This window comes from Blautia wexlerae, assembly GCF_013300825.1.
Taxonomy (GTDB): Bacteria; Bacillota; Clostridia; order Lachnospirales; family Lachnospiraceae; genus Blautia_A; species Blautia_A wexlerae_B.
In genome coordinates, this window is the sequence record NZ_JAAIMY010000004.1 from 1 (window position 1) to 171,288 (window position 171,288).

The 171,288-nt window shown below is 40.6% G+C and carries 166 protein-coding genes, 1 tRNA gene, 1 other RNA gene, 10 pseudogenes, 1 riboswitch and 2 other annotated features; of the genes and pseudogenes, 17 read left to right on the plus strand and 161 right to left on the minus strand.

Going from position 1 to position 171,288, the window contains the following annotated elements:
• Positions 1-319: 319 nt before the first annotated feature.
• Positions 320-466, minus strand: a complete 147-nt coding sequence (locus tag G4417_RS17690) for a tyrosine-type recombinase/integrase (RefSeq protein WP_420314185.1) — start codon at positions 464-466, stop codon at positions 320-322.
• An 8-nt stretch (positions 467-474) separates the two neighbouring features.
• Between G4417_RS17690 and G4417_RS03200 the strand changes: the two genes are divergently transcribed.
• A complete protein-coding gene (locus G4417_RS03200; protein WP_173717661.1) occupies positions 475-840 on the plus strand; it encodes a hypothetical protein in 366 nt (121 codons plus the stop codon).
• A 47-nt stretch (positions 841-887) separates the two neighbouring features.
• On the opposite strand, the gene G4417_RS03205 is transcribed toward G4417_RS03200, so the two are convergent.
• The 6 genes from G4417_RS03205 to G4417_RS03230 form a co-directional block, all read right to left on the minus strand.
• The gene (locus G4417_RS03205) at positions 888-1,172 is read right to left on the minus strand and encodes a DUF2442 domain-containing protein (RefSeq protein ID WP_173682623.1); all 285 of its coding nucleotides are present in this window, start codon (positions 1,170-1,172) and stop codon (positions 888-890) included.
• A 24-nt stretch (positions 1,173-1,196) separates the two neighbouring features.
• On the minus strand, positions 1,197-1,472 hold the full coding sequence (locus G4417_RS03210) for a type II toxin-antitoxin system YafQ family toxin (RefSeq protein WP_008703161.1): 276 nt from the start codon (positions 1,470-1,472) through the stop codon (positions 1,197-1,199).
• Positions 1,469-1,738, minus strand: coding sequence for a type II toxin-antitoxin system RelB/DinJ family antitoxin (locus G4417_RS03215; RefSeq protein ID WP_008703163.1), 270 nt, complete (start codon positions 1,736-1,738; stop codon positions 1,469-1,471). Before G4417_RS03215 ends, G4417_RS03210 begins: the two co-directional genes overlap by 4 nt.
• Positions 1,739-2,066: 328 nt before the next feature.
• Positions 2,067-2,543, minus strand: a complete 477-nt coding sequence (locus G4417_RS03220) for a hypothetical protein (RefSeq protein WP_173682624.1) — start codon at positions 2,541-2,543, stop codon at positions 2,067-2,069.
• 919 nt (positions 2,544-3,462) lie between these two features.
• Positions 3,463-4,146: a hypothetical protein gene (locus G4417_RS03225; RefSeq protein ID WP_173682625.1), complete on the minus strand. Its 684-nt coding sequence runs from the start codon at positions 4,144-4,146 to the stop codon at positions 3,463-3,465.
• A gap of 21 nt (positions 4,147-4,167) precedes the next feature.
• Positions 4,168-8,499, minus strand: a complete 4,332-nt coding sequence (locus tag G4417_RS03230; protein ID WP_173682626.1) for a leucine-rich repeat protein — start codon at positions 8,497-8,499, stop codon at positions 4,168-4,170.
• Positions 8,500-8,577: 78 nt separating this feature from the next.
• Positions 8,578-8,658, minus strand: a riboswitch (cyclic di-GMP riboswitch).
• Positions 8,659-8,861: 203 nt separating this feature from the next.
• Between G4417_RS03230 and G4417_RS17450 the strand changes: the two genes are divergently transcribed.
• Positions 8,862-9,080, plus strand: coding sequence for a helix-turn-helix domain-containing protein (locus G4417_RS17450; RefSeq protein ID WP_082419112.1), 219 nt, complete (start codon positions 8,862-8,864; stop codon positions 9,078-9,080).
• Positions 9,081-9,317: 237 nt separating this feature from the next.
• On the opposite strand, the gene G4417_RS03240 is transcribed toward G4417_RS17450, so the two are convergent.
• Positions 9,318-9,974 carry a hypothetical protein gene (locus G4417_RS03240; protein ID WP_173682627.1) on the minus strand — a complete coding sequence of 219 codons (657 nt, stop codon included), beginning with the start codon at positions 9,972-9,974 and terminating at the stop codon, positions 9,318-9,320.
• 91 nt (positions 9,975-10,065) lie between these two features.
• Between G4417_RS03240 and G4417_RS16850 the strand changes: the two genes are divergently transcribed.
• Together G4417_RS16850 and G4417_RS03250 are read left to right on the plus strand one after the other, a co-directional pair.
• A complete protein-coding gene (locus tag G4417_RS16850; RefSeq protein ID WP_243872058.1) occupies positions 10,066-10,509 on the plus strand; it encodes a transposase family protein in 444 nt (147 codons plus the stop codon).
• Positions 10,502-11,824, plus strand: coding sequence for an ISL3 family transposase (locus tag G4417_RS03250; protein WP_330598687.1), 1,323 nt, complete (start codon positions 10,502-10,504; stop codon positions 11,822-11,824). The genes G4417_RS16850 and G4417_RS03250 overlap by 8 nt, the downstream gene beginning before the upstream one ends.
• Positions 11,825-11,837: 13 nt before the next feature.
• Here G4417_RS03250 and G4417_RS03255 read toward each other — a convergent pair whose 3' ends face one another.
• From G4417_RS03255 to G4417_RS16855, 5 genes are all read right to left on the minus strand, one after another.
• Complete coding sequence (locus tag G4417_RS03255) at positions 11,838-12,434, minus strand: hypothetical protein (RefSeq protein WP_173682628.1); 597 nt, start codon at positions 12,432-12,434, stop codon at positions 11,838-11,840.
• Entirely contained in the window at positions 12,434-12,631 is a 198-nt protein-coding gene (locus G4417_RS03260) for a hypothetical protein (RefSeq protein WP_173682629.1), read from the minus strand. Before G4417_RS03260 ends, G4417_RS03255 begins: the two co-directional genes overlap by 1 nt.
• Complete coding sequence (locus G4417_RS03265; RefSeq protein ID WP_173682630.1) at positions 12,631-13,044, minus strand: HU family DNA-binding protein; 414 nt, start codon at positions 13,042-13,044, stop codon at positions 12,631-12,633. Before G4417_RS03265 ends, G4417_RS03260 begins: the two co-directional genes overlap by 1 nt.
• A gap of 887 nt (positions 13,045-13,931) precedes the next feature.
• The gene (trxB, locus tag G4417_RS03270) at positions 13,932-14,855 is read right to left on the minus strand and encodes a thioredoxin-disulfide reductase (RefSeq protein ID WP_243872059.1); all 924 of its coding nucleotides are present in this window, start codon (positions 14,853-14,855) and stop codon (positions 13,932-13,934) included.
• 15 nt (positions 14,856-14,870) lie between these two features.
• On the minus strand, positions 14,871-15,194 hold the full coding sequence (locus G4417_RS16855) for a thioredoxin family protein (protein ID WP_243872067.1): 324 nt from the start codon (positions 15,192-15,194) through the stop codon (positions 14,871-14,873).
• A gap of 166 nt (positions 15,195-15,360) precedes the next feature.
• On the opposite strand from G4417_RS16855, the gene G4417_RS03275 reads away from it, so the two are divergent.
• Positions 15,361-16,044 (plus strand): Crp/Fnr family transcriptional regulator, encoded by a 684-nt coding sequence (locus G4417_RS03275; protein ID WP_173682631.1) that lies wholly within the window; start codon positions 15,361-15,363, stop codon positions 16,042-16,044.
• Between the two features lie 111 nt (positions 16,045-16,155).
• Here G4417_RS03275 and G4417_RS03280 read toward each other — a convergent pair whose 3' ends face one another.
• The 60 genes and pseudogenes from G4417_RS03280 to G4417_RS03560 all read right to left on the minus strand — a co-directional run.
• Positions 16,156-17,847, minus strand: a complete 1,692-nt coding sequence (locus tag G4417_RS03280) for an FAD-dependent oxidoreductase (RefSeq protein ID WP_173682632.1) — start codon at positions 17,845-17,847, stop codon at positions 16,156-16,158.
• Between the two features lies 1 nt (position 17,848).
• Positions 17,849-18,169, minus strand: a complete 321-nt coding sequence (locus tag G4417_RS03285) for a rhodanese-like domain-containing protein (protein WP_005421613.1) — start codon at positions 18,167-18,169, stop codon at positions 17,849-17,851.
• Between the two features lie 12 nt (positions 18,170-18,181).
• On the minus strand, positions 18,182-18,487 hold the full coding sequence (trxA, locus tag G4417_RS03290; RefSeq protein WP_005421612.1) for a thioredoxin: 306 nt from the start codon (positions 18,485-18,487) through the stop codon (positions 18,182-18,184).
• Positions 18,488-18,579: 92 nt separating this feature from the next.
• Positions 18,580-19,326 (minus strand): SDR family NAD(P)-dependent oxidoreductase, encoded by a 747-nt coding sequence (locus G4417_RS03295; protein ID WP_005421611.1) that lies wholly within the window; start codon positions 19,324-19,326, stop codon positions 18,580-18,582.
• A 153-nt stretch (positions 19,327-19,479) separates the two neighbouring features.
• Positions 19,480-19,638, minus strand: coding sequence for a rubredoxin (locus G4417_RS03300; protein WP_081017100.1), 159 nt, complete (start codon positions 19,636-19,638; stop codon positions 19,480-19,482).
• 33 nt (positions 19,639-19,671) lie between these two features.
• A pseudogene (locus tag G4417_RS03305) lies at positions 19,672-20,040 on the minus strand (GGDEF domain-containing protein); the annotation flags it as partial.
• A 169-nt stretch (positions 20,041-20,209) separates the two neighbouring features.
• The gene (locus tag G4417_RS03310; RefSeq protein ID WP_006857094.1) at positions 20,210-21,400 is read right to left on the minus strand and encodes a site-specific integrase; all 1,191 of its coding nucleotides are present in this window, start codon (positions 21,398-21,400) and stop codon (positions 20,210-20,212) included.
• A 78-nt stretch (positions 21,401-21,478) separates the two neighbouring features.
• Complete coding sequence (locus tag G4417_RS03315; RefSeq protein ID WP_173682633.1) at positions 21,479-21,682, minus strand: excisionase; 204 nt, start codon at positions 21,680-21,682, stop codon at positions 21,479-21,481.
• Positions 21,683-22,053: 371 nt separating this feature from the next.
• Positions 22,054-22,302: a helix-turn-helix domain-containing protein gene (locus G4417_RS03320; protein WP_004613734.1), complete on the minus strand. Its 249-nt coding sequence runs from the start codon at positions 22,300-22,302 to the stop codon at positions 22,054-22,056.
• 1 nt (position 22,303) lies between these two features.
• Positions 22,304-22,723, minus strand: coding sequence for an RNA polymerase sigma factor (locus tag G4417_RS03325; RefSeq protein WP_044998991.1), 420 nt, complete (start codon positions 22,721-22,723; stop codon positions 22,304-22,306).
• A gap of 293 nt (positions 22,724-23,016) precedes the next feature.
• Complete coding sequence (locus G4417_RS03330) at positions 23,017-24,021, minus strand: sensor histidine kinase (RefSeq protein ID WP_029730928.1); 1,005 nt, start codon at positions 24,019-24,021, stop codon at positions 23,017-23,019.
• The gene (locus G4417_RS03335) at positions 24,018-24,677 is read right to left on the minus strand and encodes a response regulator transcription factor (RefSeq protein WP_117628737.1); all 660 of its coding nucleotides are present in this window, start codon (positions 24,675-24,677) and stop codon (positions 24,018-24,020) included. Before G4417_RS03335 ends, G4417_RS03330 begins: the two co-directional genes overlap by 4 nt.
• Positions 24,678-24,735: 58 nt before the next feature.
• Entirely contained in the window at positions 24,736-26,703 is a 1,968-nt protein-coding gene (locus tag G4417_RS03340; RefSeq protein WP_021739837.1) for an ABC transporter permease, read from the minus strand.
• Entirely contained in the window at positions 26,693-27,463 is a 771-nt protein-coding gene (locus G4417_RS03345; protein WP_003061398.1) for an ABC transporter ATP-binding protein, read from the minus strand. The genes G4417_RS03340 and G4417_RS03345 overlap by 11 nt, the downstream gene beginning before the upstream one ends.
• Before the next feature lie 166 nt (positions 27,464-27,629).
• Positions 27,630-27,860, minus strand: coding sequence for a hypothetical protein (locus G4417_RS03350; protein WP_003060191.1), 231 nt, complete (start codon positions 27,858-27,860; stop codon positions 27,630-27,632).
• 15 nt (positions 27,861-27,875) lie between these two features.
• The gene (locus G4417_RS03355) at positions 27,876-28,205 is read right to left on the minus strand and encodes a DUF3784 domain-containing protein (RefSeq protein ID WP_003061243.1); all 330 of its coding nucleotides are present in this window, start codon (positions 28,203-28,205) and stop codon (positions 27,876-27,878) included.
• Positions 28,206-28,219: 14 nt separating this feature from the next.
• Positions 28,220-28,429 (minus strand): helix-turn-helix transcriptional regulator, encoded by a 210-nt coding sequence (locus tag G4417_RS03360; protein ID WP_005342572.1) that lies wholly within the window; start codon positions 28,427-28,429, stop codon positions 28,220-28,222.
• Between the two features lies 1 nt (position 28,430).
• Entirely contained in the window at positions 28,431-28,745 is a 315-nt protein-coding gene (locus tag G4417_RS03365) for a DUF6442 family protein (RefSeq protein WP_055157126.1), read from the minus strand.
• Between the two features lie 144 nt (positions 28,746-28,889).
• Positions 28,890-29,801 carry a conjugal transfer protein gene (locus tag G4417_RS03370; RefSeq protein WP_173682634.1) on the minus strand — a complete coding sequence of 304 codons (912 nt, stop codon included), beginning with the start codon at positions 29,799-29,801 and terminating at the stop codon, positions 28,890-28,892.
• 16 nt (positions 29,802-29,817) lie between these two features.
• Complete coding sequence (locus G4417_RS03375) at positions 29,818-30,825, minus strand: lysozyme family protein (protein ID WP_129981353.1); 1,008 nt, start codon at positions 30,823-30,825, stop codon at positions 29,818-29,820.
• Positions 30,822-33,032 carry a CD3337/EF1877 family mobilome membrane protein gene (locus tag G4417_RS03380; protein ID WP_173682635.1) on the minus strand — a complete coding sequence of 737 codons (2,211 nt, stop codon included), beginning with the start codon at positions 33,030-33,032 and terminating at the stop codon, positions 30,822-30,824. The genes G4417_RS03375 and G4417_RS03380 overlap by 4 nt, the downstream gene beginning before the upstream one ends.
• The gene (locus G4417_RS03385) at positions 33,032-35,482 is read right to left on the minus strand and encodes an ATP-binding protein (protein ID WP_173682636.1); all 2,451 of its coding nucleotides are present in this window, start codon (positions 35,480-35,482) and stop codon (positions 33,032-33,034) included. The genes G4417_RS03380 and G4417_RS03385 overlap by 1 nt, the downstream gene beginning before the upstream one ends.
• Positions 35,460-35,858, minus strand: a complete 399-nt coding sequence (locus G4417_RS03390; protein ID WP_113655970.1) for a conjugal transfer protein — start codon at positions 35,856-35,858, stop codon at positions 35,460-35,462. The genes G4417_RS03385 and G4417_RS03390 overlap by 23 nt, the downstream gene beginning before the upstream one ends.
• Before the next feature lie 118 nt (positions 35,859-35,976).
• Positions 35,977-36,480 (minus strand): antirestriction protein ArdA, encoded by a 504-nt coding sequence (locus tag G4417_RS03395; protein ID WP_002323345.1) that lies wholly within the window; start codon positions 36,478-36,480, stop codon positions 35,977-35,979.
• A 17-nt stretch (positions 36,481-36,497) separates the two neighbouring features.
• On the minus strand, positions 36,498-37,001 hold the full coding sequence (locus G4417_RS03400) for an antirestriction protein ArdA (RefSeq protein WP_148461407.1): 504 nt from the start codon (positions 36,999-37,001) through the stop codon (positions 36,498-36,500).
• A complete protein-coding gene (locus G4417_RS03405; protein ID WP_173682637.1) occupies positions 36,920-37,216 on the minus strand; it encodes a conjugal transfer protein in 297 nt (98 codons plus the stop codon). The genes G4417_RS03400 and G4417_RS03405 overlap by 82 nt, the downstream gene beginning before the upstream one ends.
• Positions 37,217-37,317: 101 nt before the next feature.
• Positions 37,318-37,791 carry a GNAT family N-acetyltransferase gene (locus G4417_RS03410; RefSeq protein ID WP_117613851.1) on the minus strand — a complete coding sequence of 158 codons (474 nt, stop codon included), beginning with the start codon at positions 37,789-37,791 and terminating at the stop codon, positions 37,318-37,320.
• Between the two features lie 76 nt (positions 37,792-37,867).
• Entirely contained in the window at positions 37,868-38,089 is a 222-nt protein-coding gene (locus tag G4417_RS03415) for a hypothetical protein (RefSeq protein WP_003060793.1), read from the minus strand.
• On the minus strand, positions 38,090-38,224 hold the full coding sequence (locus tag G4417_RS03420) for a DUF3789 domain-containing protein (RefSeq protein ID WP_117613852.1): 135 nt from the start codon (positions 38,222-38,224) through the stop codon (positions 38,090-38,092). It abuts the gene before it with no gap.
• A 12-nt stretch (positions 38,225-38,236) separates the two neighbouring features.
• Entirely contained in the window at positions 38,237-39,433 is a 1,197-nt protein-coding gene (gene mobT / locus G4417_RS03425) for a MobT family relaxase (protein WP_117613853.1), read from the minus strand.
• 183 nt (positions 39,434-39,616) lie between these two features.
• Entirely contained in the window at positions 39,617-41,011 is a 1,395-nt protein-coding gene (locus tag G4417_RS03430) for an FtsK/SpoIIIE domain-containing protein (RefSeq protein ID WP_161276710.1), read from the minus strand.
• A 72-nt stretch (positions 41,012-41,083) separates the two neighbouring features.
• On the minus strand, positions 41,084-41,650 hold the full coding sequence (locus G4417_RS03435) for an HAAS signaling domain-containing protein (RefSeq protein WP_161276711.1): 567 nt from the start codon (positions 41,648-41,650) through the stop codon (positions 41,084-41,086).
• Between the two features lie 4 nt (positions 41,651-41,654).
• The gene (locus G4417_RS03440; RefSeq protein WP_007286208.1) at positions 41,655-41,987 is read right to left on the minus strand and encodes a PadR family transcriptional regulator; all 333 of its coding nucleotides are present in this window, start codon (positions 41,985-41,987) and stop codon (positions 41,655-41,657) included.
• Between the two features lie 110 nt (positions 41,988-42,097).
• Positions 42,098-42,481, minus strand: a complete 384-nt coding sequence (locus tag G4417_RS03445) for a YdcP family protein (protein ID WP_007286209.1) — start codon at positions 42,479-42,481, stop codon at positions 42,098-42,100.
• A 15-nt stretch (positions 42,482-42,496) separates the two neighbouring features.
• Positions 42,497-42,823 carry a YdcP family protein gene (locus G4417_RS03450; protein ID WP_074074962.1) on the minus strand — a complete coding sequence of 109 codons (327 nt, stop codon included), beginning with the start codon at positions 42,821-42,823 and terminating at the stop codon, positions 42,497-42,499.
• 238 nt (positions 42,824-43,061) lie between these two features.
• Positions 43,062-46,106, minus strand: a complete 3,045-nt coding sequence (locus G4417_RS03455; protein WP_173682638.1) for an SrtB-anchored collagen-binding adhesin — start codon at positions 46,104-46,106, stop codon at positions 43,062-43,064.
• Positions 46,107-46,397: 291 nt separating this feature from the next.
• Positions 46,398-47,084, minus strand: a pseudogene (locus G4417_RS03460) (GGDEF domain-containing protein); the annotation flags it as partial.
• Positions 47,085-47,259: 175 nt separating this feature from the next.
• Positions 47,260-48,021: a peroxide stress protein YaaA gene (yaaA, locus tag G4417_RS03465; protein WP_173682639.1), complete on the minus strand. Its 762-nt coding sequence runs from the start codon at positions 48,019-48,021 to the stop codon at positions 47,260-47,262.
• Positions 48,021-48,476: a thioredoxin-dependent thiol peroxidase gene (gene bcp, locus G4417_RS03470; RefSeq protein WP_173682640.1), complete on the minus strand. Its 456-nt coding sequence runs from the start codon at positions 48,474-48,476 to the stop codon at positions 48,021-48,023. Before bcp ends, yaaA begins: the two co-directional genes overlap by 1 nt.
• 3 nt (positions 48,477-48,479) lie before the next feature.
• Positions 48,480-48,692: a DUF6219 family protein gene (locus tag G4417_RS03475; protein WP_173682641.1), complete on the minus strand. Its 213-nt coding sequence runs from the start codon at positions 48,690-48,692 to the stop codon at positions 48,480-48,482.
• A gap of 285 nt (positions 48,693-48,977) precedes the next feature.
• Positions 48,978-49,151, minus strand: a complete 174-nt coding sequence (locus tag G4417_RS03480) for a hypothetical protein (protein WP_173682642.1) — start codon at positions 49,149-49,151, stop codon at positions 48,978-48,980.
• A 10-nt stretch (positions 49,152-49,161) separates the two neighbouring features.
• Positions 49,162-49,353: pseudogene (locus G4417_RS17455) on the minus strand (sporulation initiation factor Spo0A C-terminal domain-containing protein).
• Between the two features lie 302 nt (positions 49,354-49,655).
• Positions 49,656-50,090, minus strand: a complete 435-nt coding sequence (locus G4417_RS03490) for a bacteriohemerythrin (RefSeq protein ID WP_019161195.1) — start codon at positions 50,088-50,090, stop codon at positions 49,656-49,658.
• 76 nt (positions 50,091-50,166) lie between these two features.
• The gene (gene rd, locus G4417_RS03495) at positions 50,167-50,331 is read right to left on the minus strand and encodes a rubredoxin (RefSeq protein WP_015524975.1); all 165 of its coding nucleotides are present in this window, start codon (positions 50,329-50,331) and stop codon (positions 50,167-50,169) included.
• A gap of 279 nt (positions 50,332-50,610) precedes the next feature.
• Positions 50,611-50,983: pseudogene (locus tag G4417_RS17460) on the minus strand (hypothetical protein).
• Between the two features lie 9 nt (positions 50,984-50,992).
• Positions 50,993-51,535 carry a hypothetical protein gene (locus G4417_RS03500; RefSeq protein ID WP_243872060.1) on the minus strand — a complete coding sequence of 181 codons (543 nt, stop codon included), beginning with the start codon at positions 51,533-51,535 and terminating at the stop codon, positions 50,993-50,995.
• A 575-nt stretch (positions 51,536-52,110) separates the two neighbouring features.
• The gene (locus tag G4417_RS03505) at positions 52,111-52,383 is read right to left on the minus strand and encodes a hypothetical protein (protein ID WP_173682644.1); all 273 of its coding nucleotides are present in this window, start codon (positions 52,381-52,383) and stop codon (positions 52,111-52,113) included.
• Between the two features lie 700 nt (positions 52,384-53,083).
• Positions 53,084-53,920: an ATP-binding cassette domain-containing protein gene (locus G4417_RS16870; protein ID WP_243872061.1), complete on the minus strand. Its 837-nt coding sequence runs from the start codon at positions 53,918-53,920 to the stop codon at positions 53,084-53,086.
• Between the two features lie 4 nt (positions 53,921-53,924).
• Entirely contained in the window at positions 53,925-54,467 is a 543-nt protein-coding gene (locus G4417_RS16875; RefSeq protein WP_243872062.1) for an ABC transporter ATP-binding protein, read from the minus strand.
• A gap of 5 nt (positions 54,468-54,472) precedes the next feature.
• Entirely contained in the window at positions 54,473-55,150 is a 678-nt protein-coding gene (locus tag G4417_RS03515; RefSeq protein ID WP_173682645.1) for an energy-coupling factor transporter transmembrane component T, read from the minus strand.
• Positions 55,150-55,746 (minus strand): MptD family putative ECF transporter S component, encoded by a 597-nt coding sequence (locus G4417_RS03520; RefSeq protein WP_173682646.1) that lies wholly within the window; start codon positions 55,744-55,746, stop codon positions 55,150-55,152. Before G4417_RS03520 ends, G4417_RS03515 begins: the two co-directional genes overlap by 1 nt.
• A 15-nt stretch (positions 55,747-55,761) precedes the next feature.
• Complete coding sequence (locus G4417_RS03525) at positions 55,762-57,519, minus strand: ABC transporter ATP-binding protein (RefSeq protein ID WP_173682647.1); 1,758 nt, start codon at positions 57,517-57,519, stop codon at positions 55,762-55,764.
• The gene (locus G4417_RS03530; protein WP_330598137.1) at positions 57,504-58,760 is read right to left on the minus strand and encodes an ABC transporter ATP-binding protein; all 1,257 of its coding nucleotides are present in this window, start codon (positions 58,758-58,760) and stop codon (positions 57,504-57,506) included. Before G4417_RS03530 ends, G4417_RS03525 begins: the two co-directional genes overlap by 16 nt.
• Positions 58,651-59,295, minus strand: coding sequence for an ABC transporter transmembrane domain-containing protein (locus G4417_RS17250; RefSeq protein WP_330598119.1), 645 nt, complete (start codon positions 59,293-59,295; stop codon positions 58,651-58,653). Before G4417_RS17250 ends, G4417_RS03530 begins: the two co-directional genes overlap by 110 nt.
• Positions 59,285-60,034, minus strand: a complete 750-nt coding sequence (locus G4417_RS03535) for a helix-turn-helix domain-containing protein (RefSeq protein WP_173682648.1) — start codon at positions 60,032-60,034, stop codon at positions 59,285-59,287. The genes G4417_RS17250 and G4417_RS03535 overlap by 11 nt, the downstream gene beginning before the upstream one ends.
• 12 nt (positions 60,035-60,046) lie before the next feature.
• Entirely contained in the window at positions 60,047-60,289 is a 243-nt protein-coding gene (locus G4417_RS03540; RefSeq protein ID WP_173717662.1) for a hypothetical protein, read from the minus strand.
• Between the two features lie 169 nt (positions 60,290-60,458).
• Positions 60,459-61,088, minus strand: coding sequence for a class I SAM-dependent methyltransferase (locus G4417_RS16880; RefSeq protein ID WP_243872063.1), 630 nt, complete (start codon positions 61,086-61,088; stop codon positions 60,459-60,461).
• Entirely contained in the window at positions 61,063-61,764 is a 702-nt protein-coding gene (locus G4417_RS03550; protein WP_173682650.1) for a transglutaminase-like domain-containing protein, read from the minus strand. The genes G4417_RS16880 and G4417_RS03550 overlap by 26 nt, the downstream gene beginning before the upstream one ends.
• Before the next feature lie 27 nt (positions 61,765-61,791).
• Entirely contained in the window at positions 61,792-62,694 is a 903-nt protein-coding gene (locus tag G4417_RS03555; protein WP_173682708.1) for a ketopantoate reductase family protein, read from the minus strand.
• A gap of 19 nt (positions 62,695-62,713) precedes the next feature.
• Positions 62,714-62,956, minus strand: a pseudogene (locus G4417_RS03560) (ZIP family metal transporter); the annotation flags it as partial.
• 280 nt (positions 62,957-63,236) lie between these two features.
• On the opposite strand from G4417_RS03560, the gene G4417_RS03565 reads away from it, so the two are divergent.
• Together G4417_RS03565 and G4417_RS03570 are read left to right on the plus strand one after the other, a co-directional pair.
• Complete coding sequence (locus G4417_RS03565; protein ID WP_173682651.1) at positions 63,237-63,566, plus strand: plasmid mobilization protein; 330 nt, start codon at positions 63,237-63,239, stop codon at positions 63,564-63,566.
• A pseudogene (locus tag G4417_RS03570) lies at positions 63,527-63,692 on the plus strand (endonuclease); the annotation flags it as partial. The gene G4417_RS03565 and the pseudogene G4417_RS03570, both read left to right, overlap by 40 nt.
• A gap of 461 nt (positions 63,693-64,153) precedes the next feature.
• Here the strand turns inward: G4417_RS03570 and G4417_RS03575 are convergent.
• The 5 genes and pseudogenes from G4417_RS03575 to G4417_RS17465 all read right to left on the minus strand — a co-directional run.
• Positions 64,154-65,389: a serpin family protein gene (locus tag G4417_RS03575; RefSeq protein ID WP_173682652.1), complete on the minus strand. Its 1,236-nt coding sequence runs from the start codon at positions 65,387-65,389 to the stop codon at positions 64,154-64,156.
• A gap of 335 nt (positions 65,390-65,724) precedes the next feature.
• Positions 65,725-65,895: pseudogene (locus G4417_RS16885) on the minus strand (cysteine-rich KTR domain-containing protein); the annotation flags it as partial.
• A 14-nt stretch (positions 65,896-65,909) separates the two neighbouring features.
• Positions 65,910-66,524 carry a TetR/AcrR family transcriptional regulator gene (locus G4417_RS03585; RefSeq protein WP_173682654.1) on the minus strand — a complete coding sequence of 205 codons (615 nt, stop codon included), beginning with the start codon at positions 66,522-66,524 and terminating at the stop codon, positions 65,910-65,912.
• Between the two features lie 122 nt (positions 66,525-66,646).
• Positions 66,647-66,886: pseudogene (locus G4417_RS03590) on the minus strand (ATP-dependent Clp protease proteolytic subunit); the annotation flags it as partial.
• Positions 66,886-67,078 (minus strand): annotated as a pseudogene (locus G4417_RS17465) (ATP-binding cassette domain-containing protein); the annotation flags it as partial. The pseudogenes G4417_RS17465 and G4417_RS03590, both read right to left, overlap by 1 nt.
• Positions 67,079-67,081: 3 nt before the next feature.
• On the opposite strand from G4417_RS17465, the gene G4417_RS03600 reads away from it, so the two are divergent.
• The 3 genes from G4417_RS03600 to G4417_RS03610 all read left to right on the plus strand — a co-directional run bounded on the left by G4417_RS03600 (position 67,082) and on the right by G4417_RS03610 (position 68,954).
• A complete protein-coding gene (locus G4417_RS03600) occupies positions 67,082-67,234 on the plus strand; it encodes a helix-turn-helix domain-containing protein (protein WP_173682656.1) in 153 nt (50 codons plus the stop codon).
• A 290-nt stretch (positions 67,235-67,524) separates the two neighbouring features.
• Positions 67,525-68,250: a hypothetical protein gene (locus G4417_RS03605; protein ID WP_173682657.1), complete on the plus strand. Its 726-nt coding sequence runs from the start codon at positions 67,525-67,527 to the stop codon at positions 68,248-68,250.
• 20 nt (positions 68,251-68,270) lie between these two features.
• Positions 68,271-68,954 carry a hypothetical protein gene (locus tag G4417_RS03610; protein ID WP_173717663.1) on the plus strand — a complete coding sequence of 228 codons (684 nt, stop codon included), beginning with the start codon at positions 68,271-68,273 and terminating at the stop codon, positions 68,952-68,954.
• 259 nt (positions 68,955-69,213) lie between these two features.
• Here the strand turns inward: G4417_RS03610 and G4417_RS03615 are convergent, their stop codons facing one another.
• From G4417_RS03615 to G4417_RS03755, 30 genes and pseudogenes are all read right to left on the minus strand, one after another.
• Positions 69,214-69,558 (minus strand): hypothetical protein, encoded by a 345-nt coding sequence (locus tag G4417_RS03615; RefSeq protein WP_173682659.1) that lies wholly within the window; start codon positions 69,556-69,558, stop codon positions 69,214-69,216.
• The gene (locus tag G4417_RS17260) at positions 69,555-69,878 is read right to left on the minus strand and encodes an alpha/beta hydrolase (RefSeq protein ID WP_330598124.1); all 324 of its coding nucleotides are present in this window, start codon (positions 69,876-69,878) and stop codon (positions 69,555-69,557) included. The genes G4417_RS03615 and G4417_RS17260 overlap by 4 nt, the downstream gene beginning before the upstream one ends.
• An 89-nt stretch (positions 69,879-69,967) precedes the next feature.
• Positions 69,968-70,159, minus strand: coding sequence for a hypothetical protein (locus G4417_RS17265; protein ID WP_330598125.1), 192 nt, complete (start codon positions 70,157-70,159; stop codon positions 69,968-69,970).
• A 38-nt stretch (positions 70,160-70,197) separates the two neighbouring features.
• A complete protein-coding gene (locus tag G4417_RS03625) occupies positions 70,198-71,100 on the minus strand; it encodes an ABC transporter permease (RefSeq protein WP_173682660.1) in 903 nt (300 codons plus the stop codon).
• Positions 71,100-72,011 carry an ABC transporter ATP-binding protein gene (locus tag G4417_RS03630; RefSeq protein ID WP_173682661.1) on the minus strand — a complete coding sequence of 304 codons (912 nt, stop codon included), beginning with the start codon at positions 72,009-72,011 and terminating at the stop codon, positions 71,100-71,102. The genes G4417_RS03625 and G4417_RS03630 overlap by 1 nt, the downstream gene beginning before the upstream one ends.
• 85 nt (positions 72,012-72,096) lie before the next feature.
• On the minus strand, positions 72,097-72,312 hold the full coding sequence (locus tag G4417_RS03635) for a PF20097 family protein (protein ID WP_173682662.1): 216 nt from the start codon (positions 72,310-72,312) through the stop codon (positions 72,097-72,099).
• Between the two features lie 152 nt (positions 72,313-72,464).
• Entirely contained in the window at positions 72,465-72,845 is a 381-nt protein-coding gene (locus tag G4417_RS03640) for a hypothetical protein (RefSeq protein ID WP_173682663.1), read from the minus strand.
• A 326-nt stretch (positions 72,846-73,171) separates the two neighbouring features.
• Positions 73,172-73,528, minus strand: a complete 357-nt coding sequence (locus tag G4417_RS16890; protein WP_243872064.1) for a hypothetical protein — start codon at positions 73,526-73,528, stop codon at positions 73,172-73,174.
• Between the two features lie 9 nt (positions 73,529-73,537).
• Positions 73,538-73,762 (minus strand): helix-turn-helix domain-containing protein, encoded by a 225-nt coding sequence (locus tag G4417_RS16895; RefSeq protein ID WP_330598126.1) that lies wholly within the window; start codon positions 73,760-73,762, stop codon positions 73,538-73,540.
• Positions 73,763-73,854: 92 nt separating this feature from the next.
• The gene (locus G4417_RS03650; protein ID WP_173682664.1) at positions 73,855-74,622 is read right to left on the minus strand and encodes a zinc ribbon domain-containing protein; all 768 of its coding nucleotides are present in this window, start codon (positions 74,620-74,622) and stop codon (positions 73,855-73,857) included.
• Positions 74,623-74,710: 88 nt separating this feature from the next.
• Positions 74,711-74,863 (minus strand): helix-turn-helix domain-containing protein, encoded by a 153-nt coding sequence (locus G4417_RS16900; protein WP_243268939.1) that lies wholly within the window; start codon positions 74,861-74,863, stop codon positions 74,711-74,713.
• Positions 74,864-75,014: 151 nt separating this feature from the next.
• Positions 75,015-75,533 (minus strand): O-acetyl-ADP-ribose deacetylase, encoded by a 519-nt coding sequence (locus G4417_RS03660; RefSeq protein ID WP_173682665.1) that lies wholly within the window; start codon positions 75,531-75,533, stop codon positions 75,015-75,017.
• Positions 75,534-75,536: 3 nt separating this feature from the next.
• Positions 75,537-75,754: pseudogene (locus tag G4417_RS03665) on the minus strand (aspartate dehydrogenase).
• 253 nt (positions 75,755-76,007) lie between these two features.
• A complete protein-coding gene (gene thiD / locus G4417_RS03675; RefSeq protein WP_173682666.1) occupies positions 76,008-76,808 on the minus strand; it encodes a bifunctional hydroxymethylpyrimidine kinase/phosphomethylpyrimidine kinase in 801 nt (266 codons plus the stop codon).
• Positions 76,809-76,823: 15 nt separating this feature from the next.
• Positions 76,824-77,501, minus strand: coding sequence for a thiamine phosphate synthase (gene thiE / locus G4417_RS03680; protein WP_173682667.1), 678 nt, complete (start codon positions 77,499-77,501; stop codon positions 76,824-76,826).
• Between the two features lie 131 nt (positions 77,502-77,632).
• Complete coding sequence (locus G4417_RS03685) at positions 77,633-78,388, minus strand: glucosaminidase domain-containing protein (protein WP_173682668.1); 756 nt, start codon at positions 78,386-78,388, stop codon at positions 77,633-77,635.
• 1 nt (position 78,389) lies between these two features.
• Positions 78,390-79,244, minus strand: coding sequence for a bifunctional 5,10-methylenetetrahydrofolate dehydrogenase/5,10-methenyltetrahydrofolate cyclohydrolase (locus G4417_RS03690; protein WP_008703871.1), 855 nt, complete (start codon positions 79,242-79,244; stop codon positions 78,390-78,392).
• 168 nt (positions 79,245-79,412) lie between these two features.
• The gene (locus G4417_RS03695) at positions 79,413-80,042 is read right to left on the minus strand and encodes a cyclodeaminase/cyclohydrolase family protein (RefSeq protein WP_019161830.1); all 630 of its coding nucleotides are present in this window, start codon (positions 80,040-80,042) and stop codon (positions 79,413-79,415) included.
• A gap of 88 nt (positions 80,043-80,130) precedes the next feature.
• Complete coding sequence (locus tag G4417_RS03700; protein ID WP_173682669.1) at positions 80,131-80,799, minus strand: DUF3786 domain-containing protein; 669 nt, start codon at positions 80,797-80,799, stop codon at positions 80,131-80,133.
• 109 nt (positions 80,800-80,908) lie between these two features.
• The gene (gene acsV / locus G4417_RS03705) at positions 80,909-82,849 is read right to left on the minus strand and encodes a corrinoid activation/regeneration protein AcsV (protein ID WP_173682670.1); all 1,941 of its coding nucleotides are present in this window, start codon (positions 82,847-82,849) and stop codon (positions 80,909-80,911) included.
• Between the two features lie 106 nt (positions 82,850-82,955).
• The gene (acsE, locus tag G4417_RS03710; protein WP_022380768.1) at positions 82,956-83,741 is read right to left on the minus strand and encodes a carbon monoxide dehydrogenase/acetyl-CoA synthase methytransferase subunit; all 786 of its coding nucleotides are present in this window, start codon (positions 83,739-83,741) and stop codon (positions 82,956-82,958) included.
• 117 nt (positions 83,742-83,858) lie between these two features.
• Positions 83,859-85,217, minus strand: a complete 1,359-nt coding sequence (gene acsC, locus G4417_RS03715) for an acetyl-CoA decarbonylase/synthase complex subunit gamma (RefSeq protein ID WP_173682671.1) — start codon at positions 85,215-85,217, stop codon at positions 83,859-83,861.
• 22 nt (positions 85,218-85,239) lie between these two features.
• On the minus strand, positions 85,240-86,184 hold the full coding sequence (acsD, locus tag G4417_RS03720; RefSeq protein WP_022380766.1) for an acetyl-CoA decarbonylase/synthase complex subunit delta: 945 nt from the start codon (positions 86,182-86,184) through the stop codon (positions 85,240-85,242).
• 76 nt (positions 86,185-86,260) lie between these two features.
• The gene (gene acsB, locus G4417_RS03725; protein ID WP_029676805.1) at positions 86,261-88,396 is read right to left on the minus strand and encodes an acetyl-CoA decarbonylase/synthase complex subunit alpha/beta; all 2,136 of its coding nucleotides are present in this window, start codon (positions 88,394-88,396) and stop codon (positions 86,261-86,263) included.
• 124 nt (positions 88,397-88,520) lie between these two features.
• The gene (gene acsB / locus G4417_RS03730) at positions 88,521-90,647 is read right to left on the minus strand and encodes an acetyl-CoA decarbonylase/synthase complex subunit alpha/beta (RefSeq protein ID WP_022380764.1); all 2,127 of its coding nucleotides are present in this window, start codon (positions 90,645-90,647) and stop codon (positions 88,521-88,523) included.
• Positions 90,648-90,670: 23 nt separating this feature from the next.
• A complete protein-coding gene (locus tag G4417_RS03735; RefSeq protein ID WP_019161837.1) occupies positions 90,671-91,435 on the minus strand; it encodes an AAA family ATPase in 765 nt (254 codons plus the stop codon).
• 43 nt (positions 91,436-91,478) lie between these two features.
• Positions 91,479-93,371, minus strand: coding sequence for an anaerobic carbon-monoxide dehydrogenase catalytic subunit (gene cooS / locus G4417_RS03740; RefSeq protein WP_154779775.1), 1,893 nt, complete (start codon positions 93,369-93,371; stop codon positions 91,479-91,481).
• Positions 93,372-93,637: 266 nt separating this feature from the next.
• Positions 93,638-94,408, minus strand: a complete 771-nt coding sequence (locus G4417_RS03745; protein WP_173682672.1) for an AAA family ATPase — start codon at positions 94,406-94,408, stop codon at positions 93,638-93,640.
• 91 nt (positions 94,409-94,499) lie between these two features.
• On the minus strand, positions 94,500-94,682 hold the full coding sequence (locus tag G4417_RS03750) for a CooT family nickel-binding protein (RefSeq protein WP_008703891.1): 183 nt from the start codon (positions 94,680-94,682) through the stop codon (positions 94,500-94,502).
• 13 nt (positions 94,683-94,695) lie between these two features.
• A complete protein-coding gene (locus G4417_RS03755; protein WP_008703892.1) occupies positions 94,696-95,091 on the minus strand; it encodes a hypothetical protein in 396 nt (131 codons plus the stop codon).
• Positions 95,092-95,435: 344 nt separating this feature from the next.
• On the opposite strand from G4417_RS03755, the gene G4417_RS03760 reads away from it, so the two are divergent.
• Positions 95,436-96,263: an aldo/keto reductase gene (locus G4417_RS03760; protein WP_274597615.1), complete on the plus strand. Its 828-nt coding sequence runs from the start codon at positions 95,436-95,438 to the stop codon at positions 96,261-96,263.
• A 172-nt stretch (positions 96,264-96,435) separates the two neighbouring features.
• Here G4417_RS03760 and G4417_RS03765 read toward each other — a convergent pair whose 3' ends face one another.
• The 4 genes from G4417_RS03765 to G4417_RS03780 are packed head-to-tail and all read right to left on the minus strand — an operon-like array spanning position 96,436 to position 100,806.
• On the minus strand, positions 96,436-97,473 hold the full coding sequence (locus G4417_RS03765) for an NAD(P)H-dependent glycerol-3-phosphate dehydrogenase (protein WP_173682673.1): 1,038 nt from the start codon (positions 97,471-97,473) through the stop codon (positions 96,436-96,438).
• A gap of 18 nt (positions 97,474-97,491) precedes the next feature.
• Positions 97,492-98,133: a glycerol-3-phosphate 1-O-acyltransferase PlsY gene (gene plsY, locus G4417_RS03770; protein WP_173682674.1), complete on the minus strand. Its 642-nt coding sequence runs from the start codon at positions 98,131-98,133 to the stop codon at positions 97,492-97,494.
• A gap of 2 nt (positions 98,134-98,135) precedes the next feature.
• Positions 98,136-99,461, minus strand: coding sequence for a ribosome biogenesis GTPase Der (der, locus tag G4417_RS03775; RefSeq protein ID WP_173682675.1), 1,326 nt, complete (start codon positions 99,459-99,461; stop codon positions 98,136-98,138).
• Entirely contained in the window at positions 99,424-100,806 is a 1,383-nt protein-coding gene (locus tag G4417_RS03780) for a DUF512 domain-containing protein (protein ID WP_173682676.1), read from the minus strand. Before G4417_RS03780 ends, der begins: the two co-directional genes overlap by 38 nt.
• 343 nt (positions 100,807-101,149) lie before the next feature.
• Between G4417_RS03780 and G4417_RS03785 the strand changes: the two genes are divergently transcribed.
• Positions 101,150-102,319 carry a ribose-phosphate pyrophosphokinase gene (locus G4417_RS03785; protein ID WP_173682677.1) on the plus strand — a complete coding sequence of 390 codons (1,170 nt, stop codon included), beginning with the start codon at positions 101,150-101,152 and terminating at the stop codon, positions 102,317-102,319.
• Between the two features lie 125 nt (positions 102,320-102,444).
• Here the strand turns inward: G4417_RS03785 and pgeF are convergent, their stop codons facing one another.
• From pgeF to G4417_RS03905, 24 genes are all read right to left on the minus strand, one after another.
• Positions 102,445-103,296 carry a peptidoglycan editing factor PgeF gene (pgeF, locus tag G4417_RS03790; RefSeq protein ID WP_173682678.1) on the minus strand — a complete coding sequence of 284 codons (852 nt, stop codon included), beginning with the start codon at positions 103,294-103,296 and terminating at the stop codon, positions 102,445-102,447.
• Positions 103,297-103,356: 60 nt separating this feature from the next.
• Positions 103,357-103,722 (minus strand): YraN family protein, encoded by a 366-nt coding sequence (locus G4417_RS03795; protein ID WP_173682679.1) that lies wholly within the window; start codon positions 103,720-103,722, stop codon positions 103,357-103,359.
• Between the two features lie 94 nt (positions 103,723-103,816).
• Positions 103,817-104,572 (minus strand): ribonuclease HII, encoded by a 756-nt coding sequence (locus G4417_RS03800; RefSeq protein WP_173682680.1) that lies wholly within the window; start codon positions 104,570-104,572, stop codon positions 103,817-103,819.
• Positions 104,569-105,414, minus strand: a complete 846-nt coding sequence (gene ylqF / locus G4417_RS03805) for a ribosome biogenesis GTPase YlqF (protein WP_173682681.1) — start codon at positions 105,412-105,414, stop codon at positions 104,569-104,571. The genes G4417_RS03800 and ylqF overlap by 4 nt, the downstream gene beginning before the upstream one ends.
• A gap of 6 nt (positions 105,415-105,420) precedes the next feature.
• On the minus strand, positions 105,421-106,026 hold the full coding sequence (gene lepB / locus G4417_RS03810; protein WP_173682682.1) for a signal peptidase I: 606 nt from the start codon (positions 106,024-106,026) through the stop codon (positions 105,421-105,423).
• Between the two features lie 73 nt (positions 106,027-106,099).
• A complete protein-coding gene (rplS, locus tag G4417_RS03815) occupies positions 106,100-106,447 on the minus strand; it encodes a 50S ribosomal protein L19 (protein WP_008703911.1) in 348 nt (115 codons plus the stop codon).
• 127 nt (positions 106,448-106,574) lie between these two features.
• Entirely contained in the window at positions 106,575-107,450 is an 876-nt protein-coding gene (locus G4417_RS03820) for a methionyl aminopeptidase (RefSeq protein ID WP_173682683.1), read from the minus strand.
• A gap of 207 nt (positions 107,451-107,657) precedes the next feature.
• Complete coding sequence (locus G4417_RS03825; RefSeq protein ID WP_173682684.1) at positions 107,658-108,590, minus strand: OmpA family protein; 933 nt, start codon at positions 108,588-108,590, stop codon at positions 107,658-107,660.
• Positions 108,591-108,605: 15 nt separating this feature from the next.
• A complete protein-coding gene (locus G4417_RS03830; RefSeq protein ID WP_173682685.1) occupies positions 108,606-110,246 on the minus strand; it encodes a MotA/TolQ/ExbB proton channel family protein in 1,641 nt (546 codons plus the stop codon).
• A 156-nt stretch (positions 110,247-110,402) separates the two neighbouring features.
• Positions 110,403-111,017: a histidine phosphatase family protein gene (locus tag G4417_RS03835; RefSeq protein WP_173682686.1), complete on the minus strand. Its 615-nt coding sequence runs from the start codon at positions 111,015-111,017 to the stop codon at positions 110,403-110,405.
• Entirely contained in the window at positions 111,017-113,434 is a 2,418-nt protein-coding gene (gene pheT / locus G4417_RS03840) for a phenylalanine--tRNA ligase subunit beta (protein WP_173682687.1), read from the minus strand. Before pheT ends, G4417_RS03835 begins: the two co-directional genes overlap by 1 nt.
• Positions 113,435-113,532: 98 nt before the next feature.
• Positions 113,533-114,552 carry a phenylalanine--tRNA ligase subunit alpha gene (gene pheS / locus G4417_RS03845; protein WP_173682710.1) on the minus strand — a complete coding sequence of 340 codons (1,020 nt, stop codon included), beginning with the start codon at positions 114,550-114,552 and terminating at the stop codon, positions 113,533-113,535.
• Positions 114,553-114,619: 67 nt separating this feature from the next.
• Positions 114,620-114,851: a binding site (T-box leader), on the minus strand.
• Between the two features lie 43 nt (positions 114,852-114,894).
• On the minus strand, positions 114,895-115,812 hold the full coding sequence (locus G4417_RS03850) for a YihY/virulence factor BrkB family protein (protein WP_243268918.1): 918 nt from the start codon (positions 115,810-115,812) through the stop codon (positions 114,895-114,897).
• A gap of 232 nt (positions 115,813-116,044) precedes the next feature.
• Positions 116,045-117,115: an aldose epimerase family protein gene (locus G4417_RS03855; protein ID WP_173682688.1), complete on the minus strand. Its 1,071-nt coding sequence runs from the start codon at positions 117,113-117,115 to the stop codon at positions 116,045-116,047.
• Between the two features lie 93 nt (positions 117,116-117,208).
• Positions 117,209-117,390, minus strand: a non-coding RNA gene (gene ssrS / locus G4417_RS03860) — 6S RNA.
• Positions 117,391-117,470: 80 nt separating this feature from the next.
• Entirely contained in the window at positions 117,471-118,961 is a 1,491-nt protein-coding gene (gene thrC / locus G4417_RS03865; RefSeq protein ID WP_173682689.1) for a threonine synthase, read from the minus strand.
• 324 nt (positions 118,962-119,285) lie between these two features.
• The gene (locus tag G4417_RS03870; RefSeq protein WP_243268919.1) at positions 119,286-120,113 is read right to left on the minus strand and encodes a cell wall hydrolase; all 828 of its coding nucleotides are present in this window, start codon (positions 120,111-120,113) and stop codon (positions 119,286-119,288) included.
• A 337-nt stretch (positions 120,114-120,450) separates the two neighbouring features.
• A complete protein-coding gene (locus tag G4417_RS03875; RefSeq protein ID WP_173682691.1) occupies positions 120,451-122,955 on the minus strand; it encodes a methyltransferase domain-containing protein in 2,505 nt (834 codons plus the stop codon).
• Positions 122,956-123,414: 459 nt separating this feature from the next.
• Positions 123,415-124,155, minus strand: a complete 741-nt coding sequence (pflA, locus tag G4417_RS03880) for a pyruvate formate-lyase-activating protein (RefSeq protein WP_008703250.1) — start codon at positions 124,153-124,155, stop codon at positions 123,415-123,417.
• Between the two features lie 18 nt (positions 124,156-124,173).
• Entirely contained in the window at positions 124,174-126,429 is a 2,256-nt protein-coding gene (pflB, locus tag G4417_RS03885; RefSeq protein WP_020993932.1) for a formate C-acetyltransferase, read from the minus strand.
• Positions 126,430-126,834: 405 nt separating this feature from the next.
• Entirely contained in the window at positions 126,835-128,490 is a 1,656-nt protein-coding gene (locus tag G4417_RS03890; protein WP_173682692.1) for a 2-isopropylmalate synthase, read from the minus strand.
• Between the two features lie 95 nt (positions 128,491-128,585).
• Positions 128,586-128,849, minus strand: a binding site (T-box leader).
• A gap of 88 nt (positions 128,850-128,937) precedes the next feature.
• Positions 128,938-129,011: transfer RNA gene (locus G4417_RS03895), tRNA-Pro, on the minus strand.
• 164 nt (positions 129,012-129,175) lie between these two features.
• Positions 129,176-129,649 carry a hypothetical protein gene (locus tag G4417_RS03900; protein ID WP_173682693.1) on the minus strand — a complete coding sequence of 158 codons (474 nt, stop codon included), beginning with the start codon at positions 129,647-129,649 and terminating at the stop codon, positions 129,176-129,178.
• 125 nt (positions 129,650-129,774) lie between these two features.
• Complete coding sequence (locus tag G4417_RS03905; protein ID WP_022381423.1) at positions 129,775-131,016, minus strand: DUF1015 domain-containing protein; 1,242 nt, start codon at positions 131,014-131,016, stop codon at positions 129,775-129,777.
• 258 nt (positions 131,017-131,274) lie between these two features.
• Here G4417_RS03905 and dpaL point away from each other — a divergent pair, with 258 nt between their 5' ends.
• The 4 genes from dpaL (at position 131,275) to arcC (ending at position 136,473) form a co-directional block, all read left to right on the plus strand.
• A complete protein-coding gene (gene dpaL / locus G4417_RS03910) occupies positions 131,275-132,504 on the plus strand; it encodes a diaminopropionate ammonia-lyase (RefSeq protein WP_173682694.1) in 1,230 nt (409 codons plus the stop codon).
• A gap of 145 nt (positions 132,505-132,649) precedes the next feature.
• The gene (locus G4417_RS03915; RefSeq protein WP_025581111.1) at positions 132,650-133,960 is read left to right on the plus strand and encodes a YgeY family selenium metabolism-linked hydrolase; all 1,311 of its coding nucleotides are present in this window, start codon (positions 132,650-132,652) and stop codon (positions 133,958-133,960) included.
• A 205-nt stretch (positions 133,961-134,165) separates the two neighbouring features.
• Positions 134,166-135,359, plus strand: a complete 1,194-nt coding sequence (ygeW, locus tag G4417_RS03920) for a knotted carbamoyltransferase YgeW (protein ID WP_008703264.1) — start codon at positions 134,166-134,168, stop codon at positions 135,357-135,359.
• A gap of 169 nt (positions 135,360-135,528) precedes the next feature.
• Complete coding sequence (gene arcC, locus G4417_RS03925; protein WP_008703267.1) at positions 135,529-136,473, plus strand: carbamate kinase; 945 nt, start codon at positions 135,529-135,531, stop codon at positions 136,471-136,473.
• Here arcC and G4417_RS17695 read toward each other — a convergent pair.
• The 21 genes from G4417_RS17695 to G4417_RS04025 all read right to left on the minus strand — a co-directional run bounded on the left by G4417_RS17695 (position 136,409) and on the right by G4417_RS04025 (position 163,494).
• Positions 136,409-136,702, minus strand: a complete 294-nt coding sequence (locus tag G4417_RS17695; RefSeq protein WP_368196351.1) for a DUF6783 domain-containing protein — start codon at positions 136,700-136,702, stop codon at positions 136,409-136,411. The two genes, arcC and G4417_RS17695, sit on opposite strands and share 65 nt — an antisense overlap.
• Before the next feature lie 14 nt (positions 136,703-136,716).
• Positions 136,717-137,403 (minus strand): nucleotidyltransferase family protein, encoded by a 687-nt coding sequence (locus tag G4417_RS03930; RefSeq protein WP_118341894.1) that lies wholly within the window; start codon positions 137,401-137,403, stop codon positions 136,717-136,719.
• A gap of 6 nt (positions 137,404-137,409) precedes the next feature.
• Positions 137,410-138,126, minus strand: a complete 717-nt coding sequence (gene yqeC / locus G4417_RS03935; RefSeq protein WP_118341896.1) for a selenium cofactor biosynthesis protein YqeC — start codon at positions 138,124-138,126, stop codon at positions 137,410-137,412.
• Positions 138,086-138,964: a selenium-dependent molybdenum cofactor biosynthesis protein YqeB gene (gene yqeB / locus G4417_RS03940; protein ID WP_055057729.1), complete on the minus strand. Its 879-nt coding sequence runs from the start codon at positions 138,962-138,964 to the stop codon at positions 138,086-138,088. The genes yqeC and yqeB overlap by 41 nt, the downstream gene beginning before the upstream one ends.
• Positions 138,961-139,461: a xanthine dehydrogenase subunit XdhC gene (gene xdhC / locus G4417_RS03945; protein WP_008703273.1), complete on the minus strand. Its 501-nt coding sequence runs from the start codon at positions 139,459-139,461 to the stop codon at positions 138,961-138,963. Before xdhC ends, yqeB begins: the two co-directional genes overlap by 4 nt.
• On the minus strand, positions 139,458-140,342 hold the full coding sequence (gene xdhB / locus G4417_RS03950; protein WP_173682695.1) for a xanthine dehydrogenase subunit XdhB: 885 nt from the start codon (positions 140,340-140,342) through the stop codon (positions 139,458-139,460). Before xdhB ends, xdhC begins: the two co-directional genes overlap by 4 nt.
• 15 nt (positions 140,343-140,357) lie before the next feature.
• A complete protein-coding gene (gene xdhA / locus G4417_RS03955) occupies positions 140,358-142,631 on the minus strand; it encodes a xanthine dehydrogenase subunit XdhA (protein ID WP_173682696.1) in 2,274 nt (757 codons plus the stop codon).
• A gap of 340 nt (positions 142,632-142,971) precedes the next feature.
• Positions 142,972-143,463: a 4Fe-4S binding protein gene (locus G4417_RS03960; RefSeq protein ID WP_173682697.1), complete on the minus strand. Its 492-nt coding sequence runs from the start codon at positions 143,461-143,463 to the stop codon at positions 142,972-142,974.
• A gap of 2 nt (positions 143,464-143,465) precedes the next feature.
• Positions 143,466-146,048 carry a selenium-dependent xanthine dehydrogenase gene (gene xdh / locus G4417_RS03965; protein ID WP_173682698.1) on the minus strand — a complete coding sequence of 861 codons (2,583 nt, stop codon included), beginning with the start codon at positions 146,046-146,048 and terminating at the stop codon, positions 143,466-143,468.
• Between the two features lie 258 nt (positions 146,049-146,306).
• The gene (gene ygfK / locus G4417_RS03970; RefSeq protein WP_008703280.1) at positions 146,307-149,306 is read right to left on the minus strand and encodes a putative selenate reductase subunit YgfK; all 3,000 of its coding nucleotides are present in this window, start codon (positions 149,304-149,306) and stop codon (positions 146,307-146,309) included.
• A gap of 113 nt (positions 149,307-149,419) precedes the next feature.
• Positions 149,420-150,751, minus strand: a complete 1,332-nt coding sequence (gene ssnA / locus G4417_RS03975; protein WP_008703281.1) for a putative aminohydrolase SsnA — start codon at positions 150,749-150,751, stop codon at positions 149,420-149,422.
• 344 nt (positions 150,752-151,095) lie between these two features.
• The gene (locus tag G4417_RS03980; RefSeq protein WP_128866275.1) at positions 151,096-151,695 is read right to left on the minus strand and encodes a histidine phosphatase family protein; all 600 of its coding nucleotides are present in this window, start codon (positions 151,693-151,695) and stop codon (positions 151,096-151,098) included.
• Positions 151,688-152,068 carry a bifunctional adenosylcobinamide kinase/adenosylcobinamide-phosphate guanylyltransferase gene (locus G4417_RS03985; RefSeq protein ID WP_022381052.1) on the minus strand — a complete coding sequence of 127 codons (381 nt, stop codon included), beginning with the start codon at positions 152,066-152,068 and terminating at the stop codon, positions 151,688-151,690. Before G4417_RS03985 ends, G4417_RS03980 begins: the two co-directional genes overlap by 8 nt.
• Positions 152,069-152,078: 10 nt before the next feature.
• Positions 152,079-152,855, minus strand: a complete 777-nt coding sequence (locus G4417_RS03990; protein WP_173682699.1) for an adenosylcobinamide-GDP ribazoletransferase — start codon at positions 152,853-152,855, stop codon at positions 152,079-152,081.
• Positions 152,856-152,900: 45 nt separating this feature from the next.
• Positions 152,901-153,443 (minus strand): bifunctional adenosylcobinamide kinase/adenosylcobinamide-phosphate guanylyltransferase, encoded by a 543-nt coding sequence (locus tag G4417_RS03995; protein ID WP_173682700.1) that lies wholly within the window; start codon positions 153,441-153,443, stop codon positions 152,901-152,903.
• Positions 153,443-154,495, minus strand: a complete 1,053-nt coding sequence (gene cobT, locus G4417_RS04000; protein ID WP_062807719.1) for a nicotinate-nucleotide--dimethylbenzimidazole phosphoribosyltransferase — start codon at positions 154,493-154,495, stop codon at positions 153,443-153,445. Before cobT ends, G4417_RS03995 begins: the two co-directional genes overlap by 1 nt.
• A 24-nt stretch (positions 154,496-154,519) precedes the next feature.
• A complete protein-coding gene (locus G4417_RS04005; protein WP_008703288.1) occupies positions 154,520-154,936 on the minus strand; it encodes a GtrA family protein in 417 nt (138 codons plus the stop codon).
• Positions 154,937-154,949: 13 nt separating this feature from the next.
• Entirely contained in the window at positions 154,950-155,885 is a 936-nt protein-coding gene (locus G4417_RS04010) for a glycosyltransferase family 2 protein (protein WP_026648482.1), read from the minus strand.
• Positions 155,886-156,045: 160 nt separating this feature from the next.
• The gene (locus tag G4417_RS04015) at positions 156,046-158,781 is read right to left on the minus strand and encodes a YfhO family protein (RefSeq protein WP_173682701.1); all 2,736 of its coding nucleotides are present in this window, start codon (positions 158,779-158,781) and stop codon (positions 156,046-156,048) included.
• 494 nt (positions 158,782-159,275) lie between these two features.
• A complete protein-coding gene (nifJ, locus tag G4417_RS04020; protein WP_118574845.1) occupies positions 159,276-162,812 on the minus strand; it encodes a pyruvate:ferredoxin (flavodoxin) oxidoreductase in 3,537 nt (1,178 codons plus the stop codon).
• Positions 162,813-163,086: 274 nt separating this feature from the next.
• Positions 163,087-163,494: an RrF2 family transcriptional regulator gene (locus G4417_RS04025; protein WP_173682702.1), complete on the minus strand. Its 408-nt coding sequence runs from the start codon at positions 163,492-163,494 to the stop codon at positions 163,087-163,089.
• 351 nt (positions 163,495-163,845) lie between these two features.
• Between G4417_RS04025 and G4417_RS04030 the strand changes: the two genes are divergently transcribed.
• Complete coding sequence (locus tag G4417_RS04030; RefSeq protein ID WP_008703297.1) at positions 163,846-165,486, plus strand: ABC-F family ATP-binding cassette domain-containing protein; 1,641 nt, start codon at positions 163,846-163,848, stop codon at positions 165,484-165,486.
• A 42-nt stretch (positions 165,487-165,528) separates the two neighbouring features.
• Here the strand turns inward: G4417_RS04030 and ybaK are convergent, their stop codons facing one another.
• The 4 genes from ybaK to G4417_RS04050 form a co-directional block, all read right to left on the minus strand.
• Entirely contained in the window at positions 165,529-166,014 is a 486-nt protein-coding gene (gene ybaK / locus G4417_RS04035; RefSeq protein ID WP_118610461.1) for a Cys-tRNA(Pro) deacylase, read from the minus strand.
• 70 nt (positions 166,015-166,084) lie between these two features.
• Positions 166,085-169,132: a bifunctional diguanylate cyclase/phosphodiesterase gene (locus G4417_RS04040; protein WP_173682703.1), complete on the minus strand. Its 3,048-nt coding sequence runs from the start codon at positions 169,130-169,132 to the stop codon at positions 166,085-166,087.
• The gene (locus G4417_RS04045) at positions 169,101-169,865 is read right to left on the minus strand and encodes a DUF4203 domain-containing protein (protein ID WP_173682704.1); all 765 of its coding nucleotides are present in this window, start codon (positions 169,863-169,865) and stop codon (positions 169,101-169,103) included. The genes G4417_RS04040 and G4417_RS04045 overlap by 32 nt, the downstream gene beginning before the upstream one ends.
• 75 nt (positions 169,866-169,940) lie before the next feature.
• Positions 169,941-171,119, minus strand: coding sequence for a transglutaminase domain-containing protein (locus tag G4417_RS04050; RefSeq protein ID WP_173682705.1), 1,179 nt, complete (start codon positions 171,117-171,119; stop codon positions 169,941-169,943).
• Positions 171,120-171,288: the final 169 nt, after the last annotated feature.

The following is a 171,288-nucleotide window of genomic DNA, read 5'->3' on the forward strand; positions in this document are numbered from 1 at the left end:
ATATTATAGTGCATATTATTCAAAAACACAAGTGGTATTTACATTTTTTTGTGAAATTTTGTTGAAATTATAAAAATTATATGTTTTTACTGGGTTTTTGGAGATATTTATCACTATGAGATATTTCTATTCTATTTCATAACTCTATGTATTTTTTTATATCTTCTTACATCTTGGTATGTGTTTGGTGTAAAATTGGTGTAGTAAAGCCCTTTTTGACCGTTTCAGAATCAAATTGGTGTAAGATTATTGTTACAGAACTGTTAATTTTGGTGTAAGCTAGCTATTTTTTATCTAAAAATGGTGTAAGCTTATTACATTACGAAATACGTCTATTATTTAGCTTCTGAATTTCGTTTGTCAAGCGTTCATCTGTAACATGATTATACAATTCCATCGTCATTTTCATAGAAGCATGACCCATGATATCCTGCAATGTTCTTGGATCAACTCCGGCTTCTGCCATACGAGAGCATGATGTATGTCTCAGGAGATGTGGATGTATATGTGGTAATGGCTCTATTGTTCCACCAAACTTATATGGGGCAAGAACCTTTTCCTATGCTCGTTAATTACAAAAAAAAATTGTCAGATAAAGATCATAGAGTTTTTTATGATGATATTACGCATCAAAAAGGATTAACAGAAGAACAATATCTTCATATCATCAATCAACTTTGCTTTCATTTTGATTTAATCTATAAATACTGTAAGCACTATATTGAATCCTCTAAAGAGTACGAAGAAGAATCTAATGAATATTTTGAAAAAGCAAAGCAACTTCAAGAAGAATTAGAGCAATTGAAATCTTCTCAACATACCAAAAGCCCTCAGGATTAACTCCCGAGGGCTTTCATGCTGCTCATATTAAATTGTGATCACATTATTCAAGCAATCAGATTATTAATGGATTCTAACTCATATACAGTAAACGGATCAATGTCAATGCAACTGGATTCATCTCTGTTGCCAGAAAGATCCCATGCAAGAGTACCATTCATAACGGTACAAGCTTCCTTAAATATATTAATATTTCTTAGTGGCTTAAATATTTCTGCTTTCAAATCTTTTGTAGCATCATAGTCTACAATCTTGCCATCATCAAAGAATACCTGTACATGAAAGTTATCCAATGGTATCACTTGTACTACTGTTGGAAAATATTCGTTCATATTGTTATATTCCTATTATTTTAATTAAAACAAATCACTATGACTTCCAGTTCTTGTCAAATATAGGAATAGTTCATCTTCATAGACTTCATAAATCAACAACCAATCAGGAGCAATATGACATTCTCTGCAATTACTATAATTTCCTGAAAGATTATGATCTCGATTCTTCGGCGGTAATATTTCACCATTTGCCAATTTTTTGATGATATCAGTCATTAATCTCATATCGTATCCACGTTTCTGAATACGTTTTAAGTCTTTTTGAAACTTACTGGTCGGCTTAACCGTATATTTCATGCTAATAATTCCTCCATCATCTTGTCCACATCTGTATATGCTTTTCCAAGAGAAGGATTCTGTTTCATTTGCTGCACTTCATTAATTGCTGATATTGTTTCACTGTTTGGTATTTCTCTGGTAATCTCAAATGGTATTCCCTGTTCTCTGATTGCCTGTTTTACAAAAATTGTGAATGCAGTTGTCAGATTCATACCTAAATCATTGAAAAGATCTTCTGCTTGTTTCTTTAAATTATCATCCATTCTAATTGATACATTTGCCATAAATTCACCTGCTTTCTAATCTATTTATATTATCATTATATAGCTTATGCAATGCATTGTCAATACTATGCATTATTTTAAGAATTATATCTTTTCCCTCTTTATATAAATATCGGTACAGCAGCAGTCAGCTTATACTCGTTTCTTCACAATATATTAATGAAATAACCATCAAATTTCAACGATAATGCTTTAAGGGTAAAGTTGTTAGGGTAGATGGTTTTCGTTGGAAATTTAAGGTTATATATAAGGAATTTCAGCATAGAATTGATTCTGTGAAGGACGGGGATGGTTATACGGATGACTGTTTTAGTTCCCTTCCGTTATCTTACTGCTGTGCTGCCTGTTTCATTACAAATTCCACATCTATATTGTTCTTATCTTTATGCGCTGTATAAGTACGATATAAAGAATCTGGAATATAGGAAGATTTACATACTTCACAATGATACGATGTCAACAAGTTCCGTTTGTTCTTCTCATTTTCCAAATAATTAACAATTAATGATTCCTTTTTAGTTCCAATTTTGCATACAGGACACAGTTTTATATCATTCTTTGGAATTACTTTTATTACTGGTTTCTTTTTTATAGTAGATTCCGTATGAGAAGGTGTTCCCATTCTCTGAGATAATCCATTCATTGCAGGATCAGATTGTTTCACATATGAATCTTTTATAAATCTATAATCATCTGGATTAGATTTTGTACTTGATTTAGAATCAATTTTCGTAGTTACTGATCTATTGTTATCAGGTTTACTCTCTGTTTCTGCTTGATGTAACGGTGTATAATCCGCTTTCAAATATATCTGTAGCGAGCATAAGGAATGCGATACTTTCTAAATAATATGCTAACAATGTCACATATCGTATTTGCACTATGTGTTGTTTCAATGTATATATTACTATTGGAAATGAGTGACAGAGCAATGACAGAACCTTGAGCAAGTGTCTATATGATTCTCTGCCAGTGTGCCAGATCATAAAGCAACTTGCTATCCGCTGTTGTCTGTTGCTATCTCTTGCTATCCCGTATCTGTGCGCTTTCTCTGTGCCTGCTGTCTGTTATCTGGGCATAGCTTTCTATTGTATTGCTGTGAATGTTCTGTGCTGTCTCTGTGAGGATTTTTGTTTTCTGGTGCTGTTATGTTTGGTGTTGTGTCTGGTGATTCTGTTGTATTATTCTAATTGTACTATTGCGTTTCTTGCTATCTGATATTTATTTCATATTATTTTCTGTAATACTATCCAGTACAGAAAAAAATTAAGGCTAAGAGAATTATGTGTGTGATTCTCCTAGCCTTTTTATATTAAGTGTGTTGTGTGTTGTCGTGTCCATCTCTGGACGGTTATACTTTTGTATCTTCTCCTGTGATCCGTTGTTGTTTCTGTCTGGTGTTCTCTGTCCATCTCCACAAGCTATAGGGGGCTTTGCTAGTTCTCTATGCTGTCTGGTGGGATGGTCAGAAGCTTATAAGATTTTTGTGTTCTGGCAGTCACATGATGGAATATTGTTTATTGTGTTGTGTGTTCTCCTGCTGTGTTGTGCTGTCTCTGCTGTCTGCTCTGGAAATGTGTGAAGTACCAGGACAGATGGGAAACATACCCCGGGTGGTTTACATTTCTGTAGATGGGGCGTGTGTCCGTATGGGGTGGATGTATTCCATTTTCACGATACGGATAAAATTTGAAATTATCGAACGACTGCTGCAATCATATTACTCAATCATAAATATTTTCATTTGGGAAGTTTCCTCCACCATATCCAAGAAATAGTTCTTCTACAATTCCTGTTTTTATATTCTTGAAATATGCATGTACACCTGTTCCTGTGCCTTTAATAGACAATTTTATTTTTGAATTATTCCTAGCTTTCTTCGTACCATCATACATATTCTGTACTTCTATTTTGGTTAATTTCCATCCCTTTTTCGGTCTTACTTTTATAGTAGCTGTAATATCTTTCTTTTGATTATTATGGTTGAAGTGCCTTGATTTTTTAAAATATTTGGTATAGTTTGTGTTTCCTACTTTAAATGATTGACATGGATTTTCATATTTTACCACTGTAATCTTTTGGGTAAGTGTTTTTCCTGCATATCGGAAAGATACTTTTGAAATACCTTCTTTAAGAATCGTGTACCCGATAATTCCATATTCTTGATTTAAGTTAAGTTTAACAACATTCGGATTGGAATTTTTCAAATTTGTAATCTTAGCATTCGGAACCTGACCATAAATACTGATAATGCCACCATGTGTAATTTTATTTTCATACAAATAGTATGTAGCACTTTTCTGTATAAATGGATTTGCTGCCTGTACTTTTGACACTCCAATATTCGTCAAGCCAAACATTAACACCAGAGTTGCCAATACCATCATAAATTTACGGACTTTCTTCATATGTTTATTCCCCTTTCTTTATTAAAACTTCACAAACTTTGTCTTAGAATATACACCACTTATCTTAATCAACTTCTTATATTTAGTATACACTTTCTTCGGATGTCTCAAAGTTACTGTCTTATTGACTGCCAAACCTTTCTTTCCAACATATTCCAGAACAGAACCATTAATCTTTAAGACTTTAATAGATGTACACTGGTAGAATGCTTTTGCACCGATTCTTCTTATACTTGATGGTAATGTCACATTATCAAGATTTGAACACTGAGTAAATGCACATGTGCTGATAACTGATACTCTCTTGCCAAACTTAACGGTTTCCAGATTCGGACACTGATAGAATGCATATTTGCCGATATAAATTACATTATTACCAATTGCAATACTTACAATATCTTCATTCTGATAGAAAGCTTTTGCCTGAACAGATGTTACTTTATAAGCTTTACCACTGATAGATACTGCTGATGGAATCTTAATCTCTACTTCTTCTTTTGCCAGACCAATAACACTTACTTCTTTTGCGCCTGTGACTTTGTACTTGAGATCCCCAACAGAATATACATTTCCAATCTGCGGTGTGCCAATCTTAGCAGTAACTATATCAGAATCTGCGCCCTGATATTTCTTGCCATCTACAGAACAAACACCCACTACCTTGTAAGAATATTCTGTTCCTGGTTCTACATCTTCATCTGTCCAAAGAATCTTTGTTGTCTTTTTAATCTGCTTATACTCTGTGTCTGATGTAGCTTTACGATATACCAGATAATAATCTGTGTTCTCTGCTCTATCCCATGACAGATCAATAGAGTTCTTCTGGACTTCTGCTGTTAAACTTGTAACCTTATTAGGCTTGATTACTGTCCAAACTGCATTGACTGTAATATCTGCGGTAACTTTTGAGAAATCCTTGTCCCATGATAATTCATATCCATTTCTATTGATATATGGGTACTCTGCTGCATCACCAGATTTTACCTTTTCTGTCTTAACAATCTTGCCACGATCTTTAAATGTTACGGTGTATTTATTTGTTTCTGATGGACTTACGATGATTGTGGTATTACCGCCACCGTTACCACTGTCCTTCTTTGTCCATACTGCATTGATTACCATATCTTCTTGGATATTGGTATAGTCAGCATCCCATGAAAGTGTGTAGCCATCTTTTGCTGATAATGTTGGTGGTGTTGCATTCTGTCCCTTTGTTACATATTCTGTTTTCTGAGTACGTCCATTATCCTTGAATATTACCTTGTAATCTGCTGATACAAATTTAATGTTATTTGCTTTCGCATATGATTCCGCAGCAGTGTCCTTATAGCCATAGATGGTAAGATTACGGCAATATTTAAACACATCTGAACCAATGTAAGTAACCGATTTTGGAATAGAGATTTTTGTTAAATCATAGCAATTATAAAATGCATTATCGTCAATTTCTGTAACTTTTTCTGGCACTGAAAATTCTGTCAAATTCGTATTTGCAAAAGCACCATTGGGTATGTTGGTTATATTTTGCGGATAATTAAATGAAGTAATACCTGTACCTTCAAATGCTTCACTTTCTATGCTTGTAATTGTAGATGGTAATGTGATTTCTGTTAAATTACTGCAACTGCAAAAAGCCTGGTAGCCTATCGTTTCTACTCCTTCAGGAATTGTAACTTTCTTAACCGCATTACTTCCTAACTCAGGAATACTCTTCAAACTTGATGGGAATATAATTTCGGCGTTACAACCTCCAAATGCAACATTTCCTAGCGATGTAAGTTTACTTGGTAATACGATTTTTTCCAAAGATGTGCAACCAGAAAATGCGGCATTTCCTATTGTTGTTATTGAATCTGGCAAAACCAGATTTGTTAATACAGAGCAATTATTAAATGCATTATCTTCTATAAATGTAACTGAGTCTGGAATTATAATAGTTTTTAAATTGTTCATATCCTGAAATGCACGTTCACCAATAGTTTCAATACCATTATTTAATGTAATATTTTCTACTGGTAAACCGCTTATATCTGAACCATTTAGCTCACCTAAACATGGTACTATTCGCAATGTAGAAGGTAATGAAATACTTTTCAGTCCAGAACATCCATCGAAAACATCAACTCCCATTTCTGTAACGCCTTCTGGAATAACTATACTTTCTAACGATTGACAATAAGTAAATGCCCATGTATCAATCCTCTTTAAAGAATTTGGCAATATAACTGTTTTTATATTTTTAAAATTACAAAATAATTCTTGTCCTATAGATATAATTCCATCTTCTACAACGATATGTTTTATATTGCTTCTATTCAGTATATCATCCCAATCAATAGCAGCACCATATGTTTCCCCAGTACCTGTGATTGTTATCGTATCTCCATCTATTATTGCCGTTGCGTTATCGCCAACTTTTATTGCAGGTTTCTGAGGACGATTATCATAATTTGGTGTTACTTTCTTATATACATAGTCACCATTTGTATTAGTCGCAAAAATGTAAATGTCCACAGCATCTTCATCTGTAATATCTACATTTATCCATCTTCCACCGTTTTCTTTAATCTTTCCATCTTGTTTTGTGTCATCATATACAGGTTGACCACTATCTTTTTTTACACATTCTACGTAATATGTAATATCTTTGTCAGATATACAATAAAACGAATATTGGTAATGTCCATTCCAATATTGTTCTTCTTGAGAAATTTGTAAATTTATTGCAGACAATTTAGGAATAATTTCTGTTTTTGTCTCATTGCATCGCCTGCAAGTATAAGTTCTTACACCGTCTTCTTTTTCAGTTGCTTCTTTTGTTATTACTCCATTATCCCACTTATGACCATATGCAGGAATTTCTTCTTCATCTTGAATCTCTCCACAGATTTCACATCTATATGCTTTACTGCCTTTTTCTGTACAAGTTGGTTCTTTAATCTGAACTTTTTCTGCTGTAAACTGATGACTGCCCTTTCCCAACGAAACAAACTTAACTTGATACTTTTCAGCAAATTTGTTCGCATATGAACAGTCAAAACCAGAAATATAACTTAAACTGGCACATCCACCAAATGGATTACTTTCAGTAAATTGAGGAGATAATTTTGTTTTTGCTCCATTAAAGGTCACTGTACTTAGACGCTTACATCCAGAAAATGTTCTATCAAGCATTTTTATCTTTTCTGGAATTATAATACTTTTCAATTGTATACAACCTTTAAACGTTGAACCCAAAAATAATTCTTGATTTGATAACTGCACACTTTCTAATTGCTTACAATCATAAAATGCCTCTTCTCCTAAAGCTTTAATAGAATTCGGCAGCACTATACTTTTTATTACAGTTTGAGAAAAAGCTTTCGCTCCGATTTCCTCTATAGAATCAGACAGCACTACATCTTTCAGCATTGTACAAGCTTCAAAAGCTCCAACCCCGATTTTTCCCAGATTATTTGAAGATGTAAAATCAAGTTTTTTAATATTTGTATTTTCAAATGAGTGAGCACCAATTTCAGTAATCTTACTAAAATTATAATCATCAATCGCTGTACCTTTAAACAATCCATCAGGAATAATTGTTAAATTCTCAAAGCCTGAAATTTCCCTTAAAGATTCACACCCAGAAAAAATATACTCCCCTAATTCCGTTACAGTTTGAGGTAATTCCACCTCACTAATATCAGTTGCACCAAATGCAGCATATCCTATCTGTTTTAATCCATTATTCAATTGGATATCCTTTAATGAAGAAATTGAGCCAAAAGCACCGCTTCCAATTTTTTGCAAAGAATTTGGAAAATTCAAAGTAGATAACCCTGTAACTTTATAAAATGAATATTTACCAATTTCTGTAACAGTATCTGCAATTTCTAATTCAGTAATTTCTGTATTACGTGCATCCCAAGGATCGTCTTCGTAATCATGTCTTGAAGCATGGAATAAGTAATCCCCAATACGTGTAACACCATTTTTTATAATAACTTTGTTGAACTTTTTTTCTACGAATGGGTTTATTATACTACTATCTGGTACAGCAGTTCCATCTAAAAAATAATCCCATGTAGAACCCTCACCTGAAATAGTAGCTATTCCATTATCATTATCAAAATCAACCCAGACTTTATCACCAATTTGTACATGAGTTTCTGTTGATTCTTCTCCCTCACCAACAGCATCCGTACCAAACTGATCCACCTCATTATTCTCTACTTCTGGAACATCTTCCGCATCATCACTGAACTGTACAGTATCCTGTCCCATACCGTCAGAAAAATCCGCTGCACTTGCCACACTAAATGGTTCTATAACCATCGTACTTGCAAGCAGAAAAGCTAACACTTTCTTCTTCATTCTTTCATCCTCTTTTCTCTGTTTCTTTAAAAAAAAGCAATGCCCCAATCACACTTGAAGCAATGCCTTAATTATCATAATTACAACTGGCTGTCATACATTCGCTTAGACCCTGTAGTTTTGCGTCACCAGATTTCTCTGGCTATGCCGTATTTGATTGTATAAACATTTCACATAAAATTCACAATTTGATTATACTACTGCTATATGTAATATGCAATTCTTTTTGTCAAATTTGTTCGACATTTTGTACTTACTATCACATTTCTGTAATACTTACATTATATTCGTTATTACGAAGATATTCAAGTATAAGAATCTATTTTATGGTAATAATATCAAATATCATTGAAGGAACAGCCATGATAGATTACAGCCCATTCTGGGAAACATTAAAGAAAACAAATGAAAACTGGTATACTTTGACAAGCAAGCATCATATGTCTCATAGTACTTTGCATCGTCTTAAACATAATCAAGACATTTCTATGAAGACAGTTAATGACTTGTGCCGTATTCTGCACTGTCAAATACAGGATATTTGTGTCTATGTTCCTTCTGATGAAGATCAACCTTTATGATAATATATCATGTTCTCAGAATACTTCTCAAAGCTTGTATTTCGCTTTATAATGAATTTTTATGTACCATATGAAGATTTTTTTTCTTGTGTGTATATTATTCGTTCTTAAAATTTAAGATACGTGTTTATAGGGACGGTAGTTTTACATTAAAGAGTACCACTCAGCAGCAGCCATATAAAACGTAAAAAAATAGGCATACCAAGGATTGTACTCCCTGATATGCCTATAATTATCTTAATCTGTAATTTCAATCTTCCAATTCATCAATGCATCATATAGTTTATGTGGAATTTCTTCTTTATACTGTTCCGCTAAGTCTTGAATAAAATCTTCTTTGTACTTTTTATATCTGGCAAATGCTTCTTCTGGAGTATCATAATATCCTAATTTAATCTGTTCTCCACTAACTGCTAGACTTGCACGAAATTTATTCTTTTCATTGTCAAAATAAACTCCTAGTGGATAATTGCCTCTTGCTCTTGTACCGTTAATAATTAGCGTATTAATTATATGTGGTGTAAGGCAACATGTTTCTGGACTATACATAGTATTACCTTTTATCAGAATATCTTTATCCAAATCTTGTGACTCTTCTCCATAATCATATGCTTCATACCATATTTTAAAGTTTTGGAAATTCAACCATTCTTCACATACATAGCAATTCATATACTGAGGATTTCTTGCATGGAATTTAGCATTATAGCATCTTTGTAGCATATCGCACCATCGTTTATAAACACGAGAAGTAACATCAACACCTACTCCACCACGATAACCCTTTCCTGCTATTGTAGGTTTCATAGATGCTTTACTCCAATAATCAGGCTTAAATTTACGATCATTCATTACTTTAACAATAAACTCTTCTGAATCGTCACCTGTTTCCATATAATGAGCGGTTCTTTCCACACTTAGTTGAAATTGATGTGTTAAAGTTATATAATACATTCAAAATATATTTACCAAGAGGGATATTTATATGGACGAATTTATTAAGTTACTTGACCCAGCCTATGAATTAATACAATATCGCATAAAAGAAGATAAAGTGATTTTTCATATTGCATCAACAATAGCTGAATTAGAATGTCCGTTTTGTGGAAGAAAAACATCTAAAGTTCATTCTATTTATGAAAGAGAAATTCAAGATCTTCCTATGCAAGGAAAAAAGGTCATTCTGTTGGTAGATACCAGGAAAATGCGATGTATGAATCTGGACTGTTCTCATAAAACTTTTTCCGAGAAACATCCATTTGTGGCTGCTAAATCGAAAAAAACGAACCGGTTAATCCAAAATATTTTATATACATCATCCCAGCTAAGCTCGTTGAATGCTTCTAAACTTTTAAAAAGTGAAAATATTACAGTTTGTAAAAGCAGCATCTGCGATCTGCTTAAAAAAAATGCCATCCATTGTGGATAAATCTTCTGTAAAAATGATATGTGTGGATGATTTTGCGCTCCGTAAAAGATTCTCTTATGGAACAGTTATGATAAATTTAGAGAATCATCGAATTATTGATATGATTCCGTCAAGAGACACAAATGATGTCTGCAACTGGTTGAAAACGTTTCACAATATCGAAGTTATTTCAAGGGATGGAGCCATTACATACGCATCCGCTGCTACAAATTCTCATCCTGATGTCATACAGATTAGTGACCGTTTTCACTTGATAAAGGGACTTTCGGAAGTTATCTGTAAATATATATTTCGTGAGTTTCCTGCAAGGGTTGAAATACCATTAACAGAAAGCATTACGGATGAAATGAAAGCATTATATAACACTGCAAACCGGTCATTGCGTATAAAATTCGCCCATGAAAAACGCAGGGAAGGACTGACCATATCGGATATAGCGTTATTGCTACATTCTTCGCCTAAAACAATCCAAAAATATCTTGCTATTCCAGAAGACCAAGTTCCTAAAAGCAAGGAAATTGCCAGGGAACGGCAACATCAGCTGGCAGTAAAACAAAAAGAACAGGAAATAGAAGAAGCAAGACAGATGGCCTTGGCGGGATATCCCATTGAGCAGATTGCCACTCTAATGCATCATCCCTATAAAACCATACAAAATTATTTAAATCCTGATTTTTCAATTACGAATGGACACTATAATGTTCGAATTCCAGGGAAATTAGCTCCATATGAAAGGGAAGTAATAGAACTCAGAAGCAAAGGATTAACTTACCCTAAAATACATGATATTATTTGTAAAAAGGGATATACAGGCAGTGTAGCTTCGTTACGAATGTTTATGCAAAAAGAAAGAACACGAATGTATGAACAGAACGAAACAGAGAAGCCGCATTCTGAATATGTGCAAAGAAAATCCTTATGCCAGTTGGTTTATAAAAAACTCGAGGATATCGGTACAATCACAGCCAAACAGTATCAGGAAGTATTAAAAAAATATCCTTTATTAAGTCAGCTGTATGCATTAACCAAAGAGTTTTGTAATGTCCTATTTTCTAATAATCCTGCAAAATTAGATGAATGGATCAATGAAGCACAAAAATACGATATCCCTGAACTTCAAACATTTATAAATGGCATAAAAAAGGACTTAACTGCTGTAAAAAATGGAATTATATATTCGTATAATAATGGCTTAGCAGAAGGCAGTGTAAATAAAATCAAAGTTATAAAACGAATAATGTATGGGCGAAACAGTTTTGAATTATTGAAAGCGAAAGTGCTATTCGGAGAACTCTTTCACGTTAAATTCAACTAAGCACGGAAAGAACCTAATGAGCCTTTACAATACGATACTGTTCTTTGTTCAGAGGATACAGATGTTTATAATAATTGTCATCTTTATTCATTTCCTTATGCCAGATAAACACATTGCTCCGCATATCTGCATTAAACACAAATTCTTGAACAACCATCTTAGCAATATAGATTGTGCTTTTCTTGTATACCCATTTTCCATCTACATATGTATCCTTATAAGCGACATAACGGGCTGCACCATTGCTGTCATATCCAAGTTTTGCTAATACATATGTATCATCTTTTTTCTTTATCACTCTTCCATAATTGGAAAGCCATATATCTCTATAATCTATTAGCTTTACAAAAATTTCATCATATTCAATAAATTCAATATTTGTTAATGACAGATCAAGAATCCTCTCTGGTCTGATTTCCTTATATTTTCTTTTTATCAGAATATCTATATTGTTACTCAAAGCATTTTTCTTTGCTTTTCTGATCTCATATCTGCACTTTTTACAAGTATGGATATGGTATTGCTTACCATTGTACTTTAATATATCAAATTCATCTATTGATTTTTCTTTATGACATTTATCACATACTTGGTATTCTCCTGTTCCCATTACTTCTCTAATCCTTTCTCATCCATATTATTATCAGCAATTGTCCTGTCAGCTATTGGACACCACTCAGGAATTGTCTCAGGCAAATTATCCTCGCCCAATTTACCCATCAAATTTACTCTATTTCTATTATCACAATAATACATCTTCTTATTGACAGCATAGCATTTTACATATTCACAATCTTTACATCTCATTACTCTTCTTCTCCTTCTTCGTATTCATCATCTTTATTATTTGCTTCTTCTTTGAGATAATCTCCATACGCTTCGCAAGCACGATTTAACACAGTACCAGATTTAAACTTTGCCTTATATCTTTCTGGAATCTCATACACATTTTTTCCTGTTCTTTCCATTCCAGGACATGCTGTTCTTTCCTTATAAAATTTAGGCTTTACAGTGAAGTATCCTAATAATACCAGTTTATCTCCATTAGCCAAAATGTCCTCTATCGTGCGAAGCATATAACGAATTGTCCAGTAAGTGTTCCAGTAATCTCCACCTATCCTATTTTTGGGTATTCTCTCATATTCTTTGAATTTATTAGCTTCTCTCATTTTGTCATGTACCATTTTGGTAAATTCTGCTTCATATATTGTTTTGTTCATCGTCTCTTCCTCCTTGTTTTTGTTCTATGAAATTATCATTTCTTTGACAATATTTTTAAGCACTAAAATAAGCCCACGTACCTGTTGTTACAAAAGTACATGGACTTATTCAGATGTTTAAATGTTCTTTTATTGTTTATAGATGTAATGCTATATTCTGTGGTGTAAATTTGGTGTATTTATACCTGTTTAACACCCGTTTTCCCTTGATTTTACGGGATAAAATCGTAAATATGATATTATAGTGCATATTATTCAAAAACACAAGTGGTATTTACATTTTTTTGTGAAATTTTGTTGAAATTATAAAAATTATATGTTTTTACTGGATTTTTGGAGATATTTATCACTATGAGATATTTCTATTCTATTTCATAACTCTATGTATTTTCTTATATCTTCTTACATCTTGGTATGTGTTTGGTGTAAAATTGGTGTAGTAAAGCCCTTTTTGACCGTTTCAGAATCAATTTTGTAATCTCGATCATTTCTCCATCAATATTTGCGTAGTACTTTCCTTCATAAAAATATGGGTGTTGAATATACATATCCGTTCCTCCTGAATTTGAAATCTTGTTGCTCGTTTCAAATCCAGAAGGCGGACCTCTGTTTAGAATCATGCCTGCTCCGCCTTTATCCTGTCGGGATACGCCCGCAGTTATTGGCTGAAAAATTCAGGTACGAAAAAAAGCCCCAGTAGTTTTTTCTTAACTACTGAGGCTTTCGTCTCTTTCTTGTATTCAGTTATCTATGCCTTCTTTCATCAGCATAATCATTGTATCAGGATAAAGTTCACAAAGTATCCGCAATACGTTCCCATAAGTTCATGTCATTATTGAAATCGTACATATTTCAGTATAAAAAGTTCACTATTCAAATTCTGATTATTATTTCTCCACATACTCTTCTGCCATATGTACTGCCATAGCACCATCTGCCACTGCTGTTACTATCTGACGAAGTAACTTTGTTCTGACATCTCCTACAGCATAAACACCCGGAATACTCGTTTCAGTGTTTTCACCTGCCACAATATATCCTTTATTATCCAGTTCTATCTGATTATCTAAAAAATCTGTTGTCGGTTTTCTTCCTATACTCACAAACAGGCCGTCACATTCTATAATGTTTTCTTCTCCTGTAACTGTATCTTTCAACCGCACACCAGTCAATCGTTCTCCATAAATCAGTTCATTTACTGTATTGTTCCATCGAAACTCTATATTTTCAGTTTTCATCAGCTGGTCATGGTAGATTTTCGTTGCACGTAATGTATCTCTTCGATGAACAATGATGACTTTCTTAGCAATTCGACTTAAAAGAACAGCATCTGATACAGCAGAATTTCCACCACCAACAACCACCACGATCTTATCTTTATAAAACATACCATCACAGGAGGCACAATAAGCAACCCCATGACCTATCAATTCTTTTTCTTTAGCGAGACCAAGTTCTCTTGGATTTGCTCCAGTAGCAATCACTACTGTTTTCCCAATATAAATTCCCGAACTAGTTTCTACTCTCTTAAGCTTTCCTGTTAAATCCATATTAAAAACTTCAGCATATTCACTTTTAGCGCCAAATTTTTCCGCCTGTTTTTGCATTTTCTCTGCCAATGAAAATCCGTCAATTCCATTTTCAAAACCAGGATAGTTATCAATCTGCCAGGTCAATGATATCTGACCACCTGCAGATAATTTTTCTAAAACAATTGTATCAAATCCTGCTCTGGCTGCGTATAATGCTGAAGTATACCCTCCAGGTCCTCCCCCCACGATAATCATATCGTAAACATTATTTTCATTCATACAGCAGTCCTCCTTTTATTTTTCCAATGCTTCATTAATAAAATTCTCTATCATTATTTTTGATTCAGGTGCAACAATAGAATCTATTGCCTTTCCATCTCGATATAAAACCAGCGTAGGAATTATCTCAATCTTTTCAGCTTCTGCAATCTGTGGTTCTTCATCAATATTTACTTTTCCAGCAATAAGAATATTGCTGTATTCTTCACTTATTTTTTCATAAGCCGCTCCAATTCTACGGCAATAACCACACCAAGGTGCCCAGAAATCAACCAAAACCGGTTTTTCCTTATGAATTAATTGTCCAAACTTTTCTTTATTTATATTTATAGATGTCATATTTTTCAACTCCTTCTCCTATTTGAACTTAATATACCCCAAATAAGTGCTTGCTTCCGTGATGATATCACAGAAAAGATAATTTACTTTATTACACTTCTTTTTATTTCTATTTATGGCATATGCCAGTTATATAATTGACGCATCTAAAAAAAGCAAGTATACTATGTTCGTAAAGGAGATAACGGTTATGAACTTCGAAAATTGTTTTCCACTATGGAATGACTTAAATACAGCACAGAAAAAAATAATTTCAGACAATTTAATCACACAGTATGTAAAAAAAGGGACAATCATTCACAATGGAAACCTGGATTGTACTGGATTATTACTGGTTAAATCCGGGCAGCTTCGAACTTACATACTTTCAGATGAAGGACGAGAGATTACACTTTACCGTCTGTTCGATATGGATATGTGTCTTTTATCCGCCTCATGTATCATACGCTCCATTCAATTTGAAGTAACCATTGAAGCAGAAAAAGATACTGATCTTTGGATCATCCCTGCTGAAATCTATAAGGGCATTATGAAGGAATCTGCTCCCGTCGCAAACTATACTAATGAGTTAATGGCCACCCGTTTTTCTGATGTCATGTGGCTGATTGAACAAATCATGTGGAAGAGTTTGGATAAGCGTGTTGCTTCATTTCTTTTAGAAGAGACCTCTATCGAAGGAACAAACGAGCTGAAAATCACTCATGAGACGATTGCTAATCATCTTGGTTCCCACAGGGAAGTTATCACTCGAATGCTTCGATACTTTCAAGGCGAGGGTCTCGTCAAACTCTCCCGCGGCAAAATAACAATCCTTGATTCGAAAAGACTGGAAACACTACAAAGATCATAAAACGTTTTTTTCTCTAAAGAATCCTCCATTTATCAGAATTATGAAAGTCATTCTAATAAATGGGGGATCTTTTTATACTACAATCAAACTATAAAAATATTTTATTTATTTCTAATAATCCATACCACATGCATATGATCTTTCAATCAGTGCATGGTCATTAGCCACTGCATCATAAAAGCGGAATCCACCTGAAAAGTTGTATGTTTCATATCCATTTCCTTCCAAAATACGGCTTGCAATATAACTTCGCAGCCCACTCTGGCATATCAGGTAAACAGGCTTTCCCTTCTCAATTTCATTGATACGTTCCCTTAGTTCATCTACAGGAATGTTTTTGAATCCATCCATATGCCCCCTGTTAAATTCACCTACCGTTCTCACATCCAGCAACACAACACTTTTATCTCTAGAAATCTTATCCATATCTTCCAGATGCCATTGTTTTAAAGTACCTTTTGCTATATTGTCTATCATGAATCCTGCCATATTTACAGGATCCTTGGCAGAGGAATAAGGCGGTGCATATGCGAGATCCAAATCCTTCAGCTGGGTTGCCTTCAGCCCTGCATGAATTGCTGTTGCCAGCACATCAATACGTTTATCAACTCCTTCATATCCAATAATCTGAGCGCCAAGCAAACGATAGGTCTCTTTTTCAAAAACCACCTTCATGGTCATCACTTTTCCACCAGGATAGTAACCGGCATGACTCATAGGAGAAAGAATTACTGTATCTACCTCTAATCCTGACTTTTTGGCATTGGTTTCATTGATACCTGTAGTGGCGGCTGTCATATCAAACACTTTTATAACGGAGCTTCCCTGACTGCCCAGGTAACGACTATCACCGCCACAAATATTATCAGCAATGATTCTGCCCTGTTTATTGGCTGGTCCTGCCAAAGAAATCAGCGCATCATTACCCGTAACATAATGTTTCACCTGAACTGCATCACCTGCAGCATAAATATCCGGTACAGAGGTTTCCATTCTGTCATTCACTACAATACTTTCCTTGATGCCAAGTTCCAGACCGGCTTCTTTTGCTAATACTGTGTCTGGTGTGACTCCGATTGCCAGAACTACCATATCAGCCTGAAGGGATGGATTATCTTTCAACAGGACCTCCACTCCGTTGTCTTTTTCTTTAAATCCTTCTACTGTATAGCCCAGTACCAGTTTTATCCCATGCTTTCTCATTTCATTATGGATCATGGATGCCATATCCGGGTCAAAAGGGTTCATCAGCTGCTTAGGCCGCTGGACAATCGTAACATCCATGCCAAGCTCCCTCAAATTTTCTGCCAGTTCCAGACCAATAAAACCGCCACCTGCCAATACAGCCGATTTTGGATGATTCTTATTTATATATTCCTTTATCCGAAAAGTGTCTTCTACAGTACGAAGTGTAAAAAGTTTATCAATACCTACTCCGGGAAGTCTCGGCTGTGTTGGCTTTGCACCTGGAGAAAGGATCAGCTTATCATATTTTTCTTCAAATATCTCACCATTCTCCAAATTTTTCACTGAAACCGTTTTACGTTCCGGATGTATGGAGATAACTTCATGATGAATTTTCATGTTAATACGGAAGCGTTTAAAAAAACTCTCTGGTGTCTGTAGTGTAAGTTCTTCCGGGTCTGTGATCACGTCTCCAATATAATATGGAAGTCCACAATTTGCATAGGATATGTATCCGGATCTTTCAAACACAGTAATTTCAGCATGTTCATTCAGTCTGCGTATTCTTGCTGCGGCTGTAGCTCCTCCGGCTACACCTCCTACAATTATTACCTTCATCTTATTTTTCCACCTTTCCTGAGTAAGCTGCAATGCCACCGATATTATTTACTTTAGAATATCCCATTCGTTGCAGTATCCCAGTTGCCTGGCGGCTTCGTGAACCGGAATAACAGTATACAAACAGTGGGATATCCTTATTCTTCGCTACAGAAGCAATATTGTCAAGTTGCTGCAACGGCACATTTTTACTTTCTGGTATATGTCCTTCCTGATATTCCTGCGGTGTACGTACATCCAGCAGAACTGCATCATCAGTCCTTTTATATTCTTCTATGCCTTGATTAATATTCGACTGTTTAAAGAGATCAAAAAATCCCATTAGCACACCTCCCTAAAGCATTTCTAAAATCGCATTCTTAGGTCTCGCCCCTGAAACCTGCTGTACAATCTTCCCATTCTTCATAACCACTAAAGTCGGAATGCTCATAATACTGAACTTATTTGCCAGTTCAGGCTCTTCATCTACATTAATCTTTCCAACTTTAATATCTCTACGCTCACTTGCAATCTCCTCTACAATAGGTACTACCATGCGGCAAGGCGCACACCAAGATGCCCAAAAATCTAAAAGAACGGGTTTATCGGAATTCAGTACTTCGTTCTGAAAATTATTTTTATTGATATTAATAGCAGACATTTTACAGTCCTCCTTATCTTTTTCTTTTTGTAGATTTATTATAGTCTTAATTTCATTTATTTTCCGTGATTACATCACCATACCTCATTAACTTAACTTCTTGCCATACCATCTACACTTAATATAACACCTGTAATGTAACTCGCCTCATCTGAAGCAAGAAACACAAACGCATTGGCAATATCTTCTGGCTGTCCAAGACGACGCAATGGAATTCTTTCAATCATAGGTTCGATAACTTCCTTTGGCACGGCCTTCATCATATCAGTTTCTGTAATTCCAGGTGCAACAGCATTAACACGAATACCTTTAGGTCCTAGTTCTCTTGCTAATGATACAGTCAATCCGTTTACTGCAAACTTCGATGCCGGATAAGCAAACCCACTTGGCTGTCCCGAAATACTCACCATGGAAGAAGTTGAGAGAATGACCCCCTTGCCTCTTGCCACCATACATTCTGCTGCTACACGAGTAGTATTAAATACTCCTTTTACATTTAGATCCATGACTTTATCAAAAGTCTCCTCTGTATAATCCATAAAAGAGGTGTTTTCTGAAATCCCTGCATTATTTACCAGTATGTCGACACATCCATATTTTTCAGTTGCCTCTTTAAAAGCCTTTCTGACAGACTCCATGCTTGCCAGATTTGGACTAATTCCAGCAACTATTGCATTGGGATATTTTTCTTTTAATTTATCTACAGCAACATCTGCCGATTCCTGTGAACTTGCTGCCAATACAACTGAAGCACCTTCCTTCAAGAATTTATCAGCTGTAGCAAATCCTATACCACGGCTTCCACCCGTAATGATTGCAACTTTATCTTTTAATCTCATTTAGACTACCTCCTTACTTTGTTTGTAGTTACATTATAAGCAAAAGGTAAATCATTTTCTGTGATATCATCACAAACTATCGCAATAAAAAACCCTGTTGCTCACACGCACCAGGGTTTTTGTTTATCTATCCGTATTTAAATAATCAGAATTTTATTCAACTTCTGAAAACTGATCTTTTCCAACATTACATAATGGGCATTCAAAATCTTCTGGAACGTCCTCCCACTTTGTTCCTGGTGCAATACCACCTTCAGGATAACCTTCCTCTTCATCATATTCCCATCCGCAAACGTCACATACATCGATTATATTTAAGAAGATTCATCTACTCTGAGCTGAGCGCTAATTATATTTCTTACATAACTGTTTATTCTTATACATATAAGCATCTGCATCATCCAATAACATCTGCATTGTACACGCCATATCATCGGAGGATAATGCCCATCCGCATGCATAGTCGATTGGTAATTGATTTTCACAACTATTTAATCTCTCTTTTTCTCTTGACAATGATTTTAATATCTCCTTAATTTCCGCCTCGCTCGTATGATAAATAACTGCTATAAACTCATCTCCGCCATATCTTCCAACAAAATCCTTTTCTGGAATGACACTGCACAAAAGCTTTGCGAAATTCAATATCAACTGATCTCCTGCGGAATGTCCCATTGTATCATTTACAGTTTTTAGATTATTTAAATCAAAAACTTACTAAATTTCTGATTATCTTTTCATAAGTTGGTAAATGCCGATATATCCCGTATTTTAGGGCTTTATCGGTATTTTCTTTTCGGAAGATACCTTGCATAAGCTGGCATTTACCAGCATGAAAATGCAACCAAAAGTAGTAAATGAGTAGTAAATATACGCTCCGATATTAACAAGCCAGTCTTTCCAGTTCTGCTTTTGCAGATTGAAATGTACCGTGTGCGTAATAGCCAAGTGTCATGGTTATGTTGGCGTGTCCCATGAGATATTGCAGGGTGTTTGGGTTCATTCCTCTGTTTGCCATATTTGTACAATAAGTATGTCGGAATGAATGTGGTGTGATGTTCGGTAACTTGTCCGTGTGATATTTGTTATACTTCTTAATCAGCCCTCGCACCATACCCTCATAGTTTCCTGCAACCTTAGGCAAGCCCTCACGGTTTAAGAATAGGAAATTGCTGTAACCACCTACAATCAGCGGTTGTGCCTTTCCTCTGTTCTTTAGTATTCTTTGGATTGCTTGATAAGCCCGTTCTGTCAATGGAAGTTCCCGTTTTCCGTTTTTGGTTTTTGGAGTTTCAATATAGTAGCCGATTTCGCTGTCTTTCAATAACTGGTGGTCTATATTGAGTATTTTGTTCTGCATATCAATATGCGTCGTCAGTCCGCAAAATTCAGAAATACGAAGTCCCGTTTCCAACAGAAGCACAACCTCATCATAATACTTGCTGTAAATCTTATCCTTTTCCATAAAGGCAAGCAGGCGTTCTTCCTGCTCTGGTGTAAGGATAACTTTCTGCTCCGTATCATCTTCCAGAACATCACTTAGCTTAAATTCAAATGGGTTCTTTCTGATACAGTCGTCTTGTATCGCCATGTAAAATGACGCTTTCAAGGAACGCTTATAGTTATCAATTGTTTTATAGGCATATCCTTTTTCACTCATTCTGATAGCCCATTCTTTAGCGTCCGACTGCTTAACAGTATCAATCGCCCTCATACCCAATGGGTCATTTTTCAGAGCGTTCATAAGATACTGTCGTCCCTTTTCGGTAGCCCTCTTGATGTTCTTTCTTTGGCTGTTCTTTTTCTCGTAAAGCTGGCAGACTGTCATTTTACCGCCGACTGTGTCGATACTGTCGTTAAGGTCTTTTTTTATCTGTGCTTCTTTTTCCCTCAATGAAATATCATCACGCTTTCCAGCAGGTGTCTTGTCTGTCGGTACAAGTTTCCAAGAATAGATAAATTGTGGCTTTCCGTATATATCGGTATATTTATAAACGTATCTTCCGTCTTTTCGCTGGCTCTCTCCATTACGCAAATTGCGATTTTTACTGTCTTTTCGTTTTACATTAGACATAGTGTAAAGCTCCTTTCCGTCATGGAATGAGCCGTGATACGCTATACTTTATTATACCATATCTACGGCTCAATGACATTAGATTTCGTCCAATGTATCTATGATTTTTTCAAATTGTTTTCGCTTAATCTGAATACGATTACCGTTCACGATAACCCAGCCAGCGTCAATATTTTTTTCGGCTAATTTACGCAATTTTTTTTCGCCAATGCGGAAGTATTTAGACGCTTCTTCAATCGTCAGCGTATATTTTTCCCAGATAGGCACATCAGTATTGTTCATAATCTATGCACCCCCTTTACTGTGTGTTGTTTTTTTACAAGCAGACAGACGGCTTTGGAAAGCTCCATTAGTATCTCAACTATTCCCATTCTTGTGGGCAGAACCGCACCATGCGGACGTATCATTATTCTGTGAGGATAGGTCATGGCAAAACGACTTTTCCAACAGTCGCTCTCGGATCACTGCGTGAGTCGCTCGCTTTCTTTTGGAAAGGTCGTGGCGTACAGTCCCCGTGGCTCGCTATCTCACAAACGTATCTGTCTGCTTTATTCAGTTGTCAAAGAGCTGTGGCGAAAGCGTGTTGCTTTCATGTAAAAGCAGGGCAGAGCAGGAAAGAGGGGGACATTAAACCATGCTCTGCTAAAAACTGCTTATTCTTCTTCGATTTCTAAGGCAATATCAAACCCTAAAATCATTTTGATAAGTGCTTCTCGGATAAGTCCCTTTAACTCCATATCTACAACAATATAGACATTGCCGTATTCATCATAGAGTGGGCGCAAACAGCACTTTGATATGTACGGGTCATAAAATGCCAGTATTTTTTCAATCGCTTTTTCGTCCCCGTCCATTGCTTGCGAAAGCAAATAGTAGGACGGCTTCTTAAATGTTTGCTTCATTTTACTGCTTCTCCTTTAGTATTTTTTTCATAGTTTCCAAAGCATGATGTCGGTTTCTAAATACACCGCTTTGCGTAATCTTTTGTAAGTTGGCAATTTCACTTTCTGTCATTTCCAAGAAGTAATACATTAACAGAGTATTTCTCTTTCTTTCTGGAAGTTTTTTCAAGGCTTCTGCCAGCTCATCATCAAGGACACGAATATCAATGCCACATACTGAAAAGATTGTATAATCTGTTTCGTAGTCATCCCACACAGCAAAATTTTCAACGAAAATTTCTGGAAGTTCACAGAATGGAATTTCTTTATCTTTTCGTCGTTTCAATCCTTGTTGGTAGTCCTTTACAATATGACGGACAACTTTCTTCAAACAACTTTCAAATCGACATTGAACTGTTTTCTGGAAGTCAGACGGTTTCATCAATCTCACCCCCTTTCCACTATGATTTGAAAAGTGTTTATCCCTCTTTCCGCACCATATAGGGAATGAAAGGTGTGATTTAATGACCTCTTTTGAAAAATTTTTAAATTTTTTTCGGGTATGAAAAAAGCCCGCACAAAACATATAGTCTGTACGAGCCTTTAAAGCTAAAACATATTCAATTTTTAATAGTGTGCTATTAGGTGGAATTTGATTGCAAAGAATTGTACTTAAAGCTTTCCATAATGCAAGCCCCCTTAAAGCACCGTATCAATGTTGGCATGGTTTTCAAATTACTCTGAAAAATTATGAACTGTTCCTTTTGGAAATGTAATGGTCAGTCTTGTATATTCTTTTTCCGTAGAAGCAATATCCAATTTCAAGCCCAACCTATCGCATAATTTTTTCGATAGATACAGTCCCATACCCGTTGCATTTGCCTTGTTTCTATTTGAACCCGTAAAACCTTTTTCAAATACACGGGATAAATCAGACGCTTTTATTCCACAACCATTATCTTCAATCACAAGCAATATATTTGTACCATTGTCTTGACTGTATATCGTCAGCTTATTTTCTTGCTTATCAAAATACTTAATCGCATTTTGCACGATTTGAGATAGAATGAATGTCAGCCATTTTTCATCAGTATAAATGACATTTTCTATGTCATGGATATTGATAATTGCTTTTCTTTCCATAAGCGAATGACGGAATTTCAGAATGACATTATGTATCACTTCGTCTAACTGCAACTGTTTTACAAAATAGTCCTTTTCCGTATTTTCGCTTCTTGCATAGTAGAGCATTTGTTCCACTAACTGAAATATTTTGTCTGTTTCTTTTTTTAATGTGTAATTTTTTGTATTGTCAAACGTCAAAGACAATGCTCCTATCGGTATTTTAATTTCATGGACGAAACTTTCCACATATTCTTGATAGTCCTGCTTTTCCTCTGTGATTTTGCCGATTTCATCATTCATAGATTTGCAAGCTTTTTTTAGTGCGTAGCAATAGGCTTTATTTTGAAATTCTTTTGGCTTTGGTAAAACGTCTGCAATATAATAGGTTTCTTCCAGTCCGTCTACTAAATCAATAATATGTTGTGAAGCGTTACGTTTCTTCCGATACAAACACCATTGAAAAAGCCCTTGTATGCTGATGAACAGAATTACCAGCGATACAACAAACAGCGTATCTACACCGTAGAAAATCAAGAGAAATGCTACTACGGCAAGAAAGAAAAGCTGAAACAATATCTCTGTTATTTTTTCTTCTAAGAATGTAAAAAAACTCACAGTTTCCAACCCTTTCCTCGTATATTTTCCAATAAATGAACAATACCGATTTCTTTCATTTTCTTTTTTAGACGGGTCATATTAACCAATAATACATTTTCGTCTATATAATATTTGTCATTCCACAGCTTTTCCAATAGTTCTTCTTTGCTAATAACTTTATCTTCGTTCATAAAGAAGTAGTACAAAATACGAAATTCATTTCTTGTCAGTTCAATGCTTTGCTCTTGATACTTCAAAATGGATAAATGTAAATCAAGGGTACAATCTTTTTTGACAAGCTCACGGAAATTATTCGGGTTTGACAACTGCAATGCACGCTTGATCTTCTCAAGAAGAATAAGCGTGTCATACGGCTTTGTGATGAAGTCAATCCCACCCACTTGAATACTTTTCAATTCGTCAGCATTTGTATCTCTGCTTGTTACAAAGATAATCGGTACTGGCATGACTTGTTTTATTTTCCTGCATACTTCATAGCCATTCTCATACGGCAGGTTAATATCAAGCAGAACCAGTTCTATGGAATATTGCTTTAATTCATCTGTCAGGTTTCCAAAGTCAATCAATAAAACTGTTTCATATCCTTGTGTGTTCAATAATTTAGAAAGCTCCAAACGAGTGATTTCATCATCTTCGATAATTGCTATTCTCATTTCAACACCCCCTTGATTTACCATTATAATAATTCCACAGCAGGAGAGCTAGAAAAATCTAACTCGCCTCATTGATATTTCGTTTGAAACCGATATACGTTGCTATCCAGTAAATACTATAAATTAGGAAGAAGATAATTAAATTCAAGCCAAAGTACATTAGATAAAGGTGTTTATCTCCCAAAATTTGTTGATATACATTATTCAATGACGACATCATCACGAAAGAACATAATATTGCTGATATTGCAGGGACACAAAATAATATCAATAATTGTTTTCTGATTGTCTTAAATAGCGACTTGTCATTTATTCCTAATCTTCGCAAGGTTAGGTAGCGATATTTGTATTTAGTAGAGTCGCTCAATGATTGAACTGCCAAAATTGTCCCTACTGCGGAAATCAAGATAAATGCAATATACATAAACAGACTGACTACTATTGCAACCATTGCTTTTTGTTGTTCTATTTCTGCACCTCTTACGTTTACTCTATACGATTCGTCATTTATTTCTCCATTTTCATCAACCTTTACTAATTGATGTTGCATATCTTCTTTTATCTTATTTTCTAATTCTGCGTCTGTATCTTCTTTTGTATCTATAATCAAATGATTTTCTGATACTTCAAGTCCTTGAACATATTTATCTGGAAGTACAACAACAAATCTGCCAGTATTAGTTATAGAGTTCCAATAAGACTTAGTGTCATATCCTTTTAATTTCAAATTTTTATTTGCTACTGTTATGGTTTCAATATCTTTGTTATCTTCAACCTCATATGCAAACTTGCTATTTGTAACTATATAGTATTCGTTATCATTTAAAGAAAGCAACGGCATCTTTCTTAATTCTAGTAATCTATTATAATCACTTAACTTCAAGACTGGGTCAAAATCATAATATTCTGATTGGAAAAAATTTTGTACCTGATGATTCGGCTCTTTATAAATGTCGTACTCAATGGTATTATCAATCGTATATTCTTCTTCAATTACTCGAATATATTCATCAAATACCTGCTTATCATCAAAGAGTTGTACATCATATGGTGCATTTAAATTCACGCTGATATCATACGAAGCTTTGTTGATACTAGAATAATTCAGAGCCAGCAGTGAAATTAAAATCAACATAGACAATGTACCAAATGTGAAGCTCATTGTTCTTGCTTTAGAAGCAAATGTTCTTGCTACAAACAGATTATCATTTTGATATTTCATTTTTTTATTCTTTAACAAAACAGTCAAGAACATATCTGCACAAGTTGTAGATATACCATAAATGCTGATAATCAACATGATTACGCTTACCATCAAATAGGTAAGTGTTTCTTGCTTATTAAAATTATCCATAGTACAACGTGAATTCCAGAGAAAAAGAGAAATCGCACCAAGAATAATACTTAAAACAAAAATGACATTTCTTTTTTTACTGTCACGGAACATTTTCTTTTCATTTTGTTTATCAAAGTAAAGAAAATCACGTATCGTCATTTTACTTATTCTTCTTAATAGATTAAGTAAAACCAAAACATAAATAGTTAAAAAATAAATTATCAATAGTCCAATAGAAACAAAATTCAAAGAAATAAAGAGAGTTTTTGGAATACCCAGTAAGTTTACAATTACTAACGACACAAACTGGCTGAATAAAAAGCCAATAGGAATAGCTAATACAAATGCTAAAATTCCCAACAGTATATTTTCAATTATAACTAAGTGGGCAATTTCTTTTTTCTTAATGCCAAGAAGCATATATGTTCCTAATTCTTTACTTCTTTTTTCAAACATAAATTTCGTTGTATAGTTGATCAAAAAGCATATCACAAAAATAATAAGGATATTTACAGCGAACAATGAATTCTTAAATGCATCCATACTGGAACATAACTTTACAATTTCATCAGAACTTGCCACCAAATTAAAAGCAAATATAAGAGAAAAGGATGCAGTAACGGTTATCAGATAAATCAAATAATCTTTAATATTTCTTTTTGTATTTCTATACGCTAACTTACCTAACATTTCCCACTTCACCTCCGAGCAAGGTTAATATATCCAGTATTTCATTGAAGAAATCTTTTCTGCTTTTTTCCCCTCTGAAAATTTCATTGAATATTTTACCGTCTTTCAAGAACAAAATACGTTCACAGAAAGACGCACTAAACGGGTCATGTGTTACCATTAAAATAGTAGCCTGCATTTTCTTGTTGATTTCAGACATTGTTTCCAGTAATAATCTGGAAGCTTTTGAGTCCAAAGCTCCCGTCGGTTCATCAGCTAAAATCAGTTTCGGTTCATTGATTAAGGCTCTAGCACAAGCACAACGCTGTTTTTGTCCGCCAGAAACTTCATAAGGAAATTTCGATAAAATATCACGAATACCCAATTTATCGGCGATAGCATGAACTCTTTTCTCAATATCAGTAGGGTTCTGTTTGTTGATAACCAATGATAAAGAAATGTTTTCTCCAATCGTTAAAGTATCTAAAAGGTTGAAATCTTGAAAAATGAACCCTAAATTTTCACGTCTGAAATCAGCAAAATCTTTATCCTTGATTTTGGTAATATCTTGATTATTGACTGTAATGTGTCCGCTGGTTACAGTATCAATCGTAGAGATACAGTTTAATAGGGTAGTCTTTCCAGAACCACTAGCTCCCATGATTGCGACAAATTCGCCCTTATCTACATACATAGAAATACCGTCTACTGCCTTTGTGATATTTCCAGAGTTACCCCCGTAGTATTTTTTTACTTGCTCTAAATTTAAAATGTGTTCCATTAAAAATCGCTCCTTTCTTCCTGCCACATTTATTTGTTTTGGAATACAATTAAATTATAGCAAGGGCAGTATTCAATTACACTTACAGTTTTGAAAGTAAACAGAGAGTAAAAGAGCCGTGATAATGCAGATCACAATTTTGTGAAGCATTTCCACGACCCTTTTATTATAATTTTGCCTTTGTCTTTTTCGTAATGATATAAATATATTCTTCTGGTGTAGGGCGTTTATTCCCAAAATACTTTTTGAAATTTGCCTGCACCTCTGGGTCGGTGCTATTCATAGCTTCATCAATCGTAGCTTCAATATCCGCCCGAACATCAGCCAATGATACACCGCCAGCTTTTGCACCAGCTTTCAATGCCTTTTTTATATCTCTTTTGTTCAGTCCTATCATATTCATACCTCAATTCTACTTTTTAAAGCTAATAAGTTTTCCATTGTATTTTACAATGATGAATATGATATAAAACACTCCTACAACAATCAAAATAAGACCTATGTAATAGCCTAATTCAGAATGAGAGATTAAATTGATAATCGGCATAACAAGAATACCAATACTAACCAGTAAAGTGCCTATTCCTATTTTTTTTGTAAACACCTTTTTATCTTTAGGGTCAAGTTGTGTATAATGATAACCATGTAATAAAGTAATATTCTCTTTTATACCTATTTGATAAGATGTAAAAAGTAAAAACAATCCTATAACTATTTCAACAATCAATTCCTCTAATTCCATAATCGTTCTCTCCTTTAATCAAAATAAAATAATTCTTCAAATTTTTTATCTAAAGCTATACAAAGCACTAATGCCAATTTTGCTGTTGGATTAAATTGTCCAGTTTCAATAGAACTAATTGTATTCCGAGAAACCCCGACTAGTTCAGCTAATTCTGTTTGTGATAATTTTTTTTCTTTTCGTACAGTTTTTAATCTGTTTCGCAAAATTAAATGTTCGTCCATTCTATAAACCTACCATTAAAAATTTATAAAAGTAATACCCCATAAATAGAAGAAAGAATAAAGCAATAACAAATTTGGATTTATTTTTTGAAATATGTGCTTCATAACCCATAGAGCCAAATGCCACAGACCCAATAATTGTCATTATGTCATAGTAAGGTTCTTTACAAACTGCTTTAATGAAAAGAATTAAAATGCAGATAAATAAAACAAACATTAAGCCAAAAGATTTCCCTTGAAGTTTAATATGTTTTTCGTATTCATCAAGATATAGATTCTCTTTTTTGTTTTGTGATAGTATTTTTTCTTTATCCATTATATAACGCTCCTTTCAAATAATACCAAGTACACTTGTCATTTATATTATAGCATTCGGTCATTACAAGTCAATATTTTTGCACAGTTTTCTTGTCGTTTTGTAAAAGCGTGCAAATCTGATAGGAAATGCACGCTATATCATTTATCCTACAATCTTCCAGTTACTATCCTTATGTAGCACAAGCTCATACTGCGATACCTGCGTCGCTTTTGTCTGATTATCAAGGAATTTCACAACAACCTTGACTTTCACATTATCCCCGTCTTTTGTAAAGATAGGGTTTACTAATTCAGAATAAAGGTAGTCCTTGCCGATAGGTTCAATCACATTTCCCGATACATAGTAGGCAAGCTCTTTTTCTGTCGCTGTCGGATACAGCTTAAAGAATGTTTCCAGAAATGCGGTAGCGTCATTGACAGTACCAGCGTCTACACTTGCGTCTGTTTCTGGTGTCTTTGGCTCATAGTCTGATTTTTCGATTGCTGGTGCAAGGGTAGGGTTCTGAACGATTACCATATTCCCGTCTGCGTCCACATAGACTTTTACAGTATAGGTTGCTTTCACATTGCTTGTCTGTTCTCCCTCTTTTATCTGCTGATCTACTTCGTAGGTAGCAGAAAAAGTGTCCGTTCCCGACTGTTCGATACTCCATACAATCACATCTGTAACCGTGGAGCTGGTTGGTATATCGGTTCTAATGGTATCCACATTCAAGCCCTGCAATTCCTTTGTCAGATAACCGTTGATTGCCTGCGTCCTTGCTTCAATCGCTTCTTTGCTGTTATTCCATGTGTAATAGGACTTCGCAAAATTCTTCACGAAATTTTCTATCCCGTTGGTGTCCTGCAAGCGAAGTTCAATGATTTCTTTTTCATGGGTGGTGTGCTGGTCGATAGCCGTAAAATTCTTATACACCCCAAAGCTCACGCTTGCGACAAGCACCACCCACAACGCAATCACGGTTTTCTTATGTGTGCCTACCTTGACAGTACGCACCTTTTTTTCTTTTGGTTCTTTGATAGTTTCTGTCTGTTTCTTATTCTTCTTAAACATATTTTTCAAGTCCTTTCTATTGTTTTACTCGTCCTGCACCGATTAAGTGCTGTTGCCAGTAACTACTACTTAGGTCTGCATATCCTATCGGGTCGCCTGCATGGTACATCTGGTTATTTCCTACATAAATGCCGACGTGGGTTACATACGAACCAGCGTTATAGGTAGAATGGAAAAACACCAAGTCCCCAGCCTTTGCCTGCGAGAGTGGGAGATGTTGGGTAGCGTCATACTGTGCTTGTGCCGTTCTCGGTAAAGAGATACCAGCTTTTCCATAGCACCATTGCACAAGTCCGCTACAATCAAAGGAAGTGTTCGGGTTACTGCCACCATATACATACTTCCAGCCTTGATATTTCAACGCTTCATTCATAATCGCTTGTGCCGTCGCATTATCAAAATGTGCCACGGTCAGATATTGATTGAGTAATTCGACGTAGAACATATTTCCGTAACCATATCGCCAGCCCCCGTTCTTCGCAACGGCTATCGGGTTAGTATAGGTTACTTTCTTTCCACCCGACTTTTCACGGGCGAAGCTCTCTGCAAGATTAAAAGTGTGTTTCTTTCCTTTTCCAGCTACATAACCCACATAGCCACCGCCATAGTTATAAGACTGTATTGCTACATTCAAGTCGTCGATACCTTGATTTTTGCAGGAAGAAAGCAGGGACGCAAAATACTTACACCCCTGCTTGATTGAGCTTTCCGTATCTAAAGAGTTGGGCGGTAAACCCAGACTTTCCGAACTCTGCATAACATCTTCTGCCGTACCGCCACTTTCTACTTGAATGATAGCAAGTAGCACATTGACATACTCGGAGATACCGCTTTCTCTGGCGTACTTTTCCACCATAGGCTGATGTTTCAAGACTTCTGCGGATAAGTTCATACCCGTAATGCCAGAAGAAAAGTTGCTGTTCTCATCGTCGCTGTCCGCACTAATCAGCACCCCAAAGAAAAGCACCAGAGAAAAGAGGATAGGAAACAGACTGCCGATAAGAGCGATATGTTTCAGTTTCATTTTTTCTTCTGTCCTTTCTTCGTTACAAGGTTACGAGTTTTCTCTATGGTCTGTTGGTTCTTCTGGACGGTTTGCGTTTGCTGAACCTTTATCCTGCGGTCTTTGGTGTCATTCTGGTGTGTTTCCTGCGATACCACTTTTTCTACATTCTGCCTATGTACTGGCTGTGCAGGCTGGGTCGCTTTTCTATCAGAAGCACCAGAAGATAACGGACGCTCTTTTACAACATTCGTCTTGACTGGCTCACTTGCTTTTGAAGTGGTCGCTGTGGCAGGGCGTTTCACTTCCTGCATTTTTTCCGCACTCGGCTTTGGAATGGTTGAAGCTGTGGCTGGTCGCTCATGGGGACGGGTAGCTCCCGTTGTCGCTGATCCGTCCGTCTTTCGCTGTGCCTGCCTTGCTTCTTGCGCCTTTTGAAGCTCAATACGCTTGTCAGCGATACTCTGTCTATGCTGTGCCTGCCTTTCCAATCGTCCCGACTGTCTGGACTGCTGTTCCTGCACCATGCCACGCTTGAAGTCGGACACGCTGGACTTTGCCTTTTCCTTTGTGGAATACACCGCATAAGCGGTCTGTGTCGGCATATCCTTGATATTCTCTTTGACAGCATTTGCCTTGTCTTTCACTTTATTTTTCGTATCTAAGACAGCACCCACCTTTGAGCCTGCACGCTGTCCCACGCTGGAAGTGGTATTGCCCCGATTTTCTTTAGAAGCGGTATTTTTTCTTTCAGCCCGTTTGCCAGCAACGGCACTTCCAGCAACCGCACCAGCGACACCGCCCGAAATACCGCCAGCACTTACCGCCCTTGCAATACGGTGTTCCATACGCCTAGCCCGATGTCGCATAAACAGATACGGTCTGCGGAAAATCCTGTGTCCCATGCTTTGACTGTCGCCAGCATTAAGTGAGAACATACTCATTAAGTCGCCCAGCTTCATGTAGATACCAGCGAAACACACTATCTGCAAGAACGCCACCATAAAAAACGGATAGTCCGTGGAGATGTTATAAAACATACTGGAAATGCTGAACGCTACTGTTACAATGAGCGTTATTCCTGCCCGTGTCATTATGGTATTAAACACCCTCACGATTGCCTGCTTTGCCATGCTTTCATAACTCGGTATCATGGAAAGTAGAAAACTGATAGGTAAAAACATTGCAAAGATAATAAAAAGTATCTGGCTAAACAACATCATGCCCGTAAGCAAGAATACAAATATTGTTATCCCTAAATTGAAGAACAGTAGGAAGAACACCATACCTAAACGGTTCACTACCTGCGGTATTGTCAGATTGTTGTTGTCGTTGTCCTCGATTTCTGTTTTCACGACTTCCTCTCTGGTTTTCCCGTCCTCGTCCTCTGGACTTGCCGATACAAGAGCTTCGACACGGTCTGCCCCGATTTCTTCTGTGTTGCTGTTACCGAATTGCAGAAGTAGCCACGGCTGTTCCACTTGAATAGAAAATAGGCTGTCCCGTATCAAGTCCACGCTGTCCTTGCCCTCGCTGTCGGAGTTGGGGAGCATGATTTTTGTTCCCAAGTCCAAAGAAGCGGTACTGATGTCTGATGAAAATTCATTTATCTTCTTGATGTAGTCGGGAGCGTAGGCAATAAACGAAGCGGACAGCACGAACACCACCACAAAGTTGATAACAGCGTGAAGTGCCTTGCTGGTTTCCCGTTTAATCAGTCCCGTATAAGCAACATACATTCCCACCACTAAGATAATGAGAAGCAGGAAACCAACATAGAAGCCCGTAGAAGAAAAGCCGTTCTCGGTTACACCTGCAAGGGTCTGTATGCTCTTTCCGATACTGTCTGCCATATCGTTAATAAAATCAAGTTTATAGGCTTCCTGCACCACATAGCCCGTGGCATTGCTTAAATAAAGGCTTATCGTCCAGACAAAGTTGGTAATGCAGTAAAGCCCGTACTGTACCGATTTTCCAATGCCGTCCAGCCAGTTCCACGGCAACCATGACCAGCTATTATCCACATAAAAATCAAGCTGGTAGTTGGAAAGGGGATATTTTGAGTAAAGATTTTCTGCGTTTATGGTATCGTCTACAAGTCCCGTTGCATGAGCCACCGTCCCCAAAAGTGAAAGCAGGATAAGGGAGAGTGCCACCACGAACAGAGCCATTTTGAGAAAGTGAAGTATCTTCCTTTTTGTGAACGCACCTTTTATCCTTTCTTTCATCACTCCACCTCATTTCTCTGTACGGGCGGTCTGGTATCGAAGGCGTGTAGCAGTTCTTCAAAAACTGGGTGTATCTGTACCACACCGACACGCCCGTATAAGTCCTGCAATAAGCATTGTCCGTTCTCCAAATCACGAAGCCGTTTCTGGTTGTTTTCGTCGTCCTTGTCGATACCGAAAAATTCTAAGGTCTGTTTTATCTCGTTGATGTCAGTAGAACGGAAAGCGAATTTTAAGCCGATATTGTTTTTCAGACTTTCCTTTGACACGTCCCCAGAAGATTGTGTAACGAAATAAACGCCTGCCTGCATAGCTCGTCCAGCACGAACCAGCTTGTTAGAGAGCGTTTCTCCTTGTGCCACATTTAAGAACGCCCACGCTTCGTCAAGGTCTACAATCTTAAAAATACTTCTGTCCGAATGGATAAAATCAAGGGCAAAGGTACTAATCACAATCAGCATAGACACCGACAACAATTCAATGGTCGTGTATTCCTCAAAGGTTGTGTCCTTATCTGGTAATACTAAGTCCGCTACTTGAATGATATTGAGCTGGTTATCCAGACTGATAGCATTTTCCACCGTACCGTCTGAAAACAGCAGGTGTGCAAAATCGTAGTCTGTGAAGCTGTCAATATGGTCTGCAATATTTCTTGATATGGGTGTATCTTCACGGCGTAGCTCGTCTATCACATGGAGCAAACCCCGACTGTCGCTCTGGGTAACGGAACGCACCGCTTTTCGTAACACGGGGAATTTTTCGCCGTCCCTAGAGGAAATACCCGTTAAAAATGTCAAGATGTCGATAGCCAGACTTTCAGCGTCTTTTACATTCTTCATAATCACAAATGGGTCAAGAAGTCCTGCATTTCCTTTATCGCTGGTTAAGTTTACGATATTGATTTCATGGGCTATCTCTGGGAGCGTTTTTTTCCAGTTGCCACGCTCTGATTTTGGGTCTAAGATAACCGCTTGTCCCCCAAAGAGAACAGAGTAGTACACCAGAAGATTGTTGCAGAACGACTTCCCACCGCCAAGCGAACCGACAAAAGCAGAAGCAAGGGCGTTGGTAACTGTACCTTTTACACCTTGACTGGCAAGGGACGGTTGCAGGTACACATTTCTTCCCGTATCAACGGAATATCCCATATAGATACCCGTAGTTTCCCCTAACTGCTGGGTAGCACCAAAGCCAAGTCCTGCCAAGAAGTCTGATTTTACATACTGCACATAATCATTGATATATCGCTTGCTGGCAGGAAGAAATTCAGAATGAAGCCCCAGCATATCCCCAGCAGGACGCACCAGCTTTACATTGAGGTCGTCGTAAAAGTCCTTGACTTCATCACAACGGCGTTTCAGCTCGTCAAGATCGGGTGCAGACACCCGTATCACGTAGCTTAACTTATACATACTTTCTTTGCTCTGGTCTAAGTCTGTTTCCAGTTCGTCCACGCTGTCTAATGCGTCCACCACATTTGAGCTGGTTTCACTTCCTGCTTGATAAGCGTGATTGTCAAGGTCTTTCAATTCCTTTTTCTTATTTCTTACTGTGGTAAGAGCCTTCCTGTTCTCCACGATTTCTACATTCATAGAAGTATCAACGGGGAATGTGAATTGCTGTTGCTGGAAATAAAAGATTTCACTTGACGGAAAATCAAGCTCGCCTACAATCGCATTGACGGTAAAATAAGACACATAGCTTTCCTTGTCCTCATGTTCCAAGCGTAAATACCGCTGGCTTTCCTCAATCACACACCTTGTCGGACGGATAAGGTCGTAGTATTTTATCAGCGTTTCTTTCTTCAATTTCTTCTTTGGTAGCTGGTACTCATAATCTTCATAAGCGATACCGTCCCTGCCGTAAAGATGTTCCATGAGATACCCAAAATCATTGATTTCCAAGCGACGCACCTTAAAGCGACGGGAGATTTTATTTTCCAGTAACTTTTCCATTTTCATGTAACGGTTGATTTCATCATTCGGCATGGAAACAAAATCATTCATCAGCGTATGGTTCACTTCATGGAGAAATTCTGTAAACGTCAGCCACGCCGATTTTTTGATGTTCTTCAGATTGAGCTGTTCTTCCGTAACCATGAGCTTAAAGCCAAGAAAAAAGCGGTAGTCCACTTGATTGTCCCCAATCATAGATACTAACGCTTCGGTCTGTTCGTCTATTTTCTGGTAAGCAACTTCCTTTAATTTTCCCGTTACCAGTTTCTTTGACTGTTCCTGCATACTGCGGATTGAGCTTTCTGTGGCAATCTGCAAGGCATGAATTTTACCCTCATGGGACTGTGCGATAAGCTGGCGAAAACTGTCATGCACGATAAATTTCTGCTCTGCGGATAGAAAAGAATAGTTGTACGGTATCAGCTCATAGTAGGCGAACACCTCATTGTCCTTGTTCCAGACAAGGTTATTGTCAATATATTTTATCGGGAACATAGTTCACACTCCTTACTGCCGTGATTGTTTCATTGAGTATCTGCTTATGCAGTTTTACGGCTTTTCCTGCATAAGTGATTTTGGGTCTTAACACATAGGTTATCTGTGATTTCAAAAAGCTGTACGGCTTCTTTCCGTCAAAAGTTTTCTGCGACATGAACCAAGTGAGAGCAACGGGAATACCGAAGTATTTGAGAAATGCTCCCTCAATCATGGAAAGTGGGGGAATATCCCCAAACAGAATGATGATAAATTCTGTAATCACAAACCATGTAATCTGTGTAAAGGTAACGGGAAAGGGTAAGTTAAAGTCATTGATTGCATACAAGACTTTTTCCACGTTCCAGATACCCGTGTAAGATTTAATCTTTTTCAAGTTCTTTCAGCTCCTTTCGTAAGTTCTTCAAAGAGAAAAGGACAGCCATGTTTCAGACTGTCCCTTAAAGAGAAATACGCTGTCAGTAGCAACCATGCTTGTCGCTGATCGTCCAGCGTTAATATGGTATCTCGCACATACCTCGGCTTGTTTCAATAAAGCAACCGCCCATATCCAAATCTCGCCCGTAGGCTTCATAGTCAATGTAGTTCTGTAAGCTGGGTGGAATATCTCCAAGTGCCTGCAATTCGTCTATGTAGTAGTAGGCAACATCTGTCATGGTTTCACAGTCGGGATAATAGTAAATATCGTCCTTATGTTCCACGACTTCTTCCAGCGTCCCATAGTGGCTGATAAATTCGTCCAGACACTCTACGATATAGTCGGGAAGTTCCTCTATCATTTCATACATCTCATTGAGTTCTTCAATAGAAACATACTCGCCAATCGCAATGGGGAAGTTGTCGGTATCATGGATAGCGTATTCCTCATACTGTTCATTTAAGCCGATTTTTTCTTTTACATCTTCCTCGTCAATGGGAAACGTGAACCAAGCACCGACTAAATAGCCCTCATTGTATTTGCCAAGATTAGCAATATAAACCGCCATATCATCAATCATAAGCACCACCTCATTTCCTACTCTGGCAGTTCAAAGATACCGTGTTCCGTTACTAAAAATTTCCCGTGTTCCTGCAAGTGAGAAGCGTAGGCTTCAAAGTCAAAGTAATATTCTTGACAGTCCTCGGACAGATGTTTGAATGTCGGGTCATTCATCAGCTTTTGCCTTGCAATATCAATCATGCTTTTGCAGTCGGGATAAACCGTAATCACGTTCCTGCAAATATAAAGTGCTTCTAAATTCTCAAACACCGTAAGTAGTGATACATATTCTTCCTGCATATCACTTGAAAGCTGGCGGTACATAAAATCTAATTCGTTGAGCTGGTACACGCTGGTATGTTCGTGGACTTCATTAGCATAAGGCAACACCTTTTCGATAATGCGGTAATCCCCACTTTCTGCACCGACACCTAACTTTTCTTCAAACTCGGCAACCTCTATCGGCAGGTCGAACCAGTATGATATTGTTTCTTCGCCAGTTGCTCCTTTCGTTTCCACCAGCACCCTTGTTTCCTGCATTGTTCCTCACGTCCTTTCTGTTGTTTCATCACATCTTTTAAGGTCTGGTACGACATACCAAACACATATTTATAAAAATCGTCTAACTGTCTTTCTTCATAGTCGGCAGGGTTCAGCCGTTTCATTTCATGCCACACCTTACGCTTGTAAGAGGGCAGGTCGGAAATGTATTCACAGCCGACTTTTGCCTGCATATCCTTAAAAATATCGTTCATTTCATCACTCCAATCTGAAATTTTAGGTAAGAAAAAAGCAGTCAATCCTAAGACTAACTGCTTTGTGTGTATGGATATGAAATTGTAAACTAGATTATCTGTTATAGAGTTGCGGTCATAATATATTCTTCGCTATTTTCATCAACAACAAGAAAACCTGCTTTCTTATACATTTTTACTGCATAATTATTTTTCTGAACAGATAAGGAAATTTTTGAATATCCAAAAGATTTTTCCATTGACAATAACTGTTGCAATAATGAAGTTCCAATCCCTTGTCCTCTATACTTTTGAAAAACAGACATAGCAAGGGACGGTGTATCATTGTCAATGTGTCCGTAATCGTTCATTATTCGTACCCAAATAGCACCCACGACATTTCCTTGAACTTCCGCAACTAAAGCCCTATCATCTTTTCGCTTTCCAAATTCAAAAACATATTCTTGTAATTCTGGACAGTTAATTATTGATTTAGGTGGTGGCTCAACACCGTCTGGAATATAAATTGCTTCATACAAAAAGTCATTGAGTAAAACATATTCTTCTTTTTTTATTTCCCGTATGACATAATCCATAGCTTAACTCCAAATCTATTTTATCTTTTTTCATACCCCAATTATACCATTCACATATAAGCATTACAACAAAATTTTAAGCACCGATAATTTTATTGAACAGCTCTAACAGTACATCTTTCACACCGCCAGCATTGAATACCAAGCCGACAGCAATTAAGGCAACTACCAAGAAGCCGATAAGTTTGGAAAACTCACGCTTGAAACCTAAGTAGATACCGATAACCACGATCGACATAAGCACCAAGCTCTGTGCGTTTGATAAAAACCATTGATATAAATTTTGACCGAAATTCATTTAATTGTCCTCGCTTTCTTTTAATTTCATCATTTCACAGTCAGCTTCCTTGCCGACTGATACAATACACATCATGACTACTCCGATACCCATTCCCACAGATACCAGCAATAAGTCTTTCAACAATTCCCACATTCTTTATCACTCCTAACTTTCCACCAAATCTTTTGCAGGGGTCGTCTGCTGTTTGATTATCATTTCATGTTTTTCTGTGAGCTTTGCCTGCTGTTCGATTGTTTCCATGTAGTCTGTACCGTTTCCCTTATCAATCTTTTTCAGCATTTTCAAGGTCGGTGCTACCTGCCTTTGTACCCAACGCAACGTGCGGTCTAAGGTGTAAGGCTCTGGCTTTGTCGTCAGCTTCAAGCTCTGTCTGTTATCGCCGATAAACCAAGCCCAGCGGTCATTGAGTTTCCAGTCATTTTTTCGCTTGTCTGGTTCTTCATCAACAAACCTCACATACTGGTTGATGATAGAAAAGGCGGTCTGCTCTGCGTCATAATAGGTCAGTAAATCTCGTACTGCATAATAGGCACGTTCATTGCGAAGCCGTATCTCAAAACGATTGATAATGTCGGCTTCTTCCAGAGGTGTCCCTAACTTGACGTACTGCTCATAGTCCTTTTCATAGATACAGAAATACACATCTGATTTCAGCGAACCAAGATAAAGGGTTCGTCCCATATATTCTCTGTCGTCCTCTCTGTGCTTGATAAGCTCGCCCGACTGGTAAAACTTATAACTTCTGGACTTTCCGATATATTCCCGTTTCCTGCATTTTTCCGCAAGCTCTGGAATATCCAAAATGCCCGTATGGTCGTTGATAGCAAGGTCGATACGCTTCATCACGCCACCGTCTACGAGTGCGTCCATGAGGAAGTCATACCAGCTTCTTTGCTGTGCCAGCAGGTAACTTTCAAACTGCCTGCAACCACGCCCCTTTAACTCTAAAAGGACACCTTTTTCTTTGTCAGCCGACGTATAGATAAAGATGTCCCCTAAAGAATAATGCTCCGTATAACTGTAATGTCCGTAATCTTCATGGAGCATATAATTGATATTCAATTTTAATATATCTTTGATGATGTGCTGTATATCCAGCGTGGGAAAACGAATTTTCACATAATCAAACAGCATGGTAAGCGGTGCTTCTGGATTGAACCTTGCCAGTTCTTTATGCAGAGTTTCCAGAAGTTCCTTTGACGGCTTCATTTTTCCGCTTTCTATCTTGTTGAGATATTCCCTTGTGATACCAGAAGCCACCGCCAGCCTGCCTTGTGAGATACCGTAAGCAATCCGTTTCTCCCGTAATTTTTTTATCCATTGTTCTTCATTCAGAACCATACCCCCAATCTGTAAAGTGTGAAGTTTTTTTAGGCGACTTCACAGTCGATTTTTGCTAGGAAACCATGCCAGAAGCCTTATGTTTCCTATGTTTTTTGTCTATTGTCTATTTGCAAACGTACCCCTCTGTTAGATACCGAGGGGTTTTACCTGCTGGCGTGGCTTACGCCACACCAGCAACGGCTAGTCCGTGCCGTCGCCTTTCGCTTCGCACGTCGCCGTCCCGTCCTGCCTTGCTTGTGCAAGAGAGCCGATAGTCTGCAAAAAATCATGTCCTTTCGGGACTAAAGGCGTGTAAAATTCACTTATGACGCTTGTTCCCACATCACAATAGCCACGCCCCTTGATACGCTTCTGGAAAAACTGCTTTTTCACATCTGAACCGAACAGCATACCGTAGCCTAATTCGCTGATACGCCCAAGCCCCACACGGAAATTGAAGTTATCTCTGATACCGTCCGAGAAATACTTTGCATCTGGACGCTGGCAGGCAACGATAAGGAAATAACCTGCTTGTCGCCCTAACATAACGATTTTCTTTAGCTGGCTAAGTAAGCTCACGCTTTCTTTTGTCCCCAGCATTTCAAAAAACGCCACATATTCATCAAAGATAAGAAAGCAGGGTGGCAGTCCCAGATAGGCGTAGTTTTCGCCCGTCTTATAGTTCGGGTGTCGCTTCATTTCCTCGCTTCGTTGTACCATGCCCTTATAAAAGGCATTGACACAATCAATCATTTCTTCTTTGGTATGATACACATTTCCCATGACTGTTCCTAAGTCTGCAAGGTCACCGTTCTTCGGGTCTAAGATATAAAGGACAGCGTTTGTATGCAGTAAGGCTTCAATGAGCGTCAGCAGAAAATAGGTTTTACCGCCACCCGTCCCACCAGCAATCAGAGCGTGAGGGAGTGCGTCATATTCCCAGACAAGATTTTTCATCAATCTAAGACAGCCGTTTTCTGCCCGTACTTCATCAATAGTAATGCGGTTCGCTATCATATCATAAAGCAGGGTATATTCGATATAGCCGTCATGCAGGGTCTTGTCGGTTAGCTCGCAATACAAGCCACTTTCCAATTTATCCTCTAACCGTAAAAGCTGGTCTTGATATTTTCCCAGCGTAATCTCACAACGGATATGAAGCAGTCCTTTTTCCATTTGATAGTAAATCTTCGGAAACCAGACGATTTTTTCCCTTGATCTGCTTTGCAGGTCAGTAAAAAAAACGCTGTCTTGTACAGTATCGGCTTCATACCACTTATTTTCCAGTACCATTCTTGCCAGCTTTTGACGGTGCAGGAGCTTCTTAAAACTGTCGTAACAGAAGCGGTAATACAGAAAAGCGACCAATGCACAAACACCAGTCGCTATCAGTATGGTTATGAAGTTGTAAGGGGAAAGCGTCAAGCCGTTTTCTAACAAGCTGAAATGCTCCCAATCGGTACGCATGAGCTGTTTGATATTGAGTAGCAGGAGAACCGCCACGAACACAAACAGAAGCGTCCCTATGGAAAAGTGGTAGACAAGGTGCTTGTCGCTGGCTCTGATACGGTGTCCTTTGTTCCAAATCTTACGCATAAATCAATCACTCCTTTCTGGGTGTGAAAAAGCAGTCAATCCTAAGACTAACTGCTTAAATACACATACATATTAAATTGATAAATTGTTTTTAGTTTTACTAATACCTTTGCAATAGGTAATCAATAACTTCCATGCACCTCGTCCTAATAAGAACAAGATTATCCCCGTGATTAGTGATAAGATAAATACTGGGATAGGGCTTAAAGCTGTATTTCCAAATTGAAAACCAATATAATCTACATAAGGAATATTCAAATGTAATAAATAATCTACTAATTTTATAATCCCTAATACAGCAGAAGCAACACCACACAGAATAAAAGTAGGTGCAACAATAACTAAAACTGGTATTACAAACAATCCAGAAAAACCTACTAAGCTATAAAAAGCACAAACTGTTAAAAATCTTTTCCAGCTAAAACCGTTTTCCTTTGCAAGTAAATCTCCAAGATAGGCTTTTGCAAGGTCTTTTGGCTTTCCTAATCTAGTTAAAATTTGTTCTGTTGAGAGGTTTTCGCTTTCCATTTCTAAAATAGAGCCTTTTATTTCCTTTACAATATCAACACGTTCAGAAGTTGGAAGTGGTTTCAAACATTTATCAATAGTATCTAAGTATTTTTCAAACGTAGTATTCATAATTTTATTCTCCTTTCAAATCAGACATAGCATTTAATAAATTTTCCCATTCAGTATTCATAGCGTCCAGATAATTTTTCCCGTCTGGTGTTAATGAATAATACTTACGAGGTGGCAAGCCCTCTGTGGACTCTTGCCAAGTTGATTGCAAGTAGTTTTCCTTTTGTAATCTTCTTAACAATGGATATACTGTACTTTCCGTAGAAGTAATTATAGGATATTTGCTCAATTCTTGTAAAATCTCATACCCATAATATACTTTTTTATCCAGCATTAGCAAAATACAATATTCCAATGTACCTCGCACTATTTGAGATTTCCATTTGTCTAAGTTCATGTTGTTCACCTCACTGTTTTCTTGATAGGTATATCGTACTACACAGTACAATGAATGTCAACAGTATATTTTAATTGAACAACACTTTTTTTTGAAAGGTATATCAATTACTATTTTTTCGGTTGTCCCTGTGTGTTATTATTCTGTGGATTGCCTGCGTTCTGGTTGCCTTTATTCTTCAACACAATATCCTCTGCCTTTACATACCAGTCCACATCTGCACCCGTATAGGTCTTTCTTGATACCGTATCGGCTACTGGATTGACAAGCTCCACGACTGCATTGTACGGAAATTCCCTTAACGGTACTTCTGGCGGTACAGACACGGGGATAATTCCACCATGCAGACTGCACTTCAAATCATAGATACGCTTTTTAAGCTGGGTACTCGGTGTCCCGTCCTCATTCTGTAAGAACACATCACGCACCGCTGTAAACTTTAATTCTCCAAATGTTTTCTCTTTGTCAATAACAAACCCGTTTGATAATCTCATAAATTCTTCACTCCTTTACTTTTCTTCAACTGCTACAATATCATCAGCAACTAATACATAATCGGTATGTCCCACATCCCCGATTGCGTAACCTCTGCCGTATAACTTCGGATTGACAAGTTTTACTTTCTGCTCATACTTGAACTTCTTTTCGCCAGCCTGCACGGGAATTTCTACCACAACATTTTCGCCTTTCTGTACGTCGGAATAAAGGTTATAGCTTCGTCTGGCTAAGACCCTGCGATTATTTTTATCTCTTTCAAAGACTGGCTCGCTTTCGCCTGCAAATTCAAGAGTTCCAAAAGACTGTGCCATATCTGGCACGACATATTTCATTTCCATATTGTTTTACCTCGTTTCTTTCTATATTTGATAAGTTTTTTAATTGTGATTTCTTATTCTGGCGGTTTGGGAAGTACCAGCAATCCCCCAGATAGTAAAGGGTAAAATCAATGCTTACGCACCCTTGACTATCCGTGTTCTTGCAGGTTGTAGGCAGACAAGCCAGAATAAGCAAAAATCTGCCGTTTGACAGCTTCGGCGGAGAGCGTGATTTTTCTTTCCTCATACCGTTACCGCCTTATGATTTCTTCATTTTACGGCGTTTGTAAAGATATGTTCCAGCCAGTCCACCAGCAGACGCAAGCAACATCACGATAAATGCCATTACATTTGTACTGTCGCCCGTTTTGGGACTGTCGCTAGGTCTGTTAGGCTTTTCCGGTGTCGGTGGTGTTTCGGGTTTCTCTGGTTCTTCTGGCTTTTCCTTAAAAGTAATCGTCTGTCCCTTATCCTCAATATCCTTATGCTCGGTAACTTTCTTCGGCTCGTCTGGATTGCTCAAATCATATAATTCTTCAAAAGTTACAAGCTGTTTGCCGTCAAGGGAAGTAGCGTCAAAGGTAAAGGCAACTTCCACTTTCATAGTTTCGCTGTCAGCGGTAAACATATAATCACTTTCCACACGCTTTCCATTGATAAGAAGCTCTGCATTTTCTTCTTTCAACATCTGCCAGCCCACAAGTTTGTACTGTGTACCGACTTCTAAGCCCTCTAAGGTTACGGTATCAATGATTGTAACGTCTTTTCCTGCTTCAAGTTCTTTATTGCCGTCCTTATCCGTAGCAGTCGTATGAATTTTGACGATACGCTCTGTGATAAGTACCGTTTGCCCGTCGTCCTCAATGTCTTTATGTTCCGCAACTTTTACGGGTTCGTCTGGATTGCTTAAATCATACAATTCTTCAAAGGTAACAAGGTTTTTGCCACCTAAAGCAGACTCATTGAATGTATAGGAAATTTCCACTTTCATTTCTTCATCATCAGCGACAAAGGTATAATCATTTTCCACACGTTTCCCGTCAATGATAAGCTCGGCGTTTTCTTCCTTTAACATCTGCCAGCCTTTGAGCTGATATTTTGTGCCTTTTGTAAGTCCGTCTAATTTGACAGTATCAACGATTGTAACCTCCTTTCCTGCAAGGATAGTCTTTTCGCCGTCTTTGCTGGTCGCTGTGGTATGAATAGAGATTTCTTTTTCGTATTCATCAGTCAGCGTTCCTAAATCAATCACAAGGTTATTTCTTGATACCACGATTTCAAAAGGTGGGATAAGTTCAAAGCCTTTGTTACTATCAGAGCGTAATTCTTCAATGATGTAGGTATCATAAGGTAATGCACCCTTGCTGTCGTCTGGTTCAGAAGTTCCAAACCACACACCGTCCTCGCTGGTCTTGCCTGCGTTGGTATTGTGCTTATGAGAAGCCCAGTCAGCAGAAGTGGAGAATTGCCCGTTATCATCAGTTACCACTACATGATTTTCGCCCGTCGTCTTGCTTGTGATCCGAAACGGAACATCAGCAAGACGCTTGTGTGTGCCTGCACCGATTTTTACACCCTCAATATCTCCACGCTTAATCTGATTATAGATAGAATGGGCTTCGTCGGTTAAGTCCACGATTTTTCCATTTTCTGTGATTGTAAAATCAATCGGTTTTGCACCATCAGTTAAGTAACCGTTGGGAGCTTCACTTTCAACGATACGGAATTTTCCATAAGGTAAAAGGTCAGAAGAAGTAGAAGCGACACCCTCAATATCTGTACGAATTGTCTTTACCACTTCATTTTTCTTGTATAACTTGCCCTCAACCAAAACAGAATTATCATTTAAGGAAATGATGTCAAAATCAGTATCTTTCAAGGTTGCACTTCCTTGTGGCTTTGTATCGCCCGTTTCTAAATCTCGTTTCTGATTTTTGACACCGCCACGGATAACTTTATCCGATACGGAAAACTGGTTACTTCCAGATAATACGGCAAGGTCGCCGTCCTCGGTAATCTGTGTAAGGTATAAGCCTTTTATCTGTTCGGACTTATCGCCAGCCTGCATATATGCACCCTCTAACAAGTAGCCGTTTGGAGCTTTTGTTTCTTCTACGGTTAGCGTTCCAAGTGGAAGAACCGCCTTGCCGTCCTGCATATAGAAGCTGTCGCCAGATACCTTGTATGCGTCCGCTAATTTTGTGATGTAGTGGGTTGTCCCGTCTCTATCTGTTTCAGCGATTGTCTTTGTAACCCATGTACGAGTAGCTTCGGCAGGGAGATTTTCTTTATTGTAGAAGCCAGCATAATACTTCCATGTAAATTCCGCACCTGCTAAAGAAGCGTTCCCTTGCGGATTGTCTTTCTGTGTTTCCATATCTATCTTGAAAAGCTCAATCAAAGTGTCCGTTACTTTTGGCGTATCAGATACGTTCAAAGTCGCTGTCTTTCCAGCTTCAATCTTTAAGGAATATACAGTTTTATCTACTTTATATCCTGCTGGTGCGGATAATTCCTTGATATAGACTGTACCTGCTTTTACCTCTACAACATCTGTATTTCCATTTTCATCAGTCGTAAGGGTGGCAAGCTGTTTTGTGCAGTCCTTATCAGAAAAGACACCGTATGTTGCACCAGCGATTGAGTAATTCCCGTTACCGTCTGTAATGCTGGTATTACTGGAAGTCTTTTGCAGTTTCGCATTTCCGACATTTAACTTCGCCCAGAATTGTCCTAATTCCTGCCCCTCGCCAGAGTAGATATAACCGCCACATTCATAGCGTCCTTTATTTTCTTTGACAAAGGCTTTTGCACCAGAGAAAACTTCGTCCTGCGTAGCCTTTTGAATTTCATCATAAGAAGCTCGCACGTTATCACATTGCCAGCCAAGATGTACGCTCAATCTCTGCCAGACTACAAGCTGTCTTAAAAGGTAAGCGTGATTTTTGCTTATTCCGCTGTGGCTGTCTGTGTACTGTTTTACATATTCGATAGATAAGGCAACGTCGCTTATCTGGTCGGTACTCATGCGTGAGCTTGCGTCAGCTCTGGTCTTGTAACCATTCTTAAAGTCTGTGTTGATGTCAATACAGTAAGCGTCCTCGCCCTCAACGGTCAAATGTCCCTCATTAAAGGTAGAACCAATCGAACCGTCATTCATTACTTTTTCAACGATACCGACACGCTCTTTTGACTCCGTCCAGTATTGCTTGCTTTCTGCATGGACGGGTGTCGTCGGTAAAGCAGTAACGACAGTCGCAAGAGCTAAGAAGCCCGTACACAATCGTTTCCATGTCTTTTTCATAAATCTAATGCTCCTTTCATTTTGAGTAATAAAATAGCCGTCCAATAAGAACGGCTGGAAATAGAAAAGGAACGTCATTTTAGGCGTTCCATAGTCTATAAAATATTCAATTTTTTTCTTGTTTCAATACTGATGTGCTGTACCATATCTTTGCATATCTAGGAAAACTGGCGTATCAAGGCTCATTCAATGGTAGTAAATAAGTAGTAAATTGATGTATTTGTTCCCTTGAAAATGCTGATAGATACTGTGTTTTAGCGGATAATCAGATTTTTATTGTGTTTTTGTAATAAACATTATGCATGCTGTAGAATCTGTAATTATATCTTTTTTATTAAGTAGCTCATTACAGGCATTTTTATTTGGCAGTCCAGTATGGGCATCTACGAATGCTTTTTGTTCCAGCAGTCTGTTTTGCATTGCCATCTGCATTGCCTTTAGAGTCTGCATAATAACCAATATCACCAGACTCAACATATCAAGTGCCGACAAAAGCTCTATGGTACGAATCTTTACAGCGATTTTTTCTGAATAACTTTCTGCGGCAGAGACAGTTTCATCTGCCATCGTAAAATATATTTCACTCATATTAACAATGTCTGTATTTTCGTATCCCTTGTTTCTTACTGCTTCAATTTCTGTTTTCAATTTATCCCAGTAATCACTCTGGATTTGCAATTTTTCCTGATACTCTTCGTCATTGAGTTTTACCAGGTCATAATGTCCATCCTGATATCTCAATCCAAGAAGAATATCATCCAAATATTTAATTAATTCGTCATTTTGGTTTCCTGTAATTTCTAATTTTATTTCGCGCTGCGTAGCTCCACGTACCAGACCGGCATAATTTATTACGCGTGCTGTTCCCTGCAGCCTACTAATCTGAATCATCATAAAAATAATAAGAACTACCAATATCAATATAAGGAAACTCTGTATAATACCTATTAAATTTTTACTTTTCTTGTTTGTCTTCATTTCACAATTTATCTCTAACCTTAAATAATATTCATTTCAATAACTATGCTATTCATTTACTTTCTCTATATTTTGGACAAATACCTTTAAATATAATATCATAATCGTTATGGTAATGATTTTTTAAGAAAAATCGAATTACTTTATTAAAAAAATACCCATAACAAGTATCTTTTTAACAAGATGTTATCTCTGTTTTCCGTTCAAAAACATATTCTGCATCTGATGATAAATCAGAGCGAAATGAATAGCCTAGTCTATCAAATTTCTTAATATCCTCAGGATTTTCAATTCTGTTTTCAGCCATGAACCTAACCATTTCACCACGGGCCATCTTAGCATATGTACCTTTTGTCACCAGTTTATCTCCTGATAACTCACAAAATGTAATCGTAATGTATCTATCCTGTCGTGTCAGATATTTTTCTATGCACTTAGAGTATTCTTTCGATGCCAGATTGATTATAATCCTGCTGTTATCAATCACTGAGCGGTATAATAAATCTCCCCAGTACGCATACAGATTTTTTGTTTCTCCTATTCCAACCTTCGCCTGCATTTCCAAACGATAAGGCGTCACACCATCCCTTGGTTTTAACACACCATAAAATGCAGATATTATTCTCAAATGATTTTGTACATACTCGAACTGACTGTCCTCAAACACGGATGGAGCCATATATTGAAAAGCAATTCCTTCATATGATAAGACAGCTGGGGTAAGTAAATGATAAAGATCCATGTTTTCCAATCTATTGAAGTTCTGTTCTGTAATTTTGTCATTACATTTCCAGATAGTCTTCAGTTCTTCTTTTGACTTACTTTTCAACCAACTTTGTATCTCTGTCGTCTTTTCAATAAATTCAGGCAATCCATCCGGCGCTATGCTGTCAGTATCTGTAATCATCTTTTTAGCAGGGGATAATATTATCTTCATTAATCTAATTCCTTGAGCATATTTTCAGGATCATCTGCAGCCTTGACTTTATCATTTGCCTTTATAATAATCCCCTGTTCATCAATAAGATATGTGGTTCTTACTACTCCCATAGAGACTTTGCCATAATTTTTCTTTTCTTTCCATACATCATACGCTTCAATAACTTTCCGCTCTGGATCTGCTAAAAGTGTAAATGCCAATCCATATTTTTCCTCAAATCTCTTATGAGAGGATACAGAATCCTTACTGACTCCAAGAATAACTGCTCCTTTTTCGGTAAACTGAGGGTATCGCTCAGAAAACCCACATGCCTGTTTCGTGCATCCCGCTGTATTATCCTTGGGATAGAAATATAAAATCACTTTTTTTCCTGTATAATCCGATAATCTATGTATTTTCCCATTTTGATCTGGCAACTCAAAATCCGGTGCCATACCCCCTACTTCCAACATTATTTATCCCTCCCTTTCTGTATCTTTCTCTTTATTCGCCTTTTTCTTCCTATTCCCGGTAATCATTTTATGACCTGTATATATCGCCATTACCATACATAACATAGAACTTAAAGCAAAGTATTTGTGACTTGATTTTTGCTTTTTATATCCAGTGTAAAAAGTCTCAAGCATTGTGATCAATGCTCCTACTGACCAATATTTATGTGCTTTCATGTAATTCCTCCATTTTTTCAGTGTATTCAATTCTAATTATACACTACCATATTCCTATGTCAATTTGATAATAGAGCATTCCTATAAAATTTTTCAAAATATCATTGTCAAAACTATGTATTGTTATCCTTTAATTTTTCTTTGAAATAATTGACAAAAAGCTTGCTTTCAGGAGATTACTATTTAATCTCTTTTCCATCTATATTATATATAGTTGAAATTTATCAGGATTATTGACAACATCATAGTCCTTTCCGTATTCTACAGGTCTATATTCGGCTGTCATTACCGATTCCCCGTCTTCAATATCCTCTTATTTTCATCCCGATTTACAGAAAAAGTTCCAACTACATCTGGTTCGCCTTCTTTATGACTGGATTCAAATTTCCCATAAATACTTCCTGCAGCAATTATCAAGATTGCTGTTCCTGAAATTACTGCAATTATTTTTTTCTTCATATTTTTAATTTCATTTTAATTTTTTTACTGCGTAATTGATTACTTCTTCCGGTGTGGGCCTGTCTCCTTTAAGTGTCATTTTCTTCCATTCTTCCTACACAGCCGGGTCAGGATTATCAAATCCTGCATCTATGGCTAGCTGCATTTCTCTGCGTACTTCTTCTGGTGTTGTGTTATACTTTTCTGCAATCTTCTCATATATAGTTTTCTATCTCATTCATTTTCCTCCGATATATAAGTGGAATTATATCTTGTTCTATAAAATCAATTTAGCATATTTCTGTTGGCATGAAAAGAGACTTTACAACTTAAAATTGGATAAAAAGGACAAAAAAAGAAGAGCTGCTTGCTCTTCCCATATAGTAGTAGTAAAATAATATGTCATGCCAGCGCAATATATTACCTAGAATATCGCTATAACAGGAAAGGGGCTGCATTGTGACAGCCCCTAGTTTACTTCATCACGTTGTCTACATTCTGAGTGAACTCGTTCCCTGGTTTATTTTAGCATCGGTCTGGATTTTGTTTCATAAAGATAAATTTTGCCACAGAGCGGTCGTATGTTTTAATGTGTCCAAACAGCCAGTCGATTACATTTTTCTGTACAAGTTCACTGAACCGATCTGTTGGTCCTTCATACTCCTGAAGGTATTCATACAGTTCCTGAATTGTCTTTTTAAACTCTTCATGTTTTTCATAATGTTTTTCACGCTCTGGATAACCGGCTTTTTCCTGAAGTGCTTCTTCTTCTTTAAAATGAAAGTCAGTATACTCGTTAAGATAATCCAGAAGTTTGATCGCCTTTACCTTGCTGTCGCCATTTTGACAGGCAATTACAAAGTTCTGAATACGGTCAATCAATTCTTTGTGCTGTGTATCGATTGTTTTATTTCCTGTTACTAAATTGTCATCAAAGGTAATGTTTAAATCGTAAGTCATAATTTAACCTCCATTTCTTTTATATGTTCTCTTAGGCTCTTTTAATGTCTGGCAGTTTCGTACCTGCATTTTCTGCTTAGTCTTCTACAGGAACGAAAACATCTTTTCCTAATCCGCAGATTGGGCATGTCCAGTCATCTGGAATATCTTCAAATGCAGTTTCTGGAGCGATACCGGCGTCTGGATCTCCTACTGCCGGATCATAAATATATCCACATGGTTCACATTCATATTTTTTCATAGTCATTTTCCCTTTTCAATGTCGATTTATTTTTGTTACCAAGTTCCTAGCAATTTTTCTAACACTTTGTTTCTTGTATATCTGTATTATACATGATAATTATTCTTTTGTCAATAATAGTAATTATTATTATTATTTTTGCACTTAGCATAAACTGATATTTGAATTGCACATTTACATATTGCATATATCATGGGAATAGTTGAATAAAAAAATGAACTCTATTCATTAAAGACAGAGTTGCTGGAAATTATTTCTCTCCAACAACTTTCTTCGTCTTTAAGTCCTTGAAACACAATACTGTCCAATTAGATTCATCCAACTGTTATATTTATTCTTTTCACACACCTTTCGGCAAATTTCATTTTCCCTCAATACACAGAACATCTTATCATAATCAAATGCCCAAACAGCACCATTCACATGGTTTTCCACTGCTTTCTGATCTATGCTCTTTAAGCGTGTGACCATTTTTTCAATTTCTCTATTTCCCAAGTTACCGATATTTTTTGCAGATAAACCGAAAGAAATTCAACGTTGCATATTCGTCATGCCAATGGAACTCTTCTGGATTGTTTTTAATTTTACTGACTCGCTGCTGTTCTTTGATTATCTGATCAGCTACACCTTTCATCGAATCTTCGTATCTCATATTACTCACCTACTCTTCCTCAACGCCCAGTGACGGTTTAAATCTTTTATCCTTTGCCTGCGGTACCACGATCTCATAAAAATAAAATCCTAAATACCCAAGTGCCTGCTTCTTCATTTTATAAAAAGAAGTCCTGCCTATTCCTAACTCCTGTTGTACTTCCACATCTGTCTTATTATAATGACTGCAAAAACAGGAATGAAGGATTTCGCTGAGCATCACACCATTCGGTGCATAGAACTTAACCAGTGTCATTCCACGATAGATCATATCTGACAAGCCATAAATGATCATCAGGTTATTCATTTCCCGATGCATCTTTGGCACATTCAGCTGATTGTTATAAATGCTCAGATAACTCAACACATATGCCATATCTTCATTGATTTTCTCCTGGCACTCCATATCCAGTTCTTCTAACACAATCTGATTTTCCAAAATCAATTTCTGATAGCTTGTCATCAGTTCTTTGATATCTGTATAATGTCTCTCCATCGTTACTTCCAGATAATCCTGCGCATGGCTTGCCATCTGGAAGGTAATCTTTTTCATTGATTTAATTGCATAATCTCTGTCTGTCATCAGTTTCAAAATCTCCTTATCATCATCACACTAACTGGCGGTCTTTCAGACCAGTTCGCTTTCCCCATGATTTTGATGGGAAGCAATTACTTACTACAATTTGCAGAAGCGGATATCCAAAAGGCATTGTGGGAGTTGCCTTTGCTGACCGGAATCCATCTTCTTATGTAAAACCTGCAGGAATATAAAGGGAAAGTGACTATCCCTGCAGGTTAATAATCATTAATTTTCTAACAATACTGCATTGATTTTTTCCAATTTGCACACCATGAAGCATGTAATAATCTTTCTTTCTCCGAACTCACTATAAAATACCCTTTTCCAAGTCCACCTCCATATCCTCCAAGAACCTGATCCAGGTCTTTCAGTGCAGCTAAAACATAGCTTCTTGATCTATTTGTGATCTCACATAATTGTTTTAGCGTATGTGGCTCTCTTCTTATTATGAATAATATTTGTCTCTTTAGTAAATCAAACTCTAAGTCCGTTAATTGATTTTTCTTTTTTATTTCCTTTTTGTACTCAATAACACCTATATGGTAGCGTTAATTAAATCTTTTCCATACATCATCCGGATCACACAGCAAAAATTTTGATAATTCTTCTTTAAATGCTCTCCTAGACATATCATCTTTTTTTCTGATTACTGAAAAAGCTCCACAATCTTGATACAAATTTTTAATTTCACTTATTGAAGTTCCTTCATCTTTTAATTTCCTATAAGTCGTACTTCTTGACTGGAACATAATCGCCTGCATATCAATAGCTGTTTTCTTGCCTTTAATTAGTTCAAGTATCTGTTCTACTAAATCATTCATTGTGATTCCTCCTTTTATGACACTATTATAAGGCTAACGTTGAACCTTTTCTTTACGATTCTGTATCATACAGGTGTACATCATTCCTACACCGCCTGCCTTTCTGCTAGCACATCGCTCGATTTTCAAAATTCTGTCGATGTTATATTTTCTTCCATCTTCCCAGGTTAAAGAATATAGGAACCAGTTTTCCATCTTTCCGAAACTCTGCCACTACATCTAATCTCAATGTTAGATTACTACACCGAAAAGTGTGTTACTTGTTAAGTTGATTGAACCGCCGTATACGGAACCGTACGTACGGTGGTGTGAGAGGTCGGAATTTCTCATTTAAGAGAAATTCCTCCTACTCGATTACCCTCAAAAGGGATGACGCGCTGACGCTGGCACTCACGGCGGCTTACAAGGAGGGAGCCGCACATGATACAACCTGACCGCCGACAAATTCTGACGATGTTCTCGCAACAGTCAAAAAAATCCAGACCGCCAAATGGGGACAGTCTAACTGTGGTTGCGAAAAAAGACCAGAAGCCACCTACACCAGTGACTTCCAGTCTTAACTTTTACCTATCTTACACCCCGATCAGCCCCTCTCTCCGGCTTATCTTTTCCCTGCTTTTCTTGAATAATCCTCTTATTAATCTCAAGCCGTTCATGAATGGATAATTTCTTCCTTTAATCCGTTTTCCTTTCCTAAAAGTTAACTATTTATTCTAATATACCTCTTACAAGCTCGATTCAAAAACTCATAGTCATGTGTTACAACTATAATAATATATTTTTCTTCTGACAATTGTTTCATCAATTTTTCCACCTGACACATATGCCTAAAATCCAACCCACTGGTAGGTTCATCGAAAATAAGCAGCTTTTTTTCACCCATAACTGCCTGGCAAATAGCAAGCCTCTGTCTCTGTCCACCAGATAATATCATCGGATGATATTCTGCATACTCTTCCAAGTCAAATTTTTCAAGTAATTCCCTGATTTCTTGTTCAGAGGCTTCTTCATTTGCAAGCAGACATTCATTTTTCACACTATCTGAAAACAACTGATGATTGACTTCCTGCATGACCATCCCGAACAGTTTGGTCCGGGCCTTTTCCGACAGCTTTTTCCCTTGATACAGAATCTCGCCGCCTTTGGGCTTAAGCAGACCGCACAAGCAATTGCAAAAAGTAGATTTTCCGGCACCGTTTTTCCCTGTGATACCGATGATGTCTCCCGCTCTTGCAGATAAACTAATATTCTGAAAAATCATCTGTTTCTTTCTCTTACATGAAAGGTTACAAATCTGAAGTACTGCGTCTTCTGAGTTTCCTGTAATCTCCGGGATCTGTATCTGTTCAGGAACGATACTTCTGAGCCCCATTTGTTTTCGTTTCAGATCAGACAAAGCCTTAAACTCATCTGATGTAAATTCTTGTTCTATACGTCCTTCTTTCATATAAATAATTCTGTCTGCGAATTTCTGGATCCATGCCAGACGATGCTCTGCCACAACTACAGTATGTCCCTTCTCCTTAATTACCTTCATTCTTTCACTCAGCTTTTCCATCGCTGCTATATCCAATATTCGCTGACGGCTCATCCAGCACATAAATCTGCGGATTCATGGCATATACTGATGCAAACGCAAGAAGCTGTTTCTCACCACCTGACATGGAAAATACATCCCGGTCTTCCAGCTTCTCTATATCTAATTCATTTATTGTATTCTTAATTCTTTTTCGTATATATTCCGGTTTCACGCCTCTGTTTTCCAGGCCAAATGCCATCTCAGCATTAGAATTCGTATAAAAAAACTGAGTTCTTGGATTCTGAAAAACAGACCCTACAAGCTCTGCAATCTCATACATAGGCATCTCTGCAACATTTTTCCCGCAAACCGTAATCGTTCCATCTACGCTGACATCCCTTACAAAATGCGGAATCAATCCATTAATCAGTTTTGTCATTGTGGTTTTTCCACATCCACTTTCCCCGCATATCAATACGAACTCCCCATCCTGTATCTCCAGATTTATATCTGACAGAATTCTTTTTCCTTGCATTGTTACATTTACATTTTCAAACTTTATCATTTTTTTTATCCCGCAATCACCACTATAAGTATTCCAAATGTTACCAAAATCATTATCAACCAGTCTGAAATTCCCATGTGAAGTGTTATTTCACTAGTCTTTTTTCCTGGGTTCTCGATTCCTCTTGCCACTGCCGCCGCTGCTATTTCATCCGATGTATTGACTGCAGACACGATCAATGGAACTACCGTACACTCCAAGCGGGATGCCCATGAGATATTCTGAAGTTTCATAGCAGCATTTATATGTACGAACTCCTCTTTCAAAGCTGGAAAATATCGAAGTGTCGTAGACATTGCTATGATAAATCCTTGTGGTAGATGCAGTGTATACATGGCAGCGATCATTTTCTGCATGGACGATGTTCGAAGCAGCAACAAACCTGCCAAAACACACGGCAGCATACGCAATGAATAATTAACTAAAACTGGAAACACCATATTCATCCATGCGGGGCACTGCGGAAATACATACATTAGTAAAAGGTGGAAAGAAACAAGTAAAACGATACCTTTACCTGCCGCCTTATATAGTCCATGCACCAGCATAAGCAGGAGAAATATGCCTGAAAGCATACTCCCCTGCTCAGAATTTTTCTGACAGAACATACCAATATTTGCCATTAAAAGCAGCCACAGCCCAGCTCTTGGATCAAGATGATTGATGACTGTTATCTTATTCATCAGACAATCCCTGCTTTCTTAAAATGCTTACGGAATAAACCTTTAGCAATCAACGCTCCAATCACGCCTCCTATGACTGGAGAGATACAAAGTATAATCAGCATTGGCGTAGAAATCAATCCCGATAAAGACCAGACATATTCTGCAGACATTCCATTTTGCTGAATCTGCGCCAAAAAACTGTCTTTATACACCCATATTGCCAGTGGAGAGCCAAGCATTCCATAACAGAAAAACACAAACGATATCATCATATGTGTAAAACTGTTATCATACTTTGTCACAGACCTGTACAGTTCCGACAATATACATGCAATAGCAAATGTAATCAGTAACAATACTGTAAACTGACCAGTCACGAAATAAAGCAATGCAGTAATTGTTCCCATAATAAATACTGCCCCTGGTTTTCTCACTTTAGCTGTCATAAGCAGGAATGGGATTCCGGTCACAATTCCTGTCACGCCCGGTAACAGCAGCCACAACACTGGCACAAATCCAGTAAACATAGCTGCTAGATTGAGCATAAAATAAATTGCAGAGAAGATTCCTATTGTAATAAGATCCTTTCCTGATAATTTTCTTGATTCTTCCATGTCTTTCGTTCCTCCTTAGCCGATTTTCCAGCCTTCCGACTGACTTCTGATATCTACAAAATCCTTATATTTTCCAGGAACAGCCACAAGCTCTTTGTGGGTTCCCCTCTGAATAATCTGCCCATCATCCACCACCAGAATCTGATCTGCCTGCTCAATTGTCGCCAGTCTGTGTGCGATTGTTACTATGGTTTTTCCTTTTGTAAGTTCCGATATAGCTGCCTGGATCAAATGTTCATTTTCCGGATCTACACTGGCTGTCGCTTCGTCAAGTATAATAATCGGTGCATCTTTTAGAATCGCTCTTGCGATGGAAATGCGCTGTTTTTCTCCACCGGACAGGCTCCCACCCCCTTCGATGACAGTATCGTAGCCTTCCGGTAATGCCATAATAAAATCATGGCAGCATGCTTTCTTTGCCGCTTCTACCATTTCCGCTTCTGTTGCATCCGGTTTTCCAAAGCAAATATTATTCCTCACTGTATCATGAAACAAATATACATTCTGAAATACCATGGAAATGTTGGATAACAGACTGTCACAAGTAAATTCTTTCACATCATGTCCTCCCACACGAACACTTCCACTGTCTGCATCATAAAACCGGGCAATCAGATTGCAGATCGTAGATTTTCCGCTTCCGGAAGGACCCACGATTGCTGTAACTGAATACTCCGGAATTTTCAGATTCACATTATGGAGCACATGTCTTTTTTCCTTCCCTTCCCCGTAAGAAAAATCTACATTCTGAAATTCGATATCATAGTGTGCAATCTCTATCTGCTGTCCATCTGCATCAATGAAGGACTCTTTTGTCAATTCATCCAAATGCTCCAGGGCGTCATCAATGACAGCCAGTACATGAGCACAGTCTGCAATCGGCTCCAAAGAACCAAACACATGAAATGACAGCAGAATCACAAACATCATATAAGTAAAATCCAACTGTCCGGAAAATCCCAGATAAAACGCAGCAATTACGATACACACACTTGCTGTTTTTAACGCCAGCAGATGCAGTGCATTATAAGGAATATATCCCCATTCTATTTTCAGATTAATGTCACGGCTGTCCCTGCATGCTTTTTTCATTGACTCCATAGAAGCGCCTGCTTTTCCAAAGGATTTCACTACAGAAAGTCCTCTCGCGTATTCCAGGGTTGCTCCGGTCAGCTCCTTGTTTGCCGCAGCAAGGATTGGTGCATTTCTTGTACTGTATTTTGAAATGATGAACAGGAATATCAGGGAAACAGCGGCACCCGTTACTGCAATCAGCCCTACTCTCCAGTTCACACAGGTGAGCCACAAAAGGATGCAGATAAAATTCAGATAACCTCCTACAAAGTTATCAATCATACGGATTCCCATTCCTTCCAGTGTATGAAGGCCTGTCGTGATGGAATTAAGAATCGTACCTGTATTCATGTTCTGAAAATATCCTAAAGATACACGCTTCAGCGCATCTCCCACTGCCAGTCTGTCTCTGGCAATCAATTCATAACTGATCGACTCCTGAAATCTTGCCCTTAAATAATCAAACAGAAAACGCAGAAAGATGAAAAGCAGCTGAATTACGATACTTTTCCCAATCCAATCCGCTGAAATAGTTTTTCCCTGCCCCTCGCATTCTACAAGCTTTCCGATCGTATATGCCGCCCATATGACCGGCATTGCCGCAAACCAGCCTGAAAAAAAGGAAAAAACAAAACCGATATACAGATTCTTTTTAAAACTGCCACACCAGTCAATGATTCTTTTTACAGTGCCAAACATGAGTCTTCACCTTCTTTCTGACTTCCCACTGCCCAGTGTCTTGCTCCCACATGAGCCTGCCACATTCGCTGATAAAGCTGACAATTCTGAAGTAGCTCTTCCTGGGTTCCCGCCCCTTCTATACAGCCATTTTTCAAAACAACGATTTTGTCTGCATCTGTGATTGTGGAAAGTCTGTGTGCAATGACCAGCAATGTCTTGCCTTTTGTCAGTTCTTCTATACTCTTCTGGATCTTGTTCTCATTTTCCGGATCCGTAAATGCAGTTGCTTCGTCAAGAATGATGATTGGTGCATTTTTTAATATCATTCGGGCAATGGCAATCCTCTGCTTTTCTCCACCGGATAACCGTTTTCCTGCTTCCCCTGCCGGGGTATCATAGCCCTGCGGCAGCTTCTCTATAAACTCCTGGCAGCATGCCTTTCTTGCTGCTTCCCGTACCTCTTCATCCGATGCAGCCGAATTGCCGAGACGTATATTTTCCATGATAGAACACCGGAACAGGAAATTATCCTGTGTCACAAAACTGATCATTTCTGAAAGCTGTGACAATGGCATTTCCCTAATATTTACACCGCCTATGGTAATGCCGCCGGATGTCACATCCCAGAATCTTGAAATCAACCTTGCTACTGTAGATTTACCTCCCCCGCTCGGTCCGACCAATGCAGTAAAACTTCCTGCCGGCATTGTCAGGTCAATTCCATGCAGCACCTCGTCCTTTTCCTCACCGGTATAAGAGAAATGCACATTTTCCAGTTTCACATCATAGCTGTTGATATTTGCATATACAGAAGGCTCCGGCAATTCTTTCATCGTAAGAAAATCCTGTATGCTTTCGATGTTATATTGCATTTCACGAAGATTTTCAGAGAATACCTCTATTTTTGCAAAAGATGTCACCATGGACATGGACAGCATGACTGCCAGCACAAGCTGTGATATGATCAACTGACCATGCATCGTCAGATACAGTCCCACAGGCAAAGTTCCAAGCAGTGTCGATGGAAACAGGGCGAATGTCATTTTCATGGTGATCCAGGTGGAAGACAGCCATTTCACAACAAATTTCTTATAATCCAGAATTGCTTTTGCATATTTCTCATAAGAGGTTCCTGCCCTGCCAAATGCCTTAATAACCTCTATGCCCTCTATGTATTCCACAATAGTACTGTTCATATGTGCATTGGATTCGTCGTACTGAGTGAAACTTTTTCCGCTGATAATCATGGTAAGTGTCATAAATACCAAGGACAATGGAACGGTTACAAGAGAAGCCAGTGCAATTCTCCAGTCCAGCGATTACCGGAAGCAGGAGATGTCCGCTTCCTTCCGGAATCATATGAGCAATGGGTGGTTCCATATTTTCGATTTTTTCTACCATAATGCTCTTGATTTCACCAATACTGTGCCCTTCCACATCTCCTAATGGTGCTTTCAGAAACCGGTCTGTCAGGCGGAGCCTTAAACCCTCCAATATGTGATAGGCTGCTATATGTGATATCCATGTGGATGCGGAAAAGCTTACGATTTTTATAATATAAAAGAGTAAGGCATACAGACACCATCTTAAAATTTCCTGCATAGGAGCCTGATTCAGATTTCTTATATACAAATTGATTCCACGGTAAATGCAATAATATGGCATAAGTCCACTGATAATACTGATAACAGATAAAATAACGGATATTCCAAGCCTTTGCCCGCTTCCTTCGGTATAGCTCAGCAACACTTTCAGCCAGCTGTCCTTTTTTTCTGATACTTTTTTATTTTCCATCAAAGGTTTCCTTTCTGAATCGGTACTCTGCCGGGGACAGCCCCATCACACTTCGAAATGCAGATGAAAATTTTCCCGGATTTTCATATCCTACACTTGCGGCGATCTCCTGTACTTCTTTCTCTTTATCCTGTAACAGCATATTTGCAGCCAGATTCATGCGGTACCTCTTCTGATAAGAATAAATAGAATCTCCATAAACATCTTTGAAGCATTTTTTCATAGTTGTCAGTGGAATCTCATACATAGAGGAAAGTTCTTCGATGGTAAACCGTGTCTGAGGATTCCCTGTGATCTGCGCATGAATCTCTTTGATTTTTTCCATCTGAGTTCTGTAATAATATGGTCTGACTTCTTTCCTGTCTTCTACGGTCATCGTGTTTAAGTACAACAATAATTCCACGACTTTTATCTGATAATATTCTTTTGCTTTTGCAAGTTCCGAATGTGCCATGTTTTTCTGGTAAAATCCGGAAAGAATCGACTCAAGTTCCTTATTTCCCCGAATTACATAAGGTTTCTCCTCGGCACAATACCGGCTTCGAAGATTCTCAATGGATACGGAGAATCCCTGAAACAATTCATCAAGTGCCTTCTGAACTTCCACAACTTCCATGAAAATACTGACTCCATGATAATGCTTCAGAGGATAATAAGTTGTCCCTTTATGATTTTCTCTGTTATCCAAACGAAGTTCCTTTTCCTGCATAATACTGAACACACCAGGCTTTACCTCCATCTCAATTCTTCCCTACCGGCAGTGGTCAATACAGAATATTTTTCTGTCATTCTTCAATTCAAATTCAGATACACACTGTTCCATATGCATGTCTGAAAAGCAAATCATCACTCCGGGCAGTACTCGGTAAATCGTCATCACTCCTTCTCCTGTCGCATCATTCAGCATAAGAATCGAACAATTCTCATTCTGAATCACAGGTTTCACATTACTTCCAAGGCTTGCAATTTCATTCACATTCAAATTTCTTCTCATTCCCTTCATATAGCTATATTTTCTTCGTTAGTCATTTCTAACTTTTTATATCTTACCATGAGAATTAAGCTTTATCCATACCCGAATGGACCTTGGCAATCCATTTGGACAAAAAATAAAGTTCCAGACTTATCATCTGAAACTTTATTATAAATCCAGCATCATTGCATTACTTCACACAACGGAAATATACCATAGAACCGTCAACATGGATATCCGTTTCTTTATATAGTTTTTGAAGGATATCTCTCAGCTCTTTCTCCGTCTGAAATGGTGGAGAAAACCACCCTTTCTTTGCAAGAATATTTTTTACCAGCCAATCTGTCCGTTTCGATTTTCCCCTGATATAAAAGCAGGCAATAAAATTGCCGCCTGGTTTCAAAACACGCCATATTTCATGAAATGCTTTTTGCTTGTCAGGAAATGCATGACTACCAAGTCTTTTTCCGGCTTGTTCAAGCATATCCATGCTGTAATCAATACAAGTAATATGTGCATTTTTCAGAGAACTCCATTTGTTTTCCGTAAATACAGCAGTTCCAACCGGAACATCAAGAAGATTTCCTGAAAAGTCATCAGGAACATATGATAAAACTTTTCGTGCTATATCATTATCATCAGTGCCACTCCAAAATAACTTAATATACAGTTTGCTGAAAATATTTCTTTGCGTAAGAACATCGTCATATATATTTTTTGATGTTTCATAAGCATTTTGTATTTTGTCTGCCATATTACCCTCCAAATTTAATTTTAATTCTAAAAGCTTAAAACTATCGTTCTCTAATCTTCCTGACATTACGATTCATGAGGTGTCTTCCAATATGTCTATAAGCAAATGCTTTAAAGGCTGAAATTTCTTGATGATGTTCCTTCAACAGTTCATCTGGACAATCATAAACACCAAAATCCTGATTGATTCCCTCGCTTTGAATATAAGTATTGTTCCTATCAAATTCAATAATGAGATTTCTGAAATCCTTGACTGCTACTCCATAACCGCAAAATGCACCTGTACATTCCGAATTTTGTTCCTGTAACTTCTTTATGTAGGTTTTATCCAAAATGAAAGCTTCCAGTTCGTACCACTGATTTTCGAAATTAATTTCTACCCAGCTATGGAAAATACTTTTTGGAGCATTACGGTAAACAAACCCGGTCATAGTCCCTTTCTGCAATTTTTTATCAATCGTAAAACCATGTACTCTGCATGGAATATTGCAGGCACGTAAAAGTGCCATAAATAAAGTTCCTTTTGTATTACATTGTCCATAACCGTCTGCAAGTACTTTTGAAGCTGAAATTCCGTCATCAATATTATATCCAAATAAAATATCATCTCTTACATAGTTGTAGATTGCCTTAATCCTTTCAAATTCACCCATTTCCTTCCATTTCATAGTTTGAATAAGTTTTTGAATTGCCGGATTAGAAAAATCAACCATTCGTGTTTCCCTAAGATACTTATCTTTCATTTCCTATCGCCTTTCCCATAGGTTTTCTCACAACACAATGCATCCGCATTTCTTCATTCTTTTCATATAAGCATAAAACTGCTTATGCAATTCCCTCATTTCATCTGGTGCCTTCATAGCATGTTGATACATAAATTTATCTCCAAAACTGCTTCCAAATGTAACTGCCAGCATAATCGCTAAAAATGGCAAGGGTAAAAAGCGAAAAATATTCATTTTCCATGGTGACAGTTTACCCTTTTGTTTTCGCAAAAAATTAAAATTTCTTTTCAGTCTTTCTGCTGTTTTCCTCATGATTTTCCATTCTTTTTCTACTTTCTCCGGATTGTCTGATTCATAATACGCATCCGCAATTGGTACCACCATAGCAAGATGACAAAGCTGCCATAGATGCATATCCGTTACTTTCTGGTATGGTATATGAGCATGCCTCAATATCTCTGAAAACTGCTTAGTTCTTTCGGATTTATTTCCTGATATTTCTGCAAATGTTGTCGGCTGAATCAACCTTGGAGTAAGTGCTGCATCAAGGATACCATCATCATTTATACTTCCGCCTGCTCCTGGAAAAGCCGGTAATATTCTTCCTTTTCCGACAATGTCTTCCCATTTATTGTAACTGTCCAGTGAATTTATCATTGTAACAATCGTATTACTTTTATTATTTTTCAATTCAGTTAGTGCTTCATACAGCTGGTTTTCCCGGACAGTAAGCAAGACAAAATCATAAATATCATCGTTTGGTAGTTCTCCAAGAATCCTAATCTCTGCCTTTATTACTTCCTGATTTTTCTTATATTGCAATCCATTATTTCTTAAAGCCTCAAGCCTTTTACCTCTGGCATAAATATTTGTATCATAACCGGCTTCTGCAAATAAAGCCGCATACAAGGATCCAATCACACCAGCACCATAAATTAATATTCTCATAAGAATCATTCCTCTCCTCTTACCCCAGTGCCACATCCAAGATCATCATCAAACTAAATCCAAGTGCAAAGAAAAGCGTACCGATATTCGAGTGCTGTCCCTGAGACATTTCCGGAATTAGTTCTTCAACCACGACATATAACATAGCTCCTGCTGCAAAGCTGAGTAAATATGGTAATGCCGAGATTACCAGCTGTGCGACAAGAATCGTCATTACTGCTCCAATCGGTTCAACAACTCCTGAAAGTACACCTCCCAGAAATATCGAACATTGTATTTCTCCTAAGTCCACTTGGTCTCCGAGTTTGTTGTAACTAATTATATCTTCTTTTGCATCAAAATTCAATTCACCTCTTTGCCATTTTCAAGCCTCCGAATTGTAGTATTAGTAGAGGGGAAAACGAGGGAAGGGTTACGGTAGCAAGCACAGCCAGCGAGTACCCACTGGCGGATTTTGTGTTTAGGGGGACCCCTGCCCCTAAACACAAAAATTGCTTGCTGGGATAGTTCCAGATCCTTATGAGAAACGGAGGCGAAGCGGAATGGCAAATCGGAAACGGAACATCCAGATGAAGTTCTGGGTGACGGAGGAGGAGAAGCGGCTCATCGACGAGAAGATGGCCCAGCTCCCCACAAAGCGGTATGAGGCATACCTGCGGAAAATGGCGATTGACGGATACATCATCCAGGTGGACACCACCGACATTAAGGAGATGACAAAGGCCCTGGGCTCCATCGGCCGGAACATCAGCCAGATCGCCAATAGGATGAACGCCGGGGGCCCTGCTTATCAGGCCGATATGGAGGAGATACGGGAGAGATTGGAGCAGATATGGCAATTACAAAGACGCATCCTATTAAGTCAACGCTGAAAGCGGCCATCGACTTATATCTGCAATCCAGACAAGACGGATGGGAAGCTTCTGGTGTCCTCCTTCGGCTGCACCGCGGAGACCGCCGACATTGAATTTGTATGGACCCGCCGCCATGCCATCGATAGCTCTCCCGCTCCCGCATCCGGTCCCGTCCCTTCCGGTCCGAGCCCTGGGGGGTGGGGGGATTGATTGGACAGGATTTGATCCTTCCGTACTTGATAGATCTTTTTTTTGTTTTTTCTTTACTTGATCTATTAGTATTTAATTGTGCGGGGTTTTCCTGTTCAGGTTCTTCCGGTTTTGGTTCCGGCGGTCTGGGCTGCTCCAGGATGGTGTACTCGATGGCGCCGAGCTGGCCGTTGGGTTTTCGCCCCTGTATCGCCGCCCGGCCTCCCATGAGGGAAAGAATATGGGCGGCTTCATTTGCGCCGCCCACAGGCGAAAAATAAGGGGATTTCCCACCCGTTTTCATACAGTTTTGCGTGCCCCCGGCAGGGCATAAAAAAACGCCACAGGTTTGTGTTACCCATGGCGTTGCCCCGGCAGATGGCCGGTCTGTTTTGTTTTTTGTGGGTATAGGCTTATCAGGAAACTGACATGACCTTGCCAATGAACAGGACTTCATCATTATTTCTGTCATAAATCAGAAATGCAAATGGGCGGGTAAGCTCCACGGTTTTGATAATCGGTTCATCTTCCACTGCAGCAGACATACACTCCATGGTAACTGCCGTCACTGCAGCTGCCTTCGTGCCGTTTTCATCCAGCTCCAGTTTTGTTTTCTGTAGTATAGTATCCACATTTACGTTTTGGTCTGCAATACCGGAGAAATCAGCATTGCTGGAAAATATATTGTCCAGCCCCAGATTTGAGAGCATATCGTTCAGAACGGTGCTCGTTTCAAAGTTAAGTTTTGGCATCTTGCAGTCAACTGCATCATATTCTGGATTGGATTTCAGGAGTCCGCTAATATCCAGATCCTCCAGAGTGAAATCACCTTCATCATATGGCAGGATCCCTATGAAACTTAACCCGTTGGCATAATCCCTGCCAAAAGCAGTAGACTTGTCATTTTCATAATACTGGTTTCCTGTACAGGTCATATATTTTGTCTTTTCTATTTTTCCAAAATTTTCTTCTGTATCAGAAACATTCCAAGGTTCCCCGCTCCATCCGGATTCAAAATACAGGGAATTGGTCAGGCACAGTCCCGTATTGTCATTGATCAGATCCGGAGTAATGATCTTCGGGATCAGCCCTTCTGTATTTTTGTCACACCAGGAATTGATGATATCACATGTTTCCTCCGTGGCAGAAAAATCTACAGCCTTCACTTCTGCCCCAAAACTATTCGATACCGTATTCTTGAATTTCTCCTGAAGTGTTAACCCATCATCCATCCAGACCGCATCTGCTATCTTTACTTTTGACTGATATCCGTAACTCTCATCTTCAGTATTGTATGCCTGAATCTTGTCCAGATACTCCTTTGCATAGGAGGCAAAATCACTGGTTCCCAGATAAGCACTCAGAACTTCTTTTGTCTCTCCTTTCGCACCTTCTGCAATCATGCCGAGTGCAAAATTCAAGCTTGTCGGGCTGAACATAATGTTTTTACCAGAAGCTTCCGTGGAGAGCATGTCTATCAATTTTACGGAATTTTGTAATGCTGTAGTTTTGTCAATATTGGTTTCAGTTTGCACAGTTTCATTTGAAGTAAGAATTTCGCTGGCTGCTGCGGTATCAACATATACGCTGACAGCTGGCATCACTGCTGTCAGTGCTGTCATTATCCCAGCCAGAAGTTGGTTTCTTCTCATAGGGCAGTTCCTCCTTTGGCATTTTATATAGTTTAACATGCCGGTCTATTTGCCGTGTAATTTTAGAAAACCAGATTTCTGGATCCTATTTCCTGACAGCCAGAATTTAAACATCTGAAATCATCTGAAATGATTACTATACTCTTGCTGTGTATGCCTTTAACAGATGGTATTGAAGGCTTTACAAGAGGGAAAACCTGTTAATTCTTGTAAACTCTCCGAAAGACAGATCTGTTTACAGAAAGTCATATGATCTGCAGAGCCAGATCGCAAAAAAACGGCATCCAAAGATGCCGTTTCGCATTATACATAGGGAAAAATCGTACCGTTTTGGCTTTTTTGAATCTCACTATAAATTTTTCTGCATCAATCAGGCTTTTTTCTTTACACTTTGGACAAAACAAAGGGAAATTTGTTAATAACGTATCTTTCCTTAATTTCAATCTTGTCTTATTTCCACATTTTGGGCAAAGAATCCATTCCTGATGTTCTGATTCATCGTTCAAATCACTTCACCCTTTCAACTTATCTGCATTTCCTGTAAAAAGTGATCCATATGCTCTTCCAGTAACTTTATCACATGACTTTTGTCTTCTGCTCCATCATATATGCTGTAAAGCAAAAAAATAGGACCATAAAAATCAAGTGCTGTCTGTCTGGCTTTTCCTTCATCGCCCAGCATTCCTGAAAACAAAGCTTCCATATAAGTTAATGGTCCGCTTGCAAGATAATTCTGATATAGCTGTGCCATCTGTGGTTCCCTATACTGTTCCAATGTCAACATCTTACGAAAACAGCTTGAAAATTCTTCCTCCGTCCAATGAAGAAACTGCACCTTTGTGAACTGCTTAATCTTATCAAATGCCGTTTCTTTATACTCGGCTGTAACCTTTTCCAGATCACCCTCCGGCATTTCATACTGCTTTACTCTCTCAATATCCAATGCATTCATTTTTTCAATAATACTGTCCAATATCTCCTGTTTGCTTTTATAATGCTTATACAATGCAGCCTTGGTTACTCCAAGTTTTGAAGCAATATCATTCATGGATGTTCCCATATATCCACTCTGTGCAAATAACTTCAAAGCTTCTTCCAATATTTTTTCCTTTGTGTTCTTTTCTTTGCTTTCCATGTCTATCTCTCCTGGTTTAAATTTGTTATCAAGTTACCTTTTGGTAACTATAATTATAGTTACCAAAAGGTAACTTGTCAACAGTTATGATTAGAAAATATAAAAGAACCTCGCTAACATGATCATCGCTTCTTAATAACCTGATCTATTAATCCATACTGCAATGCTTCTGTCGCTGTCATAAAGTTATCTCTTTCCGTATCCCTGCGTATTTCTTCGATTGTTTTTCCAGTATTTTCTGCCAGAATACGGTTTAAACGCTGTTTGCTCTTCTGAAGTTGATCTGACATAATCTTAATATCCGTTACCTGTCCGTTGACACCATTTCCATGAATTGCAGGTTGATGAATCATTATTTCTGCCTTCTCTTCATTCCTCCGGAATATGTTTTTACTTTTCTTTTTGCATCTTTTTCAAGATTTACCTGCTCTAAGAGATTTTCACTACGCTCTTTTGCTGTCTTTTTGTCAAGCCCTTTCAATGCCGCAACATATCATTCTCATAAGGGTACTTTTTCCAGCTCCATTTGCCCCAAGAAGTCCAACCACTCCCGGTTAATGACGCAGCAGGAAATAGCGGATATTACAGGGATAAAACCATCGAATATGGCCCGGTTTGAGAGCGGCGGCAGGGTACCAACGCTGGTTGTATTGGAGAAATATGCGAATGCCCTTGGAAAACATATTGAAATAAAAATCTGTGATGACTGACAGATTTTTATTTCAATATAATCATATATGATACTATTATCAAAAATAGCAAAGCGAAATGGAGGGAGAAGGATCGTAAGAAAATTAAGGGACTGGTATCCGGGAGCAATTTACCATATCATGCACAGAGGGGTGCGATACCTGGGGGCAGACCCCATGAAATACCCCCCATGAAATACCCTATTGCAAACCGTTTTATGTTTACCTGTCACTAATGCCAGTGACAAAATCACCAGGATCTGAGAAAATAAAAATACAAAATAATCCATAACAGAAAAGAGGTGTAGTATATGAGAAAAAAATTATGGACAATATTTCCCCTGCTGATCGGGCTTGTACTTCTGACAGCCGGAAGCACCTTCACCGTTTATGGTGAAAATGACAACACAATTGATGTAGCCTTATTCAAGCTTAACCTTCCAGACGATTGGAGTTATAATCCAGATGATATCAGTGATTACGAACATTCCTGTTCTGTCAAGGTATTTAAAGGAACTGACAAAGACAACTCAGAAAACAATATTACCATTAGAGCAACAAAAGAAACAAGCTACGCTTTCCGCAAACATCTGCTGGATTCTGACATTGATCTTCATGACTATAAAGATGGGGCTATTGAAAAGACCATTTTGGGTGGTGTAGATTATATACGAATCACAGACAACTTTAAAAGAACTTACTATATCTATCGTCATGAACCATCCGGTATTACTTATAACATTACTCTTTCCGGAGAAGAAAATGATTCTTCCAAAAATGTTTTTAATAATCTGGATCTGAAATTAGAAGACAGGGGAAACGTAGAAGCACCTTACCCCTGGGATGGAACTCCATATACACCCAATCTGCAGAGTGTAACTGTTGGAGATTATACCATCACTCCAGAGTATATTCCATTTAATGTTTCCCAGGCCGGATTTGAAATCATGTATCACCGATTGCACTGTCCGGAGACCGGATGTATCATCAGCTGTATAACACTCTGGAAACTTATGAATATACGGGAAACTCCCTGAATCTTCTATCCTCTGATATAATGAATGAGAAAGGAAATGATCTATCTGCAGATACTAATGGAAAACTTTATGTTTCTCTCTCAACAAAAAAAGGAATCGTCATAAAAGATGAACAGACCACAACAGAGCATGACATAAGCGGCAACCTGACCATGCATCCGTCCGGAGCGTGGGGACTGGCCTATTCCTATAGCAATGATACGGAGAAAATAACATTCCAGGATGGCACCATACTCAAAGAACCTTGGATCTTAACCTCAATGGATGATGACGAAGCACGAACCGGTATTTTTAAACAAGTCAGTCTGATTGAGATCGGAAATGAACATATTATGGTATACGGATGTCTTGTCGGAGATGATGCCCCATATAAAATAGCAGTTTATGATCAGGATGGAAACCAACAGCTGCTTCTTGGTCGCGATCCATCCGATGATTCTGCTTCTTTTGGCTACATCACCGGAGTAGCAGAGACATCAAACGGATATATTGCAACAGATGGAAATGCCAGAGTACTCTACTTCTGGTCAAAAGACGGAACTCTTCTCGGCAAAATACAATGCAGCGATATTTTCGGAACTAGCTATCCCTGGCTTGAAGATATGAAAGTCGCAGACGATGGTTCTGCAATGCTTCTTATGACGCAGAAACGAGAAGATGAATCCGCAAGTGAATTAATGGTATTCAGACTTACTGGTTTCTGATATATTGTAAGCAAATAATCATTCATATTGAGGTCTGCCTTTTACACCTTTCTGTGCAAAGGGCAGACCTCTGACTGTTGCTGATTTCTCAGTTTGTCACTAATCATGCCATGTGTACTCGGGATCAGACCCCATGAAATACCGATAATCTGAACTTTTTTGCAGAGTTCACATACTTACAAAAAAAGCTGCGCTATATACAGGATTTCTTACATATCCGTATATTCCATCCTGAATTAATCTATTCTCTGATACATTTTCAAACAAGTTTGATATATGTTTCGCTGAATAATTTAAATACAATCCAAAGATAACAGACAAAATACCAATTATACACTGGCTGATCATCTTCATTATATATTTGTACGGAAATTTTTCCGGATTTGCTGATAATCTTTACCTTAATACTTTCACCGGCGTCCATATCTATATTATGAGAATGTGTCGAGTTCATCTGTTCAAAAGCTATATCGTAAAAATCTGTATCCGATATCTCATCCCCTATAAATGTAGCTTTATTACATAATCCGCAGGCAGTAAAGACTAATATCATATGAAAAAGTATTCCGGATAAAATAATTTTTCTTTTGGTTGCCTTTTTCATTTCAACAATCCTCTAATCCAGTCATCTAAAAATGCCATCTGCTCTGCTGTATGAAACCAATGTTCTCCGTTTTGCATTATTGTTAGTTCTGCATTGACATCATTGGCAAAATTATGGATAGTTTCCTGTGATGTCAGATTATCTTTATCTCCATATAGTATATAAGTAGGAACCGACCAATTGACCGGATGATTACGCACATAACACAAATATTCCCAGGACAATGTTTCTCCAAATCCTGTGGTTATCAACTGTTTTTCACGTAACTTTTCTTCCGTTATATCTGCCCATCCCATCATATCAAGAATCAGCTTTTCCATATCAACGATTGGTGAAATGAAAAAGGCTTTGTCTATCTGCTCATGATTAAAAGCACACATTGAACAATATGCTCCAATGCTGTTCGCTATTAGAATAATATAGAATCATGCCCTTTCCTATATCCGTAGAAGAACTCTTTGAATTCACTTATTGCCTCCCACGGATTGTCTGCATGGTAATTCAGTCCTACCACATCATGTCCTGCAAATAATGTTTTATAATGATCCGCTTCCATAGCATTTCCACCTTTTCCATGAATATATAGAACTAATTGTCTCATGAATCTTACCTCTTTATCTATAAACCTGCTTGTAACGGTTATCGCCCGCCTTCACCTTCTGACAACAATGTAACAAAATAATAAATAATTCCAAATACAGCTATACTTCCCATCATAATGCCGATCATCTGATTTACGCTTACCACATTTCCATGAAATACCGGATTGCAATCAAGAGTGTCTCTTATCGCTTCAACCATTTCATCTGGATAATGTTTTCTCTCCATCTCTGTGAAAACTCCGTGAAGCATATGATTCTTAATCAACGAAGTGGCATATGTACTCGGAAGATAAGACAGTGCCTTCTGAAGACCTGATCCAAAATTTGAAATCGGCATATAAGCACCACATATAAAACCATATCCTGCGCTGACAATTGTACCTACAGCCGAAAGCTGTCCCTGTGTTGTCAACGGAAAGCTAATGATACTTGAAAGCGTACTTCCAAACAGGACGAGCAATATCATATCAAATAAAACCCATAATACATCTACTGCATTCAGATACCATCCCATTTTAAGTAGATATCCCAGACATAATACAAACGCAAGTGCATTGACCATCAATGAATTAGCTACTGTTGACAGAAAATATCCCAAATATATTTTTCCCTTGCTGACAGGCGAAACATTAAAATCCTTCCATGTTCCATTTGCCTTGTCCTGCACCATAGTCAGATTCACACAAAATGTTACAGTGATACAGCTCACTGCCATAAGTGATGCTGTCAGCTGTGCTGCTGCTGTTCCATTAATGAGCTTATCCGAAATTGTGATTATATCCGGAATTGCTGCTATAAAAGAATCTTTGAAAACCTTTGCAAGAAACGTAGCATACAGAACAATCAGAATGACGGGTGTGATCATTGATGTAAACAACATACCTTTATCTTTAAAAAACAGTTTTCTATTCCTGTTCATTAATGCCAATACTGTTCTCATCAATGCTCACCTCCAAGCTTTTTTCCTGTGACTGCAAGAAATACATCATCCATACCGCCTTTTACTACTTCATAATCCGTGAATAAATCCTGATGCTCTACAATAAGCTCAGTAGCTTCTTTCGTATTTCTTACTTTTATCTGATATCCGTCACGTATTTTTTTATATTCTCTGTTCAATGACTTTATTTCATCTTCGGAAATACCATAAACAGACACTATATCCTGTACATAATCATTTTTAAGTTCAAATGGTGTACCTTCCGCTGCAATACTTCCTTTGTCAAGAATTACAACATACCCGGCATTAGCAGCCTCTTCCATATAGTGTGTAGTCAGAAATACTGTCATATTTTCAGTTTTCTGAAGTTTCTCGATAACATTCCAGATTAACTGCCTTGTCTGCGGATCAAGCCCTGTAGTAGGCTCGTCAAGAATCAAAATCTCCGGTCTGTGCAATAATGCACGGGCAATATCAATTCTTCTTCTCTGACCTCCCGACAGCTTACCTACAGGTCTGTTTAAAAACTCGGCAAAATCCAAAATCTCAACCAGCTCCTGTAATCTCTTATCAAAGGCATTTCCTGTAATGCCATACAAAGCAGCTCTGCTCATTAGGTTTTCTTTCACCGTTAGCGGTTTATCAAGTACGCTATCCTGAAATACAACACCAAGCATCCTTTTTGTCTGTGCACCGGCTTTGTCAGTTTCTATTCCGTTTACCTGAACCGTTCCACTGTCTTTTTTTTGCAGTCCGCAGAGAATAGAAATGGTTGTACTTTTCCCTGCACCGTTTACTCCAAGAAACGCAAACAATTCTCCTTTTTTCACACTAAAGCTCAAATCACTTACCGCTTTAACTTCGCCAAAGCTTTTATTCAGGTGGCTGATTTTAATTATATCTGATTCCATGTTTGCTCCTCTTTCCTATATAATCACAAAAGACGCAGGCAATAAAATTGCTGCTCTGCGTCTTAGTGTCTGGTGTCTGTCACTCTTAGTAATTAATCACTATCATTCTGCATTCTTCACAGCAGTTCGCTTCTACTCTTATCCTGTGACTTGGTTTGAGTTTTGTTATTTCTACAAAACCCTCTGCATTTTTTGCATTCTCAAAAACGCCCGGTACTTCATTTGCAAAGCTGAAAGCTCCGTCCTTACTGCTGAATAAATATCCTTTTCTCATTTCTTTACCACATTTTGAACACTTCATCTTCTAATCCTCCCCCTGTACTTTCTTCTGCTCGTTCCAATTATAATATTCTTACCTTCATCCCCTTGTTGGTTACCATTTGGCAGTTTATATTATAGTAACCAAATGGTAACTTGTCAATCTTTTTCTAATTTCTTATCAGAAGTATATACTCACTGTTCCTGTGCTTTATTCCTGCTTTCCAACACTTCAGCACCATAACCACATATAAATGATCCAACAATAAACATAATGCCTACAATGATAGAAGCCTCATTATCAAAGTTTAAGTCTGACCATTTATCTGCCATCACATTCATAAAACCTATTATGATTCCCTGTACGATTTCCGCTAAGACAGCACACCCCGTTGGAATAACGATCATCAAAATTCCAAGTCTTCTCAATTCTCTGGCTCCTATATGCGTAAATGGCGTACCAGAAGCCTCAGCATTGCGAAAATAAAACTCTGCAAATTTTGCAAGTACAGCCTGCCCAATACATACAATCAAACATGCCACCAGCGTTGTACTGATCCCCTTTATGTTGTACATATTCTTTTATCTCTTCAAAGTCCTTAGTAAGTCTTATGTACGCAAGGGTCACTCCTTCTTCTTCCGGACTTTTTACAAGTTTTTCCGTTACCCTCATGTGTATTTCCTTTCCGGCTAAATCATATTACCAATTTGCTACCATAATTACTCTATCGTGATTCAATTTCATTGTCCATATGCAGACAACTAACATGCACAAAACCGATGCCAAGATGCATAATAATCCCAGTTTACAAGATAACCCCTTACCAGATTTTCTACCTTTCGATATTCATTTTTTTCTTCTAAACGGATTACTATATTATTTTTCATGATCTGATTCTCCTTCACTTCAAATTTTGTACTAGGCTTTTTATAGCTGATACAAATTCATCTTTTACATTTTCCTTATCTTCTGCTCCATCATAAAGGCTGTAATAAAAATGCATGACAGCATAGAATCTGACAGCTTTATCCTTAGCATTTGTAAATCCCATGCTATCAAATAAATCTTTCACATAGGATGCAGGTCCAGCTACGAGATACTGCTGATATAAATTCTGCATCTCTTTACTGTGAAACTGCTCGATTGTCAGCATCTTCCGAAACGATGATGCAAAATCATCCTCTGTCCAGTATTCATACATTGACTTGCTGTATTCCACCAAATCATCCAGAGACACATTCTCATACTGTTCAGGCATTTTTTCTTTTTACTCTTCCGGCATATCATATTCGGATGCCTGTTCACCATCTTGCTGTTCCATACGCTGCACAATACAGTCAAAAATATCTCTTTTGCTTTTGTAATGGCGGTACAATGCCCCTTTTGTCATATCAAGTTCTCCTGCTATCTGGCTGACTGAGACAGCCTCATAACCATCTCTGGCAAACAAATGCAGTGCTACAATCAATATTTCTTCTTTTCTATTACTCACGCTGATAACCTCCAAGTTAAAATAAACGACCGTTTACATTTTTGTAATAGTAAACGGTCGTTTATTTGTCAAGACTTTTCTTTTTGTTTATATTATCTCTTTTTATAAATCAGAAGTTCTGGATTTTCACCAGCTTTCTCATATGTACATACTAGAATAAAATCCATACCTGCCAGAATACCGAAGCACCTGTCTCCTCCAAATTCAGACTCCAGTTGATTCCCCAGATAGGTTTTCTGATCATCAAGGAATTTCACTTTTTGACCATTAGGCAGAGTATAATCCAGATTCACATATTTCCCCACAAGTGCATTTAGTTTGTCTACCCTTGGAAGTCCGTCTATATGTAGATCATTAATTTCATTTATCAATTGCTTTTTAAACTCTTCAAACTGCCCATTGTCACTAAGCTCATCATATCTTTTCCAGTAATCTAACTTTGGAAGCATTTCTTTCAGATAAGTGCGTGCCTGTTCTTCGGTAAAGCTTTCATTTACCATATTCTTTACACATACATCAATCAATTCATCCATATCGTTATATGTGTATGTTCCATCTGCATAGCACCATTTACAATACTCCTCATTTAATGTGCCATCCTTATCACGTCCCAATATGGAATCATCATCAATTGGCATCCCGCAGCACTGACAGATCAGCTTTCTGGGTTCTCCCAAAAGCGTATTGATTGAAACATCAAATTCTTTCGATAAGAGCTTAAGTGTATCCGTATTGGGAACGGTATCTCCATTTTCCCAACGTGATACTGCCTGCCTTGTTACCATAATTTTATCTGCGAGCTCGTCCTGTGACATTCCTCTTTCAGTACGAAGTTTCAAAATAATATTTTTTGTTTCCATCGTCGTCACCTCCATAACCATATCATACAGATAAATTCATGTTCTGAAAAGCAACCTGCTGTTGCCATACCATGTCTATATGATTTGATCAGCACTCTTTGGTCATGACTTTCTTACACCAGGTTCTTGTCTTACAGTGAGGACATTTTAAGTATCCCAACAATTCAGATAATTGTTTCTGTGTATACCCTTTTGCCTTTCTTTCATTAGAAATAAACTTTCCAATTTTCACCTGATCCATTGTTTTCCTCCCTTTCTGCCCCAAGTGTAGTATAAAAAATAGACACTTCACACCCACGTAGCGTAGAGAATGGTGAATATATGCGGATTCTACGCTTCGTAGAGTATAAAATATCTACTGATTTCTTGTTTGATCCATATCAGTTAATCTTTTAATATATCTTATCAACCTCAGCTTTATACACTTCTTCAGTATGAGCATCAAAAAGTACCCACTCCACCAGATCAAAACAATCTAGATTATCCTGCAAGAATCTGTTGACTGTACTTACCGCAATCTTTGCCGCCAACTCAACCGGAAAACTATATACTCCCGTTGATATGGAAGGAAATGCAATAGACCTGATTCCATTATCCATTGCCAGCTTCATAGAATTAAAATAACAGTTAGCAAGAAGTTCCTCTTCTCTATTCCTGCCGCCGTTCCATATCGGTCCTGCAGTATGAATCACGTAATCGCATGGCAGCTTATAGGCTTTTGTTATCTTTGCTTCTCCTGTCTCACATCCGTGAAGTGTCCTGCACTCCGCCAGAAGTTCCGGTCCTGCTGCTCTGTGAATCGCACCATCTACACCTCCTCCGCCAAGAAGGGAGTTGTTTGCTGCATTTACGATTGCCTGCACATCGGTAACTTTTGTTATGTCACCTTTAATCGTCTTAATCAAATACATTGTTTAATATTCCTTTTCTATCTCGCCATCTATTCCATACATTTTCTTGAATGCATCAAGGTCTGCTTGGTTCTTAATCAGCATAACCTCCTCTATTTTACCTGTATGAATATCTTTAAACCCAGCTACTTGCTCGCCATTACATATGCTCACTTTGATTACTGGTTTCTTATTTTCTTTATCATATGTCTTTGTAGCTGGCTTTTCTTAAATAGACCCACTCTGTGCACCTTCTTTTAACTTTGCCATTGTCTCGATAATAATCATATATTTCTCCACCCGGTATCCAGATTTGTGTCTCATTTATCTTATCAAGTACAGCTTCAACAATCTGTTCATCTGCCAAAGAATCAGGTGCTTTATCATGTTCTGTTACATACTTTCTGTATTCTTCATACACCCAGCCTGTAATCTTATCCTTCTGTTTCATCTTGAGATTACTAATATAGAAAAAACATCAGCCACAGGACTTTATCATTGTACGTATTTGCCTGTAATTGCAAAGCCATGATCCATAGGTCCGCTTCCGGCACCCAGATCCAGCATGGCAGACAGAGCACCTGAAATATAGTCTTTTGCCCGTTCTACAGAGATTGGCAGATCATAACCCTTAGCCAGATTGGCTGCAATAGCTGAGGAAAGGGTACAACCGGTTCCATGAGTATTGGGATTATCAATATGTTTTCCCTCAAACCAACGATAGCCGTCTTTAAAGTACAGCAGATCATTGGCATCATTTAGCTGATGTCCGCCTTTACATAAAACAGCACACTGATACTGCTGTGCAATCTGCCTTGCTGCTTCAATCATATCTTCTCCACTATGGATTTTCATGCCGGTAAGCACCTCTGCCTCCGGGATATTGGGAGTCAGAACCGCTGCCAGGGGAAATAGCTCCTGTTTCAGAGTATCAACAGCATCCTCACTGATCAGTCTTGCCCCACTGGTTGCTACCATAACAGGGTCTACCACAATATTCCGGGCCTGATACTTTTTCAGTTTTCGAGCTATTACAGAAATCAGTTCACGGTCTGATACCATTCCGATTTTCACTGCATCAGGAAAGATATCTGTAAAAACACTGTCCAGCTCCTGCCCCAGAAATTCAGGTGTTGCATTGAAAATGGCGTATACACCTGTGGTATTCTGAGCTGTCAGTGCAGTGATCGCGCTCATGGCATAGACACCGTTTGCCATCATGGTCTTAATATCTGCCTGGATACCGGCACCTCCACTGGAATCACTTCCTGCAATTGTTAAAGCTGTTTTTCTCATTTTAATCTCCTGCCTTTAATTATTCTTCTCTTTTGCTATCTCTGCTGCAAGCATCTTGCAGGTTTCATTTTTCAAGTTTTCTGCTGCCTTTTTTATATCGCTCCGGGCATAAATAGCACTGATCACTGCGACTCCACAGATACCCGTTCCTGCCAGTTCTTTCACATTTTCTTCAGTGATGCCGCCAATGGCAATAACCGGAATGGAAACCGCCTTACAAATATCTCTCAATGTGTCAAAGGATATTTCCCTGGCATCCGCCTTGGAATCTGTGTGAAATACAGCTCCTACTCCCAGGTAATCGGCTCCCCGCTCCTGGGCAAGAACTGCCTGCTTTACTGTCTTGGCTGTAACTCCGATAATCTTATCCGGTCCCAGCTTGGCTCGTACATCGCCTGCTTCCATATCGCTCTGTCCCACATGAACACCATCTGCGTTGATGGCAACAGCAATATCCACATTATCATTTACCACAAAGGGAACCTGATATTCCCTGCAAAGCTTCTGCAGTTCTCTGGCTTCCTCCAGAAAATGTTCTTCATCCAGTTCTTTTTCCCGAAGTTGTAAAAAGGTTACACCACCTTCCAGACTTTCTTTTACTACGGAATACAGGGTGCGTCCATTTAACCAGTGACGGTCTGTAATAGCATATAGTTGCAGATTCTTTCTGTCTGCGTTTGTTTTTCTTTCCAAAATAATAAGCTCCTTATGGTTTTATTTTCATATTTTTCAGATACTTTTTTCAGGAGAAATTCTTTTTGCCGATTTTTCATACTTATGCTCATTCTTCTGTTGTTTCTATTTTTTATCGTAGCATTATTTTATCATATTTCACTTACAGAAGACAGTATTTTTCTTAATTTGCTGCCATAATCCTTCCCTGCTGCCCAGCCCCCGCCATAGGGGTTTTCCTGGATCCCCAGCCACTCCACATAAGGAGCAGTCTCTCTGGTTACATAGTCAAAGCGCTCATCCACGCATTCCTGATTCAAAGCTTCGGAGGATGCATAAGCCTTCAGATGCTGTACCTGTGCCCGCAGTCCTGTACGGACATCAGGGAAAGAATTTCCCTTCACTCCGTTTCCGGTTGTTCCCAGTCCTGCAAAATTAAACTGGGTAATCTCAGAATCGCCACCATAAGACAGCCATCCGGTTTCCAGCATGGATTGTGCAAATACCACCTCTCCACGGACATTTTCAGCATTGGCTTCCTCAATGATAATATTACAGAAAGTCTCAATATCCGGTGCCCCACCTGCCCCCAGTGCCTCCTCCGGATAAGGAATACCCTGCTCATTATACAGAGAACACATGGCATCTGCTGTTACAGTGGTTCCACCCATAATCGTATAATACCCATAGGTGTTATCTGTGGAATCCTCATTGGAAATCACTGTATCTGAGGATTCTTCCAGATATTCAGGCTTTGATATCTGTCCTTCCCCTGAATGATCCGGTTCCTGACTGTTATCCGATAGTGTCTGATCCTGCCCGGCACTTACGAAAGCAGGTGCCCCGAACATCAGGGCACCTGTCATTGTCATAAGCAGCCAGAAATATTTTCCCGGCACTTTTTTCATCTTATGCGTTTACCTTTCTCATTGCAGCTTCTACTACATGACCAACCAGTACAGAAGTTGTAACACTTCCAACACCGCCAGGTACAGGTGTAATAGCATCTACGATAGGCTCTACTGCTGCGTAGTCAACATCACCACAGAGTTTGCCTTCTGCATTTACGTTAATACCTACATCGATAATTGTCTGGCCTTCTTTTACATATTCAGCACCAACAACACCTGCACGGCCTGCTGCTACAATAATAATATCTGCTTCACGTGCTACAGACGGCATATCTACGGTTCTTGTATGGCAGATTGTAACAGTTGCGTTTTTCTTAACCAGCATCATTGCTGCAGGTTTACCAACAACAAGGCTTCTTCCGATCACTACTGCCTTTTTGCCTGTGCAGTCGATTCCGTAATGATCAAGAATTTCCATACAAGCCTGTGGTGTACATGGCGGGAAACCGATCTTTTTGCCTGTGAATACACCGGACATGGAAAGGTCTGTCATACAGTCAACGTCTTTTTCAGGAGCAAGTGCATTCTCGATCACTGCCTGATCCAGATGTTTTGGAAGCGGACGGAATAATAATACGCCGTGAATGCTGTCATCTTTGTTTACTTTATCGATTGTTGCAAGAAGTTCTTCCTGGGAAACATCTTCCGGAAGTAAGATTTTTTCACATGCAACGCCTAAAGTTTCGCAACGTTTTGTTGCTCCTCTTTCATAGGAGATATCGCTTGGGTTTTCACCAACACGGATGATGCAAAGGGTAGGATTTACTCCTTTTCCCTGAAGCTCTGCTACGTTTGCTTTGATTTTCTCGTTTAATGCTGCTGTTACTTCTTTACCTAATAACTGCTTAGCCATTTGTCGTTCCCTCCGAAATTATACGTTATTATTCTATACTGTATCTGAATGATTTCAGCATAATCGCCTCATAAATCATATGCACTCTGTAAAAAAATACATCTCAATAAATAATGTTACACTTTATTAAAAGAGACGGAAAACAATACAGAAATTTCTATTTTACTATTATTTCAGTCTGCCAAGTACGCTGTTAAATGTGTCATCTGCGATCTTTGTATATTTTTCAAGCATCGCATCTGCTTTTCTGTTTAATTCTTCTGCATACTCTCTGTCAGCCATGGATTTTGTGTTGATGTATACGTTCAGGCTGGCACCCTGTAATGCTGCCTTACAGAAAGCTGCACCAACACCTGCATCACTGATAGCAAGCTTGGAGCCTTTTGCGCCGAATTCTACGATCAGCTCGATCGCTTCACAGCATTTCTCCATGATTTCCATAGGAACGGAGCAGGCATCTTTTAATACGATCTCCATGACTCTTGCTTTCTCAGCTTTTTCTTCCTCTGTCTCTTTTGGCATTCCATATGCTTTGGATAATGGTTCGAATACTTCAGCATCACGTTCGATCAGACGAAGGAAATCCTTCTGAAGCTGATCACATTTTGCCTTTAATTCATACATTTCTTCTTCAACATCCGCATATTTCTTTTTTCCTACAGTAAGGCTTCCTACCATATTTCCAAGAGCAGTTCCTACTGCACCAACTAATGCAGACGCACCGCCGCCGCCCGGAACCGGAGCCTTAGATGCCAGAACTTCAACGAATTCTGTACATGTACTTGTTGAAAATCCCATTTTTTCTCCCTCTTTCTGTTTATATTTACTTATTTGACTCTGATATTTGCGGATTATTCTGCTGTTTCCATAATCCTGATATCATTTGTCATTTCTGAACGCATTTCAGATATGCTTTCAGAGAACCAATGATCACATCTCCCATAACTGCCATATCCTCTGCCTGGAAAGAGACAGGGAAGTTGTCAGAAAAGAGAATCTGTGAAGACGGCGGAAATTCCTCATCGCCTTCCCAGAGGATCATCTGTATTTTATATTCCGGAAAAATTTCTACTTCATAGGCAATATCTCCATGCTTTACAGGGATGGCACTGATATGCTCCATGATCGCCTTAAAATCTCCCAGACGATTTCCATAGGAAAATGCCAGACGTTTGATGCATCTGCCGTCAAACTGTCTTAAATATACTTCTCCCCATGGCATCTCACGGTATGTTTTAAATTTTCCGGAACTCTCAGACTTCAGACCATTTAAAAGAAAACGGATGGTCAGAATCCTTGCATAGATCATATTCTCCAGCGGATAAAAGCACTTATCATCCGGCGTATGTGTTACTTCAAAATCCGGCCATGTAATCTGATACTGTGTTCCAAGAAAAGTTAAAGTAAGTTTTTTTGTTTTTTCATCGTAAGGAATAGACAGTCTGGAAGCAATTTCCTTCGGATCTGCAGCTGCAAACTCCTGAGTATAATGCTCCCATGGCATTCTTTCCTTACTGTCTTTTTCATAATTTAAGTCATTTAAGCTAAATGCCATATAAATCTCCATAAGCAGGGCAGATCAAAGGAATCTAAAGATCTGTCCTGTTATTTTTATTTCTCTAGTAGATATTCATAATTTCTCATATAGAAATTACTGAAATTCATCAGCGGTTCTGGATCTCTTCCATTACAGTTGGGAACATACCTGTATCTGTATGAGGAATGAAACATGCACCAACAAATTCATCCATATAGATTGGCACTGTAGAAAGTTCCATATATGTCATATTGGAAGCAAGTTCATAAGTCTTCTTCTCTGCCGGTGTTGACAGAAGCATCAGATAGGCACCTGTCAGAGAGGAGTTACCAATGTAGTGGAATTTCTCAATAGGGATATCCGGGAACATACCGATGTTGACTGCGTTCTGCATGTTGATACCGCTTCCGATACCGCCTGCAACATATACGTCATCGATCATGCTCACATCGAAATCCAGAGAAGTGAGCATTGTACGGATTGCTGAGAAGATGGCACCTTTGGCACGGATGAAGTTGTCAATATCAACTTCTGTGATCTCAACATCTTTTACAGAACCTGCCTCTTCCTCAAATGCCAGGACATAGCTGCCCATTCCGTATTTGTCATGTTTGATTCTCTTTCCTTCACGGATAAATTTACCCTTGGGGTTGATGATTCCGCAGATATAAAGTTCACTGATCACATCGATGATACCGGATCCACATAAACCTACAGGTTTGGTTCCCGGATCACCTACGATCTTGTAGGTGGGCTCCATAGTCTCTTTGTCAATGGTACATGCTTCGATGGCTCCATCTGTAGCACGCATACCACAGCTAATGTCACCACCTTCAAAGGCAGGACCTGCAGAACATGCACAGCTCATCATAAAGTCTGAGTTTCCAAATACAAGCTCTCCGTTTGTACCAAGGTCGATAAACAGTGAAAACTCCGGCCTGTTCCAGATCTGGCTGACCAGGGTTCCGGCTGTAATATCGCCGCCTACATAGCTTCCGATATTCGGCGCCATAATAATATGAGCGTCTTTATTGATATCAATTCCCACATCAGAAGCAAAGAGGGAATTGGTCTTAAAGAATGCAGGGATATATGGTTCTGTACGCAATGGATCAGAATTAATTCCTGCAAACAGATGATTCATAGTTGTATTAGATGCCACGCACATTCTATATATGCGGTTTTTCGGGAATTTGGCACTTTTGCACATCTCGCTGATCATCGGATTGATGGTTTCTTTGATCACAGCATCCTGCAGCTTTTGCTGGCCGCCCGGTTTCTGTGATTCTACAATTCGGTTAATAACGTCTGCACCGAAACGGATCTGTCCGTTTCCGGCAGAACTCTTTGCCAGAATTTCACCGTTTTCCATATTGATCAGTACAGCGGAAACAGTTGTTGTACCAATATCGATTGCCAGACCACCGATTACTACATCTTCGTCTTTACCGAAGATATCATACACAAACATATCGTCAGAAGTAGCGCGGATCACACATTTTACTGAAAAATTACTCTCTCTCAATACATCCGGAAGCTTTTTCAGAACTGCATAAGGGATTCTGACTCTGCTGATATTCAGATACTTCCGCAGTGCTCTTGTAAGTCTCTCGTTATCCGGCATTGTGTCATCCAGAGACGGAGGATCCATTGTGACATCCACAACCTCCAGACTGTTTTTCAATTCGATGCCTGCAAGTTCTACATCTCTTTTGGCATTTTCAAAAATGGCTATTTCCTCTTTAGAGCTTAAATCAGCTACTTTCATTCTGCTCTTATAGGCAGATGCAATATCAGGTACCAGCACATTTACATCTGCACTGATCTTGCTGCAGCATGCAAGGCGCCATCCTTCCTGATATTCTTCGTCAGAAATATGTAATGTCTTTTTGCTCTCCAGTTCTCCGCTCTTTAACTGGACACGGCATTTTCCGCAGGCTCCGTTTCCAGAACATGGTGCATCGATCGCCACATTGGCTCCACGAGCTACCTCAAGTAAATTGTCCCCCGCATTGGCAAACGCTTCTACCACACTGCCATCTTCGAATGAAAATGTTACCTTAAACATTCGGCAACCACCTTTCTCATAATCGTTAATAGCCTGTAATAAAACAAGGGCCGAAGACCGAAGCCTTCAGCCCCCATAATTATGTATTCAATTCGTATGAAACTGATTAGATTTCCAGATAGGAATCTGCATACAGTGTATTGCCTTTGAATACATCACAGGATTTGATAGTTTCCATCAGACGAAGGTCGTTAGGGTTAACGATTGCTGATGTAAGACCATTCATCATAGCCATTGCTACAAGAGCAGAGTCCATGATCGGACGGATATGTTTTGGCATACCGTTACTGTTGTTAGAAAGACCACCTGTAGAGTTCAGTCCCATTTCAGAGAACATCTTGATAGCTTCAAGAACTTCCATCTGTTTGTCCTGCATTCCTTTTACAACGAGGAATAACGGGTCAAACCACAGATCTTCTGTATCCATGCCCTGAGCCATACCTCTTTCAAGCATGTTCTGGCAGTGCATCATACGCTCATCATTGTCAGCTGCTACCATACCAGAGGAGCAAAGTGCGATACAGATTGCATCATTTGCTGCTGCAAGGTCGATATTGGAAATTCTGTCACCTGCGTCTGCAGAGTTAACGATTGGTTTTCCTTTTGCTCTGTTGTATACAGAAATACCAGCTTCGATAGCTTTCTGGTTTGTTGTATCCAGTGCAAGCGGAACATTATCAAACTCAGACTGAAGGAGCTGAACAGCCCATTTCATTAAGTCTTCGCCATCATTTTCTGCAGGTCCGATATTCACATCGAGGTAAGTAGCACCAGCATCCAGCTGCTGTTTTGCTCTTTTGATGATCGGTTCAGGATCTCTTTCTGTAAATGCTTTGTTTACTGCCGGTGCAGTAGTGGAAAGTCTTTCTCCAATTGTTACGAATTTTGCCATAACCCTGTTCTCCTTTTATATTTATTTATACAGAGAAATCTGACAATTGCAGATCCCTCTACATACATTTTTCTTTATAATCCGGCCGGTACAAAACCGACCAGATGTTTACGGTCATTAGATCTGGCCGTCTGCCTGCAGATCCTTTAAGAATTTAACAAGCTGTACAGCTTCTCTTGGTCCAACGATGATTTCCCATCCAGGAAGTTTTGCTTCCAGATCACCCTTCAGAACCGCTACTTTACCAGGAATGATCAGTTTTCTGGATTTAACCTTCGGTTCAACATTCTCTTTGATATAAGAAGAAATACTGTTACCGGAGAATTTACCAGCTGCCCATGATGTCAGTACGGAAAGTCCGCCTGCATCATTGATTACCAGGTTAAGCGGAACACCGGAACGCTCCAGCTCGCCGGATACTACGAAATATGTAAGAGCAAAGTCTACAGTAGTAACTACTACAGAATTCTCATCAGCACCATTTAATGGATAGATGCCTGGCTCTACTTTCATTGGTTTCTGCGGGTCTGTGTAAACATTCTGACGCAGACCATATAACGGAAGAGCCTCTGCATATGTCATCTGCTCCATAACGATAATGGAACCATATTTCATTGTAAACATAGATGCTAAAGCTGCCTGTAAGTGAAGGTCGCCTCTGGCAATCTTAACAAGATTTACGATAGATGGATAACCAAATGTTCTGTCCTGATCTTTCAGAGCTGCACGACGAACCTGTACAGTATTTGCAAAAGTTTCTTTGATGTCAGCGCCTGTTGTATCAAGAACAAGATTCTTATTTCCAAGTTTTTCAAGAGCTGCTGTTGTATCATATAATTCATTTAAGTCTTTACCGGATACACCAAGAACAACACCTGCTTCTGTAGCAACTGCGTTCATTGCTTCGTAATTGGAAGCATCTGCACCGTTTAAGACCGGTTTGCTGTCTTTGCATACTGCAAGAGCTGCTTTAGCGATTTCAGGATCTTTGCAGTCAAGAACTAAAGTTCTGCCAAGACCTGCTGCTTTTTCTACAAGTGCTGTATATTTGGCAGCATCTGCGCCTTCGCCGCAGTTTACATATACAAGTTCAGCGTACATTCTCTCACCGATACGGTCATAATCAACCTTCGGGATCTCAGCAAGTTTAGCTTCTACTGTAGCATCATCCATGCATGTGCACAGAGCTACTGCATATCTAGGTTTGCTTACGAATGTTTTCTCATGTCTGAATAATACAGTTTCACCGCCAAGTGTGAATTCGCCGTCGCCTGTTCCGATTTTGATTGTTTTCATTGGCGGAGCTGTAGCCTCGGATAAGGAAGCTAAAGCTTCATCAGACATATGCGGACATTGTTCAATCTTCATAGCGCCCTGAGCAACTTTCATAGAGAAAGCCATACAAGTTGGGCATCCGCATTCCTTACAGTTTTTCTTTGGTGTTAATTTAAAAATCTGAATACCATTCAGTGCCATTTTATTTGTTCCTCCTATTCAATTACGCAAGTGCTTTGATCATTCTGGAAATAGCTGCAACAGCTTCCGGATGTCTTAAGATGACTGCATCAGATCCGGCTGCAAGGTCAGCAGCAGCTGTCATAACTTCCATATCGATTCCACGCTCTTCTTCCGGTCCCCATTCAGGCATATCTTTCTCAGAAGCTGTTGCTTCTTTTACGCCCCATGTTTCAGCGGATACCGGTGTAATGATAGGCATCTGCAGCATGTTATCATTCTGAGATAAAGCTGCACCTTTAATACGGTCCATAGTGGATACAACATATTCATATCCATATCCGGCAGCAGCACTACCGATATTCATAACAATTTTCTGTGCATTAACGCCTAACTGAGTAGTTACAACGTTAAGCTGTTTAGCAAGGTTGATATCTACGGCAGATTCTGCACCTACGATCTGATCGTAAGCAAGTCCTGCTGCAGCACCGATTGCTTTGTAGTTTTCTTCTTTTTCTGAAAGAATCAGTACGTTTCTTCCCTGAAGAGCTTCCGCTACCTTAGGAAGGAGTTCTGCGTCTTTCTCTACATTCTTGCATCCTTCAACTACTAATGGTGCATCAATTGCATCTGCAACTTCTTTAACAACTGCGATAAGTTCATCAACAGATTTGTTTACACCGTTCGGATCTCCACCCTCAAGGATCAGAGCTACAAAGTCAGCACCTTCCATAGCTGCTGCTTTTTTAGCCATTTCTCCGATTGTGGATGCTCCGTCATAGTATGCTTTGATACCTTCGGATACAATATTCTCAAGACCCATATCAGAGATTTCAACACCGATCTTAGGTGCGTTTTCTGATGGTGCATCAAAAGAATAAAATGGATAAGTAGAGTCTCCGCCGATTGTTACAGTCTTATCTCCGCTACCAATTGTGACTGTATTAATCTTTGCATTAAATTTCTGAAGTTTCTGATTAAACGGCATTTCTATTTGGCCTCCTTAAAAAAATTACTATGTGCTTGCCTCTACGCAGACAAATCACATCATCTCATATAGTATACTACATCATCGGGTCCATTGACAAGGCTGGATGATTATGTTCTGTTAAAAATGCAACAAGCTCTTCTGGATCTGTTGTATTTGTCTCGTCACCAATCATATCAGTAAAGTTGTCAATACCATACAGTTCCTTTGCTGTCTTATTCAAACGCTCCGCAACTGTCTCTTTTAATTCCTTAGGCATCCATACGATACGTTCAATACCGCCTTCTGCCTTCATGAATTTCTTGGATGAAATAAAGTGTTTACCATGTCCCATGAATCCTGGTGTCTGAACACCGCCGCCAGTCATAGATGCCATCTCTGAGAATGTCATTCCGAGAGGTGTCATTCCTGCATATTCACGGTTGGCGATTACTACACCATTAGAAAACGGCTCAATACCACAGATACACTCGAAGCATCCACAGGAAGTCATAGGATCCTGCATAATGGAATAAAGTGTAACGTGTTCGAGAGCTCCCTGTGAGAATTTTTGTACAGCTTCATCAACATCCTCATAAGAACCAAGGTTCTCATCAATTGGTCTTTCCTTTGTAATGATCTGACAAGGTCCGTTTGGATCCAGTTCATTTGTTGCTTTTGCATCCAGCCATGAAACGGCTCCGCAAAGTCCAAGTCTCTCTGGTGTAACAACACATACATGAGACGGTGAAAAAGCCTGACAAAGGATACAGCTGTAATATACGTCTACAGTTTCATCTGTAAGATTTTCAAGACGTGCATCACGTTTATCGAATACAGGGATTGCTACCTCATGACGGATTCTTGTACACTCAGCCGGATCAGTATAAACGGTTACCTGACATTTATCAACTACAGCTTCAAACTCATTTTTTACCTGTGTATACAGAACCTCACCGATATGTCTGATACGGAATCCTGCATTGTAAGCTTCCTTACCGATACGGATCCTCTGCATATCTCTCTGTCCTGTATGATAAACTCCCTCAATACAGTTAATGTAATTGTGGAATTTACGCTCAATTACAGGTTCAAAATCAGGCTGCATTCTCTTTCCCGCTACTTCTACCACGTAAGCGATCGGATTCTTGCTTCCCAATTCCATTTCATCTACATCTGGTCCTACAACTGTAATCTTGTGGTCCTCTACCTCATCCATGCTTCTTGTCTGCACAAGTTCTGCACAATCCACACGGGAACCGTCGAACTCAACCTGCATATCTTTACGACGGATAATCTCGCCTTCGAATGCAGACGCAAACGCAACAGGAATATCAATATTGGTAATTTTGATCTTAATATTTCTGGCTTCCAGAGAAACCTTATTAAAATCAGCAACATTCGGGCATGCGATCAGCGCACCCGGAACTTCTGTAATGTTTTCATCTTCATTGGAAATCACAGGGAATCCAAGTTTGATTGCTCCTGCACCAGCAGCCAGAATCACATCATCGATCGGTTTAAACGCATTGACAAATGCCGGTACTCTCTCTGATGTATACTTGATCAGAGCGGCTGCATCTCCAGGAGTAACGTTTCCGAAGATCAGAGCTGCACGAAGTGCCACGGATACTACATGGATTACAGAAGTAATATCTTTTCCAAGTGGTACGATTCGAACATTATAGCCCATTTTCAATCCAAGTTCCTGCGCCTGGTCAATAATTCCTCCAACCAGTGTAACAAGAATTCCCTGTGCCTGATAACTCTTTACCAGATCTACACCTTCCTGTGCGGTAGGTGCCGATCCAATAATAACAGCTACACCAGGAATATCACCGGTTACAAGAGGTACACCAAGTTCACGGATTATGGAATCCGGAAGGTGTCCATAGTACGGTTCACTGTATGGCTCCGCTCCATCCAGATACTTCAGTACTTCTATGAACTCTGCACAAAGTGCGGTAGCGACTCCGGACATCAAAGCGTCATCTAACTGATGCTCTCTTGTCATAAGAGATTTGATCACACCAAGTGCTTCTTTCATTTCGCCAAGGGTCTTCACCTTGACTCCTGTTACTGCATAGTAACATGGCAGACAGTAGGCAGTATGAGGAAATTCAACTGCCTTGTCTGCGCCGTGCTGTGCAATGGCTTCCTCTACAGCCTGACAGGTTAACCCGTAGACTGCATCATTTCCGTTAAAGATTCTGTCGATTAACAATTTGCACATCTCCATTTCGTATTTAGAATAATACTATGGTTTTATCTATATAACGCTTTAGGCGTTTAAACCCCGGAGACGTTTAGTGGCTTCCGCATTGCCCATCCACGCCTCCGGGCAAAACCACCAATCTTTACATCATCGGATCAAGAGCTAATGCCGGATGGCCTTTTTCTGTAAGGAATCCAACCAGTGTCTCCGGATCAGTAGCGATTGTTTCATCACCGATCATATCTGTAAAGTTTTCAATACCATAGAGTTCATTTGCTGTCTTATTAAGACGTTCAGCAACAAACTCTTTCAGTTCTTTCGGCATCCATACGATACGTTCAATACCACCTTCTGCCTTCATGAACTTCTTGGAGCTGATGAAATGTTTACCATGTCCCATGAAACCAGGTGTCTGAACACCACCACCTGTCATGGATGCCATTTCTGAGAATGTCATTCCAAGAGGTGTCATGCCTGCATACTCACGGTTAGCGATAACAACACCATTGGAGAATGGCTCGATACCGCAGATACACTCGAAGCATCCGCATGATGTCATAGGATCCTGCATGATAGAGTACAGTGTAACGTGCTCTAATGCACCCTGGGATAATTTCTTAACAGCTTCATCTACATCTTCATAAGAACCAAGGTTCTCATCAATAGGTCTTTCTTTTGTAATTACCTGGCAAGGTCCGTTTGGATCCAGCTCGTTGGTAGCTTTTGCATCCAGCCATGAAACGGCACCGCAAAGTCCAAGTCTCTCAGGTGTAACAACACATACGTGAGACGGGGAGAATGCCTGGCAGAGGATACAGCTGTAATATACATCTACAGATTCGTCTGTCAGAGTATTCAGACGGTCATCACGTTTCTCGAAGATCGGGATAGCAACTTCATGACGGATTCTTGTACACTCAGCAGGATCTGTATAAATAGTAACTTCACATTTATCAACAACTGCGTCAAATTCATTCTTAACCTGTGTATAGAGAACTTCACCGATATGTTTGATCTTGAAGCCTGCAGCAAATGCATCTTTGCTGATACGGATTCTCTGCATATCTCTCTGTCCTGTATGGTATACACCTTCGATACAGTTGATGTAGTTATGGAACTTACGCTCGATAACAGGTTCAAAGTCAGGCTGCATGTTTTTACCTGCAACTTTAACAACATATGCAATGCTGTTCTTGCTGCCAAGTTCCATGTCGTCTACTTCCGGACCAACAACTGTAATCTTATGGTCTTCTACTTCACTTGCATCACATGTATGTACAAGCTCTGCACAGTCTACACGGGAACCATCGAATTCAACCTGCATGTCTTTACGACGGATAATCTCACCTTCGAATGCAGATGCGAAAGCAACCGGGATATCGATGTTTGTAATTTTAATCTTGATGTCACGTGCTTCCAGAGAAGTTGCATTCCATTTGGAGATGTCTTTCTGGCAGATCAGGCTCTTTGGTACTCTTGCAACATCTTCCTGGTTTGTGATAACCGGGAATCCAAGAGCGATAGCGCCTGCACCACAAGCTACGATCACATCATTTAACGGTGCAAATGCATTAACAAATGCAGGTACACGTTTCATTGTGTAATCCATCAGAGTTGCAGCATCACCTGGTTTTACGTTACCGAAGATAAGAGCTGCACGAAGTGCTACAGATACTACATGGATAACTGCTGTAACGTCTTTTCCAAGCGGGATAACACGTACGTTAGCACCTGTCTTGTATCCAACTTCCTCTAACTGGTCAATAACGTCGCCAACCAGAGTGATCAGGATACCCTGAGACTGGTAGGATTTAACAAGGTCTGCTGCTTCCTGAGCGGAAGGAGCTTTTCCAAGGATAACTGCTACACCTGGGATATCGCCTGTTACAAGCGGTACACCAAGTTCACGGATCACTGCATCTGCAAGATGTCCGTAGCAAGGAGCTTCATAAGGAACTGCTCCGTCAATATATTTCAGAACTTCGATAAATTCTGCGCAGAGAGCTGTAGCAACGCCTGACATAAATACGTCATTTGTTCTTTTCTCTCTTGTCATAAGAGTTTTTACTACTGCAAGAGCATCTTTTAACTCTGCAAGAGTTCCAACCTTTGTTCCTGTTACTGCATAGTAGCATGGTAAAGAATATGCTGTATCAGGGAAGCTGACTGCTTTGTCAGCGCCGTATTTTTCAATTGCCTGGTTGATGGCACCCTCTGTAAGTCCATAAACCGCGTCGTTTCCCGCAAAAACACTTTCAAATAAAGTCACTTGTTCTACCTCCTAATATATGATTACTGACGATCTATCTTTTCTTTTATTTTAATGATCTCATCGGTAACTGTCTTGCTGAAGTCATACGGGGATTTTCCCTGTCTGTCTGCATCAATTACCTCTGTGTTGTAATGAATCATACCTAAAAGATCTTCCTGTGGAATCCGTTCTCTGATAAAGTTTTCGTCATCTTCATTGCGCACTTTGTTTGCGACAACCTTTACCTGAGACACTCCTAAATCTTTTGCCAGGCGCTTTACATTTTTATATGTCTGCACACTCCTTGCACCTGGTTCGATCACTACGATAAATGCGTCAACTCCTTCTGTGGTTCCTCTGCCGAGATGTTCCAAGCCGGCTTCCATATCAAGAATTACTACATCTTCTCTTCTAAGTACCAGATTATTGATAATGCGCTTTAACATTACATGTTCCGGGCATACACATCCGCCGCCGCCTGTCTCGACAGTTCCCAGGACAAGGAGCCGTACGCCATTACAGACCTTACCATATTTCTCCGGAATATCGTCTACTTTCGGATTCAGATGATAGAACTGATTTCCTGCTGTAGCCCCTGTACGTTCTTCCACCAGCTTACGCATCTTTGAAATCGGTACAATAGAATCCAGAGTTTCTTCATCAAAGCCTAATGCAAGACCAAGATTCGCATCCGGATCCACATCTGCTGCAAGTACCGGTCTGCCCTCTGCTGCATACAACCTGGCCAGCGTTGCTGCAAAAGTGGTTTTGCCTACGCCGCCTTTTCCTGTAACTGCTATTTTCATTTTACGTCATCCACCTTTTATTACATTTTAAGATTACAGCAGATTAGATTCCTAATGCTGTTCTCTTCTCTTCAATTCTTTCGATCATCAGATCAACTAATTTCTCAATATCTGTTTCTACTGTATAAGCAGCTCCTGTCCATTTTCTTGTTCCCTCTGTAAGAAGCTCTCCCATTTCTGAAGAACCGGAAACATATGGATCAACACCAAGGAATGTATCAATACCAGTACCTACTACATAGTTACCGATGGATACAGCTTTTTCAGACATCCATTCAGGAGCACATCCAACTACAGGAAGCTGATTGATCTGAAGGCCTGCATCTTTTGCAAGTTCAGCAGCAAGGATCATCATACGGGAAATATCTACGCATGATCCCATGTGGAGTACCGGTGGGATATCGGCCAGTTCACAGACACGTTTCAGACCTGCACCGCAGAGATCTTTTGCAGATTTGTCCATAAGACCTGCTTTTGCAGCTGCCTGTGCAGAACATCCGGAAGCAATGACAACGATATCATTAGCGATACATTTCTTCATCAGTTCAATATGTGCATAATCAGGACGGATCTTAGGATTGTTACATCCAACCATAGCAACAGCACCACGGATAACACCGGAAGTGATGCACTCAAGTAATGGTTTTGTTGTTCCTGTCTCATCAACCTGAGAGTTTGTAACACCGTCAAGAACCTTAACGATTGCTTCTACGGAATAACCAACTGTAGCTTTCTGTTTCAGCTGTGGGATGTGTACAAGTTCAGGTTTTCTGTTCTTGAAGTTATCAATAGCCATCTTAACGATTGCTTTTGCATTCTCTCCTGCTGTCTCAGCATTGAATCTGATAAATTCAGCATCAGGCATCTGAGCGATCGGAGAAGTTGTGATAAATTTAGTATGGAAGCATTTGCTTAAAGGTCCTAATGCAGGGAAGATACACTGAACGTCTACTACGATCGCTTCGCAGGCACCTGTCAGTACTACATTCTCCTGCTGCAGGAAGTTACCGGCCATCGGAACACCGCGACGCATAGCTACTTCGTTTGAAGTACAGCATACACCGGAAACAGTGATTCCTTTTGCTCCTACAGATTTTGCATAATCGATCATTTCTTTGCTGTCTGCATATTCACAGATCATCTCAGAAAGGCTCGGATCATGTCCGTGCACAACAATGTTTACGTTTTCCTCAACCATAACACCAAGGTTAGCTTCTGTGTCAATTGGCTTCGGAGTTCCGAATAAAACATCAGAGAACTCTGTTCCCATCATGGAACCGCCCCATCCATCAGCCATACCGCAGCGAAGAGACTGTTTTACAAGAGCTTCCGGAAGAGAAGAACATCCCATATGAGCCATATGTAAAGAAGTGGAAACCTCACGGTCGATCGCACGTGGTGCAATTTCATTTTCAATCAGTTTCTCTTTCTGTCCTGCAGGCATTCTGTCAAGGAATCTCTGATATCCAAATGGTTTACCATATTCCATCAATCCTGTCTCAGCCATTTCATGAGCCAGATCATAGATATCTTTTCCTTCTGTCTCTACGCCCCATTCTTTTGCGATACGGATCAGTTTCTCAGGATCTTTTACCTGATAGTTTCCGCCGTCTTTTGCACAATATAATGTGTGGCAGATTTCACGACCGTGATCAGAGTGAGTAGCTGCACCACCTGCTGTAAATTTCAGGAAGTTTCTTCCTACGATACCATGAACGTCACATCCGCAGATACCTCTTGGTGCTTTAGGGGTAATACGACATGGTCCCATAGCACAGATACGACAGCAGACACCCTGCTCACCGAATTTACAATGTGGAGTCTGGTTTTTTACACGGAACTGCCATGCGTCAGCTCCAACCTTTGCACCTGTCTCCAAAAGTCTGGCAGTAGCCTCTTCAAACTCTTCCACTGTAGTTAATTTGAATTCACTCATTATAGACCTCCTTTAATTCTGGTTTGTGTATTCCTTTAAGATACACATTTTTATTTTATTAATAATCCCACAGGCAGGAAATCCCGGTTATCTATATCTGAAGGATTGGCTCCGTTAAAGATAACTGCGATAACCCATCCCATCCCCTCCCATGGGTTATTTAACTTAAAAAATAAAGATGTAAACTTGTATTTATCTCTGCATATATAGATTTCCTATGCGCAGAAACATCCCTCATCGGATTCTCATCCGACAAGGGGTGTTTCTTATAATTTTAAATTATCAACGATTGCACGAAGTGCAGTCTTGACAGGGTTGTCTTCCGGAAGTGTGCTTGTAGGACGTCCTTCACAGTCATATTCATAGACTGTCTCGTCTTGGGGAACAACACCAAGAAGTGTCAGTCCCTGATTTGCGATCTCTTCCTGAATGCTCTTATTCAATTCTCCTTTCGGAGCTCGGTTAATGATCAACCCCACTGTATCAGGACGCATATCACATTCTTTGATAAGTTCTGCGATTCTGCCCACTGCCTGTACTCCTCTTCTGGAACAGTCACTGACCAGAATGGCAGTCTGCATGCTCGGAAGCACGCCTCTGCTGATATGTTCCATTCCGGCTTCATTATCTACAACAATATATGGATAATTATTCTGGTATTTTGCAAGCTGAGTCTGAAGAAGACCATTCACATAACAGTAGCAACCCTTTCCCTGAGTTCTTCCCATAACAAGAAGATCAAAGTCATCATCCTCAACCAGAGCATCTTCAAAACGCATTTCCGCATAATCAGCTTTAGACATTCCGGTAGGAATTGGATTCTCTTTTGCAAGCTCTGCACGTGCAATTTCTTCACGCACATCGCCAAGAGTTGTCTCTACCTTTACGCCAAGAACCTCATTGAGGTTTGAGTTTGCATCAGCATCTACTGCAAGAATCGGCCCTTTACCCTTTTCACACAAGTACTGGATCAGCATTCCGCATAATGTTGTTTTTCCCACGCCGCCTTTTCCTGCGACAGCAATTACGTGTGCCATAAAACCAGGTGCCTCCTAAATCTGTCTTAGTATTCTTTCTATAAATAAAAATGATGTTAAGGTCAAAAGGTGTTTTGTCCCTATCTTAATATCAGTCACATTTCAGTTTCACAATACTGTTGGCAAGGTCAACCATTAAAATAGTTCCCTCGACCACTCTCTCATCCCCCATAATATCACGGAGAATCAATTTATTCCCATCCACATCTATACGGGAAACATTTTTAAAAATAACAGAATCGTCACTTTCTTTATATACAGTTGCCAGACACATGTGATGTCGCCTCCTATTTCATCTCTTCCTTAACAAGCGTTAAAGCAAGTCCAAGTCTCATATTGCCTTTCTGGAAATCTGCAACAGCTTCCTTGATGGTCTTACATGCTGCATCCATTCCCATCTTGGCAAGGTTGTCAGCCATCTGATCCAGTTCCTGAGCATGGTGCTCATTATGCTGAAGCATATATGTCAGAAGAGCCAGTGTCTCATTCTTACAGTCACCTTCACTGCAGGATCCGCAATGAGCAGTATCACAGGCATGATCTGTATGAGAATGTCCATGATCATGACCTTCGCCATGAGTATGCTCATGAGTATGAGTCATACCATCTTCATGGGTATGTTCATGAGTGTGTCCATGTCCATGCTGGACAAGATTCCCATTTTCATCTTTGATTAAATGCATGGTTAAGTGCTCCCTTCTATTGAAAAGTACACTGGATTTATAAAATCCAGTCTTTTTTTATGACAATAAATTATCAATTTACTAACATTATACATCTTTTTTTTCATTTTCGCAAGCTATTTAGCATAAATAATCACTAAAAAAATTTAAAATATATGCTTTGAAATAGCTTTTTTCACAAGAACTGTTAATGCTTTAACCACTATGTTATATTGTTAACAATATATTCTTGCAAAAACTTAATAATTTTTATGTACTTCTGACACATTTTTATGTTATACTTGGACAAGATTATTGGGCAAAGTGGATTGCCAAAAGTGTATATAAGAATTGGAGGAATTATTTTGGATAATACTGTTTTTCTGAATACAAACAGAGAGATGCCTTTACTCGGACTGGGAGTATACAAAGCCACGGGGGAAAATGAGGCTGAAAGTGCTGTTATTTCTGCTGTTGAATCAGGATACCGTCTGATTGATACAGCCTCCGTATATAAGAACGAAGAAAATGTGGGACGTGGAATCGCCAGATGCGGAATCCCACGAAATGAACTTTTTATTACTACAAAAGTATGGAATACAGCGCAGCGTCTTGGAGATATCCAGGGCGCTTTCGAAAGAAGCCTGGATCGGCTCAAACTGGATTATGTAGATCTGTATCTGATTCACTGGCCGGTTCCGGGATGTTATCTCAGCACCTGGAAAGTACTGGAGGAAATCCAGAAATCCGGACGGGCTCTTTCTATCGGTGTCAGTAACTTTGAAATCCGTCATCTGGAAGAGTTGGAAGCCAATTCAGGAATTATACCTGCTGTAAACCAGATTGAGTGCCATCCGCTCTGCTATCCGAAAGAGTTGATTGATTATTGCCAGAATAAAGGAATTCAGATACAGGCATATGCTCCCCTTGCAAGAGGTGCATATCTCGACAATGATGTTATGTGTGTACTCGGAACCAAATATGCCCGCACTCCCGCTCAGATCGGTTTGCGTTGGGCTACTCAGAAGGGAATTTCTGTAATTCCCAAATCTGTACATCCTGACCGTATCAGAAGCAATGGCAATATTTTTGATTTCACAATTGAACAGGAAGATATGGATCTGATCGATACTCTGAATGAGAATTTCCACAGTTCACATATTCCCGAGGATTTAAGGGACATTGCATTTTGATAAAGATTAACAGAAAAAGCATTTTATCATGTAATGTAAATGCAAAAAGCAGATGTATTTATATAACATCTGCTTTTTTGTATTTATCATCCCTATTTATAGAATTTCCCGAAAATGATGCATTTGAAAGTTTTTCTATAGCATCTCGGTCAGGGCATTTTTCAAACACACTTTAGCGGTTCACTGAATGATTACTGCCATCTTCCCATGGAAGCATCGGTGTCTCCACTTTTTTATCTCTTACCATAAGGTCGATCACTGCTTCCGCAGCACTTTTCCCTTCGAACAGAACTTTGTTTACTTCTGTAATGATCGGCATTTCCACATCATATTTTTCTGCCAGTTCTTTTGCAGCTTTTGCGGAATAGACGCCCTCCACGATCATTTTCACTTCAGCCATTGCCTGCTCCATGGTATATCCTTTTCCCATCAGATATCCGGCTTTTCGGTTGCGGCTGTGAACACTGGCACAGGTAACGATCAAATCTCCGATTCCGGACAGACCATAAAAGGTTTCCATACGCGCTCCCATTTTAACGCCCAGACGGGAAATCTCTGCAATTCCTCTTGTGATCAGGGCTGCTTTGGTATTATCACCGTATCCCAGACCATCGGCGGTTCCGGCTGCCAGTGCGATCACATTCTTCAGCGCTGCACCAAGCTCCACCCCCAGCATATCCGGCGTGGTATAAACTCTGAAAACAGGACTCATAAAGATTCCCTGCAGATATTCTGCAGTCTCTCTCTTGCGAGAGCTTACCACACATGTTGTAGGCAGTCCCTTTCCGACTTCTTCCGCATGACTCGGTCCGGAAAGTACAGATACCTCGGCCTGTGGAAGTTCCTGTTCAATAATCTCACTTAATGTAAGAAGTGTTTTCTCCTCCACACCTTTGGCAACATTTACAATCTTCTGACCTTCTTTTACAAAAGGCGCCAACCGTTTACAGGTACTTCTGGTATAAGGCGACGGAACAGCCAGCACAGCAACATCTGCATCTCTCAGGCTTCTCTCAACATCTGTTGTAATGTCGATCGGCTCTGGAATCTTAACTCCCGGAAGCTTACTTACATGTTCACGTTTCTCTCTTAATGTTGCAATCTCTTCTCCAAGTGCTGACCACAGGATTACTTCATGCCCATTATTATAAAGAAGAATAGCCAGGGCAGTTCCCCAACTCCCTGCACCAAGTACACTGATTTTTGCCATATAAACACCTCTTTTTATTTATTTTTTTTTGCTTAAATAAATTTTACTTTCTGTTCCGTCCAGAAGTCGTTTTATGTTCTTTTTATGTCTGTAAAATGCCAGCACTGTCAGTGCTCCCATAACAACATAGAGCTCTGCAGTATGTGCGTGATCCATATGATAGGATCCCATCTGCCCAAAGACGATCATACTGATAAAAGCTGTCAGATATGCGCTCACTGAGCACAGGGAAACGTAATGTGTCAGAAAGAACAATCCGAAAAATACAATTGCACAGATTACAAAAATCCGCCAGTCAAAAGCAATCACAAGTCCCACAGAAGCTGCCACACCTTTTCCGCCTTTGAAGTTCAGATAAAACGGAAAATTATGTCCAAGAATACATCCTGCTGCTGCATAGAGACTCAGCAGAGGAAGGATATCCCCATAAGAATTCCCAAATATTGCTTTTGCGATCAGAATCGCAGCAATACATTTCAGGCAGTCGCACAGAAGATTCAGGGCACCTGCTTTCTTTCCAAGAGTACGCAGCACATTCGTAGAACCAAGATTTCCGCTTCCCTGTTTGCGGATATCAATATGATAAATCTTTCCTAAAATGTATGCGGTCTGAAAAAGTCCGCATATATATCCTATTGCTATGCAAGCCAAACGTTCCATGATTATTCCTTCTCACCTCGTTCACGAATAATGAATTTCAGTGATGTTCCTGCAAATCCGAACGCATCCCTGATCTTATTCTCCAGATATCTGGTGTAAGAGAAATGCATCAGTTCTTTGTCATTAACAAAGATAACAAATGTCGGAGGTTTTACAGCTACCTGGGTCATATAATAGATTTTCAGACGTTTTCCTTTGTCAGACGGAGGCTGCTGCATTGCCACTGCCTCAGAAAGGATTTCATTCAGAACACCTGTCTGGATACGCAATGTCTGGTTTTCGATAACCGCATCAATCGTTTCAAACATTCTGGAAATTCTGAGTCCTGTTTTTGCAGAAATAAATACCAGCTCTGCATACGGCATATAGGCCAGAACCTCGCGGATTCTGTTTGTATGTTTGTAAATGGTCTTATCATTTTTCTCAATGGCATCCCATTTATTCACCGCAATGATAACACCTTTTCCCCTTTCATGGGCAATACCTGCGATTTTGGCATCCTGCTCTGTAACGCCCTCAGATGCATCGATCATTACAATCACGACATCTGCACGCTCTACAGCAGTTACTGTACGAATCACGCTGTATCTCTCAATCTCTTCCTTTACTTTACCCTTACGGCGAAGTCCGGCGGTATCGATAAAGATATAATCCTTACCTTGCCACTTTACCCGGGTGTCTACAGCATCTCTTGTAGTTCCGGCAATGTCGGAAACAATTACACGATCTTCTCCCAGAAGCTTATTTACCAGCGAAGATTTTCCTACGTTTGGCTTACCAACGATGGCAATTCTCGGGATTTCATCATCTTCTTCTGTAATTGCGTCTGCAGGAAAATGCTTTGCAACCTCATCCAGCATATCACCCAGTCCCATACGGTTTGCTGCAGAGATCGGAATGGGTTCTCCAATACCAAGGTTGTAGAACTCATAAACATCCATCATAAATTTCTGGATACTGTCTACCTTATTCACAACAAGGACAACCGGCTTACCACTGCGTCGGAGCATATCTGCCACCTTCGCATCGGAATCCACCAGTCCCTGATGAACATCTGTAATAAAGATGATGACATCTGCCGTATCAATGGCAATCTGAGCCTGTTCTCTCATCTGGGAAAGGATGATGTCGCTGCTGTCCGGTTCAATACCGCCTGTATCGATCATGGTAAATGTTTTATCCAGCCATGTCACATCTGCATAAATTCTGTCTCTTGTAACGCCGGGTGTATCTTTTACAATAGAAATCTTCTCACCTGCCAGCGCATTAAACAATGTGGATTTACCTACATTAGGTCTGCCCACTATCGCTACTACCGGTTTGCTCATATATCTGTCTCCTTCTTATCTTTTTATGGTCTGGTGCTTCAATCAGACAGTTTACCAGGTCAGAACCCGGTTCATCTACTACTACGACTTCTGTCTTAAGAGCCTGTCTGACATCTTCCACCGTCAGGTCATCCAGAAAAACATCTTCGCCGCTTCTGAGCATATTGCATGGGATCAGTACTTTTTCCCCCAGTTCTCTCTGCGCAAGCTGATCCATAAGATCAGTAGCTGTGATCAGACCGGAAACTGTGATCTTCTCTCCAAAGAAATTATTCTTTACCGCATATACCTCAGCATGGACATTCGGAAATTTCTCCTGTACCAGTTTTATCATTTTACCTATATAAGGCGCTGCCAGCCGTCCTGTTGCAACCGTGGCATTTACCTCTCTGTCATCGCCCTCAAGCTGCCCAAGTCTCTCTTTTACCTCTGTTTCAAGCAGACGCATCATACCAACACCGTTCTCCAACTGAAGGTATCCGTCATATCTGCCCTCCTCAGGAAGTTCATATCCTGCAAGAATGTACCATTCATCCGAAGCGTGTACAAAATGAATACCATGCTTCCTGATCATAATCTTCTGCCACCGCTCTACCTGACTGATCAGATATCTTGCATCCTCCTTATCAAAAGATTCCAGTGGATACAAACCTTTTCGATACTTGGAAAGACCTACAGGTACAATTGAAACGCTCTGCAGTACAGGCGCATATTCCGACAGCTTTTCCAGACTGTATTCCAGTTCATCTCTGTCATTAATCCCTTTGCAGAGTACAATCTGCCCATTCATGGTTACATCGCCTCTATAGAGCCTGTCTACTTTTGCAAGTGCATCTCCGGCAAAACGATTATGGAGCATTTTGCAGCGAAGTTTTGGGTTCATAGTCTGAAATGATACATTGATAGGCGAAAGGTGAAACTTGATAATACGATCCAGATCATAGTCGCTCATATTGGTAAGGGTAACATAGTTCCCCTGCAGAAATGACAGTCTGGAATCGTCATCTTTAAAATATAAAGTTTCTCTCATACCGGGCGGCATCTGGTCGATAAAGCAGAAAATACAGTGATTGGAACAGGAGCGATATTCATCCATAAGACTGTTCTCAAACTCCACACCAAGGTCATCTTCATATTCTTTCTCTACTTCCAGTTCCCATTCCTCGCCATTCTTCTTCCGGATAAGGAGCGTAACAAATTCGTCATTCATCAGATAACGATAATCAAACACATCCTCTACCGGCTGACCGTTAATGGAAAGCAGCGCATCTCCCGGTTCCAGTTCCAGTTCCTCTCCGATACTGCCCGAAAGAATCCTGGATATTATGTGTAAATTTTTTTTCATGAATTTTACTCCATTGGAATGTAACCGGAAATTGTGTGTGGGATAAACTTTTCCGGTACATTTTGTTTCTCGATCATTCAGATCCGGTGATTTATTGAATAAATCACTGTTTTAGCAAAGAGTCTTACTGCGCAGGCACAATAACCCTCTGCCTTTTATTCCTGATATCATATAGCAGTAATTCCGGACAAAATGTGCTTATGCCCGAAATCCACTATCTTTTATATCATAACAATTATAAAAGAAAAAATCAATAAATTCCTTGACGTATTTTAGGGCAAATGTTATATATTATATTGAAATCTATTTTTTGAGTATAAAATCACTACTTAGGAGGAGTATTATGCCAAACATAGAATTGTTGGAAAAATCCATGCCGGTTGCACCTATCCGTATTGCAGCTCTTGGATGCAGAGAACTTGCTGAAGAAGTTGACAGAAAACTTGTTAAATTCCGTAAAGAACTGGTTGAGCGCAAACAGCTTAGTGTTGTTCCGCAGGGATACAGCGAAGAATCATTTATTGTAGAATGCGAATGCCCACGTTTCGGAACCGGTGAAGGTAAAGGTTATATTAAGGAATCTGTCCGTGGCGCTGACCTTTATATTATGGTTGATGTGACCAATTACAGCGAAACTTATACTGTATGCGGACATGAGAATCATATGTCTCCTGACAACCATTTCCAGGATCTTAAACGAATCATTTCCGCTGCAACAGGTAAAGCACACCGTATCAATGTAATTATGCCGTTCCTTTATGAAGGCCGTCAGCACAGACGTACCAAAAGAGAGTCTCTGGACTGTGCCCTGGCATTGAAGGAATTAAGCGATATGGGAGTTTCCAATATCATTACCTTTGATGCCCATGATCCACGTGTCCAGAATTCCATTCCACTGAATGGTTTTGATAACTTTTTCCCAACTTATCAGTTCCTGAAAGCTCTGATCAAGAGCGTACCGGATCTTCGTGTTGACAATGACCATCTGATGATCATCAGCCCTGATGAAGGCGCCATGTCAAGAGCTGTTTATTTCTCCAACATTCTTGGAGTAGATATGGGTATGTTCTACAAACGTCGTGATTACTCTACGATTGTCAACGGAAAGAATCCTATTGTTGCACATGAATTCCTCGGAGATTCCGTAGAGGGTAAGGATGTTGTAGTTATCGATGATATGATCTCCTCCGGCGGAAGTATGCTGGATGTTGCCAAGCAGTTAAAGGAACGCAACGCAAAGAGAGTATTTGTATGCACTACTTACGGACTGTTCACAGATGGTCTGGATAAATTCGATGAATATTATGAGAAAGGCTGGTTAGACAGAGTGATTACAACCAACCTGAACTATCGTGTTCCGGAGCTTCTGGAAAGACCATACTATGTGGAAGCAAATATGAGTAAATATCTTGCAAGTATTATTGATATCATCAATCATGATGTTTCTGTTGAAAAGGTTCGTTCCAGTAACGAAAAGATTATGTCTCTTATGGAAAAAGTAAATTCCAGATAGCTTTTCCGACAGATAAATATAACAAAAGGGAGCTGTTAACCAGCTCCTTTTTTGCGTATTGTACAGGTAATCTGCAATTCAGGATTACTCACTTATAACTGTTGTGCTTTCTGACAATTCAGACTTTATGAACGTATGCCAAGAAAGGCTCCGAGATTTCCTCTTTTTCCATGGGAAGCTCTGTGTGAAAAGAGAAACTCCGGGTTACAGCAGGTACAGAGATTTGGCATGGAAATATTCTCTTCCGGGATTCCTGCTTCCAGAAAAATAATCTTGTTTGCCATCCACAGATTCAACTGATACTTCCCGTTTTCTTTTCTGTAAAACAGCCTGTTCCGGTATTTCTCATCAAAAACCTTTTCAAATTCTTCAATCACATCTTCGCTGACTTCATAACAATCCTGACAGATGGACGGTCCGATTGCCACTTTCAGATCTTTTGGATCACTTCCGTACTCTTCAGACATCTTTTCTATGGTAACTGCACCTATTTTCTGAACCGTACCTCTCCATCCCGAATGAGACAGTCCGATCGCGTGATTCACCGGATCCGCAAAATACAGCGGTACACAATCTGCATAAAAGGTTGCAAGAACCAGCCCCGGAACATTTGTTATCATTCCATCTGTGTCTGTATAATCACGTGGAACCACAATTCCCTTTCCGCGGTCCTTCTCTGTTACTTTCCTCACATTGTTGGTATGAGTCTGATCGGATGTAACGATGTTGTTCATATCAAATCCCATAGCATCAGAAATCCTTCTGTAATTTTCTTTTACACAGGATTCTTCATCACCTCTTGTAAAACTCAGGTTCATAGAAGTGTAGATTCCTCTGCTCACTCCGCCAAGGCGGGTGCTGAATCCATGAACAAGCCAGTTCATCTCTTCATATGCGGGATATGTGAGAAATGTAACATCTTTATTGTTTTTTACATTCATCTTTGGAATCTGTTCATTGTGCCATTTTATATTCATAGTTCATTAATCCCCTCCTGTTGTATGGAAGATTATTCATCGAAGCAGCTTCTGCAATTATTAGAGGATTGTAATATATTCAAACGCATTCTTAACCCAGTGTATTTTATCCCCGTCAATTCCTGCCACATCGAAACGGCATGGAATATCCACATTATGATATTCCACTGTAAGAAAATACTTTGCCACCTTACATATGGTTTTCTGTTTGGCAGGGTTTACCGCAGCCAGTGAATAGCCGGAACTATTGTCTTTTCTGTATTTTACCTCAACAAAAACAAGATATTCTCCATCTCTGGCAATCAGGTCGATTTCTCCAAATCTGCATCTGTAATTATATCTCAGAATAAATAATCCCTGCTGCTTCAGATAATCAGCAGCTTTTCTTTCGTAACAGCTTCCGGTAGCCCGGGTATTTTTATGCAAATTCTTCTATCCATTTCTTTTTATATGTAGGCATCTTTTGTTGTTACTGCGTATCGCCCAGTATACTGAGGAATAGTAATCTTTTTGTTACTGTTTATATAAAATGTGTGATAAAAGTCTTTCTGTGGATCGGAGTTTCGCCGTATTTTTTCAGTGCCGCAATATGATCGGCGGAACCATATCCCTTATTTGACACAAAACCATATTCAGGAAATACTTTATCATACTCATCCATCATTCTGTCCCTTGTCACTTTTGCAACAATACTTGCCGCTGCAATGGAAACACTTTTTGCATCTCCTTTAATAATGGGAACCTGCGGAATGGTGATCTGAGGAATCGTAACTGCATCATTGAGAAGAAGCTGAGGGATTACTTCCAGTTTACTTACCGCCTCCCGCATTGCCTCATAAGTAGCCTGAAGGATATTGATCTCATCAATACGCTCCGGGCTGCGCATACCAATTCCTACTGAAACTGCTTCCTTCATGATTACATCATACAGTTCTTCTCTTCTGGAAGCACTGAGTTTCTTGGAATCATTCAGATAAAGGATCCGACTGTCCTGCGGCAGGATTACCGCACATGCCACAACCGGACCTGCAAGGGGACCTCTTCCCACTTCATCAATTCCGCATAAATAACCAAGATGTTCATATTTATGCTCATATACCTTCATATTTTCAATACGCTGCTTTTCCGCTTCCAGAGCTGCTTCCTTTTTGTGACACTGTGCGATCAGCTTTTGCACACCACTTCTGGTATCTTCTTTATAAATTTCATATAAAGCCGGGTAACTGCTCATATCTGCTGCAGCAAACTCGGCTTTAACCTCGGCTATTGTTTTCATAATGGTGCCCACTCCAATGTGATCCGCCCCATTTTTCCGGAACGGAAATCATCAAACAGTATCAGCGAAGCTTTGGCATAGTCCAGCTCCTCCTGCTTTTTCAGACACCCTCTGGCTCTGGCAATCTCTTCCAGAACTTCTACAGAAGTTCCCTCTTCTGTAATCTGATATCTCTCTGCCAGAATTCCTTTATAATTTTCGCGCAGATAATCGATCAGCCAGAGTGCCAGTTCCTCCATATTCAGAATATCGTCCTTGATAGAACCTACACATGCCAGACGGATTCCCACCTGCTGATCTTCAAATTTCGGCCACAAAATACCAGGAGTATCCAAAAGTTCTACCCCTTTATTCAGACGGATCCACTGTTTTCCTTTTGTAACTCCCGGCTTGTTTCCGGTCTTTGCACAGGCCCGTCCTGCAAAGGTATTGATAAATGTGGATTTTCCCACATTTGGAATTCCCACAACCATGGCACGGATCGGACGATTTTTGATACCACGGCGTCTGTCTCTTTCTATCTTTTCCTTGCATGCTTCCTGAATCACATTATTGATTGCTTTCATTCCGGAACCATTTCTGGAATCTACTTTTACAACATAAAATCCCTTTGCCTGAAAATAAGTTTTCCAGGCTTCGTTCTGGCGTTCGTCAGCCAGATCTGATTTATTAAGAAGAATCAGTCTGGATTTATTTTTTCCCAGTTCATCGATATCCGGGTTTCTGCTTGAAAGAGGTACGCGGGCATCCACAAGTTCAATGATCAGATCGATCAGCTTAATGTCCTCCTGCATCTGTCTCTTTGCCTTGGTCATATGACCAGGGTACCACTGTACGTTCATATACACCTAACCTTTCAAAAATCCAAATTTATCTTTGGGGGAAATGACAAACCATACCTTTCCCACAATATATTTCTTACTGATATTTCCGATATCACCATACCGGCTGTCCTCGCTGTTATTTCTGTTATCACCAAGTACAAAATACTGACCACTTTCCAGAGACACTCCGTCGGATGCCAGTCCGGCATTGCTGATCTCGGGAAAATTCTTATTTTCATTGTATACTTCTCCGTTGATCAGTATTGCACCGTTGGATATCTGCACAGTTTCACCGGGCAGACCGATCACACGTCCGATGTGCAGAGCTGCATCATCACTTCCGCTGGTTTTATATACGATAACATCTCCTCTTTCCGGGGAGGATATTTTATAAACAGCCCGATTCACAAAGAAACGTTCTCCGACCTGCAATGTTGGTTCCATGGCACTCTCCTGTACAGTCACTGACTGAAACAATGCGATTCCTGCTAATATACCGAAAATAAGTACTACCGCTATCTGAAATATCCAGTTAAGGATTCCCCGGACTTTTTTATCTTCAAGTTTTGTTTCCAGTATATCTTTTGTTTCCTGTAGTGCCGGGTTCTCTTTCCATTTTCTGATATTCATCCAAATCTCCTGACAGATGGAAAAAGAGGGACAATACACAAGTTATTGTCCCTTCTTCTGCTAATTCATGAAATTATTTAACAAGTTCTTTAACTTTAGCTGCTTTACCTACACGATCTCTTAAGTAGTTCAGTTTTGCACGACGTACTTTACCACGACGAATAACTTCTACTTTAACTACATGTGGGGAATGAAGTGGCCATGTTTTTTCAACGCCTACTCCGTTAGAGCTCTTTCTTACAGTAAATGTAGCTCTGTTGCTTCCGCCCTGTTTCTTGAGAACTGTTCCTTCAAAAACCTGAACACGTTCACGGTTTCCCTCTTTGATCAGTGCGTGTACTCTTACAGTATCACCTGTGTTGAATGCCGGTACTTCAGCTTTTAACTGAGCTGCTTCGATGTTTTTGATAATTTCGTTCATTTCATTTTCTCCTATTCTTATATGGATGTTCTTAATACATATTCCGTAACAGAGGACCATCTTTTTTCACAACAGTTGTGATTATACTATATTGCCTGGTGTATTGCAATACTTTTTGTAAATTTTTTTACCAGCAAATCACTTCACAGCCTGTTTCCGTAACCAGAACCGTCACTTCCCACTGAGCTGAAGGAAGCCCATCTTCTGTGCGCACTGTCCACTCGTCGATCTCATCCGTATAGATTTCATCGCTTCCCATATTTACCATTGGTTCTATGGTAAACATCATGCCGGGAACCATGAGAACACCTGTATTTTCTTCGGAAACAAAACTTACCCATGGATCTTCATGGAATTCAATTCCCACACCATGTCCGCCTATTTCTCTGACTACGGAGTATCCGTTCTCTACAGCATGCTTATGTACTGCACTTCCCATATTTCCAATCGGAGTCCAGGGTTTTACCTGGGAAATACCGATTTCAACACATTCCTTTGTGACTTTGACAAGCTTCTCCTTCTCAGGGCTTACTTTGCCGATACAGAACATTCTGGATGAATCTGAGTAATAGCCGTTATAGATTGTAGATACATCTACATTGATAATATCTCCCTCTTTCAGGATCTGTTCTTCATTCGGGATTCCATGGCATACTACTTCATCCACAGAGGTGCACACACTTTTGGGAAATCCTTCGTAATTTAATGGTGCCGGGATTCCTCCATGCCGTACAGTCTCTTCATGTACCCATCTGTCAATCTCTTCCGTAGATACACCTGGTTTAATATGCTCTTCCACATAATCAAGGACTGCAATATTGATTTTACAGCTTTCTTTAATTTTTTCAATCTGTTCAGGGGTTTTGATCAGATTGTGATCGATCACTGCATATCCTTTCTGTTTCATTATTTCCATTTTTTCATCAAATGCTTCATGGCATTTCTTATATTTTTTTCCGCTTCCACACCAGCATGGATCGTTTCTTCCGATTTTCAAAGACATGATAAATTCCTCTTTCTCTTTTCTTATGTAGGGTACTGTGCATCATTACCATTGAAGGAAACTGCGTACTGTTTTATCATACCACATTTTCTCTCGGAAATGTGAACTGTTATTGGTAAAATTACTCGTTATCTTTCGTGAATTATAAAAAAATATCTGCAGCAAAACATTTTTCAAACACACTTCGGAATTGAAAAATCCGGCAGTTTAATTGCTGCCGGATTTTTCAGAATCAGAAGTCTTATCTGTATTCATAATCTGATTAAGCTCATTTATCATTTCATCATCTTTCAGACGAAACTTCACTTCTACTCGTCTGGATGCATCCTTATTTACATTCCCATCGGAATCCAGAACCGGATTAGCTGAACCGTGTCCATTTACGGTCAGATAATTCTGAAGTTCTGAAATCTCATCAGAACTCAGGAAGTTCTCACGGATTTCTGTCAGATACTGTGCAACTGCAAGAGAACGTTTCTGAGAAAGCTCCAGATTGTAATCGTAATCTCCGTCTGTGTCTGTATAACCGTCAATGATGATCTCAGCCAGATACTTCTTATAATCCTTCTGAAGAAGCACCTTACAGTAAATCGGAAGGATGTCTGCAAGTTCCTGTTTGCCCTCATCTGTCAGTTCTGACTTATCATAGTCAAATAATACATTTGCATTGAGGGTAAGGGCACCTGTCTGAGCATCGATATCAACACTTACATTATTTTTGGAAAACTCTTTCTGCAATGCTTCGATAACATCTGCCTTGACACCGATGATATTATCAATTTTCTTTTGCTGTGTGGCAAGAAGAGATGTTTTTTCATCAAGGCTGGCCTGTTGTTCCTTTAACTGTGCTGCCAGTTCTGCAAGAAGCTTTTTCTGCTTGTCAAGCTGTTCATCCTGGGAACTCAGCTTGCTGTTTTTCTCGTCCAGCTCACTCTGCTGTGCCAGAATTTCCGCTGTATACTGCTCCTGAAGAGCTATCTTGTCATCTCTCTCCTTAATACTCTCATTATAACTTTTCTGAGCCTGAAAAAGAGTCACACACATAATCAGTATAAAAAGGAGCAGCACACCGGCCATCATATCAGAATAAGACCGCCAGACATTAAATCCGCCCTCTTCTGATTTCTTTCTTTTGCGCATATTTCTCTCCTTTTCTTATTTGAATAAGCTGAATTTACCTTTCTGGTTTTTGGAAATATTCTTCATATTTTTGTTCATCTCCTCCAGAAGTGCTTCCTGACGCTCGCTCTGTTCCTCCAGAAGTTTGCGTACTTCCTCCACAGATTCTTTCTGTGCCGCACTCTGAGCTGATTTTCCGCCCGAGAGATAAATATTGTTGTCTTCTTTCTGAACAGAAATATCTGCAAAGAGTTTGCGTACCTCTTCCATTGTCTCGTAAGTCATCTTCTGATAAGATACAAAGTCTTTCATCTTTACATCCAACTGTTCTACCAGTTTACGGTTAGCCTCAAGCACATCTTTTCCTGCCTGATTTGCAGCCGAAACCTTTTCCATTCCCTGCGCGGCAGCTTCCACATATTTCTGCATTGTCTGATTGCAGGCAACCCAGAATTTAGCGGAAGATTTCTCTGATTCATGCAGATAATCCGCAATACGCTGATAATCCTGCTGCTGAAGCTTCTGGATTTCCTGATTATCCTGTGTGATCCTTGTTGCCGTAGACATATAACGCCCCTGAACCTGTCCAAGTTCATTTACAAGATCTTTCATAGTCTCACTCTGTTTTGCATAAGAGGTATTCAACTGATTGCTCATCGTCTGATAAAGCCTTGTTGTATAGTCGATATTCTCTTTCTGTGCGTCCTTCAGTTGTGCAAGTGCCTCGTTAAAATCTTTGAACTGCATTTTGAAGGATCCGTTCATTTCACGCAGAAAAGTGCGCAGAATATCCTGCACCACATCCTCCTGACATTTTGTTACAGATTCTGTCAGGATATCCAGAGATTCTGTCATCTTCTGGAATGTAGGATTGATTGCCTTTTCAAAACTCTCTGCCATCTGGGAAGTAAGCTGTTCTGCCATCTGTTTCATTGCCTTCGTCTGAACTTTCTGGCTTGCAAGCATCAGGTTTCTTGATTCACTTTCGGCTGTCGGAAGTACATAAAGATGAAATCTTTCCAGAAACTCCTGAAGTTTTGCATCCATTCCGGAATAGACACTCTTCATCCCGGAACTGTAAATCAGTGCAAATGCAATTCCGTAGATAGAAGTAAGAAATGCTACTTTGATACCGTCTACCAGGGCAGAGACAGAGGTGGTCATTGTCTCGTAGCTGGATGGCTCAAAGCTCTTAAGTCCCCATACCAGACCAATAAAGGTGCCAAGAATACCAAGGCTGGTAAAAATATCCGGTGCCATCTCCAGAACCTTCTTATGTACATGAAGATCAATCTCATCCTCATTTATGTAATCTTCAACATCCCCGATTCCTTCCTGATTTTTCTCCATGGCATCTACAAAGCTGTCCATTCTGTCGTCCAGATATTTATGCTCAAACATTCCTTTCAGACAGGAAAGATCTTCACTTTTGGCTTTCCCGGGTATTTTAAAAATGCTGGTAAGCTCCTGCGTTCCTCTTGTCAGAGCCTCACCGATACCATCAATCCGGAACATACCTCCAAACAATCCCACCAGATAGATTACCGCCATAACAGCAAGAAATGCAAAGTTATAAATCATTGTGCCGGATGAACCGTTTCCGGTCAGCAGTGTCATGGCAATACATCCGCCAAGCACTGCCAGAAAAAGAACTGTATTCATAATTTTTTTGCCCATAATACACCTCCTGTACAGACAATTTTCTTTTTGTATATCATATCACAACGCTATATCTGCCACAAGTGAAAATACAATGAAAAATAAAACCCAAAAAAATCCGACAGAAAATCGGTCCTCAAAACATAATTTTCCATCGGATTTTTTATAAAATTGCTATATCTCAGAATAAACTCTGTCTTCTTCCAGAAATCTGGCGTTTCCGTCTTTTACTTCAACCAGATTGATGCTGCAGTTGGGAGGTACACATCCATGCCAAAAATGTACCGGATCCTGATAAACATTCTGAAGCAATGCACGTACTGCGCATCCATGCGAAGAAATCAGAACCGTTTTATCTGCCAGAGCAGGATCGGTTGTTTTTTCCATCCAGAACTCTCTGGTGCGTTTCAGGATGTCAGAAATATTTTCGCCGTTTTTAGGACGTTCAAATTTCTGAGGCTCTTCAAAAAAGATTTCCATTTCATGGCTGATGATCTTCCCCTGTGCATCTTTAAACTGACTGCCCTCAAGAACTCCGAAATCAATTTCCTGGATTCTCTTATCTTCAATAACAGGAATCTGCCTGTTGCCCAACACATAATAAGCTGTCTGTTTCGCTCTCGTCAGAGGGCTTGTAAAACAAATATCAAAGGAAACATTTCTTAATGCTTCTCCTGTTCTTTTAGCCAGTTCAATTCCCTCCGGTGCAAGGGGAATATCCATTGCCCCCTGCACTTTTTTCAGTTTATTCCACTGGGTTATTCCGTGTCTTAATACATAAAGTAGCATTAACTTCTCAACTCGATTCCAAGGCTGGTCAGACCATTCAGAATTTTCTTCATTGCAGCTGTGATCTCACTCTCTTCCAGAGTCTTGTCATGATGACGGAACACCAGAGAATACGCCATGGATTTATATCCGTCTTTGATCTGATCTCCTTCATAAATGTCAAATAACTGATAGCTTTCCAGAATCTTTCCGCCCCTCTGGGTCAGAATATGTTCAATCTGTCCGGCAAGAACTGTCTTCGGAACAACCATACTTAAATCACGGGTTACTGCCGGATATTTGGCAATTCCTGTGTATTTATGATTGAAACCTGCAAACTCAAGAACTGTAAGGATATCGATCACTGCCACATATGCCTTGTCGCCGATTCCATAAGTGTCTGCAACCAGAGGATGAACCTCCCCAAGGTATCCTACTACTTTTCCGTCGTAGATCATGTTTGCCTGTCTTCCCGGATGAAGATAAGTTTTACCACTGTTTGGATTGTAATCTACTTTATTTCTCATTCCCACTTTCTCGAAGAATTCCTCGCATACGCCCTTCATATCAAAGAAATCACCATTTCCGTACATTCCAAGTGTAAAGTGCATGCGCTCATCCGGAAGTTCTGTAAGGGGAAGTGACTTTGGACGGTATACATTGCCAAGTTCATAGAGACGGACATCTTTATTTCTTCTGTTGTAGTTTGTAGCCAGAGAACTGAGCATACCGTTTAAAGTAGTTGTTCTCATGACACTGTAATCTTCTCCCAGAGGATTGCTGATCACGATTCCCTGACGAAGTTTGCTGTCAGCCGGAAGTCTTAATTTGTCAAATACCTTCGGGCTTTCAAAAGAATAAGTCATTCCTTCAGAGAAACCACAATATTCTGCAATATCACGTGCCACTGCTTCAATACGAAGTTTAAACGGAAGCTTACCTGTTGTAGCTTCACCTGTAGGCAGAGTAGTAGGAATCTTATCATATCCGAAAAATCTTGCAACTTCTTCTGCAACATCAGCTACATAATGGATATCCTGACGGAAAGTAGGAGCTACGATCTCATTTGTTTTTTCGTCATAGGTCAGTTCTACTTTTGCAAGAAGAGCAAGCATTTCTTCCGGTGTCAGGTCAGTTCCAAGAAGAGCATTGATCTTCTCCGGTTTGAAAGGAACTCTGGATGACTCTCTTACTTCATTGCAGATATCTACCATTCCACCTACAACTTCACCTGCTCCAAGTTCTTCCATCAACTGGCATGCTCTGTCGATAGCTGCCTGCGCATTGTTCGGATCAAGACCTTTTTCAAATTTACCGGAAGCGTCTGTTCTCAGACCGATTCTCTTGGAAGAAAGGCGGATATTGGTTCCGTCAAAGCATGCAGCCTCGAAAAGAACAGTTTTTACATCGTCTGTGATCATAGAATTCTCTCCACCCATGATACCTGCAATACCAACCGCTTTCTCACCGTCGCGGATCATCAGTACCTGATCATCCATGGTACGTTCCTGTCCATCCAGCGTTACAAATTTCTCATCATTCTCTGCACGACGTACGACGATTTCTTTTCCTGCAATCGTATCCAGATCATATGCGTGCATTGGCTGACCAAATTCTTCCATTACATAGTTTGTGATATCTACCAGATTATTGATCGGGCGGATTCCATTGGAAGCCAGACATCTCTGCATCCATTTCGGGGATGGTCCGATTTTAACATTCTTTACGACTCTTGCACAGTAACGCGGGCAGAGCTTCGGATCTTCTACTGTAACCTTTACATAATCAGATGCTTTCTCATCATTTCCCTTGCATTCAACTACAGGAGGGCAGAACTTCTTATCAAAAGTAGCTGCTGCTTCTCTTGCAATCCCCAGTACACCATAGCAGTCTACACGGTTGGATGTGATTTCATATTCAAAAACAACATCATCCAGACCCAGTGCTTTGACAGCACTCTCACCTACAACAGCATCTTCAGGGAAAATATAGATTCCGTATTCCGGTGCTTCCGGATACATTTCTTTTGTGCTTCCCAGTTCTTCGATGGAACACATCATACCATAGGAATCAATTCCGCGGAGTTTTCCTTTTTTTATCTCAATTCCACCTGGAGTTTTCTTTCCATCATGTCCGCCGGCTACACGTCCGCCGTCAAGAACAACAGGAACCTTATCTCCCTCTTTTACATTTGGAGCGCCTGTAACAATCTGTACGGTTTCTGCTCCGATATTTACCTGACAGATGATCAGTTTATCTGCATCGGGATGTTTCTCGATTTTCTCAATCTGACCGATAACGATCTTATCAAGATCTGCATCCAGTTTCTCAAAGCCTTCCACCTTTGTTCCTGTCAGTGTCATGGCGTCTGTATATTCCTGTGCTGTCACATCAAGATCCGGCACATACATTTTAATCCAAGATAATGAAGTATTCATTTTGCTAATCCTCTTTCTATATTGTGATGCCAGAGTCAGCAGGTATTTTGTCCCTGGCTTCTGTTCTGTACAGTTCTGCCTTTTCAAATTATCATTTATCAGAACTGTTTCAGGAAACGGATATCATTCTCATAGAGCAGTCTCATGTCATCAATCTCATATTTCAGAAGTGCGATACGCTCAAGACCTACACCAAATGCAAATCCTGTGTACTCTTCCGGATCGATCCCGCACATGCTTAATACATTCGGATGAACCATACCACAGCCAAGGATTTCAATCCAGCCAGAGCCTTTACAGAAACGACAGCCCTTACCGCCGCATTTAAAACAGGATACATCTACCTCTGCACTTGGTTCTGTGAATGGAAAATGGTGCGGTCTGAATTTTGTTTTTGTCTCAGGTCCGAACAATTCCTGTGCAAATTCCTGGAGAGTTCCCTTAAGGTCTGCAAAAGTAATATTCTTGTCAATTACAAGTCCTTCAATCTGATGGAAGGAAGGAGAATGCGTTGCATCTACTTCATCAGAACGGAACACGCGGCCGGGTGCGATCATACGGATCGGCAGTTTGCCTTTCTCCATGGTACGTGCCTGAACCGGTGATGTCTGGGAACGAAGAAGAATGGAATCATTGATAAAGAAAGTATCCTGTTCATCACGTGCCGGATGATTCTCCGGAATATTCAGCTTGGTAAAGTTATAATCTGCATATTCTACTTCCGGTCCCTCTACTACTTCATAGCCCATGCCGACAAAGATACGCTCTACTTCTTCCAGAGCAATGGTATTCGGATGGCGGTGACCGATCTTAGCTTTCTTTGCAGGCAAAGTAACGTCGATCACTTCCTGTTTCATCTTCTCTTCACGGACTGCTTCTTCCAGTTTCTGTTTAGATTCATCAAGAAGTGCTTCGATCTTACTTCTTGTTTCATTTACAAGCTGTCCAACTTTCGGGCGTTCTTCCGGGGCAACATCTTTCATGCTTTTTAAGATTGCAGTCAGCTCGCCTTTCTTACCAAGGTATGCCACACGTACTTCATTCAGTTTGTCCAGGCCTTCGGATTCATCAATCCGCTTTCTGGCTGCTTCAGCCAGTTCCTGAAGTCTTTCTTTCATATCCATGTTCTCTTTCTCCTTTATGTCATAATAGCAGGAGCGGTAAAAAACAAAAACTCCGTCCCAATAAAGGGACGGAGTAAAATATCCGCGGTACCACCCTGCTTCCTGTATCTTCTACAGGCTCTCGGTCTGCTTAACGCGCAGTAACGTCATCTCCTACTCAGTGATCACTGTCATTCAGAAATGCGGCTCCGGTGGGAAATTCAGGAAATATCTGAACCTGAGGCAGCTTCCAGCCGATGACTTCCTCTCTCTGGCGGAAAATAAATCCCTGTAAACACCTTCTAAGCCTTTCAAAATTATCAACATTAATAATCATGCCACAGACTTAAAAATCTGTCAAGTATCATTTTTATTTTTATTCTTCCGGCGTTCCTTTTCATAAATCATCAAATCCCTGACAGATCTGTGCGCAAGCCGGAATTCCTTTTCGAAATATGCATTGATTTCTGCACCATACAGCAAAAGATTCATACAAATATACAACCAGAGCATAACCATGATGATCGTTGCAAGATTCCCATACATATTACTGAATCCCGGAAAGATTTCAAAATAAAAAGAAAATCCATATGAGAAGATCGACCAGGCAACCGCTATGATCAATGCTCCCGGAATCTGGCTTTTAAATGTTGCTTTTCTGTTTGGCAGAACTTTGTACAGCATGAGAAAGACCAGAAACAACACACCAAATACCAGCAGCGCTCTTGCTCCCAGGATTCTACCAAGGATTCTTCCGAGAAAGGGTATATATTTTGATACAGCTTTCTGTATTTCGTTTCCAAGTACAAGCATAAGCAAAGATATGATGACCGCGATCACCAGCGATAACGTATAAAATACTGCATAAATCCTGGTCAGCAGCCAATTACGGGTTTCTTTTACATGATAGATAGTGTTTAATCCGTTAATGATCGACTGCATTCCCTTTCCGGCAGACCATAAGGCCACAAGCGCTGAAAGGGGGACGATCGCAGTACTTCTTTTATATACGTCGACTACAATTCCGAGTACAAAGCTCTGCAGATTTTCCGGGATAAATGCAATGATCGCATCTCTGACTACATTATAAGTCAGAGGTGTATACCTCACCAGTGTGGTCAGAAACAGGATACATGGGATAAAAGACATGATCAGGAAATATGCTGCCTGCGTGGCATATGCCCCGACATGATCTCCGGATACGCGTTTCATAAATCCCATCAGAAGACCTATGACCGATCCATTTCTCTTTTTCCGCTCCATAAATTTCTCCATTCTGTTATTTGCCTCCTGTGGAGACTACAAAACAATATGCAGCAGGTTGAAAACTGCTTTCTGTTATCATACCATGAAACTGCTTCTGTGACAAATATGAATTATTTACCGGGACTGCTATAAAATCCTGTAACGCAAAAACTGGTTTCCTTCATATAATTCTATATGAAAGAAACCAGTATAATATGCAACGTATCTATAGCTACTCAGCAGTATTTGCCGGCACACTCAGTTATCCCCTGGAATTTCTGACATAAAAACGATAAGATGTTACAGAATCATACTGTTCTCCAACATTCAGTATCGGCGAATGGAAGTCTTCAACATTAACTGCATTTGGTTCAACCTGAGTTTCCAGGCAGAAAGCCTCTCTTTTATTATAAACATGACCGTTTTTACCATTTTCATTTTCAACAAAATTAGCTGCATAGAACTGTACACATGGGCAGTCAGAAGTAACATCCATGGCAATTTTGCTCTTTTCGCTATATGCAGTGGCAATGAGTCTTCTATTTCCTTTTGCATAATTATCTGTTACATAGTTATGATCGTATCCACCTGTGAATTTCAACTGATCAAAGTCTGCTTCAATATCCTGTCCGATCTTCTTTGCAGTTCTGAAATCCATCGGAGTTCCGGCAACTTCTTCGTAAATACCGGTCGGAATGGAATGACTGTCAGCTACAGGAGTATAATATTTTGCATGGAGTGTAAGATACTGATCCATAGCTGTTCCGCTGCCCTCACCATCCAGATTGAAATAAGAATGATTTGTCATATTTGCAACTGTCGGCTCATCGCAGATTCCCTGATAATGGATTTTCAGTTCGTTTTCTTCGGTAAATTCGTATTTCACAGATACATCAAATTCTCCGGGATAGCCATTCTCCCCATCCGGACTGATACGGTTAAACACAACACTGTTCTTATCCTGGGAAATCTCTGCTACTTTCCAGAGTTTCTTTTCAAACCCATTCGGTCCGCTGTGAAGATTGTTGTCATTCTCGTTTTGTGCAAGTATTACTTCTTTTCCATGAATGGAGAATCTGGCTTTGGCAATACGATTACCACTTCTTCCGATCGTAGCACCAAAAAAGCATCCATTTACTTCATAAGATGCCAGATCATCATATCCAAGCACTACATCTGTCAAGACACCATCCTTATCCGGTACACAAACCTTCACCAGGATTGCTCCAAAATCAGTTACTTCCACATAGGCTCCGGATTTATTCTCCAGATGAAAAATCTTTACTGTTTCCCCGGTCTGTAATACACCGAATTTTCTTTCAGAAACACCCATCGTTTCCAACCTCCCGTATATAAAGAATAATATTATAGCAATTCCGCTAAATACCAGTATAATAAAAAAGAGCCTCTGCATGGCTCATTTTTTACAGTTCCCGAAATGCCGTTCCCTTCCCATTGACGCCTAGCCGCAGCTAGGTGGGTATCCTCAACAGACCTTCTGTCTTCCGCTGCGTAATGACGGCCTGACATCCGGCCTGCGATCTTGGATTCCCGTTAAAGTCGATGTAGGTTCAAAAAAAGAAGGGGCCTCGCACATTTCAGGATATTCACTGTTTTTAACTGATTTTATTATACTCTAGTATATTCTTTTTTTCAACATAAAATGTAGAATTAATTACATTTTTTTATTACCGGATTCCAAGAATATCTTTTACTGCTTCCGGCATATCCGGTGCGTCTACTACTCTGTCATGAAGTACCGGTGCTGTGCGGATTGTTTCAACAGCCTGTGGGAGTTTCACTCCGGAAAGACTGCTCAGTTCATCAGCAAGTGCAAAATCGTCTTTATCTTCTGCATTTACCCCAAGCGCTTCCATTACGCTTCTTGTAAATTTATATGGGCTTGCCGTGGATGCAATGACAGTTGGTGTAGAATCCCCGGTATCCTTTACATATTTGTCATAAACACCCGCTGCAACTGCAGTATGAGTATCGATCACATAGTGGCTGTCTTTAAATATCTTCGCGATTGTTTTCGCTGTTTCCTCTTCTGTGCAGTAATTACCATAGAAATCTGTAAGCTGTGCTTTCATATCCTCTGTGATCGTATATTCACCGCCTGATGTAAGAGACTGCATCAGTTCTGCACACTTCTTCGCATCACTGCCTGCAATACGGTAGATCAGACGTTCCAGATTGCTGGAGATCAGAATATCCATAGATGGTGAGGTGGTAAGGATAAAGTCACGTTTTCTGTCATAAATTCCTGTTCTGAAGAAGTCATACAGAACTTTGTTGTCATTAGATGCGCAGATAAGTTTATGAATCGGAAGTCCCATCTGTTTCGCATAATAAGCTGCAAGAATATTACCAAAGTTTCCGGTAGGCACGACTACATTGATCTCCTGTCCGTCTTTGATCTTACTCTGACGTACAAGTGATGCATATGCATATACGTAATAAACAATCTGTGGTACAAGACGCCCGATATTAATAGAGTTTGCTGAAGAAAACTGGTATCCTGCTGCATCAAGTTCCGCTTCAAGTTCTTTATCATTGAACATTTTCTTTACAGCAGTCTGGGCATCGTCAAAGTTTCCTGTGATTCCTACAACATATGTATTGTTGCCCTTTTGAGTTACCATCTGTTTCTCCTGAATAGGGCTTACACCATGTTTTGGATAAAAAACAATGATCTTAGTTCCCGGAACATCTGCAAATCCGGCCATGGCTGCTTTGCCTGTATCTCCGGAAGTAGCGGTAAGAATAACAATCTCATTCTTCACCTGGTTCTTCTTGGCTGCTGTAGTCATAAGATGTGGAAGAATTGATAATGCCATATCTTTAAATGCGATAGTTGCACCATGATACAGTTCGAGGAAATAAGCTCCATCCGCCTCGTGAAGCGGTGCGATCTCTTTCGTATCAAATTTTTCATCATAGGCATTGTTGATGCAGTTCTTTAATTCTTCTTCCGTAAAATCAGTAAGAAAGCGTTTCATTACCTCATATGCTGTTTCCTGATAGTTCATCTCTGCCAATTTATCCATTGGAACATCCAGCTTCGGAATCTCTGTCGGCACAAATAAGCCGCCATCCTCAGAAAGCCCCTTTAAAATAGCCATAGAAGCTGTTACGGTTTCTTCTTTTCCTCTTGTGCTTTTGTATAATACCTGCATGATATTTCCTGCCTTTCCAAAGTTATTCGTAACTGTTGTGTACCTTTGCAGTGATGTTATAGCAATCCTATAAACTGCAGAACAGTTACCGGTTTCATTTCGTCAATTGAGCACATTATAGCATATACTTTAGTAAAATACTATCCTAAATTATTTTTCTTTTTCTTCCGCTTTTTATAATTGATTACCAATTTTATGAAATGATGCCTTTGTAAGGATCGTTATATACGCAAAAAAGCATCAGTCAGTGCAATGACTAATGCTTTTCGTAATCTCCACAGAGGACTTACCTGATTGCTATAACCTCATCAGTATTCTGTATTTTCACGATTCCTGTCCGGAATCAGGATATGTGTAAAATTCATGAACTCCGTATTTAAATAATCGTTTCAGATCTTTTTCAAACCAGGAAACATTTTGTGCTTCTGCTTCGGACTTCTGGATAAAAAACAGTGCTCCTTCTGAATAGTCCACGCCCTCAAGGGCCTGTTTTACAGCTTCTTTTGTCTCATCTGTAACTGTTACTTCATTGATACGTCCGTCGTATGTAGGTGAAAACTGTGGAACGCCATCTGTATTCTGCCATACTACTTCCGTAACTGTGTCCGGGAACTCTTTATTTTTCACACGGTTCATAATCACATTAGCCACCAGGACACGTCCCTTAACATCTTCTGTACCGGCCTCGGCCTCTACAATATGAAGTAATGTATCATAATCCGCATCTGACATCATCCGGGCATTCTCTGCAAGAGAGATTGTTTTTGCATCCAGATCATTGATCCTTTTTTCCATAGAAGAACTGACATCAAATTCCGCTACATTATCTTCAATAAATTTAATTCTCTGGCCGACCATTACCTGTTCACAGGAAGTTCCAATGCGCTGCACGGATTTTTTCTGCAAAGCTGTGGCATTCATGCCGGATATTACACCTGCAATACCTGTAGGCAGTACATCTGCCTCATCAGACCGGGAAGAAAAAGTTTCCGTTTCATTCCCGGAAGCTGCATATACTTCATTTTTTCCATTGTAATCTGCTATCCTTCCGCCTGCCGCAAATGCAATAGCTGTACTTGTACATACAGTGACCAATATCAGACTACGGACAGAACTGCCTGCCTGTCTGTTTTTTGCTTTTTGAACTTTCATACTTATCATTCCTTACATTTTTTAATTACATGATTAAATTCTGTAACATTTCTGTAATTTATAAGAAAATTATATTTAACAGAATCAATTTTGTCAAGCTTTTTTTACAATTCTGTAACATTTTAGCAAATGTACTGTTACTGTTCGCACCCCAATATTCTTTCTCGGATTTTCTTTCCGGAAATCTTCTCAAATGTATTATTTACAAGGTTTTCTATAGTACACCAGTAAAAGATTGATAAAATAAAGTTAAAGAGAGACCCTAAATGAAATCTCTCTTTAATATATGTTCTGCTTTTTATGATTATTACAATTTTTTGACCTTTTGACCGTGATATCAACTATTTTTTTCACCACAGACCAGGAACATAGGAGTTGGGTTATAAAACTCATCCTTCTTTGTATAAATTCTGCTGCTGATACCCAGATCAATGGAGAATCTGTTGATACCCAGTTTTCCCAGTGTCTCCAGATCCCAGGCAGGGCGTACATAGGAACTGATAGGAAGCTGGCGTTTAATCTCCTCGCATTCCTGCATCATGGCATCGCCTACTGTAAAATGAGCATGATTGGCAGGCAAATCAGTAGTATCTGAGAAATCATCTGCACCATAATTCGCATCCGCATTGATCAGGATTCCTCCCGGTTTCAGCACACGAATCCATTCTTTATATGCTCTTGCTGCATCCGGAAGTGTCCAGGTAAGATTTCTGGACACGATCACATCAAAGGTACCATCAGGAAAATCAGGATTTTCCGCATCCATCACTTCAAACGTACAGGAAGCATTCTCTTCTTTTGCCAGTTCCCTGGAATGAATGATCATATCCGGTGTCAGATCGATTCCTGTAACTTCATGTCCCAGTTTTGCTAAAAGAATGGAAAAAAAGCCTGCACCGCATCCCACATCCAGAATCCTTAATTTTCCATCAGGAAGAAAAGCCCCGATCTCTTTTTGCCATTTATCAGCCATATCACTGTGAAGCTCAGCTCTTCTCTGTTCCATAAAACTGTCGCTTCTTTTCGCCCAGTAATTTGTGATCTTTTCCTTGCGTTCATCCTTTCTTCTGCTGAAACTGCCATATGCGATCATCGGACCATCCTTAATAACCTGAAGACTTCCCGCCTGATATAGAACCACTCCATTTAAATCGGATAAACTTGTCTCCAGAATATTTCCCTCATAATCCTTAATACAGCCAAGATACTCTCCAACCTTAATGATATCTCCCGGTTTTTTGGCAGGATACCACAGCCCGGATACACTGGCAGACTGATAACGCACATCTTCAATTTCCATGGGATAATAATTACTGTAACTTCTCATGCCATCGTAAACACCCAGCGCACACAGAATATTACGCACATCTTTTCTTGTAGAATGAACCTCCTCCAGACTCCAGCCTCCCATCTGGCCACGTTCGATCAGAACACTGGGAATGCCACATGCGGCAGCATAATTGTAAGAACCACCGGATGCCACATTAGACTTTACCATATAGGGAACATCTGCCTGTTCTGCCATCTTCCTTGACATCTGAACCACATCTTCATCTGCACATCCGGCATAGTAAATATAAGGCGTAAGCTGCTCATAATCATCCCCGCTGTGAAGATCAATATAATAATCTGCTGCACTGTGAAGCTTCTGAACCACCTCATACGCCAGACGGTCCATCCTGGTTCCCTGCGGATTCCCGGGAAATACACGATTCAGATTCTTTTCATCCTCCGGGCAGACACTGCCGCTCCTTTCCTCAAATTCCTTTCTGCACACAGTCTTAACCAGGATCACTCTTCCATGGATCTTCTCAGGCTTCAGTTTATCTGCAAGCTCAACAGCAGCCTGGATTCCCACATATTCTCCTCCATGGACCGCAGCAGTGATCAGAACTGTCTTTCCGGGATGAGAACCGCAGATTACTGTATAAGGAAGCGAAAACTCACCTCCGCCCAGTTTCAGGAATCCGCTCTTTTTCATACCCGGAGCAGCACACAGCATGACATCTTCCAATTTTCTTTCCCTGTCATATCCGCTATTCGGATTACTCATCCCAACATTCTCAGACCAGATATCTTTCCCGTTCTTCACAGCACTGATCATAAACATCGGCGTAGAATGATAATTCAGCTTCTCTTCCTGACTCCACACCCTCTGCCAGATCCCGGTATCCACTGCCACAGATTCAAACCCGTTTTCCTTCAGAAACTTCCTGTCCCAGGATGGTCTGTTAATAGAAGAAAGAGGCATCTGCAGTGCAATCTTCTCCATCCTGTCAATATCCGTACAAAGATAATGATCATCCAGGTTCTCACTCTCCACACTCTTTCTGTCCGCTTCATAAGACTGACGCTTTTCTTCATCATAAAGATAGCCATACCAGTTCGCATCGAAATTAAGAAGCTTTCCGCCCGGTTTCAGTACGCGACACCACTCTTCATAAGCTCTCTTAGGATCCTTCAGATTCCATGTCAGATTCCTGCTGATCACAACATCAAACACATCATCCTCAAATTCCAGATTCTGTGCATCCATCTTATAAAAAGAAATCCGCTCACAAAGATTACCGGCATTCTTCTTCGCAGTATCCAACATCTCCTGCGTATAATCAACAGCAGTCACCTTATATCCCGCCTCAGCCAGAATAACAGGAAAAAATCCAGGTCCTGTTCCGATATCCAAAATCTTAATCTCATCCTTCGCTTTCTCTGGGAACTGCCCTTTCAACACCTCAAGCCATGCTCCCTTCTGCATCCCATTCAATTCCTTATGATTAACTTCAGAATACCCCTCAGCCCGGGTAGTCCAGTAACTCTCAATCTCCGATAATAAATCCTTCACCTTATGCCAACCTCCATGCATGCAATTTATAATCATATATGACCAAAATTATATCAAATCCACCCTCCCCCCAACAAGCCCTCCCAGGGGATATATTTCACGTCTCAATTCATTTTTATATAAACAAAGTCCTTCTTATAATTCACACTCCACTTTGTATTATATCTTAACCAAAACCAGCGAAGCAGGCATATAGTTGTACCGGATGCATTTGCAGGCATCTTAGAGATTCTTAGTCCTCGGAAATCTGCGTTATGAGACGAAAAGTCCCTTGTCTGAGCGACAGCGAGTAATTCCGGACTTTTCGTCTCATGCTTTTAGCGGATTTTCGAGGGCTTAGAATCTCTTAGATGCCGAAACCGTATCCGGTACAACTATACGCCTGCTTCGCGTCCCTTTTTTAAACAAATAAAGCTGCCATACCCCAAAAAGAGGATATGACAGCTATATATTTTTTACTCAGATAGCTCCAAGAATCTTCCGGGCATTATCAATCCTTTCCTGCGTCGGAGGATTAACCCCCTCCAGTGGATAAGAAAGCCCCAGATTCTCCCATTTAAACTTACCAAGCGTATGATAAGGGAGCACCTCCACTCTCTCCACATTGGAAAGAGTATGGATAAAATCAGCTAACCGGTGCAGATATTCATCCTTATCACTTCCGCCCGGCACAAGCACATGACGGATCCATACAGGTTTTTTCATATCAGAAAGTTCCCGCGCCATCGCAAGAATATTCTTATTGGAATGACCGGTAAGCTTAATATGCTCCTGCTCGTCAATCTGCTTGATATCAAGCATTACAAGATCTGTATACTTCATAAGCTCCAGCCATCCGGAATGCCATGGTTCCTGATCAGTGAAGGGATTTCCACTGGTATCAAGATTCGTATGCACACCCTCTGCCTTTGCCTTCTTAAAAAATTCTGTAAGAAAATCCATCTGAAGCAATGGCTCACCACCGCTTACAGTGATACCGCCTTTGCTGCCCCAGTAGCCCTTATAACGTAAAGCTTTCTTAAGAAGCTCATCTGCCGTATAAAGCTCTCCCTGCTTCATCTTCCAGGTATCCGGATTATGACAGAACTGACACCTCATAGCACAGCCGCTTAAAAAAATCACATATCTTACTCCGGGTCCGTCAACGGACCCGAAGCTTTCTAAAGAATGAACATAGCCTTTTATCTGTTTATTATCCATTATATCATCATCCATTAATTACATTCTGTCGTGGCAGGTTCTGGCAATAACGTCTAACTGCTGCTCTCTTGTAAGGTCGATGAACTTAACAGCATATCCGGATACACGGATTGTGAAGTTTGCATACTCTTCTTTTTCCGGATGTTCCATAGCGTCGATCAGTTTCTCTTTACCAAATACGTTTACATTGAGGTGATGAGCACCCTGATCAAAGTATCCGTCAAGTACATGTACCAGATTCTCTGAACGCTCGTCATCACTGTGTCCCAGAGCATCAGGATTGATTGTCTGAGTATTGGAGATACCGTCAAGAGCATCTTCATAGTCAAGCTTGGCAACAGAGTTCAGGGAAGCAAGAAGACCGTTCTGCTCTGCACCGTAAGATGGGTTTGCGCCAGGTGCAAGAGGTTCACCTGCTTTTCTTCCATCCGGAAGAGATCCTGTAGCCTTACCATAAACAACGTTGGAAGTAATAGTAAGGATAGATGTGGTTGGCTTGGAATCACGGTAAGTATGGATGTGTTTCAGTTTCTCAAGGAATGTAGACAGAAGAGTTGTTGCAATCTCGTCTGCTCTGTCATCATCATTACCATAACGTGGGAAGTCACCCTCAACCTGGAAATCTGTTGTAATACCGTCTTCATCGCGGATAGCTTTAACTTTTGCATATTTGATAGCGGACAGGGAGTCTACTACATGAGAGAATCCTGCGATACCTGTTGCGAAAGAACGCTCAACCTTTGTATCGATCAGAGCCATCTCTGCAGCTTCATAGTAGTATTTGTCATGCATGTAGTGAATCATGTTCAGTGTTCCGACATACAGATGAGCCAGCCAGTCCATCATTTTATCATATTTTGCAATTACTTCATCATAGTCAAGATATTCAGAAGTGATCGGCTGATAGTTTGGTCCTACCTGCTGTTTTGTCTTCTCATCAACACCGCCGTTGATCGCGTAAAGAAGGCATTTTGCAAGGTTTGCACGAGCGCCGAAGAACTGCATCTCTTTACCTGTCTCTGTAGCAGATACACAGCAGCAGATGCTGTAGTCATCGCCCCATACCGGACGCATAACATCATCATTCTCATACTGAACAGAACTTGTTGTAACAGAAATATTTGCAGCATATTTCTTGAAGTTCTCAGGCAGTCTTGAAGAATAAAGTACTGTAAGGTTTGGTTCCGGAGCCGGTCCCATATCTTCCAGTGTGTGCAGGAAACGATAGTCGTTCTTTGTTACCATGGAACGTCCGTCCTGTCCCATACCTGCTACTTCCAGAGTTGCCCATACAGGGTCACCGGAGAATAACTGGTTGTAAGAAGGGATACGTGCAAATTTAACCATACGGAATTTCATTACCATGTGGTCAACAAGCTCCTGAGCTTCTTTCTCTGTAAGAGTTCCGTTCTGAAGATCTCTTTCAATATAAATATCAAGGAATGTGGAAATACGTCCGACACTCATTGCAGCACCGTTCTGAGTTTTGATGGCTGCAAGATATCCGAAGTACAGCCACTGGAAAGCTTCTCTTGCATCTTTGGCCGGTTTGGAGATATCATATCCATAAGATTCAGCCATAACTTTCATGCCTTTCAGAGCACGGATCTGATCAGCGATCTCTTCACGAAGCTGGAAGTCATAACGTCTCATACCCTGACGGTCGCATGCTGCGAAGTCTTTCTGTTTTCCTTCGATCAGAGCGTCGATTCCGTACAGAGCCACACGTCTGTAGTCGCCAACGATACGTCCACGTCCGTAAGTATCCGGAAGACCTGTAAGGATCTTGTTGTGACGTGCTACTTTCATCTCAGGTGTGTAGATATCAAATACACCCTGGTTGTGAGTTTTAAATTCATAGTTGTGGAAAACATCTTTAATCTTGTCACTTACTTTATATCCGTAAGTTTCACAAGCCTGCTCTGCCATTTTGATACCGCCGTATGGCATGAAAGCACGTTTCAGAGGTTTATCTGTCTGAAGACCAACAACTTTTTCAAGGTCTTTTGTTTCTTCATCAATATATCCGGGACCATATGCTGTCAGAGATGTAACTACCTCTGTCTCCATATCAAGAACTCCGCCTTTGGCACGTTCTTCTTTCTGAAGTGCCTGGAGCTTGCCCCACAGTTTGTTTGTAGCTTCTGTAGGTCCTTCCAGGAAAGAAGCATCACCGTCATATGGTGTATAGTTCATTCCAATAAAGTTACGTACATCGATTTTTTCTTTCCAACGGTTGCCCTTAAAGCCATTCCACTGTTCGAAATTTTTCATTCTTTTACCTCTTTCTCTAAAATATTTCCGCGCATTTCTCACTGGCCTGGAGTGAGATAATAAAATGTAAATTGTACTTATTTAGGACACTTTTCTGTCCACGCTGTCAGTATACGTAAACATGAGTGTTATGTCAATTAATTTCCCTTATGATTTTAATTAAATACAATTCTGATAGCTTTTCATCGGAGTTTGCTTCTTTATTGTACTTTATCGCGTACATTAAGACTTTTTTGTATTTTTATAAATACAAAAAGATACCGGTCAGGAAGTCTTCTGGACAATCTGACCGGTATCTGATTTTTGATATTTTATGTAAACTATATTATTCCTTGCCAAGCGGATATTAGCCTGACCTGCAGAAGCCAAAATACAGCAGGAAAGAATCGGGCGTGTCGGAACACTCTAACGGTTATTGATTGCTGTTACAAGTGCATCAATAGATGCGCGAATGATATCTGCGTCTACGCCTGCACCCCAGGCAAGGGTTCCATCCGGCTTTTTGATACCGACATAAGCAATAGCTTTGGAACTTGAACTGCGCTCCAGCGCATGCTCCTGATATGTTTCCAGGGAATATTTCAGCTCATATGCCTTCTTCAATGCATTGCTGACTGCATCAAGACGTCCGTTACCGGATGCCTCTGTAGTGATTGTCTTTCCGCGGAAAGTAGAAGTAACTTTTGTTACAATACCGCCATCTTTCTGTTGGAAATGTACTTCATTGATGCTGTACGGTTCTGTGATATTTTCAAAGGTCTGTTTGAACAGATTGAAAATTTCGTCAGGATGAAGTTCTTTATGCTTGTGGTCTGAAACAGCTTTTGTGGCATATCCCATTGCCTCACGCATTTTCGGAGGAAGATTAAGCCCGAATTTGGTCTCAAGAATATATCCTACGCCGCCTTTGCCGGACTGGCTGTTGATGCGGATAACATCTGCGTCATAATTTCTTCCCACATCTGTCGGGTCGATCGGAAGATACGGAACATTCCAGTGATCCGGATCCTTGTCATCTCTCCAGTGCATACCCTTGGCAATTGCATCCTGATGAGAGCCGGAAAATGCGGCAAATACAAGTGCACCACTGTACGGACTTCTTTCGCCTACTTTCATTCCGGTACATTCTTCATATATTTCACAGATATGCGGCATATCAGAGAAGTCAAGTTTTGGATCTACACCCTGGGAATACATATTCATGCCAAGTGTAACAATATCTACGTTTCCGGTACGCTCACCGTTTCCAAACAGAGTACCCTCGATTCTGTCTGCACCTGCAAGTAATCCCATTTCAGAATCTGCAACACCGCATCCTCTGTCATTGTGTGGATGGAGAGATACGATTACATTCTCGCGGTATTTCAGATTTTCACACATATATTCTACCTGGCTTGCATATACATGCGGCATGGAATGCTGTACAGTTACAGGCAGATTGATGATGCATTTGTTATCTGCTGTAGGCTGCCATACATCAAGAACTGCATTGCATACTTCCAGAGCGTATTCCGGTTCTGTGCCTGTAAAGCTTTCAGGGCTGTACTCAAACTGGAAATTTCCTTCTGTTTCATCAGCCAACTTCTTTAATAATGCGGCACCATCCACTGCAATCTTTAAGATTTCTTCTTTAGATTTCTTAAATACCTGTTCTCTCTGAGCTACAGAAGTGGAATTGTACACATGTACAATTGCCTTTGGTGCGCCTTTGACAGCTTCAAAAGTTTTGCGGATGATATGCTCTCTGGCCTGAGTCAGAACCTGAATAGTTACATCTTGTGGAATCAGATTCTGCTCGATCAGGGTACGCAGAAATTCATATTCTGTTTCAGAAGCAGCCGGGAAACCTACTTCAATTTCTTTGAAACCGATTTTTACAAGAAGTTTAAAGAATTCAATTTTCTGTTCCAGACTCATCGGAATCACCAGTGCCTGATTACCGTCACGAAGGTCTACAGAACACCAGATTGGTGCTTTGTCCACATATTCTTTTTCTGCCCATTTCATGCATTTAACAGGCGGCATAAAATACTGTCTCTGATATTTGCTTGGATTCATCATTTTTTCTTCCTCCGTTATGTAAATATTATGTTTGGACTGTGGAGATTGACTGTAAAAAGACACAAAAAAAATCTTCCATCTCCACAGACTTATCTGCAAGAGACGAAAGATATTATCATCTTACGCGGTACCACTCTTATTTATGAACAATGTCATACACTCATGGGATACGGAATCTCCGGATATCCGGTATTCTTATATCCTCTCCATATAACGGTGGACACCGTCTGCACCTACTCTCATATGATTTCAGGCAGCTGCTCAAAGGCGAGTTCCACAATTTCCTTCCACTGCTTCTCAGCAACTAGCAGTTCTCTGTGCTCCGGTCCTGGCGTACTATTCCTTGTCATTGCATTTCTCTTATAACTTTATTTAACTTTTTTGAAATGAACATACGTCTGAATCATTCATTGTAAATATACTACAAACGATTTAACCATATGTCAGTCGGGGCAACAGGATTTGAACCTGCGACCTCACGGCCCCCAGCCGTGCGCGCTACCAAGCTACGCCATACCCCGTAACGCAAGTTAGTATAACAAATTATTTCTGTGATTTCAACTGTTTTTTGAAAAATTTACAAAAATTATACAAATTTAGCAGGAAGAAATTTCATGTACTTTTTTATGTTATAAAATTTCTTCCTGTTTATCCTATGTACAAGCCTTACAATCATCTGTTACAGTTACGCTGGCATGATGGCTTTTTCCAAATTGTCTACACGCATATCCAGTTCAAAAACTTTCTCTCGAGTTTCCTTATTCTCCTTTCTATAGCGAAGCTCATCCATACGTGCATCAAATAGGGCAGATATTTTTCTGTCAATTTCATTTTCCAGTTTAAGTTCTATAGTTTTTACGCTTCCCTTGAGTTGCACAATATCTGATTTCATGTTCGTGATATCTGCCTTCATGTTCGTGATATCCGTCTTCATGTTTGCGATATCCGTCTTCATGTTCGCAATATCTGCCTTCATGTTTGTGATATCTGCCTTCATGTTTGTGATATCCGTCTTCATGTTCGTGATATCCGTCTTCATGTTTGCAATATCTGTCTTCATATCTGCGATATCGTTCTTTACATCAGACATATCATTTTGAAAACCGGCAATGCTTCCCTGTATAGAAAAAAGGATATTTCTCAATTCCGCATCTTCCACATTCTTCCCTCCTTTCGTTATAGTACGTCTCGTTCTCTTTTGTATAGAACCAATTGTACCATTGAAGGAAGAAAAAGTCTACAGCGAAAATTATTATAATATTTTTATAAGACATCTTCGGCAAATTATAACTTATGTATAAACAGCCCACTCCGAAGCTTTGGCTCAAACCAGGTGGATTTTGGAGGCATTAATTTGTTTTCGTCTGCAATCTTCATCAGGTCTTCCATAGATGTCGGGTACATGACAAAGGCTACACCGCCGGTTCTGTCCGCAATCTCTGCCAGCTCTGCTGCCTTATGGCTTCCGCCCACAAAGGAGATTCTCTGGTCTGTGCGCGGATCTTCGATTCCCAGGACTGGTCTGAGGACTTTTTCCTGAAGAATGGATACATCCAGCTGTCCGACCACGTCCTTCTTCTCATAGATATCCGGCCATGCTTTCAGGTGATACCACTGTCCGTCCACATACATTCCCATACAATGCTTCTCTACAGGCTTGCATGGAAATCCCGGCATCAGCATCAGTTCAAAGTTGAACTTCAGGGCGCCCAGAAATGCCTTTACAGTCAGGCCGTTCAAATCTTTTACAATCCTGTTATAAGGAAGAATGCAGAGCTGGTCATAGGGAAATACAACAGACAGGAAATAATTAAACTCTTCCTCCCCTGTATATCCCGGATTCTGTTCTCTTCTCTTTAAACCTACTTTTACAGCGGAAGCTGCGCGGTGATGTCCATCTGCGATGTACAGAGAATCAATCCCTGCAAATTCCTTATTTATTTCAGAAATGACCTCATCTTCATCAATCACCCATACTCTGTGTGTGATCTGATCCTCTTCTGTAAAATCATATGCTGCTTCATGATGATCTTTCCAGTTATTCATCAGTGTAAGCAGAGAATCCGGATATCTGCATGCCAGAAAAATAGGACCGGTATTTGCATTACAGGAATCTACATGGTGGATCCTGTCCTGTTCCTTATCTTCTCTGGTAAGCTCATGTTTCTTCACTACACCATTCATATAATCATCAATGGAACTGCATCCTACGATACCGGTCTGTGTCTTTCCTTTTCTTACAAGTTCATATATATAGTAACAGGCCTTCTGATCCTGAACAAGAATTCCCTTTTCTTCCATATTGTCAAGATTTTCTTTTGCTTTTTCATAAACCCGATCATCATACAGATCTGTCTCAGGTTCCAGATCCATTTCCGGTCTGTCAATATGAAGAAAGGACAGGGGATTTTCATCTCCGATTGATTTTGCTTCTTCCCGGTTTACCACATCATATGGAAGTGCTGCCACATCAGCAGCCTTTTCCGGTGTAGGTCGAAGTGCCCGGAATGCATGAAATACTGCCATAATATTTTCTCCTCTTCTGTATCTTTTTTATTGCTCTTTTATACCCACTTTACTGTCTATCCTGTAAAAATAAAACGAACATTACTTATTATTTTATCATATCCAAATCCTTATATCAATGTACAAATTATGAAACCTAATTTTTTTTTTAAAAACCTAAAAATTTTTGTATTTTTCTATTGCAATTTTTAAAATATATGGTATGATAGAATCACAAGTTAAGGAAACCAAATGATAATTTTTAAGGGAGGTCATTTTATGACAGAAGGATTAAAATGGACTGTAAACGAGGTTCCGAAATCAGATGATAAACACCTGGAACTGATGTCCGAAGAAAATGTAAAGAAAGCAAATGAGTTCCACAGAAGTTTCCCACAGTACAGTGTGACGCCTCTTCAGAACCTTTCATCCCTTGCGAAATATTTAGGAGTAAAAAATATTTTCTGTAAGGATGAATCCTATCGCTTTGGCTTAAATGCTTTCAAAGTACTTGGAGGTTCTTATGCAATGGGCCGCTATATCGCAAAAGAACTTGGACGTGATATCAGCGAGCTGCCATACAATGTTCTCTCTTCTGATAAATTAAGAGAAGAATTCGGACAGGCTACATTCTTTACTGCAACAGACGGTAATCATGGACGTGGAGTTGCATGGGCAGCTAACCGCCTTGGACAGAAAGCAGTTGTAAGAATGCCTAAGGGAACAACAAAGACTCGTTTCGATAACATTGTCAAAGAAGGTGCTACTGTTACGATCGAAGAAGTAAACTATGATGACTGCGTAAGAATGGCTGCAGCAGAAGCTGCCAAAGCAGAACATGGTATCATCGTTCAGGATACCGCATGGGACGGATATGAAGAAATTCCATCCTGGATCATGCAGGGATACGGAACACTGGTTCTTGAGGCTGACCAGCAGTTAAAAGAAATGGGTGTTGAACGTCCGACACATGTATTTGTTCAGGCCGGTGTTGGTTCTTTAGCAGGTGCCGTAGTCGGTTATTTCGCTCATAAATATAAAGATAACCCGCCGGTTATGGCTGTCTGTGAAGCAAGTGCTGCTGACTGCCTGTACCGCTCCGCTGTTGCAAAGACAGGAAATCTGGTAAATGTTACAGGTGATCTTCAGACAATTATGGCCGGTCTTGCATGCGGTGAGGGAAATACGATCGGATGGGATATCCTGAAAAATCACGTAGATGTATTTGCATCCTGTCCTGACTGGATGAGCGCAAAGGCAACACGTATCTACGCTAATCCACTGGGAGATGATCCACACGTTGTCTCCGGTGAATCCGGTTCCGTTCCGCTTGGTTTCTGCTTCACTGCTCTTCACGATGAAGATGCAAAAGACTTAAAAGAAGCGCTGAAACTGGATGAGAATTCCGTAGTACTTGTTATTTCCACAGAAGGTGACACTGATCCTGTTCGCTACCGCGAGATCGTATGGGACGGATTATACGGAACAAACGAATCTTTAAGCAAATGATGTTTTTGGTGAACACAGACAGGTAAGTGGTATGGTTATCTCGAAAATGATATACCAGTAACTAATAATATGATATCAGATTAGGGGCAAAATACCTTTTGACCCTAACATCATAATATTTTATACATATTGGGAGGGTAAAAAGATGGATTACGCAAAAATTAACGAAGCTGCAATGGGTTATAAGGATGATATGACTAAGTTCCTTCGCGATCTGGTTCGCATTCCTGGCGAAAGCTGCGGAGAAAAAGGACATATCATGAGAATCAAAGAGGAAATGGAAAAAGTCGGATTCGACAAAGTTCAGATCGATCCGATGGGCAATATCCTCGGCTACATGGGAACAGGTAAAACTCTCATTGGTTTTGACGCTCATATTGATACAGTCGGTATCGGTAATATCAAGAACTGGGAATTTGATCCATACGAAGGTTTCGAATCTGATGAAGAAATCGGCGGACGTGGAACATCTGACCAGATGGGCGGTATTGTTTCTGCAGTATACGGTGCTAAGATCATGAAAGACCTTGGTCTTTTAAACGATAAATATCAGGTACTTGTGACAGGTACTGTACAGGAAGAAGACTGTGACGGTCTCTGCTGGCAGTACATCATCCATGAAGATGGTGTTCGTCCTGAATTCGTTGTTTCCACAGAACCAACAGACGGCGGTATCTACAGAGGACAGCGTGGACGTATGGAAATCCGCGTAGATGTAAAGGGTGTTTCCTGCCATGGTTCCGCTCCGGAACGTGGTGACAATGCAATCTACAAAATGGCTGATATTCTCCAGGATATCCGCGCATTAAACGAAAACGATGCTGCTGATACCACAGAGATCAAAGGTCTTGTAAAAATGCTTGATGAGAAATACAACCCTGAATGGGAAGAAGCACGTTTCCTTGGACGTGGCACTGTTACTACTTCCGAAATCTTCTTCACATCCCCAAGCCGCTGTGCAGTAGCTGACTCCTGCTCTGTATCTCTTGACCGCCGTATGACAGCAGGCGAAACATGGGAAAGCTGCCTGGATGAGATCCGTGCTCTTCCGGCTGTACAGAAATATGGCGACGACGTAACAGTATCCATGTATGAATACAACCGTCCGTCCTATACAGACCTTGTATATCCGATCGAGTGCTACTTCCCGACATGGGTAATCCCGAAAGATCACAAAGTAACACAGGCTCTGGAAGAAGCATATAAAGGACTATACGGCGAAGAGCGTCTCGGAAATGCTGAGACAGAAGGCATGAGAAAAGCTCGTCCGCTTACAGACAAATGGACATTCTCTACTAACGGTGTAACAATCATGGGACGTAACAGCATTCCTTGTATCGGATTCGGACCTGGTGCAGAAGCACAGGCTCATGCTCCGAACGAAAAAACATGGAAGATTGACCTTGTAAGATGCGCTGCTGTATACGCTGCTCTTCCAACTGCATACTGCAAATAATAAATAAATTTTCAAATTTTTTAGGCGACGGATTTCCTATCATCCTAAAGGCTTAATATGTGTCCGGACAGAATCCCTGCTGTAACAGGCAGGGACACAAGATAAACAGATACAGCCGGATAACCGGTGTTCTGCCAAACGCAGAGATTCAATTATTTCATATCAGGAAAGGATAAGCTATCAAAGCATAGCAGGTATTGATTTTATGAAAACATTACAGGATTACATTGATAAATTAAACAGCTTAAACTTCAAAGAAATGTACAACAACGATTTCTTCTGGACATGGGACAAAACAGATGATGAACTGGAAGCTGTTTTCACAGTTGCTGATGCTCTCCGTTTCATGAGAGAGAACAATATCTCCACAAAAGTATTCGAGAGTGGTCTTGGAATCTCTATCTTCCGCGATAACTCCACACGTACACGTTTCTCTTTTGCTTCCGCATGTAACCTTCTTGGTCTGGAAGTACAGGATCTTGATGAAAAGAAATCTCAGATCGCTCATGGTGAAACTGTTCGCGAAACAGCAAACATGGTATCTTTCATGGCTGATGTGATCGGTATCCGTGATGATATGTATATCGGAAAAGGACATGCTTACCAGAAAGAATTCATGGAAGCTGTTACAGAAGGAAACAAAGACGGTATCCTTGAGCAGAGACCTACTCTTGTAAACCTTCAGTGCGACGTTGACCATCCGACACAGTGTATGGCAGATATGCTCCACATCATCCATGAATTCGGCGGTGTTGAGAATCTGAAAGGCAAAAAGATCGCTATGACATGGGCTTACTCTCCATCCTATGGTAAACCACTCTCCGTTCCGCAGGGCGTTATCGGTCTGATGACACGTTTCGGCATGGACGTTGTTCTTGCTCATCCGGAAGGATATGATGTAATGCCGGAAGTTGAAGAGATTGCCAAGAAGAATGCTGAGAAAAACGGCGGATCCTTCACAAAGACAAACGATATGGCTGAAGCTTTCAAAGATGCTGATATCGTATATCCAAAGAGCTGGGCTCCATTTGCAGCTATGGAAAAACGTACAGACCTTTATGCAGAAGGCGACTTCGACGGAATCGATAAATTAGAGAAAGAACTTCTTGCACAGAATGCACAGCACAAAGACTGGGCCTGCACAGAAGAACTTATGAAAACAACAAAAGACGGAAAAGCTCTTTACCTGCACTGCCTGCCGGCTGATATTACAGGTGTAAGCTGCGAAACGGGTGAGGTTGACGCTTCTGTATTCGATCGTTACAGAATCCCGTTATACAAAGAAGCAAGCTTCAAACCATACATCATCGCTGCTATGATTATGCTTTCCAAATTTGAAAATCCACAGGATATCCTGAAGAAACTTGAAGTCAAAGCAGCTCCAAGAATCCTGAAATAATCAGGCACAGTTTGACAGTTGGATTGCAGTAATATTCCAGCTGCATTCAAACTAAATATATTGAAAAATAGCACTCATCATATTGTATAGCAGGCGGGGCTGTCGCAGAAAGCACACAATGTTTATTGCGGCGGCCCTCTTTGCCTTTAAAATCAGGAGGTTTTTACAAATGTTTACAAGAAAAAGAATCGTTATTGCGCTCGGTGGGAACGCTCTGGGAAATACTCTCCCGGAACAGATGGTAGCTGTAAAAACTACTGCAAAAGCATTATGCGATCTGATCGAAGAAGGTCATCAGGTTGTTGTTGTACATGGAAACGGGCCACAGGTTGGCATGATCAACAATGCCATGTCTGCTCTCTCCAGAGAAGATGAGAATCAGCCAAACACTCCTCTCTCTGTCTGTGTTGCCATGAGTCAGGCTTACATCGGATATGATCTGCAGAATGCTTTGAGAGAGGAACTTCGAATCAGAGGATTTGTCCGCACACCTGTTGTCACTGTTGTCACTCAGGTTCGTGTAGATCCTAATGATCCTGCTTTTGAAAATCCATCCAAACCCATTGGCAAATTCCTGACAAAAGAGGAAGCAGACCATCAGGCCAAGGCATATGGACATATCATGAAAGAAGATGCAGGGCGTGGTTATCGTCGTGTAGTTGCATCTCCAAAGCCTGTTGAAATCGTTGAACAGGATGCGATCAACAGCCTTGTAGATGCAAATAAAATCGTTATCTGCTGCGGTGGTGGCGGAATTCCCGTTGTTCTTAACGGACATCATCTCAAAGGTGCATCAGCAGTTATTGATAAGGATTATGCAAGCTGTCTCCTGGCCAAAGAGCTGGATGCAGATATGCTTATCATTCTTACAGCAGTGGAGAAGGTTGCTGTAAACTTCGGCAAGGAAAACGAAGAATGGCTGGATGACATCACTGTAGATGACGCTAAGAAATATATTAATGAGGGACAGTTTGCCCCAGGTTCCATGCTCCCGAAAGTTCAGGCTGCCGTTGATTTTGCAAGCTCCAAAGAAGGAAGAACTGCCATGATCACTTTACTTCAGAAAGCCAAAGACGGTATCCAGGGAAAAACCGGAACCAAAATCCATCTTTAATCTGTTCAGCAGATATCTTATTATATATCAGCTGTTTAATACTGATATATATAACTGCCACATATTCAGGATATCTGCCATATAGCGAAATAATTGCGCAAAAAAAGTTCCGGTGACCTCGCCCGGAACTTTTTTTGTGATGAGTGGACCAGAGTGTCTGGAAAATCATTCCTGCAATCTGCACGCCCCACTTTTCGGTATATTTTGACATACATCTTGCGGAAAGCATTTTTCAAACACGCTCTAGTGGACTGCTATAGATTCATAATAATCAATATCTTCCAGCTCCCTGCCTTCTTCTATCTCATAAACCTGCGTATCATCCAGATGTTTCATGATCACTTTTTTACCGCCTTTATCCCCTTCCAGAGAAAGCAGCTCATTGTAATATTTCCTGTCAAAAATACATGGATTTCCCATTTTCCCCTGATAAGAAATACAGGCGATTCCTTTGGAAGTGTTTAAAAACACATGGATCAGTTCACAGATTGTCTCACTGGTAAGCCAGGGCTGATCAGACACAGTAAAAAGCACTGCATCTGCATCCAGGCTGGCATTCAGACCGATTTTTACAGAGGAAGAAATTCCATCTTCCGGATGGGGATTATACAAAACCTGTATTTCCTTTGTTTTCACTGCTTCTGCAATGGCATCATATTGAGTAATAACAATAATATTACAGATTATTTTTGCTGTGATATTATTTCTGTACAGGTTATTTAACTGAACAATATCTGAATTATTATCATTATTATTATCCTCTGTAATATCTGAATATTCCGAATAGCTATTTTCTATTTTCTTCTTTGTATCATCCAGTTGTTCCAGCACATGTCGATACATAGGTATTCCGTCTATTTCATATAACAGTTTATTTGCCCCAAAACGGCGGCTGTTTCCAGCCGCCAGCATGATCATTGCAATTTTCAAAATAATTTATTCCTCCAAAAGGCTTCCGTAAGCCGCTACTGTATTCTTCCTTTCCAGTTCCTCAACAATGTGCTCTGCAGGTTCTTTCTCTCTGAGTATATCTGACTTGTTCAGATACACTCTGTATACTCTTTCTTCCACATCCTTAAAAAGTCCGCAGATAGAAGTTGCAATCTTTACAATGTCTTCTTCAGTGATCGGAGCTTCCAGACTTTTCCTGAGAAATTCCGAGGTACGTTCCATACGGTAAGCACTCTGACTGATTGGCTGTCCCAGACAGTCCAGCCCGATCACACTGATCACAATGTCCGCACATCTTGGGATTACAGGCTCCCATTTCTCCGGAACCTTTACCGGATGATGCTTTGCTCCGTCCGCCTCCACAAGCATTACATCGCACAATTCTCTCAGTTCTTCCAGTTTTTCTTCTGTCAGAGACACATATTTACCGGTATCCTCCTCATATTCCGCAGCAATCACATATCTTTCTTTGTCCAGAAGTTCTTTTACCCTGACTGCATCTCCGCCCCTGGCAAACGGAAGTTCAGACTCTCCTGCCATATGGGTGGTCGTGGTAATGATCACTCTCTTTCCCTTATCGATCAGTTCATCTGTAAGACGGTAGATCAGGCTGGTCTTGCCGCCGCCGCCAACTACAGCGATCACAGGGTATTTTTCATAATCAATCTGCAGCAGTTCCAGAAAATCGACCTGGTGTTTCATATGGCATCACTCCTTCTGAAAGCAGGATTTCCAATACACTGCCTGCAATACAGCGGGCTTTGTCGGAAATCGTGAAACAGTTTTTCTTTTGTTCTTTACGCGGATCAATATCTGCAATTTTCATCCCCTTCGGTACTGTAAATCCATCCCTGATCATGCCACGCAAAACTCCTGTAAGAGAAGCCCTGACAGGTGTATCTCCAATCCAGGCAAGGACCTGATCCTTCTCCACGATATCTGCAATCTTTGAGATACAATGGATTTCCCCTGAAACAGGAGCATGAAGTACACGTTCTTTTCCAAATCCTCCAATGATACCCGGAATTCCTGTGTTTGGCATAGCAGCACCTTTTGTGATGATTCTGGCAAGATTGTGGCCTCTCATAGTCTCCACTACATAATCCACATCCTCACCTGCCACAAATCCCGGTCCAAGACCAACGGTTAGATCTGCCATCTCTCTGGTGGTTCCAAGATTCTTTTTTGCAAGAATTGCATCTATCAGTGCTGCAGGTCTGTATTTCTTAAGGACAGTTCCTTCTGTGTCTGCCATAAGAGGAATCTCCCCGGCTTTCCAGACTGCCTCGCATTCCTCTACACTGTCAACTTTTCTGCAGAGAACTCCTTCCACAGAAGACTGCCCGTCGTAAACAGCCTCGCAAAAAGAAACCATTCGCCTGATCGCAGTGGGTTTCTCACATTCCAGTACCAGAAGACGGTAGCCGCATCGGTATAATCTGTGGATCGTACCGCTGGCCAGATCACCGCCACCTCTTATTATTACAACATTTTCCGGTTTATTGTCAGATTTTGGGACATTTGTGTATCTGTTTGTCATCTTACTGTCTTTCCTCTTCTTGTCTCATTTTCATCCATTACTTTTTCCACCGCATTTACAATGTTCTCATAACCTGTGCAGCGGCAGAGATTTCCTGCCATATGTTTCCGGATCGCATCTCTTGATAATTTCTCTCCACGTTCCAGTAAAACAGTGGCAGACATGATAAATCCGGGAGTGCAGAAACCGCACTGTATGGCACCTTCTTCGATAAATGCCTCCTGAATCCTGGTAAGTTCTCCGTTTTTTTCCAGACCTTCCAGTGTACGGATATTTTTACCCTCCGCCCAGACTGCCAGATAAATACAGGAGTCAATAGTCTCTCCGTCTATGATTACTGTACAGGCACCACATTCTCCTACTTCACAGCCCTTTTTTACAGAAGTCAGTCCAAGCCGGTTGCGAAGCATATCAAGCAGTGACTCCCTTACATCTACATATTCTTCAACTTCTCTTCCGTTTACTGTACATCGTACAAGCTGCATCTGCTTTTTCATATGCGGTCACCTCCTGCAAGTTCTACGGTACGTCTCAATGCCCGTGCCGCAATTTCTCCGCCGATCTGAAGACGAAATGCCCTGGATGCTCTCCAGGAATCTCTCGGATTGATTTCCTCCCGGATCAGCTGTGCTGTCTTTTCATACAGGCTTTCTTCTATCTTCATGCCCTTCAAAGCCTCTTCTGCCTTTGTGCAACGGTACGGAACCGGAGCTGCAACTCCAAAGGTAATGCGCACATCTTCTATCACTCCTGCCTGTTGATCTACCTTGCTCATCACACTACAGCTGATCGTTGCGATATCCATGGCATTTCGCATGGAATACTTAATATAATGACCATGATACCCTTCATATTCTTTTGCAGGAATGATCACATAGGTCAGGATCTCTCCCTGCCGCAGATCCACCCTGCCGGGTCCAAGATAGAAATCTTTTACAGGTACAAGACGGCCTTCCTTTCCATCTTCCAGCCTCAGCAATGCGTTCAGGGAAAATACGGTCGGTGCACTGTCCGCACTGACTGCTCCGTTGCAGATGTTTCCACCGATAGTACCAATATTTCGTACCTGTGGTCCTCCTACCTGATCTACAGCCTCGCCAAGAACCGGAATATATTTCCTGATAATTGCATCATTTGTTATATGTGAGAAGACAGTTCCGGCACCAATATAAATATCTCCGTTATCCGCCATTTTTACACCCTGGATTTCTTTGATCCCATGGATGCTCACCAGAGAAGTTCCGGCAAATTTTCCCTCCCGGATCTTGATCAGTACATCACTTCCTCCTGAAATGATCCTGGCATCCGGATGTTCATTCAGTAATCTCACAGCATCTTTTACACTTTCAGCCTGATAATAGTTCTCAATATCGTACATAAAATCCCCTCCCCTCTAAATAAGTCCGGCCTTCATAAAGCCATCGATCAGTCTCTGTGGTGTCAGAGGATTTTCATTAAAGGCTACACCTGTTGCATGAAGTACTGCATTACGGATTGCCGGTGCACCCGGAATTGCCGGCGGTTCACCCAGTGCTTTGTTTCCGAAAGGTCCAATCGGATCATCAAGTTCCACAAAATCTGCCTTGATATCAGGAGTATCCATCATTGTCATCAGTTTATAGTCCAACAGGGTTCCGTTCAGTGGTCTTCCTGTTTTCTCATCCAGAATGAGCTGCTCCGACAGACCGTATCCCATTCCCATAGACATACCGCCCTGTACCTGCATTTCAGCCAGTTTCGGATTAATAAGCTTACCGCTGTCATGCACATTAATGATATGAAGGATTTTAATCTTGCCAAGCTTTATATCAACTTCCACTTCAGCAAAGCAGCATCCTGTGGCAATCGTATTTTTCTTTACCTGCTCGGAAACCTCTGCTGTAATAACAGAAGAATTGCCAAGACTGTAATAACTTTCCAATGCAAGATTTCCAAGAGATATTGCCGGATCCTTTCCTGCCATGATCCACCCATGATCAAGCCTCAGTTTCCTTGTCTCTTCAGGCAGCAGCTCTTTTGCATAATCCAGAATCTTTTTCTTCAGAAGATTTGCGCAGTCTTTAACAACTGTTCCTGTTACAAACGACTGTCTGGATGCATAGGCACCGGTATCAAATGGTGTTACATCAGTATCCTGGACCGTCTGGATATGAACATCACTGATATCCATATTTAAAATCTCAGCCGCCATCTGGGAAAATACCGTATCAGCACCCTGACCGATTTCAGTAGCTCCCAGCATCAGGCCAACACTTCCATCCTGATTCAGAGTCATTCTTGCACCTGCAATTTCCAGTGAGATCGGCCATACACCTGTCTTATAGGAGAAAAGTGACATTCCGACGCCTCTGCGGATATTACCTGTCTGGTTTGTATATTCTTTTCGTTTTTCTTCCCAGTGGATATAATCTGCACCTTTTTCCAGACATTCAAAAATCCCGTTGGTGTTTGCTGCGATCGGCTTCAGGTAAGCATCCTCATAATATCCTTTGATAAGATTTTTCTTTCTGAACTCCAGAGGATCCATCCCGATCTCTTTTGCAATATCATCCATAAAGCACTCAATTGCAAAACATACCTGCGGGATCCCGTATCCACGCATCGCTCCGCCTACCGGTGTATTCGTATAGACAGTATATGCCTCTCCTTTGATATTCGGACATGCATACTGCAGCCTCCAGGCAGTCAGACCATTAGCTGCTATGGCGTGTCCATGGGAGGCATATGCTCCCTGATTGGAAATAGCCAGCATATCCTTTGCAAGAAGATGCCCCTCACTGTCAACACCTGCCGTCAGATCATACTCAATAGAATGACGGGTTCTGGTGTTGCAGAAAGTTTCCTCTCTGGTTATATCGAGTTTGACCGGTCTGCCGCCAACCTGCGTGGTAAGAAACGCATTTAACGGTTCATACAGCACATCCTGCTTATTTCCGAATCCTCCACCTATGTATGGCTTAATGACTCTGATCTTTCCCCATGGGATTCCAAGAGCCTGCCCGATCACACGCCGGACAATATGCGGAATCTGAGTGGAAGTCACAACTATGATCCTGCCATTTTCCATGTATGCACAGGAAATTGGATTCTCAATGTGGCAGTGCTGCACGATCGGGGTTTTATAACTGCGTTTTATAACTGTTTCGGATTCCTTCAGCCCTTGTTCCACATTTCCGATAAAGTAATTGGAACGGACAAGTACATTGTCCTTTTTATCAAAATGGATTGGCGGTTTGCTTCCATACATGGATTTACGCGGATGGATTTCTACCGGATATTCTTCATATTCAACTTCGATCAGGCGCAATGCCCTCTGGGCTGTGATTTCATCTTCTGCCACTACAGCAGCAATATCATCTCCGTAATAACGGACTCTTCCGGTAAGGATATTGCGGTCTGCAACATCTTGATGAGCCAGCTCCACAGACCAGGGATGTCCCGGCGTAGGATAACAATGATTCGGTACGTCTTTAAAAGTAACCACTTTTACTACGCCGTCCAGAGCCTCTGCTTTACTGGTATCGATTGATTTTACGATACCGTTTCCGATCTTTGCGTGATAGATTTTTGCCACCAGACAGTTGGCAGGAACCAGGTCATCAGTAAATTTTGCACGTCCTGTAACTTTGTCATAGGCATCTACTCTTGGAACACTCTTTCCAATCATGTTTTCACCTTCTCTGTATTTATTTTTGGTTATTATTATAGAAGGAGCCGGACACACCCCAAGGTATCTGTCTGTTCCCCTCAGGACTTATGTCCGGCTCCGAACCATGCTACTTTCCTTCACCTTTTTTCTGACATTAGGCGAATTTACTTTTTATTTGCATAATTGTTATCTGTTTTCTGATTTGAGTATAGCATATTTGGATATGAAATTGCAATCTTTTATTCAATTTTTACGTATTATTTTCCTATTAACGAAGTTGTCTGATTGGGTTACTGTTCACTGAGAATATCCTTTGTAATGTATTACTAAGAACAGAGTGAACAGTAACCTGATTTACTTAACGTATTTCTGTCAATATTCCATGCAGGTCGCGGATAACGTGTCTTGGGCATTTCACTGCGCACATACCACAGCTCAGACATATGGATTCCTCGATTACTGCACAGTTGTCTTTTACTTTTATCGCACCGGCTGTGCAGGTCTTCTCGCAGATTCCGCAGCCGATACAGCTGACGTTACATTGCTTCTTTGCTTCTGCACCTTTTTTCTTATTGGAACATTTTACCACAATGTAGTTTGCACACTCATGGACATGGATCACTTTCTGCGGGCAGACTTTCGCGCAGGCACCACAGCCAATGCATTTCTCCTCATCCACTTCCGCCACACCATACTCATTGATGGAAATGGCTCCGAATTTACATTTATCTATACAGGCTTTACATCCGATACATCCATCTGCACAGCCGGCCTCACCTTCGGCTGATCTGCACCCCCCATTACATGCAACTATAGCCGCGCGATATGGAAATTTCTTCTTTACTGCCATATTCAGCACTTCCTTTCATATGGTGTTCCGGTCAGAGGAAGACTATACTGTCTTTCACCATTCCATCTGAAATATGCATCTGCAATTGCAGGTGCAGTTGGGATAGAGGTGATCTCACCGATTCCAATGGCACCACAGGCTACATTCAGTCCCGGTTTGTCAACAACGATGGCATCGATTTTCGGAATCTCATGAGAGCGGAACAGACCAAGCGATCCATACTTGTCAATTGGTTTACAGTTCTCATCGATCGGATAACGCTCTCTCAGTGCAAATCCTATGGACATCACTACGCCGCCCTCGATCTGGCCTTCACAGGACAGTGGATTGACTGCTTTGCCCACATCATGAGCAGCAACCATTTCCTCAATCTTACCTGTTTTCTTATCCAGGATACATACCTGCGTCGCATAGCCGTAAGCTACATGTGAAACAGGATTCGGCACATTTGCGCCAAGAGGATCTGTCTTTGCAAGATATTCCCCATAATAAATTTTACCGATCACGTCATCAATGGTCTTACCTGCATTGCGGTCCTCCATAACCTTATCACAGGCTCTGCGGCAGGCTTCTCCTGTTACCAGAGTCTGTCTGGAACCGGAAGTTGTACCTGAATCCGGTGCAAACCAGGTATTACTTCTCTCATATACAATATCTTCATGCTTCAGATCTGTATTGGTGACTACTATCTGTATCAGGACTGTACCAAGTCCCTGGCCGATGCAGGAAGCACCGGAATAGATGTGCAGTTTTTTATCTTCCTCAAATACAAGTTTCACGCGACCTGTATCCGGGATACCGACACCGACACCGGCATTCTTCATGGCACAGCCGATTCCCACCGGTTTTCCTTCTTCCAGGGCAGCATCATACTTCTCCTTTACAGCCTCCAGTGTCTCCACAAGACCTGTAGAATTATCTACGATCTGACCATTCGGAAGTGTCTCACCGGGACGGATCGCATTGCGGTAACGGATTTCCCATGGAGTGATACCTACTTTGTCCGCCATCATATTCAGCAGGGTTTCTGTTGCAAAACAGGTCTGGGTTACACCAAACCCGCGAAACGCTCCGGCAGGCGGATTGTTGGTATAATAAGCAGTTCCTTCAATCTCGAAATTCTCATAATGATAGGGACCTGCCGCATGAGTACATGCACGTTCCAGTACAGGACCGCCAAGAGAGGCAAATGCACCTGTATCTGATGCTACTTTTGCTTTTACCCCCATGATATTGCCGTTCTCATCGCAGCCCATGGTCATATCCATATAGAACGGATGACGCTTCGGATGAACTAGCAGTGATTCCGCTCTGGCCAGTTTCATCTTCACCGGTTTCTTAGTAGCATAAGTGAGCAGCGCAGCCAGATGCTGTACTGTCATATCTTCCTTTCCGCCGAATCCGCCGCCTACAAGTGCATTCTGTACCTTTACTCTGTCCGTTCCAAGTAACAGGGAACACTCATGTAATGTCTGGTGTGCAGACTGATCTGTGGAATATACGAAAATATCTCCGTCCTCATCATACAGAGCCACTGCGCACTCAGGCTCAAGAAATGCATGTTCTGTCCATGGGGTTTCAAAATGATGACTGATCACATATTTGGAATTACGGATTGCTTCATCTGCATTTCCTCTGCTGATATGTTTATGTGCACAGATATTATTTTCTTCTTCATCAAATACCTTCGGTGCATCCTCTGCCGCTGCTTCCTCAATTGTACGAATGTGAGGCAGCACTTCATATTTTACTTTGATCAGTTTCTTAGCTTTCTCAGCTGTTTCTCTGTCTTTTGCAGCAATAACGGCAATGGCATCTCCAAGATAATGTGTCAGACCCCCTACAGGTATCAGTGAATACTGATCATGTTTCAGATGTCCGATCTTATTCTCTCCCGGAATGTCCTCTGCTGTTAATACCGCTTCTACCCCGGAAAGTGCCTTTGCTGCTGCTGTATCGATCTCAAGTACACGTGCACGTGGATATTTACTTCTGAGTGCCACCCCATACAGCATTCCGTCAAAGTAAAAATCATCCGGATATTTGCCGGTTCCCAGTACTTTCTCCTCCACATCCACTCTGGATACTCTGTGTCCTATATTCCAGTCCGGATCCAGATCATCCGGGATCACACCCGTCTTTAAAACTTTCGCAGCCAGCCTTACTGCATCCATAATTTTTACATAGCCCGTGCAGCGGCAATAGTTATTGCGCAGTGCATATTTAATCTCATCATCTGTGGGCTCTTTGTTCACGTCCAGAAGAGCCTTTGTACACATTACCATACCCGGAATACAGAATCCACACTGAACAGCACCTGCTTTTCCATAAGCGTAGGTATAGACTTCCCTCTCCCATTCAGTCAATCCTTCTACTGTGATCACTGTCCTGCCATCCAGTAAATCTGTGTCCGGCACACATGCCTTGCATGTTTTTCCGTCAATTATAACTGTACAGGCTCCGCAGGCTCCTTCACTGCAGCCGTCCTTCACTGAAGTCAGATGAAGTTCATCCCTCAAAAAGCGCAGTAGTTTCTGATTTCCGGTCGGTTCGACCTTTTGTCCATTGACTGTAAATACTGCCATATCGGACTCTCCTTTCTTTTTCGCACGTCTGCCAATTAGGGCAGTCAGCAAGAGTTTCCCTCTTTCTGTTTTTTATCTGCCTGTGATACCGCATGAATTTATTACAAAAGTAACATGCGGCCGCGATTCAGCCTGATATGCAACACTGTCCACAGCCTTTTTCTGCTGTGGACAGCGTTAAATATTTCTTTATAAGTTATCTGATATTACAAAATTAAATTTTTTTCCAGCTCTTGATTCCTGTTGTCACTATGATTATTATTTCATGATCAGATAGCTGTAATCATCGATCACTGCACAGATCAGTCTGCGAAGACCTTCATACAACTTATCATTTGCATCATCTGCCTTGCAGTCAGAAATCTGACCAAGGAGACGAACCTTGCACTCTTTTGTCTCCGGATTGATCACTGCAAATCCATCATTTGTGCTGTCTGCCATATCTGCCTCAGAAGCGAATAATGTGAATTTATCCTTGTACGGTGCACTTGCATATGGACAGAAGCTCTTGCAGTTGCCGCATTCATTACACATGTAATCCACATGGATCACCTGATTCATTGCCATTCCCGGAACTTTGATGGAGATGTTTGCTCTGTTTGGACATACATCTACACAATTCTCACAGACTTTATTACAGGTCAGGCAGCGTTCACTTTCGTTCGCAGCGTCTTTACTTTCTTTGAGTATAGCTTTTTTGGAGTAACAGTCTTTTTCTGTTCCCGGTACAGGCTGTCCTTTTACAATATCATGTCCAAGGATTGCTTTTGCAGCAACCTGTGCGTCGCGGATCGCTTCTACGATCGTAGCAGCTCCCCTTGCACCGTCACCGACAACGTAAACACCTTCTGCACTTGTCTCCATTGTCTTATCATTGATGCGGGCTTTTCCACGCTCATTGACCGCAATACCATTTGCTTCATAGAACTCAGTCGGAACTTTCTCGCCAACTGCAACAATCACTGTATCAGCCAAAACTTCTTCTGTTTCGCCCGTTTCTGTTACACCTGCACGTCCGGAAGCATCCATGCTGCCAAGTTCCATCTTCTTACAGAGCAGTTTGCCGTTTTCCAGAGATACAGGAGAAAGAAGTTCTTTGAACTCTACGCCCTCTTCCAGTACTTCCAGTAACTCATCTTCTGCTGCTGGCATATAGCGTTTGGTTCTTCTGTATACCAGGTAAACATGTTCTACACCTTCTGTACGTTTCGCAGCTCTTGCAGTATCCATGGCAGTGTTACCGCCACCGATCACAACTACGTTTTTACCCAGCGCAACCTTACCGTCAGTTGCTTTGAAATCTCTTAAGAATTTCAGAGCGTTGATGGTTTCACCCTTTTCAAGCTTCAGAGTACCCGGTTTATTTGCACCTGTTGCAACGATCACTGCGTCATAACCCTGTGCTTTTAATTCCTGTACGGATTTCACTTCTGTACCTGTTTTGATCTCCACACCCATCTTCTGGATGAAGGAAACATCTTTATCGATTGCATCATCAGAGATACGGAATCCCGGGATCACATAACGGATCACGCCGCCGGCTTTCTCTTCTTTCTCAAATACTGTTACAGAAGCACCTGCTCTTGCAAGGAAGTATGCAGAAGCAATACCTGCAGGACCTGCACCTACAACAGCTACTTTCTTACCGTCTGCTGTGCCTGCTTTGATCTCACCGATCACTGTATCATATCCGTTTTGTGCTGCGATGAGCTTAGTGTTGCGGATATTTACAGGTTCTTCATAGAAGTTACGTGTACATTTGTACATACAGTTGTGCGCACAGAGAGTACCTGTGATAAATGGAAGTGCATTTTTCTCAAGGATAACTCTTAATGCCTGTGCATAATCGCCTTCTCCTGCCAGCTTCACATAGGTTGTGATATCCTGGTGGATCGGACATCCTTCTTCGCATGGAGCAAAGAAACAGTCAAGGAGCGGAACCTCTGAATCAGTTTTTCTCTTAGGAAGCGGTTTGATGCTCTTTACATGGTGAGCATCTTTTTTCGCATCCTCGGCCAGCTGCTCAAGTGCAGCTACATCAATGCCTTTCCATTCTTTCACACCGTCAGCCATTACTTTCTCTGCCATCTGTGTAAATCTCTGATATCCGCCCGGCTTCAGAAGTGTAGTTGCCACTGTTACAGGCCATACACCACATCCGACGATACGGTCGATATTATAGTAATCAGCACCGCCTGAATAAGCGATACGGAGTTTTCCGTCAAATTCCCGGGAAAGTCTGGCTGCAAGAGAAATGGATAACGGGAAAAGAGATTTTCCGGACATATACATTTCTTCGCTTGGAAGTTCATTTCTTGTAACATCTACAGGGAATGTATTGGTGATCTTCACACCAAACGCAAGGTTCAGTTCATCTGCAAGTGCCTGCAGTCTCTTAAACATCGGAATAGCATCTTCGTACTGTAAGTCATCTTTGAAATGGAAATCACCGAATACCATATAATCATATCCCATGTCATCCATGGTCTTTCTGGCAAATTCATATCCCAGGAGAGTCGGGTTGCATTTGATAAATGTGTTCAGATGTTTCTCTTTAAACAGATGATTTGCAATGCTCTCAATCTCGTTTGGAGGACATCCATGGAGAGTAGAGATTGTTGCGGAATTACAGATATCAGACGGAATCGCCTCAATATCCTCTTTTGTAACTTTTTCAAATTTATCTACATTGTCCAATAACCACTGTTTACATTCTTTAAAGATTTCAGTATCTTTTGCTTCCATCATACTGTCAATGAAAGTATTAACCTTTGGCTCTTTGATCCCTGCAAGATCATATCCAACGGAAATATTGAACTGGAATCCGTCCTGTGCACCCAGATCAAATTCTTTGGCGATCACATGCAGGATAAACCATGCTTTAATATATTCTCCCATTGCCTGAGGAACATAAAGCTCTGTAGACCATTCACAGTTATATCCTTCATCATCTGCAAGGATACATGGTCTGTTGATACAGGCTGCAAGCTCTGCACCGTCCATCTTCTGAACTGTTTTCAGTTCAAAGAAACGTGCGCCTGCATAATAAGAAGCAACAATGTTCTGTGTTAACTGTGTATGCGGTCCTGCTGCAGGTCCGATCGGTGTTTCCAGATTTCTCTCAAATATATTCAGCTTCCTGTCAGTTCCCGCTGCATAAGCTCTGTGCTGTCCGAAAACTGTTCCTTTTGTTTTCTTTTCTTCTAATACCCAGTTCATTAACTGTTCAAAGGGCATACAGGTCATGACTTCACTCATAATCCGATCCTCCATTATTTCATACGGTATGGCTTCTCTCCATCCGTTCTATATTTTGTTTACATTTATTTTTGCCAGGCAGAAAACTTATCTTCTTTACAATTCTTTACAGATTAACCATTAATATCATCTGCAAGTTCTTTTGCAGCCTGACGGCAGTCTGCCATAACTTTTGCCTCGTCGCATACAAGGACTTCGCGGTCTTTCATCAGGACTTTACCGTTACATACAGTAGTCTGGACCATGCTTCCGTTTACACCGAACATCAGATGTCCGTTAATGTTGCTTTCATTCATTGGTGTCAGCGGATCATAATCGATCACGATCACGTCTGCTGCCGCACCCTCTTTCAGGACACCGAGCTGTTTCTTAAAGTATCTGTTTGCAATCTTTGCATTTCCTTCAAAAAGCATCTGTGGAACTTCTCCCCAGGCTGCGTTCGGGTCGCAGAGGCTGTGTTTGTGTAAAACATTTGCAACCTTCCAGGATTCCATCATATCATGAGTATATCCGTCTGTACCAAGACCTGTGAGGATTCCCTTCTGTACCATTCTCATGGTTGGAGGACATCCGCATGCATTACCCATGTTAGATTCCGGGTTATGTACAACCATGGTATCTGTATCTTTGATCAGATCCATCTCATGTTCATTCACATAGATACAGTGACCGAGCAAAGTCTTCGGTCCAAGGATGTTCCAGTCATGAAGACGGTCAACAATACGTTTGCCATGCTCTTTCAGACACTGATGGAGATCGTAAATGCCTTCTGCTACATGGATGTGATATCCAACACCTTCCGGTTTCAGTTCATTGCAGAGAGCCATTGTCTCATCAGAGATTGTAAAGGATGCATGCATACCCATCATTCCGGCGATCATATCACTGTCGTCTGCAAGTGCATGCTTGATAAAATTCACGTTCTCCATTACAGATTCTCTGGATTTCTCCATTCCGTCACGGTCAGAAATCTCATAGCAGAGGCAGGTACGCACACCTAAATCCTTCGCAGCTTCCTCGATCGCATTGAGGGAACCTGTAATATGGCCAAAGCTTGCATGGTGGTCAAACACTGTGGTTACACCATTCTTGATAGAATCAATGTATGTAGCATATGCAGAAAGCTTTGTCTGCTCCAGTGTCAGATGACGGTCAACTGTCCACCATAAGCCATCCAGAATATCCAGAAATCCCTGAGGATTATATCCGTTAATGCTTAAGCCTCTTGCGAAGGAGCTGTAGATATGCTCATGGGCATTAATAAATGCCGGCATGATAACCCCACCCTTCGCATCAACAAATTCAGCATCCGGATAAACTTTCTTTACCTCTTCAGTTACCCCCACCATTACTATGGTGTTACCATCCATTGCTACAGCACCATTCTCCAGGAATGGGTTGGATGCGTCCTGTGTGATCATTCTTCCATTACCAATTACCAGCATATAGTTCCTCCTTTCACTTGTTAAAAACTACCAATTCGCTACTGCTTTTTACCTTTTGTTTAGGAATTATGTACTAATACTGTAACATATTTCTCCGGATAATGCAAGTAGAATTTACAAAAACTTTTTGGTTTTTCAAATTTTTTTTAGGTTTTATACTATCTCCGGTGAACAGATAAAAAAAGAACGGGGCAGTCATTGATGACAATGAACAACCTCGTTCTTTTTTTGATTTTCCTGTTTTCTGATGAAGCTGATTTTATGACAAATTTTCAGGTTTGTCAACAATTTTTGTAAGATAGGGGAGTTATTTAGTTACTGTGAACGGAGTGAACAGTAACGAGTTATCCTTCCATAATCGCAGAATTAACCCTGAGCTGTTTTCGTCCATTCTTCCATAGATTCTCATCCAGCTCCACCTCATAGCCGCCGCCATTTCTCACATGCCACTCATAAAATGGTTTCTGTATATCTGCATACTCTTCCATGATATTCATGATCGTACCGCCATGGATGACAAGTGCCGCCTCTACCACATGGCTGCGGATACATCCGGACACAACCCTGTCAAATCCTCTCAGGTTTCTGCTTTTAAACCCTTCCCTGCTTTCTCCTCCCGGAAAAGGCAGAGTACCGTTGCTGTCAATCCATTCCTGATAGTGCGGATTACCTTCCAGCTCTTTATAGTTCTTATTTTCAAATTCTCCGAAATCGCATTCTGCCAGTTCTTCAATAATATGTACCGGCTCTCCCGGAAAAAGGATCTCTGCTGTCTGCACGCATCGTTTCAGAGGACTTACATAAACCGCCTGAACCTTTGGATAATCCATCTTATGCAGAAACTCTGTTCCCTCCTGACATAACGGCTCATCCGTTGTGCCGATATATCTGGAAAGTTTATTCCCTTCTGTTTTTCCATGTCTGATCAGCCATAACTTAATCATCTTTGATCACCGTTCCGATCCCGCAGATCACGCGCGTCACCTTATGGCTGTATGCTGCCAGCTTCGTACATACACGCCCTACAGCCTCTCTGTATTTTCTGTCAAAAGCATCCACAGGTACAACCCCGTACCCTACCTCCTGAGAGACAAGGACAATATCCGGATTCTTACAGATGATTTTTTCCGCAAGATCTGACACATCTTTTCCATTCTCCAGTTCACTGCGGATATACTGCTGAAAACCAGTCACACCCTGAGCATTCATCAGTTCCTCCTCTGTGACAGAACCGCCGTCACTCCACCTTAACTGTGGATACTGTTTCCTGGCATATTCAGTCTTTCCCTGATATGCACCGCCGATTATCATTTCCATACTCTTCTCCTCAAAAATTAGAAACCACCGCCAGGATCAATGCCATCCCAACTTCACAGATACAAAGAAAAAATCCCGAAATATCCCCGGTTGTCCCGCCAAAGTACTTCATCGCAATATGATGATAATACCAGAAAATCAGCAAAGCTCCCACAAAAGCCAGACTTCCCCATACAGGCCGGATCAAGATCATTCCCGCAGCCAGAATCACCAGATAGACGATCAGCACATTTCTCGAGAGCACATCTGAAGAATTTCTGGAAAACTCAGCAACTGTACCGTCTGCCTTTGCTTTCGGAAAGGAAATAACTCCGATTCCTGACAGACATCTGGAAACCATAAAACCAAGGCTCAAAATTCCGATCGCCCTCATATTCTCTGCGCTGTTAAACAACTGACTGTAAGCGCCGTACCAGGCAATGAAATATACCGCCGCAGTAATAACGGCAAAAGCACCTGCATGGGAATCCTTAAGAATCTCCAGCCTTCTGCTTCTCTCCTGCCAGGAACTCAGGGCATCCGAAGTATCCAAAAGACCATCCACATGGATCCCGCCTGTCACAAATACAGGTACCAGCACCAGCACTGCTGTCACGAATCCCGGCTGATACCCAAACCGAAGTCCCAGATACGCCACCAGCATAGTCAGCCCGCCGATCACAGTTCCGATAAACGGAAAAAAGCAGAACATATACTTCATATTTTCCTTTGTCCAGTCAGCGCGGGGCATGGGAATCTTAGAAAACATGGCAAATGCCACCTTAAAATTATTCCATAAAGATTTCATTGATTAATTCCTCTTTTTCATAGTATGTTAATCCTGTCAAATGTATTATTTGCAAAGATTGCTGCAGGTATCTGTGGATTTGTGAAAGACTGGTATCCCATATACAACTTCCACCACTTCATCAGCTCTCTGCGCAGCAGCCTGATTGATTTTTCCCAGATATTCCAGATAAGAATCCATATCTCCATCAAACACAACCGCATCTGAAAAAATCTCATTTGTAACGATTACCACATGAGCAGCCTGTTCCAGCAGATTCTTAATCCCTTTTGTAACTTCCGAAACTGTCCGGTCATGGGCTCCCTGCTCTTCAAACATTTCATTTGCCACCAGATTCGACATACATTCCAGAAGCACCACACATCCGGCAGGCAGTTTCACATTTTTGAGCCCTGTATAGCACTCAACTGTCTCGAAACCTTTTCCTGCACGCATCTTTTGGTGTCTCTCGATCCTTTTATGGCTCTCTTCATCAAAAGGGTGCATGGTCGCTATGTAAATCCTCTGTGCATCTCCGAAAGAAAGCACCCTGTCTTCCGCAAAAGCGGATTTTCCGCTCCCGCTCCCCCCTGTCACAAGCGTCAGCATTATTTCAACTCCTCATACTGTTCCACATGGATATCATCAAAAGTACTCATAGAATGATAAACCGCTGCTGCCAGATCAAGGATCGGGAATAAAGCTACTGCTCCGGTTCCCTCGCCCAGACACATATCCGCATGAATGATTGCCTCTTTCCCCATATTCTCAAGGATCAGATGGGCAGCAGGCTCTTTTGATACATGGGATGCAAGAATATAATCCCTCGCAGCCGGGCAGATACGCATGGCGATCAGCGCAGAAACACAGGAAATAAATCCGTCCATGACTACAGGAATACCATAAACCGCACCTCCCAGAAAGACACCTGCCATTCCAGCGATATCAAGACCGCCTACCTTTGCCAGAACATCAATGGCATCCTCAGGATCTGGTTCATTTAATGCAATGGCTTTTTTGATCGCATTGATCTTGCGCACAAGTCCCTCGCTGGTCAGACCTGCGCCGCGCCCTGTCATCTCTTCCACCGGTTGTTTCAGCAACACAGAAGCAACTGCACTGCTGGTAGTTGTATTTCCGATTCCCATTTCCCCTGTTGCCAGAATCCGGTAGCCCTTATCATTCAGTTCCCTTACCATGTCAATGCCTGCTTCAAGCCCCTTTACAGCCTGTTCTCTTGTCATGGCAGGACCCTTGGTCATATTCTGTGTACCATAGGCAATTTTATGGTCTGTGCGGACTTTTGTATCCGTCACCATCCCCATATCCACCGGAAAAATCTCCGCATGGTTCTGCTTACACATCACACCGACAGATGTGTCATATTTCAGAAAATTCTCGGCAACGATGGCAGTAACTTCCTGTCCGGTCTGTGTCACACCCTCTTCTACCACGCCATTATCCGCGCACATGGCGATCAGACCTCTCCTGGAAAGATCCACCTCTGCGTTTCCTGTAATTCCCGCAATCTGGATCAAAAGAGTCTCCAGTTTTCCAAGAGAATGCAGTGGTTTCGCAATACTGTCCCATCTTTTCTGTGCAATTTCCATGGCATTGTGATCTAATGGCTTAATCTTTGCAATAGCTTCTTCCAGAGTCATGAGTTTTCCCTCTCTTTTCCTTCATTATTTTGATTTCCCTGTTGTAAACACAAAAAATTTACTGAATACATAATTCAGTATCAACACAATAAACTGTGTCAGGAATTTCCCGATCATATCATTAAGCCCCATCACTGACACAAGCAGCCATACACCGCCAACCTCGATCACCATAGTGACCAGTCTGGCACTGACAAATTTGCAGAATGGCTGAACATGATCCTTCAATGTCTCGCATTTATCCTGAAAAACATACTTCGAATTTACCACATAGGCAAACAGGATCGCCAGGATGATTGAAATAATATTGGCGATATTCAGCTCCACCTTCAGCTTTCTGAGAATGAAAAAGCTGACCAGATTTACCATAGTGGTACATCCGCCAAAGAAAATATAGCGGATAACGGAACTTTCATACATTTTTCTGATCCATTGCTTCATAAAATATATCCTCTCAGTCCTGTATATTTCCATTCTTAATTACTTTTGAAATAATATATCTCGGTCTGCGCTTTACTTCTTCATAAATCTTGGAAATATAATATCCAATGATCCCAAGACTGATCATCATGGCACTTCCCACCAGAAGCAGCACCATCAGCAGGGTGGTATAACCCTCCACTGCAGAACCTGTAAAATACTGCACAAGCGAATAGACCATAAGTACCAGCGAACAGATAAAACATATCGCTCCTGTGATTGTAACAAACTGCAGCGGAAAAGTAGTAAATGCTACTATATTTGTGAACGCATATTTCACCAAAGACCACGGAGACCACTTGGAAACGCCGGCCTCTCTCTCCTGCACCTCAAATTCCACACTGGTAGTCTTATATCCCACCCAGGAAGAAGTAGCCCGAAAGAACATATTCCTCTCAGGCATAGACAGAATACTGTCCACAGCCTTCCTGTCCATCATCTTAAAATCCGAGGCATCCTTCATATTTACCTTAGTTGCCTTAGACATGATATCATAGAAAAATCCGGCACATTCTTTATGTAAAAAGCCTTCTTTTCCTCTGTCTGCCTTCACACCCTCGATCACTTCATAGCCTTCTTGCCACAGCCTGTACATCTCAATAAGCGTCTGCGGCGGATGCTGCAGGTCACAGTCCATGACAGCCACCACATCTCCACAGGCCTGCGCCAGCCCTGCGAAAATCGCTGCTTCCTTTCCGAAATTTCTGGAAAAAAGAACGCCTGTCACATTCGCATCCCTCTCTCCTGCCTTCTGAATTTCTTCCCATGTCCGGTCGCCGGAACCATCGTTTACAACCACCAGCTCATAGGGAATCTTCGCTTCTGTAAGAACTTCCGCCAGCACCCGACAGGTTTTCCCAACCATCAGCTCCTCATTATATGCCGGAAGTACCACTGATAATTTACTCATGATGTCATTCCTCATTTTGTTTCATTCATTTACAACAGACCAATTTCTCATTCACTGTCTGTTATTCCTGTAAATATTTTCTATTTTATTATACACAAATTTACAAAAATGTCTATTCTAACAAATTTATTTCAGGCTGCCTGTAACAATGGAATTTGGATTACTTTTTCTTCCTGAACACCAGCATTACATATATAACCAGCCCCAGAACAGAAAGAAGCATTCCCGCTTTCAGATAAGGCGTACAATATGTAAGGCGTATCTCATGTGAACCAGGTTCCAGTTCCAAAGCCATAAACATGGTATTCGCCTTCTGAAGCTTCGTTTCTTTCCCGTCCACATAAGCCGTAAATCCCTTACTGTACGGAACAGCCAACACAAGAGCTTTCCTTTCGGAAACACTGATATCCCCTGTAATCTCATTCGTTCCCATTTTTACATTCTCGAGAGCTTCTTCACCCAGCTTCACAGTTTTTTCCTCAATCCCCTGCACCGGCTGACTCACAACCCTTAATTTATCATAGGTATAAACACCCGTATTGGCAAAGGTGATCGTTATAGTACGAACTCCTGATCTGGAATATCCCATATTGCAGAGAAAATCATGCCGTCCACTGTAGGCATTATACTTATCCGTAAAAATCTTTATGGTCTTGGTCACATCATTGGAGCTGACTGTCATAGCCGCTTCCTTTGATTCCTTCCAGTATCGCCACCGGCTGTCCTCATCAAGAACCTTATTTTGGTCATACTCAGACATCTTCTTCCATTGACTGTTACCAATCAGTTCTCTCGGTGAAAGACTGTCATAATCCAGATTATCTGCGATCAGGTAATTCTCACTGTCCGTAAGACCATGGAACACAAGCTTCAGCTGCGCCCCTTCCTTCGTCACCCTGATTGCTCCCTTAGACAGAGCACAACCATCCCCTGTCTCCATACGATACTGGATATTCTCATTATCAGCATCAACAGATGCCTCAGGCAGTGTACTCTCCTCAAGCACCACACCGTCCATCAAAGCCTGCTGCTTTTTTACCACATCCATTTTCTCATATTCCGATTCAGGAATATAACTGTCATAAGTATAACCCAGAGGCAGTGCATTCTCATTCTCATAAGCCCTGCACTCACTTTTTCCCTTTCCTGCAGAGCCCTTCTCTTTATTATATCCATAGGAAAGATAGCGGAAATTATCACCACTTATCACAAAATACTTCACAGAAGCCAGCCTGTCCAGGATCGTCCTTCCGTCCAGGTTCTCATAATGCTGCTCCCATGGCGTATTCAGATACATCTCACTGAAAAAATCACTGATACTGCTGTTTGCAAGACTGAAATAATAAGCAGTACTGTTCGTACCCATATACATAGAAGTATTATCATAGGGCAATGCCCCATACTGGTCATAACGATAGACACCTGAATCCCCGGCAGCAAGAACCGCCTTATCCGTATTCGACTCCAGCTTATCCAGCGACTCCTCTTCGGCTGCAAACTCCGACAGATAATCCTTCTCATAAGAATACTGATAAGAAACATTCAACATAATGCTCACCACAAGCAAAGCACTGAGAAGCCCACACATATACTTCCCCTGCAGAAAAATATTTCCAAAAGAAGTAACCGTAAACACAGCCAATACCAGAACCAGCACACCGGCCATATTTCTCTGCGTCCTTGCAGCCTTCGCAAACAGAGCCAGCACACAATACGCCACCGTCATGACAAAAATCTTCTTCTTTTCCCTCACAGTCAGAGTAAACAGCTCAGGATACGCCTTCACAAAAATATACGCGATCATCATCCCATAAGCCCAGATCCACCTGTTGGACACATAAGAGAAACCATTGAGCACATGCCCTGCAAAAGGCACCAGCAAGAACAGATTCAACAACCCAAATCCCAATTTCAGATCCAGATATTTCCTCTTCCTGGAAAAAAGCACAAATACACCCGCCATAGCAACAGCAGAATACCCGGCAACCCCCCACTGGATCATATTCTCCCCGATCAGATCACCCAGATACTTCTCATAATAAATCTTATCATATAAAAGCGGCACATAATTCTCAGCCTGAAACCTGTCCGTACCAAAAATCGTCATGATCACCGGAAGAAAAATAACCGCCGCGATCATCAAAGCCACCGCATAATAGCCGATAAACTTCACCAGCCATCCCAGAACATCCTTCACACTTCTCTCACTGAAAATCCCAAAATACCGGAAAGCCGCATAAATAAACATAAAAATACAGATCATATAAAAGAAATAGAAATTCGACATAGCCGAAACCGCAGTCGCCCAGATAAACAGCCATGGCTTCTCCCTCTTATAAATCTTATCAATCCCCATCAGAACCAGCGGCAGATAAATCATAGGATTGGAAAAATACGGATGCTTCATAGCCGCATAAATCGTCCATCCCGCAAAAATATAGATCAACGTCCCCATAAACGTCGCCTGCTTCGGATTCTTATGATAAAAACAAAAAATACTAAACGAAATCCCTGCCAGATAAATCCTCAGAAAAATCAGAATCTCATACAAAACCTCCGTCTTATTCTCCGGCACAAACACAGACAGCAAAGTCAGCGGATCCCCAATCACATAATAATGCAAAGTCGTAAGAATATCCGAACCATACCCGATATTCATATCCCACATAGGCAATTCCAGCTTATGCTCTACAAAAACCGTATGCAGAACCTCCCTCAGATATCGCCCATAATACGCCAGAGAATTCAAATGCTGCGGAATCCCATCATGACTCCACACCAAAGACTTCCCATTACCCGCAAACTGATAATAGATAAAAAAAGAAATAACCCCAAATACAAGCGTATATAATAAGTAGAAATCCTTTTTACTATCCCTGCTCACAAATTTCCTCATAACCGCTCCTTTATATTCTATCATTCTAAACCGAGTTATAAAGTTCTCACTGATTATAGACAAATATCCAATACTTGTCAAATTCATGGTCAACATTATTTTATTGTTTAAGAACGACGAAAGTATTTAAATCAGCCAGCAACCAGCCGGGGAATGACAGAACATCTGAGACGAATCTCGAGGGTTCATGTAATTTCTTAGTATTTGGAAAGCCGCGTTATTCAGAAATTGCTCACTGTTTGAGCGAAGCGAGTTTGAGCAATTTCTGAATGTTTTTAGCGGTTTTTCAAATACTTAGAAATTACATGGTTCCGAGACTGAGCCTCAGATGTTCTGCCATTCCCCGGCGTCCCCTTTTTAAGCAATACATAAAAGGACCGCGATACAAAAAGTACCGCGGCCCACATATATCGTCTGGACACTATAAATAGCTCTATCTATTTATTTTTTAATGATTTATAAACTTGTTTACAGTCGTTCAAAAACCGAAAAGATTATTCAGCACTATGAAGAGCAATCAGCTTCTGCAGATATTCAAATCTAGCCTTAGCCTCAGCCTCATTCTTAGCAAACAGTCTTGCAGCCTTTTCAGGATTCTGACGTTTCAGAGAGTTGTAACGAACCTCACCGTCAAGGAATGCCTGATAATCTTCCATGCTCGGAGCTTTGGAATCAAGAGAGAACTTGTTTCCTTCAGCTGCAGGATTGAATCTGAAGTTATGCCAGTATCCAACCTTAACTGCTAATTCTTCCTCTGTCTGAGCTTTTGCCATACCTTTCTTAATACCATGGTTGATACATGGAGCATAAGCGATGATCAGAGATGGTCCCGGATAAGCCTCAGCCTCTGCAATAGCTTTTACAGTCTGGTTGAAGTCAGCACCCATGGAAATCTGAGCAACGTATACATAGCCATAGCTCATAGCGATGGAAGCCATATCTTTCTTCTTAGTCTCCTTACCGCCTGCAGCGAACTGAGCGATAGCTCCTGTAGGTGTAGACTTGGAAGACTGTCCACCTGTGTTAGAATAAACTTCTGTATCGAATACCATAACGTTGATATCACGTCCACTAGCAAGAACATGGTCAACACCACCGAATCCGATATCATAAGCCCATCCGTCACCACCGAAGATCCACTGGGATTTCTTAGCCAGGAAATCTTTCTGAGCAAGGATTTCTTTTGCTTTGTCACATCCGCAAGCTTCAAGAGCAGCAACAAGTTTGTCTGTAGCAGCGCCGTTTGTAGCACCTACAGCAAATGTATCCAGCCATTCCTGACCAGCTGCCTTAACGTCTTCGTTTGTTCCGTTAGCAACAACATCTTCAACTTTTGCTTTTAAGCCATCACGGATAGCTCTCTGAGCAAGAAGCATACCATAACCAAACTCAGCGTTATCTTCGAACAGAGAGTTAGACCATGCAGGACCCTGTCCCTTAGCGTTTACTGTGTATGGTGTAGATGGTGAGGAGTTACCCCAGATAGAAGAACATCCTGTTGCGTTTGCGATGTACATTCTGTCACCGAACAGCTGAGTGATCAGTTTAGCGTATGGTGTTTCACCACATCCTGCACAAGCTCCTGAGAACTCAAGCAGAGGCTGTTTGAACTGGCTGCCTTTAACAGTTGCTTCTTTAAATTTAGCGATAACATCTTCTTTAACCGGCAGTTTAACTGTGTAGTCAAAGTATTTCTGCTCGTCTGCGCTTGCTTCAAGGTTTTCCATAGCAAGTGCTTTCGCACCCTTCTTACCTGGGCAAACGTTTACACAAGAACCACATCCTGTACAGTCAAGTGCGGATACGGACATTGTGAATTTATATTCTTTCATACCTGTAAGGTCTAATGTCTTCATGCCTTCAGGAGCATTAGCTGCTTCTTCAGCTGTCAGAGCTACAGGACGGATAACTGCGTGCGGGCAGACATAAGCACATCTGTTACACTGGATACAGTTTTCCGGATTCCATACAGGAACGTTAACTGCGATACCACGTTTCTCATATGCAGCTGCACCTGATGGTGTAGTACCGTCTACATAATCCTTGAATGCAGATACAGGCAAGGAGTTACCTTCCTGAGCATTTACTTTAGCCTGGATATTGTTAACGAAATCAACAACGTCCTGACGTCCTTCTGTTGCATGAGTCATATGAAGACCTTCGTCCTCAGCATCTTTCCAGCTTTCCGGAACCTGGATCTCAACAACCTGTTTAGCACCGGCATCGATAGCTGCCCAGTTCTTCTGTACCACATCATCACCCTTACGTCCGTATGTTGCCTTAGCAGCAGCTTTCATAAGGTCGATTGCCTGCTCTTCCGGAATGATTCCTGTAAGTTTGAAGAATGCAGACTGAAGAATTGTGTTGATACGTGTTGGTCCCATGCCAGTTTCAATACCGATCTTAACACCGTCGATTGTGTAGAATTTGATATTGTGGTTAGCGATGAAAGCTTTTACCTGTCCTGGTAAATGTTTCTCAAGACCTTCCATATCCCATGCACAGTTAAGGAGGAATGTACCACCGTCAACAAGTTCCTGAACCATGTTGTATTTGTTTACGTAGGATGGATTATGACATGCTACGAAGTTTGCTTTGTGAATCAGGTATGTGGATTTGATCGGTTTCTTACCGAAACGTAAGTGGGACATTGTAACACCACCGGACTTCTTGGAGTCATAATCAAAGTAAGCCTGTGCGTACATGTCTGTGTTATCACCGATGATCTTGATGGAGTTCTTGTTGGCACCTACTGTACCATCAGCTCCCAGACCCCAGAATTTACAGTTTGTTGTTCCTTCAGGAGTTGTTACGATCGGAGCACCTGTCTCAAGGGAAAGGTTAGTAACATCATCAACGATACCGATTGTGAATTTCTCTTTTGCAGTGTTTTCATAAACAGCTACGATCTGTGCAGGTGTAGTATCTTTGGAACCTAAACCATAACGTCCGGAGAATACTTTTACGCCGCCGAATTTGCTGTCTTTTAATGCTGCTACAACGTCAAGGTACAGAGGCTCGCCAAGTGCACCTGGCTCTTTAGTTCTGTCAAGAACTGTAATCTGTTTTACAGAATCCGGAATTGCATCGATGAGTGCCTGTGCACAGAATGGTCTGTAAAGACGAACTTTAACAACACCGACTTTCTTTCCTGCTGCTGCAAGATAATCGATTGTTTCTTCGATTGTATCGTTTACAGATCCCATAGCAACGATTACATGTTCTGCATCAGCAGCTCCGTAGTAGTTGAATAATTTGTAATCTGTACCGATCTTAGCGTTAACTTTATCCATGTATTCCTGTACTACTGCCGGAAGAGCATCGTAGTATGGGTTACATGCTTCTCTTGCCTGGAAGAAGATATCAGGGTTCTGAGCAGAACCTCTCTGACATGGGTGATTCGGATTAAGAGCATGGTTACGGAATGCAGCGATTGCATCCATATCTGCCATATCCTTCAGATCTTCATAATCCCATGTCTCGATCTTCTGAATCTCGTGAGATGTACGGAATCCATCGAAGAAGTTGATGAACGGAACTTTACCTTTGATTGCTGAAAGGTGAGCAACAGGTGTTAAGTCCATAACTTCCTGTACAGAAGATTCGCAGAGCATTGCGCATCCGGTCTGACGACAGGCCATAACGTCTGAATGATCTCCGAAAATTGAAAGTGCATGAGAAGCAAGTGCACGTGCAGATACGTTGAATACTGCAGGTAACTGCTCACCAGCGATTTTGTAAAGGTTCGGGATCATAAGTAACAGACCCTGAGATGCTGTATAAGTTGTTGTTAAAGCACCAGCTGCCAGAGATCCGTGTACAGCACCTGCTGCACCAGCCTCAGACTGCATTTCAGTTACCTGAACTTCCTGTCCGAAAATGTTCTTTCTTCCCTGGGTTGCCCATTCATCTGTTGCTTCCGCCATAACAGATGAAGGAGTGATCGGGTAAATAGCGGCTACATCTGAGTATGCATATGAAGCATGAGCAGCTGCATGGTTACCATCCATGGTTTTCATCTTTCTTGCCATAGTTTGTTTTTCCTCCTTAAAGGTTGATGAAAATTATTTATTTATTTCAAGGCATAAGTAAAATATACCTCAAATTTCATTGTAGATTATAACATAATCTTCTGCCTGTGTCCAATTTGTTTTGACATATTTTGTATCTTATGAGGTACAAAGCAGAGATTTTCTGTTATTTCAGTAGCAAATATGTGTATTTTTCAAGTTGTTTATAACTAACATTATGCAGATATGCCAAATTTCGAACAAATCAGGCAGATAAAAATAAAAAAAGGAGGCTCTACGCCTCCTCCATGATCTGCTGTATTGTTTTTCTCTTAAGGAGACTTATCAGCTCATCCTGTACAGATAACAATTCCCTGTGTACCAGACAAGGTATTCCACCCTGTCCGTCTCTGACACAGTTATATTTTGGATCCAGACATTCGATGATAAACATCTCCGGATCAATTGCCGAATAAACCTCATATAAAGTCAGCTCATCCAGTCCCCTGTTCAGAGAATAACCACCATGTACGCCTCTGTATCCCTTCACGATTTCTGCCTTCTGAAGTTTCTTCAGAATCTTATAGGCAAAAGGCGCTGTGATCGCTTCTTTCTCACAGATATCGGATACGCTCAGTCTGCTCTCTCCCCAAAGCGCACGTACCACTCGAACTGCATAATCGCACTCTCTTGTAATAAACATAGTCTTTGCAACCTCTCTAAAATTAATTATCCTTTACTGTCCACATCGCTGTTCTGCATAAAACAATGGAAACAGTAATCGTTATTTCTGTCATATCAATGCCTCATATTTCTGTCTGTCAAGAGGCTATATTTATTCTATATTATAACAGTGCTTCTTTTTTTTGTAAATAAAAGAACCCAAAAAAGCAAAAAACAGTTGCAAATTTCCCAATTTACGGTACAATGATAAACGGTTGTAACTTATATAATAGAAAATAATGTAACTGTTTCCTGCGAAAGATACGTTTTCCATAAACAATCTGCCGGACAGTTACTGCAAAACAATAATTTCACAAAAAAGAGGTATGATATGATTTCAGCAAACAATATTACATTGCGCGTAGGTAAAAAGGCCCTCTTCGAAGATGTAAATATCAAATTTACTGAGGGCAACTGCTACGGTCTCATCGGTGCAAACGGTGCCGGTAAGTCCACATTCCTTAAAATCCTTTCCGGACAGTTAGAGCCTACCAACGGTGACGTTGTTATCACTCCGGGCCAGCGTCTCTCTTTCCTGCAGCAGGATCACTTCAAATATGATGCATATACAGTTCTGGATACTGTTATCATGGGTAACAAGAGACTGTATGAGATCATGAAAGAAAAAGATGCTATCTATGCAAAAGCGGACTTCACTGATGAAGACGGCATCCGCGCCAGCGAACTGGAAGGTGAATTTGCAGAGATGAACGGATGGGAAGCAGAATCTGATGCTGCTACTCTTCTGAATGGTCTTGGAATTGAAACCGATCTCCACTATTCCCAGATGGCTGACCTTACAGGAAGCCAGAAGGTCAAAGTTCTTCTTGCACAGGCACTGTTTGGTAATCCGGACATCCTTCTTCTGGATGAGCCTACCAACCACCTTGACCTGCCGGCTATTGAATGGCTCGAAGAATTCCTGATCAACTTTGACAACACTGTCATCGTTGTATCCCATGACCGTTACTTCTTAAATAAAGTATGTACTCATACAGCAGACATCGACTACGGCAAGATCCAGCTCTATGCCGGAAACTACGACTTCTGGTTTGAGTCCAGCCAGCTCCTCATCAAACAGATGAAGGAAGCTAACAAAAAGAAAGAAGAAAAGATCAAAGAACTTCAGGAATTTATTTCCCGATTCAGTGCCAACGCTTCCAAGTCCAAACAGGCAACTTCCCGTAAGCGTGCCCTGGAAAAGATCCAGCTTGACGATATGCGTCCGTCCAGCCGTAAATACCCATACATCGACTTCCGTCCAAACCGCGAGATCGGTAACGAAGTCCTTATGGTGGAAAACCTTTCCAAGACAATCGACGGTGTAAAAGTTCTGGATAACATTTCTTTCACACTCGGTCATGATGACAAAGTAGCTTTCGTTGGTGCTAACGAACAGGCAATCACTACTCTGTTTAAGATCCTGGTCGGTGAAATGGAACCGGATGAAGGAAATTATAAATGGGGTGTTACCACTTCCCAGGCATATTTCCCTAAAGACAACACTGCAGAGTTCGATAATGACCTTACTATTACAGACTGGCTGACACAGTACTCCGAGATCAAGGATGCCACTTATGTTCGTGGATTCCTCGGACGTATGCTCTTCCCTGGTGAAGACGGCATCAAACGTGTACGCGTTCTTTCCGGTGGTGAGAAAGTTCGCTGTCTTCTTTCCAAGATGATGATTTCCGGTGCAAATATCCTGATTCTGGATGAGCCAACCAACCACCTCGACATGGAGAGCATCACAGCACTGAACAACGGTCTGATCAAATTCCCGGGTGTTATCCTTTTCACTTCACATGACCATCAGTTCGTACAGACAACAGCCAACCGTATCATGGAAATCCTTCCAAACGGAACCATGATCGACAAGATCACTACTTACGATGAATATCTGGCAAGTGATGAGATGGCTAAGAAACGTCACGTATTCGAGATCAACGAAGAGGACGCTTCCGATAACTAAAGAATAAAATAACAGGGTACGGCTAAGCCGTACCCTGTTATTTTATTCTGTCTTCATGGTAATATCCGCCAGCTTTCCGCCTGTCACCTTAAGCAAATCAGCAAGGGGAACCTTCAGTGTCAGTCCGATACGGCCGCCACTCACATAAATCTCCTCAAATTCTCCTGCAGATGCATCAAACACAACAGGATAAGGTTTCTTCATTCCCAGCGGGCTGCAGCCGCCTCTCACATATCCGGTAATCTTTGTGATATCCTTCACATGGATCATGTCCACTGTCTTCTCACCGACAGCCTTTGCAGCCGCCTTACGGTCAACTTCCTTTTCAATCGGAACTACAAAAACGAAATAACCGCCGCTCTTTCCTTCCATTACCAGAGTCTTAAAAGACTGGTCATAGGGTGCACCAATCTTATCCGCACTGTGGACCCCGTCAATAAATTCATCACATTCATAGGAGAACGCCTCATACTTCACCTTCTGTCTGTCCAGCATTCTCATTGCATTTGTCTTTGCTTCTTTTGCCATCTTTTCTCTCGCCTGTCCTTTCTGTCCTGTGGCATATATTTCCTGCTCTGCTGTACCTGCCCGTTTTCGGTCACTCAGCTTCAGGAATTCCTTTTTTTCGAATCTGGATCATATCCTCCAGTATCCGGTAATAACCGTCAATAGTCATCATAGTATCATTTTCCGATGTTTTTGTTCCTACACAGCGAATGGTAACTTTGCCTCGTTGGGGAGTTGTGCCAGGATATTCTATCTGCACTGTTTTATCTGTAAACATTACCGTGTCTTTTGCATCCCTTACATAATCCAGATAATCTTTATCAATACTGTCAGCCCATGCCTGATAACATTCTTCCGGAGTGATATCATTCTTTACGCCAAGAAGCTTCTTCATAGTGTCATCTGCAAGAACTGTAACTTTCCCTGTGGATTTATTGATCTTCATCTGCCACAGTCCCAGACCTGAAACAGAAAGGATATCATGATCCATCTTTTTCTCGACCAGCTTATGAAGAATCTCACTGTCATTTTCCACATCATGAAACAATATCTGTTCCACCAGAGCTGCAGTTTTACAGAGAAGTTCCATTCGCTCTGTGAGTACTCCCGGGTTATCTATACAGATAAATCCCAACAGTTCCCTCCCACACCAGATTCCACAAAGCATACAGTCCTTTACATCCTGCAGCTCAAAATCGTGATAAAGCCTTTCATCCACTTTCTTTAATGCATCTTTATCATTAATATATACCACTCTGTTTTTACGGATATAAGAAAGCCATGGCTGGATTTTCTCCTGTGTTGTAACTTCCAGATACTGGTCTTTATTCATAACACCCTGATCCCGGTAATAGACTGTGTCTTCCCAGACTTCCAGTTTCTCATCCCACAGAAAAAGAGATGCCCTGTCTGCCTGATAATATTTCCCGGTAAAAGCCATCAGCTTCTCAAGGATATCCGGATTTTTCCTCTCATGAAGAACAAGCTCATACATTTCGATGATCTTCTCCGCTGCACTCAGATCCTGATTCAGTTTCTGATCCAGCAAACCATAAGTTCCATCAACAGGAACTGCTACGATCAGTCTGGATTCCCGCCTGTTCCACTGAATACTTCTCTCCCGGACGACTGTTTTTCTGCCATAAAGTTCATAGAACATTTTACTTCTGGCCTTTTCAAAATCTTCTCCGGGCAGGACACATTGTTCACATGGCTCCGCGCGTCCTGCGAGAACCTGAAAACATTTACATCCGGAATAATTATAAATCCCTGTAACCTGTTTCGCCTCCGCATTCATATACAGAAGTTCCAGATTCTGTTTATCTACCACATAAATAACTGCCTGCAGACTATCCAGAATAGCCTTATACCCGGCAAGCTCCAAAGAATTTCCTTTCGGTATCTGTTCAGAGACGGTCTGTGTATGGTATTTCTGACGAAGTGCGGAAACAAATTTATGATAGGTACCCTCTCTGCACAGAAATGTTTTTTCAAATTCATCTGCAGGCACAGGCTTTCCGAAGAAATATCCCTGGATTAGTTCAGGAGAAAGTGTATCCAGACACTGAAGTTCTTCCTCTTCCTCAACACCTTCACAACAGACTCTGATCTGTGCCTCCTGAGTCAGTTCCAGCATATTACTCAGCAATCTGTAATTGTAAGAGCTCTTATGTATCTGCCGCACGAAGCATCTGTCAATCTTGACCTCATCCACCTCAAGGCCCTTCAGATAGCTGAGAGAAGAATATCCTGTTCCAAAATCATCAATGGATATCTGCATTCCTTTTTCTTTCCAGCAGTAAAACATACTGTTGAAATAATTGTAATCCTGAAGCTGCATACTCTCCGTCACTTCCAGTGTGACCGCACTTGCCGGAATCCCGGAATCTCTGGCAGTGTCAAGCACTGTCTGGATAATAGTACGGTCTTTCAGTTGAATATAAGAAACATTAACACTGATGTTAAAATCCCCATATTTTCTGCGCCATTTTGCACACTGCGTAAAAGCCTGTTTCATTACCCACTGTCCCACAGGAACGATCATTTCCGTCTGTTCAAGTAATGGAATAAACACAACCGGTGACATAAATCCCCGTTTTTTGGAATGATATCTCAGCAATGCCTCGGCTCCCCTCAGGCAGTATCCGTTGGAGGTAACCTGTGGCTGATAATACAGCTCAAATCCCTCAAAATTATTGCGGATACTTTCCCGGAGCTCTTTCTGAAGTTCGATTTTCAGGGTATTGTCCTGATAATCCTCTGATGAAAAGAAAGACAGGCGGTTCTTTCCGTTCTTTTTTGAGCGCAGCAACGCACTTTCTGCATAATTGATCAGTATTGTTGCATCCTTCCCATTCTCATCATAGGGATAATATACAGCACCACCGGAAAATTCGCACAGAGACTCCGTCCGTTTCTGAAGCTGCCCAAAAAACTCCACAGTATCTCTCTTACTGAATCCCGGCAGGTCTACACCAAAATGATCGCCGTCCAGCCTGTATATACTGCTTTTTTCATGCTTAATTTCATCCAGGAGCTCAGCAGTTCTCTTTAATATCTGATTGCCGTACTCCCGTCCCATACGCTGGTTGATCTCACGGAAATCATCAATGCCAAGAACCAGTATATGCCCTCTCCGATCTCTGGAAAGCCCTTCCTGAACATTCTCGATCATATTATTATAATTCAGCAGACCTGTGAGCATATCCACGCTCTCCGACAGGACCCTTCCCGAAAGGCAGCCAATCATAAAAGGCTGTTCCCTGCCGCCCTCATTAAACAGATTTCCCCGGCAGTTCACCCAGAATTTCTTCCCCTGTGGATCCACATATCGGAAATTAATATCCATACGATCCTCAGAACCTTTGCGTATATGTCTGAGTGCCTGTTCCACCCTTCCCATATCATTTTTATACACTACGGCTTTGATTGCATCCAAATCATAGGCAAAAATGTCATCCGGAATCCCTTCCCTGTGTTCACGTCCATCCAGGACAGAGAGTTGTCGCGAAAAATAAACAATATCGCTCTCCATATCCCACAGAAGAAAAGAATCGTTCGTGGATTCATTTAAAAACAAAAGCATTTTGTAATAGTCCTGTGCCCGGTTATATACCTTTTCCTTTACTTCTTCTGTCATTCCTGTTTTCCCCCCGTTTTCCTCTCTGAGCCTGAGGCTGTTCAGAATTCTGACCCTGTCTGAATTCCTGATTTTGTCTATAAACCTGCTCAGCATTCTCCTCATTATCTGCTTCTTCATCATCTTCATCAGATGCAGGTTTATTAATAGCAAACTGGATCAGCATACTCAGGATTGCAAATCCCACACTCATTCCAAGTCCATAGGGAATATCTGCCAGATTTCCAAGCTGTGCCAGAGAAACTCCTGCCATAATACCACCGATCAGACTTGTTGCCACGATCAGCACTTCCCTGCAGTATTTCACCGCCATGGAACCAAGAGCCACGCCGATCAGAATACATGCAAAAAATACTGCAGAACTGGTAGGGTGCAGGAAATAAATACTGACCGCCCAGCCAATTCCTGCTGCCAGGATAAACACACCTGCCTTATAGATCAGAAATGCGATCACTGCGAACGCAACTCCTGCCCCCAATGCCGCGATCAGCATTGTTGATTTCTCCTGTATTCCCATTGTATGTACAACCACCAGCGCAAGACCGCCGCCTACCAAAAAACCTCCCAGCATCATCCAGAAACGCAGAAGCCTGTATCCCAGAATACAGTTCAGCACTCCAAACACAAGGATCACTGCAAATATTGCCATCATAAAACGGTTCACCAGATCTGAATCCATAAAACTCCCGGCAATACTCAGCGCATTTCCAAATATATCTGTCATATTAACCATAATCTTCAGTCACTCCTTTTAGTTATATATTTATAGCTTTCCTCATCATCAACTGACACATCTGAACTAAACCTGTCAGAACATGAAGTACAAGGTCTTCATATTGTCGATTACGCCGTAATGATAGGAAATCTGTGACAGCCCATGGACTTCCAGATAGTATCTGGCAATATCCTGGATGTGATTACTGTCAACAAGATCCATATAAGCCTCATCAAATGCCTCCTGACTGCTGAACTTAAAACGTACCACTGCCGCATTACTGTCAATGCGAAGCTTACACAGATTATACACACTGTCCCAGTCATAGCTGTCAAAACAAGCTCCGTTTCGCACATAAAAATTCATATCCGTTGCTGTACATGTCGGCACCTGAAACTCATCAGAAGCAATATAATTCATCTCGTACTCCCGGGGAAACGGACACAGATAATCATAGATCGTTGTCTTATGCTCTGCCAGCAGCGTGGCATCCCCCTCCAGAAAGTCCGGCTGGTCCCCATTGGTGGCATCCACATAATAATACTGTCCGTTCAGCTTTACAATATTCCAGGCATGTCCCTGGGTACTGTTTGCAGCATCACCCTCCACATAAATACAGGGAATATCCAGACGCTCCAGCAGATACTGCACTGCTCCCGCATAGCCCGCACATACAGCCTGTTTCTTCCAGAAAGCTCCCGCTATACTCTGGTCATCATCAGAGATCACATATTTAGTATTGTCTATGACATAAGTATAAACAGTCATCACCTTCGTATAATCATCAGCACCATCCGGGACCTGCGATAACACCTCCTGATAGGCATTCTCCATAGCCTGCGTAATCTCCTGTCTCTGCTCCTCTGTATAAGTATATCCCGGAGAAAACTGACAGTAATCCCTGCCTGAATAAGTCGTCTTATAAACTTTCTCCCGGTTATGTACCCAGAACAGCTCCGGATGATCCTTCAGCACTGCATGATACACTCTGTCTATCTCATTATCTCCCGAGAGAGACAGATAAAATTTATCCTCAAAGCTTCTGATCCCCTCCAGGATCTCACGGTAGCCTCTCTGTTCATCTTCATTAAGAAGGCTGAAATAATACTCCTGATGTCCTTCATCCGTCTGCGCTATCTCCTGTTTCTTAAGAGTCCTTACTTCCCCTGGTTCCTGCAAAGCTCTCCCGCCGATGATCAGCCCACCGGCCAGAAGCACCACCACAGGCACCATAAGAATCAGACGCAGTCCGGAAAATCTCTTTTTGCTCATTCAATAATCCTTCTCAGTTATTATTCTATAAGTCTGATATCACATTACTATTTCATTCTGTTTCATCACATTTAGAATTGTTATTCGTTACTGTTCACTCCGTTCACAGTAACTTAGCCAAAATTCATTCCAGATTGCCTGCGGCAATGGAATTTTGGCTTGTATGTCT

Coding starts and splice junctions, on each gene's coding strand:
- G4417_RS03525 (WP_173682647.1), bottom strand. CDS start 57,519: ATGTTTGGCACTGTAAAAAGAATCATTGACTGGTGTGGCAGTTTTAAA.
- G4417_RS03960 (WP_173682697.1), bottom strand. CDS start 143,463: ATGGCAGTAAAGAAGAAATTTCCATATCGCGCGGCTATAGTTGCATGT.
- G4417_RS03565 (WP_173682651.1), top strand. CDS start 63,237: ATGGCAAATCGGAAACGGAACATCCAGATGAAGTTCTGGGTGACGGAG.
- bcp (WP_173682640.1), bottom strand. CDS start 48,476: ATGTTGGAAGTAGGGGGTATGGCACCGGATTTTGAGTTGCCAGATCAA.
- G4417_RS03800 (WP_173682680.1), bottom strand. CDS start 104,572: ATGAAAACAATAGCCGAGGTTAAAGCCGAGTTTGCTGCAGCAGATATG.
- der (WP_173682675.1), bottom strand. CDS start 99,461: ATGAGCAAACCGGTAGTAGCGATAGTGGGCAGACCTAATGTAGGTAAA.
- G4417_RS04050 (WP_173682705.1), bottom strand. CDS start 171,119: ATGAGCAAAAAGAGATTTTCCGGACTGCGTCTGATTCTTATGGTGCCT.
- G4417_RS03695 (WP_019161830.1), bottom strand. CDS start 80,042: ATGGGATTTTCAACAAGTACATGTACAGAATTCGTTGAAGTTCTGGCA.
- G4417_RS04025 (WP_173682702.1), bottom strand. CDS start 163,494: ATGTTTATTACAAGAGAGTGCGATTATGCAGTTCGAGTGGTACGTGCG.
- xdhC (WP_008703273.1), bottom strand. CDS start 139,461: ATGAAAAAGCAGATGCAGCTTGTACGATGTACAGTAAACGGAAGAGAA.
- G4417_RS03415 (WP_003060793.1), bottom strand. CDS start 38,089: ATGAATTTCGGTCAAAATTTATATCAATGGTTTTTATCAAACGCACAG.
- G4417_RS03520 (WP_173682646.1), bottom strand. CDS start 55,746: ATGGAAGAATCAAGAAAATTATCAGGAAAGGATCTTATTACAATAGGA.
- G4417_RS03450 (WP_074074962.1), bottom strand. CDS start 42,823: ATGGAAATGAAATATGTCGTGCCAGATATGGCACAGTCTTTTGGAACT.
- G4417_RS03685 (WP_173682668.1), bottom strand. CDS start 78,388: ATGAAAAAAGTGCCGGGAAAATATTTCTGGCTGCTTATGACAATGACA.
- G4417_RS03480 (WP_173682642.1), bottom strand. CDS start 49,151: ATGAAGAAAAAAATAATTGCAGTAATTTCAGGAACAGCAATCTTGATA.
- G4417_RS03500 (WP_243872060.1), bottom strand. CDS start 51,535: ATGAAAAAGATTACCTTCCAGATGGCAAGCCATGCGCAGGATTATCTG.
- dpaL (WP_173682694.1), top strand. CDS start 131,275: ATGACAGAAGGATTAAAATGGACTGTAAACGAGGTTCCGAAATCAGAT.
- G4417_RS03765 (WP_173682673.1), bottom strand. CDS start 97,473: ATGGCAAAAATCAGTGTACTTGGTGCAGGGAGTTGGGGAACTGCCCTG.
- G4417_RS03505 (WP_173682644.1), bottom strand. CDS start 52,383: ATGAATGATTTAGTAGAACAGATACTTGAACTAATTAAAGGCAAGAAA.
- G4417_RS03205 (WP_173682623.1), bottom strand. CDS start 1,172: ATGAACGAATATTTTCCAACAGTAGTACAAGTGATACCATTGGATAAC.
- cobT (WP_062807719.1), bottom strand. CDS start 154,495: ATGACTCTGGAAGAAGCTATTGCAAAGATTAAGCCATTAGATCACAAT.
- G4417_RS03455 (WP_173682638.1), bottom strand. CDS start 46,106: ATGAAAAAGACATGGAAACGATTGTGTACGGGCTTCTTAGCTCTTGCG.
- G4417_RS03430 (WP_161276710.1), bottom strand. CDS start 41,011: ATGCGTAAGATTTGGAACAAAGGACACCGTATCAGAGCCAGCGACAAG.
- G4417_RS03340 (WP_021739837.1), bottom strand. CDS start 26,703: ATGTTAGGTAAGTTAGCGTATAGAAATACAAAAAGAAATATTAAAGAT.
- G4417_RS16855 (WP_243872067.1), bottom strand. CDS start 15,194: ATGACATCTATAAATATAAATAAAGAAAAGTTTGGACAATTAATTCAT.
- G4417_RS03870 (WP_243268919.1), bottom strand. CDS start 120,113: ATGAAAGTTCAAAAAGCAAAAAACAGACAGGCAGGCAGTTCTGTCCGT.
- G4417_RS03410 (WP_117613851.1), bottom strand. CDS start 37,791: ATGGATTATGTCATACGGGAAATAAAAAAAGAAGAATATGTTTTACTC.
- G4417_RS03855 (WP_173682688.1), bottom strand. CDS start 117,115: ATGGGTGTTTCTGAAAGAAAATTCGGTGTATTACAGACCGGGGAAACA.
- G4417_RS03540 (WP_173717662.1), bottom strand. CDS start 60,289: ATGAGAAGAAATTTGAATGTGAATGAAATTGCAAGCCTTGGAAGTAAT.
- G4417_RS03475 (WP_173682641.1), bottom strand. CDS start 48,692: ATGAAAGCACATAAATATTGGTCAGTAGGAGCATTGATCACAATGCTT.
- G4417_RS03320 (WP_004613734.1), bottom strand. CDS start 22,302: ATGAAGCAAACATTTAAGAAGCCGTCCTACTATTTGCTTTCGCAAGCA.
- G4417_RS03375 (WP_129981353.1), bottom strand. CDS start 30,825: ATGAAACTGAAACATATCGCTCTTATCGGCAGTCTGTTTCCTATCCTC.
- G4417_RS03610 (WP_173717663.1), top strand. CDS start 68,271: ATGAATGAGAAAGGAAATGATCTATCTGCAGATACTAATGGAAAACTT.
- G4417_RS03635 (WP_173682662.1), bottom strand. CDS start 72,312: ATGAAGTGTTCAAAATGTGGTAAAGAAATGAGAAAAGGATATTTATTC.
- G4417_RS03625 (WP_173682660.1), bottom strand. CDS start 71,100: ATGAGAACAGTATTGGCATTAATGAACAGGAATAGAAAACTGTTTTTT.
- G4417_RS03435 (WP_161276711.1), bottom strand. CDS start 41,650: ATGAATACTACGTTTGAAAAATACTTAGATACTATTGATAAATGTTTG.
- G4417_RS03820 (WP_173682683.1), bottom strand. CDS start 107,450: ATGTCTTTGAAAATCGGAAGAAACGATCCATGCTGGTGTGGAAGCGGA.
- thiD (WP_173682666.1), bottom strand. CDS start 76,808: ATGAGAAAAACAGCTTTAACAATTGCAGGAAGTGATTCCAGTGGAGGT.
- G4417_RS03980 (WP_128866275.1), bottom strand. CDS start 151,695: ATGATTAAGTTATGGCTGATCAGACATGGAAAAACAGAAGGGAATAAA.
- pheT (WP_173682687.1), bottom strand. CDS start 113,434: ATGAATACTTCATTATCTTGGATTAAAATGTATGTGCCGGATCTTGAT.
- G4417_RS03295 (WP_005421611.1), bottom strand. CDS start 19,326: ATGAGATTAAAAGATAAAGTTGCAATCATTACGGGTGGAAGCCGTGGT.
- cooS (WP_154779775.1), bottom strand. CDS start 93,371: ATGAGTGAATTCAAATTAACTACAGTGGAAGAGTTTGAAGAGGCTACT.
- G4417_RS16880 (WP_243872063.1), bottom strand. CDS start 61,088: ATGTCAGGAAGATTAGAGAACGATAGTTTTAAGCTTTTAGAATTAAAA.
- xdhA (WP_173682696.1), bottom strand. CDS start 142,631: ATGATTGGAAAGAGTGTTCCAAGAGTAGATGCCTATGACAAAGTTACA.
- G4417_RS16870 (WP_243872061.1), bottom strand. CDS start 53,920: ATGAAGGTAATTAAGGAGAAGGGACATACTGTAGTTGTGGCAGAGCAT.
- G4417_RS17260 (WP_330598124.1), bottom strand. CDS start 69,878: ATGGAAAAGCTGATTCTTGATATGATGGGATGGGCAGATATAACGGAA.
- G4417_RS03850 (WP_243268918.1), bottom strand. CDS start 115,812: ATGGAGAAATTTATGGAGCGGAAAAAGAGAAATGGATCGGTCATAGGT.
- G4417_RS03615 (WP_173682659.1), bottom strand. CDS start 69,558: ATGAAAAAGGCAACCAAAAGAAAAATTATTTTATCCGGAATACTTTTT.
- G4417_RS03230 (WP_173682626.1), bottom strand. CDS start 8,499: ATGAAGAAGAAAGTGTTAGCTTTTCTGCTTGCAAGTACGATGGTTATA.
- G4417_RS04005 (WP_008703288.1), bottom strand. CDS start 154,936: ATGAAGCAATGGATCAGAAAAATGTATGAAAGTTCCGTTATCCGCTAT.
- yqeC (WP_118341896.1), bottom strand. CDS start 138,126: ATGAAACACCAGGTCGATTTTCTGGAACTGCTGCAGATTGATTATGAA.
- pgeF (WP_173682678.1), bottom strand. CDS start 103,296: ATGAATATAAAATGGCACAATGAACAGATTCCAAAGATGAATGTAAAA.
- G4417_RS03600 (WP_173682656.1), top strand. CDS start 67,082: ATGACGCAGCAGGAAATAGCGGATATTACAGGGATAAAACCATCGAAT.
- acsE (WP_022380768.1), bottom strand. CDS start 83,741: ATGGCAAAATTCGTAACAATTGGAGAAAGACTTTCCACTACTGCACCG.
- G4417_RS03215 (WP_008703163.1), bottom strand. CDS start 1,738: ATGGCAAATGTATCAATTAGAATGGATGATAATTTAAAGAAACAAGCA.
- G4417_RS04040 (WP_173682703.1), bottom strand. CDS start 169,132: ATGACAGAAGAAGTAAAGGAAAAGGTATATAACCGGGCACAGGACTAT.
- G4417_RS03335 (WP_117628737.1), bottom strand. CDS start 24,677: ATGAGAATAGCAATTATCGAAGATGATGAAATCACTCGTTTGGAGCTT.
- G4417_RS03890 (WP_173682692.1), bottom strand. CDS start 128,490: ATGATGAATCCAAGCAAATATCAGAGACAGTATTTTATGCCGCCTGTT.
- G4417_RS16900 (WP_243268939.1), bottom strand. CDS start 74,863: ATGGATCAGGTGAAAATTGGAAAGTTTATTTCTAATGAAAGAAAGGCA.
- G4417_RS03325 (WP_044998991.1), bottom strand. CDS start 22,723: ATGAAACCGTCTGACTTCCAGAAAACAGTTCAATGTCGATTTGAAAGT.
- G4417_RS03640 (WP_173682663.1), bottom strand. CDS start 72,845: ATGTACAACATAAAGGGGATCAGTACAACGCTGGTGGCATGTTTGATT.
- G4417_RS04030 (WP_008703297.1), top strand. CDS start 163,846: ATGATTTCAGCAAACAATATTACATTGCGCGTAGGTAAAAAGGCCCTC.
- G4417_RS04015 (WP_173682701.1), bottom strand. CDS start 158,781: ATGAGGAAATTTGTGAGCAGGGATAGTAAAAAGGATTTCTACTTATTA.
- G4417_RS03385 (WP_173682636.1), bottom strand. CDS start 35,482: ATGTTCCCGATAAAATATATTGACAATAACCTTGTCTGGAACAAGGAC.
- G4417_RS03370 (WP_173682634.1), bottom strand. CDS start 29,801: ATGTTTAAGAAGAATAAGAAACAGACAGAAACTATCAAAGAACCAAAA.
- G4417_RS03240 (WP_173682627.1), bottom strand. CDS start 9,974: ATGGAAACAGGTGACGATTCAGAAGAGTTTATTGTTAAAGTAATGAAT.
- G4417_RS03380 (WP_173682635.1), bottom strand. CDS start 33,032: ATGAAAGAAAGGATAAAAGGTGCGTTCACAAAAAGGAAGATACTTCAC.
- G4417_RS03280 (WP_173682632.1), bottom strand. CDS start 17,847: ATGAAGGTAATAATTGTAGGAGGTGTAGCCGGAGGAGCTACAGCCGCA.
- G4417_RS03345 (WP_003061398.1), bottom strand. CDS start 27,463: ATGGAACACATTTTAAATTTAGAGCAAGTAAAAAAATACTACGGGGGT.
- G4417_RS03405 (WP_173682637.1), bottom strand. CDS start 37,216: ATGAACGATATTTTTAAGGATATGCAGGCAAAAGTCGGCTGTGAATAC.
- G4417_RS03310 (WP_006857094.1), bottom strand. CDS start 21,400: ATGTCTAATGTAAAACGAAAAGACAGTAAAAATCGCAATTTGCGTAAT.
- arcC (WP_008703267.1), top strand. CDS start 135,529: ATGTTTACAAGAAAAAGAATCGTTATTGCGCTCGGTGGGAACGCTCTG.
- G4417_RS03490 (WP_019161195.1), bottom strand. CDS start 50,090: ATGACTTACGATTTAAACATTACCTTTGATGACAATTTAGTAACAGGA.
- G4417_RS17450 (WP_082419112.1), top strand. CDS start 8,862: ATGATAGATTACAGCCCATTCTGGGAAACATTAAAGAAAACAAATGAA.
- G4417_RS03445 (WP_007286209.1), bottom strand. CDS start 42,481: ATGAGATTATCAAACGGGTTTGTTATTGACAAAGAGAAAACATTTGGA.
- ylqF (WP_173682681.1), bottom strand. CDS start 105,414: ATGAACGTACAGTGGTACCCTGGTCATATGACCAAGGCAAAGAGACAG.
- pheS (WP_173682710.1), bottom strand. CDS start 114,552: ATGAAAGAAAGACTTCAGGAACTGGCTGAAGCAGCCAGAAAGCGGATT.
- plsY (WP_173682674.1), bottom strand. CDS start 98,133: ATGGAACGTTTGGCTTGCATAGCAATAGGATATATATGCGGACTTTTT.
- G4417_RS03555 (WP_173682708.1), bottom strand. CDS start 62,694: ATGAGAATATTAATTTATGGTGCTGGTGTGATTGGATCCTTGTATGCG.
- G4417_RS03780 (WP_173682676.1), bottom strand. CDS start 100,806: ATGAAAAAAAATTTACACATAATATCCAGGATTCTTTCGGGCAGTATC.
- G4417_RS03440 (WP_007286208.1), bottom strand. CDS start 41,987: ATGAACTTAGACAAATGGAAATCTCAAATAGTGCGAGGTACATTGGAA.
- G4417_RS03915 (WP_025581111.1), top strand. CDS start 132,650: ATGGATTACGCAAAAATTAACGAAGCTGCAATGGGTTATAAGGATGAT.
- nifJ (WP_118574845.1), bottom strand. CDS start 162,812: ATGGCAAGAAAGATGAAAACCATGGATGGTAACCATGCAGCTGCTCAT.
- G4417_RS03785 (WP_173682677.1), top strand. CDS start 101,150: ATGCCAAACATAGAATTGTTGGAAAAATCCATGCCGGTTGCACCTATC.
- G4417_RS16850 (WP_243872058.1), top strand. CDS start 10,066: ATGGACGAATTTATTAAGTTACTTGACCCAGCCTATGAATTAATACAA.
- G4417_RS03700 (WP_173682669.1), bottom strand. CDS start 80,799: ATGGCATTTAGCTTAAATGACTTAAATTATGAAAAAGACAGTAAGGAA.
- G4417_RS03395 (WP_002323345.1), bottom strand. CDS start 36,480: ATGATTGATGATATGGCGGTTTATATTGCTAATCTTGGCAAATACAAT.
- G4417_RS03630 (WP_173682661.1), bottom strand. CDS start 72,011: ATGGAATCAGATATAATTAAAATCAGCCACCTGAATAAAAGCTTTGGC.
- ygeW (WP_008703264.1), top strand. CDS start 134,166: ATGAAAACATTACAGGATTACATTGATAAATTAAACAGCTTAAACTTC.
- G4417_RS16890 (WP_243872064.1), bottom strand. CDS start 73,528: ATGCCTGAACAGTATGAGAATGTGTCTCTGGATGATTTGGTGGAATAC.
- G4417_RS03835 (WP_173682686.1), bottom strand. CDS start 111,017: ATGCTACTTTATGTATTAAGACACGGAATAACCCAGTGGAATAAACTG.
- G4417_RS03265 (WP_173682630.1), bottom strand. CDS start 13,044: ATGAACAAAACAATATATGAAGCAGAATTTACCAAAATGGTACATGAC.
- G4417_RS03355 (WP_003061243.1), bottom strand. CDS start 28,205: ATGGAATTAGAGGAATTGATTGTTGAAATAGTTATAGGATTGTTTTTA.
- pflB (WP_020993932.1), bottom strand. CDS start 126,429: ATGAAAAATTTCGAACAGTGGAATGGCTTTAAGGGCAACCGTTGGAAA.
- rd (WP_015524975.1), bottom strand. CDS start 50,331: ATGAAAAAATATGAATGTGAACCATGTGGATATATTTATGATCCGGCA.
- G4417_RS03365 (WP_055157126.1), bottom strand. CDS start 28,745: ATGGATAAAGAAAAAATACTATCACAAAACAAAAAAGAGAATCTATAT.
- G4417_RS03225 (WP_173682625.1), bottom strand. CDS start 4,146: ATGAAGAAAGTCCGTAAATTTATGATGGTATTGGCAACTCTGGTGTTA.
- acsB (WP_029676805.1), bottom strand. CDS start 88,396: ATGTGCAAATTGTTAATCGACAGAATCTTTAACGGAAATGATGCAGTC.
- G4417_RS03990 (WP_173682699.1), bottom strand. CDS start 152,855: ATGAAATCTTTATGGAATAATTTTAAGGTGGCATTTGCCATGTTTTCT.
- G4417_RS17695 (WP_368196351.1), bottom strand. CDS start 136,702: ATGCTTTCCGCAAGATGTATGTCAAAATATACCGAAAAGTGGGGCGTG.
- G4417_RS17250 (WP_330598119.1), bottom strand. CDS start 59,295: ATGGAAAATAAAAAAGTATCAGAAAAAAAGGACAGCTGGCTGAAAGTG.
- acsD (WP_022380766.1), bottom strand. CDS start 86,184: ATGCCGTTTAATCAGAAACTTCAGAAATTTAATGCAAAGATTAATACA.
- ssnA (WP_008703281.1), bottom strand. CDS start 150,751: ATGCTGGTAATTGGTAATGGAAGAATGATCACACAGGACGCATCCAAC.
- G4417_RS03200 (WP_173717661.1), top strand. CDS start 475: ATGATGTATGTCTCAGGAGATGTGGATGTATATGTGGTAATGGCTCTA.
- G4417_RS03660 (WP_173682665.1), bottom strand. CDS start 75,533: ATGTATTTGATTAAGACGATTAAAGGTGACATAACAAAAGTTACCGAT.
- acsC (WP_173682671.1), bottom strand. CDS start 85,217: ATGGCACTGAATGGTATTCAGATTTTTAAATTAACACCAAAGAAAAAC.
- G4417_RS03210 (WP_008703161.1), bottom strand. CDS start 1,472: ATGAAATATACGGTTAAGCCGACCAGTAAGTTTCAAAAAGACTTAAAA.
- mobT (WP_117613853.1), bottom strand. CDS start 39,433: ATGGTTCTGAATGAAGAACAATGGATAAAAAAATTACGGGAGAAACGG.
- G4417_RS03315 (WP_173682633.1), bottom strand. CDS start 21,682: ATGAACAATACTGATGTGCCTATCTGGGAAAAATATACGCTGACGATT.
- ygfK (WP_008703280.1), bottom strand. CDS start 149,306: ATGAGTGAAGTCATGACCTGTATGCCCTTTGAACAGTTAATGAACTGG.
- xdhB (WP_173682695.1), bottom strand. CDS start 140,342: ATGTACGATATTGAGAACTATTATCAGGCTGAAAGTGTAAAAGATGCT.
- xdh (WP_173682698.1), bottom strand. CDS start 146,048: ATGGCAGTATTTACAGTCAATGGACAAAAGGTCGAACCGACCGGAAAT.
- G4417_RS03400 (WP_148461407.1), bottom strand. CDS start 37,001: ATGCAGGAAACAAGGGTGCTGGTGGAAACGAAAGGAGCAACTGGCGAA.
- G4417_RS03420 (WP_117613852.1), bottom strand. CDS start 38,224: ATGTGGGAATTGTTGAAAGACTTATTGCTGGTATCTGTGGGAATGGGT.
- pflA (WP_008703250.1), bottom strand. CDS start 124,155: ATGGATAATAAACAGATAAAAGGCTATGTTCATTCTTTAGAAAGCTTC.
- G4417_RS04010 (WP_026648482.1), bottom strand. CDS start 155,885: ATGAGTAAATTATCAGTGGTACTTCCGGCATATAATGAGGAGCTGATG.
- G4417_RS17690 (WP_420314185.1), bottom strand. CDS start 466: ATGGCAGAAGCCGGAGTTGATCCAAGAACATTGCAGGATATCATGGGT.
- G4417_RS03905 (WP_022381423.1), bottom strand. CDS start 131,016: ATGGCAGTATTTCATGCATTCCGGGCACTTCGACCTACACCGGAAAAG.
- G4417_RS03605 (WP_173682657.1), top strand. CDS start 67,525: ATGAGAAAAAAATTATGGACAATATTTCCCCTGCTGATCGGGCTTGTA.
- G4417_RS03350 (WP_003060191.1), bottom strand. CDS start 27,860: ATGATAGGACTGAACAAAAGAGATATAAAAAAGGCATTGAAAGCTGGT.
- G4417_RS03985 (WP_022381052.1), bottom strand. CDS start 152,068: ATGGAAATGATAATCGGCGGTGCATATCAGGGAAAGACTGAATATGCC.
- thrC (WP_173682689.1), bottom strand. CDS start 118,961: ATGCAGGTATTATACAAAAGCACAAGAGGAAAAGAAGAAACCGTAACA.
- G4417_RS03275 (WP_173682631.1), top strand. CDS start 15,361: ATGTTCGTAAAGGAGATAACGGTTATGAACTTCGAAAATTGTTTTCCA.
- G4417_RS03575 (WP_173682652.1), bottom strand. CDS start 65,389: ATGAGAAGAAACCAACTTCTGGCTGGGATAATGACAGCACTGACAGCA.
- G4417_RS03530 (WP_330598137.1), bottom strand. CDS start 58,760: ATGACACTTACCATGATTATCAGCGGAAAAAGTTTCACTCAGTACGAC.
- ybaK (WP_118610461.1), bottom strand. CDS start 166,014: ATGGCAAAAGAAGCAAAGACAAATGCAATGAGAATGCTGGACAGACAG.
- G4417_RS03585 (WP_173682654.1), bottom strand. CDS start 66,524: ATGGAAAGCAAAGAAAAGAACACAAAGGAAAAAATATTGGAAGAAGCT.
- G4417_RS03255 (WP_173682628.1), bottom strand. CDS start 12,434: ATGGGAACAGGAGAATACCAAGTATGTGATAAATGTCATAAAGAAAAA.
- G4417_RS03745 (WP_173682672.1), bottom strand. CDS start 94,408: ATGGCACACGTAATTGCTGTCGCAGGAAAAGGCGGCGTGGGAAAAACA.
- G4417_RS04045 (WP_173682704.1), bottom strand. CDS start 169,865: ATGGTTAATATGACAGATATATTTGGAAATGCGCTGAGTATTGCCGGG.
- acsV (WP_173682670.1), bottom strand. CDS start 82,849: ATGTTTAAGGTAACATTTTCATTCGAAGATGGCAGTGTGGTAGAAGCG.
- trxB (WP_243872059.1), bottom strand. CDS start 14,855: ATGAATGAAAATAATGTTTACGATATGATTATCGTGGGGGGAGGACCT.
- G4417_RS03535 (WP_173682648.1), bottom strand. CDS start 60,034: ATGGAGGTAAAGCCTGGTGTGTTCAGTATTATGCAGGAAAAGGAACTT.
- G4417_RS03515 (WP_173682645.1), bottom strand. CDS start 55,150: ATGAATAAGATAACAGTCATCAATCATCTTGATCCAAGAGCTGGGCTG.
- G4417_RS03285 (WP_005421613.1), bottom strand. CDS start 18,169: ATGGGATTTTTTGATCTCTTTAAACAGTCGAATATTAATCAAGGCATA.
- lepB (WP_173682682.1), bottom strand. CDS start 106,026: ATGAATATCAGAAAATGGAAAGAGAACCCGGCACTACAGGAAACAAAA.
- rplS (WP_008703911.1), bottom strand. CDS start 106,447: ATGAACGAAATTATCAAAAACATCGAAGCAGCTCAGTTAAAAGCTGAA.
- G4417_RS17265 (WP_330598125.1), bottom strand. CDS start 70,159: ATGAGACAATTAGTTCTATATATTCATGGAAAAGGTGGAAATGCTATG.
- G4417_RS03735 (WP_019161837.1), bottom strand. CDS start 91,435: ATGAAAATAGCAGTTACAGGAAAAGGCGGCGTAGGCAAAACCACTTTT.
- G4417_RS03830 (WP_173682685.1), bottom strand. CDS start 110,246: ATGGGCAAAAAAATTATGAATACAGTTCTTTTTCTGGCAGTGCTTGGC.
- G4417_RS03750 (WP_008703891.1), bottom strand. CDS start 94,682: ATGTGTCTGGCAACTGTATATAAAGAAAGTGACGATTCTGTTATTTTT.
- G4417_RS03650 (WP_173682664.1), bottom strand. CDS start 74,622: ATGGAAACAAAAAATATTATTTTGAAACTTCGTACTGAAAGAGGAATG.
- G4417_RS03825 (WP_173682684.1), bottom strand. CDS start 108,590: ATGCGCAAAAGAAAGAAATCAGAAGAGGGCGGATTTAATGTCTGGCGG.
- trxA (WP_005421612.1), bottom strand. CDS start 18,487: ATGTCTGCTATTAATATCAATAAAAATAATTTTCAGAACGAAGTACTG.
- G4417_RS03755 (WP_008703892.1), bottom strand. CDS start 95,091: ATGCATTTAATCAAAGATGAAAATGGGAATCTTGTCCAGCATGGACAT.
- G4417_RS03690 (WP_008703871.1), bottom strand. CDS start 79,244: ATGGCTAAGCAGTTATTAGGTAAAGAAGTAACAGCAGCATTAAACGAG.
- G4417_RS16875 (WP_243872062.1), bottom strand. CDS start 54,467: ATGATAAAGTTTGAAAATGTAAATGTAACAATGCAAGGAAAAAGAATT.
- yqeB (WP_055057729.1), bottom strand. CDS start 138,964: ATGACAAACAGATACACAAATGTCCCAAAATCTGACAATAAACCGGAA.
- G4417_RS03360 (WP_005342572.1), bottom strand. CDS start 28,429: ATGGACGAACATTTAATTTTGCGAAACAGATTAAAAACTGTACGAAAA.
- G4417_RS03995 (WP_173682700.1), bottom strand. CDS start 153,443: ATGCTGACGCTTGTGACAGGGGGGAGCGGGAGCGGAAAATCCGCTTTT.
- yaaA (WP_173682639.1), bottom strand. CDS start 48,021: ATGAAGATAATATTATCCCCTGCTAAAAAGATGATTACAGATACTGAC.
- G4417_RS03550 (WP_173682650.1), bottom strand. CDS start 61,764: ATGAAAGATAAGTATCTTAGGGAAACACGAATGGTTGATTTTTCTAAT.
- G4417_RS03260 (WP_173682629.1), bottom strand. CDS start 12,631: ATGAGATGTAAAGATTGTGAATATGTAAAATGCTATGCTGTCAATAAG.